The sequence below is a fragment of the Kitasatospora sp. Ki12 genome, from assembly GCF_054601375.1.
The window spans coordinates 288,358-519,043 of the sequence record NZ_BAAIHT010000003.1 but is presented as its reverse complement, the minus strand read 5'-3'; the positions used below and the strand labels follow the sequence as shown (position 1 = coordinate 519,043).

Below are 230,686 nucleotides of genomic sequence, written 5' to 3'. Positions count from 1 at the left end.
GCTCCAGCACCAGGTCGAAGGGGGTGTCCCGGTGCCGGAGGTCGGCCTTGAGGTGCTGCCGGGTGCGGGCGAGGGCCTGCCGGAAGCTCGGGTCGCCGCCGAGGTCGCCGCGGTGGGCCACGATGTTGAGCAGCGGGCCGACCACGCCGGCCAGCGCGGAGCGGTTGCGGGTCGCCACCGGCATGCCGACCAGCAGCTCGTCCTGGCCGGTCCAGCGGGCGGCGGTGGCGCAGAAGGCGGTGAGCAGCACGGTGGACGGGCTGGCCAGCTCGGCCCGGCCGAAGGCGCTGAGCCGGGCGGCCAGGTCGGCGGGGACGGTGAAGTGGTGCAGGGCGCCGGCGGCCGGGTCGGGGTCGAGGCCGGGGTCGGTGGGCAGGCCGGCGGTGGGCAGTTCACCGGCCAGCCGGGTGGTCCAGTGGTCGAGTCCGGGGCCGGTTCCGGAGCCGCCGCCGGTTTCGGTGCCGGCTTCGGTGCCGGCTTCGGCGCGCTGCCAGGCGGCGTAGTCGCCGAAGTCGGGCCCGCGGTCGGGTGCGGCGTCGGGTGTGGCGTCGAGTGAGTCGTCCGGCGAGCCGTCGAGTGCGGCGGCGTACCCGGCGGCCAGGGACTCCAGGAAGACGCCGAAGCCCCAGGCGTCGACCACGATGTGATGGGCGGTGAACAGCAGCAGCGAGCGGTCCGCGCCGAGCCGGAACAGGTGGGTGCGCATCAGCGGCGGCCGGGCGAGGTCGAAGGGCGTGGCGACGGCGCCCGCGACCAGCCCGGCCAGCCGCTCCTCGCGGTCGGCCTCGGCCACGCCGGACAGGTCGACGGTCTCGACGGTGGGCCGGACCCGCTCGGCGAACAGCTGCCACGGCTCGCCGGCGCCGTCGGGCTCGCCGGCGCCGTCGGGGTCGCCGGCGCGGTCGCCGTCACGGTCGCCGTCCGCGGCGACGGAGCAGCGCATCATCTCGTGCCGCTCCGCGACGGCGGCCAGCGCCCGCTCCAGGGCGGCCTCGTCCAGCGGGCCGCTGACCCGGAAGGCGGCGCTCTCGTTGTGCAGGGCGGTGCCGGGCAGCACCTGCTCGGCCCGCCAGATGGCGCGCTGGGCGTAGGAGAGCGGGGCGCGGCCGAGGTCGGCACGCAGCGGCAGGGAGGTGTCGCGGCTCATCGGCGCTCTCCCGCCGGCGAGGCGCCGTCACCGCTGCCGTCGCGGCCGGCCGCGACGGCAGCGGCCAGCCCGGCCACGGTGGGGGCGCCGACGTACACCCGCAGCGGGACCTCGACGCCGAAGCGGGTGCGCAGCCCGTCCAGCAGCCGGGCGATGCCCAGGGAGTCCCCGCCGAGCAGGGCGAAGTCGTCGTGGCGGCCGACGGCGGGCAGGTGCAGCAGCTCGCACCAGAGTTCGGCGATCCCGGCCTCCAGGCCGTCCAGCGGCTGCTCGCCGGTGCGGCCGGCCAGGGCGGCGGGGCTGGGCAGCGCGCGCCGGTCGGCCTTGCCGCTGAGGGTGCGCGGGATCGCGGCGAGCCGGAGGTAGCGGGCGGGGCGGGCGGCGGCGGGCAGGCCCTCGGCGGCGTACTCGCGCAGCTCCTCGTCGGTGACGGCGGCGGTGCCGGCCGTGGTGGCGGCCGCGGCGACCAGGTAGGCGCAGAGCACCGGCTCGCCGTCGTCCTCCTCGACCAGGGCGGCGCAGACGTCCGCGACCCCGGGGTGTCGGCGCAGCAGGTCCTCGATCTCGCCGAGTTCGACCCGGGCACCGTTCACCTTGACCTGCTGGTCGCGGCGGCCGAGGACCTCCAGGGTGCCGTCGGCGCGCAGCCGGCCGAGGTCGCCGGTGCGGTAGCGGTCCGTCCCGACGAAGCCGCCGCCGGGCCCGGCCAGGTAGCCGCGGAGCGGGAACGGGGTGCGGATCTCGATCTCGCCGATGGCCTCCGTGACGGGGCGTCCGGCGGCCAGCACGGCCACCTCGACGCCGGGCATCGGCGTGCCGGCCGGGACGGTCTCGGCCTCGGCGTCCTCGGCGGTGAGCCGGCGGAAGACCTTGGTCATGGTGGTCTCGGACGGCCCGTAGAGGTTGACCAGCTCCTTGTCGGAGCCGAACAGGCCGCGCCACCAGGTGATGTCGGCGGGGCGGACCGGCTCCCCGGCGAGCAGCGCGGCGCGCAGGCCGGGCAGGGAGCCGGTGGTGAGCCCGGCGGCGCGCAGGGTGCGGAACACGGTGGGCACGCAGTGCAGCAGTTCGATCCGCTGCTCGGCCAGCCAGCGGCCGAGGGCCGCGCCGACCGGGATCGGGCCGGGCCCGGGGAGGACGGCGGTGCCGCCCGCGCAGAGCGGGACCAGGGCGTCGCGCAGGAAGGCGTCGAAGCCGGGGGAGGTGAGCATCGAGACCCGGGTGCCGGGGGCGACGGCGAACTCGGCGAGCTCCCAGTCCAGGAAGTGCGCGACCGCCTCGAAGCCGCCCCGGATGCCCTTGGGGCGGCCGGTGGTGCCCGAGGTGAAGTAGACGTACCCGGCGTCGGGGCCGGTCAGGCCGCGCCAGTCCCCGGCCGCCCAGGGCAGCGGGGTGACCGACTCGGCGTCGAGCAGCGGCAGTTCGCCGTGGCCGGCGGCGGCCAGCGCGGCGCGGCCGGGCGCGTCGGCGAGCACGGTGCCCGGGTCCAGGTCCTCCAGCACGGCCGTCCAGCGGGCGGCCGGCTGACGGGTGTCCACCGGGGCGAACGGACGGCCGGTGGCGGCGCAGGCGAGGACCGCGGCCACCACCGGGACGGGGTCGGCGCAGGCCACCAGGACCGGGCCGGTGCCGTCGGCGAGCCGGGCCCGCAGCCCGGTGGCCAGGTCGGCCAGCTCTCGGTGGCTCCAGTCCCGCTCGGCGGTGGCGAGGGCGGGGGCGGCGGCTCGGCGCTCGACCTGGTCGGCCCAGCGGTCGAGGATGCTCGTGTGGCTCACAACTCTCCGTTCATGATCCGGTGGGCCACGACCGTCAGCGGGTCGAGGGAGGGGAGGGCCTCGCTCAGACCGGCGTCCTCGATCGCCCTGGTGACCAGGTGCAGCTCGGTGCAGGCGGCGACGAAGGCCCGCACGCCGTAGCGGGGCAGGGTCTCGCGCAGGAAGTCGATGGTGCGGGCCGGGTCCTCGCCGCGCTTGAGGCGGTGGATCTCCCGGTGCAGCGCCTCCTGGTCGGCCGGGCGCAGCGCGACCAGCAGTTCGGCGGCGCGGGCGCCGGCCGGGCCCGAGGTGAGGACGCCGGCCCGGGCGGTCCCGGAGGAGCAGAGCAGCAGGTGGGGTTCGCCCGCCGCGGCCAGCTCCTCGTGCACCACGTCGACCAGCGAGACGCAGCGCGCCGCGAGGTCGGCGGGCAGGTCGCCGAGCACGTGGTGGGCGGTGATGCAGGCGATCACCGCGCGCTCGGCGCCGGCCGCCAGCAGGCCGCGCAGCGAGGTCTCCACAGCGCTTCGCAGCAGGTCGAGTTCGCCGTCGCTGATGGCCTGGGTGCGGTCCACCACGGCGGGGTCGGACCAGAGCAGCAGCCGGGGGGTGTCCTGCTCGGGGTGGAGCCGGCAGGCCCGGTAGACGGTGCGCAGCAGTTCGGTGGAGGCCAGCGGCCCCATGCCGCCGAGCACACCGATCAGCGGGTGGCGCGGGCGGGGGCCGTCGGCGGTGCGTGCGGCTGCGGACCCGGGCGCTGAGGGCACGGGCGTTGAGGGCACGGTCGTCGCGGACACGGTCGTCGCGGACACGGTCATCCCAGGCACGGCAGATCGAACTCCTCGACGAAGAGGGCGAAGGTCGCGACGAGCATCAGGTAGTCGGTGTCCAGGTGGGCGTGCACCTGCCGCCCGTTCGACCGCTGGCGCTCGGTCAGGGCGGCGACGGTGTCCGGGTCGAAGTAGCCCTGGCGGCGGACGGTCGCGGGGGAGAGCAGTTCCTCGAACCACTCGGCGCCGGTGCTCAGCAGGTGGCTGCTGGTCTGGCCGCGGAAGCCGTACTTCTGCCGGTCGAGCACCTCGCCGGGGACGAGCCCCTCGGCGGCCCGGCGCAGGACGGCCTTCTCCCGGCCGTGGGCGAGCATCAGCTCCGGCGGCACCGTGGTGGCGTGGTCGACCACGGCGTTCGCCAGGAAGGGGAAGCGCAGTTCGACGCCGTTGGCCAGGGCCATCCGGTCGCCGTGGTCGCCGAGCAGGTGGTCGGCGAGCCGCAGGTGGTAGTCGAGGTAGGAGCGCTGGTGAAGTGGGTGGCGCCCGGCCAGCCGGTCGGGGTCGACCAGGCGCTGGGCGGTGACGGAGAACTCGTCCAGCGCGTACCGGAGGTCCTCGGCGTACAGCTCGCGGCGGAACTCCTGGGCGGGCAGCTGGTCCTGCTCGTACGCCAGGTCGACGCCGAACATCCGCCGGCGGAACTCCCGCTCCAGCGAGGCGTCCAGGCCGGTGAGCCGGCTGCCGCCGAGGCCGGTGGCGTCGAAGCGGTAGCCCGGGTAGCCGCCGAACAGCTCGTCGGCGCCCTCGCCGCTGAGCGCGCCGACCGTCCCGGCGGCGCGGACGGCCTCGGACAGGGCGAGCGAGCAGACGTTGTACGACTCGCGTACGGGGGTCTCGGCGTGGCGCACCATCGCGGTGATCCGGTCGGCCACCTCGGTCTCGCCGATCGGCACCTCGTGGTGGTCGGTGCCGAGCTTGCCGGCGACCAGCCGCTGGTGCGGGCCCTCGTCGAAGTCCCGGCCGGGGAAGGTGACCGAGAAGCTGGGCCAGGCGTGGCCGGGCCGGGCCCGGGCCATCAGGGCGCCGATCAGACTGGAGTCGAGGCCGCCGCTGAGGTACATGCCGATCGGCACGTCGGCGAGCAGCCGGCTGCGGACGGCCGTCTCCAGGAGCTCGGCGGTGCGGTCGGCGTACCGGTCCAGCTCGCGGTCCAGGTCCGCGGGGGCGACCGGGTCGAGGTCGGCGGCGAGCGGGAAGTCGAGGTCCCAGTACCGCTCGGTGCGCACCCCGGTGCGGTCGGCGATCAGCCGCTCGCCGGGGCGCAGGGCGCTGATGCCCTCGAACATGGTGCGCGGGCTGACCAGTCCGGGCAGGGTCAGCACCTGGTCGAGGCCGCGCAGGTCGACCCGGGCCTCGACGGCGGGGTGGCGCAGGACCGCCTTGATCTCCGAGGCGAAGACCAGCAGGCCGTCCACGACGGTGTAGAAGAGCGGGACGATCCCGGCGCGGTCCCGGGCGAGCAGCAGCCGGCGCTCGGCGGCGTCGTGCACGGCGAAGCCGAACTGGCCGTCCAGGTGGGCCGTCAGGTCCTTGCCGTACTCCCGGTACAGGTGGACCAGCACCTCGGTGTCGTTCTCGGTGCGGAAGCGGTGGCCGCGCCGGCCGAGCGCGGCGCGCAGCTCGCGGTGGTTGTAGATCTCGCCGTTGCAGACCGAGGTCAGGGTGCCGTCCTCGGTGCGGTGCGGCTGGTTGCCGTGGGAGAGGTCGTTGAAGGCGAGCCGGCGGAAGCCGAGGGCGACACCGGCGGCGGCGTGCAGGCCGACGTCGTCGGGGCCGCGGTGCACCAGGCAGGCCGTCATCTCCCGGACCACGTCGGCGTCGGCCGGGCGGTCGCCGCCCAGGACGAATACGCCGGTTATTCCGCACATGGTGTCCGTCCTCTCCCGTCGGGTGCTGTTCGCGCGTGCTGTTCGCGCGCCGCTCGTGAAGCGGCGCTGAAATACTCTGGAAATATCCGCAAGAAACCCGGACGGATAGCACCGTAACAGAGTCGGGTGGTCCGGGAAAGGCCGGGATTTGACGGATTCGGTCGACTTGTTTCCGGGCGCGACAAAGCCTCGGCGCGGCCGGATTAATCTTTTTCCGGGTACGCCGAAATATGGGCTGGACCAGCCCGAAAATTACCGCCTAAAGTCTTCGGTGGGGCCCGCCGATCAGGCCCCGGATAACTGCCCAGGAAAAGAAGAGGAACAGTCATGACCGGATGGCCCGCGACAATGCCCGACGAGGTGGCCCGGTGGACGCCGTGGCACCGGGACGCCGAGCCGAACGGGCGGTCCGGGCCCGTTCGCGTCTACTGCCTGCCGCACGCCGGCGGCTCCGCGAGCGTCTACCTGCCGTGGGCCCGGGAGACCGGCCAGCCGGACCTGACGGTCGTCCCGGTGGAGCTGCCCGGCCGGGGCACCCGCCTCGCCGAGCCGCCGGCCGCCGCGATGGACGAGGTCGTCGACGGCGTGCTCGCCGTGCTGGCGAGCCGCCCGGCCGACGAGCCGTTCATCCTGCTCGGCCACAGCATGGGTGCCCGGATCGGCTACGAGACGGCCCGCCGGCTCGCCGTCGAGGGACGGCCGCTGCCGCTCTCCCTCGTGGTCACCGGCGCCCGGCCGCCCGGCACGCCGGACGTGGCCCGGCTGCACGACCTCACCGACGACGACCTCATGGAGCGGCTGGTCGAGCTCGGCGGCACCCCGGCCGAGGTCCTGGAGTTTCGGGACCTGATGCGGATGGCCCTGCCGGTGCTCCGGGCCGACGTCACGCTGCTGGCCGAGTACAACGAGCGGACCCGGCCGACCGTGCTGCCCTGCCCGGTGCTGGCGCTCGGCGGCGACGCGGACCTGATGGCCGGACCGGAGTGGATCACCGGCTGGCGCTCCACCACGGCGGCGCGCTTCCGCCACCGCATCCTGCCGGGCGACCACTTCTTCCCGCACCAGCGGCGGAGCGAGGTGCTCGCGGAGCTCGCGGCGGAGGCCCGGGCGGGCCTGGAGGCGCTGGGCGGCTGAGCGCTCACCTTGCCGCCCGGTCCCGTGGCGCGGGGCCGGGCGGTGCGCGGTGGCGGTCCGTCCGGAGGGCACCGGACGGACCGTCATCGCCGGCCCTCGTCGGCCCGCCGCAGGGCGGTGGCGAGGACCCGGGCGATCTCGTCGATCGGCCCGGCGTCGGCGAGGTCCAGGTGCCGGGCGGCGACCGGGTGGTCCGCCACCGGCCCGGCGGCGTGCGCCGACCAGGTGGCCACCGACTCCTCCGGCCGGTGGTCGGCCGCGGCGGTGAACAGGACCAGCGGCGCGTCCAGCACCCCCGGGGCCCAGCGGGCCATCAGGTCGGCGTGGTAGCGGCAGGAGTCGAGGAACACCGCCAGCTGCTCCTCGTCGCGCGGCGCGGCCTCGCGCAGCGCCACGGCCAGCCGGTCGAGCAGCTCCGACGGTTCCGGGTGCCACCGGCCCTCCCGGACGGCGGCCGCCTCGGCGCCGGGCGCGCCGATCGCCGTCAGCAGCTCGGCCAGCACACCGGTGTCGGTGACCTCCCCGGCGTCGGCCGGCGCCGGGTGGCTGTCCAGCAGCGCGACCAGGTCGACCTCCTCGCCCGCCGCGCGCAGCAGGACGCCCATCTGGTGGGCGACCAGCCCGCCGAAGGACCAGCCGAGCAGCCGGTACGGGCCGTGCGGCCGGACGGCCCGGATCCGCGCCAGGTACTCCCGCGCCAGCCCGTCCAGGGTGGCCGGCCGCTGCCCGCCGCCGGCCGGGCCGATGCCCTGGAAGGCGTAGACCGGCTGCTCCGGGTCGAGACCGCGCAGCAGGCCGAGGAAGCCGAGGCCGTCGCCGGTCACCGGGTGCACGCAGAACAGCGGTGCCCGGTCGCCGGTGCCGCGCAGTGCCAGCAGCGGTTCGAAGGCGGTGGCGGCCGAGTCGGTTTCCGAGTCCGTGTCGGTTTCCCCGGCCGGGTCGGGCCGCCGCGTCAGCCGCTCGGCGAGCCCGGCCGGGGTCGGTGCCTCGAACAGCGCCCGGACGGGCAGATCGGCGCCGAACTCGGCCCGGATCCGCTCGACCAGCCGGATCAGCAGCAGCGAGTGGCCGCCGAGCAGGAAGAAGTCGTCCTCCGGGCCGACCGCGGGCACCCCGAGCAGCTCGGCGAAGATCGTGACGAGCGTGCGCTCGGCCGGTGTGCGCGGCTCCCGGGCGTGGCTCTCCACGTGGGTCTGCGGCTCGGGCAGCGCCCGGCGGTCCAGTTTGCCGTTGACGCTCACCGGCAGCGCGCCGAGCGGCACGTAGGCGGTGGGCACCATGAACTCGGGCAGGTGGCCGCGGAGATGGGCGCGCAGCGCGGCGGCGGTGGGCGGCCGCTCCGCCGTCACCGGCACCACGTAGGCGACGATCCGGACGGCGCCGGCCCGGTCCTCGCGGACGGTGACCGCGCAGGCCGCGACCGCCGGGTGCCGGCCAAGGCGGGTCTCGATCTCGCCGAGCTCGATCCGGTGGCCGCGGACCTTCACCTGGCCGTCGACCCGGCCCAGGTACTCCACCGCGCCGTCGGGGCGGCGGCGGGCCAGGTCGCCGGTGCGGTACATCCGGGTGCCGGGCGCGCCGTGCGGGTCGGCGACGAAGCGTTCGGCGGTGAGCGCCGGGCGGCCGAGGTAGCCGTACGCGAGCTGGTCGCCGGACAGGTAGAGCTCACCGGGTACGCCCGCCGGCACGGGGTTCAGGGCGGCGTCCAGGACGTGGGCGCCGCTGTTCCAGACCGGCCGCCCGATCGGCACCGGGCGCGGCCGCTCGTCCGCCGGCCCGCACTCCCAGGCGGTGATCTCGACGGCCGCCTCGGTGGGGCCGTAGAGGTTGTCCAGCCGGACGCCCGGGAGCACCTGCCGGAACCGGCGCACGGTGGCCGCCGGCAGCGCCTCGCCACTGGCCACGACCAGGCGCAGCCCGGTGCACCCGGCGGCTGCCGGGTCCTGCAGGAAGGCGTCCAGCATGGACGGCACGAACTGGGCGACGGTGACACCCTGATCGCGGATCAGCTCCGCCAGGTAGGCCGGGTCGCGGTGGCCGTCGGGCTTGGCCACCAGCAGGGTGGCGCCGGTCATCAGCGGCCAGAAGACCTCCCAGACCGAGATGTCGAAGCTGGCCGAGGTCTTCTGCAGGACCGTGTCGCCGGCCGCCAGCCGGTACTCCTCCTGGCCCCAGTGCAGCCGGTTGACGACGGCGCGGTGCGGGACGAGCACGCCCTTGGGCCGTCCGGTCGAGCCGGAGGTGTAGATCACGTACGCCGGGTCCGCGGGGCCGGGGGCGGTCGGGGCGACGCCCTCGGGCGCCGGCAGGTCCTCCGGCGACAGGCAGGGCACGCCCTCGGCCGGGTTCAGCGCCGCGAGCTGCTCCGGGGCGGCGATCACGGCGGCCGGGCGGGCGTCCGCCAGCATGTGGGCGAGCCGGTCGGCCGGGTAGTCGGGGTCGAGCGGCAGGTAGGCACCGCCGGCGCGGTGGACGGCGCACAGCGCCACCACGAGCTCCACCGAGCGGGGCACGGCCACCGCGACCCGGCTGCCCGGGCGGACGCCGGCGGCGGCGAGCCGGCGGGCCATCGCCTCGATCCGGCGGTCCAGTTCGGCCGGGCCGAGCGCCTGGCCCTCGAAGACCAGCGCCGGGGTGTCGGAGGGCGCGGCGAGCCGCTCCCGCACCAGCGCGGCCAGCGTGGTCGGCGCCAGGGTCCGGTGCTCGCCGAGGGAGCCTTCGAGCAGGCCGGCCCGCTCGCCGGGCGCGGCCAGCGGGAGGCGTCCGATCGGCAGTCCGGGGTCGGCGGCGGCCGCGCCGAGCAGCCGCGCCAGGTGGCGGGCGATCGCCTCGACGGTGGTCCGGTCGAACAGGTCGGTGCGGTACTCGATCTCGCCGCTCAGTTCGCCGTCCGGCCCGTCCGGCGCCCCCAGGGTGACGGTCAGGTCGAACTTGGCCGGTGCCAGGCCGGCGGTGAGCAGCTCGGACTCCAGTCCCGGGATCTCCACGGCCGGGCCGCTCTGGTCCATCACCAGGGCGACCTGGAACAGCGGGTGCCGGCCGGGGGAGCGGGCCGGGTTGACCAGCTCGACGATCCGCTCGAACGGCAGGTCCTGGTGGGCGTAGGCGGCCAGGTCGGCGTCCCGGACGCGGAGCAGCAGCTCGCGGAAGCCCGGGTCGCCGTCGGTGTCGGTGCGCAGCACCAGGGTGTTGACGAAGAAGCCGACCAGGTCGTCCAGGGCCTCGTCGGTGCGCCCGGCGATCGGGGTGCCGACGGGGATGTCGGTGCCCGCGCCGAGGCGGGTGAGCAGCGCCGCGAGGCCGGCCTGGACGGCCATGAACAGGCTGGCGCCGTGCTCCCGGGCGAGGGCGGCGAGGGCGCGGTGGTCCTCGCCGGTCAGCCGCAGCGGGACGCGGCCGGCCGGGCGGCCGGTCTCGGCGGTGCGGCGCCGGTCCACCGGCAGCGCGATCTCCTCGGGCAGGCCGTCCAGGGCCTTGCTCCAGTACTCCCACTGCCGGGCGGCCGGGGCGGCCGGGTCCCGGTCGTCCCCGAGCAGCGCGAGCTGCCACTGGGAGTAGTCGGCGTACTGGACCGGCAGGGCGGTCCAGCCGGGGGCGCGGCCGCCGGTCCGGGCCCGGTAGGCGGTGCCGAGGTCGCGGGCGAGCGGGCCCATCGACCAGCCGTCGCAGGCGATGTGGTGGACCGTCAGCAGCAGGACGTGCCGGTCCGGGGCGAGGGTGAGCAGGCGGGCGCGCAGCGGTGGCTCGGCCGCGAGGTCGAAGGGCTCGGCGGCGGCGGTGCGCAGCGCCTCGGCGAGGCTGTCCTCGGTGGCCGCCGCGGTGGACAGCAGCGGGGGGAGGTCGTCCGGGGCGAGGATCCGCTGCCGGGGGCCGGCCGCGTCGGCGGGGAAGACGGTGCGCAGGGCCTCGTGGCGGACGGCGCAGTCCTGCAGGGCGGCGGCGAGCGCGTCGGCGTCCAGGGCGCCGGTCAGGCGCAGGGCCAGCGGGATGTGGTAGGCGTCGCTGCCCGGGTCCAGCTGCTGCAGGAACCAGAGCCGGCGCTGGGCGTGCGAGAGCGGGATCCGCTCGGGGCGGGCGGTGGCGGTCAGCACCGGGCGACATCGGTCGGTGTCCACCAGGCGGGCCAGGCCGGCCGCGGTGGGGCTCTCGAAGACCGCCCGGATGGGCAGTTCGGCGCCCAGGGCGGTGCGGACCCGGCTGACCAGGCGGGTGGCGAGCAGCGAGTGGCCGCCGAGTGCGAAGAAGTCGTCGTCGGGGCCGACCCCGTCGACGCCGAGGACCTCGGCGAGCAGTTCGCAGAGCGCGGCCTCGCGGGCGTCCCGGGGGGCCCGGGAGGGGCCGGTGGCGGCCCGCAGATCGGGCTCGGGCAGGGCCGAACCGTCCAGCTTGCCGCTGGAGTTGAGCGGCAGCCGGTCGAGCACGGCGTAGGCGGCCGGGATCATGTAGTCGGGCAGCTGCCCGGCCAGCAGCTCGCGCACCTCGGCGAGGTCGGGGGCGGTGCCGTCGGCCGTCACCAGGTAGGCGGCGAGGTGGCGGTCCTCGGCGCTGCCCCGGGCCAGCACCGCGGCCTGCAGCACGGCGGGGTGGCGCAGCAGCACCGCCTCGATCTCGCCGGGCTCGATCCGGAAGCCGCGGATCTTGATCTGGCCGTCGGCCCGGCCGAGGTACTCGACCTGGCCGTCGCGGCGCATCCGGGCGAGGTCGCCGGTGCGGTACATCCGGGCGCCGGGCGGGCCGTACGGGTCGGCGACGAAGCGTTCGGCGGTGAGGCCGGGGCGGCGCAGGTAGCCGCGGGCGAGGTGCGGCCCGGACAGGTACAGCTCGCCGGGCACGCCGAGCGGGGCGGGGCGCAGCAGCCCGTCCAGCACGTAGGCGCGGGTGTTGTCGAGCGGGCGGCCGATGACGGGGGTGGCGCTGTCCGTCAGGTCGCAGGCGAGCGCGTCGACGGTGCACTCGGTCGGGCCGTAGTAGTTGAACACGGCGACGTCCGGCAGGGCGGAGAGCTCGCTCCATAGGGCCGGGCCGACGGCCTCGCCGCCGAGCATCAGCACGGTCGGGCGGTGCTCGCCCTCGGCGAACAGGCCGGCCGCGGTGAGCGCCGGGACGTAGGTCGGGGTGAGGTCGAGGAAGTCCAGGCGCTCCCGGCGGACGTAGCCGACCAGGGCCTTCGGGTCCAGCCGCACCTCGTCGCTCAGCAGGTGCAGCGGGTGGCCCTCCAGCAGCCAGAACAGCGGCTCCCAGGCGGTGTCGAAGGTGATCGACGCGACCAGGCCGAGCTGCAGGCGCCGCCCCTCGGGACCGCCGGAGGGGCGGACCATCCGGGTGCGGTGGTGCTGCATCAGGCTGCTGAGGCCGCCGTGCGGGATCACCACGCCCTTGGGTACGCCGGTCGAGCCGGAGGTGTGGATGACGTACGCGGGGTCGAGCGGGCCGGTGGGGCCGGTGCGGTCGGCGTCGGTGAGGTTCCCGCCGGGGTGGGCGGCGACGGCGGCCCGCACCGCCGGGTCGTCCACGGCCAGCACGGGCGCGTCCGCCGGCAGCCGTCCGGCGTCGGCGGCCGCGGCGAGCACGCAGACCGGGGCGGCGTCGGCGAGGATGCCGGCCAGCCGGTCGCGCGGCATGGCGGGGTTGACCGGGATGTAGGCGGCGCCCGACTTGAGGACGGCGAGCAGTGAGACGAACAGGTCGGTGGTGCGCGGCAGCGCCAGGACGACGAAGCGGTCCGGGCCGGCCCCGCGCCGGACGAGCTCCCGGGCGAGCCGGTTGGCCCGCTCGTTGACCTCGGCGTAGGTCAGCCGGCCGTCCTCGGCGACGAGCGCGGTGACCTCGCCCTCCGGGGCGGCGCGCTCCTCGAAGGCGGCGTGGTAGGTGGCGGTGGGGGCGGGCAGCGCGGGCCCGGCCGCCCGGGCGAGCAGCTCGCGCCGCTCCTCGTCGGAGAGCAGGTCGTAGCCGCCGATCGGGCGGTCCGGGTCGGCGGCGGCCGCGGCCAGCAGCCGGCCGAGCCGGGCGGTCAGCGCCTCGGCGCCGGCCCGGGTGAACAGGTCGGTGCTGTACTCGACGAAGCAGCCGAGCCCGGCCGGGGCGCCGTCGGCGTCGTGCGTCTCGCGGATGTTGAAGGACAGGTCGAACTTGGCGCCGCCCGGGCCCGCTTCGGCGATCTCGGTGTCGATGCCGGGCAGCGAGAGGGTCGCCTCGGGGGTGTTCTGGAAGGCCAGCATCACCTGGAACAGCGGGTGCCAGGCCAGCGAGCGGTGCGGGTTGAGCGCGGTGATCAGCCGCTCGAACGGGAACTCCTGGTGGGCGAAGCCCTGGAGGTCGGTGCGGCGCACCCGCTTGAGCAGTTCGCGGAAGGTCGGGTCGCCGGAGGTGTCCAGGCGCAGGACCAGCGGGTTGACGAAGTAGCCGACGACCTCGTCGTAGCGCTCGTCGGTGCGGCCCGCGATCGGGCTGGCGATCGGGATGTCCGTACCGGCCCCGGAACGGGTTAGCACCGCGGCCAGCGCGGCCTGCAGCACCATGAACATACTGACTCGGCAGGAGCGGGCGAGCGCCAGCAGCTCGCGGTGCAGCCCGGCCGGGAGGTCCCAGGGGAAGAACTCGCCCCGGTGCGACATCGCGGCCGGCCTGGGGTGGTCGGTGGGCAGTTCCAGGAAGTCCGGCAGACCGGCCAGGGCCTGGCGCCAGTAGGCGAGTTGGCGGCCGCCGCTGCTCTGCGGGTCGTCGAGGTCGCCGAGGTTCTCGTGCTGGCGCACCGCGTACTCGGCGTACGTGGCGGGCAGCGGGGACCAGACCGGCGCCCGGCCCTGCTTCCGGGACAGGTAGGCGGTGCTGAGGTCGCGGGCCAGCGGGGCCAGCGACCAGCCGTCCCCGGCGATGTGGTGCAGCACCATCAGCACCACGTGCTCCCGCGGCGCGAGCGCGAACAGCCGTACCCGCAGCGGGACTTCGGCCAGCAGGTCGAAGACCCGGGCGGACTCGGCCCCGATCAGGGCGGGCAGCTCCGCCTCGGTGGCGGGCACCACGGTGAGCACCGGGGGCACCTCGGCCACGGGCAGCACGTGCTGGCGCGGCACGCCGTCCCGCTCGGGGAAGAGGGTGCGCAGCGCCGCGTGCCGCTCCAGCACGTCGGCGAGGGCGGCGCCGAGCGCCTCGTGGTCCACCTCGCCGGTCAGCCGCAGCGCCACCGGCACGTTGTAGGAGGCGTCGCCGCCCTGGAGGCGGTCGTTGAACCAGAGCGCCAACTGCGCGTACGACAGCGGTGTTTCCGCGGGCAGGCTGTTTTCGCCCAGCACGGGGCATCCCTCCAGGTGGACCCGCCCCGCCGGCCGGGTGGGGCGGGGCGGGCCGGCGGTGGTTTCCGGTGGCTCGTGGCCGTTGGGGCCCGCCGACGCGCTCGATGGGGCGCGGGCGGGGTACTACCGTGGGGCGCGGGCGGGTGTCACGCGGTCCAGCGGTAGGTCATGTCGGGTTCGTTCTCCTCGTTGCGGCTGCCGTCGTTCGTCTCCACCACGACGAAGCCGTGCCGCTCGTAGAAGGCGCGGGCCTCGGTGTTCTTCTGGAAGACGTGCAGTGAGAGCTCCCGCGGACTGGCCGACCTGACCGCCTCCAGCAGCAGCGTGCCGATGCCGCGGCGGCGCACGTCGGGCCGCAGGTAGAGGTGGTCGAGCAGGGTGCCGTCGAGCGAGGCGAAGCCCAGCAGGGCCCCGGTGCCGGCGTCCTCGGCCAGCCAGACCCGGGTGTCCGGCAGCACCACGTGGGTGATCCAGCCCAGGGTGGCCTCGTCACTGTGCAGCCGGGGCAGGTACGGCATGGTCGCGGTGCGCGAGGCCAGGAAGACCTCGGTGACGGCTCCGGCGTCCCCGGCTTCCGCGGCCCGCAGGTGGACGTTCCCGCTGAACGGTGCGTCGGATGGCATCCACAACTCCTCGATCGGGGCCTCACGGGCCGTGCTGCCGAACGTTGTCACCGAGATCGGTTCGCGTGATCGGCACCCCTCGCGCACCGGCCCGGAAGTCGGTCGGATAAGGGGTGACCGAGCCGAATGTCCCCCCGGACGGGCCGACCTGACGCGGACCCAGTGGCTGATCTTCCGTCAACCTAACACCCTGGTCATGGCCATGGGAACCCCCTTGGGCGGGTTCCTGACAAGGCGATTCTGCGGTTAGATGAGCGCGTGCCGTGCGTGCGGTCGGACGTGAACCGACACCCCGGCGTTCGCCGTCAATAAGCTCGAACGGATGTCCTTCCGATCGGACACGATCCGTCCCGGGCCGGGCGCCGGACCGGTTCTCCGGTCCCGCGAATACCCGTCCGGGACGGCGAGCAGTGCGACTTCCCAGACCCTTCCCGAAAGGAGCGGCCCCGCGTGGACACCCCTGCCGTCCGAATCAGCGGTGCGGTCAAGTCGTTCGGCGCCACCACGGCGGTGGGCGGCCTGGACCTGGAGGTGCCGGCCGGCATGTTCCTGGGCCTGCTCGGGCCCAACGGCGCCGGCAAGTCCACCACCATGCGGATGCTCACCGGCCAGACCAGGGCCGACGCGGGCACCGTGGAGGTCTTCGGGCACCGGATGCCGGACGACTCCCGCCGGGCCCGCTCCCTGGTCGGCGTCGTCCCGCAGCACGACAACGTCGACCCCGAGTTGACGGTGCGGCAGAACCTGGACGTCTTCGTCCGCTTCACCGCCCTGCCGCGCTCCGGCTACCGGGACGCCGTCGACCGCGCGCTGGCCGCGGTCCGGCTCACCGACCGCGCCGACACCCGGGCCGACGCGCTCTCCGGCGGCATGCGCCGCCGGGTCCTGCTCGCCCGGGGCATCGTCAACAACCCGCGGCTGCTGCTCATGGACGAGCCCACCGTCGGCCTGGACCCGCAGATCCGCCAGGACCTCTGGGACGTCATCGACGGGATGCGCGAGGCCGGCACCACGGTGGTGATGTCGACCCACTACATCGAGGAGGCGGAGCGGCTCGCCGACGAGGTGGCCGTGGTCTTCGGCGGCCGGATGATCGCCCGCGGCACCCCGGCGGAGCTGCTGCGCGAGCACGCGGGCGCCCAGGCCGCCGAGTACCGGGGCGACGCCGCCCGCCGCGAACTGGTCGAGGCCGAGGCCGCCCGGGCCGGACTGCCCAGCCGGCGCACCGGGCCGGCCGTCTCCGTGCTGCGCGCCGAGACCGTCACCCCGGAGCTGCACGAGCGCCTCGGGCCGCCGGACGTGCTGCGCCCGACCTCCCTGGAGGACGTCTTCGTCGCGCTGACCGGAGAGCTGTTCGGCTGAGCGCCGCCGGCCGAGCCACGCCGGCCGAGCCACGCCGGCTCGCCCCCACCGAGAGGACACCCGATGACCACGGCGACGCCCACGCCCCGCACCGAGGAGCGGGCCGGCCCCGCCCCCGCCCCCGCCCCCGGCCGCCCGCCGGCCCTGTGGCCGACCATGCGGGCGGTCTGGCTGCGCGAACTGCTGCTCTTCCGCCGCTACTGGCCCGCCATCACCTTCGGCTCGCTGATCGAGCCGCTGGTCTACATGACCGGCTTCGGCCTCGGCTTCAGCCGGCTGATCGACCAGGTCCAGGGCCACCCGTACCCCCAGTTCGTCGGCGTCGGCATGGTGGTCACCTCGGTGCTCTTCGCCTCGGCCTTCGCCGGGATGTTCGAGAGCTTCAACCGCCGCAAGTACCAGAAGATCTACGACGCCGTGCTCTGCCAGCCCGTGGACGTCTGGGAACTGGCCACCGCCGAGGCCTCCTGGATCGCCGTCAAGTCCTCCGTGTACGGCACCGCGCCGCTGCTGGTCACCCTCGCCATCGGCCTCCCGCCGGGGCCGGAGCTGCTGCTGGTGCCGCTGGTGGCGCTGGTCTCCGGCTTCGCCTTCGCGCTGCTCGGCATGTGGGTGTCCTGCCTGGTGCCGGCGATCGACTGGCTGCGGCTGGTGGTCTCCGGGGTGCTGACGCCGCTGGTGATGGCCGCGGGCGTGTTCTTCCCGCTGGACGGGCTGCCCGGCTGGGTCCAGGGCGTCGCCGCCGTCAACCCGATCTACCACTGCATGCAGCTGGTCCGGCACGCCGCGTTCGGGGCGCTGGGCGCGGGCGACGCGCTGCACGGGGCCGTGCTGGCCGGGTTCGCCGTCCTCGCCTGGTTCCTGGCCGTCCGCGGGATGCGGCGCCGGCTCATCGACTGACCCGCCCGGCCGCGACCCCTCGTTCCCTCGCTCCCTCGTTCCCTCGCGCCCGTCCCGAGCGCCGTCCCCGGGCACCGTCCCTGCCCCGGGTACCACCCCGACCAAGGAGAACCATGCCGAACACGGACACCGCCGGGCCGGGCCCGGGCGACCGGGCGCCGGTCCGCACCGCGACCCCGCGCCGCCTCCTGATGTGCCGGCCCAGCCACTTCGACGTCCACTACTCCATCAACCCCTGGATGCACCCGGAGAAGCCGGTCGACGCCGGGCTGGCGCTCGCCCAGTGGACCCGGCTGCGCGACCTCTACCGCGAACTCGGCCACACCGTCGAGGAGATAGACCCGCTGCCCGGCCTGCCCGACATGGTGTTCGCCGCCAACGGGGCCACCGTGATCGACGGCAAGGTCCTCGGCGCGCGCTTCCGCCACGCCGAGCGCACGGCCGAGGGCCCGGCCTACCTCTCCTGGTTCCGCGCGCAGGGCTTCACCGAACTCCTGTGGCCCGAGCACATCAACGAGGGCGAGGGCGACTACCTGCTGGCCGGGCGCAGGCTGCTGGCCGGAACCGGCTTCCGCACCGACCCGCGGTCGCACGCCGAGGCCCAGGAGTTCTTCGGCGTCCCGGTGACCGGACTGACCCTGGTCGACCCGGAGTTCTACCACCTGGACACCGCCCTCGCCGTCCTCTCCGACGACGAGGTCATGTACTACCCGGAGGCCTTCACCCCGGGCAGCCGGGCGGTGCTGCGCGAGCTGTTCCCGGACGCCGTCCTGGCGACCGCCGAGGACGCCGCCGTCTTCGGCCTCAACGCGTTCTCCGACGGCCGGCACGTCCTGCTGCCCGAATCGGCCACCCACCTGACCGGCGAACTGCGCCGGCGCGGCTTCGAGCCGATCGGCGTGGACCTCACCGAACTGCTCAAGGCGGGCGGCAGCGTCAAGTGCTGCACCCTGGAGCTGCGCGGACGCTGACGGTCCGGCGCCCAGACGGGAGATTCCGGCGCCGCGCCTATACCCCAAGTGGGCGAAAACAAACGGAAGTTGCGATCTCGATCGCGTTGACCTTGCATGAGCATGGCGCCTAGGGTCGAGGTAAAGCTGTTGTCTGAGAGGAGTCAAGGATGACGCAAAACACGATAGAGGCGCCCAGCTACGAGTCGCTGGTCGAGGACGCGCTGCGGGAGCTCTCCGCGGCCGAGTCGGCCGAGGTGCTCGTGCCGGTGGGCAGTGGTGACGAGGGCCCGCTGATGGCCTGGTTCGTCGCGACCTGACAGGTCCGGCAGAGCCCTCGGGAGTTCCGGCCGCGGCAGCTCGCCGCGGCCGGAGCTCCTCCCGACACCACCGACAGCCAGGGGAGCGAGTCTTGACCGATGTGCAGTCCAGCCGCGACGTACGGGACGGAGTCGACGCGCTCCTCGACCGCTATGCCGGCCTCTCCGAGCGCGACCACTGCGTCGTCGTCTTCTCCCCGGACAGCCGGGAGGCGGCCGCCTGGCTGGTCGCCGGACTGAAGCAGCGCGGGCTGGGCACCCAGGTCATCGGCATGCGCCCGCTGGTGGACTACGGCTTCGCCGCCCGTCTGAAGGCCGCCGTACCGGACCCGGAGTCCTTCACCGGCCGGCTCGTGATCTTCACGCTCGAACGCGACACCATGTCCCACTTCGCGCAACTCCTGCACGTCATGCAGCAGTTCGGCAGCGACCGGTGCATGGTGGTGCGGATCATCAGCGCCTCGCGGGAGTTCTTCGAACAGGCCCTCAACCTCGGGCCGGAGGAGCTCAGCGCCCGCAACGCCACGCTGCTCACCCGGCTGACGAAGGCCCGCAGCGTCCGGGTCCGCAGCAAGGGCGGCACCGACCTGCGGATCAGGCTCGACGCCGAGCGCTACGACTGGATCAGCAACCGCGGGGTGTGGCGCCCCGGCGGCTTCACCATCCTCCCGGCGGGGGAGATCGCCACCTTCCCGGCCGGCATCGAGGGGCGGCTGGTCGCGGACGGCGCGCTCAACTGCAACGTCATCACCAGGATCGACACCCGGCTGGGCGAGCGGCCGCTGACCGTCGACATCGCGGACGGGCGCGCCACCGGCTTCTCCGGCGGCTCCGACGAGGTCCGCGAACTGGTGGAACTCTGCTTCAGGCAGCCGCACGGCACCCGGGTCGGCGAGCTGGGCTTCGGCACCAACTCCGGCATCGACCTGTTCATCCCGGCCAACTCGCACATCAACGAGCGACGGGTCGGCGTGCACATCGGGTTCGGCCAGCACAACCAGGACCGCGCGGTGGTCGGCTACGAGGAGAAGGTCCACCTCGACCTGATCACCGACGGCGCCGAGCTCTTCATCGACGACGACACCGAACCCGTCGACCTGGCGGACCTCCGGCCGACCGGTGACGAACACCCCGCGCTGGTGCGGGACGAGGACATCACCGGTGACTGCTGCGGGTTCGGCTACGGGGAGCTGACGGGCCCGGTGGCGGCGAGCGCGATCGGCTGAGCATGTCCGACCTGAAGACCGCGCTGACCGGCCGGCTGGCCGGCAGCGCCATGGAACTGCGCGACTTCCGCTTCCTCTGGGCCGGCCAGGCGGTCAGCGCCGTCGGTGACCAGCTGTTCAACGTGGCCGTCTCGCTGCGGGTGCTCGAACGCGGCGGCGACGCCGGCGACGTCGGGCTGGTGATCGGCGCCCGGATGCTCGCCACGGTGCTGTTCGCGCTGCTCGGCGGCGTCTGGGCGGACCGGGTGCCCCGCCGGCGGGCGATGATCCTCGCCGACGGCTTCCGGCTGGTGGCCATCACGGTGGTGGTGCTGGGGGCGTTCGACACCGCGACCCTCTCGCTCGCCGTGATGACCTTCCTGGTGGGCAGCGGTGAGGCGTTCTTCCGCCCCGCGTACGGCGGGCTGGTGCCCTCCCTCGTCCCCGAGGACCGGCTGCTCAGCGCCAACGTCTGGCGCGGCAGCACGGAGAGCGCGGCGGCCGTGATCGGGCCGGCGCTCGGCGGCGTGCTGGTGGCCACCGTCGGCACCCGGGTGGCCTTCGCCGCCAACGCGGCCACCTTCGCGGTGAGCCTGCTCTGCGTCCTCGCCGTCACCGAGCCGCCGCTGCGGCGGCCGGAGGCCCGCTCCTCGATCCTCCGGGAGGCCAAGGAGGGGCTGGCGGCGGTGCGCCGGGTCCGCTGGACCTCGGCCCTGCTGGCGATGACCGCGGTGCAGACCATGCTGGTCGTCGCCCCGCACATGGTCCTGCTGCCGGTCATCACCCAGGAGAGGTTCGCCGGGCCCTCCACCTACGGCCTGGTCATCGCCCTGTTCAGCCTGAGCGGCTTCGTCGGCACGATCGTCGTCGGGCGGGTGAAGCTGAAGCGGCCGGGAACGAGCGCGATGGTCTTCAACGCGCTCTTCACCACCGTGCCGCTGGTGCTGCTCAGCCCGTTCTCGCTCTGGTGGGTGGTGGCCGGCTACATGATCGCGGGCTTCGCGATGATGCCCTTCAACACCCTTCTGCACACCGCGCTCCAGCGCCAGTTCGCCCCGTCGATCCTCGGCCGGGTCAGCTCGGTCGACTGGCTGTGCAGCCTCGCCCTGCTGCCGCTCGGCCTGGCCCTGATCGGGCCGCTGGCCGACGCGGTGGGCCGCACGACCGTGCTCGTCACCGCCGCGGTCGTCCAGCTCGGCACCGCACTGCTGGCCCTGACCGTGCCCGGCGTGCGCGATTTCCACCAGGAAGATGAGCCCGTTCTCGAAGACGCGGAGGTATGACATGGCGGTGGAGAAGCTCCTCGACGACCCGTCGAAGCTGGCGTCCATACGGGACACCGAGCCCTACGTCAGCAGGGACATGGGCGCACTGGACGACGTGTTCTCGACGGAGCTCGCGCAGCGGCTCCTCTTCGAACGCGGACTGCGCACCCCGTACATCCGGCTGTGGCGGCACGGCCAGGACATCGGTGTCCGCAACGCCGCCAAACCCGGGGACGACGGCTCCGACGAGCGCCGGGTGCTGTCCGGGCTCGTCGACCCGCGGTACGCCGTGGCGCAGATGGGGCAGGGCGCGACCCTGGTCTTCCAGGCGATGTCCACCTACTGCCCCGAGGTGGAGGCCTTCTGCACCGAACTGTCCGGCGAGATCGGCGTCCCCGTCGCCGCCAACGCCTTCCTGACCCCGCCGCACTCCAAGGGCGCCGAGGCGCACTACGACCTGGCCAGCATCTTCCTCCGGCAGCTGGCCGGCTCCAAGACCTGGCGGCTGCACGAGCCGCCGATGCAGTGGCCGGTGAACCGCTCCAAGCCGGGCGTCACCCCGAAGACCCCGCTGGCCCTGGAGGTCACCCTGCACGCCGGGGACTGCCTCTACCTGCCGCGCGGCTTCTACCACGAGGGCACCACGGCGGACGAGGGCTCCGTGCACATCGCGTTCTCCGACGGCGTCGAGGACACCTGGACCCAGATCCTGCACGACGTGCTGGACCTGGCGGTCGAGCGCAGCGCGGCGCTGCGCGGACGGCTGCCCAGCAAGGCCGAGGCGCTGAGCGGACAGTCGAAGGAGATCTGGCAGGAGGTCCGCAAGGACGTCTTCCACACCCTGGAGAACCTGGGCGACGAGGTGGTCTCGGCCCTGATCGTGCGCCGGCTCCAGGCCCGCGAGCAGCAGCTCAAGAAGGCGGAGGAGTCCTCGCTCACCGAGATCCTCGGGGTCGGGGGCACGGGCGTCGGCGGCGCGGGCGGCGCCGGACCGTCCTCCGGCGCGGCCTGATGGGCACCGGACGGGACGAGGCCGTCCGGGTCGGCATGACCCCGGACGGCACCATGACCCTGGTCCGCAGCTACCACCGGGAGGTCCTCCGGCGCCTCGAACCGCTGCTGGGCGACGGACCGGCGCCCACCTGCCTGCACCCCGGCCTGGTCTGGGCCGCCACCCGGCCCGCCGCCGGGGACGCCGCCGGGCCCGCCGCCGGGGACGGCAGGCCGGAGGGCCCCGCGGACGGACCCGCCCCGGACCCCGCCCGCACCGCCGAGCTGGTGCGGGAACTCTCCACCGCCGGTCTGATGCCCCCGCTGCGCCACCTCACCCCGGACGGCACGGCGGCCGACCCCGACTGGTGCCGCTGGGGCACCGGACAGCTCCAGGCCGACATCCGGCGGACCGGCGGCACCGGCGACGCCGACTTCGGCACGCTCGACCCCACCGAGGGCATCGCCACCCTGGAAGCCGCCCGCCAAACCCTGCGCAGGGTCTGGCCGGAGGCCGCCCTGGAGACGGACCTGCTGATCCGCGTCATCGTGTACGTGCGCGGCGGCGCCTTCCGCTCCGCCACGCTCCGCCCGACCTTCGGCGCCGTCTACCTCGGCACCTCCAGCGTCGAGAGCCCCGCCGCCGCCTTCGAGGCGCTGCTGCACGAGACCGGCCACCACGCGCTCTACCTGCGGAACTTCTTCGAGACGTACGTGACCAACGGCGACGTCCTGGTCAGCCACCCGCTGCGCCCCGACCCGCGGCCGGTCAGCGGGGCCGTCCACGCCGCGCACGTGCTCGCCCGGATGGCGCACGGGCTCGCCCGCTGGTCGGCCGAGCCGGACGCGCCGCCGGAGGCCGCCGCGCGCCGCGACGACGCCCTGCGGCGGCTCCGGGGGACGGTCGAGGCGCTGGAGCCGGCCGCCGAGTGGACGGACCGGGGCCGCGCCTGGTTCGACGACCTGCTCCGCTGGGAGAAGGAACTGACGGCGGCGCACCCGCTCTGACGCCGGCGCACCTGTGGCCCGGCCCGCCCCGGGATCAGGGGCGGGCCGGACGCGCGCCCACGACGAGCCACTGGGCCGGGAGGTCGATCCGCCGGCCGTCGGGGGCGGACTCGGTGGTGGCCAGCGGAAGGTCCCCGGAGGCGAGGACGGTGAGGCCCGCCGCCCGGAAGAGCTCGGCGAAGGCCTCGTCGGCGACCTCGCCGGGGGCGAGGCCGTGGGCGAAGACCGGGCGCAGCTTCGGCGGCGGCCCGGCGGGCCCCTGGGCGAGGTCCGACAGGACCTGCTTCGCGGCCGCGCGGAGCTCGACCACGAAGGCCCGGCCGCTCCCGCCGACCAGGGCGGCGACGGCCTCGGCGACCGGGCGGCGGTCGGCCGGCTCGCTCTGGTGGATCACCCCGCGCAGGTAGACGTTGGCGTCGCCGATGCGGTCGTGGAGCGCCCGGACGGCCTCCGCGTCGGTGGCGTCCAGCGGGGCGAACTCGGCCCGCCCGGCGGGATCCCGGCGCCTGGCCTTGTCGAGCGCGGCGGCGGACAGGTCGACGCCGAGGACCCGGGCGAACCGCTCGGCCAGGAAGCCGGTCTGGGTGCCGTTGCCGCAGCCCAGGTCGACGACGGGCAGCTCCGGGTCGGCCAGGTGGGGGTCGAACAGCGCGAGGTGGCGCTCCGCCGTCAGGGCGGGCGACGCGTCCCAGATCACCCCGCCCGGCTCCTCCGGCGCGTCCCGCCAGAACCCCTCCCAGGCGTCCCGGTACCGATTCGTCACGCTCATCGCGGAGACCTCCAGCTGTCACGCGTCGTCACTCACAGTGCCGGGACCGTGTCTATCGGTCCCGGGCCCCGGCGGCAAGCACCGTTCGGCGCAACACGGCCCCAGGTCTCAGGCCCCGGCGGCCCCGGCCCGGGCCAGGCGCAGCAGGTACGCGCCGGAGGCGGCGGCCAGGACGGCCATGCAGGCGGCGAAGACCAGGCCGGCGTGGGCCAGGCCGACCGGACCGGTCAGCAGGCCCACCCCGATCACCGGGACGGAGATGCCGAAGTAGGCGACCACGAACAGCGCCGAGAGGGCGCCGCCGCGGTGCTCGGCCGGGCTCGCGGCGGCGACCTCGCCGACCGCGCCGCGCAGCGCCATGCCCTGGCCCGCGCCGCCCACCAGGGCGCTGAGCACCAGCGGCGCGAGGACCGTCCAGGCGAGCGAGACGGCCAGCAGGGCCAGTCCGGCGATCAGCACCAGGCAGCCCAGCGGGATCGCCCGCGCGGTGCCCAGCCGGGGCACCAGCAGCTGGCCCAGGGTGGAGGCGAAGAACGCCGTGAAGACGATCAGGCCGACCACCGCGTGGTTGTGGACGCCCAGGTCGGTGCCGAGGAACGCGGGGCTGACCGAGGTGAAGACGCCCAGCAGGGAGAAGCCCGCGAACGCGGCGATCCCGGCCGGGACGAACACCCGGCGGACCTCCGGCGGCAGCGACGGCCGGTCGGGCCGCGCGGTGCGCAGCGGGCGGGCCCCGGCGACCGTCTCGGGCAGGCGCAGGGTGAGGGCGAAGGACCCGGCGACCAGCACCAGGTGCACCACGAACGGCAGCACCAGCGGGTCGGGGGCGTACTCGGCGAGCACGCCGGACAGCAGGGTCCCGCAGCCGAGCCCGCCCATGTTGGCGGCGGTCGCGACGAAGCCCGCCCGGGCCCGCCGCCCGGGCGGGGCGAGCTCCAGCACGTACGCGGTGCCGGTGCCGGTGAACAGGCCCGCCGAGAAGCCGGAGAGCAGCCGGCCGATCAGGAGCAGCGGCACGTCGTCCGCGGCGAGGAAGACGCCGGCGCTGCACGCGGCGAAGCCCAGCCCGCAGAGCAGCACGGGCCGGCGCCCGACGGTGTCGGAGACGTTGCCGACGAGCAGCAGGACGCCGATGACGCCGAGGGCGTAGACGGCGAAGACGACCGTCACGGTCAGCTCGGAGAAGCCGATCTCGTCCTGGTAGAGCCCGTAGAGCGGCGTGGGCAGGGTGGTGCCGGCCATGCAGACGGCGAAGGCGGCGGCGGCCACCAGGTAGTGGAAGCGGCCCGTGGTCGGCCGGGCGGTCCGACGGTCGGTCATCCGCCCACGATAGGCACCCCGCCCGGCCGGGCCGGGCACCGCGCGACGGGCGCTGGGCCGAATGGCGGGAGGCGGGCCGGCGCCGCGGGCGGCCCGGCGACCCGCCCCGGGCCGGTGAGGGGGCCAGGGGCGGGTCGCCGGTGTCGGTGCCGCCGGTGCCGGGGCGGGCGGCGTCAGTAGGTGAGGAGGCCCGGGTCCGACAGGCCCGGGGCGCCGGTCTCGACGTGCCCGGCCAGGCGGCGGACGAAGTCGGCCGTCGCCGTGGAGGTGACGCTGACGTCGTACCAGCGGCGGCAGCCGCTCAGGTCGACGGTGCACGTGACCGTCGCGCCCCGGCGGACGGTGACGGTCTGCGGGGCGCCGCCGTAGGCGTTGGTGACGGTGAGGACGGCGTCCGCGGTGCCCGCGTTGCTGAGGGTGAGGTCGAGGTTGCCGGTGGTCGGGTTGTGGCGCGCGGTGACCTCGGGGCCGGCTGTCTTGCCGGGGTTGCGGAAGCGGCGCAGGAAGCCGTTGGGGCCGTGCACGGTGAGGTCGGTGACGCCCTTGGAGTAGGTGGTGTTCCAGGTGTCGGAGATCGACTTGCCCGCCTCGGCCGTGTACGTCCACGGGCCGTCGGTGCGGTTGGCGGAGGTCACCAGGAACTGGCCGCCGGCCGCCGCGCCGCCGCTGAAGGTGAGCCGGTACTTGCCGGCGGCGGTGTCGGCCGCGCCGTCCGTGTACGGGGCGTACTTGAGCGGGCGGGTGGGCTTGGCGCCCGGCTCCTGCTTGGGCATGGTGCCGGTGGCGGGCGGGGTGGGCACGTAGTCGGGGTGCCGGTTGCGGTCCGGCGGGAGGTAGCCGGCGGTGGAGGGCAGCGAGGCCGGGGCGGGGTTGGAGGCGGTGAAGTCGAAGGCGGAGGTCAGGTCGCCGCAGACGGCGCGCCGCCACGGCGAGATGTTGGTCTCCAGCACGCCGAAGCGCCGCTCCATGAAGCGGATGATCGAGGTGTGGTCGAAGGTCTCCGAGCAGGTGTAGCCGCCGGTGCTCCAGGGCGAGACGACCAGCATCGGCACCCGCTGGCCGAGGCCGTAGGGGCCGGCCGCGTTGGAGGCGTTCCCGGCGAAGTGGTCGGCCGTGGTGGCGACGGTGGACAGGCCCTGGGAGGCGGAGGAGGGCGGGAACGGCGGCACGACGTGGTCGAAGAAGCCGTCGTTCTCGTCGTAGGTGATGAACAGCGCGGTGCGGGCCCACACGTCGGGGTTGGAGGTGAGCGCGTCCAGGACCTGCGAGACGTACCAGGCGCCGTAGTTGGCGGGCCAGTTGGGGTGCTCGGTGAAGGCCTCGGGGGCGGCGATCCAGGAGATCTGCGGCAGGGTGCCGGCCTGGACGTCGCGGCGCAGGCCGTCGAACAGGCCGTCGCCGGCCTTGGCGTTCGTGCCGGTGCGGGCCTTGTCGTAGAGCGGGTCGCCGGGCTTGGCGTTGCGGTAGTTGTTGAAGTAGAGCAGCGAGTTGTCGCCGTAGTTGCCGCGGTAGGCGTCGCCTATCCAGCCCCAGGAGCCGGCCGCGTCCAGGCCGTCGCCGATGTCCTGGTAGATCTTCCAGGAGACCCCGGCCTTCTCCAGCCGCTCGGGGTAGGTCGTCCAGCCGTACCCGGCCTCCTGGTTGCCGAGGACGGGGCCGCCGCCGGTGCCGTCGTTGCCGGTGAAGCCGGTCCACATGTAGTAGCGGTTGGGGTCGGTGGAGCCGATGAACGAGCAGTGGTAGGCGTCGCAGAGGGTGAAGGCGTCGGCGAGCGCGTAGTGGAACGGGATGTCCTGGCGGGTCAGGTAGGCCATGGTGGTGGCCGTCTTGGCGGGCACCCACTGGTCGTACTTGCCGTTGTTGAAGGCCTTGTGGCCGCCGGCCCAGTCGTGGTTGAGGTCCTGGACGAACTGCATGCCCAGGTCGTTGGCCTGGGGGCGGAACGGCAGCACCTCCTTCTTGGCGCTGTCCGTCTGGTGCCACACCGACTTGCCGCTCGGCAGGGTGACCGGGCGGGGGTCACCGAAGCCGCGGACGCCCTTCATGGCGCCGAAGTAGTGGTCGAAGGAACGGTTCTCCTGCATCAGGACGACGATGTGCTCGACGTCCTGGAGGGTGCCGGTGGCGCCCTGCGGGGCGATCGCGGCGGCCCGCGCGATGCTCTCCGAGAGCGTGGTGAACGCGGCGGTGGCGCCCGCGAGCTGGAGGAAACGACGACGGTTCAGCTCTGCCATGGGTGGGAGACCTCTGGGTGTCACGGGGTGGAGGACGGTGCCCCAAGGACAGCGCCTGCGGGGTACCTTCCGGCGGACCACTCATGACTGCCCGCTGTACGGCGGACGAACGCCTTGAGTTGTCTGAACACGTTCTGTCGGGCGGTGGCGTCCGGGCGGCCGCGCCGAGCCGGGTCGCCGCATGTGGTCGGAGCCACACCCAGCGTGGTGAGGGCAGGTCCTGACGGGCGTTAGCCTTGGGTCCCCGGGGCGGGCGGACCGTCCGGTCGACCCGAGGGGAACAGCGCAGTGGTGCACGACAGCCGGGTCCCGGCCGTGGTCGGACGGCAGCGGGAGACGGAACTGCTCACCGCGGCCCTCGTGCAGGCCGAGGACGGCGCCAGCGGGTCCACGGTGCTGCTGCGCGGCGAGGCCGGCGTCGGCAAGAGCACCCTGCTGGCCTGGGTCGAGCGCGCCGCCCGCGGCCGCGGGTTCACCGTGCTGCGGGCCGTCGGCACCGAAGCCGAGACGGACCTCGCCTTCGGCGCCCTCCACCAGGTGTTCTGGCCACTGCTCCAGCACTCCGAGGCGCTCTCCGCCCACCAGCGGGCGGCCCTGGAGAGCGCGCTCGGCGTCCGCTCCGGAACACCGAGCGGCTTCGCGGTCGGCGCCGCCGCCCTCGCCCTGCTAGAGGAGGCGGTGCGGACCGCCCCCGTCCTGCTGCTCCTGGACGACCTGCACTGGATCGACTCGTCGAGCGCGACCGTCTTCGCCTTCCTCCACCGGCGCAGCGCCGACCTGCCGATGGTGATCGTCGGCGCCTCCCGCCCGGACGGGCCGGCCGCGCAGACCTGGTCGGCCGAGGCCGTCGAGGTGCGGGCCCTGCCCGGGCCCGACGCGGCCCTGCTGCTCGGCGCCTGCTACCCCGAACTCGCCGCACCCGCCCGGGACCGGGTCCTCGCGGAGGCGGCCGGCAACCCGCTGGCCCTGGTGGAACTGCCCCGCCAGCTCGCCACCGCCCAGCGGCGCGGCACCGCCCCGCTGCCCGAACGGCTGCCGCTGGGCCGGAAGCTGGAGCGGATGTTCGCCGACCGGCTCGGCGAGGTGACTCCGGAGGTCGGCCGCTTCCTGCTGCTCGGCGCCCTGGCCGGCTGCCCGGACTCCAGCAGCGGCGGCTGGCTGCGCGCCGTCGTGGACCGCGAGGCGGGCGAGGAGACCCTGGCCCGGATCGAGGCGGAAGGGCTGGCCCGGGTGGACCCGGCCGGGCGCCTGGTGTTCCGCCACCCCCTGGTGCGCACCGCCGTCGTCACGGCGGCCTCCGACACCGAACGCCGCGCGGCGCACCGCACCCTGTCCGAGGCCTTCGCGCCCGACGACCCCCGGCGGCTCACCCACGAGGCCTCCGCCGCGCTGCTGCCCGACGAGGACCTCGCGCACCGGCTCCAGGAGGCCGGCCGCGACCTCGCCCGCCGCGGCGGCGACGCGGAGGGCGCGCTGCTGCTCGAACGCGCCGCCGTCCTCAGCCCCAGCTCCTGCGACCGCGTCCGCAGGCTCACCTGGGCCGCCGTGATGTCGGCCCGCGGCGGGCAGCTGCGCCACACCGCCGCCCTGGTGGAGGAGCTGAAGAGCGACACCGTGCCGCCGGACGTCGCCCCGCTGTTCGCGTACGCCGTCGTCTACGCCGACCAGAGCCACCACGTCGACTTCGAGTCCTCCGCCGCCCTGCTGCCGGCGGCCCTCGACGCGCTCACCGCCCCCGGCGCCGACACCTTCGGCGGGCTGACCGAACAGGTCTACTTCAAGCTCCTGCTGGCCGCCACGTACACGGACGACCCGTGGGCCTGGCGGGCCCTGGAACGGCACCGGGACGAGGTCTCGGAGGCGGGCCGGCTCTGCCTGCGGGCCTGGACCGACCCGGGCCCGGACGCGGCCGTCACCCTGCGCGCCGTCGCCGAGGGAATGACGCAGGAGCAGGAGGCCGGCGCCGCCTGGCTGCTGCTGTGGACCGCCTCGGCGCTGGACTGCCCCGAGGGCGACCTGTGGCAGCGCTTCACCGGACTGCACGGCTACGCCACCCAGGGCTCGGTCGCCAAGGCCAAGTGCCACCAGGACTTCCTGCTCGGCGACTGGGACCGGGCCGCCGTCTGCCTGCGCGAGGCCGAGATCGCCGAGGAGCTCGGCTACCACACCAACGCCCTGATGTTCCGCCAGTACTACGCCCACTTCCTGGCCGGGCGCGGCGACGAGGAGGGGCTGCGCGAGATCGACCGGGCCATCCGGCCGACCGCGACCCGGGGGCGGCTGCGCTACGTCCTCGACCGGCTGACCCACCTGCGCGGACTGGCCGCGCTCGCCCACGGGCGGCACGAGGAGGCGTACGCGCACTTCTGCGAGCTCACCCCGCCCGGCCGGCCGCCCGGCGGCCCGCCCTGGCGCCACGCGCTCGTCCTCGACCTGGTCACCGCCGCCGTGCACACCGGCCGGCACGAGGAGGCCCGGGCCCACCTCGCGGCCGGCCGGGCCGCCCGCTCCGCGGAGATCTCCGCCCGCCACGCCTTCCTGTGCGCGGCGGCCACCGCGCTGGCCGCCGAGGCCGAGGAGGCCGAGGCCGCCTACCGGGCCGCGTACGCCGTCCCGGACGCCGAACGGTGGGCGTTCGACCTCGCGCGGCTGCGGCTCGCGCACGGCTCGTGGCTGCGCCGCCGCCACCGGCCCGGCGCCCGGGAGCCGCTGCGCGCCGCCCACCACGTGTTCCGCCGGCTCCGGGCGGACCCGTGGGCCCAGCGCTGCGAGGAGGAGCTGCGGGCCGCGGGGAGCCGGTGGCGCCGCCGCCCGGCGTCCCGGCCGCGGAGCCGTCCGGCCTCACCGGACAGGAGCTGCGGATAGCCCGGCTCGCCGCGACCGGTCTCACCAACAAGGAGATCGGCCGTCAGCTGCAGCTGTCGCCCCGTACCGTCGCGGCCCACCTCTACAAGATCTTCCCGAAGCTCGGCATCACCTCCCGGGCCGCCATCGCCCACGCCCTCGACACCGCCTGACCTGCCCCGACGCCCGTCCGGCCCGGTACCGGAGCGGCCCGCGCCCGCCCCGGCCGGAAGGGCAGTCAGATGACCTAACCCCCCGCCGCGCCCGCACCCCACGCTGGGACCGCAGGGCTACGGCGGACGGGAGGTCGGATGGACGAGCGGGTGACGACGGCGTCGGTCGCGGACGAGGAGAAGGCGGCGTACTGGACCGGGGCGCTGTCCCGGGCGGTGGTCCCGGTGGAGGTGCGCCCGCTCACCGGGCAGCCCTTCGACGGGCTGCTGGTCTCCCACCGGCTCGGCTACCTGCGGATCTCCACGCTGGAGGCGGACGCCGCCCGGGTCTCCCGCACGGCCGCGCTGATCGAACGGGCCCCGGGCGGCGAACCGCAGGTCGGCGTCGGCGTGCAGGAGACGGGCCGGGCCGTGCTGGAGCAGGACGGCCGCCAGGCCGAGGTGCCACCGGGCGGCCTCGTGCTGTACGACACGGCGCGCCCGTACGCCGTCCACTACCCGGAGCGGTTCCGCACCCACCTGTTCCACCTGCCGCGCCGGCTGCTGGGCGTGCCGGAACGGGACCTGCGGCAGGCGGCGGCGACGGCCGTCGGCCCCACGGAGGGCTGCGGACCGGTGATCCTGCCGTTCCTCGGCGTCCTCGCCGCCTCCGCGCACTCCTACCCGGCGCCGGTCGGCGACCGGCTGGCGGGCAGCGTCGCGGACCTGCTGGGCACCCTGGTGGCCCAGCTGGCCGGCGCCCGGCCGGCGGGGGAGTCCGACGCCCCCAACGCCCACCTGGTCCTCCGGGTGCGGGAGTACATCGACCGGCACCTGGCCGATCCGGAGCTGGCGCCCGAGCGGATCGCGCACGCCCACCACATCTCGGTGCGCTACCTGCACCGGATCTTCGAGGGCGAGGGGGTGACGGTGAGCCGGCTGATCCACCGGCGCCGGCTGGAGGCGTGCGCCCGCGAACTGGCCCGCCGCGGCAGCACCGCGCCGACCGTCTCGGCGGTCGCCCAGCGGTGGGGCTTCGTCAACCCGGCGCACTTCAGCCGCACCTTCCGCGCCGCGTACGGCGTCTCCCCCCGGGAGTGGCGCGAGGCGCCGGCCGGCGCGGCCGGCTGACGCACCGGCGGCCGGGCGCCGGACGCGGGCCGGGTCAGGCTGGCGGCGCGCCCCGCCCCCGCAGTACGGCCGGGCGCCCCCCGGAGGCGCGCCGGGCAGCCGACCGGCGCCCCGGGTACCCGCACCGGCGCGTCCACCGACCGAAGCCAGGAGCGAAGCGTTGTCCGACCCCACCCCCCTGCCCGACCGGCGACCGGTCCTCGACCGGGCGCTCCAGGAGTTCCTGGACGCCCGGGCCGGCCGGTCCGCGACGGAACCCCCGGACCTCTCCTTCCTCGCCCCGGGCGGAGCGGAGGACGGGCCCGCGGCCGGACCCGAGCCCGGCGGGCCCGGCGCCGGGTGGGAGGAGCAGCTGGAGGACCCGGACGACCCCCACGGCACCGCCACGGAGTGGCTCGCCCTGCCCTGCGGACCGACCGGACGGGTCCACGTCCGGATCACCAGACCGGTCGGCGCCCACCGGCCGTCCCCCGTGGTGCTGTTCCTGCCCGGCCTCGGCTGGTCGCCCGGCGAGGCCGCCTGGCACGAACCGCTGGTCCGGGAGTTCGCACTGGGCGCCGACGCCGCCGTGGTCTGCGTGGACTACGCCCGGTCGCCCGGGGCCCGCTACCCGGTGGCCGTCGAGCAGTGCTACGCCGTGGCCCGGTGGATCCACGCGTACGGCCACGAGCTCGGGCTGGAGGGCGGCCGCATCGCCGCCGTCGGCGACTCCGCCGGGGCCAACCTGGTGGCGGCGCTGACCCTGCTGGCCCGCCGGCGCGGGGACCTCCGGCTGGTCCACCAGGTGCTGCTCTGCCCGGTCACCGACGCCGACTTCGACACCCCGTCCTACCGCCGGTTCGCGACCGGCTACTTCCTGCACCGCGACCACATGCGCCGGTTCTGGGACGACTACCTGCCGGAACCGCGGCAACGGACCGAGGCGACCGCCGCGCCCCTGCGGGCCACCCTGGACCAGCTCACCGGGCTGCCGCCCGCGCTCGTCGTCACCGCCGAGGCCGACGTGCTGCGGGACGAGGGCGAGGCCTACGCGGCCAGGCTCCGGGCGGCGGGCGTACCGGTGGTGGCGACGCGCTACCAGGGCGCCGTGCACGGCTTCCTGCTGCTCGCCGGACATTGCCCGACCGGCACCGCCCGGGCCGCGCTGATCCAGATCGTCGACACCGTGCACATGGCGCTGCACGGCCGGTCCTGGTGACCCCGGCCCCAGGGCCCGTCTTCGAACCCCCGCCCCGCCCTTCTCGCCCGACCTCTCCACCCGTCCCCGATCACGTGGCGCCGGACCGGCCCCACCCGGCCGGCAGCCACCAGAGGAGCACCGATGCCCGTCGTCCTCGACACCGCCGAGATACCGCCCGCCGACCGCGCGGAGTACTGGCACGAGGCCGTCTCCCGTACCTTCATCCCGCTCGACGTGGCCCTGCTCGACAGCGCGCCCGCCCCCGCGACGATCACCAGCCACCGGCTGGGCGACCTCCAGGTCTGCCGGGTGGCGGCCGGGCCGCAGCGGGTCGAGCGCAGCGCCGGGCTGATCGCCCGCGGCGGGGAGGACCACCTCACCCTGGCGCTCCAGCACCGCGGCACCGCCCGCCTGGCCCAGGACGGCCACCGGGTCGTGCTGCGGCCGGGCACCTTCGCGGTCTCCGACGCCGGCCGGCCGTTCGCCAAGGAACTGCCCGACCCGTTCGCCTTCACCGCCCTGCACTGGCCGCGCTCGGCCGTCGGCGTCTCCGAGGAGGACCTGCGGGTGCTGACCACGACGGTCTTCGACACCGCCGGCGGCACCGCCCGGCTGGTCGCCGCGTACCTGGACTGCCTCTCCCGCTCGGCCGGCACGATGGCGCCGCAGCAGGCGGCCTGGCTGGCCACCACGGCGCTGGACCTGCTCGCGGTGCTCGCCCACGAACGCCGCGGCCGGTCCGTCCCGGAGGCCCCCGAGGCGGCCCTGGCCACCCTCGCCCGGGTGAAGGACCACATCCTGCGCCACCTCGGGGACCCGGACCTCTCCCCGGAGCGGATCGCGGCCGCCCACCACGTGTCGGTGCGCCACCTGCACAAGCTCTTCCGCTTCGAGGGGGTCACGGTGGCCCGCTGGATCCAGCACCGGCGGCTGGAGCTGTGCCGCCGCGACCTGGCCCGCCGTACGGCCGACCGGGCCACGGTGGCGGCGGTCGCGGGCCGCTGGGGCTTCGTGAGCGCCAGTCACTTCAGCCGGGCGTTCCGGGCCGCCTACGGGGTCTCCCCGCGCGAGTGGCAGGCCTACGCCGGGGCGGGCCTCACGCCCGGCACCGTACGGCTGTCGCCCTCGGCCGACCGCCCCGGGCCGGGCGCCGCCCCGTCCGGGTACGGCGTCGCGGTGTGAGACCCGGAACGCGCCGACGGGCCGACGCGGCGACGGGCCGCCGGGCGTCGGTGCGCCCGACGGCCCGTCGGCGTTCGGTGGTGCGTCCGGCCGGTCAGCCGGTCAGCCGGTGCGCGGATGCCCGGCTTGACCCCGGCTCACCTGGCTCACGTGGCTCACTTGGCCAGGAAGGCGAGGAGCGCCGTGTTGACCTCCTCCGCGTGGGTCCACAGCAGGCCGTGCGGGGCGCCCTCGATCTCCACGTAGTCGGCGGCGGGCAGGGCCTTGTGGAACGGCCGGGCGGTGTTGTCGACGGGCAGGATGCGGTCGCCCGTTCCGTGCAGGATCAGGGCCGGCACGTCGACGGCCGGGATGTCGGCCCGGAAGTCGGTGTACCAGGTGGACGGCGCGGCCGCGGCGGCGAAGAAGCCGCCGCCCGCCGCGACGTTCCAGCTGTTGCGGACGGCCTCCTCGCTGATCCGGGTGCCGAGGTTCTCGTCCAGGTTGTAGAAGTCCTTGTAGAAGTCGGTGTAGTACGCGTAGCGGTCGGCCTTCACCGCCGCGACGATGCCGTCGAAGAACTCCTTCGGCGCGGCCCCGTCCGGGTTGTCGTCGCTCTTCAGCAGGCAGGGCTCAAGGGAGGCCAGGAACGCGACCTTGGCGATCCGGGCCGAGCCGTAGGCGGACACGTACCGGGCGACCTCGCCGGTGCCCATCGAGAAGCCGACCAGCACCGCGTCCCGCAGGTCCAGGGTCTCCAGGACGGTGTTCAGGTCGGCGGCGAAGGTGTCGTAGTCGTAGCCGGTGGTGGGCTGGCTGGACTGGCCGAAGCCCCGGCGGTCGTAGGTGATGACGCGGTAGCCGGCGTCGAGCAGCACGGCGCTCTGCCGCTCCCAGGAGTGCCCGTCCAGCGGGAAACCGTGGATCAGGACGACCGGCTGCCCGGTGCCGTGGTCCTCGTAGTAGAGGTCGATGGGGGTGGAGTTCTCCTGGCCGACGGTGATGAACGCCATGGGGCCCTTCTCTCTCGGTGCGCTTCGTACGGTCCGTGCGGTGCGGTGCGGCGTGTGGGCCGCTCCGCAGCACACGCTAGGCCCGGGCGTGTGCGGACGGTTTCCGCTGCGGGCACGGCGTGTCGTCCGAGAGCGCCCGGCACCGGCACGGCACCGGTGCCGGGCCGTCAGTGGTCGGTCTCCCAGCGCGCTTCGAGGGCGGTGGTGCCGTCCGGCCGGGTGACGGGGTACCAGCGGGCGTGCGGCCGGGCCGGGCGGGGCGCGCCCAGGGCGCCGAGGACGGAGCTGTCCAGCGGGCTGGCGGACAGTCGGTCCAGGACCCGGGCGAGCGCGGTGCGCAGGCCGCGGCTGCGGTGGCGGACGTCGGGGACGACGGAATGGAACGCTGCGCTGACGGACATGCGGCTCACCTCCGGGACGGCCTGCGGACCTGCAGGGACGTCCAGCTTCCACCCGTCCGCCCGGGCCGGGGCCCGGATTGACGGGCTGTTGACGCTCCGCTGACGGGCTGCTGACGGGCCGCCGGCGGGCCGCTGACGCCGGTGCGCGGGGCGGGGAGGCCGCGGGGAGGCCGCGGGGAGGCCACCGGGAGGTTCGGTGGTGGTCGGAGGAGGCCGGGGAGCCCGAACCACCCGTCTGTATCATCTGTTCGCACGCAGCGGCAGGGGGCAGGGGCGACGTGGAGACGGTGGGGCCGAACGGGCCGGCGCAGGTGGGCCCGTTCCGGGTACTGGCGGTGCTCGGACAGGGCGGAATGGGCCGGGTGCTGCTGGGGGTGTCGCCGGACGGGCGGCCCGCGGCGGTCAAGCAGGTGCACGCGGAGTTCGCCGAGGACGAGGGGTTCCGGGTCCGGTTCCGGCGTGAGGTGGAGGCCTCGCGACGGGTCTCCGGCGGGTACACGGCGGCGGTGATCGCGGCCGACCCGGAGGCCGAAACCCCTTGGCTGGCCTCGCAGTTCGTGCCGGGGCCGGCGTTGGACCAGGCGCTGCGGGCGGCCGGGGCGCTGCCCGAGGAGTCGGTGCGGCGGCTGGCGGCCGGGCTGGCCCAGGCGCTGGTCGACGTGCACCGGGCGGGGCTGATCCACCGGGACCTCAAGCCCTCCAACGTGCTGCTCGCCGAGGACGGCGTCCGGGTGATCGACTTCGGGATCGCGCGGGCGGCGGAGGGCCAGGACACCAAGCTCACCCGCACCGGGGCGATGATCGGCTCGCCCGGCTACATGTCGCCCGAGCAGGTCGAGGGGCGCGAACTGACGCCCGCCAGCGACGTGTTCTCGCTCGGCGCGACCCTGGCGGTGGCCTGTACGGGGCGGCCGGCGTTCACCGGGGAGTCGCTGCCGCGGATCCTCTTCAACGTGCTGCACGCGGAGCCCGACCTGGCCGACGTCCCGGAGCGGCTGCGGCCGCTGCTCGCGGCCTGCCTGGCCAAGGATCCGGCCGCCCGGCCGACCCCGCAGGGGGTGCTCGCGGCGGTCGGGCTGATCGCGCCCTCGGCGCGGCCGTGGCCGGAGGCCGTGCACGGGCTGCTGGCGGCGCAGGCGGCGGAGATCGCCGGGCTGCTGGGGGCTGCCCCGGCGGTCGCCCCGCCGGTTCCGACGGCGGTGGACGCGGCCGCCACGGTGTCCGCCGCTCCCACGCTTCCCACGGTGTCCGCGGACCCCCTGGCGTCCGGCCTGGGCCCGACCGAGCCGCAGGCGCGGCCGGTCCGGCGCCGCGGCCGGCGGATCGCCCTGGTGGCGGGCGCGGTCGTGCTGGCGCTGGCCGGGGTGGCGGGCGGCCTGGTCGCCACCGGCGTGGTGGACCTCCACCCGGAACCCGTCCCGACCCCGGGCAACGTCCCGCTCTCCCAGGTCAAGGACGCGTACGCGGCCGTGGCGCCGAGCTGTGTGGACGCCGCCAAGGTGACTGCGCCGGCGGACTTCGGGCCGCCCGCCGGCAACCCCGGCACCTTCCAGATGACGGACGAGAACGGCAAGCACCCGTCGAAGTTCTGCGACTGGAACACGCGCTCCGGCGACAAGATCCAGATCGCCTGGGACGTCTTCCCGAGCATCCCCGGCGGGAAGACCGGCGCCGAACGGGCGAAGCAGCACTACGAGGGCCTCTACATGGGCGGCCGGACGCGTGACACCGGCATCACCTTCGCCGAAGAGGCCTTCTGGCTGCCGAAGAAGAACCTGGACCTGAACAACTGCGTGCTCTACGTCCGGGACGTCAACCTGTACGTGTTCGTCGCCGTGACCGGTGCCACCTACCCGCGCGGCCGCTGCGAGGAGATGACCAAGGCCCTCGCCGAGGGCGCCGTGAAGGTCGCGAAGGACGTCAGCGCCCACGGATCGGTGCCCGACACCACCCCCACCCCGACGGCGGTGCGGTGATGGCGACCGCGATGAGGCCCCGCCGGGACTCGGACCCGGCCGAGGTCGGCCCGTACCGGGTCCTCGCCGAACTGGGGCGCGGCGGGATGGGCCGGGTGCTGCTGGGCGCCGCGCCGGACGGGCGGCTGGTGGCGGTCAAGCGGGTGCACGACCGGTTCGCCGCCGACGACGGCTTCCGGGCCAGGTTCCGGCGCGAGGCCGGCGCCTCCCGCCGGGTGTCCGGGGCGTACACGGCTGCCGTGATGGACGCCGACGTCGACGCGCCGACGCCCTGGCTGGCCTCGGTGTTCGTGGTCGGGCCCTCGCTCGGCGCCGCCGTCGAGGCCGCCGGACCGCTGCCCGAGGACGCCGTGCACCGGCTCGCCGTCGGACTGGCCACGGCGCTGGTGGAGATCCACCGGGCCGGGCTGATCCACCGGGACCTCAAGCCGGAGAACGTGCTGCTCGCCGAGGACGGCGTGCGCGTCATCGACTTCGGGATCGCCCGGGCGGCCGAGGACGACGCCGAACTCACCCACACCGGCGGCGTGATCGGCTCGCCCGCGTACATGTCGCCCGAGCAGGCCGAGGGCCGGGCGCTCACCCCGGCCGCCGACGTGTTCTCGCTCGGCTCGGTGCTGGCGCTCGCCCTGACCGGCCGCAGCCCCTTCGCCGGGGCCTCCACCCTGCAGACCCTGTACAACGTGGTGCACACCGAGCCGGACCTCACCGCCGTACCGGCCGCCACCCGGCCGCTGCTCGCGGCCTGCCTGGCCAAGGACCCGGCCGCCCGCCCGACCCCGGCGCGGCTGCTCGACCTCCTCGGCCCGGTCGCCCCGGCGGCCCGGCAGTGGCCGGCGGCGGTGCACCGGCTGATCACCGAGCAGCAGACGGCGGTGGACGCGCTGCTCGCGGGCCCCCGGGCCGCCGTGCCGCCGCGCCCCCGGGGCGGCGAGCCCACCTCCTACCACCTGGCGGCGCCCGGGGGCACCGCCCTGGCCACGGCGCTGGACCGGGGGCTTCCCACCCCCGCCCCCAACGCCGTGGCACCCGCCGACACCCCGCCCCGGCGGTCGCGCCGGACCGCCGCCGTCCTGGTGACCGCCGCGGTCGTGGCCGCGGCGGGCGTCGGCGGCTACCTGTGGCTGCGTGATCCGGGCGATCCGGACGGCCCGGCCGTCCCGGACAAGTACCTCAAGGCGCCGGTCTGCGCGGAGATCACCGGGAAGCTCCCGCTCCCGCCCGCCGAGCGCAAGCCGGAGAAGGACGTCTACTCCGAGCGGTCCTCCACCGCCGAGACCGTGTGCCACTGGTACGGCACGTCGGTCGTCGGCGGTCTGACCTACGAGGACCAGGAGCCGTCCGCGATGCTCCGCTGGAGGCTCCAGCGCAGCGCGGGGAGCGCGGACAACGCGACCCAGGTCCAGCACAAGGACTTCCGGGCACTGGTGGACGGCCGGCGGAGCGCGAGCGGCGTCGGCATCGGCGAGGAGGCGTACTGGGACCAGCCGATCAGGGGCGCGAACTGCTCCCTGGCCGTCCGCGACGGGAACCTGATCTTCTCGGTCGACCTCGGCGGCACGGACCACCCGGCGGACCGCTGCGAGGCGGACGCCGCGACGGTCGCCCGGGCGGCCCTCGCCGCGATGCCGCGCTGAGGCCCTCTCGCCGACGAGCCCTCCCGTGTTGAGCCCTCTCGCCGACGAGCCCTCCCCGGAGCGCCACGGCCCGCGGCACCCCCGTGACCGCGGCCCGCGGCGCGATCACGGCCGCCCAAGACGCGCCCCGGGTGGGCCGCGTGATGGTGCGGGTGTCGTCGGGCGCCTCCTGGGGCGGGTCCGTCGGGTGTTCATCCTCGTGGCGGGGCGGTCGGCAGCGCCACGACGTTGACCTGACGTTGACCCGTCATTGTCCTGACACTTCGCCCCGCTCCCGCTACGCTCGTTCGCGGTCCGCGTCGGAGTGGCGGTGCGGAGTGGCCGCATGCCGAGGCCGGGGGACCGGGGGGATGCGTGGGGGCTGCGGTGTTCGCCGAACTGTTGCGGGAGCGACGACTGTCGGCGGGGTGGAGTCAGGACGAACTCGCCGGTCGCTCGGGCGTCTCGGCCCGGTCGATCAGCGCACTGGAGGCCGGTGGGCGGCGGCCGCGGATGTCCTCGGTGGTCCGGCTCGCCGAGGCGCTCGGCGTCGACCCGGACACCCGGGCCCGGTGGCTGGCGGCGGCCCGGGACGCGGGCGCCGAGGAGCCGGGCGGAGCGGACGCCCCGGCGGGTGCCCGGTCGTCGGCCGGTGCCCGGTCCTCCGGTGCCCGGCCGTTCGGTGGCCGGGAGTCCTGTACGGCGGACTCCCCGCCGTTCCCGCGCTCCCCGGCCGGGCCGGGCGGGCCGACCGTGCCGCAGCAATTACCCATGGCCATCCGGCACTTCACCGGCCGGTCCCGGGAACTCCAGGCGCTCGACGAGCTGCTGGGCGACCGGATCCCCGGCTGCGGCGCGGTCGTGATCTCGGCCATCGCCGGCACCGCGGGCGTCGGCAAGACCACCCTCGCCGTGCACTTCGCCCACCGGGTGGCCGAGCGCTTCCCCGACGGGCAGCTCTTCGCCAACCTGCGCGGCTTCGACCCGGCCAGGGCCCCGCTCGACGCCGCCGACGTGGCACGCGGCTTCCTGGACGCGCTCGGGGTCCCGGCCCCGCGCATCCCCGCCGACCCGGACGGGCAGCTCGCGCTGCTGCGCAGCCGGCTGGCCGGCACCCGGACGCTGATCGTCCTCGACAACGCCCGCGAGGCGGAACAGGTCCGTCCGCTGCTGCCCGGCTCGGACACCTGCCTGGTCATGGTCACCAGCCGGAACCGGATGCCCGGACTGGTCGCCCTGGACGGCGCCGTCCCGCTGGCCCTCGACGTGCTCTCCCACGCCGAGGCCCGGGAACTGCTCGCCCGCCGCCTGGGCGCCACGCCCGTCGAGGAACAGCCGGACGCCACCGACGAACTGATCGAACTGTGCGCCCGGCTGCCGCTGGCCCTGAACATCGCCGCCGCCCGGGCGGCCGACCACCCGGGCACCCCACTCGGCGTCTGGGCCCGCGAACTGCGCGACTCCCGCGCGCGCCTGGACCTGCTCTCCACCGGCGACGACCACGCGGACGTCCGGGTGGTGCTCTCCTGGTCCTACCGCGCCCTGGACCCCGGCGCCGCCCGGCTGTTCCGGCTGCTCGGCCTTCACCCCGGCCCGTACATCGGCACGGCCGCGGCCGCGAGCCTCGCGGGCCTGCCGCTGCCCGAGGCCCGCCGGCTGCTGGCGGACCTGCACCGGGCCCACCTGATCGCCGAGACGGACCGGGACCGCTACACCCTGCACGACCTGCTGCGCGCCTACGCCGCCGAACGGGCCGCCGCCGACGAGCCCGCGCCGGAGCGGGCCGGGGCGACCCTGCGGGTGCTCGACCACTACCTCCACACCGCGCACCGCGCCGGCTGCCTGGCCTACGCCGACGACGCCTCCTGGCAGCCGCTGCCCCTCGCCGAGCCGGCCGCCGGGGTCGGGCCCGAGGAGCTCACCGACCGGGCGCAGGCGCTCGCCTGGTACCGGGGTGAGCAGCCGGTGCTCGAACGGGTCGTCGACCTGGCCCACCGGGAGGGGCTCGACGGGCACGCCTGGCAGCTCGTCGACGCGCAGGTGTCCTACCTGCTCAAGTCGGGCCTGTGGCAGCAGTGGCAGCGGGCCAGCGAGACCGCGCTCGCCGCCGCCGAGCGCACCGGGGACCTCCGCGGCCAGGCCCAGGCGCGCCGCTGGCTCGGCCAGGTGCACCGCTCCCAGGGCCGCCAGCCCGAGGCCCGGCACGAACTGCGCCTGGCCCTCGACCTGTTCGAGGCGCTCGGGGACCGGCCGCGCCAGGGCAGGACCCGGCTCGACCTCGCCCTCGCCCTCGGCGAGGAACAGGCCAACGCCGAGGCGGTGGCGGAGTCCCGCCGGGCCCTGGAACTGTTCCGGACCATCGAGGACCGCAACGGCCAGGCCCTCGCGCTCAACAGCATCGGCTGGTACCTGACGCACCAGGGCGAGCCGCGCGAGGGGCTCGCCGCGTGCCGGCACGCCCTGGAGCTGGCCCGGGAGACCGGCAACCTCCCCGCCCAGTCGTCGATCCGGGACAGCATCGGGTTCATCCACCACCAGCTCGGCGAGTACCGGGAGGCCCTCCCCGCCTACCAGGAGTCGCTGCGGCTGCGGCAGGAGGTCGGCGACTACTTCCTCCAGGCCGACATCCACACCCACATCGGCGACACCCACCTCGCCCTAGGGGACACCGGGGCCGCCCGGGCCTCCTGGCTGCGGGGCCTGGCCATCCTGGAGCACCTGCAGCACCGCGACGCCGACGCCGTCCGGGCCCGGCTGGACGCCCTCCCGGGCCAGGAACCGGGCCAGGACCCGGACCAGGAGCCGGACCCGGACCCCGGGCCTCCCGTCGAAGCCTGAACCCGGGCCGCCCGCCGACCGCTGAACCGGACCGCCCCCGCCGTCCGTAGCACCGAAGAGGGCGCGCACCGTCCGCCCCCGGAGCGGCGGGTGCGCCCGAACAGGCGGGGAGGAACCGGATGCAGTCCCGACGCGACCAGGTGCAGGCGCACCTGTTCGTGATGAGCAGGCTGGCCTCGGGCATGCTGCGAGCGGAGCCCGACGCGCCGGACACCCCCACCGGGCGGACCACCCGGGGCACCATGACCGGGCTGGCGGTGGCGGTGCTGATCGGGCTCGGGGTCACGGTGTACGGGGTGATCAAGCCCGGCGGCAACGACGGCTGGGCCAAACCCGGCACCCTGGTGGTGGTCGAGGAGACCGGCGCCCGCTACCTGTCGATCGGCGGGCAGTTGCACCCGGTGCTGAACGACACCAGTGCCAGACTCCTGGCCGGCGACCAGATGACGGTACGCCAGGTGAGCCGGGACTCGATCGCGGACGTGCCGCGCGGCGGGCCGGTCGGGATCGTCGGCGCCCCCGACGGGCTGCCGCCGGCCAGCGAGCTCGGCGGCGGCACCTGGCTGGTCTGCGGCACCGTCCAGCCCGGCCCGACCGGCGCCCCCGCGCCCCGGCTCGGCCTGCTGATGGACCCGGCCGCGGAGGGGCGGGCGCTGACCGCCGCCCAGGGCGTCCTGGTCTCCCCGCCGGACGGCTCGGTCCACCTGCTCTGGCAGGGCCAGCGGCTGCGCGTGGACACCGCCAACCAGGCGCTGCAGGCGCTCGGTTACGGCGGCGCGACGCCCTTCCCCGTCCCGGCCGGCGTGCTGAACGCGCTGCCCGCCGGCCCGGACCTGGCCTCGCCCGCCGTCGCCCGGCGCGGCGAGGGCGGCCCGGTGCTGGGCGGCAAGCCGACCAGGATCGGCCAGCTCTTCACGGCCGTCGGCGGTGCGCACTACCTGCTCACCAAGGACGGCCTCGCCCCGCTCAGCCCGACCCTGTACGCGCTGCTGCTCGGCGACCCGCGCACCCAGAAGGAGGCGTACGGCAGCGACGCCCCGACGCCCGCGTCGATCGGCGCGATGGACCTGGCCGCGCACACCGCGCCCGGCGGCCCGCCCGCCCCGGGCCTGCCGGAGACGCCGCCGGCCCTGGTCCTGCCGCTGCGCGGCGAAGGCGTCTGCGCCGACCTGCACACCGGCGCCGGCGCGCCGACGACCGCGGTCACGATGCTGCCCGCCGCGCAGGCCGAGGCAGGACGGCCCCCGACGGCCCCGGTGGGCGCGCCCCCGGGCACCTGCGCCGTCGCCGACCGGATCGCCGTCCGGCCGGGCCGCGGGGCCCTGGTGCGGGCACTGTCCGGCGCCGGGGCGGGCAGCACCGAGTACCTGGTCACCGAGGCCGGGGTGCGCTACCCGCTGCCCGCCGCGGCGGTGGCCAAGCAGCTCGGCTACGGGGGCACCACCCCCGTCGCGGTGCCCGCGCCGGTGCTCGGCCTGCTGCCCGCCGGGCCCAGCCTCGACCCGGCGGCCCTCGCGGCCGCGGCCTCCGTCGCACCGACGGCCGGGACGGTCCCCGCCCTGTCGGCCGGAGCGGCCGCCCTGCCCGCCGGGGCGGTCCCCGCCCTGCCCGCCGGGGCGGTCCCCGCCCTGCCCGCCGGGGCGGTCCCCGCCCTGCCCGCCGGGACGGCCGCCCAGCCCGCAGTGGGGTCGTCGTCCTGCGACTGAACCACCGGTCCGGACAGTCCCGTTGAGTCGATCAGAGCACGCGCGACCCCCGCGCGCAGAGAAGGGAGCCCCGGTGAGCACGCCAGCGAACTTGACCAAACAGGACGAGGCGATCCGCAAGGCGCTGTCCGACATCGAGCAGCAGATCGAAGGGATGATCACGGCCGGCCGCACGGTCGAGCGGATCAAGCAGGAGCTGGCCTCCGGCTACATCTCCGGGGCCAGTTCCACCTTCCAGCAGAAGGTCGAGGACTGGATGCAGCGCTACCACCAGGTCATCGGGGCGTTCGAGCGCTTCGCGGAGGCCACCAAGGTCGCCGACCAGACCATCTCGCACGCCGAGGAGGAGGCCCGCCTGCACGCCGCGGACGGGTTCATCGAGGGTGTGCTGAACGGCGCCTGACGGCGCGTCACCGACGGGAAGGAAGCGGACACATGAGCCAGCCGATGGACAACTTCGGGAGCATCCAGCTCCACCACGAGACCGTCGCCCAGGCGGCGAGCGAACTGGGCCGGGCGGGCAGCCTGATGGACGAGGCCCTGTGGGAGGTGGAGCAGAAGCTGAAGACCCTGGAGGAGAGCGGCAACTTCCAGGGCGCCGCCGCCACCGCCTTCACGGAGTTCAAGATGGCCGTGACGGCCAACGCGGGGCAGATGAACCAGGACATCATCGCCGCCGGCGGCAAGCTCACCAGCATGCACCACATCATGAGCCAGGCCGACCAGGACGCGAGCAAGCAGTTCATCCACTGAGGCGGGAGCCCCACGCATGGCCGACCAGATCAAGATGACGGTCGAGGGGCTCGAGGGCTTCGTCGCCGAACTCATCACGCTCGAAGGCGACGTCAACGGCCAGAAGAGCGTCTGGGAGGGCGTCAAGGCCGCGGGGATCAAGCCCGGCCGCGACGTGTTCCCCCAGGCGAAGACGCTCAAGGAGAACTTCAACGCGTTCTCCGGCAGCGTCAGCAGCTCCATCGAGTTCGTCCGGGGCGAGGTCGACAAGATCATGATGGACCTCCTGCGCGCCCGGGACCGGCTGCACCTCGGCAACGGCGAAGCCCTGACCGAGGCCCAGATGATGGACGTCATCGGTGACGTCCTGAACGGCGGCGGCCCGCCCAAGCCGCCCGCCGCCTGACGCCGCGGCGCACCGCGCCGTCCGCCCACCCGCCGTCGGACCGGGAGCACCGTCCGGTCCGACGGCACCCCCTGCCCGAACCGACCCGTCACGTCCCGTCCGGAGGGAACCATGCCCGATCCGAAGCCCGCCAGGACCTTCACCTGGGAACAGATGCTGGAGGCGTTCGCGGGGGAGGCGCACACCACCGTGGTGCACCGGACGGACGTCACCGGCACGCCCTGGATCACCGGCCGGCAGCTCGTGACGGACTCGCAGTACAACAACAACTGCCGCAAGACGAAGGACGGCCTCGCCGGCGGCAACTCCGGCTACGACATGTGGGCGGAGTGGACCTACGCCACGCAGAACGGCCTCACCTACACCACCATCCTGGGCATCACCCTCAACTGGCCGTTCTGGGACGACAAGGCGGGGAACCAGAACGGCTCCGTGCTGCACCGCTTCCACACCGACCCCGGTGAGGTCCTCGGGCCGTCCATCTGGAACGGCGGCCCGGGAAACGAGAACACCTCGCCGAAGTCCCTGGAGACGGCCGCGGCCGAACTCGTCAAGGTGGAGACCGCCATCGGTGACCTGCGGCCCCGCATCCAGGCGTTCGCGGACCGGGTGGACGGTGCGGGCAGCGACTTCCAGGGCAGCGCCGCCGGCCGGTTCAAGGAGGTGCTGATCGGGCTGGAGAACGAGGTCCGGGAGCTGCACTTCCGCCTCAACGGGACCGTCGCCTCCTACCGGGACGACGCAAAGGGCGCCACCCCGCCGGCCGCGGGAAACAGCATCGCCGACAAGCTGAAGAAGGCCGGGGAGCAGCTGCTCCTGGCGCAGCAGAACATGTACAACCTCGGCTACAACCCCTGGCGGGGGGTGGCCGCCCGGGAGACGAAGTCGTCCAACTGGAACTACAAGGACTACGCCGAGGACATCGCGCGTGCTCCGTCGGACGAGCACAACAACTCGTGGGCCTGGCCGTACGCCTGCATCCGGGACGCCTTCCAGCGGGAGGTCGAGAAGATCACCACGGTGGTGCTGGACACGACCAAGGTCGAGGCGGACGTCAGCGGGTCGGGTTACGTCCTCTCGTCGAAGGAGTCCGGCCCCATCGCCTCGGGCGTCCAGTCCTTCACCGACTTCGTCAACAACCAGGCGACGGCTCTGTGGACCAAGCACGTGGTCGACGTCCTGGACGAGGCGGCCAGCGCGGCGGGGAACCTCGTGTGGGACGCCTACCAGGCGGCCAACGAACTGCTGCACCCGTTCGGCAACCCGACCATGAACCTCCCCAAGGACAAGGTCGATCCCCCCAAGGGCGCCCCCGACCCGAACAATCCCGGCGGTGGCGGCGCCGGAGGCAAGGGCCCCGGTGGGATCGGCGGCAACGGCGGACCGCCGCCGCCGACCAACATCAAGGGCGGCCCCGGCGGGATCGGCGGCGGGAACGGCACCGGCGGAAAGGGCACCGGCGGAAAGGGCAGCGGCGGGATCGGCGGTATCGGGGGCATCGGCGGCAACAACGGCCAGGTCCCGCTGCTCGGCAAGGACGGCAAGCCGCTCCTCGACAAGGACGGCAAGCCGATGTACGTCCCGGCCGGGACGACCGTCAACGGCAAGGGCGAGCTGATCGGCAAGGACGGCAAGCCGCTCCTCGACAAGGACGGCAAGCCCCGGCACGTACCCCTGGGCACCGTGGTCGGCCAGCCCTCGACCGGTGGCGGCAACTCCGGGAACACCGGGAACACCGGCTCCAGCGCGCCGTTCAAGGTGCCGGTGGGCTCCAAGAAGAACGAGGACGGCACCGTCACCGGCCCCGACGGGACGCTGCTGAAGGACGCCAACGGCTACCCGGTGATCCTCGGCAAGGACCGGACCATCGACACCGACGGCACCGTCCGCGACGCCAACGGCCGCCCCGTCTCGCAGTTCGAGCAGCTGCTGACGGACGCCGAGCACGCCTACGCGGGCGGCTCCGGGAGCGTCGGCACCGGCGGCCGGGGCAGCGGCGGATCGATCGGGCTGCCGGGCTCGATCGGGGGCAGCGGCGGCGACTCCTTCGGCTCGGGCGTCTCCTTCGGCTCGGGCGGGGCGGGCTCGCTCAAGGGCGGGACCGATCTCTTCGGCGAGCCCTTCGCCGGGAAGAGCGGCATCTCGGCCAAGACCGTCGGCGGCCTGGCCGCGTCGGGGCCGCCGAGCGTCGGCGTCGGCGGCCGGCTCGCCGACGCCATGGGCGTCAGGCCGACGGCGGAAGCGGCCGCCGAGGAGGCCGCCGCGGCCCGGGCCGCCGCCGGACGGGGCGCGGCCTCGGCCGCGGCCGAGGAGTCCCAGTTGATGGGCCGGGGCGTCCCGACCACCGGCGGCATGGGCGGCCCGATGATGCCCCCGATGGGCGCCGGGGCGGGTGCCGGCGCGGGTGCGGGCGGCCAGGGCGAGAAGGAGCGGCAGCGCACCACCTGGCTGTCCGAGGACGAGGAGGTCTGGGGCACCGACACGGGCGGTGTGACGGGCGTCATCGGCCGCTGAGCAGGGGTTCCCCGCCGCCGTCGAACCCACGGGCCGGGTGCGGCCGTAGAGAGGACCGTACGACCCCATGGACCGGTGCGTTCCGGGCCCGACACCTCCGGGCCCGGGACGCACCCTCGGCAGGAGAAGGAGGAGCGGACGGATGGACTTGTCCTTCGCCGAACAGATCGAGCAGGCGATGGCCGCGCTGGAGGAACAGCAGGTCAAGATGGCCGCGGCGGCCAAGGAGCTGGAGGCGGCCACCGCCTCGGTGACCTCCAAGGACCGGATGGTCACCGCCGTGGTGGGCGCCCAGGGCCAGGTGGTCTCGCTGACCTTCCACACCAACGCCTACCGCACGATGGCCCCCGGTGAACTGGGCAAGGTGCTCACCGACCTGCTGAACACCGCACGGGCCGACCTCGGCGACCGGGTGGCCACCACGATGGCCGGGTTCAAGGGCCTGGGCGAGACCCTGGCCGCCTCGATGACCGGCGGCAGCGAACTCGAGGACCTCTTCACCCCGTTGCGGCAGATGCGCCCCGGCTTCGCCGACAAGGCCGCCGCCGAGGAGCGCCGCAAGCGCGACCGGCAGGAGGAGTTCCGTGGCTGAGAAGCTGACCGCGCTGTCGGACCTGATCCACAAGTTCGCCAAGTACCCGGAACTGGCCGACCTGTTCAAGGAGATCCAGGCCAAGACCACGGAGATCAACGAGTTCAACAAGAACTCGGCCGGCCACGACGAGCTCGGCAAGACGTACCACGAGAACGTGGACGAGCCGACCACCACCATCACCGAGCTGTTCGCGAAGGTGCAGCACACCGTCGACACCGCCGGCAAGGGCGGGAAGAACACGTCCCAGATCATGAACGACGCCGACCACGAGGCCGGCGGCTAGATCTGACCGTCCGTCAGATCCCGGTGCCGCGGCGCACCCCCGATCCCCCGCTCTACCACCGCCAGGAGTCACCCCCGTGTCGATCATGCTGCCGCCCGGCCTGGCGAAGTTCTTCGGGATCGTGACCGGCATGAAGTGGCCGGAGGCGGACGAGGACAAGCTGCGCACCGCGGGCGACGACTACCTGGTGATCGCCGGCAAGGTCCCCGAGTTGCGTGCCTACCTGGTGGAGCTCGTCGCCGTCTGCAAGGACAGCTTCGAGGGCGAGGCGGCCGACGCCTTCGTGGCCCAGATGAACCAGCTGATCGGCGGCACCGGCGGCTCCGACTACGTCACCTCCGCCGGGCAAGTGGCCAAGCAGCTGGGGGACTTCGCCCACAAGGTGGCCAACCAGGTCGAGTACGCCAAGTGGATGATCATCGCCCAGCTGATCCAGCTGGTGGCCCAGATCGCCTGGGCCATCGCGATGCTGCCGATCACCTTCGGCGGCTCGATCGCGGAGGTCTTCGCCGCGTACAAGATCACCGGCGAGCTGATCAAGCAGATCTTCATCTGGCTGTTCAAGCAGCTCCTCCTGCACGAGTTCCTCTCCATCACCACCGGCATGGTGATGGACGGGATCATCCAGGGCATCCAGATCGGTAAGGGCCACAAGGACCACTGGGAGAAGGAGTCCTTCATCCAGGCCATCGAGATGGGCGCGATCAACGGCCTGCTCACCGGCCCGCTGGAGCTGCTCACCTTCGGTCTCGGCAAGGCCTTCGGACGGATCTTCGGCCGCGGCCTCAGCAAGGACCTGCAGGCCGACCTCAAGGCGCTGGCCGGCGCCGACCTCAAGAACCTCGCGGAGAACGAGCTGAAGTCGCTCGGGACGGCCGAGCTGAGGCAGGTCGTCACGCTGCTGCGCAACGACGCCACCCTCACCCTCAAGCAGGCCATCGCGCAGGTCGAGAAGAACGCCGTCAAGGACCTCGGGAAGAACGTCACGAAGAACGTGGCGAAGGACCTGGAGAAGAACGTCACCAAGGACGTGGCGAAGGACCTGGAGAAGAACGTCACCAAGGACGTCGGCAAGGACGTCACGGAGAACGTCGGCAAGGACGTCGGCAAGGAGGTCGAGGAGAAGCTCACCAAGGTCGAGACGCTCACCAAGCAGATGGGCGAGACCTTCGAGCAGGAGCTCGTGAAGCTGGGCATCGACCCGCAGCTCTCTAACGCCGCCGGGCGCCTGCTCGCCTCGCGGCTCGCCAGCGAGGGCGCCCGCTACGCCATCGACCTCGGCACCTTCAACAAGCTGGTGAGGACACTGGCCGAGGCCAGTGGCAAGGTCGAGTTCGGTGCGATCAAGGCGGACCTGAACGCCGTGGTCAAGAACATCAGCCAGGTCCAGAACGAGCTGAAGCACCTCAGCGGCAGCTCGCTGGACAGCGGGCTGAAGGACCTGGGCTTCCTCAGGGCGGAGGAGCAGCACCTCAAGGAGACGGTCAAGGCCACCCAGGACCTCGCCCAGCGCGCGGTGGGCCTGATGGACGGCCTGCACCCGCAGACCGCCGGGCAGTTCCTGTTCCGGCTCGGCGAGGGCGTCGGCGGCTACCTCAAGGGCGGCGTCCAGAACATCCTGACCGAGGGCAGCTACAACCTGACCTTCGGCGAGGACCACAAGTTCACCGTCTCCGCCGAGAGCTTCTACGGCGGCGTCGCGATGGGCGCGCTCGGCCACCTGGGCCACATGGCCGGCGGCCCGCTGCGGCTCAAGCTCCAGGACCTGCACCTTCCCAACTACGCCCGCTTCCCGCTGGCCGTGGTCTCCAACCTGATGGGCCACCCGACCTCGCTCTGGGTCTCCCGCCCGGAGGGAGGCGGCGGCGTCGGCGGGCCGCCGAAGGGGATCTTCGTCGGCGACAACGAGCACGGGACCGGCCCGCTCGACGGCGCCCGGCCGCAGAACCTGAAGACGGACTCGGACGGTTCCTCCAAGTCGTCCGGGAACAGCGGGAACAGCGGGAACAACGGGAGCAGCGGGAGCAGCGGGGACAAGACGGCCGCGGAGCCCCCGGCGGGCAACCGGACGAAGATGACCGGCGGGGACGACGGGGCGAAGAACCCCTCCGGCGGGCCCAGGTCCTCCGACACCTCCACGCCCGAGCCGCCGAAGCGGAGTTCGACGGTCGGCGGCGAGGAGACGGGACCGAAGCGGACGCCGGAGGAGTCCGCCGAGCCCGTGACGCCCCCCGCGCACGCCACGAGCTCCGCGACGGAGACGCCCGGCCGGGTGCCGACCACCGGCGAGCACGAGGGGCAGGACCAGCAGCGGCCGGTCGTCCACGAGGAGCCGGACACGCCCCGGCAGCAGACCACCCAGATCGACCACACCACGCAGGGCGACAAGTCCGGCGACGACGCCCCGGCCACCCACCCGGCGCCGGAAGGCTCCACCACGCAGCACATGCAGCACCCGTCGGCGCCCGGCTACGGCGCGGCCTCGACGCACGGCCGTCCGCTGTCCCGGGAGGACCGCAACGCCTGGGTGGTCGGCGACCCGCCCTCCGAAGCGGCCCTGCGGGCCCTCAGGCAGCGGCCGGACGACGCCGCGCGCTACGCCCTGGTGATGCACACCAACGCGGACGGCCTGCCGACCCGCGACGGGGCCGAGCTGTCCCCGAAGGACGTGGCCGACGTCATCGTCGCCCTGGACGAGCACGGGCAGCTCAAGGGCCGGAAGGTCCTCGACTTCGTCGCCTGCGGCTTGAACGGCGCGGAGCACGTCGAGTTCGTCGCCGAGGTGATGGAGCACGTCTGGCAGGTCAAGGGGCTCACCGGACTCGGGGCGAGGGCCGCCGACGGGCCGGTCTGGGTGGTGCCCGGGTTCAGCGGCGCGAAGACGATGACGGCGCCGGGCGTCGGCAGCGGACACCTGGTCGTCGCCCGGAAGGTCGGTTTCAACGCGCAAGGCCGCCCGGTCGTCGAGGGTGGCGGCAACTGGCACGAGTACACCAACGGGAACGCCGAGCAGAAGCCGCCCGTCGAGGGGACGACGCCCACCGAGGAGCCCACCGAGGGGCCCGTCAACGAACCCCTGCTGCACGTGACCACGAAGCCCTCGAAGCTGCCGGACAACTACCTCCGCGGCGCGGTCGACAAGCCGATGCCCGACACCGGGCGGTTCGGCGACGAACCCCGGTCCGAGCAGGCGCCGCCGCGCGGATCCACGCCCGGGCACGAGTACCACTACACCGAGGCGCCCGAGCACGTCCGCGCCGAGGCGGACGGCGAGCGCGAGGCGCGGTGGCGGCGGACCCAGGAGGACCTCCAGGACACGTACGAGAGGAAGCTCTCCGACGCGGCCGAGCAGCACCTGAGGGATCCCGACGACAGCGGGCACGCGTACGACGAGCGCGCGGAGGCACGGCTGGCCGAACAGTTCGCCGAGGGCTCCGTGCGCTTCCCCGAGCACGCCCCGGCCGACCTGCCCGCGGCGGTGCGCCGCAGGGCCAGGGACCTGATGTACCGGGAGCTGGCGGAACGGCCGCAGGAGCGCGAGCGGATCCTCGCCGACCTCGACGGCCTGGTGCGCGTCGCGGCCGTGCGTGAGGCCTTCGTCCGGATGGCCCGCGAGCGGTTCGACCACGCGCTGGACTCCCTGGGCTCGCAGCGGCTCATCGGCGACGGCACCCGGCCCACCCACGAGCCCAGCCGGATCCCGGAGGCCGGCCTGGGCACGATCCGGACGGACTCCGAGGGCGGGTTCCTCCAGCGGGCGGAGGACGAGGCGGCCCGGCTCTACGCCCGGCCGGAGGACGTCCCCGATCCGACGGCGGCTCCGGCGGAGGACGCCGGGCCGGTCCGGCAGGCCGAGGACGCCGTCGAGGAGGCCAGGGCACGGGCGGGCGAGGCGCTGGACCGGCTCACCGAGCGCCTGCGCGAGGAACTCGCGGTGCGCGCCGACCGGGAACGCGCCCTCGCCGAGGCCGACCGGCTGGCCGACCTGGCGGCCCGGGACTCGGGCTGGCACGACCGGCTGTCGGCGGCCGACCGCGAGCTGCTGGCCGCCGCCGGGGTGACCGGGCCGGTGAAGCTGTCCGACGCCGCCGTGAAGGCGGTCAAGGAGCAGCTGCGCGAGCGGGTCACCCAGGACTTCGCCGAGATCGCCGGGCCCTTCGACCCCTCCGCCGGACCGCGCCGCGGGCGTGCGGAGGCCGTCGAGCGGTTCACCCTGGCCCTGGGCGGCCACATCAGCGGGCTGCCCCACGAGTTCGCCGTCCACGCGGCCCGCGAGGCGGCGATCCGCCGGGCCTTCGCCGAGGCGGAGCAGGCGGCCGGGTCCTGGCACCTGCAGCCCGAGGACAGCGCTCTCGCGGAGCAGTTCGGCGTCACCGCCGGGGACGTCCACCGGGCGAAGGAGGACGCGGCCCGGGACCTCGCCGAGGCCCTGGACCGCGAGGTCACCGAGTACGCCGACCGCCCGGACGTCCTGCGGCGCGCGATCGACGGTCTCACCGACACGGGCAACGTCCGCGACCTGCTGATGTACCGGGCCGTCCGCGAGGCGTCCCACCGCGTCGCCCGGACCACCGCCGACGTGGCGGCCCGCACCCACGACGGCCTGTCGGAGCACGCCGCCGAGCGGCTGACCGAGGGTCACGCCGACCGGACCGGCCGCGCCTTCGACGAGGTGTTCCGCACCCGTGAGGACCTGACGGCCCGCCGGGACGAATGGCGCCGCCGCCAGGACGAGCTGGCCGAGGAACTGGCCGAGCACGCCGCCTTCGAGCGGGAGGTCGCGCCCGCCCTCCGGGAGGCCGCCCGGGGCTTCGACGACCTGGCCCGGCCGCACGTCCTCGCCGAGGACCGGGCCGCCGTGCTCAAGCGCGAGTACGGTGACGAGTTCTTCGACCGCTACCGCGAGCTGTGGACCCTCGCCCACCTGGACGAGGTCTCCTGGCGCAGCCACGAGCGCACCCACGAGGACGCCTTCGCCCGCCGCGAGGAGCCCCGGTCGGAGGAGGCCCGGTCGGAGGAGGCCCGGGCCGACGGGGAAACGCGGCCCGAGGAACTCCGTGCCGACGAGCCCCGAGCCGACGAGCCCCGGCTCGACGAGGCGGAGGACCGCGGCCGCGAGCGCGCCGTCGACGAGATCCTCGACGTCCTGGCCCCGGTCCAGCGCGAGTCCGGCGGCGGGCGCCGCGAGCGCCCGGAGACCCGCGAGGACACCGAACCGCGCGAGGACGCGGAACCGCGCGAGGAGAACGGCCCCGCGCACGAGGGGAACGAGCCCGTGCACGAGGGGAACGAGCCCCGCACCACGACCGAGACCGGGGAGCCCGTCGCTCCCGCCGAGCCGGTCCGGACGGTCGGCCGCAACGCGGACGACACCCCCGCGCCGGCCGGGCACGTCGAGGCACCAGTCGTGGCGCCGACCGTCGTCCACGGTCCGGTCGCCCCGCACGAGTCCGCCGACGCCGTGCACATCACCGAGGTCCGTCCCGGCGTGTACTGGGTGGCCGACCTCGGGCCCGCCCCCCGGGCCACCGAGCGGGCGCTCGCCCACTTCCCGGCCGACCCGGGCCACTTCACCCTCGCCTTCCACGGCACCGGCCCCGACGGCGCGCCGAGCCGGAACGGCCGGCCCGTCACGCCGCACGAGCTCGCCGGGGCCGCCCTCGACCTGTACGACCGGGGCGTGTGGGACGGCCGTCCGCTGCGCCTGGCCGGCTGCGACGCGGGCCGGGGCGGCGCGGACTCGTACGCCGCCCGCTTCGCCGGCGCGCTGCGGGAGCTGCGGCCCGAGCTGAAGGTCCAGGTGGACGCGCCGGGCGGCTCGCTCTGGTCGCGGCCGGACCGCGGGAAGGCCGACGGCACGCACGAGTTGGTGGTCGCCCGCACGGTCGGCTTCGACGCCGCCGGACTCCCGCGGGTCGAGGGCGGCGGGTCCTGGGTGCGGCTGTCCGCCTCGCCGGACCACGCCGAGGTGCGGGTCACCCATGTGACCGGCCACCCCGGCGAGGACTCCGCTCCGGTGCCGACGAACCCCGGGCACCCGGCCCCCGAGCACCCGGCCGGGCCCGAGCGCCGGATCGTCGAGCCGGACCCGGAGGCCCACGAGTTCGGCGTCGGACGGCAGGACCTGTACGCGAGGCCCGAGTACGACGCCGCGGTGCGGCGGTTCGAGGAGGCCGTCGGCAAGCTCGCCTACGACGACCCGAGGGCCCTGCGGGCCGCGCGCAACAGTGTGAACCGGCTGTACGAGGTGCTGAAGCGCGCGCACGGGGACCCGACCGGTGAGCGGGTGTACAAGGTCTTCCTGGGCGGAGACGTCACCTCGGCGGGGCAGGTCGGCGAGAACCTCACCCTGGACCAGTTCCACACGATGATCGAGACGAACGGCAACCTCCGTGAGCTGATGACCGCGTTCTTCAACGCCTCCTACGCCCAGGGGAACAAGGACACGGCCCCGCTCACCCTCAAGCACCTGCTGAACGACCTGGCCGACCGTCAGCCCGGGTCCGCCGACTACCGACTGTCCATGCTCGGCATGGACAACCCCCAGGTGCCGCAGCGGCTGGAGTTCCTCAACAGTCCGAGCCGGTGGTTGTCCTCCACGTTGTCCATGAAGGCCAGCTACTTCGCCAGGGACTACTTCGCCACGGGAGCGACCTTCCACAAGGCCACCTTCACGGAACAGACGGAGTTCCAGAGCAGCGCCAAAGCCCGTAAGGAGCGCCCGACCCCGATCCCGGTGGACGTGGCGGTGATCAACAGGGACATGCCGCTGAGCCCGCGCGAGCGCAGCTTCCAGGTGACGAATCCGCCCGGCGGCGTCCACTGGGTGCCGGGCGGATCCCGGTACGAGCTCAACACGGCGTCGGCGTGGTACGGGGAGACCCGCAACGACAAGGGACTGCACCTCACTGTCGGTCTGTCGGCCACGACGGCCAAGATGCTCACCGCGTTCCAGGCGCTGAAGGTCCCCGAGGTCTCTCCCGAGGACATGCTGCTGGCCCTGGTCGGCTGGATGCTGCCGCTCGGCGACCACACGCTCTACGAGATCCTCAAGGGCGCCGACCTGGCCCGGGAGCTCCCGCCGGTGCCGGCCGACACCCTGACCGAGGCGGCCGTCATGTACCGGCACGTGCCCGGCCTGCCCGAGGGCACGCTGCGTGAGGCGTCCGTGATGCTCCCGCACGAGTCGGTCTACCACCAGCTGGTCAGCCGGCCGCGCGACCAAGGCGGGTACCACGAGGCGGAACTGGCCCAGGTGGCCGTGGTGTGGGCGCGCATGACGGCGGACAACACCGCCAATCTCCTCCCGCACGAGCGGGAGTGGCTGGGCACCATCGGGCTGACGCCCGCCAAGCTCCGGGCGCGGCTGAGCCTGGCCCACGTCGAGGCCCTCAACATCTACACCGGGACGGCGTACCCGCTGATCAACGTGCTGCTCACGCACGACGGCGCGGTGACACTGGACTACGCGCTCGGCAAGCAGATCGACAACCTGCTGAAGGGGCCGGTGGACAACCTCCCCTCGGTCTTCCGGGACCACCAGGTCCTCGGGCCGCTGCTCGCGAGCGGTCCGCAGGCACGGACGGCCGAGGAGTCCGCGCGGGTCTCCGCGATGGCGATGGCGATGCTTCCGGCCCTGAAGACGGAGTTCCGGATCCACGCCGAGATGATCGTGGAGGCGCTGGACAAGCTGCCGGGCGCGACCGGGGTCGTCTACCGCGGCGAATGGGCGCCCGGCCGGCTGGACGGCCTGGAGAGAATGCTCCTGGCCGGGACCGGGGCGGGGAGCACCCACAGCAGTGCGGCGCTGCTGAGCACCAGCCGACTCGTCGAGACGGCGGAGAGGTTCCTGCTGCCCGACCGGGAGCTCACCAAGTACTGGCTGGCCCACCGCGTCCTCCGCCGGATCCGACTGGCGGGGGAGGGCGGTGTCGACATCACGCCGTTCTCCCGTTTCCTGCTCGAGGAACAGGAGATCCTGGTCAAGCCGGGAGCGGTCTTCACGTCCACGCACATCGGCAGGGGATCCTCCTACACCGGACCGTACGAGCGGGTCGACCAGGTGGAGACCGGGGCACCGCGACCGTTCGAGTGGCCGGAGGGGTCGCCCGAGTGGCCCCGGAAGCTGCACGAGGAGCTGAGGTCCGAGCTGACCCGCCTCGGCAACGGGACCGACCTGCGGTACGCCAAGGACCTGTGGCCGCTGGCGAAGGCGATCGGCGCCCACCGGGGAATGCCGGGCGCCGACGGCGCCGAGGCCACCACGCCCGACCCGGTCCTGGTCCGGCGGGCGACCGAACACGCCTGGGACACGGCCAGGATCGTCGCCACCCTGCACGGGGCGGCCGGTACCAGCCGCGCCGAACTCACCGACGTCTCGCTGGTCGTGACACTCGCCCGGACCGAACTGAGGTTCCCGCCCGACCGCCGGATCACCCTCGACGACCTGCACCTGTTCTCCATGCAGGTGACCCAGAACACCGAGGCCCACAAGCGCGATCTCCGCCGGCTGGTGGCGGTCGCCCGGGACATCACGTACACCGACCACGGCACGGCGATGGAGCAGCTCCGGAGGGCCTTGGCCGCGGCGGACCTGGCCACCACCGAGCAGGTCGGACAGGCCGTGCACCTGCTCGGTGACGCCTCCCCGAACCACGTGGCCGTCGCGCGGGCCCTGAGGGCGAGCGTGTTCCAAGGGGGGGACCACTTCAGCGTCCTGATGCCGACCGTCGACGGTGTGCCCCGGCTGGGCGGCGCCCGCCTGACCCCGGCCGAGGTCGCGCACGCCGTCTACAAGCTGACGACCGAGGGCGGGTGGGACCCCGCCCGCACACCGCTGCGCCTGCTCGCGACGGACCTGTACCCGGAGGGCCACCGGCCGTTCGCCGAACAGGTCCTCGAGCACCTGTGGCGGATGGACCACCGGATCACCGCGTACGCGGCGCGGGGGAAGGTCTGGCTCGTCCGGACGGACTTCGACACCTGGCACGTCGTCGCCGCCGAGCAGGCCGGTGTCAACGGAGCCGGGGAGACCGTGTACGCCGACCCCGGTACGTGGATCCGGCTGAAGTACGGCGTGCCCCCGGAGAGCACTCCTGCCTACTTCGACAGCGAGCTCACCCAGTTCACCGTCAACCCGGTGGCCAAGGGCGACATCGCGGGTCCGGCGCTCCACACCCTGCCGGTCGGCGGCGGCACCGCCCCGCCGAACTTCTGGGCCGACCACGCCGCGCTCGACCAGGCCGGGGTGGACCCGCAGCAGAACGTGGCGCCGCAGAACGCGGGCCTGCCCGCGGGGAACGCCGTCGGGGCCGGAGCGCCGCCGCACACCGGGCCGCTCGTGATGACCGTCGCGCACTGGTCCGATCCCGGCCGGCCGCTCCACGACGGTGCGGGCGGCAAGCACGGATGGGTGCTGGACGGCAGTGCGCTGCCGGAGTTCGGGTTCCTCAGCAAGTCGGACGCCTGGTTCCGGATCGTCGTGCACACCGACCACGAGGGGTACCCCACGGTCGGCGGATACCGGCCCGCCCCCGCGGAGATGCGCGCCATGATCCAGTCGCTGCAGCGGGACGGGCACTGGGACGGTCGGAAGGACATCGAGTTCGACGCGTGCCGCCTCGCCGAGGCCGACCGTGGCAACTACCTGCGGTCCATTCAGCGGGAGCTCCACAACGCGGGCCTGAACATCAGGATCCGGGCGGCCAGGCAGGACGTCTGGTTCGCACCCGTCCCGGCGGCTCACGCCGACGAGCAGCTCCAGCCGACCGGGGGCCGGGCCTTCGTGGCGGCGGCCAAGGTGGGGTTCGACGCCGGCGGATTCCCGGTGATCGCCAAGGGAGCCGGCGTGTGGCTGGAGATCCACCCCTACGTCACGGGGGCCGCCCGGGCGCAGGAGAACTACGCGGTCGACCTGTCCGCGAGCGGCTACCAGCAGGTCGATCCCCACCAGGTCGTCACGGAACTCTCCGGCGACCTGAGGTTCGCCCGCGACGACGTCCCGGTGGACCACGACGGGATCGAGGAGGTGCACGAGGACGTCGCGTCGCAGCACGACGACGCGTCCGTGCACACCGGCGAGGACATGCACACGGGCGAGGACGTGCCGCAGCCCGGGCACACCGTGGTGGAGGCGGACGGCGGGCACGTCGTCCAGGGCCCGGTGGGGCCCGCCCGTCCGCCGCGGATCGACGAGCACGGCCTGGCCGCCTCGGACGTGCTGATCGGGCTCGGCAGCACCCGTACGCAGATCCTGGACCAGCTCACCCGGCGGTTCAGCCAGGTGCTGCACGGCGAGGAGCCGGCGGCCCGGACGCTCGCCGAGAGCCTGTTCGGCGCGGAGACGCTGCAGGCCAAGCTCACCGCGCTGTCCCGCGGCGAGCGGTGGGACGTGCCGTTCTCGGTGGGCAGTTGGTCCGGCACCGTGCGGATGGAGGCCGAGGTCGGCCGCAGCAGCTTCGTCCGGACGGCCGAGAACTTCGAGTTCGAGTACGGCTCGGAGCGGCAGACCTCGGTCGGCGTGACCAAGGACCGGCTCTGGCAGCTGAACGCCGCCGCCCAGGGCAAGTTCAAGTTCGGCAAGCCCGCCGACCTCACCGAGACCGCCGGCTACCAGCACGGCCGGCAGCACGGGGTGACCGACGCGCAGGCCAGCCGGATGGTGGCCCGCGGCAAGACGGTGGAGACCGCCGCCCTGTACGACACCGGGTTCCACCTGACGGTGTCGTTCCTGGACCTCGTCCACCACGGCGCGGAGGTGCCCGTCGCGGCCGTGCCGCGGCCGGTCGGGCCGGTGGACGTGACGGCGCAGGTCGCCGTCCCGCTCCGGGAGACCGGTGGGCCGCTGCCGCTCGACGGACCGCCGCTGCTGCCGCCGCCCGGCTCGCGGGCGGGCGGGCGGCTGGCCGGCTCGCACATCGTCACCGACGTGTGGGCGGTGCCGCACCGGCCGGCGCCGGTGGAGACCGAGGCGGGGATCCCGCTCGGAGACCTGAACGCGCCCCGGCCCGAGGCCAAGGGCATGACCGGGTTCATCGCGGGTTTCGAGGAGCAGGCGGCCGAGCACTTCGGCGGCGACTGGCCCGCGCTGAAGGCCAAGCTGATCGAGGAGATCGACCTCGGCACGCTGCACCAGGACCTCAAGGCGCTGATGTCGGGCGAGACCCGCACCGTCGAGCTGGACGGCCTCCTCGGGGCGAGCACGGTCCTCACCCTGAAGAACGCCCGGATCCACCGGATCGAGCACACGGCCGACCTGCCGACCACCGAGTTCAACATCGCCACCGGCACCTCCCGTACGCACGTCGAGCAGTCCACCAGGAGCTCGGGGTGGCAGTTCCCGCTGCCGCTGAGCGCGAGCGGATCGGCCAAGAACGGCGGCGGCGGGGCCGGCGCGGGTGCCAGGACCGGCCGGGAGAAGGTCGGGCTGCACGGCGGCGGCGACGACCTCGGCCTGGGCACCAAGGTCAAGTCCACGGCGGCGGTGTTCGACGGCGAGGCGCGGATCGAGGTCGAGTTCGGCGCCCGGCGCCGCGGGCTGCAGTCCGTCCAGGCCCGCACGGTCGACGCCGGGCTCGGGTTCCGGGTGGTGGTCGACCGCTCGGAGACCGTCCAGGCCCCCGTCCACGCCGGCGGGGACCAGGCGGGCCACGAGCAGGCGGGCCCCGTCGCGCACCAGGAGTCCACGGCGCTGCCGCCCGGCACCCTGGTCCCGCACCCGCCGACCGGCATCTGGCCCGGTGCGGCCGAGTACACCGGGCTGCCCGTCACCACCGTCGTCCGCGACGTGCACAGCGTCGCCCCGCTGCACGCGCGGCTGGACGAGATCGGCCGCGCCCAGTTGGGCGAGAAGGCCTGGCGCGAGGTCCGGCAGGACGTCCTGCGGGCGTTCTCGCAGTCCGCCGTCGGCGCCCACCTGGTCGGCATGACCCACGACGTCCCGCTGCGCACCCCCGCGGTCACGCTCGGCGCGCTGAGCAAGCTCGGCATCGGCGTCACCGCGCACGCCACCGCGCTGACCTACCGGCGGGAGCAGGCCTCGGCGGACCTCAACCCGGTCCGGGAGAGCACCACCTTCGCCTCGCAGCGGTTCCTGAACTCCGACAGCCGCAACGTCACGGCGCAGGGCTTCGGCAAGGGGCCGGTGCACACCCGGGAGAACGTCCTGGACGGGAACGGCAAGCCGTTCCAGGACTCGCTCCAGGGCACCGCCACGGTCACCCACGAGGTGCGCGACCGGGACGGCTGGCGGGGCGGCGACTCGGCCAAGAGCTACGCGAACGGCAAGTACCGCAGCGCGCAGGTGCTCTACGACGCGACCTTCGAGCTGCACCTGACGGTGAACGGGAAGCCGCACGGCGACCCGGTCCGGCTGGACGCCTCGTTGAGCATGGAGCAGGCGCACACCGAGCCCCGGGCCCGCGGCAGCCGGGTCATCGCCAACCCCTTCGACGGGGTGGCGCCCCGGCTGGACGGGGCGCGTCCGCAGCCTCCGGTCCAGCCGGCCGCCGCCGGGCAGCCCCCCGCGCACCTGCGGGTCCCCGACCGGCTCGGCCACTCCGACGTGGTGCTGAGCGTCGGCCGGCGCGGCCCCAGCGTGCTGAGCGAGGTCGAGCGGGTCCTCGCCACGGCCGGCCCGGTGAGCGCCCGGGCCTCGGCCCGGCTCGCCGCGCAGCTCGACACGGCGGGCCTGACCGCCTCGCTGTCCCGGCTCAGCCGGGGCGGCCGGATGACGCTCGCCGTGGACACCGGGAACTGGAAGGGCACGGTGGAGGTCTCCGTCGCCCCGCTGGCCCTACGGCACCGGCGCACGGTGGACGGGTTCGAGTTCGAGCTCGGCAGCCAGCAGCGCACCACGGTCGGCTACAGCTGGGACCGGACGAGCCGCTGGCGCGGCGGCCTCTCGCTCAAGGGCACCGTCCCGCACGTGAGCGTCACCGGCGAGTACGCCCACACCCGGGACGGCGTCCGGGGCCTCACCATCGAGCGCACCGGCGGCACCAACAGCCGCGGCAAGAGCACCGAGACGGCCGAACTCTTCGACGGCGACGCCGCGTTCACGATCCGCTTCGCCCCGGACCTGCTCCACCGGCCGCTGGCCGGGACCACCGCGGTGGCACCCGTCGTGATCGCCGCGCCGCACCGCGAGGTGGTCCGGCCGCCGGTCGTCGACGGCCCGCCCGTCCGGCACCTGCCGGACCGGCGGTTCGGCTCCTCCGACATCGTCACCCGGATCCACCTCGACGGCGGGAACGGCCTGGTGCACACCGGGCCGGGAGCCGTGACCCGGGTGGTCACGAGCCTGGAGGACCGGGGCCGGGCGGTCCTCGGGCGGGACTGGACGGGGATGCGGGCCAAGCTCCTCGAAGCCCTCGACTTCGACCGGCTGCACCCGCTGCTGAAGCCGATGACCTCCGGCCACGAGATCGTCCTGACGCACGGCCGCAGCACCGTGCGGATCACCGCCTCGGTGGACCGGATCACCAAGTCCGGCGACGCCCCCCAGGTCGAGTTCAACATCGGCGCGGGCGCCCAGACCGCCTTCACCAGCTCCGAGGTCGGCACCAACTCCGGCAGCGGGCACGCGGACTCGGTCGGCGTCACCGTGCTGGCGACGACCGACCCGCTGGGCGCCGGCGTGGCCGTGGTGGCCGGCGGCGGTGTCACCCACACCCGCCGGCAGGACACGCTGGAGCACCGCCGGGACGTCCTGGTGACCGGGGCCGCCGTCAAGTCCAAGGTCGCGGCCGAGGCGCACCGGGCCGACGTCCGGCTGTCCGTGCTGATGGAGCGCCGGCCCGCGGTGCACCTGCCCGGCGACGGGCGGCCGGTGCCGACCCCCGTCCAGCCGCCGCGGTCCGGGCTGCGCGCGGCCGTCCACGGCCTGGCCGAGGCCGGGAACGCCGTCGTCCCGCAGTGGCGGCTGCGCCGTACGGTCGCGGAGACCGTCGTCCACGCCGACGTGCTGACCGAGCGCGACCGCGCCGCCGACGGGCCCACCGCGCGCGGGCAGCGGCAGGGCGTGGTCGCCGCGCGGGAGGTGCGGGTGCCGCCGGCCGAGGTGTTCACCTCCGGCCTGCGCCCCGGGGACGTGCTGCGCTGGGCCGGCGACACCTCGGGCCTGCGCGCCCTGCTCCGGATCGAGGGCCCGCGGTTCTTCGGCGAGGGCACTTGGAAGCGGCTGGAACCCGTCGTCAGCGCGGGCCTGAGCCACGCCCAGCTCTCCTCGCTGCTGGCGCCCGCGACCGGGCCGGCCGGGCAGCAGCGGCCGGTCGCCACCCCGTCGGTCGGCCGGCGCTGGTTCGTCGACGACGCCGAGGTGACCGTCCGGCTCTCCCTCGTCCAGCTGGAGTACCACGGGGACAACGCCGCGGCGGCGCTCAGCCCGGCGAACGAGTCGGGCGGCGGCCATCGGAGCACCCGGCTGACCGGGCGGCAGTGGAACGTCCGGGCCCAGGCCGGTGCCCAGGGCGACCTCGGCGGCAACGTCGAGGGCACCGCCTCGCTGCTCGGCGGGGTCACCCACCGGCAGCGCGCGGGCGTGGTCACCGAGGCCGGCGGCCGCACCGTGGCCAACGCCAAGGCGGCCACCCCGATGGCCCGGTACACCGGCTACGTCAAGGTCGAACTGGACCTCCGCAACGGCGACACCGGTACGGCGCGGGAGCTCGGCGGCGACGGGTCGCCGGTCGGCCTGGTGCCGATCGAGCTGGAGATCCCGCACGCCCACACCACCCTGGGCCTCTCGCCCGCCGACCACTGGACGCAGTTCACGCCCGACCACCCCGGCGGCCACGCCCTGCCGCAGGCCCTCCCGCTCGCGGTCCAGGTGGCCCGTGCGCTGACCCCGCACCACGACGGGGGCGTGCACGTGCTGCACGACCCGACGGCCGCCCCCGCCGCGCGCGAGCAGGTCGAGCGGAACGTGCGCTGGATCCAGCAGGACCCGCGCTACTTCACCATCGCCTACCACGCCGTCACCGAGGACGGGGCGCCCGGCTGGAACGGCGGGACGCTGCACCCGGACGCGCTGGCCGACCGGCTGGCGGAGCTCCACCGCAGCGGCGAGTGGGACGGGCGGCCGCTGCGGTTCGCCGCCTGCGACGCCCGGGCCTACGCCGAGCAGGTGCTGACCGCACTGCGCGAACGGCTCCCGGACGCGGAACTGGACGCGTTCGTCACCAACGGCAAGCTCTGGGTGGCCCCGCACCAGGGCCGTACGCACCTGGTGGTCAGCCGGGACGTCGGCTGGGACGCCGCCGGCCGGCCCCGGGTGGAGCCAGGCGGCGAATGGCTGCACCTGCGGGTGCCCCCGGCCGGCGCGAACGAGCAGGCCGGTCCCCAGCACGAGCAGGCCGGGCCGGCGAACGAGGGCGCCGGCGTCGGCGCCGGCGAGGCCGTGCACGGGCCCGTCGTCCAGGTCGTCGCGGTCCACGGCCCGGCGCTGCACGACCCGCACCCGTTGGCCGAGGCCACGCCCGAGCACCCGATCACCGACCGGCGCGGCCTCCAGCCGCTCGGCACCGACCCCAAGCAGGCGCTCCACGCCACCCCGGAGCACCGGCAGCGGGCCGAGGCCTTCGAGGCGAAGCTGGGCGCCTACGCGTACCACCACCCCAAGGCGCGGGCCGCGGCCCGCAACGCCGTGCAGCGGCTCTACGACGCCCTGCGGGCCGCCCACCCGGACGTCGGCCAGGAGACGCTGTACAAGGTCTTCCTCCGGGACGACAAGGGCTCCGCCGGCCAGGTCGGCACGGACCTCACCCTGGCCGAGTTCCGGACCATGGTGGACACCGGCAACACCCGCGAACTGATGACCGCCTTCTACAACGCGGCGTACATCAACGACTCCGACCACGGACTGAAGAAGGTGCTGCAGGCGCTGCTGGAGTCGGGGGACGCCGGCTCCGCCCGGGCCGAGGCGATGGGCCTGGACCTGCGCGAGCTGAAGACCCAGGCGGACTTCCTCAACGGCGGCCTGGTCACCGTCCTCGGCAAGGTGCCCGGCCTGGACTCGATGTTCACCAAGGACCACTTCGGCACCGGCGTCGTCATCAAGCAGGGCGCACAGCCGCTCAAGGCCGGCAAGGAGTACCTGTCCAGCCTGGACGCCCGGGTGCGGCGCCCGGAGCCGCTGAACGACCTGACGGCGGCGCACTTCGCCGAGCACGGCATGCCGCTCAGCCCCAGGGAGCTGACGTTCCAGGAGCACGACGGCGGCGACGCCCCGCTGGGCTGGAAGTCCGGCCACTCGCTCAACACCATGAACGAGAAGTCCGCCTGGTACGGCGAGGCCCACCTCGACAAGAACATGCCGGTCAGCACGGGCATCTCGGCCACCACGGCCAAGATGCTGAACGCCTTCCGGCTGCTCGACGTCCGCGACAGCCGGCCGCAGGACATGCTGCTGGCCCTGGCCGGCTGGATGCTGCCGCTGCGCGACCACTCGCTGTACGAGATCCTCAAGGGCGCCGAGCTGCTGGGCGACCTGCCCCCGGTCCCGGCGCACGCCCTGGGCGACGTGTCCTCGATGTACCAGCACATCCCCGGCATCCCGCAGCACGAGGTCCGCGCCGCGCTCGGCGAGGACGGCATGCTGCCGCACGAGGCGGCCTACCACGAGCTGATGTCCACGCCGCGCGCCGAGGGCGGCTGGTCCGACGTGACGGCGGCGGCCTCGCGGGCGAACCGGGCGGCGTTCCAGGCCGCCCGTGACGGCGAGGCCGGTGTCCCGGCCCCGGTCGTCGGCTGGCTGGGCCGCAACCCGATGACCGCCCACGAGGTGCTCGACCGGCTGACCCCCGCGCACTTCGACGCGCTCGCGTACTACAGCGGTCCCTCCCACGCGCTGATCAACGTGATGCTGCGGTTCGGCCCGCTCAGCCGGCGGACCGCGCTGGAGTACCAGATCAACCGGCTGCTGGAGAACGGGTTCCCGCAGCTCCTGCCGTCCGTCCTCCGGCACGACCCGGTGCTCGAACCGTTGCTCACCCAGCCGCCGCACGCCCGCTCCGAGGCGGACCGGAAGGCCCTGCGGCCCGCCGTGAAGCGGCAGCTCCCCCGGATCGAACGTGAACTCCTCGTGCACACCGAGCTGCTGAACGAGGCACTGGCCAAGCTGCCCGCCTGGAGCGGGGAACTCTGGCGCGGCGAGCGGGTGGTGGGCCCGCTGAACGCGATCGGCAGCAGGCTGTCGCCGACCTACGCCGGGTCGACCTACCGCAACCGCGACTTCGTCAGCACCAGCACCGAACGGAACGTCGCCCGGAACTTCATGCAGACCCGGCCGCAGCTCGCGATCACCCACCCCGCCCTGGTGCACTACACCGTGGACGGCGGCGGCAGCGGCTTCGACATCCAGCCGTTCTCGCACCAGCAGGGCGAGCACGAGGTCCTGCTCCGCCCCGGCAGCACCTTCGACCTCATTGACCGGACGATCGTCCTCGACCCGGCGTCCCGGGAGTACTTCGAGCAGATCGAGCTCACCGAGCGGCCGGTGCCGGAGGCGTTCCCGAAGGCCACTCCCGAGGACCTGAGGCTGCACGAGAAGCTGGCCGAGCTGGCCAACATCCCGGTGCTGCGCACCCACGAGGACCTGTGGCCGCTGGCCGAGCACATCGGCGCGGACCACCGGCGCCCGCTCTCCGGCCGGTTCGGCGAGCTGCTGTCGGGCGAGGCGGCCCGCCGCGACGCGAGCACCAACGCCTGGCACACCGCGAAGCTCGCCCTGGAACTGCGGGGCGCGGACCGGATCACCCTGGACGGCCTCACCCGGGTGCGCCGCACCGCCGACCTGGTCCGCGAGGCCCTGCCGGTCCCGGCGGGCCACCCGGTCACCAAGGCGCACCTGGAGGACTACGTCCGGAAGCTGCGCGGATCGAACGGCGACGAGGTCGCGGCGGCCGACCTGGAGCACCTGGTCACCCTGGTCGACGGGCTCAAGCGACCGGGCCACGCGGTGACCGTCGCCGCGCTGGAGCACGCCTGGCGCGACCCTGGGAACGCCCCGGCCTCCGAACTGCTCCCGCTGGACCGGCCGGACCTCTACTGGGTGGGCGGCCGGGGCGACGACTGGCGCACGCTCACCGAGTCGGTGTTCCCGCACTTCCCGGACGCGGCCTCCTACCTCACCCTGGCCATGCACACCTCCGGCGGCGTACCGGTCCTGGACCACGTCACGGTCGCGCCGGCGGACATCGCGCGCGGACTGCTCAAGCTCCACGAGGCCGACGCCTGGGACGGGGTGAAGCCGCTGCGCTTCGTCGGATGCGACCTCAACCCCGTACCGAACCGGGAGTACGTCCGGGAGGTCATGCAGTTCGTCTGGGACTCCGGTCTGCACGGGGCGGTGGCCTACGCCGCCGACGGCCGGGTCTGGTTCACCCCGGCGCGCGACGCGCACGGCGCGGTGGACCCCGGGCGGCCCGGCCACCTGGTGGTCGCCTCCGACGTGGGCGTGACCGCGTCCGGTCGGCCGGTCGTCGTCCCCGGCGGCACCTGGCTGCGCATCGCCCGGGACACCGAGACCCAGGTGCTCGGCCCCTACCTGACGGGCGACCACGCCGGCGCCGAGTACCCGACCGTCGAGGAGTACCGCCTCCACGGCCGGCTCACCGGCGCGGTGAGCTTCGGCCACGAGACCCCCGTCCTCGACCAGCAGCACACCCCGCCGGGGGAGCACCCCGGTGACGGGCCCGGCCCCGACGCGCTGCCGTTCCAGGAGCTCACCCTCGCGCCCGTCGTCACGCCCCCCGTGGCGGCCGCGGTGCGGCACACCGTCTTCGACGAACCCGGCTACCGCACCCACGCCGAGGACTTCGAGGAGGCGCTCGGCACCTGGGCCGCCGGAGACCCCAGGGCGCTCCACGCGGCCCGCGAGGCGCTGCGCCGGGTGGCCGAGGAGACCGGGACGGAGGAGCCCGCCGGCCTCCTCACCGACGGGAGCCTGCCCGAGGTGATGCGGGCGTTCCACGAGCGGGCCGCCGCCCGCTTCCGCGCCGACCGCCCCGAGGTCCCGCAGGCCGACGAGGCCTGGCACGCGGACCTCGCGGGCCGGGGCATCCGCACCGTCGCCGGGGTCTCCCGCGCCGCGGCCGAGGCCATGGACGCCTACCGGAAGCTCGGCGGCGCCGAGCCCGAGCCGTTCGCCCGGGCCCTGTACGGCTGGCTGCTGCCGGACGGCGGGCACTCGCTGCACGAGGTGGTCGCGGGCATGAAGCTCGCCGGGGCGTTCCCGGAGCACGGGCACGCCGACGGCACCGGGCTGTACCGCGACCTGCCGGGAGTGCCGCTGTACGAGCTGCGCCCGCCGGTGGAGAGCTGGGACGGCAGCCCGATCGGTCCGGTCTCCGAGCACCCCGCGCCCGCGGCGCTGACGGACGGGCTGCCGCACGAGCGCGCCTACCTGGACTGGGCCGCGACCTCGCGGGAGGTCGACGGAGCGGTCCTCGCGGAGACGACGAACCGCCGGGAGATGCTGGCGGAGACCGAGCCCGCCCCCGCGCAGGGTGTGCCCGCCTACCAGGACTGGATGGCCCGCAACGGCGTCGAGAACGCCAAGGAGGTGACCGACCGGCTCGGCCACGCCCACTTCGTGGCGCTCTACACCTACACCGGGCCGGCCTACTCGCTGATCAACGTGCTGCTGAAGAACCCGGGCCCCGGAGCCGTACCCGCGCTCCGCGAGAAGATCGCGACACTGATCGCCAAGCACTACAAGGACGGGACCGCCCTCCCGAAGTCGATCGAGGACCTCGCGCGGCAGGCCGAGGGCACGTCCGGGCGCACCGACCCGTGGACCCTCGCCAGGTCCCTGACCGACGAGCGACTCGGCGCCATCCAGAAGGAGATGGCGCTGCACAGCCACCTGCTGGCGGACGCCCTGGAGCTGCTGCCCGCGTCCACGGGGACGCTGTTCCGCGGCGACGGCACCCTGGTCGACCCGTCGCGGCCGAACGGCCGCCCGGCCGGACCGGACTACGGCGGCGACGTCATCCTGCACCGCACCTTCGCGAGCTTCAGCCGCAACGAGAACACCTCGCTGGTCTTCATGCGGAAGTACGACGGGACGACGGAGTACCGGGTCCTGCTGGAGGTGGAGGCCACCGGCGTCAACGGCCGTGACATCGCGCCGTTCTCCTCGCACATGGCGGAGGACGAGGTCCTCTTCCTGCCCGGCGCCCGGATGCGGGTCACCGAGCGCACGCTCCTGGAGGCGGAGGACGGCGTCCCGTACGTCCGGCTCAAGGCGCGCGAGGAGTCGGCCGAGGACACCTCCGGGACCGACGACACCGCGCACACCGACAACTCCGCGCACACCGCGCACACCGACAACACCGCGCACACCGACGACACTGCCGGCACCGCCGGTCCGGGCACCCGTCCGGACCGCACCGAGCAGCCCGCGCCGCCGTCCGGCGGAGTACGGCTGGACGACGGCCGGACCGTCCCCGACGGGCAGCTGCTCACCCACCCGATCACCGACGCCACCGGCCGGGAGCGCGGACAGGCGCTCTTCGACGAGGGTGACTGGGCGTCGCGGTCGGCGCTCTACCCCGAGCTGAGCGAGGTCACCACCTTCGTCCCCCGCTCCGCCGACGGCGTCGCCACCGGTGCGCCGCAGCGGGTGCCGTGGGACGGGAAGCACACCTACTTCTTCGCCGCCCACGCCGGACCGCACGGGTTCGACCTCCCGCTGGCCGACGGCACCAAGGCCCACGGGGTCACCGGCACCGAGGTCGGCGGGCTGCTCAAGCGCAAGCTCGCCGACCTGGCCCTGAAGGCCGCCGACGCGCACGACCCGGTCGACGGCAGGCCGGCCTCGATCACGTTGCTCAGCTGCGAGTCCGCCGAGCACGCCCAGGCCGTCGCCCGGCAGACCGGACTGCCCGTCCACGCCCCGACCGGCCGCACCGGCGTCAGCGGCAGGCCCGCCGGCCCCGACGGTCCGTCGACCGCCGCCCTGTACGTCAAGGCCGCCCCGGACGGTTCGTCCGGGCTGTTCCGGACCTTCCACCCGGACCCCGCCGGCGACACCCCGGGCACGCCACCGCCGTCGGGGCCGTCGGGACCGTCGTCCGGTGAGCGGAGCACCGGGCCGCGCCCCGCGGGTGACGCGCTGGACAACATGTGGAACGGCGAGCACGGCGAGGGCCAGGAGCAGGCCGGCCCGGTGGTCGAGGAGTACGCGGACCGCGTGGTCCACCGCTACCCGGACGACGTCGAGATCCACTTCTTCCCGGGGGGAGAGCAGGTCCACTACCTTCACGACGGAGTCGAGGTCCACTACCTGACGGACGGCCAGCAGCTCCACTACGTGGACGGGCAGCTGGTCCAGCACGTGCAGCCGCAGCCGCAGTCGCAGGAGCCCGGGTACCGCCTGCTGGCCGACGTCCTCGCCGACCGGGGCGTCCGCGTCGACCCCGACCTCCCGCAGCCCCGGTACGCGGTGCCGCCGCCGCAGGAGGCGCTGGCCGGTCCGGAGCTGCCCGCCCGACCTCTCGCGACCGACCGCGACCTCGACGTGGCCGAGCTGCTGGCCGAGCAGAGCACCCCGCCGATGTGGCGCCACGACCTCGGCCTCCTGTACCGCTGGGAGCGGCAGCGGCCGGGCATGCAGGACTACGAGCACGTCTTCGAGCAGGGCCTGGCGCCGAGGCAGGAGAACCGCCACGTCGACCTGCGGGACTACGTGGGGAACAACGAGGCGTCCTCCTTCGTGAGCACCACCCGCTCCGACCGGGCCCAGCACGTGGACTGGGGCACCCACCGCCGCTACGTGATCGACGCGCCGGGCGGCATCGACGTCCGGGCCACGCTGGAGCAGCCGGGCCTCACGGAGCTGGAGAACGAGGTCGCGTTCCCCGGCGGCATCGACCCGCAGTACGTCGTGGGCGTCGAGCTGGTGGAGGACGTCCCCCTGGACCCGGCGACGGGTGTGTACGCCGAAGAGGTCGTCTTCATCCCGAACGAGGCGTACTGGCCCAGCCACCGCGACTTCGAACAGGTCGAGCTGATGCGGGAGCGGGTGCTGGCCGCCCAGACCGCCGACGAGCACTCGGACGAGCACGCCGACGAGCACGCGGACGCCACCGACGCGGAGGTCGAGCACTCGACCGACAGCGACTCGGCGAGCGACCACTCGGTCGACGACATCGCGAACGTGCTGAACGACCTCGCGGTGGGCTCCGACTCGGACAACAGCGCCGTGCCGCCGACCGGCGGCGGCCAGCTGCCGCCGTCCGCGGCCTGGCTCAACACCGGCCTCTGGCAGCAGCACGGCATCACCGGCCACCAGGCCGCCGAGGGGTTCCTCGCCAACGGCGGCTGGGAGCTGACCCCGCAGCAGTTCCACGCCATGCCCCGGGACTTCCAGGCCCGGTACGCGGAGGTGGAGTTCCAACGCCGGATCGGCCACGAGCCGCACGAGACCCACGCCCGGAACCAGGAGCTGGCGGTGATGGCCCAGAACGTCGTCGACCTGGAGCCGCACCACAAGGACTCCCTGGAGTTCTACACCCAGCCGAGCGAGGACGGCGAGGGCGACGCCGCCGACGAGCTCTCGTACTTCCAGGTCAAGCAGGCCCAGATGGCGCGGGCCGTGAACCCCCAGCTGGACATCGCGACGGCGCTGCCGCACGGCGAGGCCATCCAGGAGCACATCACCGCCATCGACGAGGCCATCGAGCAGTGCCCGGTGACCACCCCCCTCCTCGTCAGCCGCGGCGCGCCGTTCATCGGGCTCCGCCGGCACCCGGAGAACCTGCGGTACGACCAGTTCGTCGAGGAGCCCACCTACGTCTCCGCCACCGTGGGGGGCCACCTGCACCCGTCCTTCGCCGAACGGCTGATCCGGATGCACCTGTTCGTGCCGGAGAACTCCAGGGGCGCCTACCTGCCGGGGCTCTCGGAGAGCCCGGACGAGCTGGAGATCCTCTTCGGGGGCGGCCTGCGCTGGATCCCCACCCGGATCATCCCGCCGCTCGTCCCCCTGAACCGGCCCCTGGACGACGGGGAGGAGCCGGTGCCGCCGGAGAGCCAGTGGATCGTCTACGGCAAGCTGGAGGACCCGCCCGTGTACTCCGACGACGAGTTCGAGGACTACGGTGACTGATCCCCGCCCCCACCCCACCGAGAAGACCGGGAAGACCGGGAAGACCGAGAGGACCGCGATGACCGCTTCCGACCAGGGCCGCACCGGGCCCGTTCCCGCGCCGCCGGTGCCCGAGCGGATCCTGGCCGCCGCGAAGGCCGCCCCCGGGCAGTGGATCGGGCTGGTCGACCCGTACTGGCGGGGCGAGGGGGAGCCGCCGGACTGGGCGGTGATCGGGCGGTGGCTCGCGGGGGAGGACGGCTCGGTCGAGGAGTTCGCGGAGAACGGGGAGTACCGTCCCTCCCCGCTGGCGCGCGAGTGGCCGGCGCCGACCGACCCGGTGGACGCGGCCGTCCAGCTGGCCGCGACCGGGTACGGGCCGGCCGAGGACGTCTACCGCGCGCTGGCCGCCGCCCGCTTCGCCGTGCTGCTGGACGGGTCCGGCGGCGTCGGCGGGTTCGGGCTCCCGGACGGCGCTCCGGCGGTGGTGGTGTACTCCGCGCGGTCCTGGCTGGAGGCGGCGGGGAACCCCGACCACGCGGTGATCGGGCCCGGCACGCTGCTGGAACGGCTGCCCCCGGGCCTCGGGATCGTGGTCAACCCCGGTGCCCCGGCGGCCATGCGGCTGGATCCGGGTGCGCTCTGGTCCGCCCTCGACGCCCGCGACCGCGCGGGGGAGCCGGCGCACCCGCCGCGCCCGTTCGACTGACGCCCCCGCCCGGGGACGACGAGAGGGCCCGCCAACCGTCACGGTGGCGGGCCCTCACGCTTGTCGGCCTCAGCCCGCGAGCCCGCGCAGCGCGTGGTAGACGCCGCAGGCCTGGAGGGCCAGCGGCAGCAGGGCGAGGGCACACAGGGTGTGCAGGATGTCGGCGAGGCGCCCCCAGTACGGGAGCAGCCGGCGGCCGGGCACCGTCCAGGCGACGACCAGCAGCGCGACGGCCACCGTCAGCAGGCCGCCCACCAGGGCGAGCCGCCCGGTCGCCGAGGCGGTGGTGGCGGCCCGGGTGAGCAGCACGAGGGCGCCGAGCACACCGGGCAGCAGGACGGCCAGGCGCTGGCGGATGCTGCCGACGGCCCGGCCGTGCAGCAGGAGCAGCAGGCTCAGGGCGGCGGCCTCGGCGGGCCCGGCCCAGCCGTCCGCGAACGGCAGGACGGCCAGGCAGGCCGCGCAGACCAGGCCGACCGCGGTGTGCAGGGCCATCAGGTAGTCGTCGGCGACCAGGGCGCGGGGCAGAACGGCCTCGGCCGGGACCGGCTCGATGTTCTCCTGCAGCTCCTCCGCGTTGCGCGGCAGCATCGGCAGCCGCAGTCCGGACAGCCGGAACGCCGTCGACGGCACGAAGGCGCCGACCAGCACCGCCACCACCGCGACCACCGCGACCAGCTGGGCGGGCGTCAGGCCGGCGAGCACCAGCACCCCCGACACCACCCCGAGCAGCGCGACCAGCGCCACCCCGAGGAACAGCGGCGCCGCCGCGCCGACCGCCGCCAGGGCCAGCACCGCCACCCCGGCCCCGGCCGAGGAGGCCGCCAGCACCCGGGCGCCGAGCAGGTCGTCACCGCCCGGCCCGCTCGGCAGCAGCAGCGCGGCCAGCGCCAGGTACGGCACGGCGGCGGCGCCCAGCGCGGCGCCCGCGCCCGCGTCGGCCATCGCCCGGGAGGCGCTGGCGGCGCCGAGCAGCAGCAGGAGCGCGACGGCCGCCGCGGCCGCCTCGCGCGGCGCGGCCGGACCGGGCAGCGCCAGCAGCACCCAGCCGGCCGCCAGCGCGGTCAGCGCCAGGGCCAGGGCCAGGATCCGGGTCAGGCCCGGGCGCCAGGTGTCGCCGCGCTCGTTCATGCCGGTGGCGACGCCGTCGACCAGGTCGTCGAAGTGCACCGGCGGCAGGGTCCCGTGCCGCTCCCGCAGGTACAGCGCGTCACCGTCGTGCAGGCCCAGGGACTCGGCGCTGCGCTCCTCGTCCAGCGGGTCCTCGCCGAGCCGCTGCAGCACCCAGCCGCCGTGCTCCAGCCCCTCCTCGGCGAGGTCGGGCCCGGCGTGGCCGAGGATCGCGGGGAGCAGGTCGGCCAGCGGCACGTCGGCCGGGACGGACAGTTCGAAGACCGCCTCCGGCGCGTGGAACCTCAATCGGCACAGTCCTGCGACGACACTGCTGCTCACGCCTGTCCTCCGGCTCGGTGGTGCTGCTCTCGGCCTGCGCGCACCGCTTCGGCGTACTGCTTCGGCGTACTGCTTTCGCGTACTGCTTCCGCGTACCGCTTCTGCGCACTGCGCGTTCCCGCCCGTTGAACGGCTCGTCCGGCGCGGCGCGTTCAAACCGGCCCGCCGCCCGCTGAACCTCCCGCGCCACGCCGTCCGTCAGCCAGAGGGAACGGTCGCGGCGGTAAGGAGTCCCTGAGTGAGCGTGGTGCTGGTCAAGCGGACGCCCCGGCGTCCGGGGCCCGAGATGCCGGACGGCGAGATCCAGCTGCAGGAGCCGCCGGGTCTGCCGGAGAAGCAGAGCGGCATGGCGAGCGTGATCAGCATGGTCCCGATGGCGCTCGGCTCGCTGTCGATGGTCTTCATGTTCCTGCACCCCGGGGGCAGCGGCGACGGCGGTGGCGGCGCGCTCAGCTACGTCGCGATGGGCATGATGGCGCTGTCCGCCGTCGGCATGCTGGTCACCCAGCTGATCCGCGGCTCCAGCGACCGCAAGCAGCAGCTGCGCGCCGAGCGCCGCGACTACCTGCGCTACCTCTCCCAGATGCGCCGCCAGGTGCGCCGCTCGATCGACGCCCAACGGCAGGCGCTCGCCTGGCGCCACCCCGCCCCGCAGGAGCTGTGGTCGCTGGTCGGCACCAGCCGGCTGTGGGAACGCCGGGCCGCCCACCCGGACTTCAGCGACGTCCGGATCGGCCTGGGCTCCCAGCGCCTGGCCACCCCGCTCGCCCCGCTCGCCACCAAGCCGGTCGAGGACCTGGAGCCGCTCTGCGCCCACGCCCTGCGCCGCTTCATCCACGCCTACGGCACGCTCGCCGACCAGCCGATGGCCATCCACCTGCGCGGCTTCGCCCACCTGCTGCTGCGCTCCGACGACCCGGACGCCGCCCGCGCCATGGTGCGCGCCGTGCTCGCCCAACTCGCCGTGGTGCACGGCCCGGACGAGCTGGCCGTCGCCGTCGTCACCGACGCCGAACGGCGGGCCGACTGGGAGTGGGCCAAGTGGCTGCCGCACGCCCTGCACCCGACCGACACCGACGGCGCCGGCCCGGTCCGGCTGGTCGCGGGCAGCCTCGGCGAGGTCGAGCAGCTGCTCGGCGAGGAGTTCACCGGCCGCCCCGGCTTCGAACCGGACGCCGTACCCGACCGCGACGAACCCTTCACCGTCCTGGTCCTCGACGGCCCCGGCGCGCACACCGGCAGCCGCGCCGCCCTCACCGGCTACCGCAACGCCGTCCTGATCGACCTCTCCGACAGCCTGGAGTGGCGCCCCGGCCGCACCACCCTGCGGCTGCGGATCGAGGACGGCCGGCTCACCATGGTCGGCTCCGACCGCAACCGCAAGGACGTCGTCACCGACCTCGGCCGGCCCGACGCGCTCACCCTGCCCGCCGCGACCCGCCTCGCCGCCCAGCTCGCCCGCTACCGCATCGCCGACGGCGTCGACTCCGCCGAACCGCTCGCCACCGACTTCGACCTCACCGCCCTGCTCGGCATCCCCGACCTGCACGCCCACGACGTCGACGGGCTCTGGGCCCAGCGCGGCATCCCGCAGCGGCTGCGGGTCCCGCTCGGACTCGGCCCCGACGGGCGCCCCGTCGACCTCGACCTCAAGGAGTCCGCCCAGGGCGGCATGGGCCCGCACGGCATGCTGATCGGCGCCACCGGCTCCGGGAAGTCGGAACTGCTGCGCACCCTGGTGCTCGCCCTGGCCGTCACCCACTCCTCCGAGGTGCTCAACTTCGTCCTGGTCGACTTCAAGGGCGGCGCCACCTTCCTCGGCCTCGACACCCTGCCGCACACCTCCGCGGTGATCACCAACCTGGCCGACGAGGCCTCCCTCGTCGACCGGATGCGCGACGCCCTGCACGGCGAACTCGTCCGCCGCCAGGAGCTGCTGCGCGACGCCGGCTACGCCTCGCTCCTGGACTACGAGACCGCGCGCGCCGCCGGCACCCCGCTGCGCCCGCTGCCCACGCTCTTCGTCGTCGTCGACGAGTTCAGCGAACTGCTGTCCGCGCACCGGGACTTCATGGAACTCTTCATCATGATCGGCCGCCTCGGCCGCTCCCTCGGCGTCCACCTGCTGCTCGCCTCGCAGCGGCTCGACGAGGGCCGGATGAGCGCGCTGGAGTCCCACCTGTCCTACCGGATCGGCCTGCGCACCTTCTCCGCCATGGAGAGCCGCGGCGTCCTCGGCGTCCCCGACGCCTACCAGCTGCCCTCCCAGCCCGGCAACGGCTTCCTGCGCAGCGACATCTCCACCCTCACCCGCTTCAAGGCCGCCTACGTCTCCGGCCCGTACCGGCCCAAGCGCCGCGCCGCCCAGCAGGCCGCGATCGCCGGACAGGTCGTCGCCTACGGCACCGACTACGTGATGCCGCGCCAACCGGCCGTCGCCCAGGAGGAGTCCGAGGAGGAGCAGGTCTCCGCCGGCTCCCTGCTGGAAGTCGCCGCCGACCGGCTCCGCGACGCCGGACCGCCCGCCCACCGGGTCTGGCTGCCTCCGCTGGACGTCCCGCCCACCCTCGACGAACTGCTGCCGCCGCTCGTCCCGCACCCCGAACGCGGCCTCACCACCGAGGACACCAGCGGCCACGGCACCCTCGCACTGCCCGTCGGCGTGGTCGACCGCCCCTTCCACCAGCTGCGCGACCTGCTCACCGCCGACCTCGCCGGCGCCGGCGGCCACGTCGGCATCGCCGGCGCCCCGCAGAGCGGCAAGAGCACCCTGCTGCGCGGCCTGATCACCGGCCTCGCCCTCACCCACACCCCGCGCGAAGTCCAGTTCTACTGCCTGGACTTCGGCGGCGGCACGCTCTCCGCCCTGCGCGGCCTGCCGCACGTCGGCGGCGTCACCGGCCGGCACGACGGCGAGCGGGTGCTGCGCACCGTCGCCGAGGTCAACGCCGTCATCAACCGCCGCGAACAGTACTTCGCCGAACTCGGCATCGACTCCGTCGCCTCCTTCCGCCGCCGCCGGGCCGCCGGTGAACTGCCCGACGAGCACCACGGCGACGTGTTCCTGGTCATCGACGGCTGGAACACCCTGCGCCAGGAGTTCAACGACCTCGTCCAGCCGCTCACCCTGATGTCCCAGCGCGGCCTCAACTACGGTGTCCACCTGGTGGTGGCCACCACGCGCTGGGGCGAGATCACCGGCGGCCTGCGCGACCAGCTGCAGACCCGCTTCGAGCTGCGACTCGGCGACGCCATCGACTCCGTGATCAACATGCGGGCCGCCGCCAAGGTCCCCAAGCTGCCCGGCCGCGGCCTCACCGACGAGCAGCTGCACTTCCTCACCGCCCTGCCCCGGATCGACGGCTCCGGCCGCACCGACGACCTCGGCGAGGGCGTCGCCGACCTGGTCGACGCCGTCGCCGCGCACTGGACCGGCCCGCGCGCCCCCGAGGTCCGGATGCTGCCACTGGTCCTGGACGCCGCCCGGCTCCCCGCCGCCGAAGGACGGCTGCGCGTCCCGATCGGCCTGGAGGACACCGAAGTCTCCCCGCTGTGGCACGACTTCGAGGAGAACCCGCACCTGCTGGTGGTCGGCGACAGCGAGTCCGGCAAGACCAACCTGCTGCGGCTGATGATCAACGCCATCACCACCGCCTACACCCCCGCCGAAGCGCGGATCATGCTGGTCGACTACCGGCGCGGCCTGTACGACGCCGTCCCCGAGGAGTACCGGCTCGGCTACGCGGTGGCCGTCGACAAGCTCCGCCAGATCGTCGACGGCGCGTCCCGGGCGATGAAGAACCGCATCCCGCCCGCCGACATCACACCCGCCCGGCTCAAACTGCGCGACTGGTGGACCGGCCCCGAACTCTTCATCCTCGTCGACGACTACGACCTGGTCGGCTCCACCGGCGGCAACCACCCCTTCGCCGCCCTGCTGGAAGACCTCGCCCAGGGCGCCGAGATCGGCCTCCACCTGGTCGTCGCCCGCGGCGCCAACGGCATCGGCCGAGCCCTCTCCGACCCGCTGCTGCGCAAGCTCCAGGAAGTCAACTCGCCCTCGCTGCTGATGTCCTGCCCGCCCTCGGAGGGCTACCTCTTCGGCAACCTCAAGCCCCGGCAGCTCCCGGCCGGGCGAGGGCTGTACATCACCCGGCGGCGCACCGTCCAGGTGCAGACCGGACACCTCGGGGAGGAGGGCTGATGACCACCGCCACGACCCCCGCGACCGGCGGCTCGGCTCCTGCGACCGGCGGCTCGGCTCCCGCGACCGGCGGCTCGACGCTGCGGGCGCTCGGACCGCACTACGTCATCGCGCCGCCCGGTGCCGAGGCCGCCGGACTGGCCGAGGCACTGGAGCCCGTCCGGGCCGAACCGCGGGCGCTGCTGCTGCTCGCCGCCGCCGCCGACGCGGCACCCGTCCTGCTGGCCTCACTCGACGAACTCGCCCGGGCGGCGCGCGAACGGGGCGCCGAGGCACTGGTGCTCGCCGCCTCCGGACTCGCCGCGCCCGGACCCGACGGCCGACGGCCCGCCGAACTGCTCGCCAAGCGCAGCGGACTGACCGTCATCGCGCCGGACACGGTGATCAGCGTCGAGGCGGACGGCATGCTCCCGGCCGTCGACGGCACCTGGTGGCGCTGCCCGCCCGGCGGCGCCACCGCGCCGCTCGGCCCGCACTGGCCCGCCGCCGCGACCGTCACCCCGCTCGCCGGCGGCGCGTACTGGATCACCGAAGCCGCCGTCGGAGCGGAACGGCCCGCCGTACTGGACCGGGCCGCCGCACCCGGCGACACCCTGCTGCTCGTCCTCGGCGAGCCCGCCGGACCACTCCCCAGCGGCCCCCAACTCGCCAACGCCGCCGCACTGTTGCAGACCGCCGCGGGGAAGCCCGACCGGCGGCTGACCCTCAGCGCGCCCTGGGCCGACCCGGTCCGGCTGGTCGAACTGGTCGCCGTCCTGTCCGCCACCCTGCGCCAGGAGGTGCGCGCGGCCGTCGGCCTCCCCGTCCGCAACGGCCCGGTCGGCACCCGCAACGTCCACCTGGGCCCGGACGGCGCCGAAGGCTGGGAACCGTACCTCACCGAACTCGTCGCCCGCCCGAGCGACCGCACCGTCACCGCCACCGGCTGGCGCACCCGCCCCGACCTCCCCCCGGCACCCGGCCCGGCCCGCTACCCGGCCTTCCCCGGCTGGGAACTGGAAGCCGTCGCCGCCGGCCTGTGGCTCCGGCCCGAAGCCACCCCCGACCGCGGCCCGCGCCTGCGCCGCCCCGACCCCGCCCAGCCGGTGCTCGTCATCGGCGCCCCCGGCCGCCCCGTCCCCGAAACGCTCTGGGACCACCTCGGCACCCTCCTCGGCGTCCTGCCCCACGGCACGGCGCGGCTCGCCCTCGCCGTCGCCGGAACCCTGGACGTCGAGTCCGGGGCGGTGGGGCGGTTCTGCGCGCGGCTGTACGGGCTGGACTGGGCGGGGGTGGAGGCGGAGCCGGTGCTTGAGGCGGAGCCCGACCCGGTGCCTGCCCTTGAGGCCGTACCCGAGCCCGAGCCCGAGCCGGAGCCTGCACCCGAGCCGGAGCCTGAACCCGAGCCGGAGCCCGAGGTGGAGCCCGAGCCCGAGGTGGTGGCCGCACCGACGCCCGCCGTGACCGTGGCGACCTCCGGCGGGCAGTACGAGGAGGTGCCCGCGGAGCCCCGCCCGGTGGCTGCCGAGGAACCCGCTGCCGTCGAGGAGCCGGAGCAGGCGGTCGGGGTCGAGCCCGAACCGGTCGTCGAACCCGAAGCCGAGCCCGAGCCGGTCGTCGAACCCGAGCCAGAGCCTGAACCCGACCCGGTCATCGAACCCGAGCCGGAACCCGAACCGGAGCCCGACCCCCAGCCCGACCCCGTACCCGCCGCGCCCGAGCCGCCGGTGGCCGAGGCGCCCGCCACCCCGGGGCAGGACCGCGGGGCGCTGGTCGCCCAGCTCGGCCCGCCTACCAGCGGCTCGCGCGGCGGGCCGAGGACGTCGCCACCCGGCTGCCGAGCCTCCGCTCCCGTACGGAGTCCGGCGACCCGCGGCCCGAACTGGTCGCCGTCCTGCTCCAGCACGGCGACTGCACCCCGCTGGCCCCCCGTGCCGAGCTCCTGGCGGCGGCCCGCTCCGGTGCACCGGGCCGCTTCGGCCCGTACCTGCGCTGCCTGGCCGCCGGCCTGCGGCGGCTGCCGAGCCACTACGGCGGCGTGCTGGTCGGCGGCCCGGCCGAGGGGTGCGACCTCGCCGCGTACACCCCCGGTGCGGTGGTGACCGAGCGGGCGCCGGTGACCGGCCTGGCGGCGCCGGGGGCGGACTTCGGCGAGGACGCCGGGATCGAGTTCGCCATCTGGTCCGTCGGCGGCCGCCGCAGCTCGGCCTTCGGCGAGCCGGGCGACCCGCCGACCGTGATCTTCGCCCCGGGAACGGAGTTCGAGGTGATCGACGTCCAGCCGCCCGACCCGGACAGCGGGCAGCCGGCCCGGGTCCTGCTGCACGAGATCGGCGGGGTCCGCCCGGGCCCCGACCGCCTCCGCACCTGGCTCGCCCGCCGCGACGCCGTCGCCCCCGCCGACCGCGTCCGTCCCGCCGACCCGTCCCGCTACCTGCTGGACCTGGGCGCGGGGCCGAACTGACGGTCGCGCCCGGGCCGGAGCCGTCAATGGGCTCCGGCCGCGCGCTCCCGTTCGCCCTGGTGCATCCAGCCGATGACGTCCAGGACCCGCAGGACGCCGATCTCCTCGCCGATCCCGGCCTCGGCGCGCACCTCCGCCAGGTCGGCCCGGAACGCGCCGCCGTCGGCGCGGAGGGCGGCGGCCAGGTCGGCCCAGAAGGTGCGGTCCGTCCGGGGCCGCCGGAAGAGCGCCTTGATCCGCTCGTCGTAGACCGGGACGAGGTGCGGGCGCTTGCGGGCCAGTAGCTTGCCCGCGACGACCGGGCCGCCGCCGTCGGGTTTGGCCGGGTACGTCTTCGCCGGGTCGGCGAGCCGTTCCCAGAGCTCCCACGCCGGGCCGCCCGGTGCCACCAGGGCGTCGGAGTCGGGGTCCTCCAGGCGGGCGTCGCGGGGGATCGCCGACAGCAGCCGGTGCCAGTGGCCCCCGGGGTCGGTGAGCAGGTCGACCGCGCCGTGCGGTTTCACCTGGACGCTCAGCATGGTGACGGCGACCAGGTCGTCGGCGGTGAAGCGGTCCGCCACTCCGGGCCGGTCGCCGCCGCCGTCGAGCCGCTCGAAGTGCGCGCCGGAGTACCACAGGTCGCCCCGCTCCCGGCGTCGGGTGAAGTACGTCCGCAGCAGCCGCAGGGACTCCTCGCGGTCCCGGTAGACCTCCGGGATCCACAGTCCCGTCATCGACGGCTCCCTCCTCGTGCCCGGCCCGGTGAACCCCGGACCCCGGACCGTCCGTGGGACGTAGCGTAGGGAAGAGTTCGGCAGGAGGAGCGCGGGATGACCGAGACGGTGCGGGACGGGTTCCGGCTGGCGGCGGTGTTCGACGTCGTGGACCCGGTGACCGGGCCGGGCTTCGCGCCGGACCGGCCGCGGCTGGAGCCCGGGGAGGAGCGCGAGGCCGTCGCCCGCTACCTGCGGACCGGCGCGGCGGTGCTGCTGACCACGATGCTGATGGACGACGTGGTCGAGCCGGACCGGCGGGGTGTCGTGCCGATGGGCTTCCGCACCGACGGCCGGTGGATCTGGACCGACACGGTGACGTACTACCTGGAGGAGTACGGGCTGGCGCCCGACCCGGAGCTGCTCGCGCACGTCCGCGCCCAGGGTGACGGCCCGTGGGCGGACCCCGAACCGGCGGTGCTGGAGCGGGCGGTGTCCTTCGTGCTGACCCCGCCGGAGGAGACCGAGGAACCGGTCTGGACGGTCGGAAGCTGAACGTCCAGGACCCGGCTGAACCGATCGGGGCCGTCCGGCCGTAGCTCCCCACAGGAGTGTCGTCGAACACAGGGGATGCATGGTGGGCGAGGAGCAGCGCGGCGAGCCGGGGCGGGAGCCGTCCGGCTTCCGGCTTCCGGCGGTGAACTGGGCTCTGGCTGCCGAGGAGGAGTCCACGGAGACGGCCTCCGCCGCGGAGACGGCCGCGGCCCCGGGGGCCCCGACCGTGGTGCTGCCCGCGCAGGCGGCGGCCCCCGGCGGGACGGGGACGGGGACCAGGGCCGAGAAGGCCGCCGAGACCGGGAAGCGGCCGAGAAGCCTGCCGGGAAGCCGACGGAGAATCCGGCCCGGACCGAGGGCGGCAAGCCGGCCGAGCGCGCGTCCGCGACCCGGTCGCGCCGCCGGCCACCCCGTCGGCCGCACCCGCCGCACCCCCGTACCCGCCGCCGCGGCCGTCACGGTGTCGCCCGCCGCCGCCACGCCCGAGGCGCTGGCCGCCACCGTGGTCGCCGAGCGGCCGGCGAGTCCGGTACGGACCCCGGCCCGCGGCCCGGGCGGGTCTCCCGTCCGATGATCGCGGCGGCCGTCGCCGTGGGCCTGGTGCTGGTGGGCGCCTCGGTGGTGGTGACCCAGCTCGGCGGCAACGACCACAAGAAGGGGCCCGCCCAGGCCGACGCGCCGCCCGGGTTCGGGCAGGGCGGCGGGGACGGCGGCAACGGCTTCGTGCCCGGGTACGACGAGCACGGCGGCACCGGCGGCACGGGCACCCCCGCCCGGACGGGCAGCCGGGGGCGGTCGTGCCGCCGGTGGACGCCGGTGCGGCCTCCTCCGCGCCGGGTGACCAGCCGGGTTCGGTGCCCAACGGCTCCGGCGGCTCCGCCTCCGGGGGCGGCGCGTCGGGCGGGGGCGGCGGCGCCGCGCAGCCCGCCAAGGGAGCGGTCAACACCGGTACGGGCGCCGGGAGTTCCGCTGCCGGGACCGGTCAGGCCCAGGGCGGTTCGGGGGCCGCCGCGAGCGGTGGCGCCGCCGCGGGCGGCACCAAGCCCGCCCCCAGCCAGCCGACGCCGCCGCCGGCCGGGGCCCAGAACCCCGCCCCGCCGCCGGCCGGCGCCCAGAACCCGGCCCCGCCGCCGGTGGCCGCCAAGCCGCCGGCGCCGGTCACCGCGATCGCCGGCCCGTACTGCGGCGGGTACCGCACCAACGGCTGGTACGACGACGGCGACAAGGGCTGGCGCAACTACTCCGGCGGCTACAGCGGCGAGGGCTGCAACGGCACCTACGCCGCGATGCCGATGTCCGGTGACGGCAACGACAAGGGCAACTCGGTGGTCTGGAGCTTCACCCTGGACAAGGTCACCAGCTGCACCCTGGCCGTCTACATCCCGGCCAGCGGCAACCTCAAGCAGGTCGGCGGCAACCCGAGCTACTACACGGTGCAGAGCGGCGGTGGCTCGGCCGGTTCCTTCACCATCAACCAGACGGCCAGTCAGGGAAGTTGGGTGACCAAGGGGCCGTTCACCTACCGCGGTCCGATCTCCCTCACCCTGCACGACCGCGGCATCGACTGGGGCGCCGCCGCCGGCGCCCACCACGCCGCCAGTGCCGTCCGGGCCACCTGCACGCCCTGACGCCGGTCCGACCACGTTTGACCTGGTCCGACCCGGTACGACCCGCATGCCCGCACACCGGCCGGGAACCACCCCGGCCGGACGGCGGAGAACCACCACGCCCCACGACGAAGGGAACCCCAGGCATGTCGCGCCCGGTGCTGACGGTCTGCGCGGAGCAGCGGGAGCCCGGCTCCTACCGCACGATCGGCGAAGCCCTCCAGGCCGCCCGCAGCGGCGCGGTGATCTCCGTACGCCCCGGCCGCTACGACGAGAACCTGGTTCTCACCAAGGTGGTGAGCATCACCGCCGAGGACGTCCGGGGCAGTGTGCGGATCAGTCCCAGACGCGGCTCGGTCGTCCAGGTGCTCACCGAAGCCGTCCAGTTGACCGGACTGGTGCTCCAGGGGCAGGACGACGAACTGCCCGCCGTCGACGTCCCGCGCGGCCAACTCGCCCTCCAGGACTGCGAGGTGGCCGGCAACGCGTGGACCGCCGTGCTCACCCGCCAGCAGGGCGAACTCGCCATGCGCGGCTGCCGGGTGGTCAACCCGGCCGGCGCCGGACTGGTCGAGACCTCCACCGGCACCAGCGTCATCGAGGACAGCGTCATCGAGCACCTGGGCACCTCCGCCCTGGTGATCGGCGAGCGGGCCAACCCGACCGTACGGCGCTGCGTGCTGCGCGACGCCCGCGGCAACGGCGTCTGCGCCAACGGCGAGGCGCGCGGCGTGATCGAGGACTGCGAGATCTCCGCCACCGACAAGCCCGCCGTGGCCCTGGAGGAGCAGAGCACCACGCGCCTGCTGCGCACCGAGATCCGCGACAGCGCCCTCGGCGTGTTCATCGGCTCCACCGCCCGGGTCGTCCTGGAGGACTGCACCGTCACCGCCGTCCGCGGCCACGGCTACGTGCTCACCAACGGCACCGACCCGCTGCTGCGCCGCTGCCGCGCCGTCCGACCCCAGGGCCAGGGCCTGCACATCACCGGCCGCTCCCGCGGCACCTTCGAGGACTGCGAGGTCACCGCCCCCGCCCAGGTCGGCATCCACGTCGGCGAGTCCGCCGGCCCCGGCCTGGTCCGGGCCGTGGTGCGCGACGCCGAGACCGACGGCGTCGAACTCACCGGGGAGAGCGCCGCCGAGTTCGACCGGCTGGAGGTCCGCGACGCGGCCGGCACCGGCATCGTGGTGCGCGAGGGCGCCAACCCGCTGCTGCGCCGCACCACCGTCACCGCCGCCGGCGGCCACGGCATCGAGGTGCTGCGCGACGGGCGCGGCCGGATCGAGGACGCCACCGTGCTCGACTCCGGGCAGCACGGCGTGCGGATCAGCGACGGCGCCAACACCTACCTCGGCGGCAGCCAGGTGCGCGGCAGCAAGTCCTGCGGCGTCTCGGTCGGCCCCGAGGGCGTCGCCACCCTGCGCGACGTCGAATCCACCGAGAACGCCTTCGACGGCGCCAGCGTCGAACGCGGCGGCGAACTCACCGCCACCCGCTCCCGGCTGCGGACCAACCGCCGCCACGGACTCCATCTGACGGGCGGCGCCCGCGCCACGCTCACCTCCTGCCAGCTCACCGACAACACCGTGGACGGGCTGCGCTCCGAAACCGCGGAGCCCGTCCGGCTCACCGACTGCCTGACCGCCGAGAACCAGGGCGCCGGGCTGCGGCAGACCGAGCCGAGCGACCGGCTCGCGATCGAGAACCTCGACAGCCGGGACAACCGGTCGCCCGACGCCCACGGGTCCGCGGCCGTCGCCGCCGCCGCGCCCGGCACCGCCGCCACCGCTGACGGCGGGACCGAGCCCGCCGACGGGACGGCCACGCCCGCACCCGCCGACCCCGGACCGCAGGGCCCGCAGGCCGTCCTGCAGACCCTGGTCGGGCTGGACGGCGTCAAGGAGCAGGTCGCCACCCTCGTCAACCTCAACAAGCTGGCCCGGCGCCGCGAACAGGCCGGCCTGCCCGCCCTCCCGATGAGCCGGCACCTGGTCTTCGCCGGCCCGCCCGGCACCGGCAAGACCACCGTCGCCCGGCTCTACGGCGCCATCCTCGCCGAACTCGGCGTGCTGCGCAGCGGCCACCTGGTCGAGGTCGCCCGCGCCGACCTCGTCGCCTCCATCATCGGCGGGACCGCCCTGAAGACCACCGAGGTCGTCAAGGAGGCCCTCGGCGGCGTGCTGTTCATCGACGAGGCGTACACCCTGTCCGCCGGATCCGGCGGCACCGGCCCCGACTTCGGCCGCGAGGCCATCGACACCCTGGTCAAACTGATGGAGGACCACCGCGAGGACCTGGTGGTGATCGTCGCCGGGTACGAGGCCGAGATCCGCGAGTTCCTCGCCTCCAACCCGGGCCTGGCCTCCCGCTTCAGCCGCACCGTCGAATTCCAGAACTACAGCGTCGACGAACTCACCACCATCGTCGAGCACAACGCCGGCGGCCACGGCTACGAACTCGCCGAAGGCACCCGCGAGGCGCTCGCCGTCCACTTCGAACGGATGCCCAAGGGCGCCGACTTCGGCAACGGCCGGGCCGCCCGCAAGGTCTTCGAGGAGATGGTCGACCGGCAGGCCTCCCGGCTCGCCGTACTCGAACACTTCGACAACGACGCCCTCACCCAGCTGCTGCCCGCCGACGTCGGCGAACAGGCCGCCGCGGCCGTCGCCGGCAACGGCAAGTCCGACGAACCCGGCCTGCTCGACCGGCTGCGCGCCATGGTCGGCCTCGCCGCCGCCAAGGAACAGGTCGAGGACCTCGTCAACCTCACCCGGCAGACCCGCCGCCGCGTCGAAGCCGGCCTGCCCGCCGCCACCATCAGCCACCACCTGGTCTTCTCCGGCCCGCCCGGCACCGGCAAGACCACCGTCGCCCGGCTCTACGGCGAACTCCTCGCCGAACTCGACGTGCTGCCCGCCGGCCAGCTCATCGAGACCGCCCGCGCCGACCTCGTCGGCCGCTACATCGGCCACACCGCCCAGCTCACCCGGGACGCCTTCGAACGCGCCCGCGGCGGCGTGCTCTTCATCGACGAGGCCTACACCCTGACACCCCGCAACGGCGCCGGCGGCGACTTCGGCCAGGAAGCCGTCGACACCCTGATGAAACTGATGGAGGACCACCGCGACGAGGTCGTCGTCATCGTGGCCGGCTACCAGGAGGAGATGCGCGGCTTCCTCGCCTCCAACCCCGGCCTGGCCTCCCGGTTCTCCCGGGAGATCACCTTCGACCACTACGCGGACGACGAACTCGTCACCATCGTCCGGCTGCAGGCCGAGACCGCCGGGTACAGCTGCACCCCAGAGACCCTGGCCGCGCTCGGCACCCTGTTCGCCGCCGTCCCGCGCGACCGCTCCTTCGGCAACGGGCGGTTCGCCCGGCAGGTCCTGGAAGCGATGATCACCCGCCAGGCCGGACGGCTGTCCCGGCTCGACATCGCGGACCTCGACGAACTCAGCCTCCTGCTGCCGCAGGACATCCCGGTCGAGCGGATCGGCAGCTTCGGGTGAGGGACACCGCCGCCACCGCCCGGAACGCGGCCACCGCCCGGGCCGCCGCTGTGGCGCTCGCCGCCGCGCTGCTGCTGCCGACCGCGGGCACCGCGGCCGCCGCCGACACCCCCGACGCCCTGCCCGGCGTCACCCAGCAGCGGCGCGACCCCGGCGGCAGACCCGCCGGCTGCCTGCCGCCGTCCGCCAAGGGCACCCAGCTCGTCCCCTGGCCGCAGACCTTCCTGCGCCCCGAACGGGTGTGGCCGCTCACCCGCGGCGAAGGCGTCACCGTCGCCGTCCTCGGCTCCGGCGTCAAGGACGGCGGCGGCCTGCTCACCGGCCGCCTCGACCACGCCCCGCTGCCCGGCGGCGCCGACCCGGCCCAGGACTGCGTCGGCCACGGCACCTTCCTGGCCGGCCTGATCGCCGCCGACCAGCGCGAAGGCACCGGCTTCGCCGGGCTCGCGCCGCGCGCCAGGATCCTCGCCGTCTCGGTCACCAACGAGGCCGGCGTCGGCACACCCGACCTGCTCGCCCAGGGGATCACGGCCGCCGCCGACCGCGGCGCCCGGATCATCACCGTCGGCATCGCCCTGCCCACCGGCAACGACGCCCTGGCCGGCGCGGTCAAGGCCGCCCGGGCCAAGGGCGCGCTGATCGTCGCCCCGGCCGCACCCGACACCCCACCCGCCGACACCGCACAGTCCGGCGCCAAACCCGGACCCGCCTACCCGGCGGCCTACCCCGAGGTCCTCGCCGTCCGCGACCTCGCCCCCGGCGGCGCCCTCGCCGACGGGGCCTCGGCCGTCCAGGTCGGCGGCCGCGTCGACCTCACCGCCCCCGGTGACGCCGTCACCGGCCCCGGCCCCACCCCCGGCGGCTACTACACCGGCGTCGGCCCCAGCTTCGCCACCGCCTTCGTCGCCGCCACCGCCGCCCTCGCCCTCGGCTACCGCCCCACCCTCACCGTCGACGAACTGACCCGCCGCCTCGAATCCACCGCCTACCACAGCCCCGACCCGCAGTACGGCTACGGCACCGTCGACCCCATCGCCGCCGTCACCCGCCTCACCGACCCGGCCCCCACCACCCCGCCCCCCACCCCGGCCACCCTCGCCATGCCCCCGGCCCGCCCCACCAGCACCGCCCCCACCCAAGCCGCCACCATCGCCCTCACCTCCCTCGCCACAGCCGCCCTCATCGCCGCCGCAGCCGCCATCACCCCCCGCGCCCGCCGCCGCAACTGGCGCCCGGGCCGCGCGGAGGAGCACTGAGGGTCCGGTCCGCCCGGCGGGCGGACGGCCCGTTCCGGCCGCCCTCGCCGCCCTCACCTGCCCTACCGACCCGGCCGTCACCACACCACCCTTGCCATGCCCCCGGCAGCACCGCCCCGACCCAAGCCGCCACCGTCGCCCTTGCCTTCCTCGCCACGGCGGCCGCCGCCCGAGGCAGGGGGAGGACGGTTGAGGGGGCGCCCGCTTGGCGGGTGCCGGCCCCGTTCCGCTGGCGCCATTGCTCCCGCCGCCCTTGCCGCTGCGGTCCTGGTCGTCGCCGCCACCTGCTCTACCGACCCGGCCCCCACTGACCTGTCCCCATAGCGGCGCCTTCGCCCTGCCCTCTGGCGCGCCCGGCCAGTGCCGCCTCTTCCCAAGCCGCCGGCATCACCCTTGTTTCCTCGCCGCTGCGGCTCTGGTCGCCGCCGCTGCCGCCGGGCCCGGCGGCAGCGGCGGGGCCGGCACGGGAGGAGGGCTGGGGTGTCCGCATGGGGCCCGGTCCGGGCGGATGACGGATGAGGAGGGGGCTGCTGCGGGGCCGGCATCCGTGGCGGGTGGAGGAGGGCTGGTGGCCTGTCGCGGCTGGTGTCTGTCGGGGCTTGTGGTGCGGGCTGAGGGGGTGTCCGTCCTGTGGCCCTCCTCTGCCCGGCTCGGGGTCGGGCTGAGGGACGGTGAGGTGTGGTGATTCGTTGCCGTCCGCCGTCCGCCGTCCGCCGTCCGCCGTCCGCCGTCCGCCGTCCGCCGGCGCCTCAGGCGACCGTGGGCGGGGTCAGGGGTGGCGGTCGGCGATGGCGTCGCCGATGAGGGCGGCGAGTTCGAGGTAGCCGGTGCGGGTTCGGGGGCGGAGGGTGGCGGGGTCGGCCGGGTGTGGGGCGGGAGGAGGACGGCGCCGCGGCAGCGGGCGCGGAAGTGGGGGAGGAGGTCGCGGGCGGCGAGGGGGTGGTCGGTGGGCGGGGCGGGGGTGAAGACGGTGGCCGCGCCGTGGACCAGGCCGTGGTGGCCGAGGGCGGTGAGGTGGGCGAGGAGGGCGTCGGCGTTGCGGGCGCCGGTGGGGGTGGCGGGTTCGCAGAGGACGAGCTGGTCGGCGAGTCCGACGGCGGGCGGTCGCAGGTCCACGGGTGAGGCGGTGGTGTCGGTGAGGATGACGGGGTAGTGGCCGCTGAGTTCGGTGAGGGTGCCGGGGAAGGAGGCGGGGTCCGGTGGTACGGCGTGCACGACGAGCCGGCCGCCGGTGCCGTGCCCCGCCGCCGGGGGCGGGCTGCCGGGGAGGAGGACGAGGACCTGGTCGGCGCGGTGTTCGGCGAGGAGGGCGCCGAGGACGGTGGTGAGGCCTTCGGCGGGGCTGCCGAGGACGGCGATCCGGTGGCAGGCGCGCAGCGGTACCCGGATGCGGTCGAGGAGGTGCCGGTGCCGTGTCCCGCCGCCGGGGAGAGGCAGCCGCCGGGCGTGCAAGATGGTGGTGCGGGGGACGGTGGGCGTGCGGTGGACGGGCGGTGGCCAGGCCACCGGGGCGGGGGCGGCCGGTGCGGGGTGTGCCTCGGGGAGGCCGGGGCCGCGGGTGAACAGCTGCCGTTCGGGGGCGGGGATCAGGACGGTGCCGAGTGGGTCGAGGGCGGGGCGGGGCCGTAGTTCGACGGGTTCGGGCCAGGCGGCGGGGGAGTAGTCGGGGGCGGCCGGGGTGCCGGTGTTCGTGCCGGTGCCCGTGCCGGGGGTGCCGTCGGTGAACGCCATCGCCTGACCTCCCGGTCCGTGCCGGGTCGGACCGGCGCCTCCGGTCGTCCCGTACAGCCGGGACTACGGTCGAAGGAGTCGTTCCGGTTCACCTGAACCGCCGGTGGTGGTGGGCCCGTTGAGCTGGGCAGGGCGCACCGGGCGCCCCTCGTCGTACCGGGAGGCCGGGCCGCGCGGCCGCCGGTACGGCCGGGCCGCGCCAATTCCCCTGCTCGACCGGCTACCGCTCGGTACCGTCGTCCGGTGGCACCCGGCGCCCGTCGGGTGCCATCGAGGTCGAACGAGCGTGAGTCCCGGGATCGGGACGGGGGAGGGGCACCGGATGGATGCGGACGGGCCGGAGGCGCGCGACTTCGTCGCGGCCCTGGTGCGGGCGGGCGCGCCGATCGTGGCGGGTCCGGCCGGGCTGGGGGTGCCGGAGGCGGCGGCGGACGAGGTGATCGCGGTCGCCCGGCGGCTGGCGCTGCGGGCGGTGCCGGACGGGCGGTGGCGGCCGGGTTCGGCGCCGTCGGGGCTGCTGGGGGTGGCGGCGGCGCTGGTGGTGGACGAGCATCCGTCGGTGTCGGGGTGGTCGGCGGCGGAGCGGGGGCGGTTGGCGACGTGGGTCGCGTTGCTGATCGAGCACCGGGGTGAGGACGGGGTGCAGGAGTTGGTCGCGGCGCTCAACAGCGGCTGAGCGCGGGCGGTGGGGGCACCCGGGCGGGGCCGTCAGGGCCGTCCGGGCAGGCGCTCACGCGGCATCCGGGAGCGGTCCGGGTGCCGTGAGCGGGGGCGTTGGCGGATCGTTGGTGAGGACTTGGCGGGCTCCGGCAGTGTGCTGTCGTAGCCGCCGCCGGGGAGGTCCGGCCGGTGGTCAGCGGCGCCCTGCCCGTGCCGTGCCCCTGCCCGACCTGAGAGGTAGCGCGTGTCGAAGCCGTCCGTCGCCCAGTCCACGCCCGTCGCCGAGCCCGAGGGCCCGTCGGACGCGGTGGGGGCCGCCACCGCCCCGGCCCGTCCCGCCCGTCCGACCCTCGACCCGGACACACTCGCCGAGATCCACCGGCTGCACGGCGGCTACCTGCTGCGCGCGCTGCTGCGGGCCACCGGCGGGGACCGGGGCAAGGCCGAGGACATCCTGCAGGAGACCCTGCTGCGCGCCTGGCAGCACCCGGAGGCGCTGAGCGCCGGGCCCGAGCAGAGCCGGCCGTGGCTGTTCACGGTGGCCCGGCGGATCGCGATCGACCACTACCGGATGGCGTCCGCGCGCGCCAAGGAGGTGATCGGGGAGCCGCTGGAGGACCGGCCGCTGGCCGAGGACCCGTACGAGACGGTGGTGGTCGCCCGGGACATATCGCTGGCGCTGCGGCGGGTGCAGAAGCACCACCGGGAGGTGCTGGTGGAGCTCCACCTGAAGGACCGGTCGGTGCTGGAGGCCTCGGCCCGGCTGGGGGTGCCGCCGGGGACGGTCAAGTCCCGCAACTTCTACGCGATCCGGGCGCTGCGCCCGGTGCTGGCGGCGGAGCACGGGTACGCGCCGGTCAAGCGGGGGGCGGCCGCGGAGAGCGGCGCCGCCCAGGTGGCCGGATAGCGGCTCCGGGCCCGGTTCACTCGTGGGCTCGGCTGACCGCCCGCCCCGCCCCGCTCAGTGCCCCGCCCCCCAGTCGTCCGAGCGGAGGTTGAGCGACTCCTCCAGGCCGGCGGTGAACTCGCTCCGGTAGCCGGCCTGCCGGTCGTGGCTTCGGAAGCGGTCGAGCGCGGTGCGCAGCCGGGCGCCGACCTCCGGTTCCCGGCCGCGGGCCAGCAGGTGGGCGGCGTAGGACTGTTCGGTGAGCGCGTGCAGGTAGAGCAGGCCCGCCTCCTCGCACGCGGCGAGGAGGCGGTGCCAGGCGAGGTCGGCGGTGTCGTCGCGGACGGTCGGCGGGAGGGCCTGCGCCTCGGTCAGCAGTGACCAGAGGTGGACCTGGGTGACGGGTGCGGGCGGCAGCAGTTCGCGGGCTTCGCGGGAGTGGCGCTGGGCGCCGTCCCGGTCGCCGGCCGCCAGGCTGACCCAGCCCTGGTGGACCTTGGCGTCGACGAGCCGCTGCCGGTTGTCGGAGGTCAGGGCGAGGGAGGTGGCGGCGGCGGCCAGCCGTTCGGCCTCGATGGAGTCGCCGAGCATCGCGGTGACCAGGGCGAGGGTGGCGAGCGCGCGGACGCGCGCGGACGCGGCCCGGGGCCCGTCCTCGGTGTCGGTGGCGGCGACCGCCTTTCGTGCCGCATCGGCCGACTCGTGCCGCCGTTCGAGCGCGACGAGGGCCTGGGCCCGGCAGTTGTGCAGCAGCGCGACCGCGGCCGGGTCGCCGCACCGTTCGGCGGCCTCCTGGCCGGCCCGGGCGCGGGCGAGCCAGTCGGTGAAGCGGCTGGCGCCGTAGTAGAGCGAGCCGCTGGTGAGGGCGAGCCGCCAGGCGCGTTCGGGGTCGGTGAGGGCGGTGGCGTCGACGAGTGCGCGGACGGTGGGTTCCTCGGCGCGGAACCAGTCGAGGGCGGTGCGGATGTCGACGGCGGGCGGGAGGGCCTGCGGGGGGTGGGCCGGGGGGTCGGAGCCCTCCTGGCCGGGGTCGAGGTAGAAGCCGCAGTGCTGCAGGGCCGCGAGGTAGTAGTCGGCGAGGCGTTCGTGGAGCAGCCGCCGCCGTGCTTCGGGTTGTTCGGCGAGCAGCCCGGCGCTGTAGAGGCGGACCAGTTCGGTGCGGCCGTAGCGGCCGGGGGCGGTGCCGGTGAGCAGGTGGTGGGCGGCGAGTTCGCCGAGTGCCCGGTGGGCGGTGGCGCTGTCGGTGCGCAGCAGGGCGGCGCTCGCCAGGGTGTCCACCTCGCCGCCGGGGTGGACGGCCAGGGAGGTGAGCAGTTCGGCTGCGGATGCGGAGAGTTGACGGTACGTCAGATGAAGGTGCGGGGTGAGTCCGAGGGTGCCGTCGGCGTCCAGGACGGCCAGCCGGGTGTGCTCGTCGGAGAGTTCGTCGGCCAGCTCGGCGAGCGTCCAGTCGGGCTGGGCGGCGAGGCGGGCGGCGGCGATCCGCAGGGCGAGCGGCAGCCGGTCGCAGAGGCGGGCGAGGCGGGCGGCGGCCTCCGGTTCGGCGCGTACGCGTTCGGGGGTGAGGGCGCGTTCCAGGAGGAGCAGGGCGTCCTCCTCGGGCAGGGCGGTCAGGCGCAGCAGGGCGGCCCCGTCCAGTGCGACCAGGTCCTCGAGCGAGCCCCGGCTGGTGACGACTGCGGCGCAGCCGGGCCCCTCGGGCAGCAGGTCGGCGACCTGGTCGGCGTCGGCGGCGTCGTCCAGGAAGACCAACAGCCGTCGGCCCCTGGTGTGTTCGCGGTAGAGCGCGGCGCGTGCGGGGCGGTCGGCGGGGATGGTGCCGGCGGGCACGCCGAGCGCGTGCAGGAAGTCGGCGAGGACGGCCTCGGGCCGGGCCGGGCCGGTCGGGGCGAGGCCGTGCAGGTCGGCGTGGAGTCGGCCGTCGGGGAAGCGGACGGCGGCCCGGTGCGCCCAGGCGGTGACCAGCGTGCTCTTGCCGACCCCGGCGGGGCCGACCACCAGGACGGGGCCGTCGCCGGGCCGGTCGGGGCCGCAGTCCTGGTCGAGCCGGTCCAGTTCGGCCTGCCGTCCGACGAAGTCCACGGGCCGGCGGGGGAGTTGTTCGGGGACCCGGGCGGCGGGCCCGGGCCCGGGCGCGGGCGGAGCAGCGGGCAGCTGCTCCGGGCGGTCGTCGGCCAGCACCTCGGCGAGCGCCGCCCGCAGGGCCGTCCCGGGCCGGATCCCGAGCTCCTCGTCCAGCCGCTGCCGGGCCTGGTGGTAGGCGGCGAGGGCGTCGGCGGGGCGCCCGGCCTGGCGCAGGCAGCGCATCAGCAGCGCCACCAACTCCTCGCGCAGCCCGTCCGTCCGCACGTACTGCTCCAGGACGGCGACGGCGGCCGCTCCGGTGCCCCCGCGCAGCCGCAGGGTGGCCCAGCAGAGCAGGGCGGCGGTGCGGGACTGGGCCAGGCTGTCCACCGCGGCGGTGCGCAGCGGGGTGTCCGGCAGGTCGGCCAGGGCCTCGCCGCGCCACAGCCGCAGCGCCTCCTCCAGCAGTGCGGTGGCCTCGGCGTCGGCGCCGGGGTCGTCCCGCCGGGCGTGCCCGGCGGCCCGGGCGGTCAGGGCTTCGAAGCGCAGCGCGTCCACCTCGTCGGACGGCCCGGTCAGCAGGTAGCCCGAGGCCCGGGTGTGCAGTTCGAACGGGGTGTCGGAGAGCACCTTGCGCAGCGCGGCGACGTGCCCCTGGACGGCGGCCCGCGCGCTGGCGGGCGGGCACTCGTCCCACAGCACCTCGCAGAGCCGGTCCACGGTGACCACGCGTCCGAGCTCCAGCGCCAGCAGCGCCAGGATCGCCCGCCGCTGCGCCCCAGCCAGCGTGGCGAAGCCGTCCGCCCCGACCCGCAACTCCACCGGGCCGAGCAGCCGAATCCGCACCGAGTACCCCCACCATCGCCGCACACCACACCCGGGGTGGCCCCCGGGGTGGAGCAGTGTAATGCGCGAACCTGTCCTGACCGCGCCGGCTCGTCGCCCCTGCCCTGGGAGGACGTGGCGGGGGCGCCCCGAGGTTGCGTGGGCGGTCTCGGGCCCTCGGCGGGGCGGACGGCGGGAGGGGGCCCGGTCCTTCGTGTCGGACCCTGCGGATACCGTGCGGCCATGGTGGAAGCGCGGGACGTGGGCCCCGGTGCCCGGGTCGAGCTGCCGTCGTGGCGGGTGAGGTGGCCGTGGGACGGGCCCGCCGCCGGGCTGCCGGTGCCGGCCCCGGAGCCCGGGTCGCGAGCCGGTGCCAGGCCCGTCCGGTCGGCACACCGGGCCGGGCCGGCGGCGTTCGACCGTTCCGCGCGAGCGTGAACGGCCAGGTCGGGCCTATCCTCGGACGGGATTCCGCGGGTGGGGGAGGAGAGGGGCGCGTGCACATCGATCTGCTCGGTCCGGTGGTGGTGCGGCGGGAGGACGGGGCGGCGGTGACGCCGTCGGCCCCCAAACGGAGGGCGCTGCTGAGCGCGCTCGCCGTACGGCTGAACCAGACGGTGGCCACCGAGGAGCTGATCGAGCTGGTCTGGGACGGCGCGGCGCCGCCCACCGCGCGGGCCGCGTTGCAGGGGCACGTCGCCGCGCTGCGCCAACTGCTGGACGGGCCGGGCCTGGTGCTGGACACCCGGGGCGCCGGGTACGTGCTGGCGGGCGAGCCCGAGCGGGTCGACGTGCAGCGCTTCGCCCGGCTGTGCGAGGAGGCCGGTGTGCTGCTGCCCGGGCCCGCGGTCCCGGGGGAGGCGGCCCCGGGCGGCCCGGCGCTGCCGCTGCTGCGCGCCGCGCTGGACCTGTGGCGCGGTCCGGCGCTGGCGGACTGCGGCTCCGCCCTGCTGCGCGAGCGGGCCGTCCCGCAGTTGACCGACCTGCGGCTGCGCGCCCTGGAGGAGCTCGCCGAGGGGCTCCTGGGGCGGGCCGCGGCGGCGAGTCGGCCGCCGAACTGGCGGCGGCGGCCGACGCCCACCCGTCCCGGCAGACGCTGACCGCCCGGCTGGTCCGCTGCCTGGAGCAGTCGGGGCGGCACGCGGAGGCGCGGGAGCGGTACGAGCGCGCGGTGGCCCGGCTCTCCGGCCCACCCGGGCCGGAACTGCGGCGCGCCGGCGAGCGGTTCGCGGCCCGGGCGGCCGCCCCCGACCGCCGGTTCGTGGGCCGCGAGGCCGAACTCGACCGGCTGGACGCGGCCCTGCCCGCCGCGCGGGCCGGCCGCCCGGTCCTTATCACCGGCCCGGCCGGGGCCGGCAAGACGGCCCTGGTCCGGCACTGGGCGGCGCAGCGCGGCGCCGGGCACTTCCCGGACGGGCTGCTCCGCGCCGACCTGCGCGGCTTCGACCCGGACGGGCCGCGCGAACCCGCCGACGTCCTGGGCGAGTTCCTGATCGCCCTCGGGGTCGCCCCGGACGCCCTGCCCGTCTCGACCGCCGACCGCTCCCGCCGCTACCGCGACCTCCTCGCCGGCCGGCGGATGGCGGTCCTGCTGGACGACGCGGCCTCCTACGAGCAGCTCCTCCCGCTGCTGCCCGACCCGCCGGCGGCGGATCCCGCGGGCGGGGAGGCGGCCGGGCCGGTCGCGGTCGTCACCAGCCGCAGCCGGCTGCGCCACCTGCTGGTCCGCGCGGGCGGGGTCCCGCTCCCGCTGGGCGTGCTGACCGGAGAGGAGGCCGCCGCGCTGCTCGCCCGCACCCTCGGCCCGGACCGGACGGAGGACGACCCGGACGCCGTCGCCGCGCTCGCCGAGGCCTGCGACCTCCTGCCGCTCGCCCTGCGGCTGGCCGCGGCCCGGCTGGCCGCCCGGCCGGACTGGTCCCCGGGCGACCTCACCCGCGAACTCGCCGACGAGGAGACCGGGTTGGCCGTCCTCTCCGGTGCCTTCTCCGGTACCGCCGCCGGCAACAGCACCGGCAGCGGTCGCGGCCCGGTCGGCCTCACCACCGCCCTGGACCGGACGTACCGGACGCTGCCGCCCGCCGCCGCCCGGCTGTTCACCCTGCTCGGCCTGCACCCCGGCGCGGTGATCGACACCGACACCGCCGCCGCCCTCGCCGACCTCCCGCCCGCCGCCACCCGCACCCTGCTGACCGCGCTGGACGCCGTCCACCTGCTGGAGGAGACGGCCCCCGGCCGCTACGCCCGGCGCGAGCTGGTACGCCGCTACGCCGCCCGGAAGGCCGCCGAACTCACCTGCGACGAACGGTTCGTCGCCCTCGACCGGCTGATCGCCCACTACCTGGACGTCACCGCCGGCTGGACGGCCGCCTGCGCGGCGGGCGACGGCGGCAGCGAGCGGGCGGCGGCCTGGTTCCGCCGCGAGGAGAGCGCCCTGCGGGCCGTCGTGGTCTGTGCCGAGCAGTACGGCCGGACCGCCGCCTGCTGGCAACTCGCCCACCGGACGGCCCTGTTGTACGAGGCCACCGGCCACGACCGGACCCACTGGCGGGCCGTCGTCGAGGCCGGGCTGAGCGCCGCCCACGCGGACGGGGACGAGTCGGCCGTCGCCCGGCTCGGCACCGACCTCGCCGTCCTGCACGTCGCCCGCGCCGCCCACCGCACCGCCGCCGAGCACCTGGGCCGCGCCGTCGCCGCGGCCGACCGGGTCGGCGACGCGGCGCTGCGCCACCACTGCCGCGACCGGGTGGCCGCAGCGCTGCTGCGGGCCGGCCGGTACGAGCGGGCCCTGCCCATGCTCACCGACCTGGTGACCGCCGCCCGCACCCCGGCCACCGACCACCTGCTGGTGCACTCGCTCACCGGACTGGCCGACGCCCTGGTCCTGGCCGGTGACCCCGGTCCGGCCCTCACCCACGCCGACGAGGCGGTCCGGGCCGCCACCGCCCGTGCCGGCGGCGCCGATGCTGTTCTCGCCACCCACAGCCGCGCCCGCGCCCTGCACGCCCTGGGCCGCCGCGACGCGGCGCTCTCCTCGGCCCGGCTCGCCGTCGCCCTCGGCCGTACCGTCGGCGACCCCGGGCTGGAGGCGCGCTCGCACGGCCTGCTCGCGGACCTGCTGTGCGAGCTGGGCCGCGGGGTCGAGGGCGCGGAGGCCCGGCGCCGGGCCGAGGCGCTGGCGGCCGACGGCGGCTGACGTCCGGCTGACCGACCGCCCGACCGGCTTCCCGCCCGCCCGTGGTCCGGACCGTACGCCGGAACCGGGGTCGTACGACGGAACCCCCGGCCGTGCCGGAAACCCGGGTGAACCGCGCCCCGCCGTCGAGCCGTTGACCAGAGAGCGGAACCGCAGGCGGAAGTATCGGCAGTTCCGGGAAGTGGAACCGCCTTCGCCGTCGGACCGCCGAGACCCGGCCGGCCCGTCCGAGCAGGGATGGGACGTCGACGAAGGACCGATGACGGGGAGTTCCGCCACCGGGGCATACTTCTGCCTGGTGCCGCCTGCCGGACACGCGTCCAGGCAGAAGCGCGACAGGCAGAAGCGCCACAGGCGGAAGCGCGTCAGGCAGAAGTGCGGAAGTGGCAGGACCGAGTGAGTGGGGGCGGGCATGGCGGCTGAGGCCGGTGGGGCAGGCGCGGACACGGGCGAGTTCAGCCGCCTGCTGGCCGGGTACCGGGTGGCGGCCGGGCTGACCCAGGAGGAGCTCGCCGCGGCCGCCGGGGTGAGCCTGCGCGCCCTCGGGGACATGGAGCGCGGCCGCACCCGCGGGCCGCAGCGGCGCACCGTACGGGCGCTCGCCGTCGCCCTGGGGCTGGACGGGGAGCAGGCGGAGGTGCTGGACCGGGCGGCGCAGTGCGGGCGCCCGCGCGGCGTCCGGCCCGGTCCGGCGCAGGTCGTGGCCCAGTCCGCGCCCCGGGATCCGGCCCCCGGAGTGCCCCCGGTCGCCGCGGGCCAGAGCGCGCTCGCCCTGCCCCGCGACATCGCCGACTTCACCGCCCGTGAGGGCGCCCTGGCGGTGCTGGCCGGCCTGGCCGCGGAGGACCGGCCCGCCCACCCGCGGGTGGTGCTGGTCAGCGGTCAGCCCGGCCTCGGCAAGACGGCCTTCGCGCTGCACGCGGCCCACGCGCTGGCCGAGCGCTTCCCGGACGGTCAGCTCTCGCTCGGCCTCGGCGCCATGTCCGGCCAGCCGCTGTCCGCCCGGGACGCGCTCGGCCAGGTGCTGCGCGCCCTGGGTGTCGCGGACGCCGCGGTGCCCGCCGGGACGGAGGAGCGGGCCGGCCTCTACCGGGCGCTGGTGCGCGAGCGGCGGCTGGTCCTGGTGCTGGACGACGCCGCGGACGAGAGCCAGGTGCGTCCGCTGCTGCCGGGCTCCGGACCGGCCGTGACCATCGTGACCAGCCGCAACGCCCTGCCCGGCCTGGAGTCGGTGCACCGGCTGAGCCTGGACGTGCTCGCCCCGGCCGAGGCGGCCGGACTGCTGGCCAGGATCGCCGGGCGGGAGCGGATCGAGGCCGCGCCCGACGCCACCGCCGAACTGGCCGCGCTCTGCGGCTACCTGCCGCTCGCGCTGCGGATCGCCGGACAGCGGCTGGTGGCCCGGCCGCAGCAGCCGGTCGCCCACCTGGTGCGCCAGCTGGCCGCCGAGGAGAACCGCCTGGACCTGCTGGAGACCGGCGACCTGGCGGTCCGCCCGGCCTTCGAACTGTCCTACCGGCGGCTGCCCGCCGAGTCCCAACTGGTGCTCCGCCGCTGCGCGTTGACCGCCGGGCCGGACTTCACCGCGGTGGTCGCCGCCGCCTACGCGGGCCGCTCGGCGGCCCGGACCGAACTGGTGCTGGAGCAGCTGGTGGACGCCGGACTGGTGCAGCCCGCCACCCCGGACCGCTACCGGCTGCACGACCTGGTGCGGCTCTACGCGGGCGAGCGGCTGGCGGTCGACGAGTCGGCCCAGGAGCTGGCCGAGGCCCGCACCCGGGCCGGGCGCTGGATCCTCGACCGGGCCGCCGCCTACGGGCTGCGGTTCGACCCGGACCACGCCAAGGACGACACCGGGCCGACCGGTTCCGCGCCCGCCCACCTCACCGAGGCGGCGCACTGGCTGGAGTACGAGCACCCGGAGTGGCTGGCCGCCCTGCACCACGCCCAGCGGGCCGGCCGGTACCGGGAGGTGATCGACACCGCCGAGGCCATGCACTGGTTCTCCGACCGGCTGCTGAGCTGGGGGATCTGGGCGGAGGTGTTCCAGCTCTCGGTGGACGCCGCCCGCGCGCTGGGCGACCGGCGGGCCGAGGCGGTGCACGTCAACTACCTGGCCTGGACCTACGTCACCTGTCTGCACCGCTACCAGCGCGGCATCGAACTGGCCTCCCAGGGGCTGGAGTTGGCGCAGGAGCTGGGGGACCGGGAGCAGCAGGGCTGGGCGCTCACCTACCTCGCCTCCGGGCTCCGTTACCTGCGGCGGCACCGCGAGGCGACCGACGCCTTCCACCGGGCCGCGGACGCCTTCGCCGAGCTCGACAGCCGCGCCGCGCTGATCGGCCGGCTGGTCACCCTGCGCGGCGCCGCCAACTGCCTGCGCGAGTCCGGCCGGGCCGAGGAGGCCGTGGACACCCGGCGGCGGGCGCTGGCCGGCGCGCTGGAGCTGGTGGAGCGCTGGTCCGCACCGCTGATGAACCTGCTGGCGGCCATGACCGCGCACGAACTGGGCCTGGACCGGGCGGCGTTGAAGCGCTGGCCGGCCGCCGAGAAGGCCTACCGGCAGGCCCTGGTGCACTACGAGGCGGTCGGCCGGCCGGACAGCATGACCAAGACCCTGACCGAGCTCGGCACCGCGCTGATCGAACAGGGCCGCGCCGAGGAGGCCCGCGAACTGCTCACCGAGGCGCTGACCGACCTGAGCGCGGACGGCCCCCGGGCGGGGCTGCCGCGGCCCTGAGTCGAGGCCGGAGGCGGTCCTGCCGCCGACGCGAACGCCCGCCCCCCGGCCGGGGAGCGGGCGTTCGGTCGTCAGTGCCGCCGGATCAGATCCGGGTGTCCTCCACCACCGGCACCTGGTTCGCCGGGACGGCACGCGGGGCGTCGCCGTTCGGGGCGACGTTGCTCGGCGCGAAGCGCGTCTTCGGCGCGACCGCGGGCTTCGTGCCGCAGAAGGCCGGCTCCAGCGTGTTCATCAGGCCCTGCGTCACCGCGCCGTTGTTGGAGGCGTTGGCGAAGACCACCACGCTGCGCCGCCCGTCCGGCGTCGCGAAGGACTGGGTCTGGAAGCCCTGCACGATGCCGCCGTGGCCGTACACGTCCCCGCAGGTGAGGGAGATGCGGCGCAGCCCCAGGCCGTACGAGACCTTGGCGGTGGGCGTCGGCAGGGCGGCGGTCATCTGCCGCAGCGAGTCGTCGGTGACCAGGCCGCCCTCGCCGCCGGCCATCAGCGCGGTGAGGAAGCGGTCGAGGTCCTCGGCGTCGGAGATGACGGCACCGGCGGACCACACCCAGGAGCCGTTCTGCCGGGTGGAGTCCAGCAGCGGCTTGCTGCGGTCGTCGTTGGTCAGGTACCCGGTGACGTGGGCGCCCTGGATCTCCTGGTCGGGCACCACGAAGGTGGTCTTGCGCAGGCCGAGCGGCTGGAGGATCCGCTCGTTCAGCACCTCGGCGTACGGCTGGCCGGTGAGGTGCTCGACCGCGAGGCCCAGCAGCACGAAGTCGGTGTTGGAGTACGAGTAGCGGCTGCCGGGGGTGTACTGCACGCCGTGCTTGACGGACATCGCCGCCAGCGCGCTCGGGTCGTACACCGTGCTGCGGATCCGCGCCTCGAACGCGCTGGTGGTCTCCTCGCCGGCCTGCTCCAGCAGGTCGTTGGTGTGGTCGAAGATCCCGGCGCGGTGCTCCATGACCTGGCGGCCCGTCATGGCCCAGCCCTCGGGCAGGGTGCCCGCGGGCAGGTAGTCGCGCAGCGGCTTGTCGAGGTCGATGCGGCCTTCCTGTGCCAGCTGCATCACGAGAACGGCGGTGAACATCTTGCTGTTGCTGCCGACCCGGAACCTCCACGAGGAGTTCATCGGGGTCCCGTCCAGGTCGGCCAGGCCGACCGCCACCGAGCGGCTCTCCTCCTTGTCGCCGTGGTCGCGGATCACCGCGAAGGCGCCCGGGGCGCCGGCCTTGGTGGTGGCCTGGAGGGCGGCGCGCACACCGGTGAGGTCGGAGGCCGGCGCGTCGGCGGCGCCGCGGTCGGCGGCCGCGGCGTGCGCGGCACCGGTCGCCATCAGGACGGCACCGGCGGCGGCCACGGCCAGGGGACGCAGAAGGCTGGTCTTCGCCATGTTCCTCGGTTCTCTCGTCAGCTGACGCGGCGTCGGGCCGCGCCGTTCGACGATCACTATCACCGGCCGGGCGGCCGAAAGGCAATGTGAACCGGTTCGCCCGCATGGTCCGTTGTGTGCGCCGGCCGACGGGCCGCACCGTTCGTTTCCCGCTCCGGGGCCAAGGTTTCACCTGCTGTCGTCTACCCGCGTCAGGGGCCGCGCCCCATGCTGTTCGGGCGCTCCCGGCGCGTCCGGTGCCCTCTCCGCACCGGCCCCCTGCCCCGCCTCGTGCCCCGCCCCCTGCTCCGCCGGATCCCCTCAGCAGCTCTCCCTCATCGGGCCGCTCCTCACCCAAGGAATTGTCATGACTTCGTCCGCGAAGGCCCTGAAGCCCCGCTCCCGCCGCACCGCCACCGCGATCGGCTCCGCCGTCGCCCTGGTCGCCGCCTCCGCCGGCCTGTGGGCCGCGACCGCCACGACCGCGCAGGCGGCCGCGCTGCCCACGCCCGACCACATCGTCGTCGTGGTGATGGAGAACCACGCCTACACCCAGGTCATCGGCAGCAGCAGCGCCCCGTACATCAACAACACCCTCAAGGCGGGCGGCGCCAACCTCACCCAGTCCTTCGGCATCACCCACCCGAGCGAGCCGAACTACTACGCGCTGTTCTCCGGCTCCACCCAGGGCCGCGTCGACGACAGCTGTGTGACCGTCGGCGGTTTCCAGAGCGCCAACCTGGCCTCCGAGGTCATCGCCGCCGGCAAGACCTGGGCCAGCTACAACGAGTCCCTGCCCAGCCAGGGCAGCACCGTGTGCAGCAGCGGCAACTACGCCCAGAAGCACAACCCGTGGTTCGGCTTCGGCAACGTCCCGCTCAGCTCGGCCAAGACCTTCGCGCAGTTCCCGACCGACTTCACCACCCTGCCGAACGTCTCCTTCGTCGTGCCGAACCTCTGCAGCGACATGCACGACTGCTCGGTCGGCACCGGCGACACCTGGATCAAGAACAACCTCGGCGCCTACGCGACCTGGGCCCAGACCCACAACAGCATCCTGGTCGTCACCTTCGACGAGGACAACAAGCTGTCCGGCAACCGGATCCCGACCGTGGTCTACGGCGCCCACGTCACCCCGGGCAGCAGCTCCGCCACCACCTACAACCACTACAACGTGCTGCGCACCCTGGAGGACCTGTCGGGCGCCAGCGGCCACGCGGGCAACGCGGCCACCGCGAGCGACATCACCGGCATCTGGAACTGAGCCGCGGTGATCAGGGCTTGACCTGAGCCCGAGCCCGGACCGGTGGCCGCTCGGCCACCGGCTCGGGCCCGGGCCCGGACAGCGGCCCGCGTGCGGTGGCCTGCCGTACGCCGTGCCGCCGTACCCCGGGCACCGCCGCCGTGCCCGCGCAGACCAGCGTGACCAGCACCGCCGCCGTCAGCAGCGGCACCCGGCTGCCCCAGGCGTCGGCGGCGAGCGGCGCCAGCACGTACCCGAGCGGGGCGGCGCCCAGCGAGAGCAGCCAGTCGTACGAGGTGACCCGGGCCAGCGACCCGGCCGGGAAGTCCTGCTGGACCACCGTCTCCCACACCGGGTTGAGGAAGCCGAGCCCGGCCATCGCCACCGCCTGCGCCGCCACCGCGACGGCCACCGGGGCCGGGACGGCGAGCGCGAGCAGCGGCAGCCCGTACAGCGCGAGCGCGAGGTTCCCGGCCAGCACCGGGCGGCGGGGGCGGACCTTCCCGGCGATCAGCGAGCCGACCAGCAGGCCCACCGCCCCGGCCTGGGTGAGCGCCACCCAGGCGCCGTCGCCGCCGAGCCGGGTGGCGGCGATCAGCGGGCCGAGGGTGAGCAGGACGGCGGAGGTGCCGTTCCACACGCCGTGGGCGATCAGGCTGGTCCAGTACCAGTCCCGGGAGCGCACCTCGCGCCAGCCGTCGGCGAGGTCCCGGCGCAGCGAGCGTCCGCCGTCGGGGGTGTGGTCGGTGCGGGCGGTGTGATCGGTGCGGTCGGTGGTGGGCCGGGGGAGCCGGGCGAGCAGTGCGGCGCTCAGCACGAAGGAGGCGCCGTCCAGCAGGAAGGCCCAGCCGGGCCCGGCCGTGTAGACCAGCACCCCGGCGAGCGCCGGGCCGCCGAGACGGGCGGCGCCGGTCGCGGTGCCGAGCAGCGCGTTGGCCCGAAGCCGCAGCTCGCCCCGGACGGTGGCCGCGACCAGCGGCGAGGCGGTGGGCATGGCGAAGGCGGAGGCGACGCCGCCGACGGCCGAGGCGAGCGCGATGTGCGACAGGCTCGGACGGTCGCCGAGCAGTTCCAGGCCGACGAACAGCTGGGCGACGGCCCGGACCAGGTCGGTGGTGAGCGCGACCAGGCGCGGGTCGAAGCGGTCCCCGGCCACTCCGCCGAACGGCAGCAGGAGCAGCCTGGGCACCATCGCGCAGCCCAGTACCAGGGCGAGGGCGGCGGAGGAGCCGGTGGCCCGGGTGACGGCGATGGCGAGGGCGGCGGGGACGACGGCGTCACCGAGGGTGGAGATCGTCCGGCCGAGGAAGAGCAGGCGGAAGCCGGGCAGGCGCAAGGGGTGGTTGATCACGCGACGCACTGTATTTCGGTGCCGAAATTTTGGCAACGAATATTTCGGCGCCGTTGCTTCGTGAGGGTACCGTCTCCCCGGGTTTGTAGACTCCTGCCATGGCCGACCACCCCCACCAGCACCGCACCCCGCCCCGCGACTGGACGGACGGCCACGTCGAGCGCTGGCAACCGGTGCTGCCCGACCTCGACCCGGACATCGAGGCCGCCGTCACCCGGATGTCCAAACTCACCCGGCACTTCCGTCGGGTCCGCGAACAGGGCGTCGCCGACTACGGCCTGCAGAAGCACGAGTTCGACACCCTCCACGAGCTCGCCGGCCGCGGCGGCCACGCCGCCCCCTCCGACCTGCGCGCCGACCTCAACCTCGCCCCGGCGTCCGTCACCGGGCGCCTGGAGGCCCTGGAACGGCGGGGCTTCATCGTGCGCACACCCTCCACGGCGGACCGCCGCAAGGTCGACATCGTGCTCACGGACGCCGGGCGCGCCGCATGGCAGCAGGCCCTCGACGTGGTCGGACGGGAGGAGCACCGGCTGCTGGGAGTGCTGTCCGAGGACGAGCGCCGCACACTGTCGGACCTGCTGCGGAAGGTGATGCTGGCCCAGGAGGCGGCGGAGGACGGCCGGTCGGACTGACCGCCGTCGGGTGGGCCGGGTCGAGGGCGAGTTCGGCACGGGCGGCCCCGGCGGGTGGCCGGGCCGGGGTCGACCGGGCGGGTCCGGCCCTGGTATCGATAGGGCCGTGCGATTCGAACTTGTGCCGATGCCGGACGGTGTGGGGGCGCGGCCCCGGGACGGGCGGGGGTACCCCGTGCCGGCGATCACGCCGTGGCACGGGGGCGAGCCGCAGTTCGCGCTGACGGACCACGGGCGCAGCGCCGACTGCGCGCTGCGGCGCCGGTGTTCGGTGTGCGGCGGGTTCATGGCGCGCGGGCCGGTGTGGCGGGTCGTCGGGCCCGCCGAGAGCGCCGCGATCGCCGAGGCGCTCGCGGCCGGCCGGTCGTACCGCAACCTCGCCCCGACCATGGAGGGCCCCGGGCACCGCGCCTGCATGCTCTACGCGTCGATGGTCTGCCCCTACCTGGCCCGCCCGAACGCCCGCCGGCGGGCCACCGCCGAGGACCCGGCCGACGAGCTGACCTCGGCCGCCGTCCGCGGCGCGGCGCGCGGCGGGCTGGGCGCGGTGGTCGGGTTCGGCGACTACGAGTACGCCGTCACCGACACCCGGGTGCTGTTCCGCTTCCTCGACCTGGTCGAGTTCCTGCCGCACGAGTCGGCCGACGAGCACCTGGCCGAGCTGCGCGCCGAGTTGGCGAAGCCCGGCCAGGGCCGGTAGACGGGACCGGTGGAGCTTTCCGCCGGTGGGGCCTACGGCCGGTAGGCGGGCAGGCCCTTGATGGTGGAGACCTGGGTCGGCGCGGCGGAGCCGTCCGCGGGCAGGGTGCTGATGCCGTCCGGGGTGCGGGCCGCGACGGTCCTGCCGTCCGGGGACCAGGCGGGTTCGGTGAAGTCGGTGGTGGCCGAGGGGGTGAGGTCCTTCTCGGTCTTCTGGTCCCAGGCCGTGGAGCGGGTGAACAGGTGGTCGTGCCCGTTCACCGAGCGGACGAAGACGAGGTGCTCGCCGTCGGGGGAGAGCGCCGGCTGGGAGCCCTTGGCCAGCTCGCGGGCCGCGGGCCGGATGTAGTCGTCGTAGATGTACACCTCGTTCGCCGGGGTGTTGGCGTACGCGATCGCGCCGCGGTGACCGCCCGCGTTGGCCCAGGTGTTGCCGGTCTGCGGCGGCTGCGGCAGGTTGTCGTTGCCGCCCTCGGAGTTGTGCGGGGTGAGCTCCTCGGGGGTGGCGCCGGGGGTCTTGGCGGGCACCCGCTCCAGCTTCAGCACGCCGCCCTTGGTAGCGGCGAAGACGATCGTGTTGAAGCGTTCGAGCCCCTCGGTGCCCGAGGTGTCGCCGGGCTCCCGGGTGGCGTGCAGCCAGGTGGGGTGGGACCAGGTCTCCCCGCCGGGGTTCTTGGCCAGGGTGACCTTCCCGGTGCCGTCCGGGTTGGCCGTCACCAGGTCGCCGTTGCCGTTGACGAACGCGGCCTTCTTGCCGTCGGGGGACCACGCGAGGTCGCGTACGGCGGTGCCGAAGTCGACGGTGGCGCCGTTGATCGCGACGGTCTGGGTGCCGGTGCTGATGGTGAGGTGGTTGGCGGCGGAGGTGCCGTTGACCTCCTTGCCGCCCGGCGCGGGGCTGCCCGCCTGGGACGGGGTGCCGGGCTGGGACGGCGCGCCGGGCGCGGACGTCCCCGGCGTCGAGCCCGGCGCGGACGTCCCCGCCGTCGCGCCGGGGGCGGTGCCGGTCGGGGCCGCGGTGGCCCCGGAGCCGCTGGTGTCCGGGCCGCAGGCGGAGAGCAGGACCGCGCCGACGGTGGTCATCAGGGCGATCGCGGCGGCGGTGCCGAATCTGTTGCGCACGGACATTCCAGGGTCCCCCTCAGGTGCTGTTCGCCTTCGAGAAGGAAGCGTCCCAGCGCCAGGTCTATGACCGGTTCGTGCCGTGTCACAGACGTGGAACAGTGCGGGCCGATTCCTCGGCACGGCGTCAGCGGCCCTGCGGGCGGCGGCTCCAGGGGCCTCCGGGACGTCCGGTGCCTTCGGGGGCGCGGGCCGTCAGAGGCCGAGCCGGGTGAGGCCCGGGTGGTCGTCGGGGCGGCGGCCGAGCGGCCAGTGGAAGAGCCGCTCCTCGGCGGTGATCGGCACGTCGTTGATGGAGGCGTGCCGACGGGCCATCAGGCCGTCCGGCGCGAACTCCCAGTTCTCGTTGCCGTAGGAGCGGAACCACCGGCCGGCCTCGTCGTGCCACTCGTAGGCGAAGCGGACCGCGATGCGGTCGCCGTCGTGCGCCCAGAGCTCCTTGATCAGCCGGTACTCCAGCTCGCGGTCCCACTTGCGGGCGAGGAACTCGGCGATCCGCTCGCGGCCGGTGAGGAACTCGGAGCGGTTGCGCCAGCGGCTGTCGGGTGTGTAGGCGAGCGCGACGCGCCGCGGGTCTCGGGTGTTCCAGGCGTCCTCGGCGGCCCGGACCTTCTGCCGGGCGGTCTCCTCGGTGAACGGGGGCAGGGGCGGGCGCTGTCCGTCGTGCTGTGCGGCCATGGGTGAACTCCTCGAGAACGGGTATTCCACCAGTGAGAACGATCGTTCTCACTTCAGTGGCTACGATAGGAGAACTATCGTTCTCGCGCAAAGGGCACGGCAGATGGAGCACGAAGACCCGCGGACCCGGATCCTCGACGCGGCCGAGGAGCTGTTCTACGGGCAGGGCATCCAGGCGGTCGGCATGGACGCCGTCCGGGCCGCCTCCGGCATGACGATGCGCCGCCTCTACCAGCACTTCCCGTCCAAGAACGACCTGGTCGAGGCCTACCTGCTGCGCCGCGACGGCCGCTGGCGGGCGAGCCTCGCGGTGCACGTCTCCCGGGCCGGCGGCACGCCGCGGGAGCAACTGCTCTCGGTCTTCGACTGGCTCGGCCTCTGGTTCGCCGAACCCGGCTTCCGCGGCTGCGCGTTCGTCAACTCCTTCGGTGAACTGGGCGCCACCACGCCCGTCGTCGCGGCCGCCGCGCGGCACCACAAGGAGGAGTTCGGCGGCTACCTCGCGGGCCTGGCCGAGGCCGCGGGCGCCCCGCCCGCCACCGCCGCCCACCTGACCCTGCTGGCCGAGGGCGCCATCACCACCGCCGCCCTCCACGGCGACCCGACGGCCGCCGCCGACGCCAAGGAGGCCGCCCGCCTGCTGCTGGACGCCGCGCTGGCGGGTTAGCCCTCGGCGGTCTCCCTCCCGGGGCGGGCGACGGCCGGGGGCACGCACGCCCGCCCAAAGGGCCCGCCGGGCCGGCGGACGGCCGAACCGGCCCCTCGGTCGGTCGTCGCCGAACCGGTCGTGCCGGTGGTACGGTCCTGCCGTCTGGCGGCCGTCGGCCCCGGCCACCGCCGGGCCCGGACCGCGAGCTCCCTGCACCGCCGCGCCGGGTCGCCGCACGCGAGCCCCGCGCCCCTCCGTCCGCGCACACCGCGGCACGGGCGCCCGAGCGAGGCGCGCCCCGCACCCGGAGGACTCCACCGACCCCGACCAGCACGGAGCCCCGACCCATGACCACACCCGGCACCCTGGCCACCGTCACCCCGCTACGACCACCGCGCCTGGTGGCCACCGACCTCGACGGGACGATCGTGCGCGGCGACCGCACCGTCTCCGCCCGCACCGTCGCCGCCCTCGCCCGGGTCGAACGGGCCGGCGGACACGTCGTCCTGGTCACCGGCCGCCCCCCGCGCCTGATGGGAGAGATAGCCGCCGCCTTCGGGCACCGGGGCGTGGCGATCTGCTCCAACGGCGCCTTCGCCTACGACATGCGCACCCGCACCGTGGTCGCCGAGCGCCCGATCCCGGTCGACGTGCTCGGCGAGACCGCCCGGCTGCTGCGCGAGGTCGCCCCCGGCATCGGACTGGCCGTCGAGTACGCCCAGGAACTGGCCGGCGACGCCCACTACGAGGCGGGCGACTGGGACGTCGACACCACCGTGCGACGCCTGGACGACGCCGTCCTGTTCGCCCGCCCGGCCCCCAAGCTGCTCGGCCGCCACCCGGAACTCTCCGCCGACGACCTGCTGGAGCTGGTGCGCCCGGCGATCGGCGAGCTGGTCACCGTCACGCACTCCAACGGGGTGCGGCTGGTCGAGGCCGTCGCCCGGGGCGTGAGCAAGGCCGCCGCGCTCGGCGAGCTGGCGCAGCGGTACGGAATCCCCCGGGAGCGGGCGATCGCCTTCGGCGACATGCCCAACGACCTGCCGATGATGGCCTGGGCCGGCACCTCCTACGGCGTCGCCAACGCCCACCCCGAGGTCCTCGCCAGCGTGGACCACGTCATCGCCAGCAACGACGAGGACGGCGTCGCGGCCGTCCTGGAGGGTCTCTTCCCGGAGGGCTGAGCACGCCCGCCCCCGCCGTCGCCCGTCGTGGGCGCTCGATTCCGGCTCCAGGGAACGTTTATCGGCCATTGATCGCGACCGCCTAGGGTCGGACACATGGACGAGAGAGCGGCCGAGCGGCCGGGGGCAGTGCCCGAGGGGCGGATGACGGAGCAGGACGCCGAGCGGTTCCGGCAGTTGCTGGCGAAGCTGGAGCACTCGCTGGTGGCGGACCGGGAGGCGGCGGGGCGCGATGCCTGAGCTCGTCGAGTGGCGCCCGGTGGCGGTGGTTCCGCTGTGGCGGCGCGGCGAGGCGCGGGAGTACCCGGACGTGGAGCGGCCCGGGGTGCTGCGGGGGCACCCCGGGCCGGTTCCGGTCGATCAGGAGGGGACGGTGGGCGCCGTGGCCGCCGACTGACGGAGGTTCAGCAGTCGCATCCGCAGTCGCAGCCGTCGCACCCGTCGCAGCAGCTGCAGCAGTCGCCGCACCCGTCGCAGCAGTTGCAGCAGTCACAGCAGTCCGGGCAGTCGCAGCAGTCGTGCCGCTCGCAGAAGCCCTTGCGGGGCTCGCGGCTGAACGGGTCGTTGTGGTCGCAGCAGAGCAGCTGGCACGTGCAGGCCATCAGGGCCCACACCGCGCAGCCGGCGAGCAGGTTGCGGGGGCGCGGCGGCTTCTGGCCGGGCGGGGTGAAGCCGGGGCCCTGCGGCACCCACGGCGGGACGGGCGCCCCGGGGTCCTGACCGGGCGGGGCCTGGTGGGGCGGTGCCTGGTGAGGGTGCTCGCCCGCGGCGCCGTGCCCGGTGCGGCAGCTCGCCGCGTGCCGGGCCCCGAAGACCCGGTCGACGGCGCGCTCGGTCTCGTGCGCGAGCAGGACGTGGACCAGTGCCCGGTCGGCCAGCTCGACCTCGCCCAGTGCGAGCCGGATGCCGTGGACGGCGTCGCGGCAGAGCCGTTCGGCCTCGGCGCGGTCGGTGCCGGTGGCGGTGAGCGGGTTCCAGGCGCCGGAGGCGGCGTCGGCGCTCTGGTCCTCGGCGGCGTCGAGGAGGTGGGCGAGCCGGCCGAACAGCCGCCCGGCCTCGGCGAGCGGGGCGGCGTTGCCGGGGCGGCCGGCGATCACGGCGGTGTGCGCGAAGGCGGCCGAGGTGGCGGTCTCGGTGGGTTCGGTGACCAGCAGGACGGATCCGCCGGGGCGCAGCGTGCGCTCCAGCTCGCCCTGCCGGGAGGCCGCGTCGAGCAGGACGGCGGTGTCGAAGCCGACGGTGGAGGCGGTGCCGGCGCTCTGCCGGTCCCAGCGCCGGGTGACCGCCCGGGCCCCGGCGGCGACCGGACGGCGGGCGAACACGCCGTCGCGGTCGTCGACGTGGTCGCGGATCTTCACCGAGGCGAGGGCGAGCGAGACGGCGGCGGCGAGCCGGGCGCCCTCGCCCTTGGCGACGGAGGCGGTCCGCATGCCGCGCAGCGGGCAGGGACCGGCGGTGCGGCGCCAGGAGGAGTCCTCCCGGGCGGCCTGGGCCTCGACCAGGACGGAGATGATCAGGCCGTCGTAGTTGGTGGCGGTCCGGGCGAGCTGGCCGTGGTCGTCGCGCAGCGCGAGGCAGAGCCCGCACAGGTGGGCCATCCAGGAGGTCTGCAGCCGTTCGGACAGCCGGTGCCTGCACGGTCTGATGATGCCGAACACGATCGTCCCCCTCGCCTTTCGGGCCGCTGACCGGCCACGATTCGCCGCACATCATATGATCCGCAGCACACCTGGGCCGACCCCTCGTCAAAGGCCGACCCCCGATGGCCAGGAGGCCCGCGAGCCGGAGGCCGGTTCCCCGGCGGGGGCGGCCGTGTCCGGCCTCGACCGTGTCCGGCCTCGACCGTGTTCATCGGGGCCGCCGGGCGGTTCCCCGGCGCCGCCGGGAATCCGGGAGACGGGAATCCGGGAGAGTGGATCTCATATTCGGGATAGCATCGCGAATATGGGAATCGACACGGCCGCCGACGAACGGCTGGCACAGCGGCTCGCCGAGCTGAGGCTCGAACGCGGCTGGACCTTGGAGGAGTTGGCGCGGCTGGCGGACGTCAGCCGGTCGACGCTGTCGCGGGTGGAGCGGGCCGAGGTCAGCCCGACCGCGGCGCTGCTCGGGCGGCTGTGCGCGGTGTACGGGCGGACGATGTCGCGGCTGCTCGCCGAGGTGGAGGCCGGCCCGGCGCGACTCGTGCGGGCCGGGGACCAGCAGGTGTGGCGGGACGGGACCACCGGGTTCGTGCGCCGGTCGGTCTCGCCGCCGCACGGCTCGCTGCGGGCGGAGGTGATCGAGGGGCGGCTGCCCGCCGGCGCCGACATCGCGTACGACCGCGCTTGCGTGCCCGGCCGGGAGCACCACCTCTGGCTGTTCGAGGGCCGGTTGGAGCTCACCACGGACGGCGAGGCGCAGTCGCTCGCCCCCGGCGACTGCCTGCGCTACGTGGCCGGGACCAGCCGGTTCCGCAGCCTGGGCCCCGGCGACGCCCGGTACGCGCTGGTGGTGGTCGAGCCGTGAGCGCCTCCGCCGGCCCGATAGCGGCCCCGGTCGCGAAGGAACGCTTCGACGCGGCCGGGCGCCGCGTCCTGCTGGTCTGCGTCGCGGGCGGCTTCACCACGCTGCTCGACCAGTCCGTGCTCAACACCTCCATCCCCGCCCTGCGCGAGACCCTGCACGCCCGGCCCGCCGACCTGCAGTGGATCGTCGCCGGGTACTCCCTGGCCTTCGGCCTCGCACTGATCCCCGGCGGGCGGCTCGGTGACGTCAAGGGCCGCAAGTGGTTCTTCGTCTCCGGCCTCGCCCTGTTCACCCTGGTCAGCCTGGTCTCCGCGACGGCCACCGACCCCAGGGTGCTGATCGCCGCCCGGCTGGTCCAGGGTGCGGGCGCCGGCCTGGTCAACTCCCAGATGATCGGCACCCTCCAGGACGTGTTCGACGGCCAGCTGCGGACCCGCGCCCTCGGCATGTACGCCGTGACCGGCGGACTCGCGTTCGCCCTCGGCCCGCCGATCGGCGGCGCGGTGCTCGCGGCGGCGGGCCCCGAGCACGGCTGGCGGCTGACCTTCCTGCTCAACGTCCCGTTCGGCCTGGCCACCGTCGTTCTCGCCGCCCGCCACCTGCCCAAGCCCCGCCCCAGCACAAGGCACGCCGATCTCGACCTGCTCGGCCTCCTCCTGGTCGGTGCGCTCACCCTCGTCCTGATGCTGCCCTTCGTGCAGCCGCCCGGCTGGACCGGCTGGCTGGCCTTCGCGGCCGCCGCCCTGTTCCTGCTCGGCGCGCTCGTCCGGTGGCAGCGCAGGTACGCCCGCACCGGCGGTCACCCGCTGATCCACCCCGCGCTCACCCGCTCCGCGCCGTACGCGCTCGGCACGGCCACTGCGATGGCCCAGTTCGGCTCCTCGCTGGCCGCCTCGCTCGTCCTCGCCATGTTCCTCCAGGACGGCCTCGGGCTGTCCCCGATGGGCGCCGCGCTGGTCGCGCTGCCCTCCGCGGTGGCCATGGGCGTCGCCTCGGCGCTCGCCTGGCGGGTCGTCCAGCGCTTCGGCCGACGCACCGTCACCGTCGCCATGACCGGGTCCGCCCTCACCATGCTCGCCGGCGGGCTGATCGCCCACGCGGCATCCGCCGCCGCCCTGCCCTGGCTGCTCGCGTTCCTGCAGCTCCTCGGCGGCGCCGCGATCGGCCTGATGGGCTCCACCAACCAGGCCTTCGTGCTGCGCCACGCCCCCGCCGAGGCGGCCGGGGTGAGCGGGGCGATCCTGCAGATGGCGCAGCGGATCGCGGCGGCCGTCGCGGTCTCGGCGCTGTCCGGGGTCTACCTGCGGGAGACGGCCGGCGGCGGCGGGCACCGCTCCGCCTACCTCGCCGCGAGCACGGTCTGCGCAGCGGTGGCCGGCCTCGCCGCCCTGGCCTCGGTGTTCGCGGGCCGCGCCACCGCGCGGGAGCAGTCCGAGGAGCGGTCCGAGGACCGGCCGGGGCACCGGCCCGAGGAGCAGCACGGTGACCGGCCGGGGGAGCAGTCGGCCGCGCTCGGCCGAGGGCGAACAGCGGCCCGCTAGCGGGCCCCGGCCCGTACGGTGGTCGTCATGATCGACGTACGGACCGTGGACCTGCCCGAGGTGACGCTCGCCTACCGTGTGAGCGGGCCCGCCGACGGCCCGCCGCTGGTGCTGCTGCACGCCCTCGGCGAGCGCGCCTCCGACTGGGACGTGGTGCTGCCCGGGCTCGCCCCCGGCCACCGGGTGTACGCGCTCGACCTGCGCGGCCACGGCGACAGCGGCCGCCCGGGGGCGTACGGCCTGCCGGCGATGCGGGACGACGTGCTGGCCTTCCTCGACGCGCTCGGGCTGGACCGCGTCGACCTGGTCGGCCACTCCCTGGGCGGCGCCGTCGCGTACCTCCTCGCCCAGGCCGCGCCCGAGCGGATCGACCGCCTGGTCCTGGAGGAGATCCCCGCGCTGTACCCGCGCCCGGCGAGCGCGGTGCCGGACGACCCCGACGAAGGCGTGCATTTCGACTGGGCGATGGTCAGGGCCGTCAAGGCGCAGCTGGACGACCCCGACCCGGCCTGGCGGGACGGGCTCGCCTCGATCACCGCGCGCACCCTGGCGGTCGCCGGCGGCCCGGCCAGCTACGTCCCGCAGGAGCGGATCGCCGAACTCGCCCGGCTGATCCCGGACTGCCGGCTCGTCACCGTCGAGGCCGGGCACCTGGTGCACGGTGCCCGGCCCGAGGAGTACGTCGCCGTGGTGGCGCCGTTCCTGTCCCTCTGACGTCCGCCGGCGCGTGCCGACTCGCGCTGGCGGTCAGACGCCGTGCTCGGCGGGCAGCCGCCCGCTGCGCACGGCCGTCAGCAGATCGGCGTGGTCGGCCTCGGTGCGGTCCGCGTAGGCGACGGCGAAGGCGCCGATCGCTTCGTCCAGCGCCTCGCCCTTGCCGCAGTACCCGGCCAGCAGGCCCGGGTCGGCGGTGTGCGCGTGCGCCCGGGCCAGCAGGGCGCCGGTGATCCGCGCGTAGTCGTCCAGCTGCGAGGGCTGCAGCGCGGCCGGATCGACGCTGCCCTTGCGGTTGCGGAACTGCCGCACCTGGTACGGCAGTCCGTCGACCGTCGTCCAGCCCAGCAGGGTGTCGCTGACCACCTGCATGTGCTTCTGGCCGAGGACGACCCGGCGGCCCTCGTGGTCGTCCCGCGCCGTTTCCGCCGTCCCCGCCGCCCGCTCGGCCTGCGGCAGGTACGGCAGCAGCACGGACGGGCGGGCCTCCTTCACCTGCAGCACCAGCGGCTGGTCCCGGTGGTCGGTGAGCAGCACCACGTACGAGCGGGTGCCCACGCTGCCCGTCCCCACCACCCGGAACGCCACGTCCTGCACCCGGTAGCGGGACAGCAGCGTGCGGACCTCGGCCGGCACCGTCTCCACGTACGCGCCCAGCGAGTGCGCCACCGCCCGGGCGGTCGCGTCGGACACCTCGGTGAGCACCGGCGGAGCGGCGGCGAAACGCCAACCGCCGTCCGCCGTACGGTCGGTGCTGCGGGCCGCGAACTTCGCACTGGTGTTGCCGAGCGCCTTGGCGCCGACCTTGCGCAGCACGTCCGCCAGGTCGTGCGCCTCGGCGAAGGACACCAACTGCTCGTCGGCGACGGCGTTCCAGGAGTCCAGCGCGGGCAGCTTGGCGAGCGTGCGCATGGTCCGGCGGTACGAGCCGGCCACGTGCTCGGCGGCCTCCCGCGCGGTGGTCTCGCTCGCACCGGTCTCCCGGCCCGCGAGCACCAGGCTCGCGGCGAGCCGCTTCAGGTCCCACTCCCAGGGGCCGTGCACGGTCTCGTCGAAGTCGTTGATGTCCAGGACGAGTTGGCCGCGCGCGTCGCCGTACAGGCCGAAGTTCGCGGCGTGCGCGTCGCCGCACAGCTGCGCGCCGACCCCGGTCACCGGCGTGCCCGCGAGGTCGGCGGCCATCAGCCCGGCCGAGCCGCGCAGGAACGCGAACGGGGTGGCGGCCATCCGCCCCACCCGGATCGGCACCAACTCGGCTATCCGGCCCGCGTTCGAGGCCTCCAGCGCCTCCACGGCCGTCGGCCGCCCGGGGGCGGCGGCGAACTCCGCGTGCCGCTCGCGGGGTACCCGCAGCCGCAACTCCTTGCCCCGCTCCCGGTTCCGCCCGTCCTGCGCCGACGCGAACCCGGCCACCGCGAAGCCGCGCCGGGCCCGCTCCGCCGGGCCGCCCGCCCCGCCCGCACTCCGCTGCGGCACGACGGCCGTCCCGCCCCGGGCCTCCGCCACCTTCGGCTCCGCCCCGTCCACTGCCTCGGTCATCCGCGCCACCGCGCCCCGCCCGTCCCTTCCGGTCCTCACCCGCCCGCGACCTGCGCGGATGGTTCATCGGGGGGAGTGACGTCCGGGGCGGTGCGGTGGTTCCGGCGGGGCGGGTGTGGTTCGTGCGGGTTCGGTGGTGGGGCGCGCGTGGGCGGCGGTGGCGCGGTGCTGAGGGGGCGTGGGGGTGGGTAGGGCGCGCGGGTGTGGTCGTGCGGCGGGGGCGTCCGGGGCGGTGCGGTGGTTCCGGCGGGGCGGGTGTGGTTCGCGCGCGGTCGGCGGTGGCGAGGTGCCGAGGGGTGCACGTGCGGGGCGCCGAGGGGCCGGTCGGGGTGCCCTTGGGGGGCGGGTAGCGTGGGGGCGTGGATGATCTTCGGGGGACGGTGCGTGCGCGCCTGGTGGCAGCGTCGGCGGCGGTGGTGACGGTGGTGGCCGGGCTGGGTGTGCGGGCGGTGGCGGGCGGGGACGTGGCCAAATACGCGGGGGACGCGCTCTACACCGTCCTGGTGTACGCCCTGGTGGTGCTGGTCGTGCCACGGGTGCGCCCGGCGCGCGCCGCCGTGACGGCCGCCGCACTGAGCTGGGCCGTGGAGCTGTTCCAGCTCACCGGACTGCCGGACGCGTGGGGCCGCCGCAGTACGCTCGCCCGGCTCGTCCTGGGCTCGACCTTCAATCCGCCGGACCTGTTCTGGTACCTGGTCGGCGCCGTGTTCGGCGCGCTGGTGCACCGGGTGCTGCGGGGGGTCCGCGCCGCAGCACCCGGCATGGTCTGACGGAGCGTCAGAGAGGCATCAGGTCGGGCCGCTTGGGGTCGACGTGGTCGCCCGAGGACTCGCCGCGCAGGCGCCGTCCGACCCAGGGGATCAGGTACTCGCGGGCCCACTGGATGTTCTCGCGCCGCTGGTCGGCGGGGGTGAGGACGGGGGTGTCCGGCCAGGGCGCCTCCGGGTCCTGCTCGGTGGCCAGGCCCAGCGAGCGGGCGGCCAGCAGGGCGACCCGCTGGTGGCCCTCGGGGGACAGGTGGAGGCGGTCCTCGCTCCAGGCCCGGCGGTCCTGCACCGCGCGCAGCGACCACAGGTCGGCCACCTTGCAGCCGTTGCGGTCGGCGACGGCCCGCATGTGGCCGTTGTAGGTCGCGATCTTGCCGCGCAGGTGCTTGAGCAGCGGCACGTCGCGGGTGTCGAAACCGGTGCAGATCAGCACCGTCCCGGCGGATTCGGTGAGTCGGACGACGGCGGCCTCGAAGCGTTCGGCCACCTCGTCCGGGTCGGCGCCCGGCCGGAGGATGTCGTTGCCGCCGGCGCAGAAGGTGACCAGGTCGGGCTGGAGCCGTTGGACCTCCGGCACCTGCTCGGCCGCGATCTGGTCCAGCAGCCGGCCGCGCACCGCGAGGTTGGCGTAGCGGAACGCGCCCGGCGGACGCCCGTCGGCGAGCAGCCCGGCCAGGCGGTCGGCCCACCCGGCGAACCGGCCGTCGGCACCGGGGTCGTTCAGGCCTTCGGTGAAGCTGTCCCCGAGGGCGACGTACGAACTGAGGTCAAGGGTCTCCTGGAGGTGCGGCATGAAAGAGATAGTTCACCCAATCAAGTGACCTACGCCACCGTAGGTGACCCTGGTGGCACGTGAGATGGACCACGTACCCTCCTCGGTCCCTCCGCGCGGCCCAGAGCGCCGTGCCCGGGAAAGCACAAGATCCGTACCCCCTTCCGCTTTCGGGCCCGTCCGGCCGATGCTCGGAGGGAGCGGCCGCCCCGGCCGCCGTCCTTCTGGGGGAAGACAGCCATGGCCGTGAACCCGAGCTCCGCCGTGCCCGAGAACTGGTCCATCGACGACCGCTGCACCAACTGCGACGTCGCCCGTCAGCTCGCGCCCGACCTGGTCCGCGAGCACGCCGGCCGCTCCGAACTGGTCCGCCAGCCGCGTGACGAGGCCGAGCGCGCACAGCTGCGGGCCGCCGCGCACGCCTGCCCGACCCGCTCCATCCGCCCCGGCACCGGCCCGCTCGACCCGGCGGGCGACCCCTTCCCGCTGGCGCTCGACCAGGACGTGCTGCTGCTCGGCCACAACTCCCGGCTGACCGCGGGCGCCAACTCCTACCTCTGCCGCCGCCCGACCGGCTGGGTGATGATCGACACGCCCCGCTACAGCGAGCCCCTCGCCGCGCGCTACGCCGCTCTCGGCCCGGTCACCGACGTCCTGCTCACCCACCGCGACCACGCCAGGCACGGCCGGGAGTACGCCGACCGGCTCGGCGCCCGGCTCTGGATCCACGAGGGCGACCTCGACGCCGCCCCCGACGCCGACCGGGTGCTGCGCGGCACCGAGCCGGTGGAGATCGCCCCCGGCCTGGTCGCGCACCCCTTTCCCGGCCACACCCGGGGCAGCGTGCTGTTCGTCGCCGACCAGCGGTACTGCTTCAGCGGGGACAGCCTCTACTGGTCCCGGACCACCGGGGACGTGGAGGTGCACGAGGCCATCACCTGGTACTCGATCGAGGAGCAGGCCGCCTCGTTGGGGCGCAGCCTGGGCGCGCTCCGCTTCGAGTGGCTGCTGCCCGGCCACGGGGACCGGCGCCGGATGCCCGTCGAGGAGGCGGAGCGGCGGCTGCGCTCGCTCGCCGAACGCTGCCGGACCCTGCGGTCGGCGCCGGTGGACTTCACAGCGGTCCGCTGGTAGCCGGCGGCCAAGAGCCGACTGCCAAGGGCGGGTGGTCGAGGGCCAAGTGCCGCCAGCCGACGGCCGGTTACCGGTAGCCACGGCCGGAGAGCCCGTGCGCCGGGGCTCGCGCCGGGTGCGCGGGGGCGTGCGTCCACCGGGAGCGCCCGCGCGGGTGTGCGAACGGTGCCGCCGGGGCAGCCGCCTCTGCGACAGAGCGGCGTTCCGCACGCCGGAACCCGGACTCCCCGCGATCCCAAGGACGGTTGAGCCATGCCCACGCAAACCCCGGTGCGCACCGCCCGGCCACGGCACTACCTGATGTGCCGGCCGACGCACTTCACCGTGGACTACGCCATCAACCCGTGGATGGACCCGTCCCAGCCCACCGACACCGCGCTCGCGCTGCGCCAGTGGGAGCGGCTCCACCGGACGTACCGCCGCCTCGGCCACACCGTCGAGCTGATCGACCCGCTGCCCGGCCTGCCCGACATGGTCTACGCCGCCAACGGTGCGACCGTGCTGGACGGCCGGGCACTGGTGGCGACCTTCCGCTACCCGGAGCGCGCCGCCGAGTCGGACGCCTACCAGGCCTGGTTCCGCGAACGCGGCTACCGCGAGGTCCGCCGGGCCGGCCACGTCAACGAGGGCGAGGGCGACCACCTGGTGGTGGGCCGCCGGGTGCTCGCCGGGACGGGCTTCCGCAGCTCGCGCGCCGCGCACGCCGAGGCGGGCGAGCTGTTCGGCGTCCCGGTGGTCAGCCTGAACCTGGTCGACCCGCGCTTCTACCACCTGGACACCGCGCTGGCCGTCCTCGCCGACGACCACGTCATGTACTACCCGGAGGCCTTCGACGCCGACAGCCGCGCCCTGCTGCGCTCGCTCTACCCGGACGCGATCCTCGCCGACCGCGCCGACGCCGAGGTGTTCGGGCTGAACGCGGTCTCCGACGGCCGGCGGGTGCTGCTGCCGGAGACGGCCAAGAACCTGGCCGGCCGGCTCGCCGAGCACGGCTACGAGCCGATCCCGGTGGACGTCTCCGAGCTGCTGAAGGGCGGTGGCGGGGCCAAGTGCTGCACCCTGGAGCTCAGGCAGGCCTGAGCCCCGGGGCGCGCGGCCCGTGCGCATCCGCCGCCCGGTCGAGCCCAAGGCCCGGTCGAGCTCGCTGCCGTGCCGCGGCAGCGGCCCGCCCGTCACGACCACGAGCGAGCCGGTGCCGGTGCCGGTGCCGTGCCGGGAACTCGACCTACCGGGGCCGGAGTCAGCCCCAGGCGCCGGGGTTCAGGCGCCGAGCCACAGGTCGGGGCCGAAGACCTCGTAGTGGATGTCCGCGGCCGGGACGCCCGCGGCCAGCAGCTGCTCGCGGACGGCGCGCAGGAAGGGCAGCGGGCCGCAGAGGTAGGCCGTGGTGCCGGCCGGGACCTCGACGGAGGCGAGGTCCACCAGCCCGGTGCGCCCGGCCGGCCAGTCGCCGAGCGGGTGCTCGTAGAAGACGTGGGCGGTGGCGTCGGGCAGCTCGGCGGTCAGCCGCTCCAGGTCGGCGCGGAAGGCGTGGCTGAGCTGGTCGCGGTCGCCGTGCACGGAGACGATCCGGCGGGTGGAGCCGTTGGCGGCGAGGTGGTCGAGCATCGCGGTCATCGGGGTGTTGCCGATGCCGGCGGAGACGAGCAGGACGGGGCCGTCGCCGTCGGCCAGGACGATGTCGCCCATCGGGGCGGAGAGCTCGACGGTGTCGCCGGTCCGCAGGTGGTCGTGCAGGTGGCCGGAGACCTCGCCGCCGGTCTCGCGCTTGACGGTGAAGCGCAGGGCGCCGTCGGCGCGGCCGGAGAGGCTGTACTGGCGGATCTGCCGGGCGCCGTCGGGCAGTTCGGTGCGCACGGAGACGTACTGGCCGGGGCGCGCGGCGGGCACGGGCCGGCCGTCGGCCGGGCGGACCAGGTAGCTGGTGACGGTCCCGGTCTCCTGGTGACGGGTGATCACGGTGTAGGGGCGCCACAGGTCGGCCGGGTCGCCGCCCGCGGCGGCCTCGGCGCGCAGCCGGCCCTCGACGGCGATCAGCGCGTTGGCCATCAGCCAGTAGACCTCGTCCCAGGCGGCGGCGACCTCGGGGGTGACGGCCTCGCCGAGCACCTCGACGATGGCGGCGAACAGGTGTTCCTGGACGATCTTGTACTGGTCGTCGGCGATGCCGACCGAGACGTGCTTGTGGGCGATCCGCGCGAGCATCGCGTCCGGCCGCTGGTCGGGGTGGGCGAGCAGCGCGGAGGCGAAGGCGGCTATCGAGCCGGCCAGCGCCTGGCGCTGGGTGCCGTTGGCCTGGTTGCCCCGGTTGAAGAGGTCGCGCAGCAGCTCCGGGTGGGCGGCGAACAGCCGGTCGTAGAAGCGCGGGGTGATGTCGCCGATGGCGGCGCCCACGACGGGCAGGGTGGCCTCGATGACCTCGGCGGACTTCGCGGACAGCATCAGTCTGGCTCCTAACTGGTATCTAAGATTCGTATTCAAGCGCGGCCTGCGGCCCTGGGCGGGTGAATTGGTCGATCAGTGGATCGGGATCAGTCGATGGGCCGCGCGGTGAGGCCGAGCAGCACCGGTCCGGTGGGGGCGGCCACCAGGTCGTCGACGCAGAGCCCGTCGAGCGAGGCGAAGAACGCCTCCTGGGCGGTGCGCAGCGCCCCGCGCAGCCGGCACGCGGCCCGCAGCGGGCACGGCGGGTCGTCCTCGCAGCCGACCACGTCGCCGACGCCTTCGAGTTCCCGCAGCAGCAGTCCGAGCGAGCCGGTGCGCCCGGCGAAGGTGAGCATCAGCCCGCCGCCGCGACCGCGCCGGGCCTCCACCACCCCCAGGTGCTGCAGCCGGCTGACCACCTTCGCGGCGTGGGTGTACGGCACGCCGACCGACTCGGCCACCTCGCGGGTGGTCGGGTTGTCGCCCTCGCCGAGGACCGCCAGCCGCATGGCGATGCGGAGGGCGATGTCGGTGCTCTTGGTCAGCCTCACGTTCGAAACGCTAGCGAATACGACTCCACAACTCCAATTTTCTGCACGATCCCGACCGGCCCGATCCCGGAGGCGTCGAAGCGAACCGGTCGAATCTGAACAGTTGGCGACATTAGTGGTCACTCCCTGACGGGTGGTCAGGGCGGCTTCTACGCTTCGTGCGGCCCAGAGCCCCTACCGCCGATCTTCACTGCCGATCCTCCTGGAGAGACCTTGAGAACACGCCGAGCACCCCGTCGGACCGTGACGGCCGTGACCGCGATAGCAGCGGCCACGGCCGCACTGCTGTCCCAGCCCGTGTCCGCCCAGGCCGCCGCGCCCCCGCCGACCGTCGCCGCCCAGGTGGCGGTGGCGCCCTACCCGGCGGGCGTCGCCCTCACCCCGGACGGCGCCCACGCCTACGTGACCAGCCAGAGCAGCGGCACGGTCAGCGTGCTGGACACCGCGAGCAACACCGTGACCGGAAGCTTCACCGCCGGGACCGGCTCCTACGCCGTCGCCCTCTCGCCCGACGGACACCGCGCCTACCTGACGCACCACCTGGACAACACGGTCAGCGTGGTGGACACCGCGACCGGCACCGTCACCGCGACCGTGCCGGTCGGCGCCCAGCCCTGGGGCCTGGTCCTGTCGCCGGACGGCACCCGCGCCTACGTGAGCAACGCCGCCGCCAACACCGTGAGCGTGCTGGACACCTCCGCCAACGCGGTGACCGCCACCGTCCCGGTCGGCGCCGAGCCGCACGGGCTGGCCGTCTCCGCGGACGGCAAGCGGCTCTACGTCGCGGCCTCCGCCGACAAGGCGGTGAACGTCGTCGACACCGTGGGCAGCACGGTGAACGCCACCGTTCCCGTCGGTCACGGCGCCTTCGGCCTCGCGCTCAGCCCGGACGGCGGCAACCTCTGGGTGGCCGACGGCGACGACGGCACCGCCGCCGTGATCGACACCGCGGCGAACACGCTGCTCGGCACCGTCGCGGTCGGCTCCGGCCCGTACGCCGTCACCGTCGCCCCGGACGGCACGGCCGCGTACGTGTCGAATTACGCCGACAACACGCTGAGCGTGGTGGACACCGCGAGCCGGACCGTCACCGCGACCGCCCCGGTGGGCGCGAGCCCGTACACCCTGGCGCTGACCGCCGACGGGCGGCACGGCTACCTCGCCGACTTCACCGGCGGCGCCGTCCAGGTGCTGCACTTCCCGCTGCCCGTCCCGGCCGTGACCGCGGTCACCCCGAACAGCGGCTCCGGGGTCGGCGGCACCGCGGTGACCGTCACCGGCACCGACCTGAACGGCGCCACCGCCGTCACCTTCGGCGCGGCCGGCGCCGCCACCTCGTTCAGCTGCACCAGGACCAGCTGCACGGCGACCGCACCGGCCACCACCGTGACCGGGCCGGTGGACGTCCAGGTCACCACCCCGGGCGGCACCAGCGCGGCCGTCGCCGCCGACCGCTTCACCTACACGGCGCCCAGCGCGCACCTGGCCGTCGCGCTCACCGCGACCCCGGTGACCAAGCTGCTCGCCAGCCGGGTCGACTACACGGTCACCCTCACCAACCAGGGCCCCGACCCGATCACCACCGCCACGGTCGCCGCCGCCCTGCCCAGCGGGCTGACCACGACCTCCAGCGACTGCGCGGTCGCCGCCGGGAAGCTCACCTGCGCGCTCGCCGCCCCGCTGGCCAAGGGGGCGAGCACCACCCGGCACTTCACGGTCAGCGTGGGCCTGTTCTCGCTGGTCCGCAGCTGGGACATCACCGTGGCCCGCACCGCCGGCACGCCCGTCGACCCGTCGCCCGGGACCAGCAAGGACACCCGCAGCTGCTCCTCGGTCCTCGGACTGTCGATCACCTGCACGTAGCGCCGCCCGCCCGGACACCCCCGGGCGCGACGCCGCCGAGGCCCCGCCGGAACGTTCCGGCGGGGCCTCCGCCGTCGGAAGCCCTGGACGAAACGTCCGGACCGGACGTACAGTCCGAGCATGCCTGCCGACAACCCCGACCCGCGCGTCCGGACCTTCTCCCCGGTCTGCCGCGCGGTCGCCCTGCTGCTCGGCCCGTACGCCGAGGTGGTGCTGCACGACACCGCCACCGACCGGGTGCTCGCCATCTGGAACCCGATGACCCCCCGCGCCCCCGGGGACCCGTCGATGCTCGGCGAACTCGACGAGGTCGACCCCTCCGCCCCCGACGTCTACGGCCCGTACGAGAAGGCGCTGCCCGACGGCCGCCGGCTCTCCTCCGTCAGCGCCGTGCTGCGCGACGACGCCGGACAGCCCTCGGCCGTGCTCTGCGTCAACCTCGACCGCGGTCCGCTGGAACAGGCCGCCGCGCTGCTGGCCGGCTTCGCCGCCCCCTCCTCATCGCGCCCCGAACCGCTCTTCGAACGAGACTGGACGGAGCGGATGAACGACGTGATCGGCGGCCGCGTCCGCGCGCAGGGCCGCCCGCTGGAGCGCTTCACCCGCGAGGACCGGCTGGCCGTGCTGCGCGAACTCGACGAGGCCGGGGTGTTCGCCGTCCGCCGCGCCGTCCCCGTCGTCGCCACCGCGCTGCGGATCTCCCGCTCGACCGCCTACAGCCTGCTCGCCGAGCTCAAGCACCCGGCCGGCCCGTGAGCTCCGCGCCCTCGCACCTCTGCGCCCCTGCGCCCCTGCGCCCGTGAGCCGCTGAGCCCTTGAGCTGCTGAGCCCTTGAGCTGCTGAGCCCCCAGGAAGGAACAGCCCCCCATGCCCCAGCTCCCCGACTTCCGGCTGGAAACCCACCTCTCGCGCTGGGAGTTCACCGCCCGCCACCACCTCACCGCCTCCGACGCCCAGACCATGACGCTGCCCGAACTGCTCGCCCTGGCCGGCCCCGAGGACCGCGAGGCCTGGGAGTCCCTCAGCCTCGGCTACACCGAGACCTTCGGCGACCCCGGGCTGCGCCGGGCGATCGCCGGGATGTACGAGCGGGTCGACGCGGACGACGTGATCTGCTTCGGGGGCGCCCAGGAGGGCATCAACCTCGCCATGCGGGTGCTGCTCGAACCGGACGACCACGCGGTGGTGGTGACCCCCGGCTACCAGTCCGCCGAGACCATTCCGCTCGCCCTGTGCGAGGTCACCGGCGTCGCCCTGGACGAGCGGCGGGACTGGGCGCTCGACCTGGACGCGGTGGAGGCGGCGCTGCGCCCCGACACCAAGGTGCTGTCGGTCAACTTCCCCAACAACCCGACCGGCGCGGTGATCCCCGCCGCCGATCTCGCCCGGCTCGCCGAAATCTGCGACGAGCGCGGCATCCGGCTCTTCTCGGACGAGGTCTACCGCGGCCTGGAACGCGACCCGGCCCGCACCCTGCCGCAGGCCGCCGACCTCTCCGAGCGCGCCCTCTCGCTCAACGTGACCTCCAAGGCGCTCGGCCTGCCCGGCCTGCGGATCGGCTGGATCGCCTGCCGGGACCGGGAGTTGCGCTCCCGCCTGGAGCGGGCCAAGCACTACACCACGATCTGCAACTCGGCGCCGAGCGAGGTGCTGGCCCGGATCGCGATCACCGCCCGCGAGCGGATCCTGGAGCGCAACCGCGGCATCATCGCGGAGAACCTGCCGCTGTTCGACGCCTTCTTCGCCGAGTTCGCCGACCTCTTCGAGTGGCGCGCCCCCGACGGCGGTTGCGTCGCCTTCCCGCGGTACCTCGGGGCGGACGGCGTGGAGGACTTCTGCACCGCGCTGGTCGAACAGGCGGGCGTCCTGCTGCTGCCCGCCAGCATCTTCCGCTCCGAGCTGACGCCCACCCCGACCGACCGCTTCCGCCTGGGGCTGGCCCGCCGCGATCCGGCCCCGGCCCTGGAGGCCTTCGCCGACTGGCTCCGCAAGCGCTGACCGGGCCCGCCGGCCGTACCGGATGAACCGGACGCCCGGACGGCCGGGGCGCCGGTCACCGAGTCCATCGGTGACCGGCGCCCCGGCCGTCACGGCTGCGCGGCAGCGCTCAGCAGCGTTCGCTCAGAACGTGCTCAGAGCTTCTGCCAGGCGGGCTTGGCCGCGTAGGTGTCGCGGAAGTAGTCGGCGAGCTTGAGGCGGGAGGCGGCGGCCTCGTCGACGACCACGGTGGCGTGCGGGTGCAGCTGGAGCGCCGAGGCGGGGACGGCGGCGGAGAGCGGGCCCTCGACGGAGAGGGCGACGGCCTCGGCCTTGGCCTCCCCGGTGGCGAGCAGGACCAGGTGGCGGGCTTCCAGGATGGTGCCGATGCCCTGGGTGATCACGTGGTGCGGGACCTCGTCGATGCTGTCGAAGAAGCGCGCGTTGTCCTCGCGGGTCTGCCGGGTCAGGGTCTTGATCCGGGTCCGGGAGGCGAGCGAGGAGCAGGGCTCGTTGAAGCCGATGTGGCCGTCCGTGCCGATGCCGAGCAACTGGAGGTCGACGCCGCCGGCCTCGGTCAGCGCGCGGTCGTAGGCGGTGGCCGCGGCGGCGATGTCCGTGGCGTTGCCGTCCGGGCCCAGGAAGGAGTCCTCGGTCAGGCCGAGCGGCTCCACGACCTCGCGCAGCACCACCGAGCGGTAGGACTCCGGGTGGCCGGTGGGCAGGCCGACGTACTCGTCGAGCTGGCAGACGCGGGCGCGGGAGGCGTCCAGCCGGCCGTCGCCGACGCGCGCGGCGAGGGCCTGGTAGATCGGCAGCGGGGTCGAGCCGGTCGCCACGCCGAGCAGGGCGTCGGGCTTGTCGGTCAGCAGATCGGTGATCGCCGCGGCGATGAGTTCGCCGGCCGCTGGGGCGTCAGGGACGATCACGATTTCCATACTGGGTCCACCGTTCTGAGGCGAGTCTGAGGTCTAGACCTCCGAGGTCTAGACCAGTTTGCCGTGAACGGGTGCCCCAGGTCCACCCGGGGCTGGTCGGAGGCGGCGCCTCACCTCGTCCTCTTCCTCTCGTGGAGGGTGGCGCGCGGTGCTCGCGGGGTGCTTCCGGGCGGTGAACGCCGATGGGCCGGTCGCCGGGAACGGGGGTCCCGGCGACCGGCCCGGAGCCGGGCGGGGATCCCGGCTCGTTCGTGGGGCTACTGCCCGGCGGTGCGGATGGTGCGGGTGGTGCGGGTGGTGCGGATGACGCCCGTCAGGGGCCGGGCGGTCAGAACGGGCTGGTACAGGTGGTGACCTGCTTGGTCGCGTCCAGCGCCGGACCGGCGGTGGCACAGATGATCCGCAGGTCGGTGGTGGTGACGCGCGGGGTGACGGCCTTGGCGGAGCCGAGCTTGACGGTGGTGGCCGAGGCGGCGGTCTCCCACGGGCTGCCCCAGGCGGCCTGGGTGCGTACCTCGACCTTGACGACCGTCAGCTGGGCGGGGTCGGCCGTGACCTGGGCGATGCCGACGACGCCCGCGCCGTCGGCCTGGTGCGAGATGCAGGGGCGGTTGAGCACCGTGGCGCAGGCCACGGTGTCGGCCTCGGACGTTGCCGTGGCGGCCATGGCCGGGCCTGCCGTCAGCCCGGCGATCCCTGCCACCGTCATCATCACAGCTGCGATCCGAGTGCGCATGTTGCGAACCTCCTTGGAAAGTAAGGGAATCTCACTCCTTGGGATGAGTCTTGCACACATTGTGAACACTGCGTGTGTGCGTTGCGTCACACTCATGGTGACCGTTCAACTACATGCCGCAACCATTCGCCGAGTGTTCGGAATCCGGACAGCTCCTGTCCTGACAGGGGATCAGTTCGTGGGCGAGGGCAAGGGCGAGGGCGCGAGCGAAGGCGCCGACCGGACGGCAACTCCGGCCCGGCCGGAACGGGTTGGCGGTGTCCCATCACTCGTCCGAGTGGCGGTTTGCCTCCGGGGCGAATCGGACGGATACCATCGGTCCGATCCCACGGAGGTGGCTGCGTGGACACGGTCATCGTGCAACTTCCCTGTCCGGGGCCCGAGATGGCGCCCCGCGAAGCGCCCGAACTGCTGCGGATGGGCCCGGGCGAGACCGCCGTGTTCGGGCGCGGCGAGCCCGGCCGGCCGGTCGCCGTCCCGCTGCCCGACCAGGGCGTCTCCCGCCGCGCCGGCGAGGTGGTGGCCGCCGAGGACTACTGGCGGCTGTCCAACTTCAGCGCCTCCGCCACCTACGTGGTGGAGAACCTGGAGGGCGCGGGCGAGCACATCAAGGTGGCGCCGGGCCGGCTCGGCGCACCGGTGCCGTTCGAGCTCTCCCGGGTGCTGCTGCCCGCGCTCGGCGAACCCGCCACCTTCAAGGTCTTCGCCCCGCAGCACGCCTACCTGGACGGGCGGCCCGGCGGCGCCGACGGCGAGCACACCGTCAGCCCCTTCGCCCTGGACCCGACCGCCAAGTACTTCCTGGTGCTGCTCGCGCTCTGCGAGCCCCGGCTGCGCTCGCCCTCCGCGGCCGTCGTCCCCGGCGTGACGGAGGTGCTGGCCCGGCTGCGCGGCCTGCCCTCCTGCCGCGGGCTGACCCGCTCGGCGGTGAACTACCACATCGACTACCTGGTGGAGACCAAACTGCGGCTGCGCGAGCCGTACGAGGAGGGGCCGGGCGGCGGCAAGCGCGAGGAACTCGCCGCCCTGGCCCTGAGGTTCGACCTCGTCCGGGAGGAGCACCTGGCCCTGCTCCCGCCGCGGCGCGCGGCCGCCCGGCCGTGAGGCCCGCTCCGGAGCCGCCGGCGGGGCGGTTGCCGGGCGGTGCGCAGTCGGCCGGCGCGCCCCAGGCCGGTGCGCCGCCCGGGGCCCGGCCCCCGGAAGCCTCGCCGCCCGGGGAGGGCCCGCCGTTCGAGGTCCCGGACGGCTACCCGGTGGCCGGTTACCGACTCGGCGCCTTCCTCGGCGCGGGCGCCTGGGGCAGCGTGCACGCCGCCGAGGGTCCGGACGGCACCCCGGTCGCGGTCAAGCTCCTCGGCGCGGCCCGGTTCAGCCCCGGCCAGCGCCGCACCGTGGCCCTGATGGCCCGCAGCGAGCAGCGGTTCAGCCGCAGTGCCGACCACCCGCACCTGATCCGCACCCTCGCCGTGGCCACCGTCGAGGACCCGGACCACCCCGGACTGGACGGCGCCGTCGCCCTGGTGATGGAGCGCGCCGCCCGCAGCCTCCAGGACGTCCTGGCCGCCGCCCGCCCCGGTACGGCGGTGCCGGGCGCCGAGCGCCTCCTCGCCGAGGTCTGCGCCGGACTGACCCACATGCACCGGTCCGGCTGGGTGCACGGGGACCTGAAACCGGCCAATATCCTCCTGATGCCCGACGGCACCGCCAAGATCGCCGACTTCGGCCTCACCGCCGAGCTGGACGGCACCCACGCCTACGCCCCGCCGCTGGGCTCGCCCGAATACGTCCCGCCCGAGTGGTGGTCCCAGCGCACCGGCGCGCGCGGGGTCGCCGTGCGCCCCAGCGCCGACCTCTGGGCCTTCGGCGTGATCGCCCACCAGCTGCTCACCGGCGGCCTGCACCCCTTCCTCGGCGCCACCGCCCGGGCCCGCTCGCTGGCCGCCCAGGCCTACGCGCGCGGCGCGGCGCCGCTGCGGCTGGACGAGGCACTGCCCCCGCGCTGGCGGCCGGTGGTCGCCGCCTGCCTCGCCCCCGGGCGGGAGGAGCGGGCCCGCGCCGACCTGGACGCGCTGGTCGCCCGGGCCACCGCCCGTCCGGCCCGGCGCCGCCGCCGCGCCGCCGTCCGGGCCGGTGCGGGACTGCTGGCCGGCGCGTGCGCCGTCCTCGTCCTGACCGGAGCGCCGGAGCCCGCCGGGCCGGGCGCCCACCGCGCGCCGCCCCCGCCGCCCGGGGCGATCCCGCTGCCCGGGGCGATCCCGGTCGGCTCGGACGTCCCGGTCGCCTACCGGGGCATGATCGACACCGCCGCCCGGCGCTGCCCCGAGCCGGAGGTCACCCCGGTCCTGCTGGCCGCGATGCTCAAGGCCGAGAGCGGCTTCGACCCGAACGCGGCCCACCCGGAGACCGGCGAGTACGGCATCGCCATGTGGACGCCCGCCGTCTTCGAGGCCTGGGGCAAGGCCGCCACGCACGGCGGCCCCAAGTCGTACCTGGACCCGGGGGACGCGATCGCGGCCATGGGCAACTACGTCTGCTGGCTCGACCAGCAGTTCAAACGGGCCGGCCTCACCCGCGACCTGCCCGCCCTGCTCGCGGCCGGCTACCGGACCAGCGACAAGACCGTGGAGGCGGCCGGGGGCGTCCCGGAGCGGGTGCGTCCCCATGTCGACAAGGTCGTCCGGTACCTCGCCGACTACGGAGGGTGAGTGGCCGAAAGGGGACGAGTCGTGCCACATCCCTCCGTGTCCCGGCGCGGGCACCCGGGTGGCGGGCCCCCGGTCTGGGATCCTCGGCGGCATGATCACGAAGCTCCGCGCGGCCGCCGCGCAATGGACCGTCGTCGTTCCGGTGGTGTCGTTCGTCGTCCTCGCCCTGACCTGGCACGAAGACCTGCCCGGCTGGGTGGTGGGCGTGGTCGCCTGCTTCCTGGTGGCCGCCGTGCTGTCCGCCGTGCACCACGCCGAGGTCATCGCCCACTGGTCGGGGGAGCCCTTCGGGTCCCTGGTGCTCGCGGTGGCGGTCACCGTGATCGAGGTCGCGCTGATCGTGACCCTGATGGCCGACGGCGGGGACAAGTCCTCCACCCTCGCCCGGGACACCGTGTTCGCCGCCGTGATGATCACCTGCAACGGCATCCTCGGCCTGTCCATCCTGGTCGCCGCGATCAAGTACCGCACCGCCGTCTTCAACGCCGAGGGCACCGGCGCCGCACTCGCCTGCATCGCCACCCTGGCGACCCTCAGCCTGGTGCTGCCGACCTTCACCACCAGCTCGCCCGGCCCGCAGTTCTCCACCACCCAGCTGACCTACGCGGCCACCGCCTCGCTCGTGGTCTACGGGCTGTTCGTGGCCACCCAGACCGTCCGGCACCGCGACTACTTCCTGGCCGTCACCCCCGAGGGGCGGGTGATGGACGAGGAGGAGCACGTGAGCCCGCCCAGCGTCCGCGCCGCCGGGGTCAGCCTGCTGCTGCTCGGCGTCGCGCTGGTCTCGGTCGTGGGCCTGGCCAAGGGCGTCTCGCCGACCATCGAGCAGGCGGTGGAGGACGCCGGACTCCCGCACGCCGTCGTCGGCGTGGTGATCGCCCTGATGGTGCTGCTGCCGGAGACCATCGCGGCGCTGCGCGCGGCCGTCCGCAACCGGGTGCAGACCAGCCTCAACCTGGCCCTCGGCTCGGCGCTCGCCAGCATCGGCCTCACCATCCCGGCGGTCGCGATCGCCTCCACCTGGCTGTCCGGCCCGCTCGTGCTCGGCCTGGAGCCCGCCCACATGGTGCTGCTGACCCTGACGGTGGTGCTGGGCACCCTCACGGTGATCCCGCGCCGCGCGACGCCGCTGCAGGGCGCGGTGCACCTGGCGGTGCTGGCGGGGTACGTGGTCCTGGCGGTGAACCCGTGACGGCGGGCCGGCCGTAGTCCACGGTGGAAGCCCCTGGCCCGTTCCCCCGTGCGGCCAGGGGCTTCCGGCGTTCCCGGAGGCCGACGGCGTCCCGGGCCGGGGCCGGGCGGGGCCCCGCCCGGCGACCGGAGCCCCGCCCCCTACGCCCCGCCGCAGCGGCGGCGGTCGGCCCGTGCGGCCCGGGGCGCGGCGGCCGGGGAGGTCGCCCTCGCGCCCCGCACCCGGTCGGGGGCCGCGCGGGGGCGCTTGTCCGGGGGCGGGCGGATGGGCTTGGTGGTGCCAGTGGTGAACCCGGGACGGCGGGCCGGCCGTAGAAGGGGATGAGGGCCCCGGTTCCACCCCCGTGACCGGGGCCCGCATCGTCGGACGGCGGCGCCGTCGGCCGCGTACCCCAGGGGACGCGGGCGCCGTGGTACGACAACGAGCCCCTGGGCCCGCTGCTGCTCGCGGGTCCAGGGGCTCGGTGGTGCCGTGGCTCAGTCACGGCGGGTACCCGGGGCGGGTGTCCGGGGCGGGGTCAGCGCCCCGGACGGGCCCGGTGCCTCAGAAGGCGGTGCCTCAGGAGGTGGTGCGGCGACGGCGGGTGTAGACCACCGCGCCCGCGCCGGCGACCAGCAGGGCGGTGCCGGCGCCCGCGTACAGCAGGGTGCCGTCGCTACCGGTGCTGGCCAGCTTCTTGCCGTCCGACGCGGCGCCCGGGATCGGCGTCGGGACGCTGACCTTGGTGGGCAGCGGCAGCGGCGCGTCCGGGTTGACCGGGGTCTCCGTGGTCGGGGTGTGCACCGGCACGGTGGCGGTCGGCGGGGTCGACGGGCCCGCGCTCGGGACGTCCGTGGGGGCCACGGTCGGCTCGGCGGTCGCCGGGGTGGTGGCCGCCGGGGTGGTGGGCGTGGCGCTCGGGGTCTCCGACGGCTTGGTGCTGGTGCTCGCGCTCGGCGTGACCGGGGCGGACGGCGTGGCCGAGGGCGTGGCCGGCGCCGACGGGCTGTGCGACGGCGTGGTCGGCACGGAGGTCGGGCCGTGCGACGGCGTCTTGGCCGGGGTCGGCTTCACGGTCGGGGAGGGCTTGCCGGTCGGGGCCGGGGTCTCGCCGCCGCAGTCGACCTTGAAGACCTTGTGCTTGGGGTTGTTGAGCTTGGTGTCCTCCGGCAGCTCGCCGTCGACCAGCTCGACGGACTGCCAGTACAGCTTGTAGTGGCCGTCCGGCAGGTGGATGTCCTCGGTGCGGACGTGGCCGTGGCCGTCGACCGGGATGTCGCCGTACGCGACGAGCTTCTCGTTGGGGCCGCCACCGACGGTGGTGATCGCCCAGATGACGTCCTGGTTGGCGTCGAAGCCGAAGGAGTCCAGGTAGAAGGTGCAGACCTTGGGCTCGTTGCGGACGTCCTCCTGGCCGGTGGCGGAGTCGTGGATCTTGACGGTGCCGTTGTTGCCGGGAGCACCGCCCTTGCCGCCGCCGCCGGCGACGGCGTGAGCGGCGGCGGGGGCGAGCAGCATCAGGGCGGCGGCGGTCGGGACGGCCACCAGGGAGCGCGCGGCGGTGGAACGGATGTGCATGGGCGATCCATCGGGTACGGCAGGCGGGGACGAGCCTGCGCGGTGGGAGGGAGCCTCGGGTCGGACGTTCGGTGGGGGCCGGTGCCGTGCGACGGGAGGGGCTCAAAAGTTCCCGCAGTGGGAAACGTGACGCAAGGGAAGTTTGGCCGGAATGTGACGTTGTGGTGGGTTGGTCCGATGAGTTCGTTACAACGATCCGATCACCCTGTTGTCATGGTTTCGTGTGTGGTGCACCCGGTGGCGAGGGTGGCGGCGGTCAACTCCGTTACCCGACCCGGCGGGTGAACCCAGGCGGCGGAGGTGGCCGGTATTGACCGGTCATCGGGGGCGGCCTGCGTGTCGGGGCGGCGGGCGGGTGCCAGGTTTCTCTATCGTCCGTCTGGAACCGCCCAGTCCGCCGATTCCGCTGCGTGAGCAGCCGATCCGACCCGTGGGAGAGAGCGATGCCCGGCCCAGAGCAGACCGCCGAGGAGAGCGCCGACGTCATCGTGGTCGGTGCCGGCCCGGCCGGCTCCACCGCCGCCGCCCACCTGGCCCGCACCGGCCTGGACGTCCTCCTCCTGGAGAAGTCCGCCTTCCCGCGCGAGAAGGTCTGCGGGGACGGGCTCACCCCGCGCGTCGTCAAGCAGCTGACGGACCTCGGCATCGACGTCTCCGAGGAGGCCGGCTGGCTGCACAACCGCGGCCTGCGGCTGATCGCCGGTCGGCGCTCGATCGAGTTCGACTGGCCCGAGCTGTCCGCCTTCCCCGGTTACGGGCTGGTCCGCCGCCGCGCCGACTTCGACCAGCTGCTCGCCCGGAAGGCCGCCTCCTACGGCGCCCGGCTCGTCGAACGCGCCAATGTGGCGGGTCCGTTGGTCGACGAACGGACCGGCCGGATCACCGGCGTCACGGCCAAACTGGGCGAGGACCGCAAGCCCGTCGCCTACCGGGCCCCGATCGTGGTCGCCGCCGACGGCAACTCCACCCGGCTCTCCGTCGCGATGAAGCGCTACCGTCGCGCCGACCGCGCGATGGGCGTCGCCTACCGGACCTACTTCACCACCCCGCGCCACGAGGACCGCTACCTGGAGGCCTGGCTCGACCTGCGCGACCCGAACGACCCGGCCCGGCGCCTCCTGCCCGGCTACGCCTGGGTGTTCGGCATGGGCGACGGCACCGCCAACGTGGGCCTCGGCGTCCTCGACACCGCCAAGGTCGACGTGGACTGGCGGGAACTGCTGCGCCACTGGTGCGAGGACCTGCCGCCCGAGTACGGCTACACCCCCGAGGGCGTCACCGAGCCGATCCGCGGCGCCGCCCTCCCGATGGGCCTCAACCGGCAACCCCACTACGCGGACGGCCTGTTGCTGGTCGGCGACGCGGGCGGCACGGTCAGCCCGGGCACCGGCGAGGGCATCGCCTACGCGATGGAATCCGGCCGCTACGCCGCCGAGACGATCGTCCAGGCCCTCGCCCGCCGCACCGACCGCGGCCGGGAGCTCGCCCTGCGCGCCTACCCGCAGGCGCTGCGCTCCGCCTACGCCGGGTACTTCGCGCTCGGCCGGCTGGCCGCCGACCTGCTCGGCCGCCCCAAGCTGCTCGGCGCCGCCGGTGGCGCCGGGCTGGGCCACCCGGCGCTGCTGAAGGTGGCGTTCCGGCTCATGGTCAACCTCACCGAGCCCAACTCGAAGGACTCCCTCGACCGGCTGCTCCACCTGATCGGGCGGGTCGCCCCGGGCCGCTGAGGGGGCCGGACCGTTCATCCTCGCGGGTGGGCGGTCGCGGTGTCCCGGGTTTGGCCGAAAGGGCGGAGTACGACCGGCTGTCGTTCGGATCATGTTGACGAATCATCAGATGATCCGATTGCCTGGTGTCGAACCAGCCACGGAGGGTGAGCGAAACACACCCCCGTGGCTCCGTTCTCGACCGCTGACCCGATCGACGGAGACACCGTGCGCCTTCGCCTTCGCCTGCTCGCCGCGCCCCTCGCCGCGGCCGCCGCCGTACTCGCCCCGAGCCTCCCGGCCGCCGCAGCCGCCCCGGCCGCCACCGCCGGGGCGACGGGCACCCCCGCCGACCAGTGCTCCGCCGCCTTCCGGCACGACGACGCCCGCCTCGGCCCGCAGGACCTCCCGACCGCCGGCCGGGTCGGCCGCCAACTGGTCGGCTACCAGCGCACCGGCGGCGCGAGCGACCAGGACTTCCTGGCGACCTACTACGACGCGGCCGCCAACGGCGGCAAGGGCGGCTGGAAGTACCCGCCCGCCGACGGCTACGTCACCCTGCCCGACGGCAGCCCGGTCGAGTTCGACATCACCCTCTACCCCAACCAGAACATCGACCGCTACGGCAGCGAGTACGGCGCCTTCCTCGCCCCCGAGGGCCTGCCCTACGCCAACCGCGCGATCCCGCCGCAGAACCTGGACGGCAACCCGGCGGCCGCCTGCAACTACCACGACTACAAGGTGGTCAAGCCCTTCAAGGTGCACGCCGGCCCGATCGCGCCCTGGTTCAACCAGCCCGGGTGGGGCCTGCAGTACCAGCTCGACACCACCCTGGTGCCCGGCGGCCCGGCCAAGCTGAACGTGCTCTGGCTGGTGGACAACGGCTACCTGGCCCGGATCTGACCCGGCCCCTCCGGCGGTGGCGTCCGGTGCACCCGCCCCGCGCGGTCACCGGACGCCGACCGGGCCCCCAACCGGACGCCGACCGGGCCCCGACCGGGCTCGCCGGGCGCCGACGGGATAAATCGCTGGCGGGCGCGGGGGACCGGGGATAGGAAGACGGCATGACCACCACCAGTGAACCCGCCGTCGACCAGCGGGTGTTCCGCCGCGCCGTGATCGACCTCGGCGACGCCCTGCTGCGGCCCTGGGGGCGCGCCCTCGACGTCCCCGGCGGCATCGTGCCCGCGCTCGTCGCCGCCTCGACGGACCCGGAGATCGCCCGCTGGAACCCGCTCGACTCCACCGACCCGGCCGCCGCCGAGGCCTACCTGGACCGCTGCGACGCCCACTGGGCCGACGGCACCATGGCCGCCTTCGCCATCACCGACGCCCCCGGCGGCGCCCTCCTCGGCAACGCCTTCCTGCGCTGGAGCAACCGGGCCGACGGCATCGCGATGGTCGGCTACTGGCTGCTCACCGCCGCCCGCGGCCGCGGCCTCGCCACCCGCGCCGCCACCGCCGTCACCCGCTGGGCCGTGGAGACCGCCGGAGCCCGCCGCATCGAGCTGTTCCACGCCGTCGGCAACGACCCGTCCTGCCGGGTCGCCGAACGCGCCGGCTTCCCCCACGAGGGGACGCTGCGCGCCTCCTGGCGCTTCGAGGGCCGCGACTACCAGGACGAACACCTCCACGCCCGCCTCGCCTCGGACCCCTTCCCCGAGCCGGGCCGGTCCGCTTGACCCTCACGTAGCGGGAGGACCTAGCGTCCGTGGCATGAAGATCATCGTTCATGACACGGCGAGCGCCATGCTCGAACTGCTCCGGCTTCCGGTGGAGGAGCGGCCGGACGCCCTGCGGGAGTTGTACCGCCCGATGGAGGGCGTGATGGCCGCGGTGACGGGGGAGGCCGACCTGGTCGCGATGCACCGGATGGGCAGCGGCTTCCGGCTCGAACGCGAGGACCCGCGGTACCCGGCCGCCGTGCGCCGGATGCGGGACGCCGGGGTCTGGCAGCGGGTCGAGGACTCGCTCGCCGCCGCGTGGGAGCGGATCGACGGCGCGGTGCCCGGCGTCGCGCACGCCGACACGGTGCACGTCGTCGTGGTGCTCGGCGACCCCGACGACGAGCACCTGACCGTCCGCAACCGCGGCTACTTCGGCATGGGCGGCTTCCCGGGCGCGATCCAGCTGCTCATGTGGCCGACCGAGACCGCCCTGGCCAAGATCGGCCACGCGGCGGCCCACGAGCTCCACCACAACGTGCGCTACGCCAACGTGGCCTGGAATCCGATGACCGTCACCGTCGGCGAGCAGGTCGTCGCCGAAGGGCTGGCCGAGGCCTTCGTCCGGGAGCTGGCCGGCGAACAGGCCCTCGGCCCGTGGTCGACGACGCTGACCGGCGCCGAGCTGGAGCACGCCTGCCGGAAGGTCACCGCCGGGATCGACGTGGCCGGGATGCGGAACCTGCCCCCGTACGTCTACGGCGACGCGACGGCACGCCTCATGGGCTGCGAGCCGGTGGGGCTGCCGGACTTCGCCGGGTACGCGGCCGGCCTGCGGATCGCGGACGCCCACCTGGAGGCCACCGGTCTCACCGCCGCCGCGAGCGTCGCGCTGCCGGCCCGGGAGGTCCTCGCCAACGCGGGCGTGCCCACCGTCGCATGACGGAACGTCAGAGGTGGAAGCCCGGGACGTCGGCCGCGAGTCGGTCGTAGACCGCGCGCAACCACGGTTCGCGGACGGCGGGCAGGCGTGCCAGGCGGTCCAGGAGCAGCCACCGGTCCGGCTGGAACAGCCGGTTCGGCCGCAGCGGGAGCGGGTCGTCGCGTTCGACGCCCTCGGGCAGGCGGGTCGTGGACGCGATCTCGGGAGCGGCCAGGTACGTCCACACCTCGGCGTCCAGCGGGACGGGCACCGCGCCGCCGGAGGGCTGCCAGGTCTCGCCGGTCCAGGGGTGCCGGGGGACCAGCGCGATGTCCGGCGCCCGACCCGGTCCCGTACCCGGTCCCGGTCCCGGTCGGGGGTCGAGGCCGGGGCCGACCAGGGCGACCGTCCGGGCCGGGGCGCCCGCGGCGAGCGGACTCGGCAGGACGGAGGCCGGCACCCGGCCGAAGACCGCGGTGACCAGGCCGTCGGGCAGCACCAGCGGCCCGCCCGCCGAGGCCGCCAGCAGGTGCGCCAGCGCCGTGCCGACCGCGGCGGACCACTGGTCGCTCCACCAGCCGAGCGGCTCGACCGGCGGCAGACCGGTCACCGTCCAGCCGTCCCCGGGCGGCCGGCCAGGCCCCTCGACGGGCAGCTCGCGCACCGCGCCCGGCTCCAGCCACACCGCCTGCCACCGGTAACAGTCGTCGATCCGGGTGCCGACCTCCCGCCCGCAGCGGGCGCAGGCCAGGTTCGGGCCGACCCCGCCGTCCGAGCCGCAGCAGCCGTCGCAGCGCACGGGGATCAGGACGGTGCCGCAGGTGTCACCGGGCGCGAGCAGGATCCGGCCGGGCGCACCGAAGGACACGTGGGGCACCGGCGCGTACACCCCGCGCGCGGCCGCCTCCCCCGCTCCGACCTCGGCCCACCGCCGGAACGGCGGTCCGTGCGGTTCAAGGTCGACGGCGTACGCCCCCGTCGGCAGCACCGGCGGCAGGTAGCGCTCGCCACCGCTCCGGAACGCATGGGCCGGCAGCGCCACCCGCGCCACCGGAACGCTCAGCCCGGCACCGCACCCGGCGCACGCGAACACCGCCACACACTCTCCCCCCGCCCACGGACTCCCGGAGTATCCCGGCGCCGCGAGCGGCCGCCAAGCCGTTTTCGCCACCGCGGGTCGGCCGGAGGGTGGGGGCGGCTCCCGGCCGGAGGACGGCGGAGCGTCCGCCCGCAGGCGGGAGTTCGCGGACAGGCCCTAGTCTGGAAGGGCGCGTACGGTGCGTGGCCTGCGAACGGAAGCGGTGGCCATGACGGTGATCTCGGCGGCTCTCTTCGGTACGGACTGGCGGCCCGCGCTGCCGGGCGGTGCCGAGCTGCTGCGCGAGTGCGCCGCCCGGGGCTGGACGGTCGTGCTGACCGGGCCCGGGCCCGTCGGGGCCCCTGCCCTGACCGTGGCGGATCCCGGGGGAGACCCGCTGAGGGCCGCCCTGGCGCTGGTGGACGGCGGGCCCCCGCACGCCGTGGCCGTCGCCGGGAGCGTGCGCGAGGTGCGGGCGGCGCGGCGGGCCGGGGTGCCGTGCGTCGCCCTGGAGACCGGCGGCGACGCCGGCCCGGAGCTGCGGGCGGCGGGTGCGGCCGAGGTCCACCGCGACGCCGCCGCCCTGCTGCACGTCCTGGACGACAGCCTGCTCGCCCGTCCCCGGGCCTTCGGACCCGTGGGAGCCGGAACAGGTGGTCCCCGGAACGGTTAGCGCCGGCCCGTACCGGGAACCGCCCGGGTGCGAGCACGTCACCGGAAGTGTCGGAGGTGACCGAGATGGACGGACCCGCTTTGAGCGGATGGGAGCGGCGGCTCCTCGAGGAGATCGAGTCCGATCTGCGCCAGGACACGAAGCTCGACCGGAAGTTGAGCACGATGGGCGCCAAACGGCCCGGCCGGCTCCGGCGCGTGCTCCGTGCCGTCGGGCGCCGGGTGACGGCCGGAGTGGTGCTGACCGCCCTGGTGATGACGGCGATCTGTCTCGGGGTGGGCGTGCGGACCCCGAACACGGCCGTGCTGGTCGCGCTCGGCGTGGTCTGGGCGGCCACCGTGTCGGCGGCCGTGGCCACCTCGGAGCTGCTGCGCCGCCGGAGCGCCTCCCGGTCGGGGCGGGCCGTCGTCGCCGAGCCGGAGGAGCACCCCGAGCGCCGCGAACGGCGGCCCTGGGACCGGCCGGAGGCGTAGCGCCATGAGCACCGATCTGTGGGAGCACCGCCCGGGTTCGCACCCCGCCGCCGACCTCGGCCTGGTCGGGTACGAGGTGCTGGCGACCGACGGCCCGGTCGGCCGGGTCGAGCAGGACACCGGGGACCGCCTGCTCGTCGACGCCGAGCCCTGGGTGCCGGGCACCCGGGTGCTCGTCCCGGTGGGCCTGGTCGCCCGGGTCGACCACCTGGTCCGCGCCGTCCACCTCGACTGTCCGCGGGCCAGGCTCAGCTCCGCCCCGCCCGCCGCGGTCGACCTGGCCGCGCTCCGTCCGCGCTGAGCGGCAGCGACCCATGCCCCGGCCGCTCACCAAGCGCTGGCCGGCCACCACGCTCACCGGCCGGACGATCGCCTTCCTGGTCGCGCCGTACGGCGTCGAGCAGGTCGAACTGACCTCACCCTGGCAGGCGGTCGCCGAGTCCGGCGGCACCCCGCGCCTGCTGTCCACCGCCGAGGGGCGGGTCCAGGCCGTCCGGCACCGCGCCCTGGGCGACACCTTCGCGGTGGACGTCACGGTCGCCGGGGCCGATCCGGCCGACTACGACGGACTGGTCCTCCCCGGCGGCGTCGCCAACCCGGACCGGCTGCGCCTGGACCGTCCGGCGGTGGCCTTCGTGCACGGCTTCTGCGCCGCGGGCCGTCCGGTCGCGGCGATCTGCCACGCCGCCTGGACGCTGATCGAGGCCGATGCCGTCCGCGGCCGGACCGTCACCTCCTGGCCCAGCCTGCGCACCGACCTGGTCAACGCCGGCGCCCACTGGGTCGACGAGCCGGTGCACGTCTGCCACGACGGCTCCGGCGTCCTGGTGACCAGCCGCAAGCCGGACGACCTGCCGCTGTTCGAGGACGCGTTCGTCACGGAGTTCGCCCACGCGACGACGAAGCGGCGGAAGTGGCCCTGGTAGGACCGGGCTTCGAAGCGTGATCGGTTTCAGGGGCGTGATCGGCTTCGGAGCGTGCTTCAGAGCGCGATCGGCCGGTGGGTGAGCGCCGTGCGCAGCACCTCCTCGTCCGTCGCGTCCGGGGTGTGCCAGAAGAGCAGGTCGGCCCAGTGCGGGTAGTACGGGTAGAGCGCGATGAGTTCGTCGAGCAGGGCGTCTCCCTCCGCCTCGTCGGCGTGGTCGGCCGAGCGCAGCCGGGCGATCAGGGTCGGCCCGCGCTCCCGCAGCGCGGCGGCGGCCTCGGCGCGGTGGTCACGTACGGTCATGGCGCGGATCCTACGGGCGGCCACCGACAGTCGGCGCCGGCAGTGGGCGCCGACAGCGGGCCGTCGGCGGGTGGTGTCAGTCGCCCCGGAGACGGACGAAGGTGGCGGTTGGCGGGCGGCCGGTCAGGGTGAGCTCGGCGCGCAGGGGGCCGTTGAGGGGGTGGACGGGGCCGTGGTCGGGGTCGGTGGCGGGCGGGCCGAGCAGGGGGCCGGCGAGTCCGGCGACCTCACGGGCCTGGACGGGGGTGAGCCGGGGAGTCGTGAGGAAGACCCGCCCGTCGTCGAGCTGGAGGACCAGCGCATGCGGGCGGTTCGCCGGGCCGGTGACGGCGCGGACGGTGGCGTCGAGGGTGTCGCTCCGGCGGTACTTGACCCAGGCGTGTCCGGCGCCGCGCGGGCGGTAGGGGGAGGCGGCGGCCTTGCAGACCAGGCCCTCCACGCCCGTGTCGGCGAGCTGCGCCATCCACTCCAGTGCCTCCGCCCGGTCGGTGGTGGCCAGCACCGGCTGGACGGGTGGCGGGACGTCGGCGAGGGCGGCGAGCAGCAGGCGCCGGCGGTCGGTGAGCGGGAGCCGGCGGAGGTCGCGGCCGGGCAGCGCCAGCAGGTCGAAGGCGATCAGGCCGAGGGCCACCTCCGGGCTGGCGGCGCGGGCCCGGCGGGTGCGCAGCAGCTCGCCGAAGGCGAACCGGCCGCCGCGCCAGGCGACCAGTTCGGCGTCCAGGACCAGGCCCTCGGGGAGCCGGGCGACGGCGGCGGCGATCGGCGGGAACTCGGGGGAGAGGTCGCGGCCGGTGCGGGACTGCAGGAACGGCGGGCGGTCGCCGCGGGCGAAGGCGACGCAGCGGAACCCGTCCAGCTTCAGTTCGTACTGCACGCCACCGCCGCCCAGGCCGTCCGCGGGCGGGACGGCGGTGACGGCGGCGGGGCGCATCACCTCGACCGGCGGCTCCAGGACCGGGCGCGGCCCGCGCACCCGCCCGTGCGCTGCCGGAGCTGCCCGAGACGTCGGAGCTGCCCGAGACGTCGGAGCTTTCGGAGCCGTCGGTGTCGGGGGTGCCGGGAGTGCCGTCGGTGCCGGGGGTGCGGCGGGCAGTGGCCGGGCCCGCTCCGGGTCCAGCAGCGGGGCGAACAGGTCGCCGTCGGCGGCCAGCCGGTCGGGCACATCGGTGAGGGTGAAGGTCAGCTCCCGCTCGTCGCCCGCCCGCTCCAGCTCCGCCCAGGACAGCGGGGTGGAGACCGTCGGCCGCGGCCGGGCCCGCAGGGTGTACGGCGCGGCGGTGGTCTTCTTGGCGTTGTTCTGCGACCAGTCGACCAGCACCCGGCCGTGGCGCCGGGCCTTGGCCATGGTGTGCACGGCCAGTTCGGGGTGCTCGGCCTCCAGGGTGGCGGCCAGCGCCTTCGCGTAGGCGGAGACCCTGGCGCTGGGCGTGGGCTCGATCGGGACCAGCAGGTGCAGGCCCTTGGAACCGGAGGTCTTCACCCAGGCGGTGAGGCCGTCCGCCGCCAGGCGGTCGCGCAGCAGCAGCGCGACCGTCCGGCAGGTGAGGACGTCCGCGCCCTCGCCGGGGTCGAGGTCGAGGACCAGCCGGTCGGCTAGCGCGGGCGCTGCCGCGTGCCACTGCGGGACGTGCAGCTCCAGGCAGCCCAGGTTGGCGACGGAGAGCAGCGCCGCGCCGTCCTCCAGGACCACCTGCCGCAGCTCGCCGGTGTTGCTGGGGACGTCGACGGTGCGCACCCAGTCCGGGGTGCCCGGGGGCGGGTTCTTGGCGACGAAGGACTGCGCCTCGACGCCGTCCGGGCAGCGCAGGAAGGAGACCGGGCGGTCGCGCAGGTGGGGCAGCAGGGCGGCGTGGACGGCGGCGTAGTAGCGCAGCACGTCGCCCTTGAGGGTGCCGGTGCGCGGGTAGTACACCTTGTCGAGGTGGGAGAGCGCGAGGGTGCGCCCGTCCACCGTCATCTGCGGCACGGTCCGTCTCCGAAGCCTCCGGTGGGTGGCCCCCGCTGTCAGTCTGCCCCGGTTCGGCGGCGGGCGCCCGGGGCCGGGGCCGGCGCCCCGGGCCCTGGTCAGAGCCCCGGACCGCCGGTCAGAGCCCCGGGCCGACCAGGGCGTGGGCGTCCGCGACCAGGCCCTCGATCCGGGCCCAGTCCGGCGCCGGCCCGTCCAGGTACACGCCGAGCCAGCCCCGGTGGCCGACGTACGGCGGGCGGTAGTAGCGCGCGGGGTCCTCGCCGGTCAGCCGTTCCTGCGCGCCGCCGGGCGCCGCGCACCAGCAGCCGAGGCGGTCGTCGTGGTGGTGGTCGGAGAGCATCACGAACATCCGGGCCCGGCGGCCGGAGCCCGCGAACCAGCTCGGCTCCCCGTGGCTGACCCGCTCCTCGGCCTCCGGCAGCGCCAGGCAGAGCGCCCGCAGCCGCTCCACCGGCGTGGACCCGGGCGTGGACCCCGGCGGGGGAACGGGTGCGGGACCCGGCGAGGGCACCGGGCTCACCGCGCGACCGGCCGGGGCGCGCCCGGGTAGGTGCCGAAGTACCAGCGGTTGCCCTCCGGGTCGGCGGCGGCGAAGTCCCGCGAGCCGTACTCGGTCTCGTGCGGCGCGGTGGTGATCTCGGCGCCGGCGGCCAGCGCGCGGGCGTGCACGGCGTCCGGCTCGGCGGTGACCACGTACGCGGTGAAGCCGCCCGGCTTGCCCGCCCAGGGCGCGGCGCCGTCCGGCGTCTCGCGGCCGGAGCCGAGCATCACACCGCCGCCCTCGGGCCAGGCCAGTTCGGCGTGGGCGACGAAATCGCCCTCACCGTAGGCGACGACCTCCTGGAAGCCGAAGGCCTCGACCAGGAAGCGGATCAGCGCCCGGGCGTCGGTGGCGCGCAGGCTGGGCCAGACCTGCGGGGCGGGGGTCTCGGTGGCGTCCATGGCTCTCTCTCCTCGGGACGGGCGCGGGAGCGCCGGCGGTGTGCGGGGTTCCGCTACGCCTCCCACTCTGCGGCCGCCCCGACCTCCCCGCCTTGGACGTTTCGGAACTTCGCCGCCTCCGGCCCCTCCGCCGCCAGCCAGGTGCTCGGCGCGGCCCCGGCCAGCGCGCGAAACTCCCGGGCCAGGTGCGCCTGGTCGAAGTAACCGCAGCGCACGGCCAGTTCGGCCAGCCGGGGCGGCGCGTCGGTGGCGGCCAGCAGGTGCCGGGCCCGGTCGAAGCGGATCACCCGGGCGGCGGCCTTCGGGGTCAGCCCGGTCTCCCGGCGGAACCGCTCCTGCAGGTGCCGGGCGCTCCAGCCGGTCTCCCGGGCCAGCTCCGCCACCGGCAGCGCGCCGCCGCTGCGCCGCAGCGCCCGCCAGGCCCAGCCGACCTCCGGCGGCACCCGCCCGGACGGCCGGGCGGCCCGCAGCAGCGCCCCGTCCAGGGCCGTGAACCGCTCCGCCCAGCCGGGTGCGGCCTGCAGCCGCTCCCGCAGGTACGGGTCCAGCCGGGTGAGCACCTCGTCGGCGGGCAGGTCGATCCCGGCCAACTCCCCGGCGGGCAGCCCGAACAGCGTCCGCGCGGCGAGCGGGTGCACGGCGATCTGCACCCCGGACTGCGCACCGTCGTGGGTGATCAGCGCGGGGGCGGTGTGCAGGCCGCCGAGCAGGGTCGGGTAGCTCCCGGGCGGCTGCGCCGGGTCGGGGTGCCCGGCGATCACCAGCGGCTCGTCCAGGGTGAGGATGAAGGTCAGGTACGGGGAGGGCAGGCCGCGGTGCACCGCGGGGGCGAGGCCGCGCTGCCGGTAGCCGGAGTACCAGGCCACGTACGGACGCAGCGCGGTCGCGGGCCTGGCCAGGACGGCCTCGTCGACGGTCCCGGCGCCGGGTTCCCCGGTATCCGTGGTCACCCTCCCAGTATCGGTGCTCCCGCTCCCGGCGGTGCCTGGCGGATGGTGCGGAGCGTGCGGGGCGGGGCGTGCGGGGCGGGGCGGACGGTGCGCGGCGTGCGGCCGGGCGGGTCCCCGGCGCGGTCGCGGGCGGGCACGGTGTTGCTTATGGTGAGGGCGCGGTCACCCAGCCCGCGCCGTGTCGGGCGCGTGGGGGCGCACCGTCCGGGGGGACACGGGGGGAACCACCGACGAAGGAGTCCTCGTGACCACTGCCCGAGACATCATGCACACCGGCGCCCAGTGCATCGGCGCCCACCAGACCCTCGCGGACGCCGCCAGGATGATGCGCGACAAGAACGTGGGCGCGCTGCCGATCTGCGGCGACGACCAGAAGCTGAAGGGCATCATCACCGACCGCGACATCGTGCTGCGATGTATCGCGGAGGGCAAGGACCCGGCCGCGATGACCGCCATGGAGCTCTCCGGCCACCTGCACTGCGTGCGCGCCGACGACAGCATGGACGCGGTGCTGCGCAAGATGGAGCAGCACCAGATCCGGCGCATCCCGGTGATCGACGGAGAGCGGCTGGTGGGCATGATCAGCGAGGCGGACCTGGCGATGGGCCACCGCGACGGCCAGCGGCTGACCGACCAGCAGATCATCGACTTCATGGACGGCGTCTACATGAAGCAGTGACCGGGCTCGGCCGGCGTCCCGCCCCGAGCCCCGGCCCCGTCCCCACCGCCGTGACCGGCCGGCCCCCCGTACCGGCCGGGTCCTTCGACGGTGCCGGACGGGGCCGCCGCACGTCTTGTACAAATGCGCACCCGGCCGGCTGCCGGGAGTCGACGGCCCGACCCCGAACGGCCCGCACGGACCCGGCCGCCCCTGTGGCGCCCGGTTCCTAGGCGGCGCCGGCGTCGAGGACGGCGCTGGTCACCCGGCCCGCGACGCGGTCGGTGGGGTCGGGGAGGGCGGCGGCGGTGTCGCGGGAGGCCAGGAACGCGCGGGGGGAGCAGCCGACCATGCCGCGGAAGCTGCGGTCGAGGTGGGACTGGTCGTAGTAGCCGCAGAGCGCGGCGAGGTCGGCGCCGGCGGGGCGGTCCGGGCCGGCGGCCAGGAGGGCCAGGGTGCGCTGGAGCCGGAGGATCCCGGCGGCCTGTTTGGGGGCGACTCCGAGGTGTTCGCGGAAGCGCAGTTCGAGCCGGCGGCGGCTCCACCCGGTGCCCTCGACCAGGGCGGGGACCGGCACCTGCCCGTGGGAGCGCCGGAGTTGGTGCCAGGCCCAGCGGACGGAGGGGTCCCAGTCCGGGCCGTACGCGAACAGTGCGGCGAAGTACCCGTCGAGCATGGCGAACCGGGCCGGCCAGCTCGGGGTGTCGGCCAGCCGGTCGGTCAGCGCCCGCAGCCGCGGGCCCAGGACGTCCCCGGCCTCGGCCCACTGCCCGCCGAGGTCGCCGGCCAGCGGGCCGAACGCCCGGTAGGCGCCGCGCGGGGTGAGCGAGACCGCCAATCCGTGCAGGACGCCGGAGTGTTCGGCGATCGTCGCGGTGCGGCGCAGCCCGGCCGCGACCGAGCCGAAGGAGGCGGCGGCCGCGGGGGCGACGGCGTCGACGAGGCGCATCGTGCCCTCGAAGGCGAGCGCCACGGTGACCACGTCCGTGGGCACCTCCAGCCGGCGGCGCGGCTGCCGCAGGTCCAGCCGGTAGCCGCGGTAGCCGAGGACGTAGCGGCGCAGCGGCGGCGCGGGCGTGCCGAGGACCATCCCGGGTGCGGTCGTCAGGAGGGTGCTGCGGGCCATCTCAACTCCCGTGCTCGGCCGGGCGGGTGACATGTGCACGGATTATCCTAGGCGGTCCGCCGGCCGTCGGGGATGTCTCATGAGCTGGATTTTTCTTTCTTGCCAGCCGAGATGCGGGCACAATCGCGCACATGGGAAAGCAGTACGAACGCATCGAGGGCCGGCTCCGCCGGTTCATCGAGAGCCAGCCGGTCTACTTCGTCGCGACGGCCCCGCTGGCCGCCGACGGGCACGTCAACCTCTCGCCCAAGGGCCGCTCCGGCACCCTCGCGGTGATCGACGAACTCACCCTCGCCTACCTGGACTTCGGCGGCTCGCAGGCCGAGACCGTGGCCCACCTGCGGGAGAACGGCCGGATCACCCTGATGTGGTGCTCCTTCGAGGGCCCGCCCACCGTGGTCCGGGTGCACGGCCGGGGCGAGCCGGTCTTCCGTGACGACCCGCGCTTCGCCGAGCTGCTCGGCCACTTCGCCCCGGACGCCGACGGGTCGGCCCTGCGGGCGATCGTGCTGGTCAGGGCGGAGCGGGTGAGCGACTCGTGCGGCTACGCGGTGCCGTTCATGGACTACCGCGGCGACCGCGACCTGCACGCCCAGTACTTCGAGCGCAAGGGCGAGACGGAGTTCGGCGCCTACTGCGAGGGCAAGCCGCTCGTCGGCACCAGCATCGACGGCCTGCCCGCCCTTCCGCTGCCGCTCCCGCCCCGGCCCGCCTGAACCCGAATTGGTCTGGACCTCGTAGCTGAAACCCCTGGTGCGCCCGGGGCTGTCGCGCGTAGCTTGGGGGCCCGTGACTGCTGATGTCTGACCGGGCGCCGGAGCGCGCCGGACAAGCCGGACACCTTGGACGCGCCGAACACCCCGGAGCCCCCGGGCCGGAGGCCGCCGCGAGCCTGTACGCGTGGCCGTACGCCGCCGCCACGGCGGGGTTCGCGGCGGTGATGTTCCTGACCGGGTTCGCCGCCCTGGCCGTGGTGCCCACGCTGCCGGCGGCCGTGAGCGACCTCGACGGGGTGGCGCTCTACCCGCTGGTCGCCGGCTGCTTCACGGCGGCCAGCCTGTTCGGCGGTGTGCTGGGCGGGAGTTGGGCGGACCGGGCGGGTGCGCGGCGTCCGCTGGTGGCGGGGATCCTGCTCGGGGTGGCGACCCTGGTGGTGTCCGGGACGAGCACCACCGTCTGGCAGCTCGCCGCCGGGCGGTTCCTGGACGGCATCGCGGCCGGGATGACGGCGGTGGCCATCACCACCGCCATCGCGCGGGCCTACCCCGGGCGGCTGCGGGCGCACGCGCTGTCACTGATGAGCACCTGCTGGATCGTGCCCTCGCTGGTCGGCCCGCCGCTGGCCGGGCTGGTGGCGGGGTGGTGGTCCTGGCGGGCGGTGTTCCTCGGGCTCGCGGCGATCACCGTCCTGCCGATCGTGGCCGTGCTGCCGCTGCTGCGCCGCCCCGGTGCCGCGGGGGCGGAAGGGGCGGAAGGGGCGGAAGGGTTGGCGGAGACCGCCGCCCGTCCGCCGCTGGCCGTCGCGGCGGCGGTGAGCGGGGGTGCGGCGCTCGCCCAGTACGGGGTGTCCGGCTGGGACCCGGGCCGTCTGGCGGCGGCCCTCGTCGGGCTCGGGCTGCTGGGCGCCTTCGCCCCCCGGCTGCTGCCGGGCGGCACCGGGCGGGCGGCCTGCGGACTGCCCGCGACCGTACTGCTGCGCGGGCTGTCCTCGGGCGCGTACTTCACGCTGGAGGCCTTCGTCCCGCTGCTCCTGGACACCGTCCGTGAGGTCCCGGCCGCGGTGACCGGGCTGGCCTTCACCGGCGCGGCCGTCGTCTGGGCGGCGGCGAACTGGGTGCAGGGGCACCTGCTGGAGCACCGGGCACGGCACCGGGTGCTGGCGGGCGGGATGGGGGTGTGCGTCCTGGCGGTGCTGATCGCGGGCGTCGGCACCCTGCCGGGGTCACCCGCCGTGACGGCCGGTGCCGCGCTGGTGGTGGCGGCGGCGGGCATGGGGGTCGCGGCGCCGAGCATGACCCTGCTCTCCATCGCCCACAGCCCGCCCGGCCGCCAGGGCCGGACCGGCGGCGAGATGCAGACCGCGCAGAACCTCGGCCAGGTGGTGGTGATGGGTGTGAGCTCCGCCCTCTTCAACCTGTGCCTGGCCGCGGGCGGGGGCGGGGGCGGGAGCGGGGGCGCCGGCGCGTACACGGCGGTCTTCGCCCTGCTGCTGGTGCCGTGCGTCCTGGTCGTCGGGCTCGCCGGTCGGGCCGGGGCCGGCAGCGGGTCGGACTGATCCGGCCGGTCCTGCCCGTCCGGGGCTCGCCCCCGCGTGGAGACACGACGAAGCCGCCGCACCCGGCAGGGGTGCGGCGGCTTCGTGGGGGTCTTACTTGCTCAGACCGGCCTTGACGGAGCAGACCGGCCAGGCGCCCGGGCCCTGGGCCGCGAGGACCTTCTCGCCGACGGAGATCTGCTGGTCCTTGGTGGCCAGGTCGGCGCGCGGGGCGAAGGAGGTGCCGCCGAAGGCCGCCCAGGTGCTGGAGGTGAACTGCAGGCCGCCGTAGAAGCCGTTGCCGGAGTTGATGGCCCAGTTACCGGTGGCCTCGCAGGAGGCGACCTTGTCCCAGACGGTGGCCGGCGCGGCGGAGGCGCTGGTGGCCGTGACGAGGCCGGCCACCGGGAGGGCGGTGAGCGCCCCGGCCATCAGAGCCATCCGGACGCGGTTGCGGCGCTTCGGGGTGGCAGTGGTGGTGGCAGCGGCAGTCTCGTTACGGAAGGTCATGAATTTCCTTTCGGAGGGGGCTGCGAGCACGCGGAACCAGGCCTTCGGAAGGCCGCAGGTTTCGGGGACACGTCGCTCGCGTGGTCCGGCACCGTGCCGACTCGGTGGGCGGTGAGGCCCGTCCGGAGCGGATCGCTCGGTGCAACGGGTTCGAAGTTACGGGGGAGGTGGTGGCCGTTTCAAGGATTCGAAGGTTTAGGCACGTCAGCGGCCTGTTACCGGAGGTAAGGATCAAGGAATTGTGCAGATTTCGCCTGATTTGCACCTATTTCCAAGATCAAAATCCCCCCGGAAGTGGCCCGCACCACTCCCGAAGCCGTGTGAGGCCGCGCACATCGTCGACAGCGCGTCACGATCACCGAGCGGCCGGTGCCGAATCCGTCCGGCCCGACGTGGCTCCGGGTGGCCCGCGCCACAGGGCTCACCCGGAGTGCCCCCCGCACTCACGCACGGTGCCGGGCATAGCCTCGGGCGCATGAGCAACGAGAGCGATGCGGCGGACACGGCGGGCGCGGGAGCGGCGGACGCCGCCGCGGGAGGGACCGGCACGGGAGGGGCCAATCGGGGAGGGCCCAACCCGGGAGGAGCCACCGGAGCCGGGGACCACGAGGTCGCCGCCGCGCCCAGCGGCTTCGAGCTGGGGACCGACGGGCCCAAGGTGATCCTGGTGGGGCTGGACGGCTCCGACTCCTCCTGGCGCGCCACCGCCTACGCCGCTGGACAGGCCCGCCGGCAGGGCGCCGTCCTCGCGGTGGCCTACGTCCAGCCGATCCTCGGTGCCGCGACCGCGCTGGCCGGGGCCGCGGTGGAGGAGACCACCCAGGAGATCGCCGACGAGCTGCTGGCCGCCCTGCGCGACGCCGAGCAGCGGGTCCGTGAGGTGTGGAAGGTGGACTGGCGCTTCCTGACCATGCGCGGCGACCCGTACGGCGGGCTGGCCAAGCTCGCGGACGAGCTGCGCGCGGACGCCGTGGTGGTCGGGGTCTCCGAGCAGGCCGGGCACAAGGTGATCGGATCGGTGGCGGTCCGGCTGGTGAAGGCGGGCCGCTGGCCGGTGACCGTCGTCCCCTGACCCGCGCGGCCCCTCGGTACGTACACCCCTCTTGTGCACCCGTCCCGTCCTTCGGTCGCCGCCCGGGCGCCCCGGGGGCGGTGGCGGGGCACCCGCAGGGCGCGGTCGGGGCGGCGGGTAGGGTGCGTGAACATGACGGAGACGCGGGGCACGCACCCCTCCGAGCCCGCTGGCCCGACCGGAAACGACCTTCACCTCGACCTCCCCGCCACCGGCGGCCGCCGTGCCGCGCTGATGACGGCGCTGCGCGAGGCGATCCGCAGCGGGAGACTGGCACCCGGCACCCGGCTTCCGCCGTACCGCGCGCTCGCCACCGATCTCGGCCTGGCCCGCAACACCGCCGCCGAGGCCTACGCCGAACTCGTCGCCGAGGGCTGGCTGACCGCCCGCCAGGGCTCCGGCACCACCGTCGCCGAACGCGCCGAACCCGTCCCGCCCGCCCGGGCCCGCCGGCCCTCGCCCCGCCCCGGTCCCCGGCACGACCTGCGTCAGGGCCAGCCCGACGCCTCCTCCTTCCCCCGCACCGGCTGGCTGGCCGCCGCCCGCCGGGCACTCACCGTCGCGCCCAACGAGGCCTTCGGCCCCGGCGATCCGCAGGGCCGGCGCGAGCTGCGCACCGTCCTCGCCGACTACCTGGCCCGCGCCCGGGGGGTGCGCACCGACCCGGACCGGATCGTGATCTGCTCCGGCTTCGCCCACGCGCTGCGGCTGCTCTTCGACGGCGCGCGGCCCGTGCTGCCGCCCGCCGAGAACGGCCCGCTGGCCGTCGAGGCGTACGGGCTGGGCTTCCACCGCGGGCTGCTGGCCGCCGCCGGGGTCACCGCGGTTCCGCTGCCGATCGACGAACAGGGCGCCCTCGTCGACGAGTTGGCCCGGCACCGGGACGTCCGTACGGCCCTGCTCACCCCCGCCCACCAGTTCCCGACCGGCGGCCCGCTGCACCCGGGCCGGCGCGCCGCCGTGGTCGACTGGGCGCGCGGGCGCGGCGGACTGATCCTGGAGGACGACTACGACGGCGAGTTCCGCTACGACCGCCAGCCGGTCGGCGCCGTCCAGGGGCTCGACCCCGAGCGGGTGGTCTACCTCGGCAGCACCAGCAAGAGCCTCACCCCGGCGCTGCGCCTCGGCTGGATGGTGCTGCCGGACCACCTGGTCGACCGGGTGCTCGCCGCCAAGGGCGAACGCGAGGGCTGGGCCAGCGCGTTGGACCAGCTGACCCTCGCCGAGTTCATCGACTCCGGCGGCTACGACCGGCACGTGCGCCGGATGCGCCGCCGCTACCGGGACCGCCGCGACCAGCTGGTGGCCGCGCTCGCGGCGAGCGCCCCGCACGTCGAGGTGTCCGGCATCGCGGCCGGTCTGCACGCGGTGCTGCGGCTGGAGCCGGGCACCGAGCGCTCGGTGCTGAAGGCCGCCGCCTACCGGGGCCTGGCCGTCGACGGCCTCGCCGACTTCCGGCACCCGGAGATCGACCCGGCGGCCATGCCCGCCGTGGACGGCCTGGTGGTCGGCTACGCCACGCCGCCCGACCACGCCTACGCGGCGGCGGTCGAGGCACTCTGCGCCATCCTGCCGCCGTCGGTCTGAACACCCTGGGCGAGGCCCGGCCGTCGGACCGGGGGCGTAGGTCTTCGGGCGCCTCGGCAGGGTCCGTTCAGCCGTCCCGACCGATCCGGCCGCTCCGATCGCTCCGATCGGTTCGACCACGTGCGGTACCGTCCGGGGGCGCCTTCGAACCGTCCGACCGGTGTGCCGGGTTGACGCCGGGCGCCGGGCTCCGGGCCTCCCCGAGGGGTGTCGCGGGGTGGTGGAGGACGCCCGAAGGCCCGTGCCGGTACGGGGATCGCAGTCGCGAACGCGTGTTCCACACCTTGTGGTGCCGATGGAAGCGGACCGGGCGAGATTCACCCTATCGGGGGGTACTGGGCGTCCGTACGGCCTTGGCCGGGTCCTGGTGATCTAGGGTTCCGGATGGGCCGCCGGGTGAACGGTGGCCGCATTCGCGACACGTAGCCGACGCCCCCACCAGCCTGCGGATCTGATGATCCGTCACGGCAAGCGCCCAGGGCGGCCCGATGGCCCTGGCCGCGTGACCCGACCACAGGAATGGAGACCCTGCCGATGCCCGTGGACACGAGCCCGGAGACAGAGCAGGTCAAGCAGCAGAGCCTTGCGACGGCAGCTGCCCGCAACCTTGCCACCACGACCAAGTCCGCACCGCAGATGCAGGAGATCACCTCCCGCTGGCTGCTCAAGGTGCTCCCCTGGGTGCAGGCCGCCGGTGGCGCCTACCGGGTCAACCGACGGCTCACCTACTCCGTCGGCAACGGCGTGGTTGAGTTCATCAAGACCGGCTCGCAGGTCCGGGTGATCCCGGGCGAGCTGGGCGAGTTGGCCCTGCTGCGCGGTTACGAGGACGACGAGGTGCTCACCGCGCTGGCCGACCGCTGCCAGCAGCTGGACTTCGGCCCCGGCGAGGTCCTCACCACCCAGGGCGAGGCCGCCGACCGGATCTTCCTGATCGCCCACGGCAGGGTCAACCTGGTGGGCACCGGCAAGTACGGTGACGAGACCGAGATCGGCGTGGCCGCGGACGGCGACCGCTTCGGCGACGACGCGCTGCTGAACCCGGACGCGGCCTGGGACTTCACCGCCAAGACCGCCACCTCCGGTGTCGCCCTCACCCTGACCCGGGCGGACTTCGCCGCGATCCGGGACAACGCGCCGAGCCTGCAGGAGCACCTGCAGGCCTTCCTGGCCCTGCCGCTGCAGGCCCAGAACGAGCGCGGCGAGGCCGAGATCGCCATGTCGGCGGGCCACCACGGCGAGTTCGAGCTGCCCGGCGCCTTCGTGGACTACGAGCTCAAGCCGCGCGAGTACGAGCTGAGCGTCGCGCAGACCGTGCTCAAGATCCACACCCGCGTCGCCGACCTCTACAACCAGCCGATGAACCAGACCGAGCACCAGCTCCGGCTGACCATCGAGGCCCTGCGCGAGCGGCAGGAGCACGAGATCGTCAACAACCCGGAGTTCGGCCTGCTCCACAACGCCGACTTCGACCAGCGGATCCAGACCCACTCCGGCCCGCCCACCCCGGACGACCTGGACGAGCTGCTCAGCCGCCGCCGTGACCCCGACTACCTGCTCGCCCACCCTCGGACCATCGCCGCGATCGGCCGCGAGTTCAACGCCCGGGGCCTGTACCCCACCCACGTCGACCTCGGCGGGCAGCAGGTGCCGGCCTGGCGCGGGGTACCGATCCTGCCCTGCAACAAGATCCCGGTCACCAAGGAGAACACGAGCTCGATCCTGGTGATCCGTACCGGTGAGGACAACCAGGGCGTCATCGGCCTGCACCAGACCGGCCTCCCGGACGAGTACCAGCCCTCGCTCTCGGTCCGCTTCATGGGGATCGACGAGAAGGCGATCATCTCGTACCTGGTCAGCGCCTACTACTCGGCCGCGATCCTGGTGCCGGACGCGGTCGGTGTGCTGGAGAACGTGGAGATCGCGCACCGCCGCCACTGAGGGCGTCGTCGCGACCGAGCGCGCCGCCCCCACTGGGCGCAGGGTCGCCAACGAGCGCGCCGTCGAAGCCGATTGAGCGCGCGGAACAGCGAGCGTGGGCCGTAACCGGTCGGCGCGAAGATCGTTTGACCTGATGACGGACGGTCCGCCCCCGGAGGCGGGCCGTCCGCCTGATCGTGTCTGATCATTTCTGGTCGTACCCAATCGATTGCCGATCGGCCGTCGACCGATGTCGACCTCTCCGCCGGTTGCCCCGGCGGCCTTTCGCTGTGGCGGCCTTACGACCCGGTGGGCGTTCGACCCGGCGGCCGTTCCACCCGAGCCAGTCCCGTTCCCCCAGACGACCCGAGAGGTGCGTGGAGCCCATGTCCCAGCGTCGGCAGTTCCGACGGATACCGCCGCACGGCGGTGGGACGGCGGCCTCCGGGCGGAGGGCGCGACTGATCGGCGCGGCGGTCGGCGTGGTCGCGATGTGCGCGCTGGTCACCGGCGCGACCGCGGCGGGGGCCGAGCACGGCGGAGGGCACCCGCACGGCCCGGGCGTGGACATCTGCGTCTGCACCGGGACGGACGTCTCGATCGGACCGGGCGGCGGAGTCGACGTCGGCGTGGATGTGGACGTCCAGGTCGGTCACGGCCGGCATCACCACCATCACCACCCCCACTGCCCGACGCCGTCTCCGACGCCGTCTCCGACCCCGACGCCGACACCGACCCGCACGCCGACGCCCACCCCGACGCCAACTCCGACACCCACCCCGACCCCGACGCCAACTCCGACACCCACCCGCACGCCGAGCCCGACGCCGCCGCCCACCCCGCCGCCCGCGTCGCCCGCGCCTCAGCCTCCGGCGCCACCCGCGCCCGCACCGCTGCCGCCGGCACCCCAGGCAGCGCCCGCCGTCCCGGCCCCCGTGGTGCCCGCTCCGGTCCCGCCCGCTCCCGTGCCGGACCCGCCGCCGCCCGTCGTGTCGGCGCCCCCGAGCCCGGCGCCCCCGAGTGCGGCCTCACCGAGCCCGGTGCGCCACAGTCCGCTGTGGCCGACTCCGGCGGGGCGTCCGGTGTTCCCCGTCCCGGCGGCGAAGCCGATGGCCTCGCCGGAGCGCCACGGGGGAATGCCGATGACCACCACGGTCCTGATGATCATGGTGCCCGGTGTGCTCGCGGCGGTGGCCCTGCGTCCGGGCCGTGGCGGCGGCAGCGGTCGGGGCCGTTCGAGCCGGTCCTGACCGGCCGCGGGCCCCGGGCCCGCCCCGCGCCCGCCGCTGGTCGGGCCCTGCGCCCGGCACCGGTCGGGTCCCGCGCCCGGCACCGGTCCGGCACCGGTCCGGCCCCGGGCCCGGACCGCCCGCAGATCTTTCCGTCCCGTCACAAGCCAAGCCAGAGAGAGGAGTTCCCATGTCCGAGTGGGTGGCTTTGACCATCGCCATGGCGTCGGCCTGTGCCGTCGTGGTGGCGGTGGTGCTGCTGAGGAACCGCCGGGTGAGCACCGTCGAGGAGAACACCGACGAGACCCCGGACGTCATCGAATACATCACGATGATGATCGGCGTGGTCTACGCGATCGTCCTCGGTCTCGCCATCGCGGGTGTCTGGGAGGCGCGCGGCGTCGCCCAGGACGACCTGTTCCGCGAGGCGCAGTCACTGCGCGAGGTGAGCGACCGCGCGGTGGTCTACCCGGTCGAGTTCCGCGACCAGGTCCGGGCCGACGTGGACGCCTACGTCACGTACGTGGTCAACACCGAGTGGGACTACATGCAGAAGAACGGCGAGGTCACCGAGAAGGGCGACCAACTGCTGCAGAAGCTGCAGACGGACGTCGCCACCCGGCCGCCGGCCTCCGACCTGGAGTCGCAGGCCTACCAGCCGATCATGGACCGGATCAGCCAGGCGTCCAACTCGCGCGACGCCCGCGGCCAGAGCGCCGGTCCGACGATGCCGGGGATCGTCTGGTTCGGCCTGGTCGGCGGCGCGGTGGTGACCGTCGGCATGCTGTTCGCCCTGCAGATCCGGCGCACGCCCAGGGAGTTGGTCCTGGCGCTCTGCTTCAGCTCGCTGATCGCCTTCCTGCTGTTCATGATCTGGGACTTCGACAACCCGTTCGCCCGCAGCGTCTCGGTGACCACCCAGCCGTTCCAGGACCTGTTCCCCATGCTCAACCTCAAGGACTGAGCACCTCGGCGGACGGGTCGGGCCGCTGCCGCACGCCGGGTCGATCCGGGCAGATGATCGTCGGATCATCCGGCCCGGATCGTCGGGGTTCGTACCCGGTGTACGCATCGAGGGGTGTCGAGGGGATCAGCAGCAGTGTCCGACCCGACGCGGACCGTCAGCGCAGGCTGCCGTCGATCGCGTTGAGCAGGCTGCCGGAGGCGTCGTCGTTCTCCAGGGAGAAGGCGAACAGGCCGCCCAACCCCTTGCTCCTGGCGTAGGCGCCGCGGGCCTGGACGGCCTGCGGGGTGTCGCCCGTCCAGAAGTTCGTGCCGTCGTAGACCCAGCTGCTCTCGGTGACCGGGTCCCAGTGGGTCTGCGCCGCCGTCGGGTTGAGCTCCTTCCAGGCCGCCAGACCGGCCTCCTGGCTCAGCGGCTTGGCGGCCGTCGGGCCGGTCGCGCTCTGGTAGAGGCCGGAGTTCGAGCCCGCCGGGACGCCGGTCCAGCCGCGCCAGTAGAACGGGATGCCGAGCACCAGCTTGTTCGCCGGGAAGCCGCCGGGGATGCCGTACTCGGGCAGGCCGGTGGTGTACGCGGCGACCGTGGTGTCCACGTTGTACTTGCGGGTGCCGGGGGTGATCGGCGTGGTCGGGTCGGCCGGGCTGTCGTGCAGCGGGTCCTGGTGGTTGGTCGGGCCCTTGGCGTCCCACGCGCCGTGCATGTCGTAGGACATCACGTCGGCGTAGTCCAGGTAGGCGCCGATCCTGTCGGTCTCCAGCTGGGCGATCTTGTCCTGGCCGCTGGGCAGTGCGGCGGTCAGCAGGTAGCGCTTGCCCTGCGCGGCGCCGAGGGCGTCCAGCTGGGTGCGGAACTCCTTGAGCAGCAGGGTGAAGTTCTGCTTGTCGGCGGGGGAGTAGTGGTTGCCGGTGTGGCCACCGGCCGAGCCCGGGTACTCCCAGTCGAGGTCGATGCCGTCGAAGATGCCCGCGGCCGTGGCCGGGCCGCCCGAGGCGTCGCCGGCGACGCCGGTCGGCAGGTTCCCCTTGAGGAACATGTCGACGCAGGAGGAGACGAACTTCTGCCGGGAGGCATCGGTGGCCGCCGCGTCGGAGAAGTACTTGGAGTACGTCCAGCCGCCGATGGAGATGGTGAACCGCAGGTTCGGGTACCTGGCCTTGAGCTGGCGCAGCTGGTTGAAGTTGCCCTTGAGCGGCTGCTCCCAGGTGTCGCCGCTGCCGTCCACGCTGGTGCCGGGGTTGAAGTCGGCCTGGTAGTCGGCGTACGCGTCGCCCGCGCCGTCACCGGCGTCGGGATTGGACTCGTTGGCCGAGTCGGAGGCCTTCACCGCCTGGAAGCAGGTGAACCTGGTCGGGTCGATGTTGGCGAAGGCGTAGTGGATGAGGTCCAGCCTGGCCGCGGCGCCGCTGGTGGCGACGGACTTCGGGTAGTAGGCGTTCTCGTAGACGCCCCACTGGTCGAAGTAGGCCGAGCGGACGGGCCGTTGGGCGGGCGCAGCGGCGGTTGTGGTGCTCACCGGCGCGGACTGGGCCGAGGCGTGGCCGCCCGAGTAGCCCTGCACGCTGAAGGTGTAGCTCCGGCCCGGCAGCAGGGAGCTGACGGCGACCGAGGTGCCCATCGAGGTGGCGACCAGCTGCCCGTTGGACCACACCTTGTACGCCACCGGGCCGTCGCCGGTGGTGAGCGTGGACGGCTGCCAGGTGAGCACCACGGCGTCGGCGGTGGTCCTGGTCACCGCGAGGCCGGTCGGGGTGGTGACCTTGCCGTCCCCGGCCGGGCCGCTCGCGGTGCCCGTGGGCATCGGGGTGCCGGTGGGCGTCGGGGTGCCGGTGGTGGGAGTGCCGGTCGGGCTGGGGGTCGCCGTCGGGCTGCCGGTGGCGGTCGGGCTGCCGGTGGCGGTCGGACTGGAGGTGGCCGTGGGACTGGAGGTGGCCGTCGGGCTGGTGGACGAGGTGGGCCCGGCCGGGCCGGTCAGCGTGAGGTCGTCCGCGTAGTACGCGCCGGTGCCGTACCAGCCGTGGGTGAAGACGGTGACGGAGGTGGTGGTGGCACCGGTGGTGAAGGTGCTGCTCAGCTGGTTCCAGCCGGTGCCGCCGGGCGTCCAGGCCGAGGCGTTGACGCCGGTCCCGGTGGCGCCCAGGTAGACGTAGCTGCCCTGCACCCAGCCGGCCAGGGTGTACGTGGTGCTGGGCCGGACGGTGACGGTCTGCTGGCACTGGGCGGTGTCGGAGGCCGAGGCCGCGCCGCTGAGCGCGTGGGTGCCGCCGTGCGCCGGGGTGGTGACCACCGAGCCGTTGGCGCAGGTCCAGCCGGACAGGGTGCCGGTCTCGAAGTCGCCGTTGGCCAGCAGGTTGACCGGGGCGGCGGAGGCGGGGCCGAAGGTGAGGGCGAGGGCGGCGCCGCTGGTGGTGAGCGTGGCGGCGAGGGCCAGTGCGGTGGCTCTTCTGCGGTGGGTGGCCCGGCGCCCGGTGCGCTCCTCGGTGGAGCGGTCGGGCCGTGCGGGCAGGACGCGGTCGTGCATGCGGTGGGTCCTCCGGATGTGTGGGGGTTCCGGCGGTGCGGTGGCCCGGACGGGCCGTGGGGAGCCGGCCCGGGCGCGGTGGGGGCGCGGGGGCGGGTGACGCGTGCTGACGGGCGTGCGCGGACGCGGCGGGTGACCGGACCCGGGCACGTCACGACTGAACAGATTGGACTGGACCAATATGCGCCGTCAAGGGTGTCCGTCCGCCGGGCCGTTCCGGGCCCGGGCCGCGGCGGCCGGTAGGTTGACCGGGACGGGCGGGCCCCGTCGAACAATCGTCGAACGAACGTCGAACGGAGGAGGCGCGATGGACAGCCGGGACTGGGACGACCGCTACGCCGCGAGAGAACTGGTGTGGGGCACCGCGCCCAACCAGTGGGTGGTCCGTGAACTGACCGGCCATGCTTCCGGCCACGCCCTCGACCTGGCCGCGGGCGAGGGCCGCAACGCCATCTGGTTGGCCGCCCGGGGCTGGGAGGTCACCGGGCTGGACTTCTCCGCCGTCGCCCTGGAACGCGCCGAACGGCTCACCGCCGACCTGCCCGACGAGGTCGCCGACCGCCTCACCTGGCGCCACGGCGACGCCCGCGCCCTGGAGGCTCCCGCCGCCGGTTACGACCTCGTCCTGGTCGCCTACCTGCAGCTCCCCGCCGGGGACCGCCGGACCGCGCTGCGCCGCGCCGCCCGCGCGCTGGCCCCGGGCGGCACCCTGCTGGTCGTCGGCCACGACCTGAGCAACCTCACCGAGGGCGTCGGCGGCCCGCAGGACCCGGCCGTGCTGTTCACCCCGGAGGACGTCCTGGCCGACCTCGCGGACCTCGGGCTGCACACCGTCCGCGCCGAGCGGGTGCACCGTACGGTCGGCGGGGAGCCGGGGCACAAGGGCGGGGGCGGGGATGGGCGCGGGGGCGGCGGCCGCGTCGCGGTGGACGCGCTGGTCCGGCTGGAGCGGCCTGCCGACTGAGCCCGCGAGGGGCTTCGTGCCGTCCGGGGGTGCGGGGCGGGCGAGTGCGGGGTAGGGGTGCTCCCAGGACGCCGTCGGATGATCATAGGTTTCTACAGTGCTGTAGATTCGCGGCACGCGGGCGGTGGCAGAACGAGGAGGGCACGATGAGCGTTTCGCTGGCCAAGGGACAGAAGATCAGCCTGGAGAAGCCGGGCGGTGGACAGCTGAGCGTGGTGCGGATGGGCCTCGGCTGGAAGGCGGCGCAGCGCAAGGGGTTCTTCGCCAAGCTGCTCGCCGTCGGCGGGGAGATCGACCTGGACGCGTCCGCCGTGCTGTTCGCCCAGGGGCGGCCCGTGGACGTGGTCTTCTTCCAGCACCTCACCAGCAACGACGGCTCGGTGCGACACAGCGGGGACAACCTGGTCGGCGGCGCGGGCGAGGCGGCCGACGACGAGTCGATCACGGTCGACCTGACGAAGGTGTCGTCCGAGGTCGACCAGATCCTCTTCACCGTCAACTCCTTCACCGGCCAGACCTTCCAGGAGGTCGAGGCGGCGTTCTGCCGGCTCGTGGACGAGACCACCGGTGCCGAGCTGGCCCGCTACACGCTCACCGGCGGCGGCCCGTACACCGCGCAGATCATGGCCAAGGTGCAGCGCACGGAGACCGGCTGGCAGATGACCGCGATCGGCCAGCCGGCCAGCGGGCGGACCTTCCAGGACCTGATGCCGGAGCTCGTCAAGCACCTCTGAGCGCGGCGGCGGTGCACGGCTGCCGACGCGGGCCGGGCACCGGGGGTTCGTTCCTTGCTCCGACCCTGGTGCGACACGACGGAGGCGCGGTTCCCGATGCGGAACCGCGCCTCCGTCGTGTCGTGCCCTCGGATCACTTCTTCGGGGCCGCCGAAGGCGAGAGGGAGGGGGCCGGGGTCGCACCGCCGGGCGCGGCGCTCGGGGTGCCGGTGGCCGTCGGGGCGGGGGTCGGGCAGCCCGGGGCGGTGGTGGGCGTCGCCGTCGGGGTGCCGGTGGGCGTGGCGGCGGGGGACGGGGAGCCCGTCGGGGTGGGCGTGCCCGTGGGGGTGCCGGACGGCGTGCCGGTGGGCGTGCCGGTGGGGGTGGCCGTCGGGTCCGGGCAGGCCGTGGGCGTGCCGGTCGGGGTGCCGGTGGGCGTGGTGGTCGGCGTCGCCGTGGGGGTGCTGCTGGGCGTGCCGGTCGGCGTCGTCGTCGGCTGCGCGGTCGGCGAGGGCGAACCGGTGGGCGTGGGCGTCGTGGTGGGGCTCGGGGGCGTCGTCGGCTCGGCCGTCGGCGAGGGCGAGCCGGTCGGCGTGGCGGGTGTGGTCGGCTGCTGGGTGGGCGTCGGCGTCGCGGTCGCGCCGGTGTCCGTCGGGCCGCCGCCCGTCGTGCCGCCGCCGACCGGGAGGTACGGCGAGGGCAGCGAGGGGGACGGGACCGAGGGGCCCGGGCGGTTCGGGACGGTGGTGACCGTGCCGCTGCCGTAGTGCGCCATCCAGTTGCGGACCGTCCGCAGGTACTCGCCCGACTGGTTGTAGCTGAGCACCGCCCGGTCGAGCTGCGCCGGGTCGGCGAGGTCGCGGCCGCCCGCGCACAGGTAGCGGCCGGCGGACTCGGCGGCGTCGAAGACGTTGTTCGGGTCGGCCTTGCCGTCGCCGTTGGCGTCCACGCCCCAGGAGGCCCAGGTGGACGGGATGAACTGCATCGGCCCGACGGCGCGGTCCCAGCGGGAGTCGCCGTCGTAGCGGCCGCCGTCGGTGTCGGCTATCGCGGCGAAGCCGTTGCCGTCCAGCGCCGGGCCGAGGATCGGGGTGAGGGTGGTGCCGGCGGCGTCCACCCGGCCGCCGTTGGCCTGGCCGGACTCGACCTGGCCGATCGCGGCCAGCAGCTGCCAGGGCAGGTGGCAGCCGGGGGTGCGCTGGGCGAGCGAGGTCTCGGCCTGGCGGTAGGCGGCGAGCACGGTGGCGGGCAGTGCGGGCCCGGTGGCCGCGAACGGGCCGGCGTCCGGCGCGCCGGGCAGCGCGCCGGGCGGCTGGGGCAGCTGGACGGTGCCGCCGCCGTCGGCCGGGAGGCCGCCGCCGGGGATGCCGGGAGTGGGGACGCCGGGAGCGGGGGTGCCGAACGGGGAGGCGGCGGTCTGGTAGCGGTCGCTGCCCTGGGTGGTGGTGCCGTTCGCCGGGCCGGTGTCGGCGGCCGCGACCGGCGCGAGCCCGAGGCCCGTCACCTGTGACCCGGTCAGCGCGGCCAGTGCGGCGAAGGCCGCCGCCGTACCCGTGACCCGCTTTCCGATCCGGAGCCTGCGCCCGCCCTGGGTGCTGCCGAACCTCGCCGTCATCCGTGTCCCCTCCCCTTGCCGTCCGGACGTTCCCGGAACGGTTGAGCCCTCGTCATCGTGCCCGCGTCATGCCCGTGTCGTGCCTGCGTCGCGCCCGCGTGGTGCCCGCCCACCTGGTGACGGCATCCGCCACCAGCACGATTAGTATCACGACGATCTGACAGGGACAGGGTGACCGGGAGGCGGCCCGGCGCCCACCGAGGGGTTAACTCGGCACTTCAGCGGGGGTGCGGGCGCTCCGCGGGCCCTCGAGCCGGGCCCCGGCCTGCGGTTCCCGGCCCCCGGGGCCGGCGGCAGCTCCCGTTCCGGTACGCGGAGTCGACCAAGGCTCCAACGGCGGTGGGACGGCAGCCCCGGGCCCCGGACGGCGGTTCGGAGCGCGGGGGTGGTACGTGCGCGGCGTTTCGGGCTCCCGAGGGCGCCCACGGCCGCCCCCTCTGACCTGCCGGAACGCCCGGCGCACCGGACGACCCCTCTAGCAGGACGGGCCCGTGCACGCCAGAGCGCGTCCCCAACTCGGCCCTGGACGGGTGACGTTCTGGTGAAAGTGGGCATGCCAGGAATCGCCGCCCGGCATGCTGTGCCGCGTGATGATGCGGATGGAGGTCCAGCCCGTGAGCGCGAACCTGCCGGAGACCGTCGTCGAGGGAGCGGTCGTCCTGCCGGCACCCCCTCGGGTCGTGGAGGACCTGGCCCGTGACCTGACCCAGGCCGCCGCCGCCGTCCGGGCGGTGTCGCGCACCTGTCGCACCGGCGGGGACGTCGCGGTCGCCGCGTACACCGCCGTGGTGTGCACCGGACCGTCGGCCGCCCGCGCCCTGGAGGAGGCGGCCGCCTGGTGCCGGCAGGCCCCCGAGGCCGAGGTGCACTCGCTGGCCTGGGCCCGGGTGCCGGGGCACCGCGAGGACGTCCACGAGTACCGCGTCACCATGGCCGTCAGCTTCCCGGACGGGGAGACCGGCGAGTACGTCGGCGACACCCATCACGCTCGGCGCTGAGGTCGTATCATCACCCCTATGAACGAGGGGGGTACGAACGACGTGGTGAAGCAGAGCTCCGAGGGCACGGGCGGTGCCGAGGCGAGCGCCGGTGCCGAGGTGAACGCCGACGCCGACGGCCCGCAGGAGCTCTCGCGGACCGCCGCCGTCGTGGTCACCGTGCTGGCCGCGCTGTGCGGTGCGGCGGTGCTGCTGGCCGTGTTCCACTGGCTGGGGTGGAGCGTCCCGTGGATCGGCTGGATCGTCGCCAAGGGCGGGATCAAGCTCGCCGTCGGCGGTTTCGCCGGGCTGGCCGTCGGGCTCTCCTGGCTCCGGTCCAAGCTGCGGGCCCGGCCCAAGGGCTGACCGGCCCGAGGGCTGACCGGCCCGAGGGCTGACCGGCCCGAGGGTTTCCCGGCCCGAGCGTTGACCGGCTCCGCAGCAGCTGACCGGCCGCTGCCTCAACTGGTCTGCGGTGAGGCGCAGGTGAGGTCGCGGGCGGGCGCCTCGTCGTCGAGCAGGTAGCGCTCGACGACGTCACTGACACAGGAGTCGGCCCCGGGGTACTGGCCATGGTCGCCGTTCCCGGTGACGGTGACCAGCCGCGAGCCGCGCAGCGCGCGGTGGGCGCCGAGCGCCGCCTCGTAGTACGTGGCCGGGTCGTGCACCGAGTTGAGCATCAGTGTGGTCGGCAGGTGGGCACCGGTGACCTTGACCTTGGGCGCCGGGGCGACCGGCCAGGAGGCGCAGACCGCGCCGAACGCCAGCGTCCGGGAGCCGACCAGCGGCAGCCGGGCGGTGTTCTCCGCGCCGCGCTTCACCCAGGTGTCCAGGTCCTTGGTCCACGGGGTGTCGGAGCAGGTCACCGCGAAGAACTCGGCGAGGAACTCGGGGCTGAGGTAGCTGTTGAACGCCGTCGCGGCCGCCGTCCTGGTGGCGGCGTCGGCGGTCTGCCAGGTGTCGAGGGTGGTCAGCAGCCCGGCCAGGTCGGGGAAGTGGGACGCCGAGTAGATCGCCGAGATCGCCAGGTTGTCCAGCTGGTTCGGGCCGATCGTCAGCGGGCCCTCGACGATGGGCGAGTCGTGCAGGGCGGCCCGCCGCCGCTCCCAGTGCGCCCGGACCTGCTCCGGGGTCGAGCCCCAGTGGTAGGTGGCGTCCCGGGCGGCCAGCCAGGGCACGAAGTCCTCGTCGAAGCGGCGCTGGAAGCTCATCGGCTGGCCCAGCTGGAACGTCTCCCAGGTGCCGTCGAAGCCGATGTTGCTGTCCAGCACCATCCGCTCCACCCGGTGCGGGAAGAGCGTCCCGTAGTAGGCGCCGATCATCGTGGCGTAGGACGGGCCGTAGTAGCTGATCTTGCGCTCGCCGAGCAGGGAGCGGAACAGGTCGATGTCGTGGGCGGTCTGCTCGGTGTTCAGGTAGGGGATCAGGTCGCCGCTGCGCTCCTGGCAACTCGCGGCCAGCTTCTTGGAGTTGGTGAGGACACGGTCGATCGCGGCGGGGGACCGGTCGCGGTAGTCGCCGGCCAGGAACTCCTGGAACTCCGCCGGGGTCTGGCACACCGCCTTGGTGCTCTGCCCGACCCCGCGCTGGTCGAAGCCCACGATGTCGTACGCGGCGCCGACGGCCGGCGCCGCCTTGGCCAGCCCGGCCGGGCGCAGCAGGCCGGTGCCGCCGGGGCCGCCGGCCGCCATCAGCAGGGTGCCCTTGCGCTCGGCCGGGTCGGTGGCGCGGTGCCGGGAGACGGCGATGGTCAGGTCGGCCCCGACGCCGGGGTGGTGCCAGTCGCGCGGGGCGGCCATGGTCGCGCAGTCCAGGGCGGGCTGGGTGGCGCAGGGCTGCCAGTTCAGGATCTGGCGGGTGTAGCGGGCGGGTGCCGGGTCGGCGTCGCCCGGGTCGCGGGCGGTGTCGGCACCGGCGGTGGCGGGCAGGGCCAGTCCGGCGAGGACGGCGGCGGCCGCGACGAGGGCGACGCGCCGGGCGCGGGGTGCGGTGGCGGCGGCCCGGGCGGCCGCGGTCGTGTCCGCGACGGCTGCTGCGGCGCCTGTGGTGTCTGCGGTGTCTGCGGTGTCTGCGGTGTTCGTCACGGGATCGATCCTGTCCGACCCCGACCTGACGATCGATCATGCCCGCATCAGTCTTCGGGGTGGTGCTGGGTACACCCCCGCCGGGGCGGGGGCTCCAGCGTCCGACCGGTGCGGACCGCGGCGGCCTCACCCCCGTCGAGGCCGCCGCGGCCGGTCAGTAGCCCACGGTGAAGCGGGCACGGCGGTGCGCGGGCGTCTCGACCTCGTCGAGGAGCGCGACGGCCAGGTCCTCCATGGAGATCGCCGAGTTGCCGTCGGCGTCCACCAGCAGTTCGTCCCGTCCGAGCCGGAACCGGCCGGTGCGCACGCCCGGTTCGAGCAGCGCGGCGGGGCTCAGGTAGGTCCAGTCGACCTCGGCGCCGGCCGCGCGGTAGGCCTCGTACTGCTCGGTGCAGGCCAGTGCGATCGGACGGATCGCGGCGGGGAAGCCGGGGTCCTCGACCAGGGTCATCCCGCCGGCGCCCGGGACGGCGAGGCTGCCCGCGCCGCCGACCGCCAGCAGCCGCACGCCCGTACCGGCCACGCCCGTCAGCAACCCCTTCGTGGCGAGGGCCAGTTCGTGCTCGCTGCCGGGCGCCGGGCGGGTGGCGGTGACCAGCACGTCCTGCCCGGCGGCTATCCGGGCGACGTCCTCGGGGTTGCGGGCGTCGCCGACCACGAGGGTGACGGTGGCCGGCAGGCCGTGCGGCTTGGCCGGGTCCCGTACGACGGCGGTGACCTCGTGGCCGCGGGCGGTCGCCTCGGCCACGACCCGGCCGCCGACGTTGCCGGTGGCGCCGAACACGGTGATGCGCATGGGGGTTCTCCTCGGAATTGATGCGTGGTGCGTGGTGTGGAACGCGGACCGGGATGTCCGCGACGGGTGCGGGGTCAGGCGTTCTCGCGTACGGACGGTGTGGTGGCCGGGTGGGCCACCGAATCCGGCTCGGGCTGCTTGGCGGTGCCGGGCCGCTGGCTCTGGGCGGCGGCCAGCGAGCCGAGCACGACCAGCGCGCCGAGGGCCTGCAGCGGGCTGAGGTCCTGTCCGAGGGCCAGCCAGCCGAGCGCGGTGGCGACCACCGGGCTGAGCAGGGCGAGGAAGGAGACCGAGGTCGGGGTCAGCGCCTGGAGCCCGCGGAACCAGAGCGCGTAGGTGAGGGCCGCGCCGATCAGGCACAGGTAGGTGTAGCCGAGCAGGTTGGCGGCGCTGTAGTGGGTCGGCGGCGCACCCTCGGTGAGCAGCGCGACCGGCACCAGCATCAGCCCGCCGGCGGTGAGTTGCCAGCCGGTGGTGGCGAGCAGCGGCGCGGGGGACACCCAGCGCTTGGAGAGGACGACGCCGGCGGACATGACCACCGCGCCGCCGAGCGCGGCGGCCACCCCGAGCGCGTCCAGCTTCGCGCCGGCCCGCAGGACCAGCAGGCTCACGCCCGCCACACCCGCGATGCCGGACAGCACGGTGCGCAGGGTGAGCCGGTCGCCGAGGACCGCGGCGGAGAGGCCGGCGGTGATCAGCGGCCCGACGGCGCCGACGGTGGCCGCGATGCCGCCGGGCAGGCGGTAGGCGGCGATGAAGAGGAGGGCCTGGAACGCCCCGATGTTGAGTGCGCCGAGGACCAGCGAGCGCCACCACCAGGTGCCCTGCGGCAGTCGGCGGGTGAGGGCGATCAGCAGCAGCCCGGCGGGCAGGCAGCGGAGGACGGCGGCGAGGAGCGGACGGTGGGGCGGGAGGAGCTCGGTGGTGACGAGGTAGGTCGTCCCCCAGACGGCGGGGGCGAGGGCCGTCACCAGCACGATGGCGAGGCGATGTCTTAGCACTAAGCCAATGTATCTCAGCGCTAAGACATTCTTCGTCCGTTCGGACCGGTGATGTGGCTCACAGTTACCTCACTGCTAAGGAATCCGGGCGCGATCGCCTACCCTGGAGCCGTGGCAGATCATGTGGACCGCGTAGTCGCGCAGTGGGCCGCCGAGCGTCCCGACCTGGACGTCTCCCCGATGGAGGTGTTCGGCCGGCTCAAGCGCCTCTACCGCGTCGTGGACGCGGCACTCAACCGCACCTTCGCCGAGCACGGCCTGGACGCCGCCTCCTTCGACGTCCTGGCCACCCTGAAGCGCAGCGGCCCGCCGTACCGGCTCACCCCCACCGGCCTGATGCAGTCCGCCATGGTCACCTCCGGCGCCATCACCCAACGCCTCGACCGGCTGGAAGCCCGCGGCCTGGTCACCCGGACCCGCAGTGACCAGGACGGCCGCAGCCGTGAGGTCGCCCTCACCCCCGAGGGCCACGCCCTGATCGAGCGCGCGCTGCCCGCCCACCTCGCCACCGAGGTCGGCCTGCTGGAGGGGCTGGACGACGCCCGGACGGCCGCCCTGGTCGACGCCATGCGCACCCTTCTGGCGGCCCTGGGGGACGGCGAGGAGTAGGGGGCGCCCCTCACGGGTTGACCGCGACCGCCTTGAAGAAGGTGTAGTGGAAGGTCCCCTCCGGCCCGGCCGTGCGGCGCAGGTCGGCGATGCCCCGGTCGAAGTCCTCCGGGGTGGTCAGCCCGGCGGCCAGGGCCTCCGCGCGGACGGCCTCGACCATGGCGACGAAGGTCCTGAGGGTGAAGCCCTCCGCGAGCGCCGGGCGGCCGCCGTCGGCGTAGACCGTGCGCGGCCGGACCGTCACCCCGGTGAACCCGGCCGCCGTGAGCAGCGGGTGGAGGCGGCGGCCGAGCAGGCCGTCGCCGCCCCCGTCGGCCTGCAGCCGGACCAGGTGGTCGACGGTGCGCCGGGCCGCCGGGGTCTCCGGGTGGAAGAAGGCCGAACCGTGGTCGCCCTCGATCACCGTGATCGTCCCGCCCGGACGCAGCACCCGGCGCAGCGCGGCCAGCCCGGCCGCCGGATCGGGCAGGTGCTCCAGCACGAAGCAGAGGAAGACGTGGTCGAACGCGCCGTCCGGGAACGGCAGCCGGTGCAGGTCGCCGTGGTGCCAGACGACGTCCGCGGCGGGCGCCTGCTCCGCCACCCGGGCGCGGGCCTGCGCCAGGGACTCGGCCGAGAGGTCCGCCGCCGTCAGCAGGACGCCCGGACTGGCGGCCAGCAGGTGCACCGTCTGCGCCCCCACCCCGCACCCCGCCTCCAGGACCCGGCTGCCCGCCGGGTACGCCGTGTCCGCGTGCAGCAGCTCGACGAGGGTGTCGGCCTGGTCGCCGAGGCGTCGCGCCTCGGTGTCCGAGTAGCCGTGGACGTAGGTCGGGTGCTCGGGCCGAGCCGTTTTCGTGGTCATGGCCCCACCCTGGCGCCACTATGGTCCGGTGAACAGGTCCAAAGCCGTCGCATCGGACAGGTCCAAAGAGGCCGGTGCCGACTTCCTCCAGCTCGACTCCGCCGACGCCCCGCCCGGCGGCCTCACCGACTGGCTCACCCGCCGGCTGCGCGAGGCCGTCGCCGACGGCCGGCTCCCGGCCGGCAGCCGACTGCCCGCCAGCCGGGTCCTGGCGGCCGAACTCGGCGTCTCCCGGGGCGTGGTGACCGACGCCTACCGGCGCCTGGCCGAGGAGGGGCAGGTCACCGGGCACGGGCGGGGCGGCACGGTCGTGGTCGCGGGCCCGGCTCCCGCCGCCCCGCCCGCGCCCGCTCCCGCGGCGCCCTCCCCGGGGCGTACGGCGCCCGCCCTCTACCGCGCCGACCCCGACCCCGAGGTGTTCGACCTCCTGCGCGGCACCCCCGCCCGGATCGACCTGACCCCCGGAGTGCCCGACCTCGCCGCCTTCCCCCGCGCCGCCTGGCTGCGCGCCGAACGCGCCGTCCTGGACGGCCTCGCCGCCCACGACCTCGGCTACGGCGACATCCGCGGCACCCCCGCCCTGCGCCGGGCCGTCGCCCACTGGCTCGCCCGCAACCGGGGCGTCCGCGCCGACCCCGACGAGATCCTGATCGTCGCCGGGACGGCCCAGGCCCTCGCCCTGCTCGGCCGGGCCCTCGAACGGGCGGGCATCAGCGAGGTCGCGGTCGAGGACCCGGGCTCGCTCGGCGCCCGTCAGCACCTCGCGCACTGGCTGGCCGCCACCCCGCCCGTCCCGGTCGACGCCGAGGGCATCCGGGTCGACGCCCTGCGCGCCACCGGCGCCCCGGCCGTCCTGCTCACCCCCGCCCACCAGTACCCGACCGGCGTCGTGCTCGGCGGCGACCGCCGGCGCGAACTGCTGCGCTGGGCCGCCGAGGGCGGGCTGGTCATCGAGGACGACTACGACGCCGAGCACCGCTACGACCGCCCGCCCGTCCCCGCGCTGCGGGCCGCCCTGCCGGAGCGGGTCTGCTACGCGGGCAGCGTCTCCAAACTGCTCGCCCCCGCCCTGCGCACCGGCTGGCTGCTGGTCCCCGCCCGGCTGCGGGAGGCCGTCCTCGACGCCAAGCGCTTCGCCGACCTCGGCAACCCGGTCCTGCCGCAGCTCGTCCTCGCCCGCCTGATGGAATCCGGCGAACTCGACCGCCACCTGCGGCTGCTGCGCCGCCGTCACCGCCGCCGCCGGGACGCGATGATCGCGGCCATCCGCACCCACCTGCCCGGCGCCACCGTCCACGGCGCGGCCGCGGGGCTCCACCTGATGCTCACCCTGCCGGAGGAACTCGGCTGCACCGACACGGAGTTGGCCACCGCCGCGCTGGCCGCCGGGGTGAAGACCCAGCCCCTCTCCTGGCACACCCGCCTCCCGTGCCCGCCCGGCCTGGTCCTCGGCTACGCGGCGGGCTCGCCGCCCGAGCTGACCGAGGGAATCGCCGTCCTGGGCCGGCTGGTCCGCCGGGCGGGGTGAGCACCCCGGGGGTGAGCGGGGCCGGTGGGTCCCGCCGGGTGCCGAGTCGAGTACGCGTACTCAGGCCACGGGCGGGCGGCTACTCATGTGGCGGCCGGCCGCCCCCGGCAGGATTCCGGTCATGGAGAACGGTTCCCGCACCATCGGACGCGGCCGCAAGGCGGCCTACCTGCTCACCGGCCTGGGGCTGTCGGCCGCGCTGGTCTGCGGCGCGGTGGCCTTCGGCCGCGCCTGGGAGGGGGAGCCGTACCCGACGGCCGACCCGGCCGCCACCGCCGAGCAGCTGAACGGCCGGGTGCTGGCCGTCTACGCCGCCCTCGGCCTGCCGCAGACCGTGGTGCGCGACCCGCAGGACAGCGGCGGCACCGAGGCGGACGTCTACGGCTGCCACCGCCGGGGGCTCGCGCACGCCGTCGACGGCCTGGACAGCTCCGCCCCGCCCGAGCCCCGCACCGCGGCGATCCGCTCGCGCCTGGCCGTCAAGGGGCTCACCGACCCGCAGGGGGAGGCGGCGCTCGACCGCGCGGGCCGGACCCTGGCCGGCCAGGGCTGGACGGTCACCTCGTCCCGGGAGTTCGGCGCTCCCGTTCTCGCCCTGAAGCCGCCGGCGCCGAGCTCCGGCGTCCTCGGCGGTGTCTCCGTCTCGTACACCAGCGGCTACCTCCGCATCAGCGCGGGCGCGGAGTGCGCCCGCTACCCCGGCGGCACCGCCGTGGACTGGGAGGGGAAGCCGCAGGGCCTGCCCGGCCTGGTCGTGCCGGTGGAGCTCCGTCGGTCCTGAGGGCCCGGAGGCCTGCCTCCGAGGCGACGGATAGGTGATGCGGCGTCCTCTGCGGCCCGGAGTCGTGACGTTCATGTCGGAAAATCGGAGGAATCCGGTGCGAGGCGGACTCGCGGACCGGACTGCTGGGTACGCTGACGGCCCGTAGGGCCCGCCCCTCGGATCCTGGCCGGGCCCGCTGTCGACCCAGGAGACGTGATGGCCCCCTTCCGACGAGTCGCCCGGTTCGGGGCGGTGCTGGTGGTCCTGGGCGCCGCGCTCGGGTCTGCCTCGCTCGGCTCGGCCTTCGTCTCCCGCACGCCGACCCCCGAGAGGACCGTGCCGATGGCCGCCCAGAAGCAGGAGGACTCCCGTGTGCTCGCCGGCCGGCGGATCGTGCTCTCGTACCCGGGCCCGACGCCGCCGCCCGAGGTGCTGCGGACGATCCGGGAGGGCCGGGCGGCCGGGGTGATCCTGTTCGGCGAGAACGTCACCGGTCCGGAGCAACTCGCACGGGCCGTGGAGGAATTGAAGCGGGCGGCGGCCGAGGCGCCGCACCCCCGGGCGCTGCTGCTGATGACCGACCAGGAGGGCGGCAAGGTCCGCCGACTGCCGGGCGGGCCCGAACTCTCCGCCCGCCGCGCCGGATCGGCGGCCGACCCGGTCGCCACCGCGGCGGCCGCCGGAGCCGGCGCCGCCCGGACGCTCGCCGACGCCGGGCTCAACGTCAACCTCGCCCCGGTGCTCGACGTCTACGACACCCCGGACAACTTCTCCGACCACGCCGAGCGCTCCTTCGGGCAGGACCCCTCCAGGGTGGGGGAGTTGGGCAGTGCCTTCCTCGCGGCCCAGCAGGGCCTGGGCGTGGCCGCGACCGCCAAGCACTTCCCGGGCCTCGGCGCCGCCGCCCGCGACGAGAACACCGACGCGGGTCCGGTCACCGTCACCGTTCCGCTGGCGCAGCTCCGGTCCCGGGGCGAGGCGCCCTACCGGTCCGCCATCGCGGCGGGCGTCCGGCTGGTGATGGCCTCCTGGGCCGTCTACCCGGCACTGGACCCGGAGCGCCCGGCCGGGCTCTCGCCCGCCGTCATCCAGGGCGAGCTCCGCGGCCGGCTCGGCTTCGGCGGCGTCACCGTCACGGACGCCATGGAGGCCGGTGCCCTCGCCCCCTACGGCGGTACCGGCGACCGCGCGGTCGCCGCGGCCGAGGCCGGCATGGACCTGCTGCTCTGCTCCGCCCGCGACCCGCGGCAGGCCGAGGACGCCACCGAGGCCCTGGCCGCCGCCCTCGACTCCGGCCGCCTCGACCGCGCCGCCTTCACCGCCGCCGTGGCCCGCGTCGACGCCCTCCGGACCGACCTGGACTGACCGCGGCCGACCTGGGCGGGCCTGCGCTGACCCGGGCTGACCCGGGCGTTCACCCGGGCTCGACGTGGACGTCACCCGGGAGACCCCGGAGCTTCGGCAGCCCCGGGGCGATCGCGCCATCGAAGGTCAGATTTCGGTCGAGGCGACACTTCCAAGGGTAAAAGCGAATCAGGGGATAGGAATCGCATGGCAAAGTCTCTGTCGTGGGCCTGTGAAATGTCACATGTGCCACGCCACCTGTCCTTGAACCGTCCTCGAACCCTCCCAAGGAGGAGCTCATGAACCGCATCGCCAGGATCGCCGCCGGTGCCGCCGGTGCCGTCGCCCTGCTCGCGGCGCCCGTGCCGGCGTTCGCCTCGGCGCCGGCCGCTGCTGCCGCCACCACCGTGACCACCTGCGGGTGGTCCGGTCTGCAGGCCGGGCTGTCCACCAAGGTCTGCGCCGACGTCACCGGCAACAGTGTCGTGCTGTACGGGCAGATCGGGCTGGCCGGGCCGCCGTCGCCGGGCACGCCGTGGCCGCCGGCGCCGCAGGAGCTGCTGACCCGGCTGACGGCCGACGTGGCCGGGGGCAACTCGCTCGGTGCGGTGAGCGGGCGCGCCGTGTTCCAGGTCAGCACCGTGCGGGTCGACGGGATCACCGCGACTGTGCCGTGCGGTTCGACCGTGCACGCGTCCTTCTCCGTGGAGTCGTTCTACCGGGGACCGTCCCCGGTGACGGTCGATGTGCCTGTAGTCTGCTGACGGCTCGTCACCGTGACTGCCGAGCCCGGGAGTTGGCAGCGTCCCGGGCTCGGCTTCGTGCTGCCCCGGCGCGGCCGCGGCTGTGACGCCGGTCACCCGGGCGCGGGCGCCGGGGGCCGCCCGACTGTGACGACTTGAAGAAATCTTCATCTGTCGCGATGATGCCTACCGGCCGCGGCACCGACCCCGCCCGGCCCGGACGATCACCCAGCCGGATTCGAGGGAGGAGCGCGGACGATGCCGGTCCCGCTGTACCAGGCCAAGGCGGAGTTCTTCCGCACCCTCGGCCACCCCGTGCGGATCCGGGTCCTGGAGCTGCTCCAGGACGGCCCCCGGCCGGTGCGCGAGCTGCTGGCGGAGATCGAGGTGGAACCGTCCAACCTCTCCCAGCAGCTCGCGGTGCTACGACGCACCCAGCTGGTCACGGCCACCCGTGAGGGCAACACGGTGGTGTACGCGCTCAGCACCCCGGACGTCGCCGACCTGCTGCGCGCGGCGCGCCGGATCCTGACCGAGCTGATCACCGACCAGGGCGCGCTGCTCACCGAGCTGCGCGCGGCCGGCGGCCGGCCGGCCCGCTGAGCCGCGCCCGGCCCGTCCGCCCGAACCGAGGAGAACCACCCGCGATGAGCGACAGCACGAACGAGGAGAAGAGGCGCCGCAAGGCGATGCTGATCCGCGCCGGCATCTACATCTTCGCCACGCACCTGTTCGCCGGCTTCGTGCTGCTGCTCTTCGCGCTCGGCGACCGGAAGTAGCGCGACCGGAGCCGGCGCGACCGGGGCCGGCGCGACCGGAGGCGGCGCGCTCCGAAGCGCCGCTCCCGTTCACGGCGGCTCCCCCCAGGCGGCTCTCCCCCCGGGGGCGGCGCTCCCGTTCAGCGCCGCGGCCCGGTGTCCGGCACCAGGTAGCGGTCGCTGGTGCTGGTCCAGGCCTGGACGCCCGCGACGAGTTCCCGGGTGCCGTCCAGGTACCAGCGCCCCGCCGGGTGGCGGTGCCGCAGCTCGCGGCGCAGCTCCTCGTTCTCCCGGCGCAGCCGGGCCACCCGGTCCCGCACCGCGCGCACGGCCCGGCTGCGGGTGCAGCCGCGGGCCCGCTGCAGGGTGAGCACGGTGTTGAAGGCCGCCGCCGACTGCCGTTCCTCGCGTTCCAGCGAGTAGAGGTCGTTGATCAGCGTGGCGGCGTCGGCGGTGTTGGCGCGCAGGCGGTGCAGGGCGGGCTCCGCGTGCAGGGCGGCCGGGGCATCGGCGCCGTGGACCCGTTCCAGTATGTTCATGAACGGGTAGAGGCAGCTGCCGTGCCGGCGCAGCCGCATGGTGTCGGGGAGGCCGAGGCCGTGGGCGGGCACGGTGCCGCGGGCGCGGTGGTCGGCCTCGGCGGGGAAGGTGGCGAGGCAGGCCCGCCACTCGCGGGCGGCCCGGGCGCGCCACTCGGGGGACATCGACGCGCTCTGGCGGCTCCACAGCTCCCGCCAGGAGTCGACGAGCGGGCCCCCGGGCGGGGTGCCGTCGTCGTCGAGGACGGCGATCAGCGGGTCGACCAGGGCGTGCGCCTCGGCGGGGCGGCCGCCGGGGGTGCCGTCGAAGCGGTCGTCCAGGATGGTGAACCAGCCCAGCACGTCGACCAGCAGGTCGAGTTCGGCGCCGCGGGCGCGGGGGAAGGAGTGGCCGATCAGCTCGTGCAGGGCGTAGGCCTGGTAGCCGGGCAGTTCCGCCGGGGTGAGCAGGCCGTGGCGGAGCACCCAGTCGGCGTGCCGGTCGGCGGCGGCGCGCAGTTCACCGGCCGGGCGGGGTGGCCGGGGCCGGGCCGCGAGGGCGGAGGGGGCGCCGGTGAGCGGACAGCGGCCACCCGGTACCGCCGGTTCGGAGCGGGAGGGCGCCGCACCGGTGCCGCTGCTGCGGGTCGCACCGTCGGCGCGGGCGGCCCGTTCCCCGTCGGCGGCCCGCTGTTCGCCGGTGGCTCGTTCCCCGTCGGTGGCCCGCTGTTCGCGCGGCGCCAGCCGGACCCGCAGCCCCTGGGCCTGGACGGTCGTCCAGACCACCTCCCGGGCCCGGGAGCCGGGCAGCGCCTCCGGCCGCCAGCGCCGCAGGATCGCGGCCGCCGCGACCGTCAGCTCGGCCCAGGCGAAGGCCTCCCCGATGCACTTGTGCTTGCCGGCCCCGAAGGGCAGGAAGGAGGGCCGGCCGGCGCCGCCGCCGTCCTGCCAGCGGTCGGGGCGGAAGCGCAGCGGTTCGGGGTAGCGCACCGGGTCGCGGTGCAGCGCGGTGAGGCTGTAGAGCAGTTCGGTGCCGGCCGGGATCCGGTAGGGGCCGAGTTCGACCGGGACCCGGGCGGTGCGCATCAGGAAGGCGTTGGGCGCGTGCAGCCGCACCACCTCCTGGGTGACGCCGCGGGTGTAGGAGAGCCGGGCCAGCGCTTCGGGGGTCGGGACGGTGCCGGCGGGCAGGTGCTGGTCGAGCTCGGCCAGCACGCGGGCCTCCACCTCGGGGTGGCGCAGCAGTTCGTCGAGCAGCCAGGTCAGGGTGGTGGAGACGGTCTCGGTGCCGGCGCCGAACATGGTGATCGCCTCGGAGCGGACGTCGGCCTCGGTGAGCGGACGGCCGGTGGCCGGGTCGGTCGCGGCGCGCAGCAGGGCGGGCAGGGTGGCGCGGCCGTCCTCGGAGCGGGTGCTCGCCGTACGGCCGTCGACGGCCTGGTCGACGACCCGGTTGAGCACCCGGACGGCGGCGTCGAAGCGGCGGTTGACGGGCAGCGGGAGCCGGGCGAGCGAGGGCTTGGGGTAGAGGGACTGGACGATCTGGCCCTTCACCATGTCCGGCAGTGCCCGGTGGAAGGCGAGGGTGGCGTCCTCGCTGAGCCGGGCGTCGAACAGCGAGCGGGTCACGATCTCCAGCGCGAGGTGGTTCATCTCCTTGGCGACGTCGAGGACTTGGCCGGGGCGCCAGCGCCCGGCCCGCTCCTCGGTGACCTGGTGCATCACGGCCAGGTACTCGCCCATCCGGTCCGGGCCGAAGGCGGGCTGGAGGGTCCGCCGGCGGTCGCGGTGGGCCTGGCCCTCGGACATCAGCAGGCCGTCGCCGAAGGCCGTCCTGAGGGTGTCCTGGACGGCGCCGCGCGGGCAGTCGTGGGCGAGCGCGACGAGCAGGGTGTGGACCAGCCGGGCGTCGGTGACGACGCAGACGGTGCGCGGTCCGAGCCGGATGCGCACGACGCCGCCGTGGCGGGCGAGTGAGCCGAGGAAGCCGAGCGGGTCGCGCAGCAGGGCGGCGGCGTGCCCGAGGCCGGGGAGCGCACCGGGGGCGAGCGGGGGGACGGCCGCGCGGGCCAGGGGGGCGGGGCGGGGCTCGGTTCTCGGCGGGACGATCCGTTTCCGGGTCTCTGTCAGCAGGGTCATGACACTACCTCTCACGGAGGGGACGGTGCGGGCGGTGCCGGGAGGGCGCCGGCGGGCCGGCCCGCGGGGCGGGGACCGGCCAGCGCGGACCCCGCGCGCACCCCAGCTGGAGGGCGCACGCCATGGCAAACGCGCCGGTCCCACGGGCGTTGCGCCGAACGCGCGGGGATCACTCCAACGGCGGAACTCCCCGACCCGTCCGCGCCCGCCCGCAGAGCCGGTGTGACCTGCGCGGATGTCAGGGGCCGGAAGGCCCGCGGCAGGGCCGGACCGGAGGGTCTTTGGACCCTCGCCGCACGGCCGCGCGAGGGCCAGCATGGTGCCGGAGAAGGAGGAAGCCGATGACCCGTCCGCGCCACCGGCCCGCGCTCGACGTCCGGGTGGAGATCCGCGGCGAACTGCCCCGGGAGGACGCCGAGTACGCCAGGGCCCGGGTGCTGGAAACGGCCCGGGGCCTCGCCCCCGGCACCCGCGCGCTGCGGCTGCGGCTCACCCGCACCCGCGACCGGTCGGTCACCCGGCCCGCGCTCGCCCAGGCGCAGGCCGACCTGGACGGCGTCGGGCCGGTACGGGTGCAACTGGCCACCGGGACGGCGCGGGAGTCCGTCGACCTGGTACTGGGAACGCTCGCCGGGCGGGCCGTCCGGCTGCGCGAACAGGGCGACATCGGCTTCGCCGTCACGTACGAGAGCGCCTACCGGCCGCAGTTCGCCGACCGCCCGCTGTCGCGGCGCCGGATCGCCCGGCACAAGGCGGTGGTGCTCGCCCGCCGCACCCCCGGACAGGCCGCACGCGAACTGCTCGCGCTGGACCGGCGGTTCCACCTCTTCGCGGACGGCGAGACCGGACGGGACGCCCTGGTGCGGCGCTGCCCGCCGAACGGCGCCGCGCGATCGTGCACGGCGGGCGGCGGCGCCCTGCCCCCGCTCGACCTCACCGAGGCGGCCCGCCGGCTCTGGCTCACCGGACGCCCCTTCCTCGCTCACACCGCCCCGGAGGGCGGGCGGATCCGGGTGCTCTACCGCCGCTACGACGGCCATTACGGCTTGATCGAACCGGTGTCGGGCGGCCGGATCGGGGCAGGAACCCTGTCGACACCGAACTGACACGGCGACGACACGACCGCACACGGGTACGCCACGAACGCCGCTCCTCCGGCACTCGGGCGCCCCGCCGTTACACGAGCTCCAGTACTCCAGTTACTCCACGTATCTCCAGTACTCCAGTACTCCACGAAACGAACTCCGCGAACGCCGCGGACTCCACGACAGGGGGCCGGGACCATGGACTGCGACGAGGTCATGCTGACCGTCCGGATCACCGCCGCCGAGCGGGCGCTGCTGCGCGAACTCGCGCGCGGGCACGGCGGCGACGTGTCCGACGTGGCGGTGGACGGCCTGCTGGAGGTCATCCCCGCGCTGCACGACGACGCCTCCGCGCTGCCGCTGCTGCGCGTCCTGGCGAGACCCGCGCCCTTCGCGCTCACCCTGTGGCTGCCGCGCCGGTCGCCGACCTGCTGCCGTTGCTCGGCGAGCGGCTCGCCCGGACCGGTGGGCCCGCCGCCGGACCGGCCAGCGCCGCGCTCTCCGCCGCCCTGCGGCTCTGGCTGGCCGGCGACCGCGTCGCCCTGGCGGGCGCGCTGGCCCGGCTGCACGGCGGTTGCGGTCCCGCCGGGGCGGCGGCGCCCTTCGGCCCCGGGCCGGTGCGGACCGCGGCCTGACCCCGGGTCCGAACCCGACGGGATCGACCGAACTGACGGTGTGTCATATGCCGGTGGCCGATGGCATGTCAGGGTCGGAAAACGGCCTGGTCAGAGAGCTGGTCAGGGCCTCCCGGGAGGTCTAGCATTCCGTCACGGCCGATGGAGTCACAACGCCCCGGGGCTCCGTCCGGGTGGCCGCCGCCACCCCCGTGCCGGGGAGCGCACACCCCCCGAATGCGCTCCCCGGCTCCGCCGTGTCCGAGCCCCGGTCGCCGCGCCCGCCGAGGGCCGCGCCGGCCGTGCCCGCTCGGGGCCGCGGCCACCCGGTTCGAACGCGTCGAAGATTTTCGCAAGAGGTTTCTGTTATCGCCGGTCGTCCCGTTTGCTCTCCGGAGTGTCGGAAGGCCTGGACCCCCTCACCACAGGGCCCGGGCCATCGCACGAGGAAAGGAACGCGATGGGACACCGGAGCAGCGAGCTTCGCCGGCGCAAGCGCCGCAGGCTCACCCGCAGGAGCGCCCTGGTCGCCGCAGCGGTGGCGGCAGGGCTGGTGGCGGGGACGCTCGGCATCCGCACCGCGCTGGAGCCGGCCTCCATGCACAGTGCCGTTTCGGCCGCGGCCGACGCGGTCGACAACTCGGGGTCGCAGGCCGGGCTGGTCGGCGACGACGGCGGGCCGGGGGAGACCGGCACCGCCGAGGGGGCCACCCAGGCGCCCGCCCCGAAGCGGGACCAGAAGGCCGCTCCGCTGAAGGCGATACCCAAGGACGAGCCCGAACGGGGCCTGGTCTACGCCGGATTGAGCCTGCCGGGCAGCGACCGCTGCGGCGGCACGCTGGAGGTCACCGGCAGCACCCAGTGCAGCCACGGCCCGGACGTGCCGCCCAAGGGTGTGGACATCCGCCAGGACGTCCCGCCGGTCGCGGCCCCGGCCGCCCAGGCGCCCTCGCTCACCCCCGCGGCCGGAGCCCAGCCGCCCGCCGCCGCCGACCTGCTGAAGGGCGTCGCGCCCGTCCTGGACGCCACCCAGAAGGCGCTGCTCGGCGGTTCCGGCTCCGGCACCGCCGCCGACGCCGCGCCGGTCGGCGCGGCCGCGCCCGCCGGGTCGAAGCTGGTCTGCGAGGGCGACGGCAGCAGCGGCAACCGCGTCCAGGCGGTGTACGTGCACGGCCCGGGCAACGACCGCTTCGCCCAGTACCTGGCCTCGTTCAAGAAGTGGGCCGCCGACGTCGACGTCATCTACAACGCCAGCGCCGCGGAGACCGGCGGCGAACGGCACGTCCGCTTCGTCACCGAACCCGACTGCAGCGCCTCGGTGCTGAACGTGCAGATCTCCGACTCCGAGATCCAGGACTTCAACGCGAGCAACCGGGCCCTCGCCGCGCAGGGGTTCAACCGCAAGGACCGCAAGTACATGATGTTCACCGACGCCAAGGTGTACTGCGGGATCGGCACCTTCGCCGGCGACGAGCGCCCCAGCCAGGACAACCTGAGCAACTTCGGGCCCTCGTACGGCCGGACCGACTCCGGCTGCTGGAGCGGCAGCACCGCCGCCCACGAACTCGGCCACAACCTGGGCGCGGTGAACAACAGCGCGCCCAACTCCAGCAAGGCCGGGCACTGCGTCGACGAGTGGGACATCATGTGCTACTCGGACGCCCCCAACTACCCGCAGATGCGGACCGTCTGCCCGGATCGCGCCCATGACGACCGGCTCGACTGCAACCACGACGACTACTACAACACCGCCCCCTCGCCGGGTAGTTACCTCACCACGCACTGGAACGTCGCCAACAACCGCTTCCTCATCGCCGGTGGCGGCAGCGGCCCGAACCCGACGCCCACACCCACGCCCACGCCCACCCCGACTCCGACCGGCACGCCGACCCGCACGCCCTCGCCGTCCCCGACGCCCACCGGTGGCACCACCCCCTCGCCGACCGGCTCCCCGTCGCCGACCGCGACCCCGACTGCGACCCCCACGCCGACCGCGACCCCCACGGCGGGCGACACCGGCCCCGCGGTGAGCGTCAGCCAGGTCACCCAGAACTCCGCCATGCTGAGCTGGACCGCCGCGCCCGCCGCGGCCGGCTACGACGTCCTGCTGAACGGCCAGGCGATCGGCACCGTCCGCTCGACCGTGGTCGGCGTGGTCCGCCTCGCCCCCGGCACCTCGTACACCGTGGCCGTCGCCGTCCGCGACGCCGCCGGTGCGGTCGGCAAGCCCGGCCGCGCCGCCACCTTCCGTACGGTCACCGACGCCGGACGCCCGCAGCCGGGCACGCACTACACCATGGTCAACGGGCTCACCGGGCAGGCCGCCGACCTGTGGGGCAGCTCGATGAACGACGGCACCGTCGCCATCGCCTACCAGCGCACCGGTTACGCCAACCAGAAGTGGCAGTTCGAGGACGCCGGGAACGGCGCGGTGCGGATCAAGTCCGCGCGCTCCGGCAAGTGCCTGCAGCTCGGCGGCGCCCCGGTGGCCGGCCAGTACGTCGCCCAGCAGCCGTGCTCCGACGCGGCCGCGCAGAAGTGGCAGCTGAACGCCGCCGAGGGTGGGTTCACCGTCACCGCGGACGGTGGCTCGCTGGTCCTGGGGCTCAGCAACCGCTGGTACTACGGTGGTTGGCTGCTGGAGCTGCAGCAGGCGAACGGACGGCCGTACCAGAACTGGTCGCTGCAGAAGACCACCTGAGCCGGCCCCTGAGCCGGACGGCGGGCCCGTACGCCCGCGCGTCGTGATCCGACGAGTCGTCGCTCCATGAGTCGTCGCGTCGCGAGTCGTTGCTCCCATGAGTCCGCACGCCGTTCGGCTCCCTACGCCGGGCGCGGCCGCCACCCGTTCCGGGGCGGCCGCGCCCGGCGCCTCCGCTTCCCGCACCCGCCCCCCACACCGCCACGAGGAATGCCCGTCATGCGAACCCGCCAGCTCCTCGCCGCCTGCGCCCTCGCGGTGGCGGCCGTCCTGCCCGCCGCCGCACCGGCCGGCGCCCACGGCGACAGCGTCCACCTGGACGTCACCGGTCAGCAGAACGGCCACGTCAGCACCTTCGCCACCTGGGAGAACGACCACGACCCGGTGACCGAGGACTTCGCCGGCACGCTCTCCGCCACCGCCGCGGACGGCCGGGCGGTGGGCCCCTGGCGGCTGGTCGGCGTCCCGGGCCGCCCGGGGACGTACACCACCAGGGAGATCCTGCCCGCCGGGCACTGGCAGGTGACCGTGGACTGCGCCTTCCCCTCGCTCGGCCACGCCCAGCGCGAGCTCGACGTGGCGGACGCCGTCATCAACGACCCGGTGCCCGCGGGCACGGCGGCCGCCTCGCCGTCGGCCGGGGTGCCGTCAGCCGGGTCGCCGTCGGCCGGGGTGACCGCCGGGCCAGCCCCGGTGCCCACCGTCGGGCCGGTGCCCGAGCCCGCTCCCGCCGGGTCCGCCTCCGCCACCGCGACCGCGACCGCCGTGGAGACCACCTCCGACTCCACCACCTGGGCCGCGGTCGGCACCGCCGCCGCGGCCGTGGTCCTGGTCGGCACCGGACTCTGGCTCCGCCGGCGCCGCCGGGCCTGAGCCGCCGGTCCGGGGGCCGTCCCGACCGGTGGGGCGGCCGCGCCGGGGAACCGCCCGGGCACGAACGGACGTCCTTCCCGGTCACCGGGCGCCACCGGGCACCCGGCCGATCGCAAGGGAGCAACCGCGGATGAAGAAGGTCCTGATCACCGGCGGCGCGGGGTTCATCGGCAGCACGGTGGCGTCCGCCCTGCTCGACCGGGGGATCACCCCGGTGGTGCTGGACGACCTCTCCAAGGGCCGGGCCGAATTCGTCGAGGACCGGATCTTCTACCGGGGGGACGTCGCCGACGCCGCCCTGCTCGACCGGATCTTCGCCGAGCACCCGGACATCGAGGCCGCCGTGCACTGCGCCGCGAAGATCGTCGTCCCGGAGTCGGTGGCCAAGCCGCTGTACTACTACCGGGAGAACGTCGCCAAGACCATCGACCTGCTGGAATCCCTCCAGCGCCTCGGCTGCACCCGCGTGGTCTTCAGCAGCTCCGCCTCGATCTACGCCCCCACCCCCGACGCCCGGGTGGACGAGAGCAGCCCGGTCGACGCCAACAGCCCGTACGCGCGCACCAAGCAGATGATGGAGCAGGTGCTCCAGGACTGGACCCGGGGCGAGGGGGCCGAGCACCAGCGGGTCATCACCCTGCGCTACTTCAACCCGATCGGCGCCGACCCGCGGCTGCGCACCGGTCTGCAGGACCTCAACCCCAGCCACGCCCTCGGCAAGCTGATCGAGGCGCACTCCACCGGCGCCCCGTTCACCGTGACCGGTGTCGACTGGGCGACCCGGGACGGCTCCGGCATCCGTGACTACGTGCACGTCCAGGACCTCGCCGAGGCGCACGTCGCGGCGCTGCTCCGCTTCGACGAGGTGGTCGCCCCGGACGCGGCGGACCGCTACCGGGTGATCAACGTCGGGACGGGGGACGGCACGACCGTCCGCGAGCTGGTCACCGCCTTCGAACAGGCCGTCGGCGCCGAGCTCGACGTGCGGGAGGCGGGCCCGCGCCCCGGCGACGTGATCGGCTGCTATGCCGCCGTCGACACCGCCCGGGAGCTGCTCGGCTGGCAGCCGCGGCGCGGCATCGCCGAGGGGGTCGCCGACGCGCTCGCCTGGCGCGCCAAGTGGGCCGCCCGGCTCGGGGTCTGACCGGCAGGCACCTCAGCGCCCGGCCGTTCGGCCGCCTGGCCGTCCGGCCGCCCGGCCGCCCGGCCGCCCGGCCCGACGGTCGGGCCCGGACGGCCCGGGCGGGCGGCGTCACTTCACGGCTTCGCCGGACTTCGTCCAGTTGTCGCGCAGGCGGTCCAGGTAGGACTGCGCCTGCGAGCCGATCTTGACGCCCCGGGCGAAGGCCAGCATGTTGCCCGCGCCCGCGTTGTAGCCCAGGGCCACGAGTTCGTCGCGGCTCAGCGGCACGCCCACCTTGGCCGGGAGCTGTGCGGCGAGGTCGTGCAGGTGCCAGGCGGCGGCCTGGACGGCCAGGTCGCGGTCGTCCGGGAGCTCCTCCCACTGGCGGGAGGCGAAGGGACGGCCGGGCTTGGTGTCGTCGAACGCGGCCCGGTGCATGTTGGCGATGCCGAACGAGGCGTCCGGCTTGCTGCGTTGCCAGGCCTTCTCGAGCTCGGGGTCGTGCGGCTTGTACGACTCGTTGTAGAGGATCGCCATCAGCAGCTGCGGGTTGACGCCGGCCTCGGCGGCGAAACGGCGGACCGGCGCGGCGTAGTCGGCCGGGTCGTAGCCGCCGGAGGGCTTCGAGGGCGCGGCGGAGGCACCGGCCGAGGGGGCTGCGCCGGAGGAGGGCGCCGACGCGGCGGCGGACGGCGCGGGGTCGGCGGAGCTCGCGCCGTCGTGGCCGTTGCCGCGGACGAGGCCGAGTCCGGCCACGACCACGACGCCGATCACCACCCAGCGGCCCCAGCCGGGCGCCTTCTGTTCCTCGCTCACCGCTGCCGGTCCCTCCCCGTTCGCCCGTGCGCTCGTTCGACCGCCGTACGGTCGGTCGTGTCCGGCGGCAGGTTACTCGGCGGGCTTCCGGTCGCCGTCGAGGTTGCGCAGGAAGTCCTTCGCCTTCTCGACGCCGGTGTCGATCTGCCCGCTGTACTTGCCGTCCGTACGGTCGTCGATCGCGTCGCCGACCTTGTCCAGGCCCTGCCCGATCACGTCGCCGTGCTCGCGGGCGAGGTCGGTGGCCTTGTCCGCGAGGTTCTTCAGACTCTCAAACATGGTGACGCTCTGCTCCTCTGATGCGTTCCTGATGGTGTGCCGACGTGGCGGGGATCATGACCATCCTAACGACGGCCCGGTGGACGGTTCGTCTGCCGCCGGTCGGCGGCGGGTGACTTCGTCCACAGTGGTTTGTATGCTCCAACCCGTCTTCTACAGAAATGTAGAGGTCGGGACCGCCGCCGGGACCGAGGGCGTCCCGGCATCCGCGGCGGTGCGAAAGCGCCGTCGCGGCCGCGACGATCGAGGGAAGTGCGCATGGCCGGCCAGCGGGCGAGAACGCCGTACCAGGACGCGGGAACCCGCACCGAGGACCGCGCCCTCCCCGCCCAGCGGTCCCGCGTGGACGCGGGCGCGGGGGCCCCGGCCGAAGCCGGGGACACCGGTGCGGAGCGGTCGGCCCGGGCGCAGCGGGCCGGGGTGGCGCGCAGGCGGCAGCAGGCCCGCCGGCGCGGCGGAGCGGTCGCGGTCCTCTCGGCGGTCGGGCTGCCCGTCCTGGGCGGCGTCGCCGACGAGTTCGGCGGGCCCGGCGTCGGCGTCCTCTTCGCGGTGGGCGCGGTGCTCGGGACGGGCGCCGCGGCGGCGGTGTGCAGCCGGCCCGGCCGGTGGTGGGTGGTGACGGCGGCTCCGGTCGTGGTGCTGCTCGCGGCGTCGGGCGTGGAGTACGCGGCGCACGCCGACAAGTACCGGGGCCGGAACCTCGGCACCGGCGCGCTGCGCTGGGTGGTCGGGGCGTTCCCGGTGATGGCGGCGGCGGCGGGCGTGGCGCTGCTGGTGGTCGTCGCCCGGTGGTGGCCGACCGCCGACGAACCGGCGGCGCGGGTGCCCCGACCGGCGCGGGTGACCCGACCGGAAGGAGCCGTCGTGCCTGAGCGCAACCGGAGCCGCGGCGGCAGCGGTGGCGGCCGCACGACGGGCCGCTCGACGGGCCGCACGGGAGACGCGCCCGGACGTGACCCGCGCGGACGTGACCCGCGCCGCGGCCCCGCGCCGCTGACCCTGGCCGGGCGGACCCTGGCCTGCACCGTGTCCGTCGCCGTGCTCGGCGCCAGCGGCTTCACCTGGTACGAGTACCGCAGCCTGGACGACGGCATGATCAAGTCCACCGCCCTGAGCGAGGCCAAGAAGAACGCCCCGCCGCACCTCGACAAGTCCGTCAACCTGCTGCTGATCGGCCTCGACAGCCGCAAGGACATGGACGGCAACGACCTGCCCAAGCAGTTCGTGGAGGACGAACTGCACGCCGGCTCCAGCGAGATCGGCGGCTACAACACCAACGCCCTGATCGTGCTGCACATCCCGGCCAACGGGGGCAAGGTCACCGCGCTGTCCGTCCCGCGCGACGACTACGTGCAGACCGTCGGCGCCGACGGCAAGATGCACAAGATCAAGGAGGCGTACGGCATCGCCAAGGAGGCCTCCGAGCAGAAGCTGGCCGGCAAGGGGCTTTCGAAGGCGGAGCTGGAGCGGCAGAGCCGGGAGGCCGGCCGCTCGGCCACCATCCAGACCGTGCAGAGCTTCCTGGACGTCCCGATCGACCACTTCGCGGAGGTCAACCTGATCGGCTTCTACGACATCGCCAAGGCGGTCGAGCCGATCCAGGTCTGCCTCAACCACCCCGTGGACGACCCGATCGTCGCCCGGACCGCCACCCACGAGGGCGGCGGCACCGGCCTCAAGCTCCCGGCCGGGATCAGCTCCCTCAACGCGGCCCAGGCGCTGTCCTTCGTCCGCCAGCGCCACCACCTCACCAACGGCGACCTCGACCGCACCCACCGGCAGCAGGCGTTCATCTCCTCCGTCGAGTACAAGCTCAAGCAGCAGGGCATCCTGAACGACTTCGGGCAGATGCAGAAGCTGTTCGGGGTGGTGAAGAAGGACGTCGTCATCGACAACGAGTGGAACATCCTCGACTTCGCCCAGCAGGCGCCCAACCTGACGGGCGGCAACGTCGAGTTCAACACCCTGCCGATCTCGGGCTTCAAGACGGTCGGCGGGCAGGAGGTCAACACCGTCAACCCGGAGCTGATCAAGAAGATCGTCCGGCAGCTGTTCAACCACGAGCCGGCGCCGGCCGCCCCGGCCGCGGCCCCGGGCGACACCGCGGGCGACGGGGCGGCGTCCCCCTCGGCTGCCGCCGCAGCGTCGGGGGCCGCCGGCGCGTCCGGCACGTCCGCCTCGCCGAGCGGGCCCGCGAAGGCGGTGGTCGACGTGAACGCGGCCGCCGGCGCCGGCGCGGCCTCCAACGAGTCCAAGGCGCTGGCCGAACTCGGCTACCAGGCGGGCAGGATCGGCGACGCCCCGGCCAGGACCAGGACCACCACCGTGGCCTACGGCAGCGGCGCGAAGGCCGACGCCCAGCAGCTCGCCGGCCGCTACGGCGTCACCGCCGTGTCCTCCGGCGCCGTCGCACCGGGCCACATCCTGGTCACCCTGGCGGCCGGACGCACCCCGACGCCCACCGCCGCGCCCCCGGGTGCCACCGGGGCCGGCGACCCCGCCGACCCCGCGGCGGGCCTGCCGATGCAGGGACCCGCGGTGAAGGCGGGCGGGATCCCCTGCGTGGACTGAGGGTTGGCGCCCCTGGGCGTCGGTGGTGGGTGTGGGCCGAGCGGCCTTCCCTCCGGTCAGGGGCGCGGCGCCTTCACGCCGTGGACGGCGGCGTACTCCGCGGCGAGCCAGGGGCCCAGGTCGTCCACGAGCAGGGCGAGGACGGCCCGGTCCACGGCGGCGGTACGGGCGGTGGCGGCGGCGAGGCGCATCTGGGCGGCGCGCTCGGGGTAGTGCGCGGCGAAGGCCTCGGCGGAGGCGGTGAGGTCGCTGGTCCAGCCGCCCCAGCGGGGCATCACCAGGGTGAAGCCGGTGCGGACGGTCCGGCGGGTGACGGCCCGGGTGAGCGCGCGGAGCTCGGCGTCGGTGGTGGCGGTGGCCAGCCGTTCGCGCCAGCCGGGGAGCGCCAGGGCCAGGTCGCCGTTGGTCTCCCGGGCGAGCAGGGAGGTGGGGCGGTAGCGGGGGAGCCGGGCGGCGAGGTCCTCGCCCAGGAGCGGGGTGCAGAGACAGGCCACGAACCAGCCCAGGTCGTGGCGTTCGAGCTCACTGAGCAGCGTGCCGGTACCGGCCAGCAGCACGCCGACCCCGTCGACCTGGGCGAACTCGCCGTCGAGCGCGGCCTCGACGGCGTCGGCGTCCGCCCGGTCCGCCGCCGTCGGCTCCCGGTGCAGGGCGAGCAGCAGGTCGAGGTCGGAGACGCCGGGGACGGCGGTGCCGCGCGGGACGCTGCCGTAGAGGTAGGCGCTGTGCAGCCGCTCGGGGCCGAAGGCGGCGGCGATCCGCGCCCGGGCGGCCTCGACCACCGGAGCGAAGGCGGTCTGCACCAGGGCCGGTGAGCCCTCCCGTGCGATGCAGCCGTCGGCGTCCAGCCCCTGAGCGGTGTCCATGGTGGGCACTATGCCCGGGTCCGCACGTTCCTGACCAGCGAATATCCGGCGCCGGAGCCGAGTTGTCAGTGGTGCGTGCAAGCATCCGTCGCACACGAACACGAAGGGCCGGCAGAAGGACCGGCGCCGGGCACGAGGGGATCGGCATGGGCACCTGGGACATCGGACACTTCGACAACGACACGGCGGCGGACTTCGCCGACGGCCTGGACGGGGCGGCGCCGGGCGAGCGCGCTGCGCTCCTCCTGGTGGCGCTGCGGAGCGCCGCCGGGGCGGGGGAGTACCTGGAGTACGACGAGGGCGTCGAGGCGGTGGCCGCCGCCGCGCTGGTGGCGGCGCAGTGCCCGGGCGGCGCGCCGGTCGACAGCGCCTACGGCCCCCGGGAGGCGATACCGGTGCCGGCCGCCGAGCTGCGGGCGCTCGCGGTGGAGGCGCTCGACCGCGTGGCGGCGGAGGAGTCGGAGCTGGCCGAGTTGTGGGACGAGGCGGCGGACGGCGAGGCCTGGCGGCGGGCCCTGCGGGCGCTGCGCGACGTCCTGGAGCCGGTGCCGCCGACGACGGACGTGCCGCTGTTCGAGCTCTGAGCGTTTGTCACCGGCGGTCGGCGGTCGGCGGTCGGCGGTCGCCCGTACCTGGAGTACGTGCTCACGGCGTTGCGCCAGTGGGGTGACTGCTGATTCCTCGAGGAGGGAGAGACCCGGGCCCGTCCGGGTGCTGCTGCCCTGAGACGGCGGCCTCGGACGTGCCGATGCCACCGGCCGGGGGTCGGACGGTGGCAGCGGGCGGGGGAGGTACGCCGGATCAGCTCGGCGTGGGGGTCCCTGTGGTCGGGCAGGGCGGCAGGCTCGACGGCGCGGTGGTCGCACAGGTCGCGACCGGCGTTTTCGGGGTGGTGGTCGTCGCTGGGGCCGACACGGTGATGGTCGGCTTGCTGCTGGCCGTGGTGGTGCCGGCGCTCGTCGTCGTGCCCGTGGCGGTCGTGGTCGTGGTGGTCGAGCCCGAGGTCGTGGACCCGGAGGTGGTCGAGCCTGAGGTCGTGGACCCGGAGGTGGTCGAGCCTGAGGTCGTGGACCCCGAGGTCGTCGAGCCTGAGGTCGTCGAGCCTGAGGTCGTGGACCCGGAGGTGGTGGACCCCGAGGTCGTCGAGCCTGAGGTGGTCGAGCCTGAGGTGGTGGACCCCGAGGTGGTCGAGCCTGAGGTGGTGGACCCGGAGGTGGTCGAGCCCGAAGTGGTCGACCCGGACGTGGTCGACCCCGACGTGGTCGAGCCCGAGGTGGTGGCCCCCGTGGTCGTCGGCTTCCCCGAGGTGGTGGAGCCCGAGGTGGTCGTCTTCCCCGACGGGGTGGACGGCTTCCACTGCTCGGCCGGCGGGATGCCCGGCACGAGCCCCTTCGGCGGCTCGACGTGCTTGTCCACGATCTCGATCCGCCCGGTCAGCCGGGAGAACCAGCCGCCGGTCTCGAAGTTCACCAGGATGATCTCGGTCACCGGCTTCGGGGCCGGCACCACCACGACCAGCGTGTTCGGATGGAAGCCCGTCCAGGTCTTCCCGGTGTACTTGGCGTTGCTCACCAGCTTCGGCGGCTGCAGCGGGTTGCCGCAGGCGCAGCGCACCCGGGGAACGCCCTGGGCGTCCACCAGGACGGCGGTGCCCGCCTGCAGTGCGGACTGGTACTCGACCACGGCGCCGCTCTTGTAGCTGTGGTTGGTCACCCGGGCGTCCACCCGCAGGTAGGACGGCGTCAGCGAGCGCAGGTAGCCGGGGATGTCGGCCTGGTTGATGCCGGCCCCGGAGGCCCAGGCGCGCCCGGTCTCCCCGGTCGAGACCATGCCGATCAGGCGCTCGGTGTCGCAGCTGGACTTGCCCATCGTTCCGCCGTACAGCCCGGCGGAGCTGCCCTCGACGCTGTGCAGGGCGGTCGGCGAGCTGTTCTTGGACGTCGCGCCGCCGGTCTGCGGGGGCGCCGAGGTGGCGGGAGCGGGGGCGCTCACCCCCTGGGTTTCCACCGACGGGGTGAATGGCGCCGGCCCCTGGTCGGACGGCCCCTGCGCCGCCACCTCGTTGGCGGTCGGGATGGCCTCGTTGTGGCTGCTCTGGTTGTTGACGATCAGCACGGTGGCCACCACGGCGACCACGAGGGTGCCCGCGGCCAGCGCCAGTCCCTTCCCGGAGTGCCACCACGGCGTGGGCCGCCTGCCGCCGGAACCCCCGGAGCCACCGGAGGATCCGGGTGGGCCCGAGGGCGGTGGGGGTACGGTCGGCGGTCCGGCTGCGCCGCCGCCGGAGGGGCGGCCGGCCAGCGGGCCGGACGGGGGACCGGAGGGAGGGCCGTACGGCGGCTCGCTCGGCGGGCCGGCGGGAGGCGGTTGGGAGGTCATCGAGGCTCCGTTTCGCAGGCGGCCGGCGATCACGGCCGGCACAGGAAGCTCCTGCCACTGGTTTCCTTTCTCCCCCGGTGTTCCGCTCGCCGCAACAGCAGGTCGCCCGGACGTCGCCGAGCGTGCGCACCTCCCGTCGGCCACTCTGGAAGCCGGTCGGCCCGACGAGCCGGACCGGCTCCGCCGGGCGGTACCGCGCGCAAACCCGCCGCTGCCCAGCGGCACCCGAGTGGCACCGAGCGGCACCCGAGCGGCACCGAGCGGCGCCCGAGTGGCACCGAGCAACGGCACCGAGCCGCGCCCAACGGCCCGACACACACAGGCCGAGCGCACGCTCAAGGCCACCGACTTCTTCCCGATCGAGCGACCAGGAGGCGGCATGCAGCAGCCCACCACCGGGCCCGCGGGCCCGCCCGGCGCCGTCCGCGGCTGGCTGGACGCGCTCGCCGTCGTGCTGGCCGGGCTGTTCGCCATGGCGGCGGTGGCCGCGCTCGGCCTCTGGCTGGCCGGCGCCGACGACCTCCCGGACGGCGGCTTCCCCTCCGTGGTCGCCGCGACGCTGGCGCTCGCCGTCGGCGGATCCGTCCGGCTCGACGGCGCCGCGGGCAGCTTCGCCGCCGTGGACGCCGGGATCAGCGCGATGCCGCTGACCGTCTCGCTGGCCGGCGCGGTCGCGATGGCCGAGGTGTTCCTGCGTCAGCTGCGTTTCCGCGCGGTGGCCGGCGGCGGCGAACTGCTCGGCCGGATCGTCCGGACGGTCGTGGTCTGGGTGGTCGCGCTCGTCCTGCTCACCCTCGGCGCCCGCCACACCTTCACGGTCCCGCTCGGCGGTGACCTGGTGCAGTCGATCGGCGGCGCGCTCGGCCTCACCCCGGAGGTGGGCTTCCACGCGGACGGCCCGAGCACGGTCGGCATCGGGCTCGCCTGGCTGCTGCTGGTGTTGGCGGCCACCTTCGCCGTCTCCCGGCGGGCACCGCTGCCGCGCGCCCTGGTGCGCTACCAACTCGCCGTCCGTCCGGTCGCGTTCGCGCTCTGGGCGGTGCTGCTGGCCTGTCTGGCGATCGGCGCGGTGGCCGGGGTGCTGACCGCGATCGTGCACGGCAACGCCCGGCAGACCCTGGCCGTGCTGCTGCTCGCCCTGCCCGACCTGGCCTGGCTGGGCTTCGGGGTCGGGCTGGGCGCCGAGTGGCAGGGCCGGCTGGTCGGCGCGCTCGGCCTGCCGGTGCCCAAGCCGCTCGCCGAGGTGCTGCGGGTGCCGGACGGGCGGTCGGCGACGGTCGACCTCGGCACCCTGGCCGACCAGGACGCCCGCGCCTGGTGGCTGTTGCCGCTGGCGGCCGTGCTGCTGCTGGCCGCCGCCTTCCTCGCGGCCCGCCGCTCGCCGCGCACCGTCCGGCTCTGGCAGCACGCCGTGCGGTTCGCGCTCGCGACCGCCGTCACCGTCCTGCTGGTGGGCCTGTGGACCAGGATGGACGCCGACTACGGCCTCTCGGTGCTCGGCGTCGGCCTCGGGCAGGGCGGCCTCGGCGACCTGCTCGGCGCCGCCCTCGGCGGCTCCAACCCGCTGGCCGCTCTCGGCGGGGGCAGTCTGACGCTGCGCCCCTCGCTGTGGACGGCCGTTCCGCTCGCGGCGGGCTGGGGCCTGCTCACCGGTGCGCTCGGCGCGCTGCTCGCCACCCGGGTGCGGCACCGGGGCGAGCTGACGGAGGACGAGCCCCCGCCGCAGTGAGGACCCCCGGCCGCAGCGACGGCCCGGGCGGGCTCAGAACAGCCGGTGCCCCCGCACCCACGCGGTCTTCCTGCCGTCGTCCCGGACGAGCCTGAGCTTCTTGATCCCGTTGTGCACGCCCGCGGTGGCCAGCAGCGACGGGCCGACGATCACGCCCACGGTGGCCAGGGCGAAGAGCAGCCCGAAGACGTTCGTGGAGTGGTCGTCCCCCTCCTCGACGGTCTGGCCGCCCAGGTGGATCAGCACCGGGACGGTGGCCAGCAGGGAGAGCACCAGCAGCCAGCCCAGCGCCCGCTGGACCAGCTGCTTGGTCCGCGCCTTGCCGGCGCTCTCCACCCGGACCGAGAACGCCCGCAGGCAGCGCGGGCAGAGCAGGCTGATCTCCCGGTCCCCGCCGGTCGGACGGGGCGCGCCGCCTTCCGGCAGCTGGGAGACGCTCCAGTTGACCCTGGTCGCGCCGGCTTTGTGCTCGACGCTCACCCGGCAGCCGAGGCCCACGACGTACCGGTCGGTGATCGGAATCCTGACCACTGCTGTCACCCCCAGCCGCCGCGCCCGTCGCGGGGTAGGCGGAGTGTAGCGGCACCGGTGGGCACCGAGACAGATGACGGACCGTCACAGACCGTCGACTGGCAGCTTCCTGCAACGGGCCGGGCTCACCACTGCGGCGGGTGGACGACCGGGGCGGCCCAGGCGGGCGGCTCGGGCACCTCGATCCGGGCGGCGGAGGCCAGGGAGACCGCCGGCACGACCTCGGTGGGCGGGCCGTCCGCGCCCCACCGGGCCGGAGCGTCCGCGCCCCGCCGGGCCGGGTCCGACGCCGTCGCCGCGCGCAGCTCGGCGACGAACTGCAGGCAGCTCGCGTACCGCTCGCCGGGGGTCTTGGCGAGCGCCCGGGCGACCACCGCGGCCAGGGCGGGCGGCAGGTCGGGCCGGTGTTCGGTCAGCGCGGGCGGGGGGTCGTTGAGGTGCGCCCAGAGCAGTGCGAGGTCACTCTCCCGGCGGAACGGCGGCGCCCCCGCGAGCATCTCGAAGACCACGCAGCCGAGGCTGTACTGGTCGCAGCGCCCGTCCAGCGGCCGGCCGGAGATCTGTTCGGGTGCCGCGTAGTCGAGCGTCCCGACGATCTGGCCGACGCTGGTCAGCCCGCTGAGCGAGAGGGACTTCTTGGTGAGCCCGAAGTCCGCCAGGTACAGGTGCTCGGGGTGCTCGCTGTCCGTGCCGGCGGCGACCAGCACGTTGCCCGGCTTGACGTCCCGGTGCACCAGGTCGTGGTCGTGCGCGGCGTCCAGCGCGGAGGCGATCTGCAGGGCCAGACGGGTGGCCCGGTCGGCCGGGAAGGGGCCGCCCCGGTTGATCAGGCCCCGCAGGTCGCCGCCCTCGACGTAGCGCATCGCGATGAACAGGATGCCCTCGTGCTCGCCCGCCTCGAACACCGGGATGATGTGCGGGTGGTCGATCGCCGCGGCGGCCTCGGACTCGTGCATGAAGCGCTGCCGGAAGACCTCGTTGCGGGCCAGCTCGGGGGCCAGCAGCTTGACCGCGACGGTCCGGCCGAGCCGCAGGTCCTTGGCCCGGTAGACCACGGCCATGCCGCCGCGCCCGATCTCGTTCTCCAGCCGGTAGCCCGCGACCTTCCGTCCGACCAGGCCCGCGGGCAGGCTGGGCAGCGACGGTTCCTCGGCGTAGGTCACGGCTCACCGGCCTGGGTCGGGGCGTACGGGCCGCGCGCGGGCGAGGACGCGGCCCCGGGCACCGCCCCGGGCACGGCCCCGGGCACGGCCGTCGGCGCCGCAGAGGGCGCCGGAGCGGGCGCGGGCGCCGACGCCGGTGTCGAGGCGGGCCTGGGCGAGGACGGCGGCGGCCGGTCGGTGGCCGCGTACGTCTGCAGCTGCAGTCCGTCGCAGTAGCACCAGCGGTCGTGCACCGGGTCGAACACCCAGAGCGCCTCGCCGTCCACCACCAGGCCCACCCGCAGGCCGCGCGCGTTCTCCCGGAAGGACTCCAGGTCGAGGGTGCCCGCGGCGAGGTCCTCCAGCAGGGCGCGGTAGCGGGCCAGGGCCGTCTCCGCGTCGGCGAGCGCCGGGCGCGGGTCGGCGGTCCGGGCGGGCGGGCCCCCGGCGGTGGGCGGCGGCTGCGGGAGGGCGATCAGCAGGCGGCCGTCCACCCAGGTGATCCAGCCGTTGGAGCAGAGGACCTGCGCCCAGTCGCCCTGGTGGCCGAGCAGCTGCACCGGGAGCAGGGCGTCCAGCCGGGCGGCGGTCCGGGCGGGGTCCGGGGCCGTCCAGGAGGCCATTCCGCCCGGCGGGGCGACGTGGGTGGGGCGGAACGCGAAGTCGTCCATGGGCGGCTACATTTCCTCCGCCGCGCGACCCCCGTCACGCGCGGCACGAATCGCACCACAGGGTTGTACCCACTCTACCGGCGGTGGCCCGACCCGACCCGGCGTCGAGGCCGGAGCGCGGTCGGGCCGTCGCGACCGGTGCCCGGCCGGGCCGGGCTACTTGCGCATGATCGCGGGCTCGTGCCGCCGCAGCAGGGCCAGCACCACCAGCCCGTACCCGGCCGACAGCAGCGGCAGCAGCGCCATGCACAGCTCCCACCCGGACCGCTGGTGGCGGAACATCGGGTCCTGGGTGATGGCGTTCGGGAACAGGGTGTGCAGCTCCACCGTGCGGGCCATCGCCGACATGCCCCAGCGGGACGGGATCAGCCAGGCGAACTGCTCCAGCCCGGGCACGCCGTAGAGCTTGAGCATCAGGCCGCTGAAGACGATCTGGACGACGGAGAGGAGCACCAGCAGCGGCATGGTGGCCTCCTCCTTGTCCACGAGTGCGGAGACCACGAGGCCGAGCATCATCGCCGAGAACGCGAGCAGCGCGACCGCGATGATCAGCTCCGGGAGCTGCGGCATCACGACACCGGTCGGCACCGCCGCGGAGAGGTCCACCCCGGCCAGGCCGACCACGGTGAGCACCGCGGCCTGACCCACCGTGACGACACCCAGGATCACCACCTTGGAGACCAGGTAGGCCGATCTGGAGAGCCCGACCACCCGCTCCCGCTGGTAGATCGCGCGTTCCTTGACCAGCTCCCGCACCGAGTTGGCGGAGCCGGTCAGCAGCCCGCCGATGCAGAGCGTGAGCAGGCAGTTGACGGCGTTGACCGGGGTGAGGCGGGAGCCAGCCATCGCCCGGCACATCAGGCCGATGACGAAGGGCAGCACCACCATGATGGTGAGGAACAGCCGGTCGGCGGCCAGGACGGCGGCGTAGCGGCGCACCAGGGTGCCCAGCTGGGAGAACCAGCCCTGCGGCTTGTCCCGGCCGATCGCCGCCGCCCGCGGCGGAGGCTGCCGGGGCTCCCGCACGGGGACGGGCAGCGCGGGCGCGGCCTCGGCCGCCACGTACCGCCGGTACTGCGGGGAGGCGCGGAAGCGGGTCTGCCAGGCGGCGTGGTCCTCGTTCTCGAAGGCCTCGAAGGCCTCCGGCCACTCCTCGTAGCCGAAGTAGCCGAGCGCCTCGCCCGGCGGGCCGTAGTACGCCGTCCGCCCGCCCGGGGCCAGGACGAGGAGCCGGTCGCAGACGTTGAGGCTGAGCACGCTGTGGGTCACCACGACGACCGTGCGGCCGTCGTCGGCCAGCCCGCGCAGCATGTGCATCACCGAGCGCTCCATGCCCGGGTCCAGGCCGGAGGTCGGTTCGTCGAGGAAGAGCAGCGAGGGCTTGGTGAGCAGCTCCAGGGCGACGCTGACCCGCTTGCGCTGGCCGCCGGAGAGGCTGGAGATCACCTGTTCGGCCCGGCTGTCCAGGCCCAGTTCGTGGATCACCTCCATGACCCGGGCCTCCCGCTCGTGCGGGTCGGTGTCGCCGGGGAAGCGCAGTTCGGCCGCGTAGGCCAGCGCGCGGCGGACGGTGAGCTGGGTGTGCAGGATGTCGTCCTGTGGCACCAGGCCGATCCGGCGGCGCAGTTCGGCGTAGTCGCGGTAGAGGTCGCGCCCGTCGTACAGCACCGTGCCCTCGTCGGCGGGGCGCAGCCCGGTGAGCGCGTTGAGCAGGGTGGACTTGCCCGCGCCGCTCGGGCCGGCGACCGCGAGCAGTGACTTCTCGGCGAGCGGGAAGCCGACGCCGTCCAGCAGCACCCGCCGGTCGGGGCCGACCCGGACGACCAGGTCCTGGACGTCCAGGGAGATCTCGCCGGTGTCGGTGTACTCGACCAGGTGGCCGTCGGAGAGGCAGAGCGCGGAGTGGCCGATGCCGACGATGTCGGCCGGGCCGACCGGCGCGCGGTGGACCGGCCAGCCGTTGAGGAAGGTGCCGTTGTGGCTGTCCAGGTCGACGATCTCGTGGCCGCCGCCGGGCAGTTCCCGCAGCTCGGCGTGGTGCCGGGAGACCACCAGGTCGTCCAGGACCAGGTCGTTGTCGTTCGAGCGGCCGATCCGCACGGTGTGGCCGGGCAGCTGGAGCACGGCGCTCGGGCTGCGGAAGGTGCCGGAGTTCTGCGGGGCGACCAGGGACGGCCGCTCGTTCGGCGCGGGCACGGGCAGGCCGGCGAAGGTCGCGGACGGGCCGTCGGCCGGATCGCCGAAGCGCAGCCGGGTGCCCGGGCCGACGTCCTCGCGGCTGACCCGGTGGCCCTCGTCGAAGGTGCCGTTGGTGCTGCCGACGTCCTCCAGCAGCCAGTGGCCGTCGGTGGCGCGCAGGATCGCGTGGTGCCAGGAGACCCGGGGATCGTCCAGGACGATCTCGCTGGTCGGGTCGCGGCCGAGGTGGTAGGCCCGGTCCGGATCGATCAGCTGGGAGTCCGTGTCGGTCACCAGGACGAGGGGTGGCGCGGTGAGTGCGCCAGGACGCTCTCCCATGCTCGGAATTCTATCGCCGGGCGGCGCGAAGGGCCTTTCCGGCGGCGCGAAGGGCCGTTCCGGACGGCGTGATTGGACCGCGTGATCGGACCGCGTGATCGGACCGCGGACGGCGTGACCGGATCGCGTGATTGGACTGGACCACTGCCCGGGCGCGGCACTATCGTTCGGCGTGCCCGCGCACGGGTGCCGCCGGTCGGGTGCCCCGCCGGGGTGCTCCGTCGGCTCGCTGCCGGGAGTCCCGGGAGTCATCGAGAGCTTCGGAACGGAACCCATGAGCATCTGGCCCCAGTTGCGCCGATCCCGGACCGTCCGCGCCGGGCACGCCACCGGCCGGGTGCTGCGCTGCGGCCTGATGGACACCATGCTCGCCGACCTCGCCGTCTCGGTCGTGCTCTGCTTCGACCGGTCCCTGGACGAGGACCGCCTTGCCGCCGGTCTGGCCCGCGCCCTGGAACGGGTGCCGGTCTTCGCCGGGAGGCTGCGCACCGTCGACGGCGTGCTGGATGCGGTCTGCGACGACTCCGGTGTGCCGCTGGACGTCTACACCGTGGACGGCACGCTCGCCGAGGCGATGGGCCGGGTGGCGGCGGCCGGCGCCGAACTGGTCGACCGGGTGGACGCCCCGGGCGCCCGGACCGGAGCCGGACCGCTGTTCACCGTCCGGGTCACCCGCACCGCCGACGGCGGCACGGTGCTCGGCTGCTCCTGGCACCACGCGATCGGAGATCTGCACAGCTTCATGCTGCTGCTGCGGACCTGGTCGGCGGCGGTCGAGGGGGAGCCGCTGCCGGAGGCCGAACTCGTCGGCGACCAGGACAAGTTGCTGGAGGGGGTGCTCCCCGCCGAGGACTGCGGACGACCCGGCTTCCGGGTGCCCTCGGCGGCGGAGGCCGAGCTGCTGGCCCGCGAGGTGGCGGCCGGGCCGCGCGCCAACCGGACCGTCCAGATCGCCTTCACCGAGGCCGAAGTGGCCCGGATGCGCGAGGAGTTCGGCGCGGCGGCCGGACGCAGGCTCTCCTCCGGGGACGTGCTCTGCGCCCATCTGGTCAGCACCATCAGGGAGTTGGATGGTGATGATGTCGAGCGGATGCTGACCGTACCGGTCAACGCGCGCCGGTGGCTCGGACTGCCGGACACCCTGATCGGCAACCTGCTGAGCGAGGTGCACCTGCCGCACCGGCCCCAGGACGGCCCGGCGGTGCTCGCCGGGGCGCTGCGCCGGGCGGTCGAGGCGTTCCCGGCCGAGCACCTCAACCTCCGCGCCAACCTGGGCTTCCTGGCCGCGCTCGGCCGCTCGCGGCTGCGCGAGTGCGTCCCGCTGGGCTTCGACCCGCGGGCACGCCGGTTCAGCTTCTCCAACTGGAGCCGCTTCGGCGCCTACCGGGTGAGCTTCCAGGGGCACCGCCCGGTGTTCTTCAGCCCGGCCGCCAACTATCCGCTGCCGTGGGTGTGCTGGACGGTCGAAGGGTTCCGCGGCGAGGGGTACCTGAGCACGGTGGTGCTGCCGGCCCGGCTCGCCGCCCGGGTCCGCGGGGCGGAGGGCCGGGCGGCGCTGCACCGGTACCGGAGGGCGGCCGACGAGCTGCCCGGGTCGGCGGCCGTGCTCCCGAAGGTGGTCTGACCGCTGCCGGAACGGCTGTTGCGTCCTGCCGGAACGGCTGCGGCGGCTACCGGAACGGCAGCGGCTGCTATCGGAACGACTCCTCGATCGTCGTCCACAGCCGGGAGCGGGCCCGCAGGGCGGTGCGGACGGTCTCGGCGCAGGAGTCCCACTTGGCCTGGTCGTCGCCGCACAGGTCGATCAGCATCTGCATCGCCATCGGGGTGTGCTGCTCGCCGTCGACCTCGATGTGCCGGGCCAGGTAGTCCTTGAAGACGGTGAGCACGCCGTCCGGGTCGTCGATCGCGATCACCTGGGTGAACATGTCCGGGATCAGGTCCTCGCGGCCGAAGGCGAAGGCGGCGGCCCGGCAGTGCACCGGGGCGTTCTCGATGATCGACCAGGTGGTGCCGGTGAAGTCGGCGGCGGCCTGCGGGGCCTCGGCCGCCTTCAGCGCCTCCGGCACGGCGGTGCCCGCGCCCAGCAGGCCCAGGAACTCCCGCACCGGGCGGACGTCGGCGCCGGCCTGGCGCATGCCCTCCAGGTACAGCTCGAAGTGGCTGGTGTAGCCCTCGCCGAGCTCGTCGCTCTCCTCGACCAGCACGATCTCGTTGATCAGCCGGCGGCTGGCCGTCGGGCCGGTCGGGACCCACGGGACCTCGACGCAGGTGAGGTCGCGCTGCAGGCTCTTCAGCAGCGACATGAAGTCCCAGACGGCGAAGACGTGGCTGTTCAGGAAGGTGCGGACGCGCTCGATGCTGGTGAGCCCGTGGTACACGGAATGGCCGACGACCTCGCGGCGCAGCGGGTCGATCGCCTGCTGCAGGCCGGTCAGTCCGGGGTGCGAACGGTCCCAGTGGTAGCGGTTGGTGGACATGCGGGCTCCTTGTCGGTCAGGGGTGCTTCATGACGGCGTGCAGCGCGTGCCGCAGCTGCTCGCGGCTCGGCTGGACGGCCCGGTCGAGGGCCGGGGCGAAGGGCAGGACGGCGCCGTCGGGCCGGGTGATCCGGCGCGGCGGGGCGATCAGGCGCAGCTCCTCGGCGGCGGTGGCGAGCACCTCCGCGCCGAAGCCGCAGCTGCGGTTGGAGTCGTCGATCACGACCAGGCGTCCGGTGCGCTCCAGCGAGGCGGCCAGCGCGTCCCAGTCGAAGGGGTGGACGGTGCGCGGGTCGAACACCTCGACCGAGATGTCCGGCGCGACCTCCTCGGCCACCGCGAGCGCGTCGTGCACGAGATGCCCCAGGGCGACCACGGTGACGTCGGTGCCCGGGCGGTGGATCCGGGCGCGGCCGAGCGGTACGGGGGCGAGCTCCCAGGTGACGGTCTCGCGCACCGGCAGGGCTGCGGCGGGCGCGAACACCACGACCGGGTCCGGGTCCCGGATCGCCGAGCGCAGCAGCCCGTAGGCGTCGGTCGGGGTGGCGGGCACCACGGTCTTCATCCCGGCGTGCGCGAACAGGCTGTACGGGTGGTCGGAGTGCTGCCCGGCCCAGCCGTCCCGGGAGCCCGAGCCGGGTACCAGGCAGGTCAGCGGCACGCTCGCCTGGCCGCCGGTCATCAGCGAGAACTTGTGCGCCTGGTTGGCGAGTTGCTCGAAGACCAGGAACAGCAGCGAGGGGATCTGGAACTCCAGCACCGGACGCCGGCCGGCCAGTGCGGCGCCGACCGCCATCGCGGTGAAGGCCTGCTCGGACAGCGGGGTGTCGACGACCCGCCCGGGGCCGAAGCGGTCCAGCAGGCCGAGCGTGGGCCCGGCCAGGCCGGCGCCGATGTCCTCGCCGAAGACGCAGACCGCCGGGTCGGCGGCGAGTTCGTCGGCCAGCGCCCGGTTGAGCGCCTTGGTGTAGGAGAGCCTGGTCACGGTGTCACTCCCGCCCGCGGACGCAGCCCGTCGGCGTACAGGTGGTCCAACGCGCCCGCCGGGTCCGGGTGTTCGGAGGCGAGCGCGAACTCCTCGGCGGCGGCGAGCTGTTCGGCCACCGAGCGGTCCTGCCCGGCGGTCACCGCCGGGTCGAGCAGGGCGGCGGCGCGGGGGAGCGGATCGCGCTCGCGCCAGGCCTCGACCTCCTCCGGGGTGCGGTAGCGCAGCTTCATCCGGCGTTCCATGGTGTGGTGGCCCTCGTAGCGGTAGGTGCGGCACACCAGGAAGCCGGGGCCGCCCCCGCCGCGCGCCCGTTCGACGGCGCGCAGGGCGGCGGCCCGGACGGCCTCGGTGTCCATGCCGTCCACCTCCTCGGCGGGGATGCCGAAGGCGGCCGCCCGTCCGGTCGCGCTGCCCGCGACGGCGGTGGCGGCGGGCAGGGTGGTGGCGTAGCCGTTGTCCTCGCAGACGAACAGCACCGGGAGGCGCCACATCGCGGCGAGGTTCAGGGACTCCAGCAGGACGCCCTGGTTGAGCGCGCCGTCGCCGAAGAAGGCCACCGCCACCGGGGTGCGCGCGGGTGGCTCCTGGCCGGCCGCGGCCCGCTGGGCCGCCCAGGCGGCGCCGACCGCGATCGGGGCGCCCGCGCCGACGATGCCGTTGGCGCCGAGGATGCCCAGCGACAGGTCGGCGGCGTGCATGGAGCCGCCCCGGCCGCCGTTCGACCCGCCGACCCGGCCGAGGAGTTCGGCCAGCAGCCGGTGCGGCGCGGTGCCCCGGGCGAGCACGTGGCCGTGGCCGCGGTGGGTGCTGGTGAGCCGGTCGGCCGGGAGCAGCGCCGAGCAGACGCCCACCGCCACGGCCTCCTGCCCGATGTACGGGTGGATGCCGCCGGGGATCGCGCCGGACTTCACCAGGCCGAGCGCCAGCTCCTCGAAGCCGCGGATCAGCCGCAGCATCCGGTAGCGCTCGGCCGGCGTGTCCAGCGGGGCCGGCGTGCCGGGGGCGGCAGGCGTGCGGGACTCGGCGGGCGTCCCCGGCCCGGCGGCCGCCTTCGGGGGAGCCGTCACGGCCGTCCCCGCCAGGTGGTCGGGCAGAACTCCGGGTCGGCGTAGTCCGGCCGGCCGTCGGCGGTGCGGCGCACCAGCACGTCGTGGTTGTAGACCACCGGGCTGCCGTCCGCCCGGTCGTGCCGGCGGTACTCGTTGGCGCCGTCCTGCAGGTGCAGCGAGACGGCCCGGCGCGGGTGGGAGGCCAGGTTGGGGCCGCTGCCGTGGTAGGTGCGGCAGTGGTGGAAGGACATGTGGCCGCGCGGGATCGCCATCGGGACCTTGGTGACCACCTGGCCGTTGTGGGCGGCGTTGGCGTCCAGGATGCCGTCCAGTTCGGAGCGGTCGCGGTCGGCGAAGTGCCGGGTGGAGTCCTCTCCGGAGGGCAGCTCCTGCCAGCGGTGGCTGCCGTCCACCATGGTGATGGTGCCGTTCTCCTCGCGGCAGTCGTGGAACGGGATGAAGGCGGTGAGCATCTGCTGCGAGGTGCTGGTCTGCCAGTAGTGCTTGTCGAAGTGCCACGGCACCCGGTTGCTGGGCTCCTCGGGCACCGGCGGCTTGTAGATCAGGGTGGCCTGGAAGATCCGGATCTCCTCGGTGCCCGCGAGCAGCGCGGCCACCGCGCCGACCAGCGGCTTGCGCAGGACCGCGCCGATCGCGTCGCTCTCGTAGTGCACGTAGTCGTTGTGCCGCTGGACCGGCCCGTCCGAGGGCTTCCAGGCGGCCAACCGGTGCGGGCGGACGGGCAGTTCGCGGTCGCGGTGGCCCGCGTAGTAGAGCTCGGTGGCGGCCTGGAGGCTGTCCAGCTCCTCGTCGTCGAACAGCCGGCGGGACAGGTACCAGCCGTGCTCGCGGTAGTGCGCCACCTCCTCGGGGGTGGGCAGCAGGTCGTGCTCGGCCTCGGTGAGCCGGAACTCCGTGGTCGCGGTCATGGTGCGGGCCTCCTTCGGATGTGCGGGGGCGGTCAGACGGAGGCGGCGGAGCTGTGCCGCTTGATGGCCTCGTACAGGGCCTTGATGTTCGCGGTGCCGAAGGTCCCGGCCCCCTGGCGCTCGATCAGTTCGAGGAAGAAGGTGCGCCGGGGGTGGGTCGAGCGGGCGAAGATCTGGAACAGCTGGCCGCCGTGGTCCTGGTCGACCAGGACGTGCAGGTCGCGCAGGGTCTCCACCGGGATCACCGTCTCGCCGAAGCGCTCGGCCAGCACGTCGAAGTAGGCGCTCGGGGTGGTCAGGAACTCCACGCCGCGGGCCCGGACGGTCCGGACGGCGGTGGTGATGTCGCGGGTGCTGAAGGCCAGGTGCTGGACCCCGGCGCCGCCGTGGGCGGTGAGGAAGTCGTCGATCTGGCCGGGGCGCCGGCCGGTGTCGGGCTCGATCAGGGTGAAGGTGACCGCGCCGGAGGGGCTCTGCACCACCTTGGAGTCCATGGCCTGCTCGCCGACCTCGATGTACTCCTCGAAGATCGTGCGGAAGCCCAGCGCCGCCTCGCAGAAGCGGACGGATTCGACGAGCTGCCCGGCGGGGAGGCAGATCGCGACGTGGTCGAGCTCGTCCAGCAGGCGCGGGTCCGGAGTGGGCTCCTCGGTGCTCGGCGGGACGAAGCGCAGCGCGGTGTCGCCGAAGCCGGCGATCAGCGCGCCCTCGCGGTCCAGCACCCGGGCGCCGTGCCGCTCGGCGCGCTCCAGCGCGGCCCGCGGGTCGGCGCAGCCGAGGGCGAGGACGGCGACGCCGTCCCCGTGCCGGGCGACGAAGTCGGCCACCGGGTGCTCGGGGTCGGCGGCGGAGGCCAGGTGCAGCCGGATGGCGCCCTGGCGCAGTTCGACGGTGCGGGTGCCGTCCGGCGCGGTCGTCGGGGTGCCGGCGGTGAAGCCGTAGTCGGCGCAGAGGCCGGCCGCGGTCTTGTCGGCGTCGGCGCAGTGGAACTCGGTGTGGGCGATGGTCTGGATGGACATCGGGATCTCCCCCCGGAGGGATGGCAGGTCGTGGATCGGCGGGCCGTCGGTCGACCGGTGCTCGGGCGCTCAGCGCGGCCGATCGGTGCTCGGGCGCTGGGTGCTCGGGCGCCCGCGGTCGCTAGCGCGCGGCCCGGTCAGCGGTGGCCGGGCCGAGGACGAGACTCAGGTTGTGGCCGCCGAACGCGAAGGCGTTGCTCAGCGCGGCGCGCACCGGCACCGACCGGGCGGCGCCCCGGACGTGGTCCAGGTCGCAGGCCGGGTCGGGGTCGGTCAGGTTGAGCGTGGGCGGCAGCGTCCCCCTCGCCACCGCCAGGGCGGTCACCGCCGCCTCCAGCGCGCCCGCGGCGCCCAGGAGGTGGCCGGTGGCGCCCTTGGTGGAGCTGACCGCGGGCGGGTGCGCGCCGAAGACGGCGTGCAGGGCCGCGGTCTCGGCCGCGTCACCGAGCTTGGTGCCGGTGCCGTGGGCGTTCACGTAGTCGATGTCGCCCGGGGCCAGGCCCGCGTTGGCGAGCGCGGCGCGCATCGCGTCGGCGGCGCCGGTGCCGTCGGGCCGGGGCATGGTCGGGTGGTGGGCGTCGGTGGAGGCGCCCCAGCCGAGCACCTCCGCGTAGCCGGCGGCGCCGCGGGCCTCGGCGTGCTCGGCGCTCTCCAGGACGAGGACGGCGCTGCCCTCGCCCAGCACGAAGCCGTTGCGCCGGGCGTCGAAGGGCCGGCTCGCCTGCTCGGGATCGTCCCAACCCTGGGCCAGGGCACGGGCGTTGGTGAAGGCCGCGGCGATCGTCGGGTGCAGCGAGGACTCGGTGCCGCCGCACACCACCACGTCCGCGTCACCGGCCCGGATCAGCCGCAGCCCCTCGGCGATCGCCTGGGCACCGGCCGCGCAGGCCGTCACCACGGCGGAGCTGTAGCCCCGGATGCCGTGCTTGATGGCGACCCGGGCGGCGGCCATGTTGGAGAGCATGCCCGGCAGCAGGTACGGACTGACGCCCGGGCGGCCGCGCTCCAGCCGGCGGTGCGACTGCTGCTCGAAGGTCTCCAGTCCGCCGCCGCCCGTCGCCAGCACCACGGCGGTGCGGTGCGGGTCGGCGTCCCGGCCGACCACCAGGCCGGCGTCGGCCAGCGCGTCGTCGGCGGCGGCCAGGCCGAGCAGCACGAAGCGGTCCACGCAGCGGGTCTCGGTGGGCGGCAGCACCTCCCGGCCGTCCACGGCGGGGGCGAGCCCGGCGGCCGGCAGCCACCCGTGGGCGGCGTGGCCCTCGGGGACGGCGCGGACCCCGGAGCGCCCGGCGGTCAGCGCCTCGAACACCTCGCCGGGCTTGCGGCCGAGCGGGGAGACCAGGCCGATGCCGGTGACGACGGCGCCGCGGCGCCGACCGCCCTGGTTCCCGCTCATGCGCCCACCTCGCTTCGCTCGGCAGCCGCTTCGCGCAACGCGCACCTTTCGATCGTTCGCTCGCTCCGCTCGTTCACGCGTCCACCACCGCGAGGTGGCGCTCGCGCAGCAGGACCTTGCGGACCTTGCCGGTCGGGCCGAGCGGGATGTCCTCCGGGGAGACCACCAGTACCTTGCGTACGGTCGCGGCGGCGGCCTCGTCCAGCGCGGCGACCACGGCCTCGGCGCGGTCGGCGGCCGGGTCGGCGCCGTCGGCGAGGAGCAGCAGCACGTCGGTGACCACCCGCCCGCCGTCCCGGACGGCCACCACCGTGCAGTCCAGCACGTCGGGGCAGGCGGCCAGCACCCGCTCCTCCGACATCGCGGTGAACAGCCGCTTGCCGTCGCCGAGTTCGACCGAGTCGACGGCCCGGTCGACGTGGTAGTAGTAGCCCTCCCCGTCCCGGTACATCAGGTCCCCGGTGAGGAAGCGGCCGCGGATCCGGGTGCGGAAGGTGGTGGCCGAGTCGTTCCAGTAGCCGAGTGCCAAGGTCGGTGAGGCGGTGGCGAGTTCGCCGACCTCGCCGGGCCCGAGCGGTTCGCCGTCCGGGCCGACCACCTCGCAGTCGACGAAGGCGTGCGGCCGGCCGACGCAGCGGCCGTAGCGTTCGGTGCCGGGGCCGTGGGTGATGAAGAAGTGCGAGTGGCCCATCTCGGTGGAGCCGAGGCCGTCCACGAACTGCGAGCCGGGGACGCGGGAGCGGCCCGCGCGGGTGACGGTCTCCCGGCTGCCGGTGGCGATCAGGCGGCGGATGTGCACCTCGTGGGCGCAGTCGCCGGTGTTCCACCAGAGCGCGACGGAGGTCAGGTCCCGGGCGGCCAGGTCGTGGCGGGCCAGGTCGGCCCAGGTGGCGGCGAAGCCGACCACCCCGGTGGGCCGCCAGCGCTCGATCGCCGCCAGCACGCCGTCGCCGGACTGCCCGGACAGGAAGGCGAGTTGGGTGTGCGAGCTGAGTGCGAGGTTGAGCGCGATGACGGTCGCGGCGTGCGGCGCGGGCAGGGCGCTGAGCATCCGGTCCTGGCCCTGCGGGCGGGGCAGCCGCAGCCGGTGGCGGATCGCCGCGTACAGGCTCGCGTGCGAGTGGACGACGGCCTTGGGCATCCCGGTGGTGCCGGAGGAGTGGGTGATCGCGACCGGGTCGCCGGACCAGTGCCGGTACGGCTCCGGCGCGTCGTCCGGGTCGCCGGCGCCGAGGGTGCCGATCTCGGGGAGCAGCGGAGCGCCCGGGTCGTGGCCGGCGAGCGCGGCGAGGTGGGCCGGGTCGGCGAGGACCCCGGCCGCGCCGAGGCGGGCGATGTAGCGGGCGGCGCGCTCGCCGTCCAGGTTGGGGTTGAGCAGCGCGGGGACGGCGCCGAGCCGGGCCAGTGCGAGGAAGCCGAGCACGTGGTCGGCGGCGGTGCTCGCGTAGACCACGACCGGGTCGCGCCGGGTGATGCCGAGCGCGTGCAGGGCGGCGGCGCGGGCCCGGACGGCACGGTCGAGCTCGCGCGGCGTGAACGGCTGCCAGGCGGCGTGGCCGTCGACCGGGGTGTCGAAGGTGAGCAGCGGCTCGTCGACGTCGGTCCCGAGCGCGATCCGGGTGGTGAGGACGTTGCCGGCGCCGACGTCGGGGTCGTCCGCGAGCAGGGTGCGGAGACTGCGGATGGTCACGGGGGTGGATCCCTCCCTCGGGGCCGGTGGACGGCCCGGGCGGCTGATCGGATGGCAGGGGTCGGTCGGCCGCGCGGGCGGCGGGGTGGCGAGGTGGTGTCGCGAGGCGGCGTGGCGGGGTGCGGCGGGCCGGGGCGGCTGGTCTGCCGGGTGCGGCTGCGTCAGGTGCCGGTCCTCGGTGGTGGGTACGGCCGGGGGTGACCGGCCGGTTCACGGCCGGTGGCTGCGGGTTCGGGGCTGCAGGGCTGCTGCGGTCGTGGCTGCGGTCGGGTCCTCAGGCCGTGGGGCCCGCGAGCAGCACGGCCGCGGCCCGGTCCCCGTCGGGCGTCTGCTCGGCGGCGACGACCAGCACCCGGTCGGCGTCGCCGTCGGCGAGCAGCAGCGCGGCGAGCTCGTACGCGTCCGGCGGGACGCGGCCGGGTTCGGCCCGGGCCGGGGAGATCGCCACGACGGGGCCGGTCAGGCCCCAGCGGGCGGCGATGTGCCCGAGGACGGCGTTGGGGTTGGACTGGAAGAACAGCAGCGGGCCGGTCCGCCGTCCGGGTTCGGCGCTCTGCTCGATGGCCCGCGCGGTGTCGAGGTCGCCGCTCGCGCTGGCCAGCAGCAGCGCGGTCCGCCCGGGGGCGGGTGGTGCGCCGTGCAGGGCACGCAGGCAGCGGTCGGCGGTGTCGGCGACCAGCGGGTTGAAGCCGGAGGCGGCGAAGCCGGGCAGCGGTGGCGGCGGCCCGTCCAGGCCGGGGGCGGGGCGGCGGGCCTCGGCGAGGACCCGCAGGCCGTGGGTGTCGTCGGCAGGGATGGTCATGGCGGTGTCGGTGTCATCGTGGTGTCGGTGTCATCCGGGGGCCAGCAGCAGCGCGGTATTGGCGCCGCCGAAGGCGGAGTTGAGGCTGAGCGCGTAGGCGGGGCGGGCGGCGCGGGGGCCGTCCAGGACGAGGTCCAGGCCGACGTCCGGGTCCGGGCCGAGCCAGCCGGCGTTGACCGGCAGCAGTCCGGATTCCAGGGCGCCGATGGTGACAGCGAGTTCGAGCAGGGCGGAGGCCTCCAGGGCGTGCCCGTGCACGGACTTGCTGGAGCTGACCGGTAGCCGGTCGGTGTACGGGCCGAACACCCGCCGCAGGGCGCGCGCCTCGGCCTGGTCGGACAGGGTGGAGCCGGTGCCGTTGGCGTTGACGTAGCCGATCTCGGCCGGTGCGAGGCCCGCGCGGGCGAGCGCCGCCTCGACGGCCCGGGCCACGCCGGTGCCCTCGGGCTCGGGGCGGCAGACGTGGTGGGCGTCCCCGGCCCTGCCCCAGCCGGCCAGCCGGCGAGCGCGGTGGCACCGCGCCGGTCGGCGGCCGGTGCGGCCTCGACCAGGACGGCGGCGGCCGCGTCGCCGAGCAGGGTGCCGCTGCGCCCGGTGCTGAACGGGCGCAGCTCGCCGTCGCGGGCCAGGGCGCGCCCGGCGTCGAACACCGCGAACACGCCCGGACCGACCAGGTGGACGGCCGCGACCAGCACCCGTTCGTACCGGCCGGTGGCCACCAGGACGGCGGCGTCGGCGACGGCGGTCGCGGCGGCCACGCAGGCACCGGTGTACACCCGGGTGACGCCCGGTGCGCCCCAGTCCGCGCGGACTCCGGCGGCGACCGCGTCGGCGATCGCCCGGGTGGACTCGTCGCTGTGCAGCGCGAGCAGGACGGGCAGTGCGGCGCCCTCGGCGGTGGTCAGTCCGGCCTGGCGGCAGGCCTGGCCGATCGCGTCGAGCGCCGCTCCGGCCGCCGGACGGTACGGGCGGGGAGCGCGGTGCCGGGGCCGTCGAGCCGCGCGGTGTCGGCGGGAAGAGCGTCCGGACGGGCGTCCGGAGGGGCGTCGGGCAGCAGGGCGGCCCGGGTGGTGCGGCGGCCGGTGACGTCGAAGCGGGTGACCGGACCGAACGCCGCCTTGCCGTGCACCGCCGCCGCGGTCAGCGCGGTGAGCCCGCGCCCGGCGGCGCTGAGCACGCCCACGCCGGTGACGACCGGACCGGCCCGCCCCAGCGGCCCGGGCGGGCCGGCGCCCGTGGCGAGGCCGCTCACGGCTGCGCGCCCGCGGGCTCGGCGCGGCCGGTGTGGCCGGTCCGCTGGGCCAGTACGGTGCGCTGGGCCAGGACGGCGGCGCGCAGCAGTTCGGTGGCGTCGTCGACGGTGCGCACCGCGCCGAAGCCGTCGTCGTCCAGGTCCAGCTGCAGCCCGTAGCGATGCTCGAACTCGGCGACCAGCCAGGTGAGTTCGAGGGAGCCGAGCTCCTCGGGCACGGTGTCGGCGGCGCGCTGCCCGAACGCCGCCAGCATCGTGCGGACCTCGGCCCGGTCGGGGAGGTCGTCGGACCGCGGGGCGCCGGTCACGCGGCGCTGCCTGCGGTGGCGGCGGTACCGGCGGTCGCGGCGAGGGCGTCGATCCGGCGGGCGACGTCGGCGGTGAACTCGTCGAGCGTCATCAGCGCGGTGGTCTCCATCTCGTCCAGGTCGAACTTGATCCCGTACTCGTCCTCGACCTGGACCGACAGGTCGGCCAGCGCGAGCGATTCGAGGTCCAGCCCGGCCGGGCCGAGGTCGGTGTCCCCGGTGACCTCGGTGACGTCGTACTGCATCTCGGTGAGGGCGGCGAGGACGAAGGCGCGGATGCGGTCCTGCATGGTGGTGGCTCCTTGTCGGGGTGGTGGTGCGGGCGTGCCGGGGTCGGGCCGGGCCGCGTACGGTCAGCGCGCGGCGGCCGCAGTGGCGGCGGCGGCCGCGGAGGTCACGGCGGCCGTGGCGGTGTCGCGCAGGGCGGCGGGGTCGCGCAGCAGTTTTCCGGTGGCGGTGCGGGGGAGTGCGGGGAGCAGGGCCAGCCGGCGCGGCCGCTTGTAGGCGGCGAGGCGGCGGGTCAGCCCGTCCTGGAGCAGGGCGAGGTCGGCGCCGGGTTCGGTGGCCAGGTAGGCCTCGATCGCGCCGCCGTCGAAGACGACCACGGCCTCGCGGACCTCGGGCAGCGCGGTGAGGGTCTGTTCGACCTCGGTCAGGTCGACCTTCAGGCCGCCGATCGACACCTGGGAGTCGAGCCGGCCGAGCACGGTGACCAGGCCGCCCGCCCCGTCCAGCTCGGCCGCGTCCCGGCTGTGCAGCCAGCCGTCCGACCAGCGCGTCGGGTCGTCCAGCCCGGGGTACGGGGAGGACGCCGCGCCGAGCTGCAACTCGCCCTTCACCAGGCGCATCCGCATCCCGTGGACGGGACGCTTGGCGGGGTGGAGGGTGCCGTCTAGGTCGGTGGCGATGACCCCGGTCTCGGTCATGCCGTACATGGTGCCGAGCGGGACGCCGTAGCGCCGGGTGAACAGCGCGGGCAGGCCCGGGCGGACCAGTTCGCCCGCGACGACCATCCGGCGCAGCCGCGGCAGCGGCGGGGGAGTGACCGCCCCCGCCAGCAGCTCGGCGTGGAAGGGCACCCCGATGACCGTGGTCGGCCGGTCGGAGCCGGCGACCGCGGCCAGGATGCCCGCCGCCGTCATCCGCTCCGGCACGGTGAGCGCGGCGTGCGCGTACAGGCCGTTGAGCAGTCCGCCGACCAGGCCGAGCACGTGCACCACCGAGGAGAGCAGGACGACCCGCTCGCCCTCGCCGGGGAACTCCTCCAGCCTGCGGTAGCAGTCGAGTTCGCGCAGCAGGTCGCCGGCGGTGCGGGCGATGACCTTGGCCGGACCGGTCGACCCGGAGCTGAGCTGGACCAACGCGTGTCCGGTGGGGGCCGGTCGTCCCTCCGGAAGCGCGACGGCCACCGGCTCCGCCTCGGAGAAGCCGCGCAGCGCCGCCGCCGGCCGGTGGGCGGAGCCTACCAGCACCTGCGGGGCCAGCCGCGCCACCGCAGCGTCGACCTCATGGTCCGTCAACCGGTGGTCCAGTAAGGCGACTTGGGCACCCAGCCGCCAGCATGCCAGCAGCACCGCGACGAACGCCAGCGAGGGCGGCAGCCGCAGCGCCACCGTCCCGCCGGGGCCGAGCCCGACGGCCGACAGCCGGACGGACTGCTCCTCGACCAGGGCGCGCAGGGCGTCCCGGCCGATCGGTGCGCCGAGGTGCAGACACTCCTCGCCGCCGGGGCCGGCCAGCAGCAGCCGGTCGACCCAGTCGTCCGGGGCGTCGGAGTGCGGCAGTACGGAAGGCGGAACTGGAGAGAGGGAAAAGCCGGTCAACGCGGCTCCACACAAGTGAGGGGATTTGACATGAACGCCGTTCACAATCAAAACGGTCAATTCCGTTGCCAGACCATGGCACAGACGTTTGGTCAAATCAAGGTCTATACCAATGTGGTCGTTGCTCCTACGCTGCCGAACCGGGACCGGCCCGTGCGTGGCCGTCCGGGAGCGAGGAATGCCCGTGGGAGTGCTCACGCTGGCCGGGATCGAGAGCGCGGCGCGCGCACGACTTCCCGCGGAAATCTGGGATTTCATCGACGGCGGCAGCGGCGCGGAACGCACTCTGGCCGCGAACCGGGAGATGTTCGGACGCTATGCGCTGCGCCCCCGCACCCTGGTCGACGTCTCCGCCTGCGACCCGGCGCTGACCCTGCTCGGCGCACCGCTCGCCCTCCCGCTCGGCATCGCCCCGATGGCCTACCACCGCCTGGTCGACCCGGAGGGCGAGACCGCCACCGCGCGCGCCGCCGGCCGGGCCGGCGCCCTGCTGGTCGCCGGGATGTTCGCCAGCCGCACCCTGGAGGAGATCGCCGGCGCCGCCACCGGCCCGCTCTGGCTCCAGCTGTACTGGCTGCGCCGGCGCGACGTCCTCGCCGCCCTGGTCGAACGCGCCGAAGCGGCCGGCTTCCGGGCCCTCGTGCTGACCGTCGACGCCCCCCGGATCGGCCGACGGCTGCGCGACCTGCGCAACGGCTTCGCCATCCCGCCCGCCGTCCGCGCCGTCAACCTGGACCCGGCCCTGATGGACGCCAGCCACCGTGCCGCGGACGGCAGTTCGGGCATCGCCGAACACGCCCGCGAGCAGTTCGACCCCACTCTGACCTGGGCCGACCTCGCCTGGCTGCGCGAGCGCACCCGGCTGCCACTGGTCCTCAAGGGCATCCTGACCGCGGAGGACGCCCGCCTCGCCGTCGAGCACGGCGCCGACGCCGTCCTGGTCTCCAACCACGGCGGACGCCAACTCGACGGGGCGGTACCGGCCCTGGCCGCCCTGCCCGAGGTCGTCGCGGCCGTCCCCGCCGGGCTTCCGGTCCTACTCGACGGCGGCGTGCGCACCGGCACGGACATCGCCGTCGCCCTCGCCCTCGGCGCCCGGGCCGTGCTGGTCGGCCGCCCGGCGTTCTGGGGCCTCGCCACCGACGGCGAAACCGGCGTGCACCGGGTGCTCGACCTGCTGCGGGACGAACTCGAGCACACCATGGCCCTGTTGGGCCGGCCCCGGCTCGCCGACCTGGACCGGACGGCCCTCACCCCCTGGCCGTAGGGCCCGGCTGAACCGCGCGGCGCCCTCCCCACGTATGTCCGAGAAGGAGACCCCGACATGACCGAACCGACCGAGAGACTTCCCGGCGCCGAGCCCAGCACCGAGCCCGGCACCGAAAGGTTCCCCGGCTGGGACTGGGACGACCCCGACGGCCTGGCCACCCGCCTGGACGACTTCAGCGCCGACGTCGCGACCTGCGACACCCTCGAAGCGCACCCCGGCGGGCTGCCGCGCGACCACGCCGGCTTCCGCGAACTCGGCCTCACCGGCATCGAGTTCGCCGCCTTCCGGACCGCCCACCCGGAGGGCCTCGGCACCGACCTCACCGCCCTGCGCGGCCCCGGTGGCGCCGCCGCCGAACCCGGCACCCTCTACCGGGTCGACGGCGACCGCTGGTTCACCCGGCTCGACGTCTCCGAGCCGCTGCCCTTCGCCGACGCCAGCGTCGACTGGGTGTACGCCGAGCACCTGATCGAGCACGTCACCATGCCCGTCGCGGTCGGCTGGCTGCGCGAGGTGCGCCGGGTGCTGCGCCCCGGCGGCGTCCTGCGGCTCACCACCCCCGACCTCGCCCGCTACCTGGTCGGCTACGCCACCGGTGACGGCTTCCTCGGCAAACACCGCCGCCGCCTGACCACCCTGGGCTTCGGCCCGCCGATGCCCGCCCGCCCGGCCTTCCTGGTCAACCAGATCTTCCGCTACTACGGCCACCAGTGGATCTACGACCTGGACGAGCTGCGGCACGTGCTCACCCGGGCCGGCTTCGCGCCCGAGCGGATCCGCCACTGCGCCTACCGCCAGGGCGTCCGTCCGGACGTCGCCGACCTCGACACGGCCTTCCGTACGGACGAGACTGTCTACGTCGAGGCCGACCGCTGACCGGACGCAGTCCGTCCTGAACCGCCCGCCGCCCGGCCCGGCCCTCCTGACCACCCGCCACCCACCCGCGAAGGCCACCGACCCCCCGCCGCCCCAGAACGGGACCCATCCATGCCCCTGCACCCCCAGGCCGAGGCCCTGCGCGCCCGGCGCGCGAGCAGCGGCGCACCGCCGCTGTACACGCTCACCCTCGCCGAGGCCCGCGCCGCCGACCTCGCCGACATCCTCGCCGCGGCCGGCACCCCCGAGCCCGTGGCCGCCGTCGAGGAACACCGTGTCCAGGGCCCCGCCGGCGAACTCGCCCTGCGGCTCTACCGGCCCGAGCCGCCCGGCCGCCGACTGCCCGCCCTGCTCTACCTGTTCGGCGGCGGCTGGACCCTCGGCTCGCCCGACACCAGCGACGCGGTCTGCCGCCGCCTCACCAACGCCGTCGGCTGCGTCACCGCCTCCGTCGGCTACCGCCTCGCCCCCGAACACCCCTTCCCGGCCGCCCTGCACGACTGCCGCGCGGCTCTCCTGCAACTCGTCGACCGGGCTGAGGAGTTCGGCATCGACCCGGCCCGCCTCGCGGTCGGCGGCGACAGCGCGGGCGGCAACCTCACGGCCGCCCTGACCCTCCTGCTGCGCGCCGAGGGCGGCCCGGCCCTGCGCCACCAACTGCTGGTCTACCCCAACACCGACCACCGCGCCGACACCCCCTCGCTGCGCGACCACGACGACCCGCTGCTCTTCAACCGCCGCTCGGTCGCCTGGTACTGGAGCCACTACCTGGCCGACCCGGCCGACGGCCTGGGCCCGTACGCCTCCCCACTGCGCGCGGCCACCCTGGCCGGCCTGCCGCCCGCGACCGTCCTCACCGCCGAGTACGACCCGCTGCGCGACGAGGGCGAACAGTACGCGGAGGCGCTGCGCGCGGCCGGGGTCCCGGTGGAGCTGCGGCGCTACCCGGGCGTGCCGCACGGGTTCTTCGCCATGACCGGCACCCTGGACGCCGCCGCCGAGGCCCAGGAGTACGCCGCCGGGCGGCTGCGGGAGGCCCTGCGGTGAGGCTCCCGCTGGAGGACCTGCACGGCTCCCTCGCCGACCCGCTGCTGGACGCGATGACCTTCCTCAACGAGGCCACCACCCGCTACCCCGACGCCGTCTCCTTCGCCCCCGGCCGCCCCTACGAGGGCTTCTTCGAACCCGAGGACGTCCCGGCCCACCTGGACCGCTTCCTGGCCCACCTCGCCGACCGCGGCCTCGATCGGGACGCGGTGCGCACCGCGCTCTTCCAGTACGGCCCCACCAAGGGCGTCATCGCCGACCTGGTCGCCCGCACCCTCGCCAACGACGAGGGCCTGGCCGTCGCCCCCGAGTCCCTGGTGCTCACGGTCGGCGCCCAGGAGGGCATGCTGCTCACCCTGCGCGCGCTGTGCGCCGGACCGGACGACGTCCTGCTGGTCAGCTCGCCCTGCTACGTCGGCGTCACCGGCGCCGCCCGGCTGCTCGACCTGACCACCCGGCCGGTGCCCGAGGGCCCGGACGGCGGCCCCGACCCGGAGGCCGTGCGCGAGGCCGCCCGGGCCGTCCGCGCCGAGGGACGCCGCCCCCGCGCCCTCTACGTGGTGCCGGACTTCGCCAACCCCTCCGGCACCAGCATGCCGGTCGGCGCCCGCACCCGGCTGCTGGCCGTGGCCGCCGAGGAGGGCGTGCTCGTCATCGAGGACAACCCGTACGGCTTCTTCGCCCGCACCCCGGGCCTGCGGCCCACCCTGAAGGCGCTGGACCGCGACGGCCGGGTGGTCTACCTGGGCTCCTTCGCCAAGACCTGCTTCCCCGGCGCCCGCCTCGGCTACGTCGTCGCCGACCAGGAGGTGGCCGGCCCCGGCGGACGGCGCGGCCTGCTCGCCGACGAACTGGCCAGGCTGAAGAGCATGACGACGGTCAACACGCCCGCGCTCAGCCAGGCCGTCATCGGCGGCATGCTGCTGGCCCACGACTGCCGGCTGCGCGCCGCCAACGCCGCGGCCACGGCCCACTACGCGGCCGGGATGGACACCCTGCTGCGGGAGCTGGACCGGCACTTCCCGGCCTCCGAGCGGCGCCGCCTCGGCGTCTCCTGGAACCGGCCGGACGGCGGCTTCTTCGCCGTGCTGACGGTGCCCTTCACCGCCGACGAGACGGCGATGGAGCGCTGCGCCCGCGAGTACGGGGTGCTGTGGACGCCGATGGCACCGTTCTACCCGGCGGGCGGCGGCGAGCGGCGGCTGCGGCTGTCGATCAGCTCGCTCACCCAGGCGCAGATCATCGACGGGGTGGCGAAGCTGGCGGCCTTCATCGGCTCCTGAGCGGCGCGTCCGCACGGCGCCTCCTGAGCCCCGCGCACGCACGGCGGAGAGGCCCGGCTCACCGCGAGCCGGGCCTCTCCGCCGTACGGTGCCCGTCCGGCCTGGTGCCTCAGCGCACCCGGGTGGAGAACAGCCGGGCCGACCAGTACACCGCCAGGACGGTCATCACCACGACCACCAGCAGCCCCTGCCAGACCGCGCTGTCCCCGGCGTGCCCGGAGAACAGGGCGCGCATGCCCTCCACGGCCCAGTAGAAGGGGTTCCACCGGGCCAGCTGCCGCAGCCAGTCCGGGGCCAGGGTGAGCGGCAGCAGCACCCCGGACAGCAGCGCGATCGGCTGCGCGATGGTGTTCACCACCGGCGCCATCGCCGCGTCGGCCGGCACCATCAGCGCGATGCCGAAGGAGATCGCCGAGGTCATCAGCGCCAGCAGCCCCAGCAGCAGGTAGGCGAGCAGCAGGTTCAGCGGGCTCACCCGCAGCCCGAACGGCAGCGCGATCAGGGTGATCAGGACGGCCTGCACCAGCAGCGCCACCATCTCCCGCAGCGCCCGTCCGAGCAGCAGCGCCAGCCGGCTCACCGGGGTCACCCGGGAGCGTTCGATGATGCCGGCCTTGAGTTCGCCGAGCAGGCTGAAGCCGGTGAACAGCCCGCCGAAGATGCACAGCACCGCCAACAGGCCCGGCACGTACACCTGGTAGGCGTCGGCGTAGCTGCTCGCGCCCTCGGGGGCGAGCACCTTCTTCAGCAGCGGGGCGAACAGCAGGAGGTAGAAGAGGGGCTGGATGACGCCGACGGCGATCCAGACCGGGGTGCGGATCATGAGCAGCAGCTGGCGCTGGAAGACCAGCCAGGTGTCGCGGGCGAGCTTCACGGTCTCCCCAGGAGGTCGTACGGGTCAACGTGGTGGGGGCGGGTCATGGAGTGTCCTGCGGCCCTGACCGGTCAGGACTGCTTCAGCGAGCGGCCGGTGCGGGCCAGGAACACGTCGTCCAGGCTGGGCCGGTTGAGCTGTACCGTGCCGGGCGTCACGCCGGCCGCGTCCAGGGCGCGCAGCAGCTGTGGAATGGCGGCCGCGCCGTCCTCCAGGTACAGTCGCAGCCCGCCGTCCTCGTCGGGCTCCAGCCGGTGCAGGTACGGCTGCGGGCGCAGGACCCGGGCCGCCCGTTCGACGGCGTCCTCGCCGGCGTCCGCTCCGGCGTCCAGGCCGACCAGGACGACGTCGCCGGAGATCTCGCGCTTGAGCGCCTCCGGGGTGCCCTCGGCCACCATCCGGCCGTGGTCGACGATGGCGACCCGGTCGCAGAGCGCGTCGGCCTCGTCGAGGTAGTGCGTGGTGACGACGACGGTCATGCCCTCGGTGCGCAGCCGGCGGATCTCCTCCCAGACGTGGGCCCGGCTGGCCGGGTCGAGCCCGACGGTGGGCTCGTCCAGGAACAGCACCCGGGGCTGGTGGATCACCCCGAGCGCGATGTCCACCCGGCGGCGCTGGCCGCCGGAGTAGGTGGCGCAGTGCCGGTCGCCGAACTCGCCCAGGTCGAAGGCCTTGAGGGCGTCGTCGGCGGCCTGGGCGGCCCGCGCCTTGGCGGCGCCGTACATCCGCGCCTGCAGCACCAGTTCCTCGCGGGCGCTGACGTTGTCGGTGGTGCCGCCGCCCTGGGCGACGTAGCCGATCCGGCGGCGGACCCCGGCCGGGTCGGTGAACAGGTCGGCGCCCGCGATGACGGCCTGTCCGCCGTCGGGGCGGATGAGGGTGGCCAGCATGCGCAGGGTGGTGGTCTTCCCCGCGCCGTTGGGGCCGAGGAAGCCGTAGATCTCGCCGACGGCGACCGACAGGTCGATGCCGCGTACGGCGTCGACGCTCTGGCTCCCGCCGTCGCGGCGGGAGGTCTTCTTGCGGTAGGACTTGCGCAGTCCCGTGGTCTCGATCAACCGGAACTCCCGTACGGGGATGGGCTGCCGCGGCACCTGGGAAGGCGGGGCTGGGCACCTGCGGAGGGCGGTGCTGCTGCGAACCCTAGGGCGAACCCGGGTCCGGAAACAATGGCCTAGACCAATGGACGTGTGATCTCCGGTTCTGCTAAGGGGACTTCCGGGCGGGCTGGGTCCGGCCCCGTGCGGCCCCCGCCCGCGGCCGCTCAGCCGAGCGCCTCCAGCCGGTCCGCGGCGGCCGCCGCACCGCCTCCGGCCAGCAGTTCCTCGCCGACCCGAACCGCGGCGTCCCGACGGCCCGTTGTCTCCAGTACGGACCGCAGCGCGTCCGCCAGCCGCTCCGGCGTGACCCGGGCGAACGTCACCCGGACCCCGGCCCCGGCCGCCGCCACCTGGGCGGCGACGAACGGCTGGTCGTGCCGGATCGGCGCGGTGACCAGCGGCAGGCCGTGCGCCAGCGCCTCGCCCACGGTGTTCATGCCGCCGTGGCACAGCACCGCGTCCAGCTCGCCCCGGGCCATCAGCTCCAGGACCGGTGCCCGGTCCACCGCGACGGCGTGCGGCGGCAGTTCGGGCAGCAGCTCGCGCGGCCCGGCGAACACCGGCTGTACGTCACCGCCGCAGAGCTCCAGCGCCCGGACGGTCCGCGCGAGGAAGTCCGCCCCCAGTTCCCCGGCCAGCGTGCCCATGGTGACCAGCACCCGACGCCGCCCGGGCAGCAGCCGCTCCCACGGGAACTCCGGATCGTGCGGCCGGGCCGCGATCACCGGCCCGACCGGCGCGTGGTGCGGCGGGTCGGTGCGGCCGGTCAGCGCCGGGCCGCTGGTCGCCAGCACCAGGGCGGGGGAGAAGCGCGGGTCGACGTACTCCCGCTCCGGCAGCCGGGCACGCTCCCACAGGCCGCGCAGCAACCCGGTCATCCACTCCTCGACCTGCGGCAACGCCCGGTAGGGCCGCCCCAGTTCCATCGCCCCGGGCGCGAAGCTCGCCCACGGCAGGCCGTGCCGGTGCGCGACCAGCGCGCCCGCCGGGGTGTGCTGGTCGACCAGCAGCACGTCCGGCCGGTACTCCCGCACGATCGCGTCCAGCGGCTTCGCGGTGAACCGCGCGTACGGGACGATGAAGCCCTCCCAGAGCGAGCGCAGGGCGGCCAGCCCGTGCCCGCCCTGCGCCCGGAACGCCCGGGTGCCGGTGCCGAGCACCCGCTCCCCGGGGCCGAGCAGCGGCCGCAGCACCGACTCCGTCCCCGTCCAGGCGACCTCGTGGCCGCGCGCGGCGAGTTCGGCGGCGATGCCCGCCGCCGGGTTGACGTGTCCGGTCAACGGGGGCATCACCAGCAGGAACCGGGTCATCGGGCACCCTCCTCGGGGAGCAGTCGGTACAGGTCGGCGACGGTCAGCGCCTCCAGGCCCGGCAGGTCCAGGCCGGCGCGCAGCGCGGCCAGGTCGGCGGCGGCGCCGAAGCGCTCGCGCAGGCGCCCGGCCAGGGCGGCGAGTTCGGTCTCGTCCAGCAGCAGGTCGGCGTCCAGCCGGGCGTCCGGGGTGACGCGGCGCGCCCAGCCGGGCGGCGCACCGGCCGCCTCGACCACCAGCGCGACCAGCTCCGGGGCCACCGGCGTAGCCCGCTCCGGGTTCAACGGCTTTTCGAACGACGGGGGTTCAGGATGTGACATGAGAGATCTCCCACCTGCTCGACGGCACGGGGGTGAGCGCGGCCGGACCGGAGCGCGGCTGTACGGATTCCGGCGGAGTGGCCACGACGGCGGACGACCCGGGGGCCGGTCTCGGGAGTCGAGATCACTTGTGCGACCCGGCGGGCGTCGGAATACTAGCCCGGGTGACCGCACTGGAGGCAGTGGCCGTCCACCTCCCCCCACACGCCGTGCCCATCGAGGCGGTGGGCGAGCGCATCGGCCTGACCCCACGTCAACTGAGACTCTTCCGCCGCTTCCACGGCCTGGACCAGCTACGGCTGGATCCGGCCGGGACGCTGCCCGACCTGCTCGACGCCGCCCTGGACGACCTGCCGGAGCTGCGCGGACGCGAACGCGACGTCCGCTTCGTGATCCACGCCCGCAGCATGCCGGTGGCGGTGCCCCATCCGCTCAACCCCTTGCACGAGCTGCTCGCCGCGCGCGGCCTCGGGCACGCCAACGCCTTCACGGTGACCCACCACGCCTGCGCGGTGGGCCTGCTGGCCATCGACCTGGCCGGGCGGCTGCTGGCGTCCGAACCCGACCCGGCGGCGCTCGCGCTGGTCCTGGCGGGGGAGAAGACCTTCACCAGGGACGCCCAGGTGGTGCCCGAGACCGGGATCTTCGCCGAGGGCGCGGCCGCCTGCCTGGTCAGCGCCGCCGGCGAACGCCACCGGGTGCTCTCCTACGAGGTGCGCCAGCGACCGGAGTTCGACGGCCGGCTGGCCGAGGACCCGGACCTGCTGGCCCGCTACCAGCGCGAGTACCCGAACGTGATGGTGGAGGCGATCGAGGCCGCCCTGGACCAGGCAGGTCTGGACCTCTCCGACCTGTCCGCGATCCTTCCGCACAACGTCAACCAGGCCTCCTGGCGGATGATCGCCCGTCGGATCGGCTACCCGGTCGAGAAAGTCGTGCTGGACAACGTGCGGTCGGTCGGGCACAGTTTCGCTGCAGACAGCCTCATCAATCTTCACACCGCCACCACGCGGGGGCTGCTCCGCCGCGGTGACCACTACCTGATCGCCGCCGCCGGCGTCGGAGCCACCTTCTCCGCGATGGCCGTGCGGTACTGACGACCGGTCAGCACCCCGGAATCGTCGGCCACTCCCCGTAGCCCTCAGGGCACACTTCCCACGTACGACGGGACGGTACCCCCATGTCAGAAGCTGTGGTCCAGACCACTGACCCCGAGCTGCGCGAGCGCGTCCTGCACGGCATCGGTGAACTCCTGCCGCGCGTGCTCAAGCGCGAACTGCCCGAGATCCCGCAGGACGCCTGCCTCTTCGACGACCTCGGCCTCACCTCGGCCGGCACCATCGAGCTCATCCTGGAGCTGGAGGAGTCCCTGGACATCCAGGTGGACGTCGAGCAGATCACCGAGGACGACCTGCGCTCGGTCACCAAGCTCGCCGACTACGTCGCCGGGCACGTCATCCCCGAGGACTGACCGGGTGGCCCCCGGGACGACCGACCGGGCGGCGCCCGGCCCCTCCGGCCTGCGGATCACCCGGGCGCTCGCCCGCCGCTTCGACGGCCGCTCGGAGACCTCGCTCGACCCGGACCTGAGGGTCTTCGTCTCCGACCTGGTCCGCCCGCACGGCCTGCCGCTGCGCGAGGACCTGCTGAGCGAGGGCGTCGGCCACTCCTACGAGGAGCTGGCCGCCGGACTGCTGGGCGAGGCGCTCGCCGAGGACGAGCCGGTGGACCTGCTGATCCTCGCCTTCGACACCCCGGACGTCCGCCCGGGCGCGCCGTCCTCGCTCGCGCTCAGCCGGTCCGTCCCGGGCACCCCGCTTGCCTTCGCGGTCTGCGACCAGGGCACCGCCGCGGCGTTCACCGCCCTGCGGCTGGCCGCCGACCACCAGCGCACCGGTGCCTGCCGCCGGGCCGTGGTGGTGCTCGCCGAGCAGACCGCACTGCACTACGTGCCGTCGGCGCCGGTCGCGCTGCCGGAGCGGCACGCGGTCGTGGTGCTGGTCTGCGAGGAGGCCCCCGGCCCCGGCCTGACCGTCCGCCAGCGCACCGGCGCCCCCGCACCGGAGGAGGCCGTACGGGCCGAGGCCGCGGCGCTGGGCCCGGGCGCGGAGGTCGTGTCGGACGACGGGCTCGCCGCGGACGCCGTGTCGGTTGACGGCCCCGGCGCGGAGGCCGTGCCGGATGACGGCCTCGCCGGGCGGCGGCCACCGGCCCAGCCGTTCACCGGCCTGTGGGCGACGCTGGCCGAGTGCCTGCCGCGCTGGCGGGCGGAGGGGCGGCCCGTCCTGCTCGCCGGGTACGACCGGCGGCTCGGGGTCCTCAGCACGCTGACGCTTCCGTGACCGGGGTCGAGTTCTGGCTCATCGACGCGGACCGGCCCGCGGCCGTCGCCGACGGCCTGTGGCGGCTGCTCGACGCCGAGGAGCGTGCCCGGGCGACCGGCGCGTCCCCCGAGCTGCGCCGTTGCTTCACCGTGGTGCACGGCGCCGTCCGGCAGCTGGTCGGCGCCCGGCTGGGGCGGCCTCCGGGGGAGGTCGTCTGGCGGCGCGGGCCGAACGGGAAGCCCGAGGCCGAGGACGCCGGCGGCCTGCGGGTGAGCTGGTCGGCCTCGGGCACGTTCGGGGTGCTGGCCCTCGCCGAGGGGCGGGCGGTCGGCGTCGACGTGGAGCGGCTGCACGGCGCCGGGACGGCCGAGCGGATGGCCGCCCGCTGGTTCCCGTTCGAGGAGGCGCGCTCCGTTGCCGAGCCCGCCGACCCGGCCGAGCGGGCGGCCCGTTTCACCGCGCTGTGGTGCCGCCGCGAGGCCTTGGTGAAGGCGTACGGCGGACGGCTGACGCAGTCCTTCGGCGTGTCCGTGGCCGGTCCGTCCCCGGTGCCGGTGGCCGATCCGGGTGCGCTCGGCGGTGGGCCGGCCCGGCTCTGCGACGTGCCGGTGCCCGGGCCGTTCCGGGCTGCCGTGGCCACCCTCGGCGAATCGCCGTTACATGTCAACTCCAATGTCTGGCAGTGCAATTGACGATGTGTCGAAGATGGCGCTCTTTGGTCTGGACCACCCCGCGATTCCGCTGGTAGCGTCCCGGTCACACCCCCGCTGAGCCTTTCCCGGCGAGCCGAAAGGCGCGTACGACGTGACTCCGCACGACCTGATCCCCCGCGAGGCGGCTCCTCGCGCGCAGACCCCGCACGACGCGCGACCGGCCGACCGACGCGTCGGCGTCCGGTTCGCCGCGGCGAGCAGCGGCACCGGCCCGCTCACCCGCGGCCAGGACAACATGATCCGCTGCATCCGGACCAGCCCCCCGGAGCAGATCAACAAGGACTCCGTCTGGCCGGTCCCGGCCGGCACCTCCGTCCCGGCCGCGCTGGTCGCCCTACGGCTGCTGGTCGAGCGGCACGAGTCGCTGCGGACCTCCTTCCCGGCCGGCCCCGGCCCGGACGGCTTCCCCGAGCGTCAAGTGGTGCACCCGAGCGGGCGCTTCACGGTGACGGTGATCGAGGCCGGCGACCGCGACGACGGTCAACTGGACACGATGGCCCTGGAGTCGGGCCGTGCCGACGTCGCCGTCGCGCTGGACCTGACGGCGGCGCCGCGGGTCCGCTTCACCCTGCTCGCCCGGGGCGAACGGCTGCTGCGGCTGATCGCCGTGGTCTGCCACGCGGGCGCCGACGGCGCCGCCACCGCCGTGCTGATCCAGGACTGGCACGCCCTCGCCGCCGGCCGGGAACTGCCCCCGGTCACCGCCCCGACCCCGCTGCGGCTCGCGGCCGCCGAGCAGAGCGACCACGGCCGCCGCAAGGCGGCGGCCGGCCTGCGGCACTGGGCCCGGGTCCTGGGCGCGGGCCCGCAGACCGTCTTCGCGGACTCGCGGATCACCGGCCCACCGCGCGACCACAGCGCGCTGATGGTGCGCTCCCGCGCGGGCGCCGACCACCTCGCCGCGGTCTGCCGCCGGGTCGGCGCCAGCCCGTCCGTCGTCCTGCTCGCCGCCTATGCCGCGCTGGTCGCCCACCGGGCCGGGCGCCGGGGCCAACTGGTGATGTCCGCGCTCTCCGCCAACCGCCACCAGGCCGACCTCGTCGACCACGTCGGCACCCTCGCGCAGGACGCGCTGATCCTGCTGGACACCGACGCGGCCGACCTCGACCAGCTGATCGGCCGAGCCAAGTCGGCTTCGCTGAAAGCCTATTGGCACAGCATTCTGGATGCCGAGAAGGTCTGGCGGCTGGTCGAGGACGTCGCGCACCAGCGCGGCTCCCGGTTCGCCCGGCAGGTGGTCGTCAACGACCTGAGCCTCACCGTCCCGGCCGCCGTCGCCGACGCCCAGCCGGCCGCGACCGCCGACCCCGAACTGACCCCGCTGCCCGGCCCGCCGCTGCCGGTGCGGCTGATGTTCGCCATCCTGCGGATCACCGGCAGCCTGGACTTCGTCCTGGTCGCCTGCCCCCAGGTGCTCGACCCCGAGGAGGCCGAGAACTTCACCCGGGCCCTGCTCGCCCTGCTCGCGGCCGCCGCCGAAGGGCCGGTGCTGCTCGCCGACCTGCCCGCGGTGCTCGGTGCGCCGGGCGACGGCCGCGAGGGCGAGTGGCGGCTGATCGACGGCTCCTGGATCGACCTGGCGGCGGTCCGCGACCTGCTGCACACCGCCCTGGGGGAGCACCGACTCACCTGCACCGGCGGGGAGTTGGTCGCCGAGGTCACCACCGCCGACCCCGGGCTGGACCCGGCCGCCGCCCACCGCGCCGTCGTCGCCGCGCTGCCCGGCCGGGACACCGCGATGGCCCCGCACCGCTACGTCGTCCGGCGCACGGCCCCGGACGGCGAGGAGGTGGAGGCCGGGGACGGGCGTGACCCGGAGATCACGGCCCGGCTGTCCGCGCTCACCGGGCGGACCTGAGGTGGCGGCCACCTGCGCCGCGGCCCGCCCGGCGCCGCGGTCCAGCTGCGCGCCGTCGTCCCGCCCGGCGCACCCGGCTCACCTGAAGGGATGACCGTGGGCGGCCGCGGGCCGCTCACCCCGACGAGTCCTCCCCGTCGTCGGTGAGCCCCCACGCGAGGTCCCAGGAGCACGCGGAGGTCGCCCCCGAGGTGAGCCCCCACGGGCTCGGGACCTCCTCGGCCTCGTCGCCCTGCAACGGCAGCCGGTCGATCACTGCGACCAGTGCGGGCGGCAGCTGCGGGGCCAGGCCCCGGTGCACGCGGGAGAGGATGTCGCGCCGGACGTCCTCCGGGAGCAGCGGTCTGCTCATCGTCAACGTCCGTGGCCCGGGCTGCCGTTCGGCCGTGGACAGCTGGTCCGACCAGGCCCGCCAGTAGTCCGCGTCATCGGTCTCGCCGAGCATCAGGTGGTGCAGGTGCAGACAGTACGCGGCCGTCCCGCTGCCCGAACCGGCCGCGAAGCGCCACCAGAACTCGGCCCCCTCCTCCTTCCCGGTGGCGTACAGCAGCGCGCCGAACACCTCCGCCCCCTCCGGCTGGATCCGGCGCGCGTTCACCAGCAGGTCGAGCCCTCGGGAGGCGTCCGGCGCCCCCAGGACCAGGGCCACCACCAGGCCCAGTTCGAAGGAGGCCTGCTCGTACTCCGACGGCAGATGGGTGGGCGCCGCCGTCAGCCGGGCCTGGCGCACCGCCGCGATCCGGTCGGCGTGGGCGCGTTCGGGCCGGGGCACGTGGACGACCGCGCGCCCCCCGCTCGCCGTCCACGCCCCGGGTGGCGGGCCGGCCACCCGTCCGTCCGTCACAGTTCACCGCCCCGGTCCGGGAGTTCGCCGACCCCGAGCCGGCGCGCCAGCCGTTCGCGGGCGTGCCGCAGATTGGAGTGCACCGTCGCCACCGGCCGTCCCAGGTACGCGGCGATCACCTTGACGTGCAGGCCCAGCAGGTACCGCAGGATCACCACGTCCCGCTGCCGGTCCGGCAGTTCGAGGATCGCCGCGTACAGCCGCACCTCGTCCGCCTCGCTGTGCAGCAGGCCGTTCGCCACCTGCTTGAAGGCGCCGATCACCGCCGCGAAGGTGACCGCCTCGACCTCCACCGGCTCCTCGGCGTCGACCCAGTCGGAGACGTGCCGGGTGGCCAGCCGCCAGGCGTACGCGGCCGGTTCCTCGAAGCGCAGCACCTGCGGCCAGCAGCGGGCCAGGTCGGCCTTCACCGCCTCGACCACCAGGGCGGCGTCGGCCTGGCTGCCTATCCTGGTCAACGCGAGGGCGTGCCAAGCGGGTTCATGCGTCTCGCAGAAGGCGGCGTAGGTGAGGTCCAGCCGCAGGCCGAGGTCCGCGCCGACCGCCCGGTCCGGTCCCGTCCCGCCGCCGCAGTCCACTGCCGTCCCGCCCCGGTACCCGCGCGCGGAGGCACCCCTGTCGATCGTCATCGAGCCTGCTTTCCGTGGCCGTCGGCTGCTCACCGGGCCACCCGAGGGTCGGGCTGTCCGTGCCCATCCTCATTCCACCAGGCCTGTCACTCCAGGCTGCAAAGCGAATACAGATTGTCATCTCATACGATCTAACGGCTGGTTGAATCGGTCCCCGCGCGATTGACTCCCGGATACCGTGGGCAACAATTCGACCGGTTGCGAGCGATGTACCGAGGGGGAACGCGATGGGGCAGTACGACGGGGTGGACCTGCGGCTCAACGTGCCGCACTCGGCGCGGATGTACGACTACTTCCTCGGCGGCTTCACCAACTTCGCCGCCGACCGCGAAGCCGCCGGCCACGCCCTCGCCGTCGCCCCCTGGCTGCGCACCGGCGCCCGCGCCAACCGCTCCTTCATGCACCGCTCCACCCGCGCCCTCGCCGAGGCCGGCCTCGACCAGTTCCTCGACATCGGCACCGGCATCCCCACCTCGCCCAACCTCCACGAGATCGCCCAGAGCGTCCGGCCGGCCGCCCGCGTCGTCTACGCCGACAACGACCCGATCGTGCTCTCGCACGCCCAGGCCCTGCTCACCGGCACCCCGGAGGGCCGCACCGCCTACGTCGAGGCCGACGTCACCGACGTCGCCCGGCTGCTCGCCGCCCCCGGGCTGCGCGACACCATCGACTTCGACCGGCCCGTCGCGCTCTCCCTCAACGCCCTGCTGCACTTCGTGCCCGACGCCCGCGGCGCGTACGAGCTCGTCGAGCACCTCAAGTCCGTCCTCGCCCCCGGCAGCGCCCTGGTGATGAGCCACGTCACCCCCGACTTCGCGCCCGAGGACGTCGCCAACCTGGTCCGTATCTACGAATCCGCCGGCACCGCCGTCCAGGCCCGCGACCGGTCCGCCTTCGCCCGCTTCTTCGACGGCTGGACCTTCCTCGCCCCGGGCGTCGTCCCCACCACCGAGTGGCGCCCGTCGGCCGACCAGCCGGTCGTCTCCGCCCCGGAGGCCTCGGCCTACGCGGCGGTGGCCATCCGGCCCTGACCCGGCTTGCCCGTCTCCCCTCCGATTCGCATGGTTGACGAACCATCGGTACGCCGGTTGCGTCCTGTGACACAGGAAGCGGCTCATGCCGCGACATTCGTCCAGAGGGGGATCATGCACACGCAACCTTCGGCAGCCCGCCACAGCCGCCGCGCCGTCCTGGGCCTCGGCCTCGGAGCGGCCGTCGCCGCCACCGGCGTCACCGCCCTCACCGGCGGATCGGCACACGCGGCGACCGGCCCCGACACCCGTCGCCTGCTCGCCGCCCTGGAACAGGAGCACGGAGTACGCCTCGGCGTGTTCGCCCGGAACCTGTCGACCGGCCGCACGGTCCGCTACCGCGCGGACGAACCGTTCCCGATGTGCTCGGTCTTCAAGACCGTCGCCGTCGCCGCCGTCCTGCGCGATCTCGACCACGACGGCGAGTTCCTCGCCCGGCGGATCCACTACACCGAGGCCGACATCACGCGGTCCGGTGGCCGCGAGAGCTCGCTGGTCACGCGCGAGGACCGGAACCTCGCGAACGGCATGACCGTCGCCGAACTCTGTCAGGCGGCCATCGACCACAGCGACAACACGGCCGGCAACCTGCTGCTCCGCGAGCTGGGCGGACCGACGGCCGTCACCGGCTTCTGCCGCTCGATCGGCGACGGCGTCACCCGTCTGGACCGCTGGGAGCCCGAACTCAACACGGCCGAACCGGAGCGGACCACCGACACCACAACGCCCCAGGCCATCGCCCGCACCTACCGCCGACTCGTGCTCGGCCACGCCCTCCCGCCCGCCAAGCGCGAGCAGATCACCGGCTGGCTGCGAGGCAACACGACCAGCAAGGAGCGCTTCCGCAAGGGACTCCCGGCTGACTGGACCCTTGCCGACAAGACGGGCTCCGGCCGGTACGGCACCGCGAACGACGTCGGCATCGCCTGGACCCCGGCCGGCGCGCCCGTCGTCCTCGCCGTCCTGACCACCAAGCCCGACGAGGCCGCCCCGAGGGACGAACCCGTCATCGCCCGCACCGCCACCCTCCTGGCCCAGGCCCTCGTATAGGGCCCGTCCCCGAACCCCGCCCCTCACCCCGCGCCTGCCCGGGGCGAGGGGCCGCGGGGGCGCGCAGATCCCCGCACACCCGCCGGCCGCCCCCGGCAGGCGCCCAGCCGCACCCGCCCGCCCCCGGCAGCGCCGCGCGCCCCACCCGTGCCCCCACCCGCCTGCGTGCGTTTCTCCCCGGCACGCCCCTCACCCCTGCGCCGGGGCCCGCGCTCCTCCGGCCCGGTGGGCGCCCCCACGGCCCCTCCCGCCCATCCGTGCGCACCCGCCTGCGCGCGTTTCCCCCGGCGCGCCCCTTGTCCCTGCGCCGGGGCCCGCGCTCCTCCCACCCACGTGCCCCCGCCCGGCATGCGCCCCCACGGCCCCTCCCGCCCCATCCGTGCGCACCCGCCACGCCTGGCCCAAACTGGTGGTGGACCGGATGCTGCCCCGGGAGGCTGGGAGACGCATGCTGCTGGGACTCACCACCGCACTGGTCGCGACCGTCTGCTTCGGCTTCGGGGCGGTCTTCCAGGCGCGCGGCGCGCGGTCGGCTCCGCGGGCGGACCGGGTGCGGGCGGGGCTGCTGGCCGCGCTGGCGCGGTCCTGGCAGTTCCTGGCCGGGACGCTGCTGGACATCGCGGGCTTCGTGCTGAGCATCGTCGCCCTGCGCACCCTTCCCCTCTTCCTGGTGCAGGCCGTCACCAATTCCAGTCTCGCCGTCACCGCCCTGGCCGCCGTCCGGCTGCTGGGCGCGCGTCTGCACCGGGCGGACGTCGCGGGGATCCTCGCCGTGGTCGTGGGGCTGACCGTGCTGGCGCTCGGCTCCGGCAAGGAGGGCCGGAACCACGCCCCGGCCGCGTTCCACTGGTCGCTGCTCGCGACCACCGTCGTGATGCTGCTGGTCACCCTTGTCCTGGTCCGCCGGGAGGGCACCGCGGCGGCCGCCGGGCTGGGCCTGCTGGCCGGGGTGGGGTTCGGGGTGACGAGTCTCGCGGTGCGGGTCCTGGACGCGTCCGGTCCGGTGGCGGTGCTGGCGGATCCCGCCGCCTACGCCCTGGCGGTCGGCGGCCTCGGCGGGTACCTCGCGTACGCGTTGGCCCTGCAGCGCGGCACGGTGACGGCCGCGACGGCGGCCGGGACGGTGGCCGAGACCTTCGGCCCGGCCCTGGTCGGGGTGGTGGCGCTCGGCGATGCCGCGCGCCCCGGGTTCGAGTGGTGCGCGCTGACGGGCTTCGCGGTGGCGGTGGGCGGCACCTTCCTGCTCTCCCGCTTCGGTGAACTGGAGGGCGAGTCGGCCGAACTGTCGGCCCCGCACCCGGATGTCGAGACGCAGCCGGCCGTCCCGCCCCGGTAGCCCGGACGGCTGCGCCATGCGAAGGTGACTTGCCGGACAAAAAGGACCGGCGACACGGCCTCAGAGCGGCAGGTGCACGATGGCGGAGGAACCCCGGTCGGAACCCCACCCCCGGTCCCGGCGGTCGGCCCCGAACGGCCGCCCCGTCGCGCTGATCACCGGCGCCTCCTCGGGTATCGGCCTCGCCACCGCCCTCCGCCTGGCCGAGTCCGGCTGGCAGACCCTGCTCTCCGGCACGGACCGGGCCCGGCTCGACGAACTGGCCGACCGCACCGGCGGCCTGGCCCTGCCCGAGGACCTGAGCAAACCGGACGGCCCGCGCCGCCTCGCCGACGCCGCCCTGGCCGAGGCCGGCCGGGTGGACGCCCTGGTGGCGAGCGCCGGCCTGGGCTGGCGCGGCCCGTTCACGGACACCCCGTCCGACACCCTGGACCGGATGATCGAGGTCAACTTCGCCGCCCCGCTGCGCCTGGTCCGCCTCCTGCTGCCCGGCATGCTGGAGCGCCGCCACGGCCGGATCGTGCTGCTGGGTTCGATGGCCGGCCAGGTCGGGGTGCGCGACGAGTCGGGCTACTCGGCCACCAAGGGAGGGCTGACCATGTTCGCGGAGAGCCTCTGGTACGAGCTGCGCGGCACGGGGGTGGGGGTGCGGCTGGTGCTGCCGGGGGCGGTGGACACCCCGTTCTTCGACCGCCGCGGCACGCCGTACCAGCGTGACCGGCCGCGCCCGGTGACGGCGGAGCGGGTCGCCGACACCGTGGTCGCGACCATCACCACCGAACGCGACCGGCTCTACGTGCCGCACTGGCTCGGCTTCCCGGCCCGCGTCCACGGCGTCGCGCCGGGCGTGTTCCGCCGGATGGCCTCGCGCTTCGGGTGAGCGCCGGATGGGCACCGCCACCAGGGCCCTGGGCGCCGCGGCCGCGGTGGAGTTCCTGCACCTCGCCCCGGCCGCCGTCCGCCTCCCGCCGCTGCGCCGCACCCTGGCCCGCCGCACGGCGGGCCGCGGCACCGCGCCGGGCCACGTCGCGCTGACCTTCGACGACGGCCCCGACCCGGGCAGCACCCCGTACGTGCTCGACGCGCTGGACGAACTCGGCGCCCGCGCCACCTTCTTCCTGCTCGGCGCGATGCTGGAGCGGGCTCCGGGTCTGGGCCGCGAGCTGGTGCGCCGCGGCCACGAGGTCGCCGTCCACGGCTGGCACCACCGTCAGCAGTGGTACCCGGCGCCCGCCCGCGACCTGCGCGAACTGTGCCGCGCCACCGAGGCGGTCACCGGGCTCTGCGGCGCCCGCCCGCTCTGGTACCGCCCGCCGTACGGGGTGCTGACCGCCGGCCCGGCCCTGGCCGCCCGCCGCCTCGGCCTGCGCAGCGTGCTGTGGACCGCCTGGGGCCGCGACTGGACGGCCGAGGCCACCGGCGCCTCCGTCTACGCGACCGCCCGCCCCGGCCTCACCGCCGGCGCGACGCTGCTCCTCCACGACTCCGACTGCACCTCCGCCCCCGGCTCCTGGCGCGCCACCCTCGCCGCCCTCCCCCTGATCGCCGCGCACTGCCGCACCCACCACCTCACCCTCGGCCCCCTCCGCGACCACGCGGTGCCGCCGCGCTAGGTGTTCCGTCCGCTCCGGGCCGTGGCGGGAACCGCCCGACGCGGCGGACGCGTCGTCCGGGGCAGTGCACACCGCCGGCCCGAGCGGGCCGACGACGAGCTGGGGGGCCACCGTGAACGCCGACTTCCGTACGTCGAAACACCTTTGGGGCGTCACCGCCGCGGCGCTGGCCGTGCTCGTGGTGGCCGGCTGCGGCAGTTCGGGCTCGCCCGCGCCGGTCGTGTCGTCCAGCGCGGCGCCGGTGGCGGCCGCGCCGCCGGGCGGTTCCGGGTCCGCCACGGCGACGCCCGCGCAGCCGCCGGCCGCCACCTCCGGCGCTCCGTCGGCGGGTGCCGGGGCGGGAGGCAGGAACACCCTGACCCTGAGCGGACCCGACGGCGGCAGCTACGAGTTCGGCGCGGTCGCCTGCGTCGGCGACCCCTCGCCGAACGGCGTCCTGTCGCTCAGCGCGACGCCCAAGAGCGTGAACGTCGCGGTCGCGCAGCTCGTCTTCAAGGACGGCCAGGCGCAGTTGGTGCTGACGGCGAAGGGCTCGCGCCCGTTCGTCTGGAAGGGCAAGGCGCCGGTCGGCCAGGAGGCGAGCCGCACCGCCGACGGGGCCAAGCTCACCGGACTGCCGGTCAGGGAGGAGCAGGGCGCGACCGGCACGGTCAGCGGCACCCTGACCTGCTCGGGCACCATCGGCCTCAACTGACCGGCGTTCACGGGACATACGCCGCCCGGTCGTGCTCGGCCGGCACCTCGTCCACGGCACCGACGCGGCTACCCCAGTCCCACCCGTCGCAGCGCCTCCTCGAATCCGGCCCGCCACTTCTCCGGTGTGGCGCCGGGTGAGGGGGCGGGGGAGGGGCGCTTCAGTGCCGCGAGGGCGTTGCGGACGACGTCGGCCGGGCGGGCGGAGGTGACGTCGGCGTGGCCGAGTTCGAGCTCGTGCTGGAGGTTGTCGCGTCCGTGACCCTGGACGACGTCGAGGAGCAGCAGCCGCCGGCCGAGGGCGCGGGCCTCGCTGCAGGTGTCGCCGGAGCTGGTGACGACGAGGTCGGCGGCGGCCATCAGGGAGGGGATCCGGTCGGTGTGGCCGAAGGGGTGCAGCCCGGGTCGGCGGCGTGCGGCGGCCCGTAGGCGGCGCTCGAGTTCGGGGTTGCGCCCGGCGACGGCGAGCACGTGCGGTCCGGCGGCGGCGAGTGAGGCGGCGGTGCGGGCGAGCGGGCCGAGCCCCCAGGAGCCCGACATCAGCAGCACGCAGGGGCTGTCCGCGGGCACACCGAGTTGCGCGCGCGCCTCGCCCCGCTGCGGTGGCCGGTAGAAGGGCTGCCGCAGCGGCGCGGGCAGGACGGCGATGTCGGCGTCCGGCCGGTAGCGCCGGACGGCGCAGGCGGCGACCTCCGAGGTGACCAGGAACAGGTCGGTTCCGTCCTGCACCCAGAGCCGGTGCGGTGTCACGTCCGTGCAGAACACGAAGTGCCGGAACTCCCGCCCCTGCCCCCACTCCTGGAGCCGGTTGACGGCCGAGGTCGCGGTGGCGAACACCGAGACGACCAGCTGCGGCCGCTGTGCCTCGACCAGTCGGCGCAGGGCCGGGACCAGCCGGGTGCGGGCGGCCGCGTCGGCGAGCAGGGCGATCCGCGCGCCGGGCCGCAGGGCCGAGAAGTGGAAGGCGTCGTACACCCCGGGCAGGCCGAGCAGCCGGCGGAACACCGCTTCCCCGGCGGCGCCGGAGCGTTCGCCGAGCAGGGCCATCGCGTCGACGGTGTCGGTGGTCCAGCCGCGTTCCCGCAGGGTGTCCGCGCAGGCCTGGGCCATCACGTCGTGGCCCTGGCCGAGGGAGCCGGAGATCAGCAGGGCGTGCGGCACGGCGCGGCCCGGTCAGCCGGCGGTGGACGCGGCGGTGGCGTCCCGGTACCAGTCGGCGTACCGCCGCACGCCGTCCGCGAAGTGGGTCTTCGGCGACCAGCCGAGCAGCCGTTTGGCCTGGGCGGAGGAGATCCGCCGCCCCGGGTAGTCGGCCTTGCGGCCGTCGATGTGCTCGATGTCGACGGGCCCGAGCAGCTCGTCGACGGTGTCGGCGATGTCGCGCACCGAGACGGCGGTGGAGCCCTCCAGGGCGAAGGTCTGGTCCTCGGCGGCGGGGGAGAGGGCCCGGACGTGGGCGTCGGCGAGGTCCTCGACGTAGACGAAGTTGCGGCTCTGCCGCCCGTCGCCGGCGATGGTGATGGGCCGTCCGGCCAGCGCGGCCTGGACGAACCGGGCGACGACGAGTTCGTCGCGCATCCGGGGCCCGTACGGGATGCCGTAGCGCAGGATGGTGAAGTGCTGCCCGTACAGCTCGCGGTAGCTGTGCACCAGCATCTCGGCGGCGAGCTTGGTGGCCACGTAGAGGTGGCCGCTGTGCTCCAGCTCGATCGGCACGTGCTCGTCCAGTTCCTGTTCTTCGCCGCCGAGTTGTTCACCGGCGAGGGCGGCGCCGTAGACCCAGACGGTGCTGGCCAGGACGGTCCGGCTGAGGCCGCTGCGCCGGGCGGCCTCCAGCACGGCCTCGGTGCCGTCGATGTTGGTCCGCACGGCGCTGACGGGGTCGGCGGAGACCTGTTCGACGTCGGCCATCGCGGCGAGGTGGTAGACGACCTCGCTGCCCGCGAGGGCGGAGGTGAGGGCCTTCAGGTCGAGGATGTCGATCCGCGCGTGTTCGGCGTCGGGGTTGAGGTACTTGTCGGTGGTGTCCACCGCGAGGACGTCGTGGCCGGCCGCGATCAGGTGGTCCACGACGTGTGAGCCGATGAACCCGCAGCCCCCGGTGACGGCTATCCGCACGTTCTTGCTCCCTTCGCTCCGGTCGGTCGGTCGTTTCGGTCGGATCGTTTTCGGTCAGGTCGGGTCGTTTTCGCTCGGTTCGGGCCGGGCGGCGGGTCAGCCGGCCAGCCGCCGGTACACCGCCGTGACCGCCTCGACGACCTGTTCCGTCTCGTCCTCCGTCATGTCGGAGTGCACCGGCAGGCAGACCTGCCGGGCGCAGACGTCCTCGGCCACCGGCAGCGGTCCGCGGCGGTACTCGGCGAGCACGGGCTGCAGGTGCAGCGGCAGGTCGTAGACCTCGCCGGAGAGCCGGACGCCGTGCTCCTCGGCGACGGCCCGCTTGAAGGCGGCGCGGTCGGTCCCGGGCGGCAGCAGCGCCACGTACTTGTAGTAGTTGCCGCGGCAGCCGGGCGGTTCGAGCACCGGCTCCAGGCCGTCCAGTCCGGTGAGCGCCGCGTCGTAGCGGCGGGCGACGGCCCGGCGGGTCTCGATGAACTCCTTGAGCCGGCGCAGGTGCACCGCGCCGACGGCGGCGTGCAGCTCGCTCATCCGCCAGGAGTAGCCGAGCAGAACGTGGTGGTTGGTGGTGAAGGAGCCCTTGCCCTGGTCGCGGTAGATCCGGGCCTCGTCGCGCAGCTCCGGTGACTCGGTCAGGACCATGCCGCCCTCGCCGCTGGTGGTGACCTTGGTCGGGTAGAAGGAGAAGGCCCCGGCGAGTCCGAAGGTGCCGGCGGCGCGTCCGTTGAGGCTGCTGCCGTGGGCGTGCGCGGCGTCCTCGACCAGGGGGATGCCCCGCTCGTCGCAGAGCGCCCGCAGGTCGTCGACGCGCGGGGTGACCAGTCCGCCGATGTGCACCAGGACGACGGCGGCGGTGTCCGGGGTGAGGGCCGCCTCCAGGGTCTCGGGGGAGAGCGCGAGGGTGGCCGGGTCGACGTCGGCGAACACCGGGCGCCCGCCCGCGTGGACC

At 75.0% G+C, this 230,686-nt stretch carries 180 protein-coding genes and 3 pseudogenes (2 of these 183 running past the window's edge); 108 read left to right on the top strand and 75 right to left on the bottom strand.

Annotation, left to right across the window (positions count from 1 at the left end):
• The 4 genes in view from ACYP53_RS32955 to asnB are tightly spaced (at most 47 nt apart) and all read right to left on the bottom strand, a layout consistent with a single transcriptional unit that may run on beyond the window.
• Window positions 1-1,147: the 5' end (the start) of an amino acid adenylation domain-containing protein gene (locus ACYP53_RS32955; RefSeq protein ID WP_459650132.1), read on the bottom strand. 5,465 nt of this gene lie to the left of the window's left edge; only the first 1,147 of its 6,612 coding nucleotides appear in the window; it begins with the start codon at window positions 1,145-1,147; its stop codon lies off the left edge, out of view.
• Window positions 1,144-2,922: a non-ribosomal peptide synthetase gene (locus ACYP53_RS32950; RefSeq protein ID WP_459650131.1), complete on the bottom strand. Its 1,779-nt coding sequence runs from the start codon at window positions 2,920-2,922 to the stop codon at window positions 1,144-1,146. Before ACYP53_RS32950 ends, ACYP53_RS32955 begins: the two co-directional genes overlap by 4 nt.
• A complete protein-coding gene (locus tag ACYP53_RS32945) occupies window positions 2,919-3,668 on the bottom strand; it encodes an aspartate/glutamate racemase family protein (protein ID WP_459650130.1) in 750 nt (249 codons plus the stop codon). The genes ACYP53_RS32950 and ACYP53_RS32945 overlap by 4 nt, the downstream gene beginning before the upstream one ends.
• Window positions 3,669-3,715: 47 nt before the next feature.
• A complete protein-coding gene (gene asnB / locus ACYP53_RS32940) occupies window positions 3,716-5,599 on the bottom strand; it encodes an asparagine synthase (glutamine-hydrolyzing) (protein WP_459650129.1) in 1,884 nt (627 codons plus the stop codon).
• A 327-nt stretch (window positions 5,600-5,926) separates the two neighbouring features.
• On the opposite strand from asnB, the gene ACYP53_RS32935 reads away from it, so the two are divergent.
• Window positions 5,927-6,733 carry a thioesterase II family protein gene (locus ACYP53_RS32935; RefSeq protein ID WP_189919616.1) on the top strand — a complete coding sequence of 269 codons (807 nt, stop codon included), beginning with the start codon at window positions 5,927-5,929 and terminating at the stop codon, window positions 6,731-6,733.
• Between the two features lie 83 nt (window positions 6,734-6,816).
• Here the strand turns inward: ACYP53_RS32935 and ACYP53_RS32930 are convergent, their stop codons facing one another.
• Window positions 6,817-14,025 carry an amino acid adenylation domain-containing protein gene (locus ACYP53_RS32930; protein WP_459650128.1) on the bottom strand — a complete coding sequence of 2,403 codons (7,209 nt, stop codon included), beginning with the start codon at window positions 14,023-14,025 and terminating at the stop codon, window positions 6,817-6,819.
• 146 nt (window positions 14,026-14,171) lie between these two features.
• Window positions 14,172-14,648, bottom strand: coding sequence for a GNAT family N-acetyltransferase (locus ACYP53_RS32925; protein ID WP_189919620.1), 477 nt, complete (start codon window positions 14,646-14,648; stop codon window positions 14,172-14,174).
• 450 nt (window positions 14,649-15,098) lie between these two features.
• Here ACYP53_RS32925 and ACYP53_RS32920 point away from each other — a divergent pair, with 450 nt between their 5' ends.
• From ACYP53_RS32920 to ACYP53_RS32885, 8 genes are all read left to right on the top strand, one after another.
• Window positions 15,099-16,010 (top strand): ABC transporter ATP-binding protein, encoded by a 912-nt coding sequence (locus ACYP53_RS32920; protein WP_229928841.1) that lies wholly within the window; start codon window positions 15,099-15,101, stop codon window positions 16,008-16,010.
• A 63-nt stretch (window positions 16,011-16,073) separates the two neighbouring features.
• Complete coding sequence (locus ACYP53_RS32915) at window positions 16,074-16,910, top strand: ABC transporter permease (RefSeq protein ID WP_459650127.1); 837 nt, start codon at window positions 16,074-16,076, stop codon at window positions 16,908-16,910.
• A gap of 113 nt (window positions 16,911-17,023) precedes the next feature.
• Window positions 17,024-17,881, top strand: coding sequence for a dimethylargininase (gene ddaH, locus ACYP53_RS32910; RefSeq protein WP_189919624.1), 858 nt, complete (start codon window positions 17,024-17,026; stop codon window positions 17,879-17,881).
• 149 nt (window positions 17,882-18,030) lie between these two features.
• Window positions 18,031-18,180, top strand: a complete 150-nt coding sequence (locus tag ACYP53_RS32905; RefSeq protein ID WP_189919626.1) for a hypothetical protein — start codon at window positions 18,031-18,033, stop codon at window positions 18,178-18,180.
• Between the two features lie 92 nt (window positions 18,181-18,272).
• A complete protein-coding gene (locus tag ACYP53_RS32900; RefSeq protein ID WP_459650126.1) occupies window positions 18,273-19,406 on the top strand; it encodes a M29 family metallopeptidase in 1,134 nt (377 codons plus the stop codon).
• Window positions 19,407-19,408: 2 nt separating this feature from the next.
• Window positions 19,409-20,668 (top strand): MFS transporter, encoded by a 1,260-nt coding sequence (locus ACYP53_RS32895; protein ID WP_189919631.1) that lies wholly within the window; start codon window positions 19,409-19,411, stop codon window positions 20,666-20,668.
• Window position 20,669: 1 nt separating this feature from the next.
• The gene (locus tag ACYP53_RS32890; RefSeq protein ID WP_459650125.1) at window positions 20,670-21,662 is read left to right on the top strand and encodes a JmjC domain-containing protein; all 993 of its coding nucleotides are present in this window, start codon (window positions 20,670-20,672) and stop codon (window positions 21,660-21,662) included.
• Window positions 21,662-22,648 (top strand): aKG-HExxH-type peptide beta-hydroxylase, encoded by a 987-nt coding sequence (locus tag ACYP53_RS32885; RefSeq protein WP_459650124.1) that lies wholly within the window; start codon window positions 21,662-21,664, stop codon window positions 22,646-22,648. The genes ACYP53_RS32890 and ACYP53_RS32885 overlap by 1 nt, the downstream gene beginning before the upstream one ends.
• Before the next feature lie 34 nt (window positions 22,649-22,682).
• Here the strand turns inward: ACYP53_RS32885 and ACYP53_RS32880 are convergent, their stop codons facing one another.
• From ACYP53_RS32880 to ACYP53_RS32870, 3 genes are all read right to left on the bottom strand, one after another.
• Window positions 22,683-23,417: a class I SAM-dependent methyltransferase gene (locus tag ACYP53_RS32880; RefSeq protein WP_189919637.1), complete on the bottom strand. Its 735-nt coding sequence runs from the start codon at window positions 23,415-23,417 to the stop codon at window positions 22,683-22,685.
• Between the two features lie 108 nt (window positions 23,418-23,525).
• Window positions 23,526-24,737: an MFS transporter gene (locus tag ACYP53_RS32875; protein WP_459650123.1), complete on the bottom strand. Its 1,212-nt coding sequence runs from the start codon at window positions 24,735-24,737 to the stop codon at window positions 23,526-23,528.
• A 173-nt stretch (window positions 24,738-24,910) separates the two neighbouring features.
• Window positions 24,911-26,971 carry a phosphocholine-specific phospholipase C gene (locus ACYP53_RS32870; RefSeq protein ID WP_459650122.1) on the bottom strand — a complete coding sequence of 687 codons (2,061 nt, stop codon included), beginning with the start codon at window positions 26,969-26,971 and terminating at the stop codon, window positions 24,911-24,913.
• 288 nt (window positions 26,972-27,259) lie between these two features.
• Here ACYP53_RS32870 and ACYP53_RS32865 point away from each other — a divergent pair, with 288 nt between their 5' ends.
• The 5 genes from ACYP53_RS32865 to ACYP53_RS32845 all read left to right on the top strand — a co-directional run bounded on the left by ACYP53_RS32865 (window position 27,260) and on the right by ACYP53_RS32845 (window position 33,460).
• Window positions 27,260-29,836 carry a BREX system ATP-binding domain-containing protein gene (locus ACYP53_RS32865; RefSeq protein WP_459650121.1) on the top strand — a complete coding sequence of 859 codons (2,577 nt, stop codon included), beginning with the start codon at window positions 27,260-27,262 and terminating at the stop codon, window positions 29,834-29,836.
• Window positions 29,770-29,988: a helix-turn-helix domain-containing protein gene (locus ACYP53_RS32860; protein WP_459650120.1), complete on the top strand. Its 219-nt coding sequence runs from the start codon at window positions 29,770-29,772 to the stop codon at window positions 29,986-29,988. Before ACYP53_RS32865 ends, ACYP53_RS32860 begins: the two co-directional genes overlap by 67 nt.
• A gap of 138 nt (window positions 29,989-30,126) precedes the next feature.
• Complete coding sequence (locus tag ACYP53_RS32855; RefSeq protein WP_459650119.1) at window positions 30,127-31,098, top strand: AraC-like ligand-binding domain-containing protein; 972 nt, start codon at window positions 30,127-30,129, stop codon at window positions 31,096-31,098.
• A gap of 160 nt (window positions 31,099-31,258) precedes the next feature.
• The gene (locus ACYP53_RS32850; RefSeq protein ID WP_459650118.1) at window positions 31,259-32,296 is read left to right on the top strand and encodes an alpha/beta hydrolase; all 1,038 of its coding nucleotides are present in this window, start codon (window positions 31,259-31,261) and stop codon (window positions 32,294-32,296) included.
• A gap of 123 nt (window positions 32,297-32,419) precedes the next feature.
• The gene (locus ACYP53_RS32845) at window positions 32,420-33,460 is read left to right on the top strand and encodes an AraC-like ligand-binding domain-containing protein (protein WP_459650117.1); all 1,041 of its coding nucleotides are present in this window, start codon (window positions 32,420-32,422) and stop codon (window positions 33,458-33,460) included.
• Between the two features lie 155 nt (window positions 33,461-33,615).
• Here ACYP53_RS32845 and ACYP53_RS32840 read toward each other — a convergent pair whose 3' ends face one another.
• Together ACYP53_RS32840 and ACYP53_RS32835 are read right to left on the bottom strand one after the other, a co-directional pair.
• The gene (locus ACYP53_RS32840) at window positions 33,616-34,452 is read right to left on the bottom strand and encodes an alpha/beta fold hydrolase (RefSeq protein ID WP_459650116.1); all 837 of its coding nucleotides are present in this window, start codon (window positions 34,450-34,452) and stop codon (window positions 33,616-33,618) included.
• 167 nt (window positions 34,453-34,619) lie between these two features.
• Window positions 34,620-34,853, bottom strand: coding sequence for a hypothetical protein (locus tag ACYP53_RS32835; RefSeq protein WP_189919652.1), 234 nt, complete (start codon window positions 34,851-34,853; stop codon window positions 34,620-34,622).
• A gap of 278 nt (window positions 34,854-35,131) precedes the next feature.
• Between ACYP53_RS32835 and ACYP53_RS32830 the strand changes: the two genes are divergently transcribed.
• The 12 genes from ACYP53_RS32830 to ACYP53_RS32775 all read left to right on the top strand — a co-directional run bounded on the left by ACYP53_RS32830 (window position 35,132) and on the right by ACYP53_RS32775 (window position 71,317).
• Window positions 35,132-36,829, top strand: a complete 1,698-nt coding sequence (locus ACYP53_RS32830) for a serine/threonine-protein kinase (RefSeq protein ID WP_459650115.1) — start codon at window positions 35,132-35,134, stop codon at window positions 36,827-36,829.
• Complete coding sequence (locus tag ACYP53_RS32825; protein ID WP_459650114.1) at window positions 36,829-38,466, top strand: protein kinase domain-containing protein; 1,638 nt, start codon at window positions 36,829-36,831, stop codon at window positions 38,464-38,466. Before ACYP53_RS32830 ends, ACYP53_RS32825 begins: the two co-directional genes overlap by 1 nt.
• A gap of 354 nt (window positions 38,467-38,820) precedes the next feature.
• Complete coding sequence (locus ACYP53_RS32820; protein WP_459650113.1) at window positions 38,821-41,283, top strand: ATP-binding protein; 2,463 nt, start codon at window positions 38,821-38,823, stop codon at window positions 41,281-41,283.
• A 119-nt stretch (window positions 41,284-41,402) separates the two neighbouring features.
• A complete protein-coding gene (gene eccB, locus ACYP53_RS32815) occupies window positions 41,403-42,989 on the top strand; it encodes a type VII secretion protein EccB (RefSeq protein WP_459650112.1) in 1,587 nt (528 codons plus the stop codon).
• Between the two features lie 73 nt (window positions 42,990-43,062).
• Window positions 43,063-43,392 (top strand): hypothetical protein, encoded by a 330-nt coding sequence (locus ACYP53_RS32810; RefSeq protein WP_189919659.1) that lies wholly within the window; start codon window positions 43,063-43,065, stop codon window positions 43,390-43,392.
• A 32-nt stretch (window positions 43,393-43,424) separates the two neighbouring features.
• Window positions 43,425-43,742: a WXG100 family type VII secretion target gene (locus ACYP53_RS32805; protein ID WP_459650111.1), complete on the top strand. Its 318-nt coding sequence runs from the start codon at window positions 43,425-43,427 to the stop codon at window positions 43,740-43,742.
• Between the two features lie 16 nt (window positions 43,743-43,758).
• Window positions 43,759-44,127: a hypothetical protein gene (locus tag ACYP53_RS32800; RefSeq protein ID WP_459650110.1), complete on the top strand. Its 369-nt coding sequence runs from the start codon at window positions 43,759-43,761 to the stop codon at window positions 44,125-44,127.
• 111 nt (window positions 44,128-44,238) lie between these two features.
• A complete protein-coding gene (locus tag ACYP53_RS32795) occupies window positions 44,239-46,641 on the top strand; it encodes a hypothetical protein (RefSeq protein ID WP_459650109.1) in 2,403 nt (800 codons plus the stop codon).
• A gap of 142 nt (window positions 46,642-46,783) precedes the next feature.
• Window positions 46,784-47,233 (top strand): YbaB/EbfC family nucleoid-associated protein, encoded by a 450-nt coding sequence (locus ACYP53_RS32790; protein ID WP_189919673.1) that lies wholly within the window; start codon window positions 46,784-46,786, stop codon window positions 47,231-47,233.
• Complete coding sequence (locus ACYP53_RS32785) at window positions 47,226-47,519, top strand: hypothetical protein (protein ID WP_189919675.1); 294 nt, start codon at window positions 47,226-47,228, stop codon at window positions 47,517-47,519. The genes ACYP53_RS32790 and ACYP53_RS32785 overlap by 8 nt, the downstream gene beginning before the upstream one ends.
• A gap of 85 nt (window positions 47,520-47,604) precedes the next feature.
• Window positions 47,605-70,629 (top strand): scabin-related ADP-ribosyltransferase, encoded by a 23,025-nt coding sequence (locus ACYP53_RS32780; RefSeq protein WP_459650942.1) that lies wholly within the window; start codon window positions 47,605-47,607, stop codon window positions 70,627-70,629.
• Between the two features lie 58 nt (window positions 70,630-70,687).
• On the top strand, window positions 70,688-71,317 hold the full coding sequence (locus ACYP53_RS32775) for a type VII secretion system-associated protein (RefSeq protein WP_459650108.1): 630 nt from the start codon (window positions 70,688-70,690) through the stop codon (window positions 71,315-71,317).
• A gap of 69 nt (window positions 71,318-71,386) precedes the next feature.
• Here the strand turns inward: ACYP53_RS32775 and eccD are convergent, their stop codons facing one another.
• A complete protein-coding gene (gene eccD, locus ACYP53_RS32770; RefSeq protein ID WP_189919682.1) occupies window positions 71,387-72,769 on the bottom strand; it encodes a type VII secretion integral membrane protein EccD in 1,383 nt (460 codons plus the stop codon).
• 238 nt (window positions 72,770-73,007) lie between these two features.
• Here eccD and eccCa point away from each other — a divergent pair, with 238 nt between their 5' ends.
• Genes eccCa through ACYP53_RS32755 form a run of 3 tightly spaced genes read left to right on the top strand, consistent with a single transcriptional unit; the run spans window position 73,008 to window position 79,416 of the window.
• Complete coding sequence (gene eccCa / locus ACYP53_RS32765) at window positions 73,008-76,973, top strand: type VII secretion protein EccCa (RefSeq protein WP_459650107.1); 3,966 nt, start codon at window positions 73,008-73,010, stop codon at window positions 76,971-76,973.
• A complete protein-coding gene (locus ACYP53_RS32760) occupies window positions 76,973-79,054 on the top strand; it encodes a hypothetical protein (RefSeq protein WP_459650106.1) in 2,082 nt (693 codons plus the stop codon). The genes eccCa and ACYP53_RS32760 overlap by 1 nt, the downstream gene beginning before the upstream one ends.
• The gene (locus tag ACYP53_RS32755) at window positions 78,991-79,416 is read left to right on the top strand and encodes a hypothetical protein (protein ID WP_459650105.1); all 426 of its coding nucleotides are present in this window, start codon (window positions 78,991-78,993) and stop codon (window positions 79,414-79,416) included. Before ACYP53_RS32760 ends, ACYP53_RS32755 begins: the two co-directional genes overlap by 64 nt.
• 23 nt (window positions 79,417-79,439) lie before the next feature.
• Here ACYP53_RS32755 and ACYP53_RS32750 read toward each other — a convergent pair whose 3' ends face one another.
• A complete protein-coding gene (locus tag ACYP53_RS32750; RefSeq protein WP_459650104.1) occupies window positions 79,440-80,129 on the bottom strand; it encodes a DUF6308 family protein in 690 nt (229 codons plus the stop codon).
• A 96-nt stretch (window positions 80,130-80,225) separates the two neighbouring features.
• On the opposite strand from ACYP53_RS32750, the gene ACYP53_RS32745 reads away from it, so the two are divergent.
• From ACYP53_RS32745 to ACYP53_RS32730, 4 genes are all read left to right on the top strand, one after another.
• Window positions 80,226-80,663 carry a hypothetical protein gene (locus ACYP53_RS32745; protein ID WP_459650103.1) on the top strand — a complete coding sequence of 146 codons (438 nt, stop codon included), beginning with the start codon at window positions 80,226-80,228 and terminating at the stop codon, window positions 80,661-80,663.
• Between the two features lie 797 nt (window positions 80,664-81,460).
• The gene (locus tag ACYP53_RS32740) at window positions 81,461-82,291 is read left to right on the top strand and encodes a hypothetical protein (protein WP_459650102.1); all 831 of its coding nucleotides are present in this window, start codon (window positions 81,461-81,463) and stop codon (window positions 82,289-82,291) included.
• A 125-nt stretch (window positions 82,292-82,416) separates the two neighbouring features.
• Complete coding sequence (locus tag ACYP53_RS32735) at window positions 82,417-85,782, top strand: right-handed parallel beta-helix repeat-containing protein (protein ID WP_189919692.1); 3,366 nt, start codon at window positions 82,417-82,419, stop codon at window positions 85,780-85,782.
• Window positions 85,779-87,038 carry a S8 family serine peptidase gene (locus tag ACYP53_RS32730; RefSeq protein WP_459650101.1) on the top strand — a complete coding sequence of 420 codons (1,260 nt, stop codon included), beginning with the start codon at window positions 85,779-85,781 and terminating at the stop codon, window positions 87,036-87,038. Before ACYP53_RS32735 ends, ACYP53_RS32730 begins: the two co-directional genes overlap by 4 nt.
• A gap of 387 nt (window positions 87,039-87,425) precedes the next feature.
• On the opposite strand, the gene ACYP53_RS32725 is transcribed toward ACYP53_RS32730, so the two are convergent.
• Window positions 87,426-88,769 (bottom strand): hypothetical protein, encoded by a 1,344-nt coding sequence (locus ACYP53_RS32725; RefSeq protein WP_459650100.1) that lies wholly within the window; start codon window positions 88,767-88,769, stop codon window positions 87,426-87,428.
• Between the two features lie 322 nt (window positions 88,770-89,091).
• On the opposite strand from ACYP53_RS32725, the gene ACYP53_RS32720 reads away from it, so the two are divergent.
• Together ACYP53_RS32720 and ACYP53_RS32715 are read left to right on the top strand one after the other, a co-directional pair.
• On the top strand, window positions 89,092-89,445 hold the full coding sequence (locus tag ACYP53_RS32720) for a hypothetical protein (protein WP_459650099.1): 354 nt from the start codon (window positions 89,092-89,094) through the stop codon (window positions 89,443-89,445).
• Window positions 89,446-89,673: 228 nt separating this feature from the next.
• Entirely contained in the window at window positions 89,674-90,336 is a 663-nt protein-coding gene (locus ACYP53_RS32715; protein ID WP_189919701.1) for a sigma-70 family RNA polymerase sigma factor, read from the top strand.
• A gap of 54 nt (window positions 90,337-90,390) precedes the next feature.
• Here ACYP53_RS32715 and ACYP53_RS32710 read toward each other — a convergent pair whose 3' ends face one another.
• A complete protein-coding gene (locus ACYP53_RS32710; RefSeq protein WP_459650098.1) occupies window positions 90,391-93,225 on the bottom strand; it encodes an AfsR/SARP family transcriptional regulator in 2,835 nt (944 codons plus the stop codon).
• Between the two features lie 476 nt (window positions 93,226-93,701).
• Between ACYP53_RS32710 and ACYP53_RS32705 the strand changes: the two genes are divergently transcribed.
• The 4 genes and pseudogenes from ACYP53_RS32705 to ACYP53_RS32690 all read left to right on the top strand — a co-directional run bounded on the left by ACYP53_RS32705 (window position 93,702) and on the right by ACYP53_RS32690 (window position 99,140).
• Window positions 93,702-94,304: an AfsR/SARP family transcriptional regulator gene (locus tag ACYP53_RS32705; RefSeq protein ID WP_459650097.1), complete on the top strand. Its 603-nt coding sequence runs from the start codon at window positions 93,702-93,704 to the stop codon at window positions 94,302-94,304.
• Window positions 94,262-94,363: pseudogene (locus ACYP53_RS32700) on the top strand (hypothetical protein); the annotation flags it as partial. The gene ACYP53_RS32705 and the pseudogene ACYP53_RS32700, both read left to right, overlap by 43 nt.
• A gap of 12 nt (window positions 94,364-94,375) precedes the next feature.
• Window positions 94,376-96,400, top strand: coding sequence for an AAA family ATPase (locus ACYP53_RS32695; RefSeq protein WP_459650941.1), 2,025 nt, complete (start codon window positions 94,376-94,378; stop codon window positions 96,398-96,400).
• Window positions 96,401-96,812: 412 nt separating this feature from the next.
• The gene (locus ACYP53_RS32690; RefSeq protein ID WP_189919707.1) at window positions 96,813-99,140 is read left to right on the top strand and encodes an ATP-binding protein; all 2,328 of its coding nucleotides are present in this window, start codon (window positions 96,813-96,815) and stop codon (window positions 99,138-99,140) included.
• Between the two features lie 85 nt (window positions 99,141-99,225).
• On the opposite strand, the gene ACYP53_RS32685 is transcribed toward ACYP53_RS32690, so the two are convergent.
• Window positions 99,226-100,518, bottom strand: a complete 1,293-nt coding sequence (locus ACYP53_RS32685) for a serine hydrolase domain-containing protein (RefSeq protein ID WP_459650096.1) — start codon at window positions 100,516-100,518, stop codon at window positions 99,226-99,228.
• A 346-nt stretch (window positions 100,519-100,864) separates the two neighbouring features.
• Here ACYP53_RS32685 and ACYP53_RS32680 point away from each other — a divergent pair, with 346 nt between their 5' ends.
• Window positions 100,865-101,761, top strand: coding sequence for an alkaline phosphatase family protein (locus ACYP53_RS32680; RefSeq protein ID WP_459650095.1), 897 nt, complete (start codon window positions 100,865-100,867; stop codon window positions 101,759-101,761).
• Window positions 101,762-101,771: 10 nt separating this feature from the next.
• Here ACYP53_RS32680 and ACYP53_RS32675 read toward each other — a convergent pair whose 3' ends face one another.
• Complete coding sequence (locus ACYP53_RS32675) at window positions 101,772-103,088, bottom strand: MFS transporter (RefSeq protein WP_459650940.1); 1,317 nt, start codon at window positions 103,086-103,088, stop codon at window positions 101,772-101,774.
• A gap of 101 nt (window positions 103,089-103,189) precedes the next feature.
• On the opposite strand from ACYP53_RS32675, the gene ACYP53_RS32670 reads away from it, so the two are divergent.
• Window positions 103,190-103,726: a MarR family winged helix-turn-helix transcriptional regulator gene (locus ACYP53_RS32670; RefSeq protein ID WP_189919713.1), complete on the top strand. Its 537-nt coding sequence runs from the start codon at window positions 103,190-103,192 to the stop codon at window positions 103,724-103,726.
• Between the two features lie 106 nt (window positions 103,727-103,832).
• Window positions 103,833-104,426, top strand: a complete 594-nt coding sequence (locus ACYP53_RS32665) for a hypothetical protein (protein ID WP_459650094.1) — start codon at window positions 103,833-103,835, stop codon at window positions 104,424-104,426.
• A gap of 32 nt (window positions 104,427-104,458) precedes the next feature.
• On the opposite strand, the gene ACYP53_RS32660 is transcribed toward ACYP53_RS32665, so the two are convergent.
• Complete coding sequence (locus tag ACYP53_RS32660; protein WP_459650093.1) at window positions 104,459-105,553, bottom strand: hypothetical protein; 1,095 nt, start codon at window positions 105,551-105,553, stop codon at window positions 104,459-104,461.
• A gap of 189 nt (window positions 105,554-105,742) precedes the next feature.
• Entirely contained in the window at window positions 105,743-106,225 is a 483-nt protein-coding gene (locus tag ACYP53_RS32655) for a nuclear transport factor 2 family protein (RefSeq protein ID WP_459650092.1), read from the bottom strand.
• Between the two features lie 103 nt (window positions 106,226-106,328).
• Here ACYP53_RS32655 and ACYP53_RS32650 point away from each other — a divergent pair, with 103 nt between their 5' ends.
• The 4 genes from ACYP53_RS32650 to ACYP53_RS32635 all read left to right on the top strand — a co-directional run bounded on the left by ACYP53_RS32650 (window position 106,329) and on the right by ACYP53_RS32635 (window position 108,455).
• Window positions 106,329-106,892, top strand: coding sequence for a TetR/AcrR family transcriptional regulator (locus ACYP53_RS32650; protein WP_189919720.1), 564 nt, complete (start codon window positions 106,329-106,331; stop codon window positions 106,890-106,892).
• 329 nt (window positions 106,893-107,221) lie between these two features.
• Entirely contained in the window at window positions 107,222-108,058 is an 837-nt protein-coding gene (locus ACYP53_RS32645; protein ID WP_459650091.1) for an HAD family hydrolase, read from the top strand.
• A gap of 96 nt (window positions 108,059-108,154) precedes the next feature.
• Window positions 108,155-108,298 carry a hypothetical protein gene (locus ACYP53_RS32640; protein ID WP_189919725.1) on the top strand — a complete coding sequence of 48 codons (144 nt, stop codon included), beginning with the start codon at window positions 108,155-108,157 and terminating at the stop codon, window positions 108,296-108,298.
• Complete coding sequence (locus tag ACYP53_RS32635) at window positions 108,291-108,455, top strand: hypothetical protein (RefSeq protein ID WP_189919727.1); 165 nt, start codon at window positions 108,291-108,293, stop codon at window positions 108,453-108,455. The genes ACYP53_RS32640 and ACYP53_RS32635 overlap by 8 nt, the downstream gene beginning before the upstream one ends.
• Window positions 108,456-108,462: 7 nt before the next feature.
• Here the strand turns inward: ACYP53_RS32635 and ACYP53_RS32630 are convergent, their stop codons facing one another.
• On the bottom strand, window positions 108,463-109,716 hold the full coding sequence (locus tag ACYP53_RS32630; protein ID WP_459650090.1) for a DUF5685 family protein: 1,254 nt from the start codon (window positions 109,714-109,716) through the stop codon (window positions 108,463-108,465).
• Window positions 109,717-110,002: 286 nt separating this feature from the next.
• Here ACYP53_RS32630 and ACYP53_RS32625 point away from each other — a divergent pair, with 286 nt between their 5' ends.
• The 3 genes from ACYP53_RS32625 to ACYP53_RS32615 are packed head-to-tail and all read left to right on the top strand — an operon-like array spanning window position 110,003 to window position 112,821.
• Window positions 110,003-110,566, top strand: a complete 564-nt coding sequence (locus ACYP53_RS32625; protein WP_189919731.1) for a helix-turn-helix domain-containing protein — start codon at window positions 110,003-110,005, stop codon at window positions 110,564-110,566.
• Window positions 110,563-112,107, top strand: a complete 1,545-nt coding sequence (locus ACYP53_RS32620; RefSeq protein WP_459650089.1) for an MFS transporter — start codon at window positions 110,563-110,565, stop codon at window positions 112,105-112,107. The genes ACYP53_RS32625 and ACYP53_RS32620 overlap by 4 nt, the downstream gene beginning before the upstream one ends.
• A gap of 27 nt (window positions 112,108-112,134) precedes the next feature.
• A complete protein-coding gene (locus tag ACYP53_RS32615) occupies window positions 112,135-112,821 on the top strand; it encodes an alpha/beta fold hydrolase (RefSeq protein ID WP_459650088.1) in 687 nt (228 codons plus the stop codon).
• 33 nt (window positions 112,822-112,854) lie between these two features.
• Here the strand turns inward: ACYP53_RS32615 and ACYP53_RS32610 are convergent, their stop codons facing one another.
• A complete protein-coding gene (locus ACYP53_RS32610) occupies window positions 112,855-114,360 on the bottom strand; it encodes a DUF2252 domain-containing protein (protein WP_459650087.1) in 1,506 nt (501 codons plus the stop codon).
• Between the two features lie 359 nt (window positions 114,361-114,719).
• On the opposite strand from ACYP53_RS32610, the gene ACYP53_RS32605 reads away from it, so the two are divergent.
• On the top strand, window positions 114,720-115,130 hold the full coding sequence (locus ACYP53_RS32605) for a ribosomal maturation YjgA family protein (protein WP_229928847.1): 411 nt from the start codon (window positions 114,720-114,722) through the stop codon (window positions 115,128-115,130).
• 7 nt (window positions 115,131-115,137) lie between these two features.
• On the opposite strand, the gene ACYP53_RS32600 is transcribed toward ACYP53_RS32605, so the two are convergent.
• A complete protein-coding gene (locus tag ACYP53_RS32600; RefSeq protein ID WP_189919737.1) occupies window positions 115,138-115,920 on the bottom strand; it encodes an SGNH/GDSL hydrolase family protein in 783 nt (260 codons plus the stop codon).
• A gap of 219 nt (window positions 115,921-116,139) precedes the next feature.
• On the opposite strand from ACYP53_RS32600, the gene ACYP53_RS32595 reads away from it, so the two are divergent.
• Together ACYP53_RS32595 and ddaH (ACYP53_RS32590) are read left to right on the top strand one after the other, a co-directional pair.
• Window positions 116,140-117,033, top strand: a complete 894-nt coding sequence (locus ACYP53_RS32595; RefSeq protein ID WP_459650086.1) for an MBL fold metallo-hydrolase — start codon at window positions 116,140-116,142, stop codon at window positions 117,031-117,033.
• Window positions 117,034-117,285: 252 nt separating this feature from the next.
• Complete coding sequence (ddaH, locus tag ACYP53_RS32590; protein WP_459650085.1) at window positions 117,286-118,113, top strand: dimethylargininase; 828 nt, start codon at window positions 117,286-117,288, stop codon at window positions 118,111-118,113.
• 180 nt (window positions 118,114-118,293) lie between these two features.
• Here the strand turns inward: ddaH (ACYP53_RS32590) and ACYP53_RS32585 are convergent, their stop codons facing one another.
• On the bottom strand, window positions 118,294-119,475 hold the full coding sequence (locus ACYP53_RS32585; RefSeq protein ID WP_459650084.1) for a globin domain-containing protein: 1,182 nt from the start codon (window positions 119,473-119,475) through the stop codon (window positions 118,294-118,296).
• 89 nt (window positions 119,476-119,564) lie between these two features.
• Window positions 119,565-120,008 carry an RrF2 family transcriptional regulator gene (locus ACYP53_RS32580; RefSeq protein WP_189919745.1) on the bottom strand — a complete coding sequence of 148 codons (444 nt, stop codon included), beginning with the start codon at window positions 120,006-120,008 and terminating at the stop codon, window positions 119,565-119,567.
• 252 nt (window positions 120,009-120,260) lie between these two features.
• On the opposite strand from ACYP53_RS32580, the gene ACYP53_RS32575 reads away from it, so the two are divergent.
• From ACYP53_RS32575 to ACYP53_RS32565, 3 genes are all read left to right on the top strand, one after another.
• Window positions 120,261-121,871 carry a beta-propeller fold lactonase family protein gene (locus tag ACYP53_RS32575; protein ID WP_459650083.1) on the top strand — a complete coding sequence of 537 codons (1,611 nt, stop codon included), beginning with the start codon at window positions 120,261-120,263 and terminating at the stop codon, window positions 121,869-121,871.
• A 120-nt stretch (window positions 121,872-121,991) separates the two neighbouring features.
• On the top strand, window positions 121,992-122,627 hold the full coding sequence (locus ACYP53_RS32570; RefSeq protein ID WP_459650082.1) for a helix-turn-helix transcriptional regulator: 636 nt from the start codon (window positions 121,992-121,994) through the stop codon (window positions 122,625-122,627).
• 111 nt (window positions 122,628-122,738) lie between these two features.
• Entirely contained in the window at window positions 122,739-123,869 is a 1,131-nt protein-coding gene (locus ACYP53_RS32565) for an aminotransferase class I/II-fold pyridoxal phosphate-dependent enzyme (RefSeq protein WP_189919751.1), read from the top strand.
• Window positions 123,870-124,003: 134 nt separating this feature from the next.
• Here ACYP53_RS32565 and ACYP53_RS32560 read toward each other — a convergent pair whose 3' ends face one another.
• On the bottom strand, window positions 124,004-124,786 hold the full coding sequence (locus ACYP53_RS32560; RefSeq protein ID WP_189922003.1) for a glucosamine-6-phosphate deaminase: 783 nt from the start codon (window positions 124,784-124,786) through the stop codon (window positions 124,004-124,006).
• 328 nt (window positions 124,787-125,114) lie between these two features.
• The gene (locus ACYP53_RS32555) at window positions 125,115-125,522 is read right to left on the bottom strand and encodes a hypothetical protein (protein WP_189922001.1); all 408 of its coding nucleotides are present in this window, start codon (window positions 125,520-125,522) and stop codon (window positions 125,115-125,117) included.
• Between the two features lie 342 nt (window positions 125,523-125,864).
• Between ACYP53_RS32555 and ACYP53_RS32550 the strand changes: the two genes are divergently transcribed.
• The 3 genes from ACYP53_RS32550 to ACYP53_RS32540 all read left to right on the top strand — a co-directional run bounded on the left by ACYP53_RS32550 (window position 125,865) and on the right by ACYP53_RS32540 (window position 129,419).
• Window positions 125,865-126,626, top strand: coding sequence for a serine/threonine protein kinase (locus tag ACYP53_RS32550; RefSeq protein ID WP_189921999.1), 762 nt, complete (start codon window positions 125,865-125,867; stop codon window positions 126,624-126,626).
• Between the two features lie 149 nt (window positions 126,627-126,775).
• On the top strand, window positions 126,776-128,227 hold the full coding sequence (locus ACYP53_RS32545) for a serine/threonine-protein kinase (protein ID WP_229928996.1): 1,452 nt from the start codon (window positions 126,776-126,778) through the stop codon (window positions 128,225-128,227).
• A gap of 91 nt (window positions 128,228-128,318) precedes the next feature.
• Window positions 128,319-129,419 (top strand): calcium:cation antiporter, encoded by a 1,101-nt coding sequence (locus tag ACYP53_RS32540; protein WP_189921994.1) that lies wholly within the window; start codon window positions 128,319-128,321, stop codon window positions 129,417-129,419.
• A 558-nt stretch (window positions 129,420-129,977) separates the two neighbouring features.
• On the opposite strand, the gene ACYP53_RS32535 is transcribed toward ACYP53_RS32540, so the two are convergent.
• Entirely contained in the window at window positions 129,978-130,976 is a 999-nt protein-coding gene (locus ACYP53_RS32535) for an LPXTG cell wall anchor domain-containing protein (RefSeq protein WP_459650081.1), read from the bottom strand.
• A gap of 443 nt (window positions 130,977-131,419) precedes the next feature.
• On the opposite strand from ACYP53_RS32535, the gene ACYP53_RS32530 reads away from it, so the two are divergent.
• The 4 genes from ACYP53_RS32530 (at window position 131,420) to ACYP53_RS32515 (ending at window position 135,289) form a co-directional block, all read left to right on the top strand.
• The gene (locus ACYP53_RS32530; protein WP_189921990.1) at window positions 131,420-132,703 is read left to right on the top strand and encodes a geranylgeranyl reductase family protein; all 1,284 of its coding nucleotides are present in this window, start codon (window positions 131,420-131,422) and stop codon (window positions 132,701-132,703) included.
• Between the two features lie 207 nt (window positions 132,704-132,910).
• A complete protein-coding gene (locus ACYP53_RS32525) occupies window positions 132,911-133,585 on the top strand; it encodes a TNT domain-containing protein (RefSeq protein ID WP_459650080.1) in 675 nt (224 codons plus the stop codon).
• Between the two features lie 161 nt (window positions 133,586-133,746).
• Window positions 133,747-134,364 carry a GNAT family N-acetyltransferase gene (locus ACYP53_RS32520; protein ID WP_459650079.1) on the top strand — a complete coding sequence of 206 codons (618 nt, stop codon included), beginning with the start codon at window positions 133,747-133,749 and terminating at the stop codon, window positions 134,362-134,364.
• A 34-nt stretch (window positions 134,365-134,398) separates the two neighbouring features.
• The gene (locus tag ACYP53_RS32515) at window positions 134,399-135,289 is read left to right on the top strand and encodes a DUF2268 domain-containing putative Zn-dependent protease (RefSeq protein WP_459650078.1); all 891 of its coding nucleotides are present in this window, start codon (window positions 134,399-134,401) and stop codon (window positions 135,287-135,289) included.
• A 7-nt stretch (window positions 135,290-135,296) separates the two neighbouring features.
• Here ACYP53_RS32515 and ACYP53_RS32510 read toward each other — a convergent pair whose 3' ends face one another.
• Window positions 135,297-136,367, bottom strand: a complete 1,071-nt coding sequence (locus ACYP53_RS32510; RefSeq protein ID WP_459650077.1) for a hypothetical protein — start codon at window positions 136,365-136,367, stop codon at window positions 135,297-135,299.
• Window positions 136,368-136,575: 208 nt separating this feature from the next.
• Between ACYP53_RS32510 and ACYP53_RS32505 the strand changes: the two genes are divergently transcribed.
• The 4 genes from ACYP53_RS32505 to ACYP53_RS32490 all read left to right on the top strand — a co-directional run bounded on the left by ACYP53_RS32505 (window position 136,576) and on the right by ACYP53_RS32490 (window position 138,418).
• Window positions 136,576-137,019 (top strand): HAD family hydrolase, encoded by a 444-nt coding sequence (locus ACYP53_RS32505; RefSeq protein ID WP_189921985.1) that lies wholly within the window; start codon window positions 136,576-136,578, stop codon window positions 137,017-137,019.
• 65 nt (window positions 137,020-137,084) lie between these two features.
• Entirely contained in the window at window positions 137,085-137,492 is a 408-nt protein-coding gene (locus tag ACYP53_RS32500) for a DUF3040 domain-containing protein (RefSeq protein WP_189921984.1), read from the top strand.
• 4 nt (window positions 137,493-137,496) lie between these two features.
• Window positions 137,497-137,793, top strand: coding sequence for a PRC-barrel domain containing protein (locus tag ACYP53_RS32495; RefSeq protein ID WP_189921983.1), 297 nt, complete (start codon window positions 137,497-137,499; stop codon window positions 137,791-137,793).
• Between the two features lie 13 nt (window positions 137,794-137,806).
• Complete coding sequence (locus ACYP53_RS32490) at window positions 137,807-138,418, top strand: type 1 glutamine amidotransferase domain-containing protein (protein WP_459650076.1); 612 nt, start codon at window positions 137,807-137,809, stop codon at window positions 138,416-138,418.
• Between the two features lie 56 nt (window positions 138,419-138,474).
• Here the strand turns inward: ACYP53_RS32490 and ACYP53_RS32485 are convergent, their stop codons facing one another.
• The 6 genes and pseudogenes from ACYP53_RS32485 to ACYP53_RS32460 all read right to left on the bottom strand — a co-directional run bounded on the left by ACYP53_RS32485 (window position 138,475) and on the right by ACYP53_RS32460 (window position 142,581).
• Entirely contained in the window at window positions 138,475-138,720 is a 246-nt protein-coding gene (locus ACYP53_RS32485; protein ID WP_459650075.1) for a hypothetical protein, read from the bottom strand.
• Window positions 138,721-138,796: 76 nt separating this feature from the next.
• Window positions 138,797-139,651 carry an ATP-dependent DNA ligase gene (locus ACYP53_RS32480; RefSeq protein ID WP_459650939.1) on the bottom strand — a complete coding sequence of 285 codons (855 nt, stop codon included), beginning with the start codon at window positions 139,649-139,651 and terminating at the stop codon, window positions 138,797-138,799.
• A gap of 153 nt (window positions 139,652-139,804) precedes the next feature.
• Window positions 139,805-140,677: pseudogene (gene ligD, locus ACYP53_RS32475) on the bottom strand (non-homologous end-joining DNA ligase); the annotation flags it as partial.
• A gap of 127 nt (window positions 140,678-140,804) precedes the next feature.
• On the bottom strand, window positions 140,805-141,140 hold the full coding sequence (locus ACYP53_RS32470; RefSeq protein ID WP_459650074.1) for an MmcQ/YjbR family DNA-binding protein: 336 nt from the start codon (window positions 141,138-141,140) through the stop codon (window positions 140,805-140,807).
• 65 nt (window positions 141,141-141,205) lie between these two features.
• A complete protein-coding gene (locus ACYP53_RS32465) occupies window positions 141,206-141,631 on the bottom strand; it encodes a VOC family protein (protein ID WP_189921978.1) in 426 nt (141 codons plus the stop codon).
• A 53-nt stretch (window positions 141,632-141,684) separates the two neighbouring features.
• Window positions 141,685-142,581: an AraC family transcriptional regulator gene (locus ACYP53_RS32460; protein WP_189921974.1), complete on the bottom strand. Its 897-nt coding sequence runs from the start codon at window positions 142,579-142,581 to the stop codon at window positions 141,685-141,687.
• A gap of 244 nt (window positions 142,582-142,825) precedes the next feature.
• Between ACYP53_RS32460 and ACYP53_RS32455 the strand changes: the two genes are divergently transcribed.
• Window positions 142,826-143,260 (top strand): CBS domain-containing protein, encoded by a 435-nt coding sequence (locus ACYP53_RS32455; protein ID WP_189921972.1) that lies wholly within the window; start codon window positions 142,826-142,828, stop codon window positions 143,258-143,260.
• Between the two features lie 208 nt (window positions 143,261-143,468).
• On the opposite strand, the gene ACYP53_RS32450 is transcribed toward ACYP53_RS32455, so the two are convergent.
• On the bottom strand, window positions 143,469-144,365 hold the full coding sequence (locus ACYP53_RS32450; RefSeq protein ID WP_459650073.1) for a helix-turn-helix domain-containing protein: 897 nt from the start codon (window positions 144,363-144,365) through the stop codon (window positions 143,469-143,471).
• Between the two features lie 131 nt (window positions 144,366-144,496).
• On the opposite strand from ACYP53_RS32450, the gene ACYP53_RS32445 reads away from it, so the two are divergent.
• Together ACYP53_RS32445 and ACYP53_RS32440 are read left to right on the top strand one after the other, a co-directional pair.
• Window positions 144,497-145,081 (top strand): pyridoxamine 5'-phosphate oxidase family protein, encoded by a 585-nt coding sequence (locus tag ACYP53_RS32445; protein ID WP_189921968.1) that lies wholly within the window; start codon window positions 144,497-144,499, stop codon window positions 145,079-145,081.
• 83 nt (window positions 145,082-145,164) lie between these two features.
• The gene (locus tag ACYP53_RS32440) at window positions 145,165-146,640 is read left to right on the top strand and encodes an MFS transporter (RefSeq protein ID WP_459650072.1); all 1,476 of its coding nucleotides are present in this window, start codon (window positions 145,165-145,167) and stop codon (window positions 146,638-146,640) included.
• A 93-nt stretch (window positions 146,641-146,733) separates the two neighbouring features.
• On the opposite strand, the gene ACYP53_RS32435 is transcribed toward ACYP53_RS32440, so the two are convergent.
• Entirely contained in the window at window positions 146,734-147,129 is a 396-nt protein-coding gene (locus ACYP53_RS32435) for a transglycosylase family protein (protein ID WP_189921964.1), read from the bottom strand.
• Between the two features lie 637 nt (window positions 147,130-147,766).
• Here ACYP53_RS32435 and ACYP53_RS32430 point away from each other — a divergent pair.
• From ACYP53_RS32430 to ACYP53_RS32420, 3 genes are all read left to right on the top strand, one after another.
• Window positions 147,767-148,201 carry a universal stress protein gene (locus tag ACYP53_RS32430; protein ID WP_459650938.1) on the top strand — a complete coding sequence of 145 codons (435 nt, stop codon included), beginning with the start codon at window positions 147,767-147,769 and terminating at the stop codon, window positions 148,199-148,201.
• A gap of 132 nt (window positions 148,202-148,333) precedes the next feature.
• Window positions 148,334-149,788, top strand: coding sequence for a MocR-like pyridoxine biosynthesis transcription factor PdxR (pdxR, locus tag ACYP53_RS32425; RefSeq protein ID WP_459650071.1), 1,455 nt, complete (start codon window positions 148,334-148,336; stop codon window positions 149,786-149,788).
• Window positions 149,789-150,322: 534 nt separating this feature from the next.
• The gene (locus tag ACYP53_RS32420; protein WP_189921958.1) at window positions 150,323-151,729 is read left to right on the top strand and encodes a family 2B encapsulin nanocompartment shell protein; all 1,407 of its coding nucleotides are present in this window, start codon (window positions 150,323-150,325) and stop codon (window positions 151,727-151,729) included.
• Window positions 151,730-152,570: 841 nt separating this feature from the next.
• On the opposite strand, the gene ACYP53_RS32415 is transcribed toward ACYP53_RS32420, so the two are convergent.
• Complete coding sequence (locus tag ACYP53_RS32415) at window positions 152,571-152,876, bottom strand: hypothetical protein (RefSeq protein WP_189921956.1); 306 nt, start codon at window positions 152,874-152,876, stop codon at window positions 152,571-152,573.
• 251 nt (window positions 152,877-153,127) lie between these two features.
• Between ACYP53_RS32415 and ACYP53_RS32410 the strand changes: the two genes are divergently transcribed.
• Window positions 153,128-153,901, top strand: a complete 774-nt coding sequence (locus ACYP53_RS32410) for a bestrophin-like domain (RefSeq protein ID WP_459650070.1) — start codon at window positions 153,128-153,130, stop codon at window positions 153,899-153,901.
• A 157-nt stretch (window positions 153,902-154,058) separates the two neighbouring features.
• On the opposite strand, the gene ACYP53_RS32405 is transcribed toward ACYP53_RS32410, so the two are convergent.
• Entirely contained in the window at window positions 154,059-156,419 is a 2,361-nt protein-coding gene (locus ACYP53_RS32405) for a glycosyl hydrolase family 18 protein (protein WP_459650069.1), read from the bottom strand.
• 307 nt (window positions 156,420-156,726) lie between these two features.
• Here ACYP53_RS32405 and ACYP53_RS32400 point away from each other — a divergent pair, with 307 nt between their 5' ends.
• Both ACYP53_RS32400 and ACYP53_RS32395 read left to right on the top strand, forming a co-directional pair.
• The gene (locus ACYP53_RS32400; RefSeq protein ID WP_459650068.1) at window positions 156,727-157,383 is read left to right on the top strand and encodes a class I SAM-dependent methyltransferase; all 657 of its coding nucleotides are present in this window, start codon (window positions 156,727-156,729) and stop codon (window positions 157,381-157,383) included.
• 146 nt (window positions 157,384-157,529) lie between these two features.
• On the top strand, window positions 157,530-158,117 hold the full coding sequence (locus ACYP53_RS32395; protein ID WP_459650067.1) for a TerD family protein: 588 nt from the start codon (window positions 157,530-157,532) through the stop codon (window positions 158,115-158,117).
• A 133-nt stretch (window positions 158,118-158,250) separates the two neighbouring features.
• On the opposite strand, the gene ACYP53_RS32390 is transcribed toward ACYP53_RS32395, so the two are convergent.
• A complete protein-coding gene (locus tag ACYP53_RS32390; RefSeq protein WP_459650066.1) occupies window positions 158,251-159,711 on the bottom strand; it encodes a lytic transglycosylase domain-containing protein in 1,461 nt (486 codons plus the stop codon).
• Between the two features lie 614 nt (window positions 159,712-160,325).
• Between ACYP53_RS32390 and ACYP53_RS32385 the strand changes: the two genes are divergently transcribed.
• Together ACYP53_RS32385 and ACYP53_RS32380 are read left to right on the top strand one after the other, a co-directional pair.
• Window positions 160,326-160,709 carry a hypothetical protein gene (locus ACYP53_RS32385; protein ID WP_189921943.1) on the top strand — a complete coding sequence of 128 codons (384 nt, stop codon included), beginning with the start codon at window positions 160,326-160,328 and terminating at the stop codon, window positions 160,707-160,709.
• A gap of 18 nt (window positions 160,710-160,727) precedes the next feature.
• Window positions 160,728-161,054, top strand: a complete 327-nt coding sequence (locus tag ACYP53_RS32380) for a hypothetical protein (RefSeq protein WP_459650065.1) — start codon at window positions 160,728-160,730, stop codon at window positions 161,052-161,054.
• A gap of 95 nt (window positions 161,055-161,149) precedes the next feature.
• Here ACYP53_RS32380 and ACYP53_RS32375 read toward each other — a convergent pair whose 3' ends face one another.
• The 3 genes from ACYP53_RS32375 to ACYP53_RS32365 all read right to left on the bottom strand — a co-directional run bounded on the left by ACYP53_RS32375 (window position 161,150) and on the right by ACYP53_RS32365 (window position 164,569).
• Window positions 161,150-162,772, bottom strand: coding sequence for an alpha/beta hydrolase (locus ACYP53_RS32375; protein WP_459650064.1), 1,623 nt, complete (start codon window positions 162,770-162,772; stop codon window positions 161,150-161,152).
• A gap of 154 nt (window positions 162,773-162,926) precedes the next feature.
• Complete coding sequence (locus ACYP53_RS32370; protein WP_459650063.1) at window positions 162,927-163,568, bottom strand: NAD(P)-dependent oxidoreductase; 642 nt, start codon at window positions 163,566-163,568, stop codon at window positions 162,927-162,929.
• Window positions 163,569-163,642: 74 nt separating this feature from the next.
• Window positions 163,643-164,569, bottom strand: a complete 927-nt coding sequence (locus tag ACYP53_RS32365) for an EamA family transporter (RefSeq protein ID WP_459650062.1) — start codon at window positions 164,567-164,569, stop codon at window positions 163,643-163,645.
• A 111-nt stretch (window positions 164,570-164,680) separates the two neighbouring features.
• Between ACYP53_RS32365 and ACYP53_RS32360 the strand changes: the two genes are divergently transcribed.
• Entirely contained in the window at window positions 164,681-165,178 is a 498-nt protein-coding gene (locus ACYP53_RS32360) for a MarR family winged helix-turn-helix transcriptional regulator (protein WP_189921935.1), read from the top strand.
• Window positions 165,179-165,188: 10 nt separating this feature from the next.
• On the opposite strand, the gene ACYP53_RS32355 is transcribed toward ACYP53_RS32360, so the two are convergent.
• Window positions 165,189-166,022 (bottom strand): methyltransferase domain-containing protein, encoded by an 834-nt coding sequence (locus tag ACYP53_RS32355; protein WP_459650061.1) that lies wholly within the window; start codon window positions 166,020-166,022, stop codon window positions 165,189-165,191.
• A gap of 28 nt (window positions 166,023-166,050) precedes the next feature.
• Between ACYP53_RS32355 and pdxR (ACYP53_RS32350) the strand changes: the two genes are divergently transcribed.
• The 6 genes from pdxR (ACYP53_RS32350) to ACYP53_RS32325 all read left to right on the top strand — a co-directional run bounded on the left by pdxR (ACYP53_RS32350) (window position 166,051) and on the right by ACYP53_RS32325 (window position 171,179).
• On the top strand, window positions 166,051-167,550 hold the full coding sequence (gene pdxR / locus ACYP53_RS32350; protein WP_459650060.1) for a MocR-like pyridoxine biosynthesis transcription factor PdxR: 1,500 nt from the start codon (window positions 166,051-166,053) through the stop codon (window positions 167,548-167,550).
• A gap of 121 nt (window positions 167,551-167,671) precedes the next feature.
• Window positions 167,672-168,331, top strand: a complete 660-nt coding sequence (locus tag ACYP53_RS32345) for a hypothetical protein (protein WP_459650059.1) — start codon at window positions 167,672-167,674, stop codon at window positions 168,329-168,331.
• Window positions 168,332-168,529: 198 nt separating this feature from the next.
• Entirely contained in the window at window positions 168,530-169,678 is a 1,149-nt protein-coding gene (locus ACYP53_RS32340; RefSeq protein WP_459650058.1) for a glycoside hydrolase family 3 N-terminal domain-containing protein, read from the top strand.
• A gap of 278 nt (window positions 169,679-169,956) precedes the next feature.
• Window positions 169,957-170,421 (top strand): hypothetical protein, encoded by a 465-nt coding sequence (locus tag ACYP53_RS32335; RefSeq protein ID WP_189921927.1) that lies wholly within the window; start codon window positions 169,957-169,959, stop codon window positions 170,419-170,421.
• 237 nt (window positions 170,422-170,658) lie between these two features.
• Window positions 170,659-171,003 carry an ArsR/SmtB family transcription factor gene (locus ACYP53_RS32330; protein ID WP_189921925.1) on the top strand — a complete coding sequence of 115 codons (345 nt, stop codon included), beginning with the start codon at window positions 170,659-170,661 and terminating at the stop codon, window positions 171,001-171,003.
• Between the two features lie 44 nt (window positions 171,004-171,047).
• Window positions 171,048-171,179 carry a DUF6126 family protein gene (locus tag ACYP53_RS32325; protein ID WP_229928993.1) on the top strand — a complete coding sequence of 44 codons (132 nt, stop codon included), beginning with the start codon at window positions 171,048-171,050 and terminating at the stop codon, window positions 171,177-171,179.
• 119 nt (window positions 171,180-171,298) lie between these two features.
• Here the strand turns inward: ACYP53_RS32325 and ACYP53_RS32320 are convergent, their stop codons facing one another.
• A complete protein-coding gene (locus ACYP53_RS32320) occupies window positions 171,299-173,815 on the bottom strand; it encodes a cytochrome P450 (protein ID WP_459650057.1) in 2,517 nt (838 codons plus the stop codon).
• Window positions 173,816-174,156: 341 nt separating this feature from the next.
• On the opposite strand from ACYP53_RS32320, the gene ACYP53_RS32315 reads away from it, so the two are divergent.
• The 5 genes from ACYP53_RS32315 (at window position 174,157) to galE (ending at window position 180,232) form a co-directional block, all read left to right on the top strand.
• Window positions 174,157-174,921 (top strand): sigma 54 modulation/S30EA ribosomal C-terminal domain-containing protein, encoded by a 765-nt coding sequence (locus ACYP53_RS32315; protein ID WP_459650056.1) that lies wholly within the window; start codon window positions 174,157-174,159, stop codon window positions 174,919-174,921.
• A 383-nt stretch (window positions 174,922-175,304) separates the two neighbouring features.
• The gene (locus tag ACYP53_RS32310) at window positions 175,305-175,535 is read left to right on the top strand and encodes a hypothetical protein (protein WP_459650055.1); all 231 of its coding nucleotides are present in this window, start codon (window positions 175,305-175,307) and stop codon (window positions 175,533-175,535) included.
• A gap of 439 nt (window positions 175,536-175,974) precedes the next feature.
• Complete coding sequence (locus tag ACYP53_RS32305) at window positions 175,975-178,215, top strand: RICIN domain-containing protein (protein ID WP_459650054.1); 2,241 nt, start codon at window positions 175,975-175,977, stop codon at window positions 178,213-178,215.
• 219 nt (window positions 178,216-178,434) lie between these two features.
• Complete coding sequence (locus tag ACYP53_RS32300) at window positions 178,435-179,088, top strand: hypothetical protein (protein WP_459650053.1); 654 nt, start codon at window positions 178,435-178,437, stop codon at window positions 179,086-179,088.
• 130 nt (window positions 179,089-179,218) lie between these two features.
• The gene (galE, locus tag ACYP53_RS32295) at window positions 179,219-180,232 is read left to right on the top strand and encodes a UDP-glucose 4-epimerase GalE (protein WP_459650052.1); all 1,014 of its coding nucleotides are present in this window, start codon (window positions 179,219-179,221) and stop codon (window positions 180,230-180,232) included.
• Between the two features lie 108 nt (window positions 180,233-180,340).
• Here the strand turns inward: galE and ACYP53_RS32290 are convergent, their stop codons facing one another.
• Entirely contained in the window at window positions 180,341-181,027 is a 687-nt protein-coding gene (locus tag ACYP53_RS32290) for a transglycosylase SLT domain-containing protein (RefSeq protein WP_459650051.1), read from the bottom strand.
• Between the two features lie 72 nt (window positions 181,028-181,099).
• Window positions 181,100-181,306: an antitoxin gene (locus ACYP53_RS32285; RefSeq protein ID WP_189921907.1), complete on the bottom strand. Its 207-nt coding sequence runs from the start codon at window positions 181,304-181,306 to the stop codon at window positions 181,100-181,102.
• 258 nt (window positions 181,307-181,564) lie between these two features.
• Here ACYP53_RS32285 and ACYP53_RS32280 point away from each other — a divergent pair, with 258 nt between their 5' ends.
• On the top strand, window positions 181,565-183,877 hold the full coding sequence (locus ACYP53_RS32280) for an LCP family glycopolymer transferase (RefSeq protein WP_459650050.1): 2,313 nt from the start codon (window positions 181,565-181,567) through the stop codon (window positions 183,875-183,877).
• Window positions 183,878-183,933: 56 nt separating this feature from the next.
• On the opposite strand, the gene ACYP53_RS32275 is transcribed toward ACYP53_RS32280, so the two are convergent.
• Window positions 183,934-184,743, bottom strand: a complete 810-nt coding sequence (locus ACYP53_RS32275) for a nucleotidyltransferase (RefSeq protein ID WP_459650049.1) — start codon at window positions 184,741-184,743, stop codon at window positions 183,934-183,936.
• A gap of 146 nt (window positions 184,744-184,889) precedes the next feature.
• On the opposite strand from ACYP53_RS32275, the gene ACYP53_RS32270 reads away from it, so the two are divergent.
• Complete coding sequence (locus ACYP53_RS32270) at window positions 184,890-185,327, top strand: DUF4259 domain-containing protein (protein WP_459650048.1); 438 nt, start codon at window positions 184,890-184,892, stop codon at window positions 185,325-185,327.
• 217 nt (window positions 185,328-185,544) lie between these two features.
• On the opposite strand, the gene ACYP53_RS32265 is transcribed toward ACYP53_RS32270, so the two are convergent.
• Complete coding sequence (locus ACYP53_RS32265) at window positions 185,545-186,612, bottom strand: DUF6777 domain-containing protein (protein ID WP_459650937.1); 1,068 nt, start codon at window positions 186,610-186,612, stop codon at window positions 185,545-185,547.
• Between the two features lie 889 nt (window positions 186,613-187,501).
• Between ACYP53_RS32265 and ACYP53_RS32260 the strand changes: the two genes are divergently transcribed.
• Window positions 187,502-188,851: a streptophobe family protein gene (locus tag ACYP53_RS32260; RefSeq protein WP_459650047.1), complete on the top strand. Its 1,350-nt coding sequence runs from the start codon at window positions 187,502-187,504 to the stop codon at window positions 188,849-188,851.
• A gap of 33 nt (window positions 188,852-188,884) precedes the next feature.
• On the opposite strand, the gene ACYP53_RS32255 is transcribed toward ACYP53_RS32260, so the two are convergent.
• The 4 genes from ACYP53_RS32255 to ACYP53_RS32240 form a co-directional block, all read right to left on the bottom strand.
• On the bottom strand, window positions 188,885-189,382 hold the full coding sequence (locus ACYP53_RS32255) for a hypothetical protein (protein WP_459650046.1): 498 nt from the start codon (window positions 189,380-189,382) through the stop codon (window positions 188,885-188,887).
• A 125-nt stretch (window positions 189,383-189,507) separates the two neighbouring features.
• Window positions 189,508-190,545: a serine/threonine-protein kinase gene (locus ACYP53_RS32250; protein ID WP_229928990.1), complete on the bottom strand. Its 1,038-nt coding sequence runs from the start codon at window positions 190,543-190,545 to the stop codon at window positions 189,508-189,510.
• Window positions 190,542-191,195: a hypothetical protein gene (locus ACYP53_RS32245; protein WP_459650045.1), complete on the bottom strand. Its 654-nt coding sequence runs from the start codon at window positions 191,193-191,195 to the stop codon at window positions 190,542-190,544. The genes ACYP53_RS32250 and ACYP53_RS32245 overlap by 4 nt, the downstream gene beginning before the upstream one ends.
• A gap of 156 nt (window positions 191,196-191,351) precedes the next feature.
• Window positions 191,352-193,712 (bottom strand): ABC transporter ATP-binding protein/permease, encoded by a 2,361-nt coding sequence (locus ACYP53_RS32240; RefSeq protein WP_189921889.1) that lies wholly within the window; start codon window positions 193,710-193,712, stop codon window positions 191,352-191,354.
• Window positions 193,713-193,986: 274 nt separating this feature from the next.
• Here ACYP53_RS32240 and ACYP53_RS32235 point away from each other — a divergent pair, with 274 nt between their 5' ends.
• Window positions 193,987-195,336: an acyltransferase gene (locus ACYP53_RS32235; RefSeq protein WP_459650044.1), complete on the top strand. Its 1,350-nt coding sequence runs from the start codon at window positions 193,987-193,989 to the stop codon at window positions 195,334-195,336.
• A gap of 67 nt (window positions 195,337-195,403) precedes the next feature.
• Here ACYP53_RS32235 and ACYP53_RS32230 read toward each other — a convergent pair whose 3' ends face one another.
• From ACYP53_RS32230 to ACYP53_RS32165, 14 genes and pseudogenes are all read right to left on the bottom strand, one after another.
• Window positions 195,404-196,192 carry a DUF3050 domain-containing protein gene (locus ACYP53_RS32230; RefSeq protein ID WP_459650043.1) on the bottom strand — a complete coding sequence of 263 codons (789 nt, stop codon included), beginning with the start codon at window positions 196,190-196,192 and terminating at the stop codon, window positions 195,404-195,406.
• A gap of 16 nt (window positions 196,193-196,208) precedes the next feature.
• A complete protein-coding gene (locus ACYP53_RS32225) occupies window positions 196,209-197,177 on the bottom strand; it encodes an alpha-ketoacid dehydrogenase subunit beta (protein ID WP_189921877.1) in 969 nt (322 codons plus the stop codon).
• Window positions 197,174-198,247, bottom strand: coding sequence for a thiamine pyrophosphate-dependent dehydrogenase E1 component subunit alpha (locus tag ACYP53_RS32220; protein WP_229928989.1), 1,074 nt, complete (start codon window positions 198,245-198,247; stop codon window positions 197,174-197,176). The genes ACYP53_RS32225 and ACYP53_RS32220 overlap by 4 nt, the downstream gene beginning before the upstream one ends.
• Complete coding sequence (locus ACYP53_RS32215) at window positions 198,244-199,158, bottom strand: phytanoyl-CoA dioxygenase family protein (protein WP_459650042.1); 915 nt, start codon at window positions 199,156-199,158, stop codon at window positions 198,244-198,246. Before ACYP53_RS32215 ends, ACYP53_RS32220 begins: the two co-directional genes overlap by 4 nt.
• A 32-nt stretch (window positions 199,159-199,190) precedes the next feature.
• Entirely contained in the window at window positions 199,191-200,177 is a 987-nt protein-coding gene (hppD, locus tag ACYP53_RS32210; RefSeq protein WP_459650041.1) for a 4-hydroxyphenylpyruvate dioxygenase, read from the bottom strand.
• Window positions 200,178-200,298: 121 nt separating this feature from the next.
• On the bottom strand, window positions 200,299-201,573 hold the full coding sequence (locus tag ACYP53_RS32205; RefSeq protein WP_459650040.1) for a beta-ketoacyl-[acyl-carrier-protein] synthase family protein: 1,275 nt from the start codon (window positions 201,571-201,573) through the stop codon (window positions 200,299-200,301).
• A gap of 73 nt (window positions 201,574-201,646) precedes the next feature.
• A complete protein-coding gene (locus tag ACYP53_RS32200) occupies window positions 201,647-203,263 on the bottom strand; it encodes a class I adenylate-forming enzyme family protein (RefSeq protein ID WP_459650039.1) in 1,617 nt (538 codons plus the stop codon).
• Window positions 203,264-203,537: 274 nt separating this feature from the next.
• Window positions 203,538-204,065 carry a hypothetical protein gene (locus ACYP53_RS32195; RefSeq protein WP_189921867.1) on the bottom strand — a complete coding sequence of 176 codons (528 nt, stop codon included), beginning with the start codon at window positions 204,063-204,065 and terminating at the stop codon, window positions 203,538-203,540.
• Between the two features lie 30 nt (window positions 204,066-204,095).
• Complete coding sequence (locus ACYP53_RS32190) at window positions 204,096-204,563, bottom strand: hypothetical protein (protein ID WP_459650936.1); 468 nt, start codon at window positions 204,561-204,563, stop codon at window positions 204,096-204,098.
• A 98-nt stretch (window positions 204,564-204,661) separates the two neighbouring features.
• Window positions 204,662-204,901: pseudogene (locus tag ACYP53_RS32185) on the bottom strand (beta-ketoacyl synthase N-terminal-like domain-containing protein); the annotation flags it as partial.
• A gap of 65 nt (window positions 204,902-204,966) precedes the next feature.
• A complete protein-coding gene (locus tag ACYP53_RS32180; protein WP_459650038.1) occupies window positions 204,967-205,317 on the bottom strand; it encodes a hypothetical protein in 351 nt (116 codons plus the stop codon).
• On the bottom strand, window positions 205,314-205,625 hold the full coding sequence (locus ACYP53_RS32175; RefSeq protein ID WP_459650037.1) for a hypothetical protein: 312 nt from the start codon (window positions 205,623-205,625) through the stop codon (window positions 205,314-205,316). The genes ACYP53_RS32180 and ACYP53_RS32175 overlap by 4 nt, the downstream gene beginning before the upstream one ends.
• Window positions 205,622-205,915 carry a phosphopantetheine-binding protein gene (locus ACYP53_RS32170; RefSeq protein ID WP_189921865.1) on the bottom strand — a complete coding sequence of 98 codons (294 nt, stop codon included), beginning with the start codon at window positions 205,913-205,915 and terminating at the stop codon, window positions 205,622-205,624. Before ACYP53_RS32170 ends, ACYP53_RS32175 begins: the two co-directional genes overlap by 4 nt.
• Window positions 205,916-205,978: 63 nt before the next feature.
• Window positions 205,979-207,448, bottom strand: a complete 1,470-nt coding sequence (locus ACYP53_RS32165) for a class I adenylate-forming enzyme family protein (protein WP_459650036.1) — start codon at window positions 207,446-207,448, stop codon at window positions 205,979-205,981.
• Window positions 207,449-207,626: 178 nt separating this feature from the next.
• Between ACYP53_RS32165 and ACYP53_RS32160 the strand changes: the two genes are divergently transcribed.
• From ACYP53_RS32160 to ACYP53_RS32145, 4 genes are all read left to right on the top strand, one after another.
• Complete coding sequence (locus tag ACYP53_RS32160; protein WP_459650035.1) at window positions 207,627-208,715, top strand: alpha-hydroxy acid oxidase; 1,089 nt, start codon at window positions 207,627-207,629, stop codon at window positions 208,713-208,715.
• Between the two features lie 57 nt (window positions 208,716-208,772).
• Entirely contained in the window at window positions 208,773-209,594 is an 822-nt protein-coding gene (locus ACYP53_RS32155) for a class I SAM-dependent methyltransferase (RefSeq protein WP_459650034.1), read from the top strand.
• Window positions 209,595-209,705: 111 nt separating this feature from the next.
• Window positions 209,706-210,641 (top strand): alpha/beta hydrolase, encoded by a 936-nt coding sequence (locus ACYP53_RS32150; protein ID WP_459650033.1) that lies wholly within the window; start codon window positions 209,706-209,708, stop codon window positions 210,639-210,641.
• On the top strand, window positions 210,638-211,924 hold the full coding sequence (locus ACYP53_RS32145; RefSeq protein ID WP_308437612.1) for an aminotransferase-like domain-containing protein: 1,287 nt from the start codon (window positions 210,638-210,640) through the stop codon (window positions 211,922-211,924). Before ACYP53_RS32150 ends, ACYP53_RS32145 begins: the two co-directional genes overlap by 4 nt.
• Before the next feature lie 109 nt (window positions 211,925-212,033).
• Here ACYP53_RS32145 and ACYP53_RS32140 read toward each other — a convergent pair whose 3' ends face one another.
• The 4 genes from ACYP53_RS32140 to ACYP53_RS32125 form a co-directional block, all read right to left on the bottom strand.
• Window positions 212,034-212,798 carry an ABC transporter permease gene (locus ACYP53_RS32140; RefSeq protein ID WP_189921854.1) on the bottom strand — a complete coding sequence of 255 codons (765 nt, stop codon included), beginning with the start codon at window positions 212,796-212,798 and terminating at the stop codon, window positions 212,034-212,036.
• A 71-nt stretch (window positions 212,799-212,869) separates the two neighbouring features.
• Window positions 212,870-213,856, bottom strand: coding sequence for an ATP-binding cassette domain-containing protein (locus ACYP53_RS32135; protein WP_459650032.1), 987 nt, complete (start codon window positions 213,854-213,856; stop codon window positions 212,870-212,872).
• A 206-nt stretch (window positions 213,857-214,062) separates the two neighbouring features.
• On the bottom strand, window positions 214,063-215,208 hold the full coding sequence (locus tag ACYP53_RS32130) for a glycosyltransferase (protein WP_459650031.1): 1,146 nt from the start codon (window positions 215,206-215,208) through the stop codon (window positions 214,063-214,065).
• Complete coding sequence (locus tag ACYP53_RS32125; protein ID WP_459650030.1) at window positions 215,205-215,528, bottom strand: hypothetical protein; 324 nt, start codon at window positions 215,526-215,528, stop codon at window positions 215,205-215,207. Before ACYP53_RS32125 ends, ACYP53_RS32130 begins: the two co-directional genes overlap by 4 nt.
• Window positions 215,529-215,692: 164 nt before the next feature.
• Here ACYP53_RS32125 and ACYP53_RS32120 point away from each other — a divergent pair, with 164 nt between their 5' ends.
• The 5 genes from ACYP53_RS32120 to ACYP53_RS32100 all read left to right on the top strand — a co-directional run bounded on the left by ACYP53_RS32120 (window position 215,693) and on the right by ACYP53_RS32100 (window position 220,423).
• The gene (locus ACYP53_RS32120) at window positions 215,693-216,625 is read left to right on the top strand and encodes a 3-oxoacyl-[acyl-carrier-protein] synthase III C-terminal domain-containing protein (protein ID WP_189921842.1); all 933 of its coding nucleotides are present in this window, start codon (window positions 215,693-215,695) and stop codon (window positions 216,623-216,625) included.
• Between the two features lie 83 nt (window positions 216,626-216,708).
• On the top strand, window positions 216,709-216,999 hold the full coding sequence (locus ACYP53_RS32115; RefSeq protein WP_189921840.1) for a phosphopantetheine-binding protein: 291 nt from the start codon (window positions 216,709-216,711) through the stop codon (window positions 216,997-216,999).
• 4 nt (window positions 217,000-217,003) lie between these two features.
• Complete coding sequence (locus ACYP53_RS32110) at window positions 217,004-217,870, top strand: hypothetical protein (RefSeq protein WP_459650029.1); 867 nt, start codon at window positions 217,004-217,006, stop codon at window positions 217,868-217,870.
• Window positions 217,867-218,544 carry a 4'-phosphopantetheinyl transferase family protein gene (locus tag ACYP53_RS32105; protein WP_459650028.1) on the top strand — a complete coding sequence of 226 codons (678 nt, stop codon included), beginning with the start codon at window positions 217,867-217,869 and terminating at the stop codon, window positions 218,542-218,544. The genes ACYP53_RS32110 and ACYP53_RS32105 overlap by 4 nt, the downstream gene beginning before the upstream one ends.
• Window positions 218,545-218,656: 112 nt before the next feature.
• On the top strand, window positions 218,657-220,423 hold the full coding sequence (locus ACYP53_RS32100; protein ID WP_459650027.1) for a condensation domain-containing protein: 1,767 nt from the start codon (window positions 218,657-218,659) through the stop codon (window positions 220,421-220,423).
• A 115-nt stretch (window positions 220,424-220,538) separates the two neighbouring features.
• Here the strand turns inward: ACYP53_RS32100 and ACYP53_RS32095 are convergent, their stop codons facing one another.
• Both ACYP53_RS32095 and ACYP53_RS32090 read right to left on the bottom strand, forming a co-directional pair.
• The gene (locus ACYP53_RS32095; RefSeq protein ID WP_459650026.1) at window positions 220,539-221,195 is read right to left on the bottom strand and encodes a hypothetical protein; all 657 of its coding nucleotides are present in this window, start codon (window positions 221,193-221,195) and stop codon (window positions 220,539-220,541) included.
• 68 nt (window positions 221,196-221,263) lie between these two features.
• Window positions 221,264-221,896 (bottom strand): RNA polymerase sigma factor, encoded by a 633-nt coding sequence (locus ACYP53_RS32090; RefSeq protein ID WP_189921829.1) that lies wholly within the window; start codon window positions 221,894-221,896, stop codon window positions 221,264-221,266.
• A gap of 227 nt (window positions 221,897-222,123) precedes the next feature.
• On the opposite strand from ACYP53_RS32090, the gene ACYP53_RS32085 reads away from it, so the two are divergent.
• The 6 genes from ACYP53_RS32085 (at window position 222,124) to ACYP53_RS32060 (ending at window position 227,620) form a co-directional block, all read left to right on the top strand.
• Window positions 222,124-222,927: an SAM-dependent methyltransferase gene (locus tag ACYP53_RS32085; protein WP_189921827.1), complete on the top strand. Its 804-nt coding sequence runs from the start codon at window positions 222,124-222,126 to the stop codon at window positions 222,925-222,927.
• A 114-nt stretch (window positions 222,928-223,041) separates the two neighbouring features.
• Window positions 223,042-223,977 carry a class A beta-lactamase gene (gene bla, locus ACYP53_RS32080; protein ID WP_189921825.1) on the top strand — a complete coding sequence of 312 codons (936 nt, stop codon included), beginning with the start codon at window positions 223,042-223,044 and terminating at the stop codon, window positions 223,975-223,977.
• Between the two features lie 448 nt (window positions 223,978-224,425).
• Window positions 224,426-225,313, top strand: coding sequence for a DMT family transporter (locus tag ACYP53_RS32075; RefSeq protein ID WP_189921823.1), 888 nt, complete (start codon window positions 224,426-224,428; stop codon window positions 225,311-225,313).
• A 79-nt stretch (window positions 225,314-225,392) separates the two neighbouring features.
• Window positions 225,393-226,193 (top strand): SDR family NAD(P)-dependent oxidoreductase, encoded by an 801-nt coding sequence (locus ACYP53_RS32070; protein WP_459650025.1) that lies wholly within the window; start codon window positions 225,393-225,395, stop codon window positions 226,191-226,193.
• Window positions 226,194-226,200: 7 nt separating this feature from the next.
• Entirely contained in the window at window positions 226,201-226,926 is a 726-nt protein-coding gene (locus ACYP53_RS32065) for a polysaccharide deacetylase family protein (protein ID WP_459650024.1), read from the top strand.
• A gap of 112 nt (window positions 226,927-227,038) precedes the next feature.
• Window positions 227,039-227,620 carry a hypothetical protein gene (locus tag ACYP53_RS32060; RefSeq protein WP_189921817.1) on the top strand — a complete coding sequence of 194 codons (582 nt, stop codon included), beginning with the start codon at window positions 227,039-227,041 and terminating at the stop codon, window positions 227,618-227,620.
• A gap of 68 nt (window positions 227,621-227,688) precedes the next feature.
• Here the strand turns inward: ACYP53_RS32060 and ACYP53_RS32055 are convergent, their stop codons facing one another.
• The 3 genes from ACYP53_RS32055 to ACYP53_RS32045 form a co-directional block, all read right to left on the bottom strand.
• On the bottom strand, window positions 227,689-228,780 hold the full coding sequence (locus ACYP53_RS32055) for a glycosyltransferase family protein (RefSeq protein ID WP_459650023.1): 1,092 nt from the start codon (window positions 228,778-228,780) through the stop codon (window positions 227,689-227,691).
• A gap of 12 nt (window positions 228,781-228,792) precedes the next feature.
• Window positions 228,793-229,737, bottom strand: a complete 945-nt coding sequence (locus tag ACYP53_RS32050) for an NAD-dependent epimerase/dehydratase family protein (protein WP_189921812.1) — start codon at window positions 229,735-229,737, stop codon at window positions 228,793-228,795.
• A gap of 96 nt (window positions 229,738-229,833) precedes the next feature.
• Window positions 229,834-230,686 carry the 3' portion of a DegT/DnrJ/EryC1/StrS family aminotransferase gene (locus ACYP53_RS32045; RefSeq protein WP_459650022.1) on the bottom strand. 272 nt of this gene lie beyond the right edge of the window, so 853 of the gene's 1,125 nt are visible here — the last part of the coding sequence; the start codon falls outside the window, past its right edge; the stop codon is at window positions 229,834-229,836.

Coding starts and splice junctions, on each gene's coding strand:
- ACYP53_RS32390 (WP_459650066.1), bottom strand. CDS start 159,711: ATGACGGCGAGGTTCGGCAGCACCCAGGGCGGGCGCAGGCTCCGGATC.
- ACYP53_RS32885 (WP_459650124.1), top strand. CDS start 21,662: ATGGGCACCGGACGGGACGAGGCCGTCCGGGTCGGCATGACCCCGGAC.
- ACYP53_RS32440 (WP_459650072.1), top strand. CDS start 145,165: ATGTCTGACCGGGCGCCGGAGCGCGCCGGACAAGCCGGACACCTTGGA.
- ACYP53_RS32480 (WP_459650939.1), bottom strand. CDS start 139,651: ATGCGCCCCGCCGCCGTCACCGCCGTCCCGCCCGCGGACGGCCTGGGC.
- ACYP53_RS32450 (WP_459650073.1), bottom strand. CDS start 144,365: ATGGCCCGCAGCACCCTCCTGACGACCGCACCCGGGATGGTCCTCGGC.
- ACYP53_RS32315 (WP_459650056.1), top strand. CDS start 174,157: ATGACCCGTCCGCGCCACCGGCCCGCGCTCGACGTCCGGGTGGAGATC.
- ACYP53_RS32130 (WP_459650031.1), bottom strand. CDS start 215,208: ATGACCCGGTTCCTGCTGGTGATGCCCCCGTTGACCGGACACGTCAAC.
- ACYP53_RS32610 (WP_459650087.1), bottom strand. CDS start 114,360: ATGACCGAGGCAGTGGACGGGGCGGAGCCGAAGGTGGCGGAGGCCCGG.
- ACYP53_RS32880 (WP_189919637.1), bottom strand. CDS start 23,417: ATGAGCGTGACGAATCGGTACCGGGACGCCTGGGAGGGGTTCTGGCGG.
- ACYP53_RS32240 (WP_189921889.1), bottom strand. CDS start 193,712: ATGGGAGAGCGTCCTGGCGCACTCACCGCGCCACCCCTCGTCCTGGTG.
- ACYP53_RS32560 (WP_189922003.1), bottom strand. CDS start 124,786: ATGGAAATCGTGATCGTCCCTGACGCCCCAGCGGCCGGCGAACTCATC.
- ACYP53_RS32835 (WP_189919652.1), bottom strand. CDS start 34,853: ATGTCCGTCAGCGCAGCGTTCCATTCCGTCGTCCCCGACGTCCGCCAC.
- ACYP53_RS32790 (WP_189919673.1), top strand. CDS start 46,784: ATGGACTTGTCCTTCGCCGAACAGATCGAGCAGGCGATGGCCGCGCTG.
- ACYP53_RS32085 (WP_189921827.1), top strand. CDS start 222,124: ATGGGGCAGTACGACGGGGTGGACCTGCGGCTCAACGTGCCGCACTCG.
- ACYP53_RS32895 (WP_189919631.1), top strand. CDS start 19,409: ATGTCCGACCTGAAGACCGCGCTGACCGGCCGGCTGGCCGGCAGCGCC.
- ACYP53_RS32355 (WP_459650061.1), bottom strand. CDS start 166,022: ATGACCACGAAAACGGCTCGGCCCGAGCACCCGACCTACGTCCACGGC.
- ddaH (WP_459650085.1), top strand. CDS start 117,286: ATGCCCACGCAAACCCCGGTGCGCACCGCCCGGCCACGGCACTACCTG.
- ACYP53_RS32465 (WP_189921978.1), bottom strand. CDS start 141,631: ATGGACGCCACCGAGACCCCCGCCCCGCAGGTCTGGCCCAGCCTGCGC.
- ACYP53_RS32065 (WP_459650024.1), top strand. CDS start 226,201: ATGGGCACCGCCACCAGGGCCCTGGGCGCCGCGGCCGCGGTGGAGTTC.
- ACYP53_RS32585 (WP_459650084.1), bottom strand. CDS start 119,475: ATGCTGTCCGCGAAGTCCGCCGAGGTCATCGAGGCCACCCTGCCCGTC.
- ACYP53_RS32370 (WP_459650063.1), bottom strand. CDS start 163,568: ATGCGCATCACCGTGTTCGGCGCCACCGGCAACGTCGGCGGCCGGGTC.
- ACYP53_RS32795 (WP_459650109.1), top strand. CDS start 44,239: ATGCCCGATCCGAAGCCCGCCAGGACCTTCACCTGGGAACAGATGCTG.
- ACYP53_RS32170 (WP_189921865.1), bottom strand. CDS start 205,915: ATGCAGGACCGCATCCGCGCCTTCGTCCTCGCCGCCCTCACCGAGATG.
- ACYP53_RS32485 (WP_459650075.1), bottom strand. CDS start 138,720: ATGACCGTACGTGACCACCGCGCCGAGGCCGCCGCCGCGCTGCGGGAG.
- ACYP53_RS32825 (WP_459650114.1), top strand. CDS start 36,829: ATGGCGACCGCGATGAGGCCCCGCCGGGACTCGGACCCGGCCGAGGTC.
- ACYP53_RS32325 (WP_229928993.1), top strand. CDS start 171,048: ATGAGCGACAGCACGAACGAGGAGAAGAGGCGCCGCAAGGCGATGCTG.
- ACYP53_RS32405 (WP_459650069.1), bottom strand. CDS start 156,419: ATGCACGACCGCGTCCTGCCCGCACGGCCCGACCGCTCCACCGAGGAG.
- ACYP53_RS32680 (WP_459650095.1), top strand. CDS start 100,865: ATGACTTCGTCCGCGAAGGCCCTGAAGCCCCGCTCCCGCCGCACCGCC.
- ACYP53_RS32400 (WP_459650068.1), top strand. CDS start 156,727: ATGGACAGCCGGGACTGGGACGACCGCTACGCCGCGAGAGAACTGGTG.
- ACYP53_RS32640 (WP_189919725.1), top strand. CDS start 108,155: ATGGACGAGAGAGCGGCCGAGCGGCCGGGGGCAGTGCCCGAGGGGCGG.
- ACYP53_RS32115 (WP_189921840.1), top strand. CDS start 216,709: ATGTCAGAAGCTGTGGTCCAGACCACTGACCCCGAGCTGCGCGAGCGC.
- ACYP53_RS32780 (WP_459650942.1), top strand. CDS start 47,605: ATGCTGCCGCCCGGCCTGGCGAAGTTCTTCGGGATCGTGACCGGCATG.
- ACYP53_RS32870 (WP_459650122.1), bottom strand. CDS start 26,971: ATGGCAGAGCTGAACCGTCGTCGTTTCCTCCAGCTCGCGGGCGCCACC.
- ACYP53_RS32500 (WP_189921984.1), top strand. CDS start 137,085: ATGGACGGACCCGCTTTGAGCGGATGGGAGCGGCGGCTCCTCGAGGAG.
- ACYP53_RS32775 (WP_459650108.1), top strand. CDS start 70,688: ATGACCGCTTCCGACCAGGGCCGCACCGGGCCCGTTCCCGCGCCGCCG.
- ACYP53_RS32925 (WP_189919620.1), bottom strand. CDS start 14,648: ATGCCATCCGACGCACCGTTCAGCGGGAACGTCCACCTGCGGGCCGCG.
- ACYP53_RS32670 (WP_189919713.1), top strand. CDS start 103,190: ATGGCCGACCACCCCCACCAGCACCGCACCCCGCCCCGCGACTGGACG.
- ACYP53_RS32395 (WP_459650067.1), top strand. CDS start 157,530: ATGAGCGTTTCGCTGGCCAAGGGACAGAAGATCAGCCTGGAGAAGCCG.
- ACYP53_RS32625 (WP_189919731.1), top strand. CDS start 110,003: ATGGGAATCGACACGGCCGCCGACGAACGGCTGGCACAGCGGCTCGCC.
- ACYP53_RS32595 (WP_459650086.1), top strand. CDS start 116,140: ATGGCCGTGAACCCGAGCTCCGCCGTGCCCGAGAACTGGTCCATCGAC.
- ACYP53_RS32505 (WP_189921985.1), top strand. CDS start 136,576: ATGACGGTGATCTCGGCGGCTCTCTTCGGTACGGACTGGCGGCCCGCG.
- ACYP53_RS32725 (WP_459650100.1), bottom strand. CDS start 88,769: ATGGCGTTCACCGACGGCACCCCCGGCACGGGCACCGGCACGAACACC.
- ACYP53_RS32195 (WP_189921867.1), bottom strand. CDS start 204,065: ATGACCATCCCTGCCGACGACACCCACGGCCTGCGGGTCCTCGCCGAG.
- ACYP53_RS32280 (WP_459650050.1), top strand. CDS start 181,565: ATGGCCGGCCAGCGGGCGAGAACGCCGTACCAGGACGCGGGAACCCGC.
- ACYP53_RS32635 (WP_189919727.1), top strand. CDS start 108,291: ATGCCTGAGCTCGTCGAGTGGCGCCCGGTGGCGGTGGTTCCGCTGTGG.
- bla (WP_189921825.1), top strand. CDS start 223,042: ATGCACACGCAACCTTCGGCAGCCCGCCACAGCCGCCGCGCCGTCCTG.
- ACYP53_RS32270 (WP_459650048.1), top strand. CDS start 184,890: ATGGGCACCTGGGACATCGGACACTTCGACAACGACACGGCGGCGGAC.
- ACYP53_RS32615 (WP_459650088.1), top strand. CDS start 112,135: ATGATCGACGTACGGACCGTGGACCTGCCCGAGGTGACGCTCGCCTAC.
- ACYP53_RS32685 (WP_459650096.1), bottom strand. CDS start 100,518: ATGGCGAAGACCAGCCTTCTGCGTCCCCTGGCCGTGGCCGCCGCCGGT.
- ACYP53_RS32600 (WP_189919737.1), bottom strand. CDS start 115,920: ATGCCGCACCTCCAGGAGACCCTTGACCTCAGTTCGTACGTCGCCCTC.
- ACYP53_RS32660 (WP_459650093.1), bottom strand. CDS start 105,553: ATGTCCGTGCGCAACAGATTCGGCACCGCCGCCGCGATCGCCCTGATG.
- ACYP53_RS32410 (WP_459650070.1), top strand. CDS start 153,128: ATGTCCGAGTGGGTGGCTTTGACCATCGCCATGGCGTCGGCCTGTGCC.
- galE (WP_459650052.1), top strand. CDS start 179,219: ATGAAGAAGGTCCTGATCACCGGCGGCGCGGGGTTCATCGGCAGCACG.
- ACYP53_RS32535 (WP_459650081.1), bottom strand. CDS start 130,976: ATGCACATCCGTTCCACCGCCGCGCGCTCCCTGGTGGCCGTCCCGACC.
- pdxR (WP_459650071.1), top strand. CDS start 148,334: ATGACGGAGACGCGGGGCACGCACCCCTCCGAGCCCGCTGGCCCGACC.
- ACYP53_RS32645 (WP_459650091.1), top strand. CDS start 107,222: ATGACCACACCCGGCACCCTGGCCACCGTCACCCCGCTACGACCACCG.
- ACYP53_RS32260 (WP_459650047.1), top strand. CDS start 187,502: ATGCAGCAGCCCACCACCGGGCCCGCGGGCCCGCCCGGCGCCGTCCGC.
- ACYP53_RS32565 (WP_189919751.1), top strand. CDS start 122,739: ATGCCCCAGCTCCCCGACTTCCGGCTGGAAACCCACCTCTCGCGCTGG.
- ACYP53_RS32805 (WP_459650111.1), top strand. CDS start 43,425: ATGAGCCAGCCGATGGACAACTTCGGGAGCATCCAGCTCCACCACGAG.
- ACYP53_RS32760 (WP_459650106.1), top strand. CDS start 76,973: ATGACCACCGCCACGACCCCCGCGACCGGCGGCTCGGCTCCTGCGACC.
- ACYP53_RS32435 (WP_189921964.1), bottom strand. CDS start 147,129: ATGACCTTCCGTAACGAGACTGCCGCTGCCACCACCACTGCCACCCCG.
- ACYP53_RS32090 (WP_189921829.1), bottom strand. CDS start 221,896: ATGACGATCGACAGGGGTGCCTCCGCGCGCGGGTACCGGGGCGGGACG.
- ACYP53_RS32205 (WP_459650040.1), bottom strand. CDS start 201,573: ATGAGCGGGAACCAGGGCGGTCGGCGCCGCGGCGCCGTCGTCACCGGC.
- ACYP53_RS32070 (WP_459650025.1), top strand. CDS start 225,393: ATGGCGGAGGAACCCCGGTCGGAACCCCACCCCCGGTCCCGGCGGTCG.
- ACYP53_RS32420 (WP_189921958.1), top strand. CDS start 150,323: ATGCCCGTGGACACGAGCCCGGAGACAGAGCAGGTCAAGCAGCAGAGC.
- ACYP53_RS32125 (WP_459650030.1), bottom strand. CDS start 215,528: ATGTCACATCCTGAACCCCCGTCGTTCGAAAAGCCGTTGAACCCGGAG.
- ACYP53_RS32275 (WP_459650049.1), bottom strand. CDS start 184,743: ATGGACACCGCTCAGGGGCTGGACGCCGACGGCTGCATCGCACGGGAG.
- ACYP53_RS32245 (WP_459650045.1), bottom strand. CDS start 191,195: ATGGACGACTTCGCGTTCCGCCCCACCCACGTCGCCCCGCCGGGCGGA.
- ACYP53_RS32735 (WP_189919692.1), top strand. CDS start 82,417: ATGTCGCGCCCGGTGCTGACGGTCTGCGCGGAGCAGCGGGAGCCCGGC.
- ACYP53_RS32650 (WP_189919720.1), top strand. CDS start 106,329: ATGGAGCACGAAGACCCGCGGACCCGGATCCTCGACGCGGCCGAGGAG.
- ACYP53_RS32160 (WP_459650035.1), top strand. CDS start 207,627: ATGCCCGTGGGAGTGCTCACGCTGGCCGGGATCGAGAGCGCGGCGCGC.
- ACYP53_RS32230 (WP_459650043.1), bottom strand. CDS start 196,192: ATGTCCACCAACCGCTACCACTGGGACCGTTCGCACCCCGGACTGACC.
- asnB (WP_459650129.1), bottom strand. CDS start 5,599: ATGTGCGGAATAACCGGCGTATTCGTCCTGGGCGGCGACCGCCCGGCC.
- ACYP53_RS32540 (WP_189921994.1), top strand. CDS start 128,319: ATGATCACGAAGCTCCGCGCGGCCGCCGCGCAATGGACCGTCGTCGTT.
- ACYP53_RS32570 (WP_459650082.1), top strand. CDS start 121,992: ATGCCTGCCGACAACCCCGACCCGCGCGTCCGGACCTTCTCCCCGGTC.
- ACYP53_RS32555 (WP_189922001.1), bottom strand. CDS start 125,522: ATGCGCACTCGGATCGCAGCTGTGATGATGACGGTGGCAGGGATCGCC.
- ACYP53_RS32690 (WP_189919707.1), top strand. CDS start 96,813: ATGGCGGCTGAGGCCGGTGGGGCAGGCGCGGACACGGGCGAGTTCAGC.
- ACYP53_RS32840 (WP_459650116.1), bottom strand. CDS start 34,452: ATGGCGTTCATCACCGTCGGCCAGGAGAACTCCACCCCCATCGACCTC.
- ACYP53_RS32495 (WP_189921983.1), top strand. CDS start 137,497: ATGAGCACCGATCTGTGGGAGCACCGCCCGGGTTCGCACCCCGCCGCC.
- ACYP53_RS32530 (WP_189921990.1), top strand. CDS start 131,420: ATGCCCGGCCCAGAGCAGACCGCCGAGGAGAGCGCCGACGTCATCGTG.
- ddaH (WP_189919624.1), top strand. CDS start 17,024: ATGCCGAACACGGACACCGCCGGGCCGGGCCCGGGCGACCGGGCGCCG.
- ACYP53_RS32215 (WP_459650042.1), bottom strand. CDS start 199,158: ATGACCGCGACCACGGAGTTCCGGCTCACCGAGGCCGAGCACGACCTG.
- ACYP53_RS32445 (WP_189921968.1), top strand. CDS start 144,497: ATGGGAAAGCAGTACGAACGCATCGAGGGCCGGCTCCGCCGGTTCATC.
- ACYP53_RS32875 (WP_459650123.1), bottom strand. CDS start 24,737: ATGACCGACCGTCGGACCGCCCGGCCGACCACGGGCCGCTTCCACTAC.
- ACYP53_RS32490 (WP_459650076.1), top strand. CDS start 137,807: ATGCCCCGGCCGCTCACCAAGCGCTGGCCGGCCACCACGCTCACCGGC.
- ACYP53_RS32235 (WP_459650044.1), top strand. CDS start 193,987: ATGAGCATCTGGCCCCAGTTGCGCCGATCCCGGACCGTCCGCGCCGGG.
- ACYP53_RS32305 (WP_459650054.1), top strand. CDS start 175,975: ATGGGACACCGGAGCAGCGAGCTTCGCCGGCGCAAGCGCCGCAGGCTC.
- ACYP53_RS32075 (WP_189921823.1), top strand. CDS start 224,426: ATGCTGCTGGGACTCACCACCGCACTGGTCGCGACCGTCTGCTTCGGC.
- ACYP53_RS32750 (WP_459650104.1), bottom strand. CDS start 80,129: ATGACGGGACTGTGGATCCCGGAGGTCTACCGGGACCGCGAGGAGTCC.
- eccB (WP_459650112.1), top strand. CDS start 41,403: ATGCAGTCCCGACGCGACCAGGTGCAGGCGCACCTGTTCGTGATGAGC.
- ACYP53_RS32300 (WP_459650053.1), top strand. CDS start 178,435: ATGCGAACCCGCCAGCTCCTCGCCGCCTGCGCCCTCGCGGTGGCGGCC.
- ACYP53_RS32800 (WP_459650110.1), top strand. CDS start 43,759: ATGGCCGACCAGATCAAGATGACGGTCGAGGGGCTCGAGGGCTTCGTC.
- ACYP53_RS32345 (WP_459650059.1), top strand. CDS start 167,672: ATGGAGAACGGTTCCCGCACCATCGGACGCGGCCGCAAGGCGGCCTAC.
- ACYP53_RS32745 (WP_459650103.1), top strand. CDS start 80,226: ATGACCGAGACGGTGCGGGACGGGTTCCGGCTGGCGGCGGTGTTCGAC.
- ACYP53_RS32935 (WP_189919616.1), top strand. CDS start 5,927: ATGACCGGATGGCCCGCGACAATGCCCGACGAGGTGGCCCGGTGGACG.
- ACYP53_RS32515 (WP_459650078.1), top strand. CDS start 134,399: ATGAAGATCATCGTTCATGACACGGCGAGCGCCATGCTCGAACTGCTC.
- ACYP53_RS32855 (WP_459650119.1), top strand. CDS start 30,127: ATGGACGAGCGGGTGACGACGGCGTCGGTCGCGGACGAGGAGAAGGCG.
- ACYP53_RS32155 (WP_459650034.1), top strand. CDS start 208,773: ATGACCGAACCGACCGAGAGACTTCCCGGCGCCGAGCCCAGCACCGAG.
- ACYP53_RS32520 (WP_459650079.1), top strand. CDS start 133,747: ATGACCACCACCAGTGAACCCGCCGTCGACCAGCGGGTGTTCCGCCGC.
- hppD (WP_459650041.1), bottom strand. CDS start 200,177: ATGTCCATCCAGACCATCGCCCACACCGAGTTCCACTGCGCCGACGCC.
- ACYP53_RS32335 (WP_189921927.1), top strand. CDS start 169,957: ATGAACCGCATCGCCAGGATCGCCGCCGGTGCCGCCGGTGCCGTCGCC.
- ACYP53_RS32330 (WP_189921925.1), top strand. CDS start 170,659: ATGCCGGTCCCGCTGTACCAGGCCAAGGCGGAGTTCTTCCGCACCCTC.
- ACYP53_RS32845 (WP_459650117.1), top strand. CDS start 32,420: ATGCCCGTCGTCCTCGACACCGCCGAGATACCGCCCGCCGACCGCGCG.
- ACYP53_RS32340 (WP_459650058.1), top strand. CDS start 168,530: ATGGCCCCCTTCCGACGAGTCGCCCGGTTCGGGGCGGTGCTGGTGGTC.
- ACYP53_RS32320 (WP_459650057.1), bottom strand. CDS start 173,815: ATGACCCTGCTGACAGAGACCCGGAAACGGATCGTCCCGCCGAGAACC.
- ACYP53_RS32265 (WP_459650937.1), bottom strand. CDS start 186,612: ATGGGCAAGTCCAGCTGCGACACCGAGCGCCTGATCGGCATGGTCTCG.
- ACYP53_RS32150 (WP_459650033.1), top strand. CDS start 209,706: ATGCCCCTGCACCCCCAGGCCGAGGCCCTGCGCGCCCGGCGCGCGAGC.
- ACYP53_RS32415 (WP_189921956.1), bottom strand. CDS start 152,876: ATGATCATCAGGACCGTGGTGGTCATCGGCATTCCCCCGTGGCGCTCC.
- ACYP53_RS32915 (WP_459650127.1), top strand. CDS start 16,074: ATGACCACGGCGACGCCCACGCCCCGCACCGAGGAGCGGGCCGGCCCC.
- ACYP53_RS32890 (WP_459650125.1), top strand. CDS start 20,670: ATGGCGGTGGAGAAGCTCCTCGACGACCCGTCGAAGCTGGCGTCCATA.
- ACYP53_RS32655 (WP_459650092.1), bottom strand. CDS start 106,225: ATGGCCGCACAGCACGACGGACAGCGCCCGCCCCTGCCCCCGTTCACC.
- ACYP53_RS32285 (WP_189921907.1), bottom strand. CDS start 181,306: ATGTTTGAGAGTCTGAAGAACCTCGCGGACAAGGCCACCGACCTCGCC.
- ACYP53_RS32905 (WP_189919626.1), top strand. CDS start 18,031: ATGACGCAAAACACGATAGAGGCGCCCAGCTACGAGTCGCTGGTCGAG.
- ACYP53_RS32380 (WP_459650065.1), top strand. CDS start 160,728: ATGAACGAGGGGGGTACGAACGACGTGGTGAAGCAGAGCTCCGAGGGC.
- ACYP53_RS32720 (WP_459650099.1), top strand. CDS start 89,092: ATGGATGCGGACGGGCCGGAGGCGCGCGACTTCGTCGCGGCCCTGGTG.